The organism is Sagittula stellata E-37 (assembly GCF_039724765.1).
Taxonomy (GTDB): domain Bacteria; phylum Pseudomonadota; class Alphaproteobacteria; order Rhodobacterales; family Rhodobacteraceae; genus Sagittula; species Sagittula stellata.
Genome location: NZ_CP155729.1, coordinates 734,975 through 959,148, shown reverse-complemented (window position 1 = coordinate 959,148; position 224,174 = coordinate 734,975). Strand labels below are relative to the sequence as shown.

224 protein-coding genes, 3 tRNA genes, 3 pseudogenes and 1 riboswitch (1 of these 231 cut by a window edge) are annotated in these 224,174 nt (G+C 64.6%); of the genes and pseudogenes, 101 read left to right on the top strand and 129 right to left on the bottom strand.

Translation table 11 applies throughout. The annotated features are described in order from the left end of the window. The first annotated feature begins 6 nt into the window (after positions 1-6). The 3 genes from ABFK29_RS04505 (at position 7) to ABFK29_RS04495 (ending at position 2,985) form a co-directional block, all read left to right on the top strand. Positions 7-297, top strand: a complete 291-nt coding sequence (locus ABFK29_RS04505) for a PilZ domain-containing protein (RefSeq protein ID WP_005855074.1) — start codon at positions 7-9, stop codon at positions 295-297. Between the two features lie 115 nt (positions 298-412). Further along, positions 413-2,128: a tetratricopeptide repeat protein gene (locus tag ABFK29_RS04500; protein WP_005855073.1), complete on the top strand. Its 1,716-nt coding sequence runs from the start codon at positions 413-415 to the stop codon at positions 2,126-2,128. 29 nt (positions 2,129-2,157) lie between these two features. After that, positions 2,158-2,985 carry a 4-(cytidine 5'-diphospho)-2-C-methyl-D-erythritol kinase gene (locus tag ABFK29_RS04495; RefSeq protein WP_005855071.1) on the top strand — a complete coding sequence of 276 codons (828 nt, stop codon included), beginning with the start codon at positions 2,158-2,160 and terminating at the stop codon, positions 2,983-2,985. Positions 2,986-2,989: 4 nt separating this feature from the next. Here ABFK29_RS04495 and mobB read toward each other — a convergent pair whose 3' ends face one another. The 3 genes from mobB to fdhD form a co-directional block, all read right to left on the bottom strand. Further along, a complete protein-coding gene (gene mobB / locus ABFK29_RS04490) occupies positions 2,990-3,484 on the bottom strand; it encodes a molybdopterin-guanine dinucleotide biosynthesis protein B (protein ID WP_005855069.1) in 495 nt (164 codons plus the stop codon). Beyond that, complete coding sequence (gene mobA / locus ABFK29_RS04485; RefSeq protein ID WP_040604027.1) at positions 3,481-4,101, bottom strand: molybdenum cofactor guanylyltransferase MobA; 621 nt, start codon at positions 4,099-4,101, stop codon at positions 3,481-3,483. The genes mobB and mobA overlap by 4 nt, the downstream gene beginning before the upstream one ends. 98 nt (positions 4,102-4,199) lie before the next feature. Next, positions 4,200-5,078: a formate dehydrogenase accessory sulfurtransferase FdhD gene (gene fdhD, locus ABFK29_RS04480; protein WP_005855065.1), complete on the bottom strand. Its 879-nt coding sequence runs from the start codon at positions 5,076-5,078 to the stop codon at positions 4,200-4,202. Between the two features lie 49 nt (positions 5,079-5,127). Between fdhD and ABFK29_RS04475 the strand changes: the two genes are divergently transcribed. Together ABFK29_RS04475 and ABFK29_RS04470 are read left to right on the top strand one after the other, a co-directional pair. After that, positions 5,128-5,880 carry an AzlC family ABC transporter permease gene (locus tag ABFK29_RS04475; protein WP_005855063.1) on the top strand — a complete coding sequence of 251 codons (753 nt, stop codon included), beginning with the start codon at positions 5,128-5,130 and terminating at the stop codon, positions 5,878-5,880. Further along, positions 5,877-6,221 carry an AzlD domain-containing protein gene (locus tag ABFK29_RS04470; RefSeq protein WP_005855062.1) on the top strand — a complete coding sequence of 115 codons (345 nt, stop codon included), beginning with the start codon at positions 5,877-5,879 and terminating at the stop codon, positions 6,219-6,221. The genes ABFK29_RS04475 and ABFK29_RS04470 overlap by 4 nt, the downstream gene beginning before the upstream one ends. Before the next feature lie 6 nt (positions 6,222-6,227). Here ABFK29_RS04470 and ABFK29_RS04465 read toward each other — a convergent pair whose 3' ends face one another. The 5 genes from ABFK29_RS04465 to ABFK29_RS04445 form a co-directional block, all read right to left on the bottom strand. Beyond that, positions 6,228-6,887 carry a hypothetical protein gene (locus ABFK29_RS04465; protein ID WP_005855060.1) on the bottom strand — a complete coding sequence of 220 codons (660 nt, stop codon included), beginning with the start codon at positions 6,885-6,887 and terminating at the stop codon, positions 6,228-6,230. A gap of 109 nt (positions 6,888-6,996) precedes the next feature. Beyond that, positions 6,997-7,131, bottom strand: coding sequence for an aa3-type cytochrome c oxidase subunit IV (locus ABFK29_RS04460; protein ID WP_005855058.1), 135 nt, complete (start codon positions 7,129-7,131; stop codon positions 6,997-6,999). A 99-nt stretch (positions 7,132-7,230) separates the two neighbouring features. Next, positions 7,231-7,683, bottom strand: coding sequence for a hypothetical protein (locus ABFK29_RS04455; protein ID WP_040604025.1), 453 nt, complete (start codon positions 7,681-7,683; stop codon positions 7,231-7,233). A gap of 112 nt (positions 7,684-7,795) precedes the next feature. Then, positions 7,796-8,845, bottom strand: a complete 1,050-nt coding sequence (locus ABFK29_RS04450) for an MBL fold metallo-hydrolase (protein ID WP_005855055.1) — start codon at positions 8,843-8,845, stop codon at positions 7,796-7,798. Continuing rightward, positions 8,842-10,530, bottom strand: a complete 1,689-nt coding sequence (locus ABFK29_RS04445; RefSeq protein ID WP_040604023.1) for an acyl-CoA dehydrogenase — start codon at positions 10,528-10,530, stop codon at positions 8,842-8,844. The genes ABFK29_RS04450 and ABFK29_RS04445 overlap by 4 nt, the downstream gene beginning before the upstream one ends. 118 nt (positions 10,531-10,648) lie before the next feature. Here ABFK29_RS04445 and ABFK29_RS04440 point away from each other — a divergent pair, with 118 nt between their 5' ends. Beyond that, entirely contained in the window at positions 10,649-11,584 is a 936-nt protein-coding gene (locus ABFK29_RS04440) for an L-threonylcarbamoyladenylate synthase (protein ID WP_040604021.1), read from the top strand. Between the two features lie 278 nt (positions 11,585-11,862). Here the strand turns inward: ABFK29_RS04440 and ABFK29_RS04435 are convergent, their stop codons facing one another. Continuing rightward, positions 11,863-12,444: a YqgE/AlgH family protein gene (locus ABFK29_RS04435; protein WP_040604019.1), complete on the bottom strand. Its 582-nt coding sequence runs from the start codon at positions 12,442-12,444 to the stop codon at positions 11,863-11,865. Positions 12,445-12,610: 166 nt separating this feature from the next. On the opposite strand from ABFK29_RS04435, the gene ABFK29_RS04430 reads away from it, so the two are divergent. Further along, positions 12,611-13,423, top strand: a complete 813-nt coding sequence (locus ABFK29_RS04430; protein WP_005855047.1) for a protein-disulfide reductase DsbD domain-containing protein — start codon at positions 12,611-12,613, stop codon at positions 13,421-13,423. Between the two features lie 124 nt (positions 13,424-13,547). Here the strand turns inward: ABFK29_RS04430 and ABFK29_RS04425 are convergent, their stop codons facing one another. The 6 genes from ABFK29_RS04425 to ABFK29_RS04400 all read right to left on the bottom strand — a co-directional run bounded on the left by ABFK29_RS04425 (position 13,548) and on the right by ABFK29_RS04400 (position 21,394). Next, positions 13,548-17,255 (bottom strand): efflux RND transporter permease subunit, encoded by a 3,708-nt coding sequence (locus ABFK29_RS04425; protein ID WP_005855045.1) that lies wholly within the window; start codon positions 17,253-17,255, stop codon positions 13,548-13,550. Between the two features lie 43 nt (positions 17,256-17,298). Next, positions 17,299-18,756 carry an efflux RND transporter periplasmic adaptor subunit gene (locus ABFK29_RS04420; protein WP_005855043.1) on the bottom strand — a complete coding sequence of 486 codons (1,458 nt, stop codon included), beginning with the start codon at positions 18,754-18,756 and terminating at the stop codon, positions 17,299-17,301. A 109-nt stretch (positions 18,757-18,865) separates the two neighbouring features. Beyond that, positions 18,866-19,408: a molybdenum cofactor biosynthesis protein B gene (moaB, locus tag ABFK29_RS04415; RefSeq protein WP_005855040.1), complete on the bottom strand. Its 543-nt coding sequence runs from the start codon at positions 19,406-19,408 to the stop codon at positions 18,866-18,868. Positions 19,409-19,419: 11 nt separating this feature from the next. Continuing rightward, positions 19,420-19,998: a hypothetical protein gene (locus ABFK29_RS04410; RefSeq protein WP_040604017.1), complete on the bottom strand. Its 579-nt coding sequence runs from the start codon at positions 19,996-19,998 to the stop codon at positions 19,420-19,422. Positions 19,999-20,000: 2 nt separating this feature from the next. Further along, on the bottom strand, positions 20,001-20,621 hold the full coding sequence (locus ABFK29_RS04405) for a LysE family translocator (protein WP_005855036.1): 621 nt from the start codon (positions 20,619-20,621) through the stop codon (positions 20,001-20,003). Then, positions 20,618-21,394 carry a uracil-DNA glycosylase gene (locus ABFK29_RS04400; RefSeq protein ID WP_005855034.1) on the bottom strand — a complete coding sequence of 259 codons (777 nt, stop codon included), beginning with the start codon at positions 21,392-21,394 and terminating at the stop codon, positions 20,618-20,620. Before ABFK29_RS04400 ends, ABFK29_RS04405 begins: the two co-directional genes overlap by 4 nt. Before the next feature lie 145 nt (positions 21,395-21,539). Here ABFK29_RS04400 and ABFK29_RS04395 point away from each other — a divergent pair, with 145 nt between their 5' ends. From ABFK29_RS04395 to plsY, 4 genes are all read left to right on the top strand, one after another. Next, positions 21,540-22,490, top strand: a complete 951-nt coding sequence (locus ABFK29_RS04395; RefSeq protein WP_040604014.1) for an aspartate carbamoyltransferase catalytic subunit — start codon at positions 21,540-21,542, stop codon at positions 22,488-22,490. A 72-nt stretch (positions 22,491-22,562) separates the two neighbouring features. Beyond that, positions 22,563-23,102, top strand: a complete 540-nt coding sequence (locus ABFK29_RS04390; protein ID WP_005855030.1) for a hypothetical protein — start codon at positions 22,563-22,565, stop codon at positions 23,100-23,102. A 149-nt stretch (positions 23,103-23,251) separates the two neighbouring features. Continuing rightward, on the top strand, positions 23,252-24,559 hold the full coding sequence (gene pyrC, locus ABFK29_RS04385) for a dihydroorotase (protein WP_005855028.1): 1,308 nt from the start codon (positions 23,252-23,254) through the stop codon (positions 24,557-24,559). A gap of 13 nt (positions 24,560-24,572) precedes the next feature. Next, complete coding sequence (gene plsY / locus ABFK29_RS04380) at positions 24,573-25,160, top strand: glycerol-3-phosphate 1-O-acyltransferase PlsY (protein ID WP_005855026.1); 588 nt, start codon at positions 24,573-24,575, stop codon at positions 25,158-25,160. 27 nt (positions 25,161-25,187) lie between these two features. Here the strand turns inward: plsY and ABFK29_RS04375 are convergent, their stop codons facing one another. Next, positions 25,188-25,994, bottom strand: coding sequence for an alpha/beta fold hydrolase (locus tag ABFK29_RS04375; protein ID WP_005855024.1), 807 nt, complete (start codon positions 25,992-25,994; stop codon positions 25,188-25,190). Then, entirely contained in the window at positions 25,991-26,590 is a 600-nt protein-coding gene (locus ABFK29_RS04370) for a 2-hydroxychromene-2-carboxylate isomerase (protein ID WP_005855022.1), read from the bottom strand. The genes ABFK29_RS04375 and ABFK29_RS04370 overlap by 4 nt, the downstream gene beginning before the upstream one ends. Positions 26,591-26,700: 110 nt before the next feature. On the opposite strand from ABFK29_RS04370, the gene ABFK29_RS04365 reads away from it, so the two are divergent. Further along, a complete protein-coding gene (locus ABFK29_RS04365) occupies positions 26,701-27,708 on the top strand; it encodes a ribose-phosphate pyrophosphokinase (protein ID WP_005855020.1) in 1,008 nt (335 codons plus the stop codon). 62 nt (positions 27,709-27,770) lie between these two features. Here ABFK29_RS04365 and ABFK29_RS04360 read toward each other — a convergent pair whose 3' ends face one another. The 9 genes from ABFK29_RS04360 to ABFK29_RS04320 form a co-directional block, all read right to left on the bottom strand. Further along, entirely contained in the window at positions 27,771-28,121 is a 351-nt protein-coding gene (locus ABFK29_RS04360; RefSeq protein ID WP_005855018.1) for an H-type lectin domain-containing protein, read from the bottom strand. A gap of 72 nt (positions 28,122-28,193) precedes the next feature. Beyond that, a complete protein-coding gene (locus tag ABFK29_RS04355) occupies positions 28,194-28,856 on the bottom strand; it encodes a MarC family protein (protein WP_005855016.1) in 663 nt (220 codons plus the stop codon). Positions 28,857-28,931: 75 nt separating this feature from the next. Continuing rightward, positions 28,932-30,149, bottom strand: a complete 1,218-nt coding sequence (locus ABFK29_RS04350) for a tetracycline resistance MFS efflux pump (protein ID WP_005855013.1) — start codon at positions 30,147-30,149, stop codon at positions 28,932-28,934. A 173-nt stretch (positions 30,150-30,322) separates the two neighbouring features. After that, a complete protein-coding gene (locus tag ABFK29_RS04345) occupies positions 30,323-30,757 on the bottom strand; it encodes a F0F1 ATP synthase subunit epsilon (protein WP_005855010.1) in 435 nt (144 codons plus the stop codon). Positions 30,758-30,812: 55 nt separating this feature from the next. Next, positions 30,813-32,237: a F0F1 ATP synthase subunit beta gene (atpD, locus tag ABFK29_RS04340; protein WP_005855009.1), complete on the bottom strand. Its 1,425-nt coding sequence runs from the start codon at positions 32,235-32,237 to the stop codon at positions 30,813-30,815. Between the two features lie 14 nt (positions 32,238-32,251). Beyond that, on the bottom strand, positions 32,252-33,133 hold the full coding sequence (locus tag ABFK29_RS04335; protein WP_005855007.1) for a F0F1 ATP synthase subunit gamma: 882 nt from the start codon (positions 33,131-33,133) through the stop codon (positions 32,252-32,254). A 12-nt stretch (positions 33,134-33,145) separates the two neighbouring features. Continuing rightward, a complete protein-coding gene (gene atpA, locus ABFK29_RS04330; protein ID WP_005855005.1) occupies positions 33,146-34,681 on the bottom strand; it encodes a F0F1 ATP synthase subunit alpha in 1,536 nt (511 codons plus the stop codon). Further along, the gene (locus ABFK29_RS04325) at positions 34,682-35,245 is read right to left on the bottom strand and encodes a F0F1 ATP synthase subunit delta (RefSeq protein WP_005855003.1); all 564 of its coding nucleotides are present in this window, start codon (positions 35,243-35,245) and stop codon (positions 34,682-34,684) included. A gap of 492 nt (positions 35,246-35,737) precedes the next feature. Further along, positions 35,738-36,490, bottom strand: a complete 753-nt coding sequence (locus ABFK29_RS04320) for a class I SAM-dependent methyltransferase (protein ID WP_005855001.1) — start codon at positions 36,488-36,490, stop codon at positions 35,738-35,740. Positions 36,491-36,563: 73 nt separating this feature from the next. On the opposite strand from ABFK29_RS04320, the gene gloB reads away from it, so the two are divergent. The 3 genes from gloB to ABFK29_RS04305 all read left to right on the top strand — a co-directional run bounded on the left by gloB (position 36,564) and on the right by ABFK29_RS04305 (position 40,918). Next, positions 36,564-37,325: a hydroxyacylglutathione hydrolase gene (gene gloB, locus ABFK29_RS04315; protein ID WP_005854999.1), complete on the top strand. Its 762-nt coding sequence runs from the start codon at positions 36,564-36,566 to the stop codon at positions 37,323-37,325. Between the two features lie 194 nt (positions 37,326-37,519). Further along, positions 37,520-39,850, top strand: coding sequence for an ATP-dependent Clp protease ATP-binding subunit ClpA (clpA, locus tag ABFK29_RS04310; protein WP_005854997.1), 2,331 nt, complete (start codon positions 37,520-37,522; stop codon positions 39,848-39,850). Positions 39,851-39,973: 123 nt separating this feature from the next. Further along, complete coding sequence (locus ABFK29_RS04305; protein ID WP_005854996.1) at positions 39,974-40,918, top strand: M23 family metallopeptidase; 945 nt, start codon at positions 39,974-39,976, stop codon at positions 40,916-40,918. Between the two features lie 3 nt (positions 40,919-40,921). Here ABFK29_RS04305 and ABFK29_RS04300 read toward each other — a convergent pair whose 3' ends face one another. The 3 genes from ABFK29_RS04300 to ABFK29_RS04290 form a co-directional block, all read right to left on the bottom strand. After that, complete coding sequence (locus ABFK29_RS04300; protein WP_005854994.1) at positions 40,922-43,657, bottom strand: peptidoglycan -binding protein; 2,736 nt, start codon at positions 43,655-43,657, stop codon at positions 40,922-40,924. A 32-nt stretch (positions 43,658-43,689) separates the two neighbouring features. Further along, positions 43,690-44,856, bottom strand: coding sequence for a hypothetical protein (locus tag ABFK29_RS04295; protein ID WP_005854992.1), 1,167 nt, complete (start codon positions 44,854-44,856; stop codon positions 43,690-43,692). 138 nt (positions 44,857-44,994) lie between these two features. Next, the gene (locus ABFK29_RS04290) at positions 44,995-45,525 is read right to left on the bottom strand and encodes a gamma-glutamylcyclotransferase (RefSeq protein WP_005854991.1); all 531 of its coding nucleotides are present in this window, start codon (positions 45,523-45,525) and stop codon (positions 44,995-44,997) included. Between the two features lie 108 nt (positions 45,526-45,633). Here ABFK29_RS04290 and ABFK29_RS04285 point away from each other — a divergent pair, with 108 nt between their 5' ends. Beyond that, the gene (locus ABFK29_RS04285) at positions 45,634-46,602 is read left to right on the top strand and encodes a DUF2125 domain-containing protein (RefSeq protein WP_040604009.1); all 969 of its coding nucleotides are present in this window, start codon (positions 45,634-45,636) and stop codon (positions 46,600-46,602) included. Between the two features lie 81 nt (positions 46,603-46,683). Here the strand turns inward: ABFK29_RS04285 and panC are convergent, their stop codons facing one another. Continuing rightward, the gene (gene panC / locus ABFK29_RS04280) at positions 46,684-47,532 is read right to left on the bottom strand and encodes a pantoate--beta-alanine ligase (protein ID WP_005854988.1); all 849 of its coding nucleotides are present in this window, start codon (positions 47,530-47,532) and stop codon (positions 46,684-46,686) included. A gap of 5 nt (positions 47,533-47,537) precedes the next feature. Next, the gene (panB, locus tag ABFK29_RS04275; RefSeq protein WP_040604007.1) at positions 47,538-48,365 is read right to left on the bottom strand and encodes a 3-methyl-2-oxobutanoate hydroxymethyltransferase; all 828 of its coding nucleotides are present in this window, start codon (positions 48,363-48,365) and stop codon (positions 47,538-47,540) included. Between the two features lie 210 nt (positions 48,366-48,575). On the opposite strand from panB, the gene ABFK29_RS04270 reads away from it, so the two are divergent. After that, positions 48,576-50,045, top strand: a complete 1,470-nt coding sequence (locus ABFK29_RS04270) for an ABC transporter substrate-binding protein (RefSeq protein WP_040604111.1) — start codon at positions 48,576-48,578, stop codon at positions 50,043-50,045. A gap of 9 nt (positions 50,046-50,054) precedes the next feature. Here ABFK29_RS04270 and ABFK29_RS04265 read toward each other — a convergent pair whose 3' ends face one another. Continuing rightward, the gene (locus ABFK29_RS04265) at positions 50,055-51,065 is read right to left on the bottom strand and encodes a methyltransferase (RefSeq protein ID WP_005854984.1); all 1,011 of its coding nucleotides are present in this window, start codon (positions 51,063-51,065) and stop codon (positions 50,055-50,057) included. Between the two features lie 144 nt (positions 51,066-51,209). Between ABFK29_RS04265 and ABFK29_RS04260 the strand changes: the two genes are divergently transcribed. After that, the gene (locus ABFK29_RS04260) at positions 51,210-52,076 is read left to right on the top strand and encodes an alpha/beta fold hydrolase (RefSeq protein WP_005854982.1); all 867 of its coding nucleotides are present in this window, start codon (positions 51,210-51,212) and stop codon (positions 52,074-52,076) included. 3 nt (positions 52,077-52,079) lie between these two features. On the opposite strand, the gene ABFK29_RS04255 is transcribed toward ABFK29_RS04260, so the two are convergent. Next, the gene (locus ABFK29_RS04255; protein WP_005854981.1) at positions 52,080-52,982 is read right to left on the bottom strand and encodes a hypothetical protein; all 903 of its coding nucleotides are present in this window, start codon (positions 52,980-52,982) and stop codon (positions 52,080-52,082) included. A 308-nt stretch (positions 52,983-53,290) separates the two neighbouring features. Here ABFK29_RS04255 and ABFK29_RS04250 point away from each other — a divergent pair, with 308 nt between their 5' ends. The 8 genes from ABFK29_RS04250 to ABFK29_RS04215 are packed head-to-tail and all read left to right on the top strand — an operon-like array spanning position 53,291 to position 60,564. Then, positions 53,291-54,178 carry a glycosyltransferase family 32 protein gene (locus ABFK29_RS04250; protein WP_005854979.1) on the top strand — a complete coding sequence of 296 codons (888 nt, stop codon included), beginning with the start codon at positions 53,291-53,293 and terminating at the stop codon, positions 54,176-54,178. 19 nt (positions 54,179-54,197) lie between these two features. Continuing rightward, positions 54,198-55,139 (top strand): ABC transporter permease, encoded by a 942-nt coding sequence (locus ABFK29_RS04245; RefSeq protein WP_005854977.1) that lies wholly within the window; start codon positions 54,198-54,200, stop codon positions 55,137-55,139. Continuing rightward, positions 55,136-55,951 (top strand): ABC transporter permease, encoded by an 816-nt coding sequence (locus ABFK29_RS04240; protein WP_005854976.1) that lies wholly within the window; start codon positions 55,136-55,138, stop codon positions 55,949-55,951. The genes ABFK29_RS04245 and ABFK29_RS04240 overlap by 4 nt, the downstream gene beginning before the upstream one ends. Continuing rightward, on the top strand, positions 55,951-57,600 hold the full coding sequence (locus tag ABFK29_RS04235; protein ID WP_005854974.1) for an ABC transporter ATP-binding protein: 1,650 nt from the start codon (positions 55,951-55,953) through the stop codon (positions 57,598-57,600). The genes ABFK29_RS04240 and ABFK29_RS04235 overlap by 1 nt, the downstream gene beginning before the upstream one ends. Positions 57,601-57,657: 57 nt before the next feature. Beyond that, positions 57,658-58,386: an SDR family NAD(P)-dependent oxidoreductase gene (locus ABFK29_RS04230; RefSeq protein ID WP_005854972.1), complete on the top strand. Its 729-nt coding sequence runs from the start codon at positions 57,658-57,660 to the stop codon at positions 58,384-58,386. An 11-nt stretch (positions 58,387-58,397) separates the two neighbouring features. Further along, a complete protein-coding gene (locus ABFK29_RS04225) occupies positions 58,398-59,138 on the top strand; it encodes an SDR family oxidoreductase (RefSeq protein WP_005854970.1) in 741 nt (246 codons plus the stop codon). Positions 59,139-59,177: 39 nt separating this feature from the next. Further along, entirely contained in the window at positions 59,178-59,771 is a 594-nt protein-coding gene (locus ABFK29_RS04220; protein ID WP_005854968.1) for a uracil-DNA glycosylase family protein, read from the top strand. Then, the gene (locus ABFK29_RS04215; protein ID WP_005854967.1) at positions 59,764-60,564 is read left to right on the top strand and encodes an SseB family protein; all 801 of its coding nucleotides are present in this window, start codon (positions 59,764-59,766) and stop codon (positions 60,562-60,564) included. Before ABFK29_RS04220 ends, ABFK29_RS04215 begins: the two co-directional genes overlap by 8 nt. 10 nt (positions 60,565-60,574) lie before the next feature. Here the strand turns inward: ABFK29_RS04215 and ABFK29_RS04210 are convergent, their stop codons facing one another. Continuing rightward, complete coding sequence (locus ABFK29_RS04210; protein WP_005854965.1) at positions 60,575-61,579, bottom strand: P1 family peptidase; 1,005 nt, start codon at positions 61,577-61,579, stop codon at positions 60,575-60,577. A gap of 159 nt (positions 61,580-61,738) precedes the next feature. Between ABFK29_RS04210 and ABFK29_RS04205 the strand changes: the two genes are divergently transcribed. The 7 genes and pseudogenes from ABFK29_RS04205 to ABFK29_RS04175 form a co-directional block, all read left to right on the top strand. Then, positions 61,739-62,080, top strand: a complete 342-nt coding sequence (locus ABFK29_RS04205) for an ArsR/SmtB family transcription factor (RefSeq protein ID WP_005854964.1) — start codon at positions 61,739-61,741, stop codon at positions 62,078-62,080. Next, a complete protein-coding gene (locus ABFK29_RS04200; RefSeq protein WP_005854962.1) occupies positions 62,073-63,107 on the top strand; it encodes a permease in 1,035 nt (344 codons plus the stop codon). Before ABFK29_RS04205 ends, ABFK29_RS04200 begins: the two co-directional genes overlap by 8 nt. A gap of 232 nt (positions 63,108-63,339) precedes the next feature. Next, positions 63,340-64,623: a Na+/H+ antiporter NhaA gene (locus tag ABFK29_RS04195; RefSeq protein ID WP_005854961.1), complete on the top strand. Its 1,284-nt coding sequence runs from the start codon at positions 63,340-63,342 to the stop codon at positions 64,621-64,623. A 355-nt stretch (positions 64,624-64,978) separates the two neighbouring features. Continuing rightward, positions 64,979-65,638: an ABC transporter ATP-binding protein gene (locus tag ABFK29_RS04190; protein ID WP_005854959.1), complete on the top strand. Its 660-nt coding sequence runs from the start codon at positions 64,979-64,981 to the stop codon at positions 65,636-65,638. Continuing rightward, complete coding sequence (locus ABFK29_RS04185) at positions 65,616-67,541, top strand: capsule polysaccharide transporter (protein ID WP_005854958.1); 1,926 nt, start codon at positions 65,616-65,618, stop codon at positions 67,539-67,541. Before ABFK29_RS04190 ends, ABFK29_RS04185 begins: the two co-directional genes overlap by 23 nt. A gap of 188 nt (positions 67,542-67,729) precedes the next feature. Further along, positions 67,730-67,819: transfer RNA gene (locus ABFK29_RS04180), tRNA-Ser, on the top strand. A gap of 380 nt (positions 67,820-68,199) precedes the next feature. Continuing rightward, positions 68,200-68,559, top strand: a pseudogene (locus ABFK29_RS04175) (DUF5131 family protein); the annotation flags it as partial. 930 nt (positions 68,560-69,489) lie between these two features. On the opposite strand, the gene ABFK29_RS04170 reads toward ABFK29_RS04175, so the two are convergent. From ABFK29_RS04170 to ABFK29_RS04160, 3 genes are read right to left on the bottom strand one after another with little or no spacing between them, the layout of a single operon-like run. After that, the gene (locus tag ABFK29_RS04170) at positions 69,490-70,026 is read right to left on the bottom strand and encodes a helix-turn-helix transcriptional regulator (RefSeq protein WP_005854956.1); all 537 of its coding nucleotides are present in this window, start codon (positions 70,024-70,026) and stop codon (positions 69,490-69,492) included. Position 70,027: 1 nt separating this feature from the next. Beyond that, positions 70,028-70,672, bottom strand: coding sequence for a cytochrome b/b6 domain-containing protein (locus ABFK29_RS04165; RefSeq protein ID WP_005854955.1), 645 nt, complete (start codon positions 70,670-70,672; stop codon positions 70,028-70,030). A 4-nt stretch (positions 70,673-70,676) separates the two neighbouring features. Further along, positions 70,677-70,937, bottom strand: coding sequence for a PepSY domain-containing protein (locus tag ABFK29_RS04160; protein ID WP_005854954.1), 261 nt, complete (start codon positions 70,935-70,937; stop codon positions 70,677-70,679). Positions 70,938-71,440: 503 nt separating this feature from the next. On the opposite strand from ABFK29_RS04160, the gene ABFK29_RS04155 reads away from it, so the two are divergent. The 3 genes from ABFK29_RS04155 to ABFK29_RS04145 all read left to right on the top strand — a co-directional run bounded on the left by ABFK29_RS04155 (position 71,441) and on the right by ABFK29_RS04145 (position 75,196). Then, complete coding sequence (locus ABFK29_RS04155) at positions 71,441-72,919, top strand: transaminase (protein ID WP_347100450.1); 1,479 nt, start codon at positions 71,441-71,443, stop codon at positions 72,917-72,919. Next, positions 72,919-74,301 carry a glutamine synthetase family protein gene (locus ABFK29_RS04150; protein WP_005854951.1) on the top strand — a complete coding sequence of 461 codons (1,383 nt, stop codon included), beginning with the start codon at positions 72,919-72,921 and terminating at the stop codon, positions 74,299-74,301. The genes ABFK29_RS04155 and ABFK29_RS04150 overlap by 1 nt, the downstream gene beginning before the upstream one ends. Positions 74,302-74,500: 199 nt before the next feature. Further along, positions 74,501-75,196 carry a GntR family transcriptional regulator gene (locus ABFK29_RS04145; protein WP_005854949.1) on the top strand — a complete coding sequence of 232 codons (696 nt, stop codon included), beginning with the start codon at positions 74,501-74,503 and terminating at the stop codon, positions 75,194-75,196. 278 nt (positions 75,197-75,474) lie between these two features. Here ABFK29_RS04145 and ABFK29_RS04140 read toward each other — a convergent pair. Further along, positions 75,475-76,053: pseudogene (locus tag ABFK29_RS04140) on the bottom strand (ATP-binding protein); the annotation flags it as partial. A 66-nt stretch (positions 76,054-76,119) separates the two neighbouring features. On the opposite strand from ABFK29_RS04140, the gene ABFK29_RS04135 reads away from it, so the two are divergent. From ABFK29_RS04135 to ABFK29_RS04125, 3 genes are all read left to right on the top strand, one after another. Next, a protein-coding gene (locus ABFK29_RS04135; RefSeq protein WP_232281494.1) for an IS3 family transposase occupies positions 76,120-77,273 on the top strand; the annotation gives its coding sequence in 2 pieces (ribosomal slippage) (positions 76,120-76,372 and positions 76,372-77,273; 1,155 coding nt in all). 239 nt (positions 77,274-77,512) lie between these two features. Further along, the gene (locus tag ABFK29_RS04130; RefSeq protein ID WP_005854941.1) at positions 77,513-78,019 is read left to right on the top strand and encodes a ClbS/DfsB family four-helix bundle protein; all 507 of its coding nucleotides are present in this window, start codon (positions 77,513-77,515) and stop codon (positions 78,017-78,019) included. 62 nt (positions 78,020-78,081) lie between these two features. Further along, a protein-coding gene (locus ABFK29_RS04125; protein WP_085983406.1) for an IS5 family transposase occupies positions 78,082-78,839 on the top strand; the annotation gives its coding sequence in 2 pieces (ribosomal slippage) (positions 78,082-78,403 and positions 78,403-78,839; 759 coding nt in all). A gap of 213 nt (positions 78,840-79,052) precedes the next feature. Here the strand turns inward: ABFK29_RS04125 and ABFK29_RS04120 are convergent. The 10 genes from ABFK29_RS04120 to ABFK29_RS04075 all read right to left on the bottom strand — a co-directional run bounded on the left by ABFK29_RS04120 (position 79,053) and on the right by ABFK29_RS04075 (position 90,877). Further along, on the bottom strand, positions 79,053-80,114 hold the full coding sequence (locus ABFK29_RS04120; protein ID WP_005854931.1) for a serine hydrolase domain-containing protein: 1,062 nt from the start codon (positions 80,112-80,114) through the stop codon (positions 79,053-79,055). A gap of 66 nt (positions 80,115-80,180) precedes the next feature. Beyond that, entirely contained in the window at positions 80,181-81,845 is a 1,665-nt protein-coding gene (locus ABFK29_RS04115) for a dipeptide ABC transporter ATP-binding protein (protein WP_005854929.1), read from the bottom strand. Further along, complete coding sequence (locus tag ABFK29_RS04110) at positions 81,842-82,780, bottom strand: ABC transporter permease (protein WP_198135670.1); 939 nt, start codon at positions 82,778-82,780, stop codon at positions 81,842-81,844. The genes ABFK29_RS04115 and ABFK29_RS04110 overlap by 4 nt, the downstream gene beginning before the upstream one ends. A 1-nt stretch (position 82,781) precedes the next feature. Beyond that, the gene (locus ABFK29_RS04105) at positions 82,782-83,738 is read right to left on the bottom strand and encodes an ABC transporter permease (protein ID WP_040603999.1); all 957 of its coding nucleotides are present in this window, start codon (positions 83,736-83,738) and stop codon (positions 82,782-82,784) included. A 104-nt stretch (positions 83,739-83,842) separates the two neighbouring features. Then, positions 83,843-85,381: an ABC transporter substrate-binding protein gene (locus ABFK29_RS04100; protein WP_050772334.1), complete on the bottom strand. Its 1,539-nt coding sequence runs from the start codon at positions 85,379-85,381 to the stop codon at positions 83,843-83,845. A gap of 425 nt (positions 85,382-85,806) precedes the next feature. Beyond that, positions 85,807-86,892, bottom strand: coding sequence for a TniQ family protein (locus ABFK29_RS04095; RefSeq protein ID WP_347100100.1), 1,086 nt, complete (start codon positions 86,890-86,892; stop codon positions 85,807-85,809). A 155-nt stretch (positions 86,893-87,047) separates the two neighbouring features. Then, positions 87,048-87,124 (bottom strand) — tRNA-Arg (locus tag ABFK29_RS04090). A 57-nt stretch (positions 87,125-87,181) separates the two neighbouring features. Beyond that, positions 87,182-88,564, bottom strand: a complete 1,383-nt coding sequence (locus tag ABFK29_RS04085; protein WP_005854918.1) for a sensor histidine kinase — start codon at positions 88,562-88,564, stop codon at positions 87,182-87,184. Between the two features lie 20 nt (positions 88,565-88,584). After that, complete coding sequence (locus tag ABFK29_RS04080; protein WP_005854916.1) at positions 88,585-90,009, bottom strand: dihydrolipoyl dehydrogenase family protein; 1,425 nt, start codon at positions 90,007-90,009, stop codon at positions 88,585-88,587. A 130-nt stretch (positions 90,010-90,139) separates the two neighbouring features. Further along, on the bottom strand, positions 90,140-90,877 hold the full coding sequence (locus ABFK29_RS04075; protein ID WP_005854914.1) for a TVP38/TMEM64 family protein: 738 nt from the start codon (positions 90,875-90,877) through the stop codon (positions 90,140-90,142). Between the two features lie 395 nt (positions 90,878-91,272). On the opposite strand from ABFK29_RS04075, the gene rpmH reads away from it, so the two are divergent. The 12 genes from rpmH to ABFK29_RS04015 all read left to right on the top strand — a co-directional run bounded on the left by rpmH (position 91,273) and on the right by ABFK29_RS04015 (position 100,762). Beyond that, positions 91,273-91,407: a 50S ribosomal protein L34 gene (gene rpmH / locus ABFK29_RS04070; protein WP_005854912.1), complete on the top strand. Its 135-nt coding sequence runs from the start codon at positions 91,273-91,275 to the stop codon at positions 91,405-91,407. A gap of 35 nt (positions 91,408-91,442) precedes the next feature. Beyond that, positions 91,443-91,835: a ribonuclease P protein component gene (gene rnpA, locus ABFK29_RS04065; RefSeq protein WP_005854910.1), complete on the top strand. Its 393-nt coding sequence runs from the start codon at positions 91,443-91,445 to the stop codon at positions 91,833-91,835. Then, positions 91,832-92,053, top strand: a complete 222-nt coding sequence (gene yidD / locus ABFK29_RS04060) for a membrane protein insertion efficiency factor YidD (RefSeq protein WP_005854908.1) — start codon at positions 91,832-91,834, stop codon at positions 92,051-92,053. The genes rnpA and yidD overlap by 4 nt, the downstream gene beginning before the upstream one ends. 358 nt (positions 92,054-92,411) lie before the next feature. Then, complete coding sequence (locus tag ABFK29_RS04055) at positions 92,412-92,654, top strand: hypothetical protein (protein WP_005854906.1); 243 nt, start codon at positions 92,412-92,414, stop codon at positions 92,652-92,654. 102 nt (positions 92,655-92,756) lie between these two features. Then, on the top strand, positions 92,757-93,608 hold the full coding sequence (gene ttcA / locus ABFK29_RS04050) for a tRNA 2-thiocytidine(32) synthetase TtcA (protein WP_005854904.1): 852 nt from the start codon (positions 92,757-92,759) through the stop codon (positions 93,606-93,608). 69 nt (positions 93,609-93,677) lie between these two features. After that, positions 93,678-95,222, top strand: a complete 1,545-nt coding sequence (locus ABFK29_RS04045; protein WP_005854902.1) for a putative bifunctional diguanylate cyclase/phosphodiesterase — start codon at positions 93,678-93,680, stop codon at positions 95,220-95,222. A gap of 136 nt (positions 95,223-95,358) precedes the next feature. Further along, on the top strand, positions 95,359-97,161 hold the full coding sequence (yidC, locus tag ABFK29_RS04040) for a membrane protein insertase YidC (protein WP_005854900.1): 1,803 nt from the start codon (positions 95,359-95,361) through the stop codon (positions 97,159-97,161). Continuing rightward, entirely contained in the window at positions 97,158-97,901 is a 744-nt protein-coding gene (locus ABFK29_RS04035) for an MOSC domain-containing protein (RefSeq protein WP_005854898.1), read from the top strand. The genes yidC and ABFK29_RS04035 overlap by 4 nt, the downstream gene beginning before the upstream one ends. Beyond that, positions 97,901-98,551 carry a ribosome biogenesis GTP-binding protein YihA/YsxC gene (gene yihA / locus ABFK29_RS04030; RefSeq protein WP_005854896.1) on the top strand — a complete coding sequence of 217 codons (651 nt, stop codon included), beginning with the start codon at positions 97,901-97,903 and terminating at the stop codon, positions 98,549-98,551. The genes ABFK29_RS04035 and yihA overlap by 1 nt, the downstream gene beginning before the upstream one ends. A gap of 194 nt (positions 98,552-98,745) precedes the next feature. Continuing rightward, positions 98,746-99,624 carry an acetylglutamate kinase gene (argB, locus tag ABFK29_RS04025; protein WP_415857457.1) on the top strand — a complete coding sequence of 293 codons (879 nt, stop codon included), beginning with the start codon at positions 98,746-98,748 and terminating at the stop codon, positions 99,622-99,624. Continuing rightward, positions 99,621-100,280 carry a hypothetical protein gene (locus tag ABFK29_RS04020; RefSeq protein WP_005854892.1) on the top strand — a complete coding sequence of 220 codons (660 nt, stop codon included), beginning with the start codon at positions 99,621-99,623 and terminating at the stop codon, positions 100,278-100,280. Before argB ends, ABFK29_RS04020 begins: the two co-directional genes overlap by 4 nt. Next, complete coding sequence (locus ABFK29_RS04015) at positions 100,277-100,762, top strand: SixA phosphatase family protein (RefSeq protein WP_005854891.1); 486 nt, start codon at positions 100,277-100,279, stop codon at positions 100,760-100,762. Before ABFK29_RS04020 ends, ABFK29_RS04015 begins: the two co-directional genes overlap by 4 nt. A 29-nt stretch (positions 100,763-100,791) precedes the next feature. Here the strand turns inward: ABFK29_RS04015 and ABFK29_RS04010 are convergent, their stop codons facing one another. The 6 genes from ABFK29_RS04010 to ABFK29_RS03985 form a co-directional block, all read right to left on the bottom strand. Beyond that, a complete protein-coding gene (locus ABFK29_RS04010) occupies positions 100,792-101,802 on the bottom strand; it encodes an amino acid ABC transporter substrate-binding protein (RefSeq protein WP_005854889.1) in 1,011 nt (336 codons plus the stop codon). A gap of 177 nt (positions 101,803-101,979) precedes the next feature. After that, complete coding sequence (locus ABFK29_RS04005; RefSeq protein WP_005854887.1) at positions 101,980-102,690, bottom strand: ATP12 family chaperone protein; 711 nt, start codon at positions 102,688-102,690, stop codon at positions 101,980-101,982. After that, the gene (locus tag ABFK29_RS04000) at positions 102,687-103,364 is read right to left on the bottom strand and encodes an HAD-IA family hydrolase (RefSeq protein ID WP_005854885.1); all 678 of its coding nucleotides are present in this window, start codon (positions 103,362-103,364) and stop codon (positions 102,687-102,689) included. The genes ABFK29_RS04005 and ABFK29_RS04000 overlap by 4 nt, the downstream gene beginning before the upstream one ends. Continuing rightward, on the bottom strand, positions 103,361-104,404 hold the full coding sequence (locus tag ABFK29_RS03995) for an RluA family pseudouridine synthase (RefSeq protein WP_005854883.1): 1,044 nt from the start codon (positions 104,402-104,404) through the stop codon (positions 103,361-103,363). Before ABFK29_RS03995 ends, ABFK29_RS04000 begins: the two co-directional genes overlap by 4 nt. Beyond that, on the bottom strand, positions 104,401-104,775 hold the full coding sequence (gene crcB / locus ABFK29_RS03990) for a fluoride efflux transporter CrcB (protein ID WP_040604101.1): 375 nt from the start codon (positions 104,773-104,775) through the stop codon (positions 104,401-104,403). The genes ABFK29_RS03995 and crcB overlap by 4 nt, the downstream gene beginning before the upstream one ends. 89 nt (positions 104,776-104,864) lie before the next feature. Further along, positions 104,865-106,142, bottom strand: a complete 1,278-nt coding sequence (locus tag ABFK29_RS03985; RefSeq protein WP_005854880.1) for a DEAD/DEAH box helicase — start codon at positions 106,140-106,142, stop codon at positions 104,865-104,867. Positions 106,143-106,716: 574 nt separating this feature from the next. On the opposite strand from ABFK29_RS03985, the gene rplO reads away from it, so the two are divergent. The 3 genes from rplO to ABFK29_RS03970 all read left to right on the top strand — a co-directional run bounded on the left by rplO (position 106,717) and on the right by ABFK29_RS03970 (position 109,322). Then, positions 106,717-107,178: a 50S ribosomal protein L15 gene (rplO, locus tag ABFK29_RS03980; protein ID WP_005854878.1), complete on the top strand. Its 462-nt coding sequence runs from the start codon at positions 106,717-106,719 to the stop codon at positions 107,176-107,178. Between the two features lie 135 nt (positions 107,179-107,313). Continuing rightward, the gene (secY, locus tag ABFK29_RS03975) at positions 107,314-108,681 is read left to right on the top strand and encodes a preprotein translocase subunit SecY (RefSeq protein WP_040603998.1); all 1,368 of its coding nucleotides are present in this window, start codon (positions 107,314-107,316) and stop codon (positions 108,679-108,681) included. Next, on the top strand, positions 108,678-109,322 hold the full coding sequence (locus ABFK29_RS03970; RefSeq protein ID WP_005854874.1) for an adenylate kinase: 645 nt from the start codon (positions 108,678-108,680) through the stop codon (positions 109,320-109,322). Before secY ends, ABFK29_RS03970 begins: the two co-directional genes overlap by 4 nt. On the opposite strand, the gene ABFK29_RS03965 is transcribed toward ABFK29_RS03970, so the two are convergent. Further along, positions 109,297-109,770: a BLUF domain-containing protein gene (locus tag ABFK29_RS03965; protein WP_005854872.1), complete on the bottom strand. Its 474-nt coding sequence runs from the start codon at positions 109,768-109,770 to the stop codon at positions 109,297-109,299. The genes ABFK29_RS03970 and ABFK29_RS03965 overlap by 26 nt on opposite strands. Before the next feature lie 321 nt (positions 109,771-110,091). Between ABFK29_RS03965 and rpsM the strand changes: the two genes are divergently transcribed. The 4 genes from rpsM to rplQ all read left to right on the top strand — a co-directional run bounded on the left by rpsM (position 110,092) and on the right by rplQ (position 112,575). Beyond that, on the top strand, positions 110,092-110,460 hold the full coding sequence (rpsM, locus tag ABFK29_RS03960) for a 30S ribosomal protein S13 (RefSeq protein ID WP_005854870.1): 369 nt from the start codon (positions 110,092-110,094) through the stop codon (positions 110,458-110,460). Positions 110,461-110,475: 15 nt separating this feature from the next. Further along, positions 110,476-110,871 carry a 30S ribosomal protein S11 gene (gene rpsK / locus ABFK29_RS03955; protein WP_005854868.1) on the top strand — a complete coding sequence of 132 codons (396 nt, stop codon included), beginning with the start codon at positions 110,476-110,478 and terminating at the stop codon, positions 110,869-110,871. Between the two features lie 117 nt (positions 110,872-110,988). Next, complete coding sequence (locus tag ABFK29_RS03950; protein WP_005854867.1) at positions 110,989-112,005, top strand: DNA-directed RNA polymerase subunit alpha; 1,017 nt, start codon at positions 110,989-110,991, stop codon at positions 112,003-112,005. 153 nt (positions 112,006-112,158) lie between these two features. After that, the gene (rplQ, locus tag ABFK29_RS03945) at positions 112,159-112,575 is read left to right on the top strand and encodes a 50S ribosomal protein L17 (protein ID WP_005854865.1); all 417 of its coding nucleotides are present in this window, start codon (positions 112,159-112,161) and stop codon (positions 112,573-112,575) included. A gap of 121 nt (positions 112,576-112,696) precedes the next feature. On the opposite strand, the gene ABFK29_RS03940 is transcribed toward rplQ, so the two are convergent. The 3 genes from ABFK29_RS03940 to ABFK29_RS03930 are packed head-to-tail and all read right to left on the bottom strand — an operon-like array spanning position 112,697 to position 113,866. Then, positions 112,697-113,119 (bottom strand): DUF4174 domain-containing protein, encoded by a 423-nt coding sequence (locus ABFK29_RS03940; protein WP_040603997.1) that lies wholly within the window; start codon positions 113,117-113,119, stop codon positions 112,697-112,699. A gap of 49 nt (positions 113,120-113,168) precedes the next feature. After that, positions 113,169-113,624: a host attachment family protein gene (locus ABFK29_RS03935; protein WP_005854861.1), complete on the bottom strand. Its 456-nt coding sequence runs from the start codon at positions 113,622-113,624 to the stop codon at positions 113,169-113,171. 2 nt (positions 113,625-113,626) lie between these two features. After that, positions 113,627-113,866 carry a hypothetical protein gene (locus ABFK29_RS03930; protein ID WP_040603996.1) on the bottom strand — a complete coding sequence of 80 codons (240 nt, stop codon included), beginning with the start codon at positions 113,864-113,866 and terminating at the stop codon, positions 113,627-113,629. Between the two features lie 123 nt (positions 113,867-113,989). Here ABFK29_RS03930 and ABFK29_RS03925 point away from each other — a divergent pair, with 123 nt between their 5' ends. Both ABFK29_RS03925 and ABFK29_RS03920 read left to right on the top strand, forming a co-directional pair. Continuing rightward, positions 113,990-115,375 (top strand): trypsin-like peptidase domain-containing protein, encoded by a 1,386-nt coding sequence (locus ABFK29_RS03925; RefSeq protein WP_005854856.1) that lies wholly within the window; start codon positions 113,990-113,992, stop codon positions 115,373-115,375. A gap of 2 nt (positions 115,376-115,377) precedes the next feature. After that, on the top strand, positions 115,378-116,688 hold the full coding sequence (locus ABFK29_RS03920; protein WP_005854854.1) for a replication-associated recombination protein A: 1,311 nt from the start codon (positions 115,378-115,380) through the stop codon (positions 116,686-116,688). A gap of 298 nt (positions 116,689-116,986) precedes the next feature. Here ABFK29_RS03920 and ABFK29_RS03915 read toward each other — a convergent pair whose 3' ends face one another. The 14 genes from ABFK29_RS03915 to rpmC all read right to left on the bottom strand — a co-directional run bounded on the left by ABFK29_RS03915 (position 116,987) and on the right by rpmC (position 124,107). Beyond that, positions 116,987-118,192 (bottom strand): cytochrome P450, encoded by a 1,206-nt coding sequence (locus ABFK29_RS03915; protein ID WP_005854852.1) that lies wholly within the window; start codon positions 118,190-118,192, stop codon positions 116,987-116,989. Positions 118,193-118,276: 84 nt separating this feature from the next. Further along, a complete protein-coding gene (locus ABFK29_RS03910; protein ID WP_005854850.1) occupies positions 118,277-119,068 on the bottom strand; it encodes an MBL fold metallo-hydrolase in 792 nt (263 codons plus the stop codon). A gap of 156 nt (positions 119,069-119,224) precedes the next feature. Continuing rightward, the gene (locus ABFK29_RS03905) at positions 119,225-119,350 is read right to left on the bottom strand and encodes a hypothetical protein (RefSeq protein ID WP_005854848.1); all 126 of its coding nucleotides are present in this window, start codon (positions 119,348-119,350) and stop codon (positions 119,225-119,227) included. A 241-nt stretch (positions 119,351-119,591) separates the two neighbouring features. Beyond that, positions 119,592-119,780, bottom strand: coding sequence for a 50S ribosomal protein L30 (gene rpmD, locus ABFK29_RS03900; protein ID WP_005854847.1), 189 nt, complete (start codon positions 119,778-119,780; stop codon positions 119,592-119,594). A 3-nt stretch (positions 119,781-119,783) separates the two neighbouring features. Continuing rightward, entirely contained in the window at positions 119,784-120,362 is a 579-nt protein-coding gene (rpsE, locus tag ABFK29_RS03895; protein WP_005854846.1) for a 30S ribosomal protein S5, read from the bottom strand. Between the two features lie 215 nt (positions 120,363-120,577). Then, the gene (rplR, locus tag ABFK29_RS03890) at positions 120,578-120,937 is read right to left on the bottom strand and encodes a 50S ribosomal protein L18 (RefSeq protein WP_005854844.1); all 360 of its coding nucleotides are present in this window, start codon (positions 120,935-120,937) and stop codon (positions 120,578-120,580) included. Positions 120,938-120,948: 11 nt separating this feature from the next. Then, positions 120,949-121,482 (bottom strand): 50S ribosomal protein L6, encoded by a 534-nt coding sequence (gene rplF, locus ABFK29_RS03885; RefSeq protein ID WP_005854842.1) that lies wholly within the window; start codon positions 121,480-121,482, stop codon positions 120,949-120,951. A 12-nt stretch (positions 121,483-121,494) separates the two neighbouring features. Then, positions 121,495-121,887, bottom strand: coding sequence for a 30S ribosomal protein S8 (rpsH, locus tag ABFK29_RS03880; RefSeq protein WP_005854841.1), 393 nt, complete (start codon positions 121,885-121,887; stop codon positions 121,495-121,497). Positions 121,888-121,900: 13 nt separating this feature from the next. Continuing rightward, a complete protein-coding gene (rpsN, locus tag ABFK29_RS03875) occupies positions 121,901-122,206 on the bottom strand; it encodes a 30S ribosomal protein S14 (protein WP_005854839.1) in 306 nt (101 codons plus the stop codon). A gap of 11 nt (positions 122,207-122,217) precedes the next feature. Further along, positions 122,218-122,799, bottom strand: a complete 582-nt coding sequence (gene rplE, locus ABFK29_RS03870) for a 50S ribosomal protein L5 (protein WP_005854837.1) — start codon at positions 122,797-122,799, stop codon at positions 122,218-122,220. Then, positions 122,792-123,103: a 50S ribosomal protein L24 gene (gene rplX, locus ABFK29_RS03865; protein WP_005854835.1), complete on the bottom strand. Its 312-nt coding sequence runs from the start codon at positions 123,101-123,103 to the stop codon at positions 122,792-122,794. The genes rplE and rplX overlap by 8 nt, the downstream gene beginning before the upstream one ends. Position 123,104: 1 nt before the next feature. After that, positions 123,105-123,473, bottom strand: a complete 369-nt coding sequence (rplN, locus tag ABFK29_RS03860; RefSeq protein ID WP_005854833.1) for a 50S ribosomal protein L14 — start codon at positions 123,471-123,473, stop codon at positions 123,105-123,107. Between the two features lie 96 nt (positions 123,474-123,569). Further along, positions 123,570-123,893, bottom strand: coding sequence for a 30S ribosomal protein S17 (gene rpsQ / locus ABFK29_RS03855; RefSeq protein WP_005854827.1), 324 nt, complete (start codon positions 123,891-123,893; stop codon positions 123,570-123,572). Positions 123,894-123,897: 4 nt separating this feature from the next. Next, a complete protein-coding gene (gene rpmC / locus ABFK29_RS03850) occupies positions 123,898-124,107 on the bottom strand; it encodes a 50S ribosomal protein L29 (RefSeq protein ID WP_005854825.1) in 210 nt (69 codons plus the stop codon). Between the two features lie 314 nt (positions 124,108-124,421). On the opposite strand from rpmC, the gene ABFK29_RS03845 reads away from it, so the two are divergent. Together ABFK29_RS03845 and ABFK29_RS03840 are read left to right on the top strand one after the other, a co-directional pair. Then, positions 124,422-125,009 carry a hypothetical protein gene (locus ABFK29_RS03845; protein ID WP_005854823.1) on the top strand — a complete coding sequence of 196 codons (588 nt, stop codon included), beginning with the start codon at positions 124,422-124,424 and terminating at the stop codon, positions 125,007-125,009. Between the two features lie 129 nt (positions 125,010-125,138). After that, a complete protein-coding gene (locus ABFK29_RS03840; RefSeq protein WP_040604099.1) occupies positions 125,139-125,399 on the top strand; it encodes a hypothetical protein in 261 nt (86 codons plus the stop codon). Between the two features lie 15 nt (positions 125,400-125,414). Here ABFK29_RS03840 and ABFK29_RS03835 read toward each other — a convergent pair whose 3' ends face one another. The 3 genes from ABFK29_RS03835 to ABFK29_RS03825 all read right to left on the bottom strand — a co-directional run bounded on the left by ABFK29_RS03835 (position 125,415) and on the right by ABFK29_RS03825 (position 127,192). Next, positions 125,415-125,888: an acyl-CoA thioesterase gene (locus tag ABFK29_RS03835; RefSeq protein WP_040604098.1), complete on the bottom strand. Its 474-nt coding sequence runs from the start codon at positions 125,886-125,888 to the stop codon at positions 125,415-125,417. A gap of 72 nt (positions 125,889-125,960) precedes the next feature. Next, entirely contained in the window at positions 125,961-126,467 is a 507-nt protein-coding gene (locus ABFK29_RS03830; RefSeq protein ID WP_040603994.1) for a hypothetical protein, read from the bottom strand. 101 nt (positions 126,468-126,568) lie between these two features. Further along, positions 126,569-127,192, bottom strand: coding sequence for a 2OG-Fe(II) oxygenase family protein (locus ABFK29_RS03825; RefSeq protein WP_005854816.1), 624 nt, complete (start codon positions 127,190-127,192; stop codon positions 126,569-126,571). 147 nt (positions 127,193-127,339) lie between these two features. On the opposite strand from ABFK29_RS03825, the gene ABFK29_RS03820 reads away from it, so the two are divergent. Further along, positions 127,340-128,536 (top strand): calcium-binding protein, encoded by a 1,197-nt coding sequence (locus ABFK29_RS03820; RefSeq protein WP_005854814.1) that lies wholly within the window; start codon positions 127,340-127,342, stop codon positions 128,534-128,536. A 19-nt stretch (positions 128,537-128,555) separates the two neighbouring features. On the opposite strand, the gene ABFK29_RS03815 is transcribed toward ABFK29_RS03820, so the two are convergent. The 8 genes from ABFK29_RS03815 to ABFK29_RS03780 form a co-directional block, all read right to left on the bottom strand. Continuing rightward, complete coding sequence (locus ABFK29_RS03815) at positions 128,556-129,257, bottom strand: hypothetical protein (RefSeq protein WP_005854812.1); 702 nt, start codon at positions 129,255-129,257, stop codon at positions 128,556-128,558. A gap of 218 nt (positions 129,258-129,475) precedes the next feature. Further along, positions 129,476-129,889 (bottom strand): 50S ribosomal protein L16, encoded by a 414-nt coding sequence (gene rplP / locus ABFK29_RS03810; protein WP_005854810.1) that lies wholly within the window; start codon positions 129,887-129,889, stop codon positions 129,476-129,478. A gap of 2 nt (positions 129,890-129,891) precedes the next feature. Continuing rightward, positions 129,892-130,614, bottom strand: coding sequence for a 30S ribosomal protein S3 (rpsC, locus tag ABFK29_RS03805; protein ID WP_005854808.1), 723 nt, complete (start codon positions 130,612-130,614; stop codon positions 129,892-129,894). Beyond that, positions 130,614-130,994 (bottom strand): 50S ribosomal protein L22, encoded by a 381-nt coding sequence (rplV, locus tag ABFK29_RS03800; RefSeq protein WP_005854806.1) that lies wholly within the window; start codon positions 130,992-130,994, stop codon positions 130,614-130,616. Before rplV ends, rpsC begins: the two co-directional genes overlap by 1 nt. A 3-nt stretch (positions 130,995-130,997) precedes the next feature. Further along, positions 130,998-131,276, bottom strand: coding sequence for a 30S ribosomal protein S19 (gene rpsS, locus ABFK29_RS03795; RefSeq protein ID WP_005854804.1), 279 nt, complete (start codon positions 131,274-131,276; stop codon positions 130,998-131,000). A gap of 3 nt (positions 131,277-131,279) precedes the next feature. Further along, a complete protein-coding gene (gene rplB / locus ABFK29_RS03790) occupies positions 131,280-132,122 on the bottom strand; it encodes a 50S ribosomal protein L2 (RefSeq protein WP_005854802.1) in 843 nt (280 codons plus the stop codon). A gap of 552 nt (positions 132,123-132,674) precedes the next feature. Then, positions 132,675-133,601 carry a tyrosine recombinase XerC gene (locus ABFK29_RS03785; RefSeq protein ID WP_005854800.1) on the bottom strand — a complete coding sequence of 309 codons (927 nt, stop codon included), beginning with the start codon at positions 133,599-133,601 and terminating at the stop codon, positions 132,675-132,677. Positions 133,602-133,690: 89 nt separating this feature from the next. Further along, positions 133,691-134,398, bottom strand: coding sequence for a DUF484 family protein (locus tag ABFK29_RS03780; RefSeq protein ID WP_005854798.1), 708 nt, complete (start codon positions 134,396-134,398; stop codon positions 133,691-133,693). Between the two features lie 189 nt (positions 134,399-134,587). Here ABFK29_RS03780 and ABFK29_RS03775 point away from each other — a divergent pair, with 189 nt between their 5' ends. Continuing rightward, positions 134,588-134,905, top strand: a complete 318-nt coding sequence (locus ABFK29_RS03775; protein ID WP_005854796.1) for an antibiotic biosynthesis monooxygenase family protein — start codon at positions 134,588-134,590, stop codon at positions 134,903-134,905. A gap of 69 nt (positions 134,906-134,974) precedes the next feature. Here ABFK29_RS03775 and ABFK29_RS03770 read toward each other — a convergent pair whose 3' ends face one another. Together ABFK29_RS03770 and ABFK29_RS03765 are read right to left on the bottom strand one after the other, a co-directional pair. Continuing rightward, positions 134,975-136,303, bottom strand: a complete 1,329-nt coding sequence (locus ABFK29_RS03770) for an MFS transporter (protein ID WP_005854794.1) — start codon at positions 136,301-136,303, stop codon at positions 134,975-134,977. A 94-nt stretch (positions 136,304-136,397) separates the two neighbouring features. Further along, the gene (locus ABFK29_RS03765) at positions 136,398-137,087 is read right to left on the bottom strand and encodes a response regulator transcription factor (RefSeq protein ID WP_040603993.1); all 690 of its coding nucleotides are present in this window, start codon (positions 137,085-137,087) and stop codon (positions 136,398-136,400) included. Between the two features lie 284 nt (positions 137,088-137,371). On the opposite strand from ABFK29_RS03765, the gene ABFK29_RS03760 reads away from it, so the two are divergent. Both ABFK29_RS03760 and ABFK29_RS03755 read left to right on the top strand, forming a co-directional pair. Continuing rightward, the gene (locus ABFK29_RS03760; protein WP_005854790.1) at positions 137,372-137,785 is read left to right on the top strand and encodes a universal stress protein; all 414 of its coding nucleotides are present in this window, start codon (positions 137,372-137,374) and stop codon (positions 137,783-137,785) included. A gap of 31 nt (positions 137,786-137,816) precedes the next feature. Beyond that, positions 137,817-138,368, top strand: coding sequence for a hemerythrin domain-containing protein (locus ABFK29_RS03755; protein WP_005854788.1), 552 nt, complete (start codon positions 137,817-137,819; stop codon positions 138,366-138,368). A 35-nt stretch (positions 138,369-138,403) separates the two neighbouring features. Here the strand turns inward: ABFK29_RS03755 and ABFK29_RS03750 are convergent, their stop codons facing one another. After that, entirely contained in the window at positions 138,404-138,919 is a 516-nt protein-coding gene (locus ABFK29_RS03750) for an RrF2 family transcriptional regulator (RefSeq protein WP_005854786.1), read from the bottom strand. A gap of 125 nt (positions 138,920-139,044) precedes the next feature. Here ABFK29_RS03750 and ABFK29_RS03745 point away from each other — a divergent pair, with 125 nt between their 5' ends. The 5 genes from ABFK29_RS03745 to cydX all read left to right on the top strand — a co-directional run bounded on the left by ABFK29_RS03745 (position 139,045) and on the right by cydX (position 145,360). Beyond that, on the top strand, positions 139,045-140,616 hold the full coding sequence (locus tag ABFK29_RS03745) for an ABC transporter ATP-binding protein/permease (protein WP_005854784.1): 1,572 nt from the start codon (positions 139,045-139,047) through the stop codon (positions 140,614-140,616). Then, the gene (locus ABFK29_RS03740; RefSeq protein WP_005854782.1) at positions 140,613-142,256 is read left to right on the top strand and encodes an amino acid ABC transporter ATP-binding/permease protein; all 1,644 of its coding nucleotides are present in this window, start codon (positions 140,613-140,615) and stop codon (positions 142,254-142,256) included. Before ABFK29_RS03745 ends, ABFK29_RS03740 begins: the two co-directional genes overlap by 4 nt. A 163-nt stretch (positions 142,257-142,419) precedes the next feature. After that, positions 142,420-144,018: a cytochrome ubiquinol oxidase subunit I gene (locus ABFK29_RS03735; protein ID WP_005854779.1), complete on the top strand. Its 1,599-nt coding sequence runs from the start codon at positions 142,420-142,422 to the stop codon at positions 144,016-144,018. 5 nt (positions 144,019-144,023) lie between these two features. Beyond that, positions 144,024-145,187 carry a cytochrome d ubiquinol oxidase subunit II gene (gene cydB, locus ABFK29_RS03730; protein WP_005854777.1) on the top strand — a complete coding sequence of 388 codons (1,164 nt, stop codon included), beginning with the start codon at positions 144,024-144,026 and terminating at the stop codon, positions 145,185-145,187. A gap of 20 nt (positions 145,188-145,207) precedes the next feature. Then, positions 145,208-145,360: a cytochrome bd-I oxidase subunit CydX gene (gene cydX, locus ABFK29_RS03725; protein WP_005854775.1), complete on the top strand. Its 153-nt coding sequence runs from the start codon at positions 145,208-145,210 to the stop codon at positions 145,358-145,360. 141 nt (positions 145,361-145,501) lie between these two features. Here cydX and ABFK29_RS03720 read toward each other — a convergent pair whose 3' ends face one another. Further along, on the bottom strand, positions 145,502-146,089 hold the full coding sequence (locus tag ABFK29_RS03720) for a ferric reductase-like transmembrane domain-containing protein (RefSeq protein ID WP_005854773.1): 588 nt from the start codon (positions 146,087-146,089) through the stop codon (positions 145,502-145,504). A gap of 13 nt (positions 146,090-146,102) precedes the next feature. Next, entirely contained in the window at positions 146,103-146,597 is a 495-nt protein-coding gene (locus ABFK29_RS03715) for a hypothetical protein (RefSeq protein WP_005854771.1), read from the bottom strand. A gap of 498 nt (positions 146,598-147,095) precedes the next feature. Between ABFK29_RS03715 and ABFK29_RS03710 the strand changes: the two genes are divergently transcribed. Next, the gene (locus ABFK29_RS03710; protein ID WP_005854769.1) at positions 147,096-147,701 is read left to right on the top strand and encodes a glutathione S-transferase; all 606 of its coding nucleotides are present in this window, start codon (positions 147,096-147,098) and stop codon (positions 147,699-147,701) included. 144 nt (positions 147,702-147,845) lie between these two features. Here ABFK29_RS03710 and ABFK29_RS03705 read toward each other — a convergent pair whose 3' ends face one another. Continuing rightward, on the bottom strand, positions 147,846-148,499 hold the full coding sequence (locus ABFK29_RS03705; protein ID WP_005854767.1) for an outer membrane protein: 654 nt from the start codon (positions 148,497-148,499) through the stop codon (positions 147,846-147,848). Positions 148,500-148,730: 231 nt separating this feature from the next. Between ABFK29_RS03705 and petA the strand changes: the two genes are divergently transcribed. The 4 genes from petA to ABFK29_RS03685 all read left to right on the top strand — a co-directional run bounded on the left by petA (position 148,731) and on the right by ABFK29_RS03685 (position 152,617). Next, on the top strand, positions 148,731-149,333 hold the full coding sequence (petA, locus tag ABFK29_RS03700; protein WP_005854765.1) for a ubiquinol-cytochrome c reductase iron-sulfur subunit: 603 nt from the start codon (positions 148,731-148,733) through the stop codon (positions 149,331-149,333). Positions 149,334-149,345: 12 nt separating this feature from the next. Beyond that, positions 149,346-150,692 (top strand): cytochrome b, encoded by a 1,347-nt coding sequence (gene petB / locus ABFK29_RS03695; RefSeq protein ID WP_005854763.1) that lies wholly within the window; start codon positions 149,346-149,348, stop codon positions 150,690-150,692. Between the two features lie 20 nt (positions 150,693-150,712). Continuing rightward, positions 150,713-151,558 carry a cytochrome c1 gene (locus ABFK29_RS03690; protein ID WP_040603991.1) on the top strand — a complete coding sequence of 282 codons (846 nt, stop codon included), beginning with the start codon at positions 150,713-150,715 and terminating at the stop codon, positions 151,556-151,558. A 138-nt stretch (positions 151,559-151,696) separates the two neighbouring features. Beyond that, complete coding sequence (locus ABFK29_RS03685; RefSeq protein ID WP_005854759.1) at positions 151,697-152,617, top strand: PLP-dependent cysteine synthase family protein; 921 nt, start codon at positions 151,697-151,699, stop codon at positions 152,615-152,617. Here the strand turns inward: ABFK29_RS03685 and ABFK29_RS03680 are convergent. From ABFK29_RS03680 to thiB, 4 genes are all read right to left on the bottom strand, one after another. Next, positions 152,607-153,116 carry a DUF6653 family protein gene (locus tag ABFK29_RS03680; RefSeq protein WP_040603990.1) on the bottom strand — a complete coding sequence of 170 codons (510 nt, stop codon included), beginning with the start codon at positions 153,114-153,116 and terminating at the stop codon, positions 152,607-152,609. The genes ABFK29_RS03685 and ABFK29_RS03680 overlap by 11 nt on opposite strands. Before the next feature lie 66 nt (positions 153,117-153,182). Next, complete coding sequence (locus ABFK29_RS03675; RefSeq protein WP_040604096.1) at positions 153,183-153,881, bottom strand: ATP-binding cassette domain-containing protein; 699 nt, start codon at positions 153,879-153,881, stop codon at positions 153,183-153,185. Then, positions 153,868-155,379 carry a thiamine/thiamine pyrophosphate ABC transporter permease ThiP gene (locus tag ABFK29_RS03670; RefSeq protein ID WP_005854753.1) on the bottom strand — a complete coding sequence of 504 codons (1,512 nt, stop codon included), beginning with the start codon at positions 155,377-155,379 and terminating at the stop codon, positions 153,868-153,870. The genes ABFK29_RS03675 and ABFK29_RS03670 overlap by 14 nt, the downstream gene beginning before the upstream one ends. Then, positions 155,355-156,341 carry a thiamine ABC transporter substrate binding subunit gene (gene thiB, locus ABFK29_RS03665; protein WP_005854751.1) on the bottom strand — a complete coding sequence of 329 codons (987 nt, stop codon included), beginning with the start codon at positions 156,339-156,341 and terminating at the stop codon, positions 155,355-155,357. Before thiB ends, ABFK29_RS03670 begins: the two co-directional genes overlap by 25 nt. 40 nt (positions 156,342-156,381) lie before the next feature. Next, positions 156,382-156,492: riboswitch (TPP riboswitch) on the bottom strand. Between the two features lie 91 nt (positions 156,493-156,583). On the opposite strand from thiB, the gene aroC reads away from it, so the two are divergent. Further along, positions 156,584-157,687 carry a chorismate synthase gene (aroC, locus tag ABFK29_RS03660; RefSeq protein ID WP_005854749.1) on the top strand — a complete coding sequence of 368 codons (1,104 nt, stop codon included), beginning with the start codon at positions 156,584-156,586 and terminating at the stop codon, positions 157,685-157,687. 9 nt (positions 157,688-157,696) lie between these two features. Here the strand turns inward: aroC and ABFK29_RS03655 are convergent, their stop codons facing one another. The 5 genes from ABFK29_RS03655 to ABFK29_RS03635 form a co-directional block, all read right to left on the bottom strand. Beyond that, positions 157,697-159,832 (bottom strand): methyl-accepting chemotaxis protein, encoded by a 2,136-nt coding sequence (locus ABFK29_RS03655; RefSeq protein WP_198135668.1) that lies wholly within the window; start codon positions 159,830-159,832, stop codon positions 157,697-157,699. 126 nt (positions 159,833-159,958) lie between these two features. Beyond that, on the bottom strand, positions 159,959-160,852 hold the full coding sequence (locus tag ABFK29_RS03650) for a DMT family transporter (RefSeq protein ID WP_040603989.1): 894 nt from the start codon (positions 160,850-160,852) through the stop codon (positions 159,959-159,961). A gap of 140 nt (positions 160,853-160,992) precedes the next feature. Next, the gene (locus tag ABFK29_RS03645) at positions 160,993-161,652 is read right to left on the bottom strand and encodes a cupin domain-containing protein (protein ID WP_005854745.1); all 660 of its coding nucleotides are present in this window, start codon (positions 161,650-161,652) and stop codon (positions 160,993-160,995) included. Between the two features lie 149 nt (positions 161,653-161,801). Continuing rightward, on the bottom strand, positions 161,802-162,899 hold the full coding sequence (locus ABFK29_RS03640; RefSeq protein ID WP_005854743.1) for a site-specific DNA-methyltransferase: 1,098 nt from the start codon (positions 162,897-162,899) through the stop codon (positions 161,802-161,804). Between the two features lie 114 nt (positions 162,900-163,013). Beyond that, positions 163,014-163,631: a ribonuclease HII gene (locus tag ABFK29_RS03635; protein WP_040604094.1), complete on the bottom strand. Its 618-nt coding sequence runs from the start codon at positions 163,629-163,631 to the stop codon at positions 163,014-163,016. Positions 163,632-163,772: 141 nt separating this feature from the next. Here ABFK29_RS03635 and ABFK29_RS03630 point away from each other — a divergent pair, with 141 nt between their 5' ends. Then, the gene (locus tag ABFK29_RS03630) at positions 163,773-164,204 is read left to right on the top strand and encodes a gamma-glutamylcyclotransferase family protein (protein ID WP_005854739.1); all 432 of its coding nucleotides are present in this window, start codon (positions 163,773-163,775) and stop codon (positions 164,202-164,204) included. A 3-nt stretch (positions 164,205-164,207) separates the two neighbouring features. Here the strand turns inward: ABFK29_RS03630 and ABFK29_RS03625 are convergent, their stop codons facing one another. From ABFK29_RS03625 to ABFK29_RS03610, 4 genes are all read right to left on the bottom strand, one after another. After that, positions 164,208-164,474: a hypothetical protein gene (locus ABFK29_RS03625; RefSeq protein WP_040603987.1), complete on the bottom strand. Its 267-nt coding sequence runs from the start codon at positions 164,472-164,474 to the stop codon at positions 164,208-164,210. Between the two features lie 248 nt (positions 164,475-164,722). Beyond that, on the bottom strand, positions 164,723-166,366 hold the full coding sequence (gene groL, locus ABFK29_RS03620; RefSeq protein WP_005854735.1) for a chaperonin GroEL: 1,644 nt from the start codon (positions 166,364-166,366) through the stop codon (positions 164,723-164,725). Positions 166,367-166,415: 49 nt separating this feature from the next. Beyond that, a complete protein-coding gene (locus tag ABFK29_RS03615; RefSeq protein ID WP_005854733.1) occupies positions 166,416-166,727 on the bottom strand; it encodes a co-chaperone GroES in 312 nt (103 codons plus the stop codon). A gap of 241 nt (positions 166,728-166,968) precedes the next feature. Continuing rightward, positions 166,969-167,745, bottom strand: a complete 777-nt coding sequence (locus ABFK29_RS03610) for a transglutaminase-like domain-containing protein (protein ID WP_005854731.1) — start codon at positions 167,743-167,745, stop codon at positions 166,969-166,971. A 322-nt stretch (positions 167,746-168,067) separates the two neighbouring features. Here ABFK29_RS03610 and ABFK29_RS03605 point away from each other — a divergent pair, with 322 nt between their 5' ends. Beyond that, complete coding sequence (locus ABFK29_RS03605) at positions 168,068-168,997, top strand: L-lactate dehydrogenase (protein WP_040603986.1); 930 nt, start codon at positions 168,068-168,070, stop codon at positions 168,995-168,997. 475 nt (positions 168,998-169,472) lie between these two features. Next, positions 169,473-170,384, top strand: coding sequence for a DMT family transporter (locus ABFK29_RS03600; protein ID WP_005854728.1), 912 nt, complete (start codon positions 169,473-169,475; stop codon positions 170,382-170,384). Between the two features lie 7 nt (positions 170,385-170,391). On the opposite strand, the gene ABFK29_RS03595 is transcribed toward ABFK29_RS03600, so the two are convergent. Next, positions 170,392-171,069, bottom strand: a complete 678-nt coding sequence (locus ABFK29_RS03595; protein WP_005854726.1) for a DUF2161 domain-containing phosphodiesterase — start codon at positions 171,067-171,069, stop codon at positions 170,392-170,394. Between the two features lie 80 nt (positions 171,070-171,149). On the opposite strand from ABFK29_RS03595, the gene ABFK29_RS03590 reads away from it, so the two are divergent. Next, entirely contained in the window at positions 171,150-172,157 is a 1,008-nt protein-coding gene (locus ABFK29_RS03590) for a TraB/GumN family protein (protein WP_005854724.1), read from the top strand. A gap of 30 nt (positions 172,158-172,187) precedes the next feature. On the opposite strand, the gene ABFK29_RS03585 is transcribed toward ABFK29_RS03590, so the two are convergent. The 4 genes from ABFK29_RS03585 to coaBC form a co-directional block, all read right to left on the bottom strand. Beyond that, positions 172,188-174,197 carry a M3 family metallopeptidase gene (locus ABFK29_RS03585; protein ID WP_005854722.1) on the bottom strand — a complete coding sequence of 670 codons (2,010 nt, stop codon included), beginning with the start codon at positions 174,195-174,197 and terminating at the stop codon, positions 172,188-172,190. A 162-nt stretch (positions 174,198-174,359) separates the two neighbouring features. Further along, a complete protein-coding gene (locus ABFK29_RS03580; protein ID WP_005854720.1) occupies positions 174,360-175,412 on the bottom strand; it encodes a HesA/MoeB/ThiF family protein in 1,053 nt (350 codons plus the stop codon). Further along, a complete protein-coding gene (gene dut, locus ABFK29_RS03575; RefSeq protein ID WP_005854718.1) occupies positions 175,412-175,879 on the bottom strand; it encodes a dUTP diphosphatase in 468 nt (155 codons plus the stop codon). The genes ABFK29_RS03580 and dut overlap by 1 nt, the downstream gene beginning before the upstream one ends. Next, positions 175,876-177,081 (bottom strand): bifunctional phosphopantothenoylcysteine decarboxylase/phosphopantothenate--cysteine ligase CoaBC, encoded by a 1,206-nt coding sequence (gene coaBC / locus ABFK29_RS03570; RefSeq protein WP_005854717.1) that lies wholly within the window; start codon positions 177,079-177,081, stop codon positions 175,876-175,878. Before coaBC ends, dut begins: the two co-directional genes overlap by 4 nt. A gap of 99 nt (positions 177,082-177,180) precedes the next feature. Between coaBC and ABFK29_RS03565 the strand changes: the two genes are divergently transcribed. Next, positions 177,181-177,669, top strand: coding sequence for a putative metalloprotease CJM1_0395 family protein (locus ABFK29_RS03565; RefSeq protein WP_050772333.1), 489 nt, complete (start codon positions 177,181-177,183; stop codon positions 177,667-177,669). A 9-nt stretch (positions 177,670-177,678) separates the two neighbouring features. On the opposite strand, the gene ABFK29_RS03560 is transcribed toward ABFK29_RS03565, so the two are convergent. After that, positions 177,679-178,473: a ChaN family lipoprotein gene (locus ABFK29_RS03560; protein ID WP_005854713.1), complete on the bottom strand. Its 795-nt coding sequence runs from the start codon at positions 178,471-178,473 to the stop codon at positions 177,679-177,681. Next, entirely contained in the window at positions 178,470-179,348 is an 879-nt protein-coding gene (locus ABFK29_RS03555) for an RNA polymerase factor sigma-32 (RefSeq protein ID WP_040603985.1), read from the bottom strand. The genes ABFK29_RS03560 and ABFK29_RS03555 overlap by 4 nt, the downstream gene beginning before the upstream one ends. Positions 179,349-179,556: 208 nt before the next feature. Between ABFK29_RS03555 and ABFK29_RS03550 the strand changes: the two genes are divergently transcribed. Then, positions 179,557-180,420 carry a glutathione S-transferase gene (locus ABFK29_RS03550; protein WP_040603984.1) on the top strand — a complete coding sequence of 288 codons (864 nt, stop codon included), beginning with the start codon at positions 179,557-179,559 and terminating at the stop codon, positions 180,418-180,420. Positions 180,421-180,474: 54 nt separating this feature from the next. Here ABFK29_RS03550 and argE read toward each other — a convergent pair whose 3' ends face one another. Next, positions 180,475-181,632 (bottom strand): acetylornithine deacetylase, encoded by a 1,158-nt coding sequence (argE, locus tag ABFK29_RS03545; RefSeq protein ID WP_005854706.1) that lies wholly within the window; start codon positions 181,630-181,632, stop codon positions 180,475-180,477. A 257-nt stretch (positions 181,633-181,889) separates the two neighbouring features. Between argE and ABFK29_RS03540 the strand changes: the two genes are divergently transcribed. Further along, entirely contained in the window at positions 181,890-183,260 is a 1,371-nt protein-coding gene (locus tag ABFK29_RS03540) for an aspartate aminotransferase family protein (RefSeq protein WP_005854704.1), read from the top strand. A 61-nt stretch (positions 183,261-183,321) separates the two neighbouring features. Here ABFK29_RS03540 and ABFK29_RS03535 read toward each other — a convergent pair whose 3' ends face one another. Further along, positions 183,322-183,948 (bottom strand): glutathione S-transferase family protein, encoded by a 627-nt coding sequence (locus tag ABFK29_RS03535; RefSeq protein WP_005854702.1) that lies wholly within the window; start codon positions 183,946-183,948, stop codon positions 183,322-183,324. 277 nt (positions 183,949-184,225) lie between these two features. On the opposite strand from ABFK29_RS03535, the gene ABFK29_RS03530 reads away from it, so the two are divergent. The 3 genes from ABFK29_RS03530 to ABFK29_RS03520 are packed head-to-tail and all read left to right on the top strand — an operon-like array spanning position 184,226 to position 187,647. Continuing rightward, on the top strand, positions 184,226-184,903 hold the full coding sequence (locus ABFK29_RS03530) for a hypothetical protein (RefSeq protein WP_005854700.1): 678 nt from the start codon (positions 184,226-184,228) through the stop codon (positions 184,901-184,903). Positions 184,904-184,906: 3 nt separating this feature from the next. After that, positions 184,907-185,962: a hypothetical protein gene (locus ABFK29_RS03525; RefSeq protein ID WP_005854698.1), complete on the top strand. Its 1,056-nt coding sequence runs from the start codon at positions 184,907-184,909 to the stop codon at positions 185,960-185,962. Continuing rightward, positions 185,959-187,647, top strand: coding sequence for a Dyp-type peroxidase (locus ABFK29_RS03520; RefSeq protein WP_005854696.1), 1,689 nt, complete (start codon positions 185,959-185,961; stop codon positions 187,645-187,647). Before ABFK29_RS03525 ends, ABFK29_RS03520 begins: the two co-directional genes overlap by 4 nt. Here ABFK29_RS03520 and ABFK29_RS03515 read toward each other — a convergent pair. After that, positions 187,644-190,151 carry a chemotaxis protein CheB gene (locus ABFK29_RS03515; protein WP_040603983.1) on the bottom strand — a complete coding sequence of 836 codons (2,508 nt, stop codon included), beginning with the start codon at positions 190,149-190,151 and terminating at the stop codon, positions 187,644-187,646. The genes ABFK29_RS03520 and ABFK29_RS03515 overlap by 4 nt on opposite strands. Here ABFK29_RS03515 and ABFK29_RS03510 point away from each other — a divergent pair. Continuing rightward, the gene (locus ABFK29_RS03510; protein WP_157136374.1) at positions 190,065-191,102 is read left to right on the top strand and encodes a hypothetical protein; all 1,038 of its coding nucleotides are present in this window, start codon (positions 190,065-190,067) and stop codon (positions 191,100-191,102) included. The genes ABFK29_RS03515 and ABFK29_RS03510 overlap by 87 nt on opposite strands. Positions 191,103-191,122: 20 nt before the next feature. Here ABFK29_RS03510 and ABFK29_RS03505 read toward each other — a convergent pair whose 3' ends face one another. The 7 genes from ABFK29_RS03505 to iolD form a co-directional block, all read right to left on the bottom strand. Further along, positions 191,123-192,016 carry an aminoglycoside phosphotransferase family protein gene (locus tag ABFK29_RS03505; protein ID WP_005854691.1) on the bottom strand — a complete coding sequence of 298 codons (894 nt, stop codon included), beginning with the start codon at positions 192,014-192,016 and terminating at the stop codon, positions 191,123-191,125. Positions 192,017-192,098: 82 nt separating this feature from the next. Beyond that, positions 192,099-194,438: a TRAP transporter permease gene (locus ABFK29_RS03500; RefSeq protein ID WP_005854689.1), complete on the bottom strand. Its 2,340-nt coding sequence runs from the start codon at positions 194,436-194,438 to the stop codon at positions 192,099-192,101. A 50-nt stretch (positions 194,439-194,488) separates the two neighbouring features. Beyond that, positions 194,489-195,541, bottom strand: a complete 1,053-nt coding sequence (locus ABFK29_RS03495) for a TAXI family TRAP transporter solute-binding subunit (protein ID WP_005854687.1) — start codon at positions 195,539-195,541, stop codon at positions 194,489-194,491. A 31-nt stretch (positions 195,542-195,572) separates the two neighbouring features. Beyond that, the gene (locus ABFK29_RS03490; RefSeq protein ID WP_005854685.1) at positions 195,573-197,261 is read right to left on the bottom strand and encodes a sulfatase-like hydrolase/transferase; all 1,689 of its coding nucleotides are present in this window, start codon (positions 197,259-197,261) and stop codon (positions 195,573-195,575) included. A 127-nt stretch (positions 197,262-197,388) separates the two neighbouring features. Beyond that, on the bottom strand, positions 197,389-198,300 hold the full coding sequence (locus tag ABFK29_RS03485) for a LysR substrate-binding domain-containing protein (protein ID WP_232281492.1): 912 nt from the start codon (positions 198,298-198,300) through the stop codon (positions 197,389-197,391). A 54-nt stretch (positions 198,301-198,354) separates the two neighbouring features. Further along, a complete protein-coding gene (locus tag ABFK29_RS03480; RefSeq protein ID WP_040604089.1) occupies positions 198,355-199,170 on the bottom strand; it encodes an SDR family oxidoreductase in 816 nt (271 codons plus the stop codon). Positions 199,171-199,172: 2 nt separating this feature from the next. Next, positions 199,173-201,029 (bottom strand): 3D-(3,5/4)-trihydroxycyclohexane-1,2-dione acylhydrolase (decyclizing), encoded by a 1,857-nt coding sequence (gene iolD, locus ABFK29_RS03475; protein ID WP_005854679.1) that lies wholly within the window; start codon positions 201,027-201,029, stop codon positions 199,173-199,175. A gap of 97 nt (positions 201,030-201,126) precedes the next feature. Between iolD and iolG the strand changes: the two genes are divergently transcribed. The 6 genes from iolG to ABFK29_RS03445 all read left to right on the top strand — a co-directional run bounded on the left by iolG (position 201,127) and on the right by ABFK29_RS03445 (position 207,103). Then, entirely contained in the window at positions 201,127-202,128 is a 1,002-nt protein-coding gene (gene iolG / locus ABFK29_RS03470; protein ID WP_005854677.1) for an inositol 2-dehydrogenase, read from the top strand. 1 nt (position 202,129) lies between these two features. Continuing rightward, positions 202,130-202,930 (top strand): HpcH/HpaI aldolase family protein, encoded by an 801-nt coding sequence (locus ABFK29_RS03465; RefSeq protein WP_005854676.1) that lies wholly within the window; start codon positions 202,130-202,132, stop codon positions 202,928-202,930. After that, positions 202,930-203,892, top strand: coding sequence for a hydroxyacid dehydrogenase (locus tag ABFK29_RS03460; protein WP_005854674.1), 963 nt, complete (start codon positions 202,930-202,932; stop codon positions 203,890-203,892). Before ABFK29_RS03465 ends, ABFK29_RS03460 begins: the two co-directional genes overlap by 1 nt. After that, positions 203,889-204,758 (top strand): MurR/RpiR family transcriptional regulator, encoded by an 870-nt coding sequence (locus ABFK29_RS03455; RefSeq protein ID WP_005854672.1) that lies wholly within the window; start codon positions 203,889-203,891, stop codon positions 204,756-204,758. The genes ABFK29_RS03460 and ABFK29_RS03455 overlap by 4 nt, the downstream gene beginning before the upstream one ends. Before the next feature lie 933 nt (positions 204,759-205,691). After that, the gene (locus ABFK29_RS03450; RefSeq protein ID WP_005854670.1) at positions 205,692-206,924 is read left to right on the top strand and encodes a cytosine deaminase; all 1,233 of its coding nucleotides are present in this window, start codon (positions 205,692-205,694) and stop codon (positions 206,922-206,924) included. Positions 206,925-207,026: 102 nt separating this feature from the next. After that, positions 207,027-207,103 (top strand) — tRNA-Arg (locus tag ABFK29_RS03445). 240 nt (positions 207,104-207,343) lie between these two features. Here the strand turns inward: ABFK29_RS03445 and ABFK29_RS03440 are convergent. The 7 genes from ABFK29_RS03440 to ABFK29_RS03410 are packed head-to-tail and all read right to left on the bottom strand — an operon-like array spanning position 207,344 to position 214,289. Beyond that, on the bottom strand, positions 207,344-208,660 hold the full coding sequence (locus tag ABFK29_RS03440; RefSeq protein WP_005854668.1) for a TRAP transporter large permease: 1,317 nt from the start codon (positions 208,658-208,660) through the stop codon (positions 207,344-207,346). Continuing rightward, entirely contained in the window at positions 208,657-209,208 is a 552-nt protein-coding gene (locus tag ABFK29_RS03435) for a TRAP transporter small permease subunit (protein WP_005854667.1), read from the bottom strand. Before ABFK29_RS03435 ends, ABFK29_RS03440 begins: the two co-directional genes overlap by 4 nt. Before the next feature lie 58 nt (positions 209,209-209,266). Continuing rightward, a complete protein-coding gene (locus tag ABFK29_RS03430; RefSeq protein WP_005854665.1) occupies positions 209,267-210,283 on the bottom strand; it encodes a TRAP transporter substrate-binding protein in 1,017 nt (338 codons plus the stop codon). Positions 210,284-210,316: 33 nt separating this feature from the next. Then, complete coding sequence (locus ABFK29_RS03425; RefSeq protein ID WP_005854662.1) at positions 210,317-211,360, bottom strand: L-idonate 5-dehydrogenase; 1,044 nt, start codon at positions 211,358-211,360, stop codon at positions 210,317-210,319. Beyond that, positions 211,357-212,325: a 2-hydroxyacid dehydrogenase gene (locus ABFK29_RS03420; RefSeq protein WP_005854660.1), complete on the bottom strand. Its 969-nt coding sequence runs from the start codon at positions 212,323-212,325 to the stop codon at positions 211,357-211,359. The genes ABFK29_RS03425 and ABFK29_RS03420 overlap by 4 nt, the downstream gene beginning before the upstream one ends. Before the next feature lie 3 nt (positions 212,326-212,328). Next, positions 212,329-213,096 (bottom strand): SDR family oxidoreductase, encoded by a 768-nt coding sequence (locus ABFK29_RS03415; protein WP_005854658.1) that lies wholly within the window; start codon positions 213,094-213,096, stop codon positions 212,329-212,331. After that, positions 213,093-214,289: a mandelate racemase/muconate lactonizing enzyme family protein gene (locus tag ABFK29_RS03410; protein ID WP_005854656.1), complete on the bottom strand. Its 1,197-nt coding sequence runs from the start codon at positions 214,287-214,289 to the stop codon at positions 213,093-213,095. Before ABFK29_RS03410 ends, ABFK29_RS03415 begins: the two co-directional genes overlap by 4 nt. A gap of 209 nt (positions 214,290-214,498) precedes the next feature. Here ABFK29_RS03410 and ABFK29_RS03405 point away from each other — a divergent pair, with 209 nt between their 5' ends. The 5 genes and pseudogenes from ABFK29_RS03405 (at position 214,499) to ABFK29_RS03385 (ending at position 219,751) form a co-directional block, all read left to right on the top strand. Next, positions 214,499-215,209 carry a FadR/GntR family transcriptional regulator gene (locus tag ABFK29_RS03405; protein ID WP_347100055.1) on the top strand — a complete coding sequence of 237 codons (711 nt, stop codon included), beginning with the start codon at positions 214,499-214,501 and terminating at the stop codon, positions 215,207-215,209. Positions 215,210-215,734: 525 nt separating this feature from the next. Next, positions 215,735-217,429, top strand: a complete 1,695-nt coding sequence (locus ABFK29_RS03400; protein WP_232281491.1) for a thiamine pyrophosphate-requiring protein — start codon at positions 215,735-215,737, stop codon at positions 217,427-217,429. 304 nt (positions 217,430-217,733) lie between these two features. After that, positions 217,734-218,669: pseudogene (locus tag ABFK29_RS03395) on the top strand (YifB family Mg chelatase-like AAA ATPase); the annotation flags it as partial. A 51-nt stretch (positions 218,670-218,720) separates the two neighbouring features. Continuing rightward, positions 218,721-219,194 (top strand): hypothetical protein, encoded by a 474-nt coding sequence (locus tag ABFK29_RS03390; protein WP_040604086.1) that lies wholly within the window; start codon positions 218,721-218,723, stop codon positions 219,192-219,194. 68 nt (positions 219,195-219,262) lie between these two features. Then, positions 219,263-219,751 (top strand): hypothetical protein, encoded by a 489-nt coding sequence (locus ABFK29_RS03385; protein WP_157136373.1) that lies wholly within the window; start codon positions 219,263-219,265, stop codon positions 219,749-219,751. A gap of 258 nt (positions 219,752-220,009) precedes the next feature. On the opposite strand, the gene ABFK29_RS03380 is transcribed toward ABFK29_RS03385, so the two are convergent. Next, positions 220,010-220,969: an IS1595-like element ISSst2 family transposase gene (locus ABFK29_RS03380; RefSeq protein WP_005854645.1), complete on the bottom strand. Its 960-nt coding sequence runs from the start codon at positions 220,967-220,969 to the stop codon at positions 220,010-220,012. Between the two features lie 96 nt (positions 220,970-221,065). On the opposite strand from ABFK29_RS03380, the gene ABFK29_RS03375 reads away from it, so the two are divergent. After that, the gene (locus ABFK29_RS03375) at positions 221,066-221,353 is read left to right on the top strand and encodes a DUF6471 domain-containing protein (protein WP_005854643.1); all 288 of its coding nucleotides are present in this window, start codon (positions 221,066-221,068) and stop codon (positions 221,351-221,353) included. Positions 221,354-221,935: 582 nt separating this feature from the next. Here the strand turns inward: ABFK29_RS03375 and ABFK29_RS03370 are convergent. Together ABFK29_RS03370 and ABFK29_RS03365 are read right to left on the bottom strand one after the other, a co-directional pair. After that, positions 221,936-222,673: a sensor N-terminal transmembrane domain-containing protein gene (locus tag ABFK29_RS03370; RefSeq protein WP_005854640.1), complete on the bottom strand. Its 738-nt coding sequence runs from the start codon at positions 222,671-222,673 to the stop codon at positions 221,936-221,938. 3 nt (positions 222,674-222,676) lie between these two features. Further along, a complete protein-coding gene (locus tag ABFK29_RS03365) occupies positions 222,677-223,378 on the bottom strand; it encodes a response regulator transcription factor (protein ID WP_005854638.1) in 702 nt (233 codons plus the stop codon). A gap of 348 nt (positions 223,379-223,726) precedes the next feature. Between ABFK29_RS03365 and ABFK29_RS03360 the strand changes: the two genes are divergently transcribed. Then, positions 223,727-224,174 carry the 5' end (the start) of a phosphoenolpyruvate carboxykinase gene (locus ABFK29_RS03360; RefSeq protein ID WP_040604085.1) on the top strand. It continues 1,151 nt past the right edge of the window, so only the first 448 of its 1,599 coding nucleotides appear in the window; it begins with the start codon at positions 223,727-223,729; its stop codon lies beyond the right edge, outside the window.

Sequence of the window (224,174 nt, the reverse complement as noted above, 5' to 3'; positions counted from 1 at the left end):
AGTGCCATGATGAAGAAACGTGCGGACCGCTGGCCAAGCGCCTGGGGCTTTGAACTGCGTTCCGAAGACGGCGACTTTGCCGCCACCATAGTGAACGTGTCCGAAACAGGGGCATTCGCCGAGGGGAGCCTGCCCTTGGCGGTCGGGTCGCGGGTGAAACTCATGGCCATGCGTCAGCCGGTGTACGCAAGCGTCGTGCGCATCAGCCCCCGGGGCGTGGCCCTCTCGTTCGAGACGCCGCTAGATGCGGCGCAGCTCCAGAACCTGCGCCAATACCGCGATCTGAGCCTGCTTTAGGCGCCAGCGGATGTCGGTCCGCCCTCTCGCCGCTTCGTGAGCGGTGTTCTCATTGCCTTGCCCGCCCTGCCGCTCTAGGCTCTGCGCAACGAAAAACGAAGGGGAGACCGTCACCTTGGACCTTTGGGCAAAGCGCATCCGTGCAGGTTTTCTTGCTCTCGCCGCATCCGCAACGGCGGTCAGCGCGAACGGAATAGCCGGAGATTACCTCGCCGCACGTCAAGCCAGCTTCCTCGGCGACTTCGCCTCTGCGGCGCACTACTATGAACGCGCGCTGGCTTTCGATCCGGGGCGCGCGGAACTGCTGGAGCGCGCCATCCTGGCAGAGATGTCGCTGGGAAACTTCGGCAAGGCGGCACTCCTGGCAGAACGCATGGCCGAAGCCGGCAACGAAAGCCAGATCGCCCAGATGGCCGCGCTGACCACGGCCGTCGAAAGCGAAAGCTTCGCCAATGTCATCCAGTCCATCGACGACAAGCGCGGCATCGGACCGCTGGCCGACGGTCTTGTGAAGGCCTGGGCACAACTCGGTGCGGGCGACATGAGCGCGGCACTGATCGAATTCGACAACGTCGCCAAGATGCCTGGCCTCGGGCCGTTCGCGTCTTATCACAAGGCTCTGGCCCTCGCTTCGGTGGGCGACTTCGAAAGCGCTGCCGCGATCTTCGACGAAGATGAGGCGAACGGCATGGCCTCCACCCGCCGCGGCGTCATGGCCCGGGCCGAGGTGATGTCCCAGCTCGGCCGCTCGGAAGCGGCCGTTGCCATGCTGGACGAGAATTTCGGAACCGACCTTGACCCCGCACTGCAGCAGATGCGCGATGCGCTGGCAAGCGGCGACAAGCTGGCGTTCTCTCATGTCCGCACCCCGAAGGAGGGGATCGCCGAAGTGTTCTACACTCTCGCGGGGGCGCTATCCAACGAAGGCAGCGACGAGCTGACCCTGCTTTATGCGCGCATGGCGGAGTATCTGCGCCCCGACCATGTCGACGCAATCCTGCTGGCGGGCGATCTTCTGTCCGACATGGGCCAGTACGAACTGGCGGAGCAGGTGTTCGAGGAGGTTCCCACCGACGACCCCTCGCGCCATGCCGCCGTGCTTGGCGAAGCGGAGGCGCTGCGCGATCAGGACAAGACAGCGCAGGCCATTGCCGTGCTTGAGACGCTCGCCGAACAGCAGCCGGACCTGCCCGTGGTACACACCACGCTCGGCGACATCTTCCGGCAGGAACAGCGTTACGAAGATGCTGTCACCGCCTACACGAAAGCGCTGTCGCTTTACGAGCAGGAGTCGGAGCGGCTGTGGTTCCTCTACTACGCGCGCGCGATCAGCTATGAGCGGCAGGAAAAGTGGGAGGAGGCAGAAGCCGACTTCCGCAAGGCCCTGGACCTCAACCCCGAGCAACCGCAGGTGCTGAACTACCTCGGCTATTCGCTGGTGGAACAGCACCGCAAACTGGACGAAGCGCTGAACATGATCGAGCGCGCCGTCGCGGCACGCCCGAACTCCGGCTACATCGTCGACAGCCTGGGTTGGGTGCTTTACCGCCTCGGACGTTACGAGGAGGCCGTGCCGCACATGGAACGCGCGGCCGAACTCATGCCCATCGACCCGGTGGTCAACGATCACCTCGGCGATGCGTACTGGGCCGTCGGGCGGGAACGTGAGGCCGAATTCATGTGGAAGCGCGCCCTGTCCTTCGTCGACTGGGAAGATGCCTCCGCAGAGGCCGATCCCGAACGCATCAAACGCAAGCTGGCGGTCGGTCTGGATCAGGTCCTCGCCGAAGAAGGCGCACCGCCGTTGCAGCGGGCCGAGGTTTCGGACTGAGCCTGCCGCCGCGAAGGCGGGCATCACCCATGACCGGACGCCAGACAGAAGCCTTCGCTCCGGCGAAGATCAATCTTGCGCTGCACGTGACGGGACAGCGTGACGACGGCTACCACCTGCTCGACAGTCTCGTGATGTTTGCGGACGTGGGCGACACGGTGCGCCTGCGGGACGCGCCCGAAGTATCGCTTGAGATCACCGGATCGCGCGCGGCAGGGGTCCCTGCCGACAGGCGGAACCTGTGCTGGAAAGCGGCAGAGGCGTTCGGTTGCCCTGTCGCGATCACCCTCGACAAGCATCTTCCAGCCGCGGCAGGCATCGGTGGCGGGTCGTCGGACGCGGCGGCGGTGCTGCGGGCGATGGAGGCGCTGTACGGGCGCCCTTCCCCGGTCGATCCCCTCACGCTGGGCGCGGACGTGCCAGTCTGCATGGTTGGCCACGCCGCACGAATGAGCGGCATCGGAGATCACGTCCTGCCGCTGTTCATGGCCCCGCTGCATGCGGTGCTCGTCAATCCGGGCGTCGAAGTCTCTACCCCGTCCGTGTTCAAGGCTTTGTCCTGCAAGGAAAATGCGCCGATGTCCGAGATGCCGGAGGGCGGCGGCCCTGCCGCTGCGCTGGTTTGGCTCTCGGCGCAACGCAACGATCTGCAGGCGCCCGCCATCGCGCTGCAACCGGTGATCGGTGACGTTCTGACGGCGCTTGGTGGGCAAACCGGTGCACGGCTAGCACGCATGTCCGGCTCCGGTGCCACCTGCTTTGCCTTGTTCGACGATCTGAAAACGGCAAAAGCCGCAGCGACGGACTTGCAGAAGGCGCACCCGGCATGGTGGGTCGCCGCCTGCACCCTGCGCTGACCGGTCAGTCCAACGCCACTTCGCGCAGAATGAAGTCCGCGATGCCGCCCGAGTCATCCAGGTTGAAGACTGGAACGTGCAACGACATGGAGGTGTCGGACGCCACGCCCCGGATGCTGTCGTCTTCCGGCGCGATCAGACCCTTGCCCGTCTCGACCCGGTGGCATTCCAGCTTTGGGTGCCGCGCGCGTTTATAGCCTTCGACCAGGACAAGATCGACCGGCCGCAGCCGCATCAGCAACTCGTCGAGTTCCGGCTCGGGTGCGCCGCGCAGTTCCGTCATTTGCGCCACACGCTTGCGCGACGCAAGGATGACCTCCGAAGCGCCCGCCTCACGATGGCGATAGGAATCGCGGCCCGGATGATCCACGTCGAACGCATGGTGGGCGTGCTTGATCGTGCTGACCGAGTATCCCCGGCCCGTAATCTCGGCCACCAGCCGTTCCACCAGCCCTGTCTTGCCGGAGTTCTTCCAGCCAGTGATCCCGTAATGCTTCACAGCATGGCCTCCGCCTGCGCCAGGTCGTCCGGCGTGTTCACGTTGAAGAAGGCACGCTCGTCGGGGAAAACGGCTTCGCGCCCGCCGTGGCGTTCGGTCCAGAGGACGACCTTCTTCAGCCCACCCTCCAGCGCGGCGCGCAGATCGTCGCGCAAGGCCACCGGCCACAGGCCGAAGGTCGGGTGACGGATCAGCCGGCCCTTGGCGGAACGTGTCTCCGTATCGCCCTCGGTGGCGGCCAGCACCAGCGGGTGCGCCTGCCCCTCGGCGGTCAACAGCAGGTGAGGAACCAGATCGCATGGCAGGAACGGCGTGTCGGCGGCGACGCTGACCAGCGTGTCCGCGCCCTGAGCGGCGGCCCAGTCGAGACCCGCCAGCACACCGGCCAGCGGACCCGGGAAACCCGGCAGGCTGTCGGCGACGACCGGCAAGCCGAAGCCGTCGAACCGGGAGGCATCGCCATTGGCGTTCAGGCACAGATCCGCGACCTGCGGTGCGGTCCGTTCGATCACGTGGCCCAGCAGCGTCTGACCGCCAAGCGTCAGCAGGCCCTTGTCGCCGCCGCCCATCCGCGTGGCCCGCCCGCCCGCCAGGATCACCCCAACAGGTGCCTTCATGCCCTCTCCCTCCATGATGTCCGGGTTGTACGGTCCGGATGCCCGCCCTCGTGGTGCCTGCCATCGCGCCGGGCCGCAAGGTTCTTCGCCATGACCGCTCAGGCGTCCGCGCTCTTGCGGCGGTGCTTGCGGTCCTCGTCGTCGACGCTGTCCGGATCGGCGTCCCGTGTCAGCCGCTCTTCACCCGACAGGCACATGAAGCGCCGTCCGCGCAGCCGTCCGATACAGGTGAGGCCCGTCTCCTTCGCGATCTCCACACCCCAAGCAGTGAAGCCGGAACGCGAGGCCAGCACCGGAATTCCCATCAGCGCGCATTTGATGACCATTTCAGAGGTCAGGCGCCCGGTCGTGTAGAGGATCTTGTCCGCGCCCGAGACGCCCTCTGACAGCATCCAGCCGGCGATCTTGTCGACCGCGTTGTGCCGCCCGACGTCCTCCATGTAGACCAGCGGGCGGTCCCGACGGCACAGCACCGTACCGTGTATGGCTCCGGATTCGAGATAGAGAGACGGGGTGGTGTTGATCTTCTTCGACAGCGCATAAAGCCAAGATGTCCGCACCTCGGTCGCGGGCAGGGTCAATCCCTGAAGCCCTTCCATCATGTCGCCGAAGACGGTGCCCACGGCGCAGCCCGACGTCCGCGTCTTCTTCTTGACCTTCTCCTCGTAGGTCGTCTGAGACGCGGTGCGCACCACCACGACCTCAAGGTCGTCGTCGTAGTCGACGCGGGTCACCGTCTCGTCGGCCCCCAGCATCCCCTGATTGCGCAGGAACCCCAGCGCCAGATATTCGGGGTAATCCCCGATGGTCATGGCGGTCACGATCTCTTGCCCGTTGAGGTAGATCGTCAGGGGCCGTTCCTCGACGACGCGCGTCTCCACGGGCTGGCCGGTGTGGTCGACACCCGTGACCGCGCGGGTCAGCCGCGTGTCGCCCGGGTTCGGAGCGATCAGGTATTCGCCGCCATTGGATTGCATCTTCCCTGTCTCCCCGCTACCGCTGTGCCTGTTTCGAGAGGTTCAGACCATGGCGGACGCCCCCCCGATGTCAAGCTTCTGGCGCGGTTTTCGCGACGGTTTGCCGTTCCTTCTGGTGGTCGGCCCCTTCGGCATGCTGTTCGGCGTCCTGGCCACAGAGGCCGGGCTGAACGTTCTGGAAACGCTCAGTTTTTCGGTCGTGGTTATCGCCGGTGCGGCACAGTTCACCGCGCTCCAACTGATGACGGAGAACGCGCCGACGGTCGTCGTTCTGGCCTCTGCACTTGCGGTGAACCTGAGGATGGCGATGTACTCCGCGTCGATCACACCGCACTTAGGCGCGCTGCCGCTCGGCAAGAGGATCGTGGCCGCCTACTTCCTCGTGGACCAGACCTATGCCGCGGCGGCGATCGAATACGAAAAGCGCCCGCAGCAGACGCTGGCGCAGAAGTTCGCGTATTTCATGGGTGTGGCCATGCCGATCTGCCCGCCCTGGTACGTTTTCACGCTTATTGGCGCATGGATCGGGACTGCGGTGCCGCCGGAGCTGGGGCTGGACTTCGTGCTGCCCATCGCCTTCATCGCCATGCTTGGGCCGGCCATGCGCACGGGGGCGCACCGCATCGCGGCGCTGGTCGGCGGAACGGGGGCGCTGGTCTTTGCCTTCATGCCCTGGAACCTGGGCCTGATCTGCGGAGCGTTGCTGGGCATGATGGCCGGTGCCGAAGTTGAGCGCCGCCAATCGCTGCGCGCCGGGCCGGCCGCAACCGAAGACACGCCAACCCCGGGAGAAACGCGATGACCGCCGGAGAGATCGACCGCACAACGCTGTGGACCGTGATCGTGCTGCTCGGCCTGGGGTCGTTCGGGCTGCGATTCGTGTTCCTCGGGCTGATCGGGGACCGTGCGTTGCCGGAATGGCTGCTCCGGCACTTGCGCTACACCGCCGTCGCGGTAATTCCCGCGCTCGTCGCGCCGCTGGTGCTCTGGCCCGCAGCGACCGATGGCCAGACCGACCCCTTGCGGCTGACGGCTGCGGCGCTGGCGCTGCTGATCGGGGGATGGACACGCAACCTTTATGCCGCGTTGTTCACCGGGGCCGCCGTAATGATCGGCGGCTCCTACCTGCCCGTGCTGACCTAACCGCCCTTACGGGTTCTTCGTCTTCTGCCAGTCCAGTTCGATGCGCTTCACGGCAAGGTCCTTGTCGTCCTCGTCGTTCTCGCGCAGTTCACGCGAAGTGACGCCCGGCAACTTGTCGAAGGCTTCCATCAGCTTGGTCGGAAACAGGACGGAAGGGATCGTCTCGAACCCGGGCAACTGGCGCAGGATACCAGAGGTGGCCGAGGTGCAGGCCGCTGCGGAAACCGCCCCGTTCGCCTGCACCAACCTCAGCGCGCGCTCCGCCACTTCGGGCGGCACCTGCTTTTGTTGGATCCTGACGCGATACGTCGACCGGGCGTGTGCGCTTTCGTAGGCCTTTTCCACATCCGGCGTGATGCCATAGAGCACGTCATTGATTTCCGGCACGGACTGGAAGCGGACGGAACCGGCGGGGTCGAACACGACGCGCTGGCTGGGCGCGTTGATCATCATGGACGTGTGGGCACCGCCATCGGTTCGATTGTTGATCATCGTGTAAAGGGTGATCGACGGAGGAAGCGGCGAACGATAGGCCGCTGCCGCGGCCTGCTCCGGCGTTGCGTTCGGGCCGGACATCTGTCCAGCGCCGCATGCCGCCACGGTCAAGAGCGCCAACAGCGCGATGCAGGCGCGCAGCCCACGCCCGGTCCGGTCCGTCATCTTCATCAGCCTACCACCCGATCTGTTTGCCCACGGTCTGACGCACGAAGGCACAAGGCCCAACTCACATTCAAGTGACGTCAGGCGCTTGGAAGTCCGACGTTGCTTGGAGGTATCAGGTCCGGAAGATCGCGAGGAAGATCACGATTGCGAGGATCACGTACAGGGTGCGGATCGTGAACCTGATGAAGCCGTTGAAGGTGTCTTCCTGCGTGGTGACGTCCATGCTGCCGTGCTTGTGCTCTGCCATTTGTCCAGTCCTTGGGGTGTTCGCGTTTCGAAGCAGGGGAATAGCGGATATTTTCGTCCCTGTCACCGCGCCAATAGGGCGCAAATGTCGCGCAACCGTTCAGGTGTCTAGATCGCGCACGAGGCGGAATCCGATCCGTCGCGGTTCGGCCCGTTTCTCGGCCTTCGGGAGCGCCCGGAGAGCCACGTTCAGCTGCGTGACATGCTGGATCAGCTGCATGCGCCCACCTGCGGGGTCACTGCCGTAGAATGTTACCACGTCGGGGTCGAAGTACCCCATGCCCTCGATCCTCAGCACCCCGGCATCTCCGCCGGTGAAACCCATGGCCACTTCTTCCTCCGAATCGAGCCGCTCTTCGAAGGCCTTGATGTAAAGGATCAACCGTTCGTAGGCCCAGCGGGCCGGGCTCTTTTCCTCGACCGGGGTTTTGCGCACCGCCTCGGGCAGTTCGTTGGCGTCCTCGGGGGTGTCCTCCTCGGTGTGCACCTCGCGCCGCTGCGGCATGGCCGCATTCTCGTAGGCTTCGGCCGCAGTCGCGATCCGGTCGTCCATGTGTTCTCCTCCGGGCCGCATTGTCGCCCGCGCTCCGTCTGTCGTCGGGGGAAGGATAGCTTGGGGGGAACGGGGGGCAAAGCCCCTCACGCTTTCCCGGAGCATCGGCACCTCAGCCCGGCGTCACGCTCCGGAACAGCCAGCGCCCATCCTCCGTCACCTCGCGCGTGGCACGCCCCGCGTGCCAGAGGTGCAGGCAATGCGCCATCGCTTCCACCAGCGCCAGCCCGTACTCGCCCGGGCCGATCCGGCGCATGAAGAGCGGCTGGAAACAGCCCCCGGCGGTCGCGGGTTCCGACAGGAACTCCTCCAGCCGTTCCAGCGCGCCATGGTGGTTCGAGATCAACTGTCCCATCCGGGCGGGCAGGCCCTGAAAAGGCAGCTTGTGGCCGCCGAGGACAAGGTGATCCTCGCGCGCCAGCGCCGTCAGCCGTTCGCAGGCGTCGAGCCAGTCGGCCACCGGGTCCGCCTCCGGCTCTGTCGCGTACACGCCAAGGTTGGGTGAGATCGACGGCAGGATCTGATCCCCGGCGATCACCACCGATCCCTCGGTTTCCCAGAGCGTGACGTGCTCCGGCGCGTGGCCACCGCCGGTATGGACCGCCCAGTCCCGTCCACCCGCGTGCAGCGTGTCGCCCTGCTTCAGCCGCTGAAATCCGAACGGCATCGGCCAGACGGTCTTGCGGAACATGTAGGGCGGTTCTTCCATGCGCGATGCGACGATCTCGTCGCTCATGCCCGCGGCGCGCCAGTAGGCCACCACTTCGGGGGGCGGCGTGTCGTTGGGGTCGAGTTGCAGCATCCGGGCCAGCAACCACGCGGTGCGCGACGTCAAAAGCTCTGCCCCCTGCTCCTGGAACCACCCGGCCAACCCGACGTGATCGGGGTGGTGATGCGTGACGAGAACCCGCCCCACCGGCTTACCCGCCAGCGGGCCGGCCATCAGCCTTTCCCAGATGCCGCGGGTCTTCGAGGAGTTCATGCCGGTGTCGACGATCGTCCACGATGGCCCGTCGTCCAGCGCGTAGACATTGACGTGGTCCAGCTTCATCGGCAGCGGCAGACGCATCCACAGCACGCCCTCGGCCACTTCGATGGCCTCGCCGGGGGCGGGCGGAGTGTCGAACGGGAAACGGATGTGCCCGGGGCTGCCGTCCATCATGCCGCGAAATCCTCTGCCGGGACAAGCGCGCCCGCCCGCGCCTGCGCACAAAGCGACGCGTGCTCGGGCAACATCCGCAGAATATAGAACCGCGCCAGACGTTCCGTGGCGCTGTTCCGCTCCGCACAGGCAACGCGCAGGTGGGCATTCGCGCCCAGCACCCGCGCAAAGGCCTTGAGGTAGGGCACGGCACCGGCAAAGCGGTCCGCCACGTCCATCGCCAGCAGCGCCTCGGTCGCGTCCCGCAGGTTCTCCGACGCCTGCCAGGCGGCCTCTGCCAGTTCGGGGATATCGCCCTTCACATCTTCGATGTAGCTTTGAATGGAGTCGATCAAAGCAAAAACCGCCTCGCCGCCATCCATCAGTTTGCGCCCCACGAGGTCCATCGCCTGAATGCCGTTGGTGCCCTCGTAGATAGACGTCACGCGCACGTCGCGCAGGTATTGCGCGGCGCCGGTTTCCTCGATGTAGCCCATGCCGCCGTGAACCTGAACGCCCTTGGAGGCGACCTCGATCCCGGTGTCGGTCCCGAAGGCCTTGGCAATGGGTGTCAGCACGCCCGCGCGTGCCGCCCAACTCTTGTCGCCGGTGGCCCGCGCCATGTCGAGCGCCACCGCCAGCATCAGTCCAATGGACCGGGCGGCAAAAACGTCGGCCTTCATTTCTGCCAGCATGCGGCGCACGTCTGCGTGGCCAAGGATGTTCCCCGTCTCGGACTTGCCCTGCTTGCGCTCTTCGGCATAGGCCAAGGCGTGCTGGTAGGCACCCTCGGCCACACCGATACCCTGAACGCCCACTCCGAGGCGGGCGTTGTTCATCATCGTGAACATGGCACGCATGCCGTCGTTTTCCGCACCGACAAGCCAGCCGGTCGCGCCTTCGTAGGACATCACGCAGGTCGGTGACCCATGCAGCCCCATCTTGTGTTCCAGCGACACGACCCGCAGGTCGTTGCGCGCGCCCGGCTCTCCGTTCTCGTCCGGCACGAACTTCGGAACGAGGAACAGCGAGATGCCCTTGGTTCCCGGCCCCGCGTCCGGCAGACGGCCCAGCACGAGGTGGCAGACATTCCCGGTGAAGTCGTTGTCACCCCAAGAGATGTATATCTTCTGACCGGTGATCGCGTAGGTGCCGTCGCCGTTCGGCACGGCCTTCGTCGAAAGCGCGCCCACGTCGGACCCGGCCTGCGGCTCTGTCAGGTTCATCGTACCGGCCCATTCGCCCGTCACGAGCTTCGGCAGGTACAGCGCCTTGAGCTCGTCCGATGCGTGATGTTCGAGCGCTTCGATCTGGCCCTGGGTCATCAACGGGTTCAGTTGCAGCGCAAGGCAGGCGCCCGACATCATTTCGTTGACACAGGTGGTCACCGTCAGCGGCAAACCCATTCCGCCCGAGGCTTCCTCGGCAGAGGCCGCGATCCAGCCGCCTTCCGCGATGGCCCGGTATCCTTCGGCAAAGCCCTCCGACGTCCGGACGACGCCGTTCTCCAGCCTGGCCGGATCTAGGTCGCCGTTGCGTTGCAGCGGCGCCATGACCTCTTCGCACATCTTTGCCGCTTCCGAGAGCACCGCTTCGACCGTTTCGAGCGAGGCATCGGCGAAGCGCTCCGTGGCCGGAACCCGTTCATAGCCGACCACATGTTTCAGAATGCGAGAAAAATCGCCTAATGGCGCGCGATACGTCATCTAATTGCCCCTCCGGCTTGGCAAGCCCACCTCTCTCTTGTAGCAAGCGGACCCGTATAACAAGCGTATGACCGCTGAGAGTGGCGGCAACAAAAACGCCACGTCAAGACCGGGCCGCATGACAGAGCGACTTCTCCCTGACCCCACCGGCCTCGCCCGCGCAGCCTCCCTGCTGCGTGACGGACGGCTCGTGGCCTTCCCGACCGAAACAGTCTACGGGCTGGGCGCGGATGCCCGCGACGACCACGCCGTGGCGGCGATCTACGCCGCCAAGGGGCGCCCCAGCTTCAACCCCCTGATCGTGCATTTCGCCGACCTGGACGCGTTGAAGCCGATGGTGACATGGTCCGATGAGGCAGAGGCCATCGCCGAAAGCTTCTGGCCCGGCCCCCTCACCCTCGTCCTGCCCCTGCGGGAGGGCGCCCGGGTGTCGAAGCTGGTGACCGCAGGGCTGGACACCATCGCGGTGCGCATGCCCGCCGCGCCCGTGGCACGCGACCTCTTGCGCGCGGCGGGGGTGCCGGTGGCGGCACCGTCGGCCAACGTCTCCGGCCAGATCAGCCCCACACGGGCCGAACATGTCGCGGCGAGCCTTGGCGACCGGGTGGATGCGATCCTCGACGGCGGGCCCTGCAAGGTTGGACTGGAATCGACGATCCTCGGACTGGCGGGCCGCCCGACCCTGCTGCGGCCCGGCGGAATCACCCGCGAAGCTCTGGGCCATGTGCTGGGACGCCGGATCGCGGAGCGGCACGGATCCGACACGATTTCCGCCCCGGGCCAGACCCGGTCGCACTACGCGCCCCGCGCCGCCGTACGGCTGAACGCCATCGAGTTCGAACCGGGCGAGGCCAGCCTCGGGTTTGGAGAGGTGGAGGCCGACCTCAACCTCTCACCCTCGGGCGACCTGACGGAGGCGGCTGCGAACCTCTTCGAGTACCTGCACCGTCTCGACGCAAAGGCGCCGAAGGTCATCGCCATCTCGCCGATCCCGCACCTCGGGCTGGGCGTGGCGATCAACGACCGGCTCAGCCGGGCCGCTGCCGACCGGTGAGCCGCCCCGGCCGGTGGACCGTCAGCAAACCCTCGGCTGGACGTCGGCCTCCGCCCACCGGCACAACCCGGAACGCTGCGGCGCCGTCTGGCAGGCGTTAGAGCATACGGGGGACGTCCGCAGGGTTCGCATGAGGCAAGACCCATGGAACAGTCCGTCGGGCGCGGTATGGCCATGTTGTCCGGCCCGAGGCCAGGCGTGCGTTCAGTTCTGTGAGGATCGTCCGCCATTCCGTGTCCGCATGGCGCCAGGTCCATGGGCATCGTCGCGACCGTTCTTCAGGCGCGCCCGCCCTCGCTCGACAGCAGCAGCGGAGAGACCCCGATGCTTTCCAGCGCCGCCTCCCACTTCTCGCCGTCGGTCAACTCAAAGATCAAATCGGCCGAAGACGGTCCGACCAGCCAGGCATTCTCGGCGATCTCGCTCTCCAGCTGGCCCGGGCCCCAGCCGGCATAACCCAGCATCATCAGCCAGCGCTCCGGCCCCTTGCCCTGCCCAAGGTCCTCCAGCACGTCCAGCGTCGCGGTCATCTTCAGCTCCGGTGTGACGTCCAGCGTCGTCACCACCGACGTGTAATCGGGCGAATGCAGCACGAAGCCGCGCCCCATCTCCACCGGCCCGCCATAGCGCACCTTCGTCCCGTCGAGCCCTGCGGGGTTCTCGATGGACAGTTGGGACAGCAGCGCCGACATGTCGATGTCCGGCGTCGGCTTGTTGACGATCAGGCCCATCGCGCCCTCGTCGGAATGGTCGCAAATGAAGACCACACTCAGATCGAACCTCGGATCGGCCATGCCCGGCATCGCGATCAGCAGATGGCCCGTCAGGTTCGTCGTCGCAATGTCACGCTTATCCGCCATGCCCACCTTCAAGTTCCGTAGCCGACGTTCTGGCGCGGTCGGCTTTCGACCCACCATGCGACAGCCCCGGCCCATGCGCAAGAACGTGGCCCTGCCGCCACCCCTCTCGGCGCTCTCACTTCAAGGTGACTTCCCTTTTGAGCACGGCCATAGCATCCCTTTCCGCATGAAGAAAATCCTGCTTGCCCTATTGGCCCCGGTTCTGGCCGCTTCGCTGATCCTGCCTGAACCCGCCCGGGCAGACCGGTACGAGAGCATGCTCGACGCCGCGATCCTCCCCGGCTGGCGCCTGCCGAATGGCGACCACGTCGCGGCCCTGCAACTGCGCCTCGCGCCCGGGTGGAAGACCTACTGGCGCAGTCCCGGCGACGCGGGCATTCCGCCCAGCTTCGACTGGCAGGGCGCGCAGAACACCCGCGCGGTGTCCGTCTCCTGGCCCAGTCCGCAGGTTTTCTGGCAGTCGGGGATGCGCTCCGTAGGCTACCACGACGAGGTTGTCCTGCCCCTGCGTGTCTCTCTGCGGAACGCTGGCAAGGACGCGCAGTTGAATGGCACCATCGAGATCGGCATCTGCAAGGACGTGTGCCTGCCCCAGCGGCTGAAGGTGTCGGCCACCCTGCCCGCCGATTCCCGCAAACCCGACCCACGCATCGCCGCAGCCATGGCCGACGTGCCGTTCGGGCGCGGCGATGCCGGCGTGACGTCGGTTAGTTGCACAGTATCCGCCGCGCCCAACGGAATCGGCCTGAATGTGGCGGTCACCTTGCCCGGCGCCACCGGCCAAGAAGAGACCGTGATCGAATTTGCCGATCCGGAACTTTGGGTGGCAGAGCCGAAGACCTCGCTGCGCGGCGGGCAACTGGTGGCCGAAACGCGCGTGTCCCACATGTCCCGCGCCGCCTTTGCGCTGGACCGCTCCCAGATGGTACTGACGGTACTAGGCGGGCGGATGCCGGTCGAAATCCGCGGCTGCGACTGACGCCTTCTCTGGCGGTTCCGCCGGGGAGGTCTCTGGCCTCTCCCGCATCGACGGCGCAGCAGGTCCGGCCGTTGGGCATCGGACCACCGCTCTCCGTTTGTGTGTGACCGACTGTAGGGCGGGGCTATGCGCCGCCTGCCCGCATCGACCCGCGCCGCAGCAGGACCACCAGCGCCGCGGCCAGCCACAGGGCCAGCACCAGCACCGCCGCACCGATCAGGAAGACCGCCAGCGCCGTACCCGCCGACGCGGGATTTCCGAAAGGCGTCAGCGCGGCGGGCATTCCGCCGCCGAAGGCCACCATGCCCAGCGTCAGCCCCAGCCAGGCCACCACCGCCAGCGTCCCGCCGACCAGCAAGCCGCGCACCGGCGCACTGCGGAACCGCCAGCCGCGCTTCAGCGCCGACCATGCCACCGCCACGTCGTGCTGCACCGCCACCAACGAGGGCACGACCAGCAGCACAAGCACCATCCCGAAGCCAAGCCCGTAGACCAGCGTGATGACCGTAGGTTTCAGGAACTGCGCATCTGCCGAACGTTCATAAAGCAGCGGCGCAAGGCCCAGCACCGTCGTGGCCGAGGTCAGGAAGACCGCCCGCAGACGGTCCGCCGCGCCGTCGATGATCGCCGGGATCAGGCCCCGGTCGCGGGCGTATTCGTCGATCTGCGTCACCAGCACGATGGAATCGTTGATGATGATCCCGGTCATGCCCAGCAAACCCACCACCGTGAACATGCTCAGCGGGACATCCCACAGCCAGTGGCCATAGACCGCCCCCACAAGACCGAAGGGAATGATCGCCATCACCACCACCGGCCGCGTCCAGCTTGCAAAGACCCAGGACAGCACGAGGTAGATGCCCAGCAGCACCATGGCCAGCCCCAGCTCGGCGTCGGCAAGGAACCTGTCCTCCTGCTCCGACAGGCCGGAGATGTCGTAGTCGACCTGCCGCGTGTTCGCGATGCGCGGTAGAATGACCTCTTCCAGCGTGGTCAGTATCTCCGTTGCGCGGGCCGGATCGTCTTCCGAGATGTCGCCGTTCACGGAAATCTGCCGGACGCCGTTCTCGCGCCGTACGGTGGAAAAGCCCGTCCGCCGCTCCACCCGCACGATGTCGGCCAGCGGCACGTAGGCGCCGTCCGGCGTGCGCAGCATCATCCGTTCGAGGAAATCCGCCGTCAGTTCGCCCTCAGGCAGCTCCACCCGGATCTCGGCAGAGCGCGGACCGACCGGGTAGCTCGCCGCCTCGATACCGCCAAGCCGGTTGCGCAGCACCCGGCCCAGCCCGTCGATGTCGAAGCCAAGCGCCTGCCCCTGCGGCGTCAGGTCGAGGATGAGCTCTTCCTTGTCGTAGGCAAGATTGTCCTCCACCGCCGACACCTCCGGAAAGGCGGCGAGCGCGGCCTTCAGATCCTCGGCGGCGGCTTTCAGCGTCTCGGAATCGGAGCCGATGAACTTCACGTCCAGCGCATCGCCGCCAGGGCCGGACCGCCAGCCCCGGAACGAGATCTCCTCGACCAACGGGTGCTTCTCCACGCGTTCCTGAAGCTCGCCGACGAATGCAAAGGAGGAATAGGGCCGCGCGTCGGCCTCGATCAGTTCGATGGAGATTGCGCCAAGCTGGTCGGCGTCCTTGGTGTCCGCGCTCGACAACCCGCGCCCGGACCCGCCGCCGATCTCTGCCATGACGTAGTCCAGCGGGTTGCGGCCATAGCGTTCCTCGTATTCGCGGCCAAGCTCTTCGGTGGTCTTCTGCAACAGACGCATCTGCGCAAGCGTGTCCTCGCGCGTGGCGCCCGGTGCCATGGCGAAGTTGCCGCTGATCGATCCGCGCTCCGGCGAGTTGAAGAATCGCCATTGCACGTCGCCGCTGATGAACAACACCGCCTGCGTGGCAAGGACCAGCGTCGCAGTCGCCAGCACGACGTAGCGCGCCCGGATGACCACTGCCATCAAGGGGCGGAAGCCGCGTTCCCGGACTTGCCGGAAGCCCCGGTTGACCACCCGGCTGGCGCTGTCGATGCCCATGTCCGACAGATCGTTCAGCGCCGCACGGCGCCTTGCACCGTCCATCCGGATCAGCCGGAGCCCCAGCGCGGCAGCGACCAGCGTAACCAGCAGCACACCGATCCACAGCGGCTGGCCAAGGATCGTGCCGCGCAGGGCGACGGCGCTGTCGTGCAGCGTGACGATCCATCCCGGAGTTTCGCCCCACGTGCTCCAGATGCCGTCGGCGACGCCCGGCAGCGACAGGATCGCAAGCAGGGTCAACCCGACCGCCAGGGTGCCCACGATCACCTCGCCGACGAAACCCGTCGCCGCGCGCCACGCCCGGAACCCGGTCGACGCGCGCGGTTTCAGGGCGTGGGCCATGTGGTTCGGCAGGATCAGGAAGCACTCCACCAACGAGGCAAGGAGCACGGTGATGACGGTAAAGGGGATGTCGGCGATCATTTCTCCGAACGTGCCCCCGATGGCCGTCAGCCCGAAAAAGGCGATGACCGTGGTCAGCGTCGCAGAGAACACCGGCAATGCCATGCGCGCCGCCGAGCGTTCCGCCGCCTCGTAGGGGCCGAATCCCTGCCGCGACAGGTGATCGGCGTGCTCACCCACCACGATGGCGTCGTCGACCACGATCCCCAGCGTGATGATCAACGCGAAGAGCGAGATCATGTTGATCGTCAGCCCGCCCACGTACATCAGCGCGATTGCGGCCAGCATTGACGTGGGAATCCCCGCCGCCACCCAAAAGGCGGTGCGCGTATTCAGGAAAAGGAACAGCAGCGCGACCACCAGCAGAAGCCCCATGGAGGCGTTGTCCGTCAGGATGTTGAGCCGCCCGGTGATCGCCTCCGACCGCGTACGGATCAGTTCGATCGTCACGCCTGCAGGCAGCGTGGCCTGATAGGCTGCGGCGACCTCCTCGACCTGCTCCTGGATGCTGATGGCGTCGCCCCGGTCCGACCGGTCGACCCGCACCGAGATCGCCGGGTTCTCGCCGACGAAATAGCTGCGCTGGCGGTCCACGCCTTCCTCGCGCAATTGCGCCACATCGCCGATGGTCAGCTTCGAACCGTCCGGGTTGGAGCGCAGGGTAATGGCCGCGATATCGTCGGCCGAGCGTTTCTCGATCCCCGTCCGGACCCGCGCGCCCGCCCCAGCCACGTCGCCAGCCGGATCGGCGTCCACCTCTGCCGCGATGGCCGCCGCGATGTCCTGCATGGTGACGTCGTGGGCAATGAGGCTTGTGGATGGCACCTCGACCAGGATCTGCGGCGCGGCGACACCTTGGATCGTCGTGCGCGTGACCCCTTTGGCAAAGAGGCGCACGGTGAATTCGTCGGCGAAACGGGCAAGCTGGTCGACGCCCACCGGTCCCGTGATGACCACATCGGTCACGCGGTCGCGCCAGCCGCCTCTGCTCACCTTCGGTTCGTCAGCGTCCTCCGGCAGGCCGGTGATCCCGTCCACCGCCTGCTGCACGTCGTCCGCGGCGCGGGCGATGTCCCAGCCGGGTTCGAACTCCAGTTCGATGCTGGCGCGGCCTTCGCGGGAATTGGCGCGCGAGGATTCCACGCCCTCGACCGCCAGCAGCGCAGGCTCCAGAAGCTGCACTATGGCGGCGTCGATATCCTCCGCCCCGGCGCCGTCCCACGACACCGACACGTCGATCTCGTCCACGATCACGTCGGGAAAAAACTGCGCCCGCATGTTCGGCACCGCCAGCAGCCCCGACGCCAGCAGGATCACCAGCAGCAGGTTCGCCAGCGTGGGATGCCGGGTGAAATAGCCGAAGATGCCCCCAGCCGACTTTGGCAGTTCACGTACCATGCGCCCCCTCCGGAACGGGTGATTGCAACGTCATCGCGGCGCGTCAGCCGCCCATGCGCTCTTCGATCCTCTGCACCATGTCCGCGGGAACCTGGTCCTGCTGAAGCTGCGCGAGGATACGGGTCTTGGCCTCTGCGGGCATGCGTTTGTTGCCCTCGACGAAGGCCATCAGCCGGGCGCGCCGTTCGGCCGTCAGTTCCAGCATCTCCGGCACCCGTGCCTCTTCGGTGACGCCCGGCCTGAGCGGCTGCACCTTGATCCCGGCCCCCAGAAGCGGTGTGCGCTGCGCCACGACTTCGCGCCCTTCCAGACCCTCGGCTCGTATCAGGATGTCGTCGCCCTGGCGGCGCATCAGGGTCACCGGGACGACCTCCAGCCGCCCCTCCGTGTCGAGCGCCAGAACCGCACCGTCCGCGCCGTAGGCCGTTGCGGGCAAGCGGGCGACGGAGGGCAACTCCGGCTCCTCGACCTCGACGGTCACGAAGTCGCCCGGCTTGAAACCGCGCGCCCCGTCGAGCGTCGCAAACAGCAGCCGCCCTGTCTGGCCTTCGCCCACCGAGGCACTGGCCCGCGACAGGCGGCCGGTGGTCGCGATCTCCGTGCCGAAGACGTCCAGGCGCACCGCGACGGGGGATGTCTTCAAGCGGCCCGTCTGGTCCAGAAGCCGGACGTATTGCGGTGTCGAGACGCGGAAAGCCACTTCCAGCGCCTCCGGATCGACCAGTTGCGCCAGTTGTTCGTTGGCCGACACCAACCGCCCGGCGACAACCGTCACTTCGGTCAGCGTGCCCGCGAACTGCGCCCTGATCTCCGTGTCGCGAAGCCCTCGCTCGGCCTCTGCCTCGGCGATTTCCGCGCGCCGCTGCGCTGTCTTGCCTTGGTCGATGCGCGCCTCGGCGGTGGCCACCGCCTGCCGCTGGTTCAGCACCGACTGGCGGGCCGACGACAGGGCGAGTTCCGCCGTCTCCACAGCCGCTTCGGTCCCGACACGGCGCTCCAGCAGATCGCGCGCCCGTTGCAGGGCCTGTTCGCGCAGGCGCACCTGTTCCTCGGCCGCGACCAGTTCGTCGCGGGCGATGCCGATGGCGCGCTCCGCCTCGCGCAGTTCCGCCTGCGCATCCAAAAGATCGCTCCCGGCACGTTCCACAGCAGCCTCGGCGTTGGCCGGGTCGATCCGTGCCAGAAGCTGCCCGGCATCCACCTGACCGCCTTCGACAAATTCCGGATCGAGGTCGACCAGCGTACCGGACGCCGCCGCGCGCAGTTCCAGCGTGCGCACGCTCTGCACTTCGCCAAAGGCCGACAGGACGGGGCGTTCCGTGCCGAACGACACATCGACCACGTTCACGGCAAAGACCCGCTCCTGTGCAGGACGGCGGTTCGGCTCCTCGTTCATTCTGGCAACGACCGCGTCGCGCACCATCAGAGCCGCCCAGGCCAGAAGCCCGAGCGTCAGCGCAAACAGGAAGAGCCCTGTCAGGCTCTTGCGTAGAAATCGCATCCGGACCGTCTCCCGTTGAGGTGCAGCATCACGTCACGTCGCACGTATTGAAAGCCCTCCCGAAACCAAGCGCCGCCAAAGGACTTACGTGATAATACGCATGGACGGATCACTTCCGTCGCCTGTGTTCGTCCAGACGCGGAAAAATTTCGACGAAGTTGCAGGGGCGGTGCCGGTAGTCGAGCTGCCACTTCAATATCTCGTCCCAGGCGTCCTTGCAGGCGCCGGTACTGCCGGGCAAAGCGAACAGGTAGGTGCCGCCCGCGACCCCGCCGGTGGCCCGGCTCTGCACCGCGCTCGTCCCGATTTTCTGCATGGAAACAATGGTAAAGACGGTCCCGAAGGCGTCGATTTCCTTTTCGTAGACGTCGCGGTGCGCCTCGACCGTGACGTCGCGCCCGGTCAGCCCAGTGCCCCCGGTGGAGATCACGACATCCACGTCCGGATCGGCGATCCATACGCGCAACCGGTCCGAAATCGCGGCACGCTCGTCCTTCACGATGTCGCGATCCGCAAGGATGTGCCCCGCTTCGGTCAGCCGCGCGACCAACGTGTCGCCCGAGCGGTCCTCGGCCAGGGAACGGGTATCGCTGACCGTCAGCACCGCGATGCGCACCGGGATGAACTCTTTGGACTCGTCGATACGGGACATGGGCGGACCTTCTACAGACAGGGAAGCATGACCGGCAATCTCGGCACGGAGAGCGCCATGTCAAGCACCGGGTCCATCGCTTCGGAGGCCAGCGCCGCGGCAAATCCCTGCATGCCCTCGCCGGGGTCCGGACATCCAAGCCGCGCCACTTCCCGCCCGTAGGCCTCGCGCGCCGCGTCCAGCATGGCGGGCGCCTCACCGGGTTCACGCCGGGGTTCGCCGTTCTCCGCCACGAAGGTCGCGATCCGGTTCAACCGCCGCTCGAAGGTCTGCGCGGCCTCCGGCGGCGGGGCCCAGGGGCAGAACCGTCCGGCGGCGTCCAGTTCGAAGTAGATGCGGTAGAGACAACCGACCGCGCCCAGACCACTGCGGTCGATGCCCTCGTAGGTGACGACCCCGTCCTCCGCTGTCAGGCGCCGAAGCTCGATTCCGTTCTCCATCTGCAGGGTCTCGACAACCGCGCCGTCTTCCGTCCCGGCCTCCACGACGCGCGCGGCCTCCCGTTCGAAGATCGCCGCATGGTCGATGCCCTGCGCCTGCGCGGCGCCAGAAAGCCCCAAAGCCAGCAAGAGACCCCAACGCCAGATCACGGTCAGAGCGCCAGTCGCACCGCAAGCCCGCCGAACAGCGTCGCACAGGCATAGCGCAGCCCACGCTCCGTGCCAGTACCGCCCTGAAGATGGCGGCGCAGACGTCCGGCGAACTGACCGACCAGACCGTTCACCACGACACCGCCCGCACTCATCATCGTGCCGAAGATCAGGAACTGCGCCAAGACGGGCCGCGAGGGATCCACGAACTGCGGCACGAAGGCCAACACGAACAGGATGAACTTCGGATTGGTCATGTTCACGACAAAGCCCTGCCGGGCGGCGTGGAACGGCCGCAGCGGCGGTGAGTCCACACCGGCCAGCGGCGTTCGCCAAGTCTTCCATGCGATGTAGACGAGGTAGGCCGCCCCCGCCCAGCGGATCGCGTCGAAGGCCCCCGGCACCGCGGCGACCAACGCACCCAGCCCCAGTCCGGCCAGCAGCACGTGGACCATGCCGCCCGAGGCCACCCCGGCAGAGGCCGCCCAGCCGCACCGCGGCCCGCCGCGCAGACCCTGCGCCATGCAGAACAGCATGTCCGGTCCCGGCGTGACGTTCAGCGCCAGACCCACAGGCAGGAAGGCCAGCAACATCACCGGATCGACGATCGACCAGGCCATCATCCAAGCGTCCTCAACTTCACTTTCAACTCCAGCATGTCGTTCCACGCTTCCCGTTTGAACCCCGGATTGCGCAGCAGGTAGGCGGGGTGCACCATCGGCAGCGCCGGACGTCCCTCCGCCTCCTGCCAGGTGCCGCGCAGACGGGTGATGCCCCGCCGTCCCAGCAGCGCCTGGGCCGAGATATTGCCCACGATCACCAGCAAGTCCGGATCGACCAGAGCGATGTGCTTCTTCAGGAAAGGCAGCATCATGGCGATCTCGTCCGGCTTCGGATCGCGATTCTGCGGCGGGCGCCAGGGCAGCACGTTGGTGATATAGACCGACTCATCGCGCGACAGCCCGACCGCCGCCAGCATCCGGTCCAGCAACTGCCCGGCCCGCCCGACAAAAGGCTTGCCCTGCAGGTCCTCGTCGCGGCCCGGCGCCTCGCCCACGAGCATCACCCGCGCCGCCGCCGCCCCGTCCGAGAACACCAGAGACCGCGCACCGCGCTTCAGTTCGCAATGATCGTATGCCGCCAGCGCCGCCGCCAGCGCGGGCAGATCGGGCGCCGCCGCCGCCGCCGCCTGCGCTTCGGCCACGGGGTCCACCTCGGGTTCCGCCACAGGCGCGGCCCCGGCTGCCCCACGCCGGGGCGCAAGGCGCTCCGCCTTCACCGCATCCTCAAGGGCAAAGCGATCCACTGGCGCTTCGCAAAGCGTCTCGGAGACACCCATCTCCAGTTGCCAGTCGAGCGCGGCACGCGCGGCGTGCCAATCCAGTGCCGATTCCATGCCGCCACATTACGCCCAAGCCGGGCAAAGGAAAATCCGCCCGGTTTCTCTGCTTCTCAAATACTCAAATCCGTCACGCGCCACCTGCCCCTTGCTCCCGGGGGATGCGCTCCGTAAGACAGGTGCGACTTCGACAGGGATGACCATGCGCTTCGACCACCGCCATCTTCTGGGGATCGAACCCCTGCGTCCGGACGAGATCACGACCCTGCTCGACCTGGCCGACCAGTACGCCGCGCTCAACCGGCGCCGCGACAAGCACGCGCAGGCGCTGGCGGGCCTCACCCAGATCAACATGTTCTTCGAGAACTCGACCCGCACGCAGGCCAGCTTCGAACTGGCGGGCAAGCGACTGGGTGCGGATGTCATGAACATGTCGATGCAGGCGTCCTCCATCAAGAAGGGCGAGACGCTGATCGACACCGCGCTGACGCTGAACGCCATGCACCCCGACCTCTTGGTGGTGCGCCATCCGCATTCGGGGGCGGTGGATCTGCTGGCGCAGAAGGTGCACTGCGCGGTGCTGAACGCTGGCGACGGGCGGCACGAGCATCCCACTCAGGCGCTGCTCGATGCCCTGACGATCCGCCGCGCCAAGGGCCGCCTTCACCGCCTGACCATCGCGATCTGCGGCGATGTCGCCCACAGCCGCGTGGCGCGCTCCAACCTGCTGCTGCTCCACAAGATGGAAAATCGCATCCGTCTGGTCGGCCCCGCCACGCTGATGCCCGCCGGAATCGACGAATTCGGCGCAGAGGTCTATCAGGACATGCGCGAAGGTCTGAAAGACGCCGACGTGGTGATGATGCTCCGCCTGCAGAAGGAACGCATGGACGGCGGTTTCATCCCGTCCGAGCGCGAGTATTACCACCGCTACGGCCTCGACGCCGAAAAGCTGTCCTTCGCCAAGGACGACGCCATCGTCATGCATCCCGGGCCGATGAACCGGGGCGTCGAGATCGACGGCACCATCGCTGACGACATCAACCGTTCGGTCATTCAGGACCAGGTGGAGATGGGCGTCGCGGTGCGCATGGCGGCCATGGACCTTCTGTCGCGCAACCTCCGCGCCCGTCCGACCGAAGTGGTGACCTGATTTTTTTCGGCAACGGAACACCGCCCGTACAGCGTTAACATTTATTCCTTCAGTTTTTTCGCGAGGCTCAACGTGACCCAGATCGACATCAACGGATCGGATAATGCGACCGTCCACCTGTTCCATCTCGATCTTCCGCCTCAGGCCGTCGAACGCTTCACTGCCATGGCCGGGACGGGGGAGTGGCCTTTGAAATACGCTCTCGGGGCCACCAAGCTGCGGCCCGGTTTCGTCGAGACAGTGGACGTGCGCGACCTCGGTGCCATGCCATTGTCGCAATACATGTCTGAGGCCTATGACCTCCCGGCCAAGGCGCTCGGGGCCGATGCGGCGCGGGTCGATGCGCTGACGGGACACGTGGTGATCCTGCCGCCGCAGGCCTTCGAATCGACCTCTCAGACGTTGAACGTCAACACGCCGCTTCGCCACGTCGGAAGCTGGTCCTCCGCGCCGGTGAAGGCGCGTTCGGCCAGCCTGCGCAGCACCTCAGCCGAGGGGGTCCTTTCCGGCGGCACGGAGGCGTCTTCGACGGGCGGCCTGTCTCGCGCCATCCTGATCACCGCGCTCGCGCTGGTGGCGCTTGTGGTCCTGGTGCTCGTGCTCGTCCTTTAGGGCGCCGCACGTCCCCTGACAGTCGTTCGTACAGCTCAGACGTCCCTCGCGCACGCAGGCGGACCCGGCAGCGCCGGACCCGCCACAGGCGGGTTCCCCCGCCACGGGATTTGCCGTAGAGGGAAGGAAACCCACCAAGTGATGCCCGCATGTCCCAGACCATTTTCACCAACGCCCGCCTGATCGACCCCGACGCAGGCACCGATACCCTGGGCGCCTTGCTCGTCGAGAATGGGCGCATTAAGGAAATCGAAACACAAGTTACTGAAAATGAAGGGAAATTGTTCACAGCTGTGAACTCCGACACGGTGGTCCAGGTGGACTGCAAAGGCAAATGCCTGGCGCCGGGGATCGTGGACATCGGCGTGAAGGTCGGTGAACCGGGCGAGCGTCACAAGGAATCCTACGGCACCGCAGGACAGGCGGCGGCGGCGGGCGGTGTGACCACCATCGTGACACGGCCCGACACCCATCCGCCGATCGACACGCCGGAACAGCTCGATTTCATCCGCCGCCGGGCGGCCGAGGAATGCCGCGTGAACGTCCTCCCCATGGCCGCGCTGACCAAGGGGCGCGCAGGCCGCGAAATGACCGAGATCGGGTTTCTGATGGACGCGGGTGCCGTGGCCTTCACCGACTGCGATCATGTCGTGATCGACACCAAGGTGCTGTCCCGGGCGATGACCTATGCCCGGTCGCTGGGCGCGCTCATCATCGGCCATCCGCAGGACCCGGGCCTGTCGCAGGGCGCGGCGGCGACGTCGGGCAAGTTCGCATCCCTGCGCGGGTTGCCCTCCGTCAGCCCGATGGCCGAGCGCATGGGCCTCGACCGCGACATCGGCATGGTGGAGATGACGGGCGCCCGCTACCACGCCGACCAGATCACCGCCGCCCGCGCGCTGCCGACGCTAGAACGGGCGAAGGCCAACGGCTTCGACGTGACGGCGGGCACCTCCATGCACCACCTCACGCTGAACGAGATGGACGTGGCCGACTACCGCACCTTCTTCAAGGTCAAGCCGCCGCTCCGGTCCGAGGACGACCGCAAAGCCATCGTCGAGGCGGTCCGCTCCGGGCTGATCGACATCATCGGGTCGTTCCATACCCCGCAGGACGAGGAATCCAAACGCCTGCCCTTCGAGGAAGCGGCCTCCGGCGCTGTCGGGCTGGAGACGATGCTGACCGTACTGCTCCGGCTGTACCACGCCGAGGAGATGACCCTGCCGACACTCTTCCGCGCGCTTTCGCTCAACCCGGCGAAACGGCTGGGGCTGGACTGCGGACGGCTGTCCGCAGGGGCGCCGGCCGACCTCGTGCTGTTCGATGCGGACAAGCCCGTGATCCTCGACCGGTTCAAGCTGCGCTCGAAGTCCAAGAACACGCCGTTCGACGGTGCCCGTCTTCAAGGCAAGGTGCTGGGCACATGGGTTGCGGGCGACCGCGTCTACGAAGCCTGAAAGGGACCCGCACATGACCCTTCTGATCTGGACCGTCCTTGGCTACCTGCTGGGGTCCGTTCCCTTCGGCATCGTCATCACCCGCGCGATGGGGCTGGGCGACCTGCGCCAGATCGGGTCCGGCAACATCGGCGCCACCAACGTTCTGCGCACGGGCAGCAAACCCGCCGCACTGGCGACGCTGATCCTCGACAGCGGCAAGGGCGCCATCGCGGTGCTGCTGGCGCGCTGGCTGTCCGGGGACGACAGCGCGGCGCAGCTGGCCGGGCTGGCGGCAATGATGGGCCATTGCTTCCCGGTCTGGCTGGGCTTCCGGGGCGGCAAGGGCATGGCCACTTTCCTCGGAACGATGCTGGCGCTGGCGTGGCCCGTGGGCCTGCTGTGCTGCGCGACCTGGGCCGTGGCCTTTGCGATCAGCCGGATTTCCTCGGTCGGGGCACTGGCTGCCGTCGCCTCTGCCGCGCCGTGGACCCTTGTCCTTGGCCGCACCGACCTGACGATCACCAGTCTGATTCTGACCTTCGTGGTTCTTTACCGACACAAGGAAAACATCGCGCGACTGCGCGCCGGGACAGAGCCACGGGTCGGCAAGAAATCCTGAAATACGTCCGGGGCACCTAGCCCCGGTTCAGTTCGTGGATGCGGCGTCCCGGGCCTGCTCAAACGTCCCGCGGATTTCGCGCGCGACGTCTTCGGCGTGGGTCATGACCAGCATGTGCCCTGCCCCCTCGACAACCGCCTCCCGGCAATGCGGCAGACGCTGCAGCAGGCCACGGTGAACCTCTGCGATGATCGCGACCGTCGCGCTGCCCCGAAGGAGGGTGACCGGCATCGTCAGACGTTCCTGCATACCCGGCGCTATGAGGCCGTGCACGTCTCGCCACAGGCTCGGCTCCGTGCCGAAGATGAAGGGCATACGCTCTGCCATGGCCTGCCGGGCCTCGGGCCGAAAGCTGTCCCATGGCACGCCGCCGCCCCAAAGCGCGTTGAAGGCCTCTGCCGCGCCCATCGTGTCGCCGGTCTCATAGAGGTCGAGAATCACCTGCTCCCGGGCGCCGTGCGCGTCGACAACAGGGCCACGGGGCGCGGCGGCGAATAGGACCGGTTCGATCAGGGTAAGGGAACGGACACGCTCCGGCATATCGAGCGCGAGGCGCAGGGCGACAGTCGCTCCGAAACTGTGACCGACCAGGTGCATCGGTTCGTCAAGCAACGGGCGCACCGCGTCGCAGGCGGCGTCGTGCATGTCCACGCCATCGGGGAAAGGCGCGCTGCGCCCGTGGCCCGGCAGGTCCGGTGCGATGACCTGCACTCCGTCCAGATGCGCGGCCACGCCCTGCCACATGCCCGAAGCGCCCAGTCCGCAATGCAAGGCAAGCGCCCGCTCGGCGCCGCCGCCGAAGGTGCGAACGAAAAGCGGCACCGTGTCCTTCACGCAATGTCTCCGAGGTGTGTGTCGAGGTCATCCAACCGGTCGCGCCCCCAGAACAGCGCACCGTCGTCGACCACCCAGAAGGGTGCCCCGAAGACACCGCGTTCCACCGCCTCTTCGAGGTTGGCCGAGTAGGTCTCCGCCCCGTCCAGCATCCCGGTGAAGGTCAGCCCCCGGTCGAAACCCGCCGCCTCAAGGCGGTCGCCGATCACCGCGTCTTCGGCGATGTCCTTCTGTTCAGCCCAGCAGTCGGCCAGGAGCCCGTGCACCAGCCCCGCCATATCGCCGCCGCCCGCCTTCTGCGCCGCGATCACGGCGTAAGACGCCGGCGCCGCATTGGCCGGAAAGAACATCGGCTTCTCGTGGTAGGGCAGACCCGATGCCTTCGACGCGCGGGCCAGCTCCTGCAGGCGGTAGGCCTGCCGAGACGGGTGGCGCTGCGGCAAGGGCGTGCCACCGGTGCGCGCGAAAAGCTGCATGATGTCGAGCGGCTTGTAGACCAGCTCTGCCCCGTGTCTGGCCGCGATCTCTGCCGGGCGGGTGCCGCAGAAGTACGTGAAGGGTGAAATCATGGACAGATAGTAGTCGATCCGGGCCATATGCCGCGCCTCCCTTTCCGGTGCTGGAACCGACCCTAGGGCCGTGTTAACGGGACCGCAACGTCACGAATCCGTCATCCTCCGTGCACGGACCTACCCCGGAGCTGCCCATGCCCACCGTCGTTGAACCCAAGCTTATCGCCGGCAACGCAAACCGCCCCCTCGCCGAAGCCATCGCCCGCCGCATGTCGCTGTATCGCGGCATGTCCGTCGGCCTTGTCCAGGCGCGGGTGGAACGCTTCAACGACCAGGAGATCTTTGTCGAAGTCTACGAGAACGTGCGCGGCGAAGACATGTTCATCATCCAGCCGACCTCCAACCCGGCGAACGACAACCTGATGGAACTGCTCATCATGGCGGATGCGCTGCGCCGCTCTTCGGCCTCGCGCATCACGGCGGTGATCCCCTACTTCGGGTACGCCCGGCAGGACCGGCGGACCAAGGCGCGCACGCCAATCACCGCCAAGCTGGTGGCCAACATGATGGTCGAGGCCGGGATCGAACGCATCCTGACGATGGATCTGCACGCGGCCCAGATCCAGGGCTTCTTCGATATCCCTGTGGACAACCTCTATGCCTCGCCGATCTTCGCCATCGACATCAAGAACCAGTTCGCCGACCTGTCGGACGTGATGGTGATCTCGCCGGATGTGGGCGGCGTGGCAAGGGCGCGGGAGCTGGCCAAACGGATCAACGCGCCGCTGTCGATCGTCGACAAGCGCCGTGAGAAGCCGGGCGAAATCGCCGAAATGACCGTTATCGGCGACGTCACCGGCAAGCGCTGCATCATCGTCGACGACATGTGCGACACCGCTGGTACGCTTTGCAAGGCGGCCGAGGTCATCATGGACCACGGCGCGACGGAGGTGCACGCCTACATCAGCCACGGCGTCATGTCCGGCCCCGCGGTGGAGCGGGTGTCGAAATCCGTTCTGAAGACGCTCGTGCTGACCGACACCATCCAGCCGACCGGGCCGGTCAGCTCTGCACCGAACATCCGCGTGCTGCCGACCGCGCCGCTGTTCGCGCAATCCATCCTCAACATCTGGAACGGCACGTCCGTCTCGTCCCTGTTCGAGACCGACACCCTTGGCCCGATCTACGAAGGCATCCTGTAACCCGTGGCACGAAGGGCTGGCCGGTTACACAAAGCCGGCCCGCCCTGCCCTGCCAAGTCAGATCAGTAGAGGTCCCAGTCGTCCGGGCTGGAGGCTTCGCCGAAGGCGATCCAGCTCATGCGCACGCGGGCGACGCGTGTGTCGGCCCATGTGCGAAAGACCATCTCGAACCCCGCAGGTGTGACTTTCTCGGCGGCGACATCCGCCCGGACATTGGACTGGGAATCCATGTCCCACAGCGCCAAGGACACCTGAACCAGCGGAACCGACTTGAACGGTTCCGAGAAGGTCACAGCCTTGCGCCGCTCGCGCGCGCCATGACCCGTCCACATGTCGCCGCCATCTTCGAAATCGGTGAAAACATCTTCGGTGCCCTGATCGACGCCAAGCGCGGCGCCGGGAAACTTCCGCATATCCCGCCTCGTCTGTTATTACCGCAGGTTGTCTGCTTTCCGGGCGGTCTTACAGGTTTTCGGCGCGTGGTGTCACTCGGAAATCGACAAACCGCCGGGGGGGCTTTCGATCTGCATGACGCCGACCGCATCCAGACCGCCCAGCACGGCGTCGACGGCCACGGTGGCGAGAATGATCCCCATGACACGGCTGACGACGCTTGCCCCGGTCGAGCCGAGCACCCGTTTCAACTGCGCGCCCAGAAGCAGCAACAGCAGCGTCAGGATCAGGACGATCGTCAAAAGACCGGCCGTCATCAACTGGTCCGGCACGGAATGCGCATGGTTGTCGGTCAGCACCACGATCGCCAGCATCGCCCCGGGCGACGCAATCGAGGGCATCGCCAGCGGAAAGACCGCCCCCGAGAAGTGTTCGCGCGCCGCCTCCTCTATCTCGTGCTCCGCTTTCGATTCGCCGAAGATCATCGTCAGGGCGAACAGGAAGAGGATGATCCCGCCCGCGATCTGGAACGATCCGAAGCGCAGGCCCAGCCCCTCCAGCAGCCATTGCCCGGCGACGAGAAATGCGATCAGCACCACCCACGCGACCAGCACGGCGCGCACGGCAAACTTCCAGTGAAGCTCCTGCGGCACACGTGCCGTGGCGAAGTAGAACACCGGCAGAGTGCCGATCGGATCGACGACCACGAAGAGGGTGATGAACTCGCGCAGAAGTGCGCTCCAGTCGAGGACCATGACGACAGGCTTTCGGCATAAGATCAGGGTATGCGCCGCTTTTGTCTCAGGGACGCATCGGGGGCAAGAGCGGTATCACGCCGCGGCGGTGAGTTGCCTGCGCATCGGCCAGAAAATGAAAGCACTGATGACCAAAAGGGCGGCAGCCATCAGGAAAGGCGCGCCCGGCAGGTACAGCGGTGCGTCGGGCGCGGCGAAGAGCCGGAACAATGGCGTGATAACCAACGGCGCGGTTATGGCGGCCACGGCACCCAACGAGGCGATGACCCCCTGAAGCAGTCCCAGACGGTCGTCTCCCACGAGGTTCGTCGCGATACCGGTGGCGTTGGGCGGCGCCATGTCCGAAAGGCAGGCGAACGGCAGGAAGACCCAGACCAGCCAGGCGGCGGAGGCCACACCATATGCCACCGACGCCACGATCCCCGCCCCCACGGCCAGCATCAGCGTGTGCCACGTCCCGATGCGCGGGATCAGGACCCGCATAAGCGCGCCCTGTGTCAGCGCCACGCCTATGCCGTAGCAGGCCAGAGAGATGCCGATCAGGACGGACGACCAGCCAAAGGCCTCACGGAGCCAGAAGGCCCAGAGCACCGGGTACACCATGTTGGAGAACTCGAACACGAAGAGCCCGGCCAGCGGCAGGCCCAGCCCCGGCAGACGCGCCGCGGCGAGAATGCTGCCGAACGGGTTGAGGTCGCGCCTGTCGAAGCGGCGGCGTTTCTCGGGGTTGAGGCTTTCGGGCAGGACAAACAAGCCGAAGACGAAGTTGGCCGCCGCCAACGCCCCCGCCGCCCAGAACGGGGCCGTGACGTGCACGCCCGCCAGCAGTCCGCCGAGCGCAGGGCCGATCACGAAGCCCACGCCGAAAGCCGCGCCGATCAATCCGAAGTTCGCTGCGCGGTCCTCGGGTTTCGATATGTCGGCCAGGTAGGCGCTGGCCGTGATGTAGGTGGCCCCGGCGATGCCCGCCAGGACCCGGCCCACCAGCAGCAGCCAGAACGTGGTCGTCAGCGCCATGATCAGATAGTCGAGCGCCAGCGCCGCGAGCGTGACCAGAAGCACCGGCTTGCGGCCCAATGCGTCCGACAGGCCCCCGATGGCGGGTGCACACAGGAACTGCGCTCCGGCGTATGCGGCCATCAGCACCCCGCCCCAGAAGGCCCCGGTCGCCGTGTCCCCGGCGCCCACACGTTCCATCAGTTCGGGCATGATCGGAAAGATCAGCCCGATGCCGATGGCATCCAGAAGGAGTGTCGCGAGAATGAACCACAGGGCTCCGCGATTGGTCTGCATGACGAGGCCCGGCAGGAAAACACACGCAGCGAAGTCTAGGCGCAGTCAAATGCCGGTTCAATCCGGATCGCGCAACGGCCTTCCGCAGACGAACCGGCGTGCCCGGATAACGAAAAACCCCGCCTGCGCAGGCGGGGCTTTCCAAATGTCGTTCGAACCCGGAAAGGTCGGCGTCAGAGCGACGGCTGCATCGGGTCGAGCCCGATGTGGCCACCGACGGCCACCATGTCCTGAAGCAGCTTGGCTGCTTCGTCCACCGGGCCCGGCTCGTTCTGGTAGGCTTCCTTGGTTTGCTGGTAGGCTTCGTGGGCCTCCTTCACCAGCGCCTCGTAGGTGGCCTGATCCATGTCGCCCTTCGGCAGGGCCTTCTCCGCCAGAACCGACACGTTTTCACCGATCTCGGCGAAACCGCCGGTGACGACGAAGACTTCGGTGCCGCCGGTGGTTTCCACCGTCAGGAGGCCCGGACGCAGCGTCGTGATGGTCGGCGCATGGTTCGGCATGGCGGTCATGTCGCCGTCCGCGCCCGGGATCTGCACCGAGGTGACCTCTGCCGACAGGAGCTTGCGCTCCGGCGACACCAGGTCGAATTGCATCGTGTCTGCCATGTGAAACTCCTTGTCTCATCAGGGGGCCAGCAGCGGCCCCCCGACAGGGTCCGATTTAGGCAGCCTCTGCGGCCAGCTTTTCGGCTTTCGCCTTCACGTCGTCGATACCGCCCACCATGTAGAACGCCGCTTCGGGCAGGTGGTCGTACTCGCCGGCGACAACCGCCTTGAAGGACGAGATGGTGTCTTCCAGCGGAACCTGAACACCGTCGGAACCGGTGAACACCTTCGCAACGTCGAACGGCTGGGAGAGGAAACGCTGGATCTTCCGGGCGCGGGCCACGGTCAGCTTGTCCTCTTCCGACAGTTCGTCCATCCCGAGGATGGCGATGATGTCCTGCAGCGACTTGTAGCGCTGAAGGATCCCCTGCACGTCACGAGCCACCTGATAGTGCTCTTCGCCGATCACCTGCGGGTCCATCAGACGCGAGGTGGAGTCGAGCGGGTCCACGGCCGGGTAGATGCCAAGCTCGGAGATCGCGCGGTTGAGAACCGTGGTCGCGTCGAGGTGGGCGAAGGTCGTGGCAGGCGCCGGGTCGGTAAGGTCGTCCGCGGGAACGTAGACGGCCTGGATCGACGTGATCGAGCCGTTCTTGGTCGAGGTGATGCGTTCCTGCATCGCGCCCATGTCGGTCGCCAGCGTCGGCTGGTAACCCACGGCGGAGGGGATCCGGCCCAGCAGAGCGGACATTTCCGAACCGGCCTGCGTGAAGCGGAAGATGTTGTCGACAAAGAACAGAACGTCGGTCCCGGTGGCGTCGCGGAACTGCTCGGCCATGGTCAGACCGGTCAGCGCGATACGGGCACGGGCGCCCGGAGGCTCGTTCATCTGGCCATAAACCAGCGCGATCTTGGAATCCGTCAGGTTGTCCGGGGTCAGAACGCCGGATTCGATCATCTCGTGGTAGAGGTCGTTGCCTTCACGGGTTCGCTCGCCCACACCGGCGAACACCGACAGACCGGAGTGCACCTTGGCGATGTTGTTGATCAGTTCCTGGATGAGAACCGTCTTACCCACGCCGGCGCCGCCGAACAGGCCGATCTTGCCGCCCTTGGCGTAGGGCGCCAGAAGGTCGATCACCTTGATGCCGGTCACCAGCACCTCGGCCTCGGTCGCCTGATCGGCGAAGTTCGGCGCGGGGGCGTGGATCGGGCGATACTCGTCAGCCTCGACAGGGCCCTTTTCGTCCACCGGCTCGCCGATGACGTTCATGATGCGACCCAGTGTGGCGGTGCCGACCGGAACCGAGATCGGGCCGTCGGTGTCCACCACTTCCTGACCGCGCACGAGACCTTCGGTCGCGTCCATGGCGATGGTGCGCACAGTGTTCTCGCCGAGGTGCTGGGCCACTTCCAGAACCAGCTTGTTGCCGTTGTTGATCGTGGTCAGCGCGTTCAGGATTTCCGGCAGGTGGTCGTCGAACTGCACGTCGACCACGGCGCCAATCACCTGAGTGACCTTGCCTTTTGCGTTTGCCATGTTTGTCTCCGGTCTTAGAGCGCCTCGGCGCCCGAAATAATTTCGATCAGTTCGTTCGTGATGACGGCCTGACGCGAACGGTTGTACTCGATCGTCAGCTTGTCGATCATCTCGCCCGCGTTGCGGGTCGCGTTGTCCATGGCCGACATACGGGCACCCTGTTCGGAGGCACCGTTTTCCAGCAGGGCCGCGAAGATCTGCGTTGCCACGCCGCGCGGCAGCAGGTCTGCGAGGATCGACTCTTCGTCCGGCTCGTAATCGTAGAGCGTCGTCGCGTCGTTCTGCTCCTCTTCCTCGGTCTCGTAGGAGGCCGGGACGATCTGCAGCGCCGTCGGGTCCTGAGAGATCACGGAGTTGAACTTGGCGTAGAAGATCGTCGCCACGTCGAACTCACCATTGTCGAAACGGCCAAGCACGTCGCGCGCGATGTCCTGCGCGTTGCCATAGCCGAGACGCTTGACGTCGGAGAGGTCGACATGTCCGACGAACAGATCGGCGTAGTCACGCTTCAGCTGTTCCCGGCCTTTCTTGCCGACGGTCAGGATCTTGACCGTTTTCCCCTTGCCACGCAGCTCGGTAATCCGTGCTTTCGCCAGCTTGACGATGTTGGTGTTGAAACCGCCGCACAGCCCGCGTTCGGCGGTCATGACCACCAGCAGATGTACGTCGTCCTTGCCGGTCCCCGCCAGAAGGCGGGGAGCGCTGTCACTGTCTCCGACCGAAGCGGCCAGCGACGCCATCACCGCGTTGAAGCGTTCCGCGTAGGGGCGGGCCGCCTCGGCCGCTTCCTGGGCGCGGCGCAGTTTTGCTGCCGCGACCATCTGCATGGCCTTGGTGATCTTGCGGGTCGACTTGACCGACGCGATCCTGTTTTTGAGGTCCTTGAGATTGGGCATCGGATGATCCTCTTACGAGAAGTCCGCTGCGTATTCGTCGAGAACCGCCTTGATTTTGGCTTCTGCGTCACCCTTGATCTTCGGATCTTCGTTGGTGATCCAGTCCAGCAGATCGGAGTGCTTGCCCCGAACGTGCTGCAGCAGACCCTTCTCGAAGCGGTTCACGTCGGACACGGCAACCTTGTCGAGGTAACCCAGCGTACCGGCGCAGATGACGACGACGATTTCGGCGTTGGTCAGCGGCGAGTATTGCGGTTGCTTCATCAGCTCCGTCAGACGCGCACCACGGTTCAGCAGACGCTGGGTCGCGGCGTCGAGGTCGGAACCGAACTGCGCGAAGGCAGCCATTTCACGGTACTGTGCGAGCGACAGCTTGATCGGGCCCGCGACCGACTTCATCGAGTTGGTCTGCGCCGAAGAGCCCACGCGCGACACCGACAGACCGGTGTTCACGGCCGGACGGATGCCCTGGTAGAACAGTTCGGTTTCGAGGAAGATCTGGCCGTCGGTGATCGAAATCACGTTGGTCGGAATGAAGGCCGACACGTCGCCGCCCTGGGTTTCGATGATCGGCAGAGCCGTCAGCGAACCGGCACCGTTGTCCTCGTTCAGCTTGGCCGAACGCTCCAGCAGGCGCGAGTGGAGGTAGAAAACGTCGCCCGGGTAAGCTTCGCGGCCCGGCGGGCGGCGCAGCAGCAGGGACATCTGGCGGTAGGACACGGCCTGCTTGGACAGGTCATCGTAGATGATGAGGGCGTGCTTGCCGTTGTCACGGAAGTACTCGGCCATCGCGGTAGCGGCGTAGGGTGCGAGGAACTGCATCGGCGCCGGGTCGGACGCGGTTGCGGCCACGACGATCGTGTAGTCGATCGCGCCGGTTTCTTCGAGCTTCTTCACCAGCTGCGCCACGGTGGAGCGCTTCTGGCCGATGGCGACATAGACGCAGTACAGCTTCTCGGAATCGTCCTTGGCCGCGTCGTTGTACGACTTCTGGTTCAGGATGGAGTCGAGGGCCACGGCGGTCTTGCCGGTCTGACGGTCGCCGATGATCAGCTCGCGCTGGCCACGGCCGATCGGGATCATGGCGTCGACGGCTTTCAGGCCGGTCGCCATGGGCTCGTGCACGGATTTACGCGGGATGATGCCCGGTGCCTTCACGTCGGCGATGCGACGCTCTTCGAACTGGACGGCGCCCTTGCCGTCGAGCGGGTTGCCGAGGCCGTCGAGAACGCGGCCCAGCAGGCCTTCACCGGCGGGAACGTCCACGATGGAGTTCGTCCGCTTGACGGTGTCGCCTTCCTTGATGGCCCGGTCGGAGCCGAAGATCACGATACCGACGTTGTCGGTTTCGAGGTTCAGGGCCATGCCCATGATGCCACCCGGGAACTCGACCATCTCGCCGGCCTGGATGTTGTCGAGGCCGTGGACACGGGCGATACCGTCCCCAACGCTCAGCACGCGACCCACTTCGGCAACTTCGGCATCCTGACCGAAATTCTTGATCTGGTCCTTCAGGATCGCAGAAATCTCTGCTGCTTGGATACCCATTTATCCGACCTCTTTCATTGCATTCTGGAGGGAGTTGAGCTTCGAGCGGATCGAGGTGTCGATCATCTTCGAGCCCACCTTGACGATAAGACCGCCGATGAGGCTTTCATCCACGGTGGTACTGATCTTGACGTCCTTGCCGACCTTTTCTTTCAGCGTGGCGGCGAGGCTCGCGGACTGTTCGTCGGTCAGCGCCATGGCAGAGGTCACCTCTGCGGTGACTTCGCCGTTGTGCTCGGCGATCATCTCGCGCAGGCGTTTGACCATCGCGGGCACGACGAACAGGCGGCGCTTCTGAGCCATCAGGCCCAGCACGTTCTTCACCGCCGGGATCATGTCCATGGCGTCCGCCACGGCCGAAATCGCATTGCCCTGCTCTTCGCGGGTATACACCGGGTTGACCAGCAGTTCGCGCAGGTCGGCGCTGTCGTCCAGTGCGGCGGTCAGGTCGTTGAGATTCTTTTCGAGAGCCGGGAGATTGTTGTTCTCCTTCACGATCTCGAAGACGGCGGTGGCATAGCGCTCGGCGATGCCGGAGGAAATCGAGCTGTCAGACACGTCCACCCTTCCGATTTTAGGCCCCCGTCACGCGCCCGCCGTCTGGCGGGGCGTCCGGAGGCTCCTGGAACCCTGATTTTTCGTCAAGGCAAGTAAATCGCGGCGGATGTAGCAGAGCCTCCCCCACCTCGCAACATCCTTAGAGAGATTTAACGTGGGCGCTAAACCCATACTTTTCAGTCGGTTGACCCAGGTGCGACCATTGGTGCCCAAACTTCGTGCAGGAAAAGTGCACGTTTTCGTGCGTTTGGCGACGATTCCCCGCACAGCCGACAGCTTGGCACGAGACGGGCACGGGCGCGAATACTCTTTACGGAAGATTAATTTTGTTGCGGAAATCCGAGCGGCGGCTGCAGTTTCGGTATCGTAAAGGCCGGATAGTGAGAGTCTTCGGTATATCGCGGAGGCGATTTTGTCCGCGTGCGACACCCGACCCCGCCAAGACAGAACAAGTCCCGGCCAAAGCGCACCCTCCGGCGCGACTTCACGCCCTACCCTTCAGACCTGCCCGGCGACCTTGCCCGGTTTCGGGGACAGCACCTCCAGCGGGTTCGGCACGCGCTTCTTCTGGCCCAGCCCCGCCCGCGTCGGCGGATGCCGCTTGGAGGCCTCGACGATCATCACGCCCCCCGCCGTGAACGGGATCAACCGTCCCAGCCGCTCCCAGAAGGGGCCGGTCTTCATCCAGAACCGGCGCGCGGAGGGTGGCTGGTACAGCACGGATACATGCCGCTCCGGCACGAAATCGTGCAGCTTGAGCTGCGTTTCGAGCTGACCGATGGAGTAAGGCCGCCCGTAACCGAACGGCGTCCAGTCCGCCCGCGCCCAAAGCCCCGAACGGTTGGGCAGGATGAACAGGGCGCGCCCGCCCGGTCCAAGCACGCGGTACGCTTCGTCCAGCAGATCCGAGGGGCGTTCGGAGGTTTCCAGCCCGTGCATCAGGATCAGGCGGTCCACATGCCCGGTCTCCAGCGGCCAGGACACCTCTTCCGACAGCACCGAAACGTTGGGCAGACCGGCAGGCCACGGCATGACCCCCTGCGGCGCAGGCATCAGCGCCACGACCCTGCGCGCCTCCTTCAGGTAGGGCCGCAGCATCGGCACGGCGAAACCGTAGCCCGCGACCGTCTGACCGTGCACGTCCTCCGGGGACCAGCCACGCAGCACTTCGGCGCGCATGATCTTCTGCGCCGCGCGCCCAAGCGCACTTCGGTAGTAGAAATCGCGCAACGCCTGCACGTCCAGGTGCATGGTGTCTCCAGTTGAGAAGTCGGGCCGGATGGGTCAGTCTGATGGCATCTTACAAAGCATTCAAGGAAACGCCATGCCACTGGACATTGTTACCGTCCCCTGCCTCAAGGACAATTACGCCTACATCGTCAAGGGTCCGGACGGGATCGCGCTGATCGACGCGCCCGAAGCCAAGCCGCTGATCAACGTTTTGGAGCATCGCGGCTGGACGCCCGACGTGATCATGATCACGCACCACCACCACGATCATGTCGGCGGGGTCGACGAGCTACGCGAGAAATACGGCTGCAAGGTCATGGGCCCGGCGGCAGAGAAGGACAAGCTGCCCGAACTGGACATGGCGCTGGAGCCGGGGTTCTCGGGCGGCACCGACGACGGGCTGTGCGAGGTCATCCCGGTGCCCGGCCATACATTGGGGCACGTGGCCTATCATTACCCCGAGGCCAAGTGCCTGTTCAGCGCCGACAGCCTCATGGTCATGGGGTGCGGCCGTGTCTTCGAGGGCACGCCCGAGATGATGTGGGAAAGCCTTTCGACGCTGGCCGCGCTCGACCCGCAAACCATCGTGTGTTCCGGACACGAGTACGGCGAGAGCAACGCGGCCTTCGCCAAGACCATTGAACCGGACAACCCGGGGCTTATATCTCGTGCACAGATGATCACCGTGGCACGGGGTCGTGGACAACCGACCGCCCAGGTGCCGCTTTACATTGAACTCCAGACAAACCCGTTCCTGCGCGCCGGCCAGGCGTCAGTGAAGAAGGCCCTCGGTATGGAGGACGCCTCTGATCTCGAGGTCTTTACCGAGATCCGGGCACGCAAGGACAAGTTCTGATGCATTTATCCCCGACCCCCACACGTTTGGCGGGTCGGCGACGATGAAGGCTTCGGCAGACCCGTTGTCAAGCGCGGTAAGTGACAGTTGCGTGAAAAGAAAAAACTTGAAGACGGTCACTAATCGACCAAACTTTAACTTAACGGGGCAATGCTGGACCCGAGTACGGACAGCGCAGACAAGAGGAGCACCAAGTGCCTTCATTCTCCAACACCCTTGAGCAGGCCATACACTCCGCGCTGGCGCTGGCGAACTCGCGAAGCCACGAATTCGCCACGCTGGAGCATCTGCTACTGGCGCTGATCGACGAACCTGATGCATCGCGGGTGATGAAAGCCTGCTCCGTCGATACGGAGGAGTTGCGCACCACGCTGGTGGAGTTCATCGACGACGATCTTTCCAACCTCGTGACCGACATCGAGGGGTCGGAAGCCGTGCCTACGGCCGCCTTCCAGCGCGTGATCCAGCGGGCGGCGATTCACGTCCAGTCTTCCGGCCGGACGGAAGTCACGGGCGCGAACGTGCTGGTCGCGATCTTCGCGGAACGTGAGTCGAATGCCGCCTATTTCCTGCAGGAGCAGGACATGACGCGCTACGATGCGGTGAATTTCATCGCGCACGGCGTTGCGAAGAACCCCGCCTACGGCGAGGCGCGCCCCGTCCAAGGCGCCACCGAGGCGGAAGAAGAAGCCGCGCAGACCGAAAGCGCGGCGCCTGCAAACGACAAGGAATCGGCGCTTGGCAAATATTGCGTCGACCTGAACGCAAAGGCCGAGATCGGCGACATCGACCCGCTGATCGGACGCGACCACGAGGTGGAGCGTTGCATTCAGGTGCTGTGCCGCCGCCGCAAGAACAACCCGCTGCTCGTGGGCGATCCGGGCGTCGGCAAGACCGCCATCGCCGAGGGTCTCGCGCGCAAGATCGTTGCGGGCGAAGTGCCGGAGGTCCTGTCGGAGGCCACGATCTATTCGCTCGACATGGGCGCGCTGCTGGCGGGCACCCGCTACCGTGGCGATTTCGAGGAACGCCTGAAGGCGGTCGTGACCGAGCTTGAGGAACACCCCGACGCGGTGCTCTTCATCGACGAGATTCACACCGTGATCGGCGCGGGCGCGACGTCCGGCGGTGCCATGGACGCATCCAACCTCCTGAAGCCCGCGCTTCAGGGCGGCAAGCTGCGCACCATGGGCTCCACCACCTACAAGGAGTTCCGCCAGCACTTCGAAAAGGACCGCGCCCTGTCGCGCCGGTTCCAGAAGATCGACGTGAACGAGCCTTCGGTCGAAGACACGATCAAGATCCTCAAGGGCCTGAAGCCCTATTTCGAGGAGCATCACGCCATCAAGTATACGGGAGATGCGATCAAGACCGCCGTCGAACTCTCGGCGCGCTACATCAACGACCGCAAGCTGCCGGACAAGGCCATCGACGTGATCGACGAGGCGGGCGCGGCTCAGCACCTCGTGGCGGCATCGAAACGCCGCAAGTCCATCGGCACCAAGGAGATCGAGGAAGTCGTGGCGAAGATCGCCCGCATCCCGCCCAAGAACGTGTCCAAGGACGATGCAGAGGTCCTGAAGGATCTGGAAGGTACGCTGAAGCGGGTCGTGTTCGGTCAGGATGCGGCGATTGCCGCCCTGTCCTCCGCGATCAAGCTGGCCCGCGCGGGCCTGCGCGAACCGGAGAAGCCGATCGGCAACTACCTCTTCGCGGGCCCAACCGGTGTCGGCAAGACCGAAGTGGCCAAGCAACTGGCCTCCACTTTGGGCGTGGAACTGCTACGCTTCGACATGTCGGAGTACATGGAGAAGCACGCGGTTTCCCGGCTGATCGGCGCGCCTCCGGGCTACGTGGGTTTCGACCAGGGTGGCCAGCTGACGGATGGCGTCGACCAGCACCCGCACTGCGTGCTGCTGCTCGACGAGATCGAGAAGGCGCACCCGGATGTGTTCAACATACTGCTGCAGGTGATGGACCACGGCACGCTGACCGACCACAACGGCCGGTCCGTGGACTTCCGCAACGTGATCCTGATCATGACGTCCAACGCGGGTGCGGCGGAACAGGCGAAGGCGGCCATCGGCTTTGGCCGCGACCGCCGCGAGGGCGAAGACACCGCCGCGATCGAGCGGACCTTCACCCCGGAATTCCGCAACCGTCTGGATGCCGTTATCAGCTTCGCGCCGCTGCCGAAGGAAACCATCCTTGCCGTGGTCGAGAAGTTCGTGCTGCAGCTCGAAGCGCAGTTGATGGATCGCAACGTGACCATCGAGCTGACCCGTCCCGCCGCCGAATGGCTGGCGGAGAAGGGTTACGACGACAAGATGGGCGCCCGTCCTCTGGGCCGCGTGATCCAGGAACACATCAAGAAGCCGCTGGCCGAGGAACTGCTGTTCGGCAAGCTCACCAAGGGCGGCATCGTCAAGGTGTCGGTCAAGGACGACGAGCTGGTGCTGAAACTGGACGGGCCGGACAAGCCGCGCCTCGGCTCCAAGAAGCCGCCGCTGCTGACCGCGGACTGACCATCAAGGGGCGCCTTCGGGCGCCCTTTTCACATGCGTCCGCCAAGGCGCCTCGCGGGACGGCGGGCGGGGCGATGTTGCCGAAGGCGACGAGCGCCAGACCCGCCGCCCGCACGGACCATCATGCGCCTGCTCTTCCTTGCCTTGCTCGCCTCCCCCGCCGTGGCACAGCCCGAATTTGCCCTGCCGCTCGACTGCGATATCGGCATGACCTGCTTCATCGAAGACTACGTGGACAACGCACCCGAACCCGGCCGGCAGCGGGACTATGCCTGCGGGATCAACAGCCGCGACAAACACAAGGGCACCGATTTCGCCCTGCTCGACTTCGGCGCCATCGGACGCGGCGTCGCGGTGCGCGCCGCTGCACCGGGCACCGTCCTGCGCGTCCGCGACGGAATGGCCGACGATCGGCTGATGCGCGGCGTGACCTCCGAAACCGCCTGTGGCAATGCCGTGCTCCTGGATCATGGCGACGGCTTCCAGACAATGTACTGCCACCTGAGAAAAGACTCCGTGCGCGTCCGTCCGGGCACGGCCGTCGACACCGGCACGGCCTTGGGTATGGTCGGCCTGTCCGGGCAGACCAACCATCCGCATCTGCATTTCCAGGTCATGCGCGCGGGCGCGGTGATCGACCCGTTCCGGCCGGATGCGACAGGCACATGCGGCGCGGCAGAGGGCAGCCTCTGGGCCATTGATCCGCCTTACACGAAGACCGGACTGATAACCGCGGGCTTCTCCGACCGCGTGCCGGAGTTCGACGCCGTGCGGGACGGCAGCGCCCGCATGGCAGACGGCACATCCGACACGCCGCTCGTGGTCTACGCGCACGCCGGCCACGCGGAGCACGGCGATCTCCTCACCCTCCTGGCCACAGGTCCAGACGGCACAGAAATCTTCCGCCGCGACAGCGTTCTGAAAGCACCGCAGGTCAGCATCATGCGCGCCGCTGGCAAGAAGGCCCCGCCCGAAGGCTGGCCGCCCGGCGACTACTTGGGCGAGGCGCTTTTGACCCGCGCTGGCAAGGTCATCGCGCACCGCTTCGCGCATGTGACGGTGCGCTGAGCCTCACTTCTCGGTCAGTTTCAGCTCGATCCGGCGGTTTTGGGCGCGGGCCTCTGCGGTGTTCGCAGGATTGACCGGCTGGTATTCCCCGAACCCGTTGGCCGCGAGGCGGTTGGGCGGAATGCCGTAATTGTCGATCATGTCCTTCACCACGGCCCGCGCGCGGGCCTGGCTCAGGTCCCAGTTGTCCTCGAATTCGGCGCTCCCGCGCACGGGGACATTATCGGTGTGACCGTCGACCCGGATGATCCAGTCGATCTCATCGGGGATGTCACGTGCCAGCCTGCGCAGGATGTTGGACACCTTGGCGATCTCGCGACGACCGAGCGGCGAAAGGTCGGCAGAGCCCTGCTCGAACAGCACTTCCGACGAAAACACAAACCGGTCGCCTTCGATACGGATGTCGTCGCGGTCGCCCACGACCTGGCGGAGACGCCCGAAGAACTCCGAGCGATAGGCCTCAAGATCCTTCTTCTCGGCCTCCAGCCGCTTGCGCTCTTCTTCTTCCAGAACGCGACGGCGCCGTTCTTCCTGCGCGACCCGGGCCAGCGCCGCGTTCAACTCCGATCCGAGGTTCTGCAACTGCACCTCCGAGGCGGCATCGCGCGCCTTGGCGTCGTCCAGCAGGGCCTGCAGTTCGCCAAGTTGCCTGCGCAGTTCGGCGACGTTGCGGTTCAGCGCCTCAACCTTGAGCTGCGACTGGCTGGCGCGCTCGCGGGTCTGGGCAAGTTCGTCCCGCGCCTGGCTGAGCAGCAACTGGCGCTCCTCCGCCTCGTCAAGCTGGGTGTCCAGCGCTTGCTCGGCCTCGCGTTGACGGGCCAACGCCGCCGCCAGCCGGTCGCGGGTTTCTTCGGCCGTGGTCTGTGCTGTCATGCGCTCGGCCAGCGCCGCCGCCAGTTTTTCCTCCAGCGAACGGGCGTCGTCTCCCTGCTGCGCGGCGCGGGCCTCGGCTTCGGCCAACGACTGACGCAGGTCCGAAATCTCCAGGTCCCGGGCCTCTGCACGGGCGAGCGCCACCTGCAGATCGCTTTCCAGCCGGGCGCGGCTGGCGCGCAGCGACTCGACCTCGGCGTCGCGCTCCTCGGCCGTGCCGCCCACCTCGGCCAGACGCGCGGCGAGGCTCCGGTTCTCCGCCTCCAGCCCGTCGATCCGGCGCCCGCGATCTTCGACCCGTTGCAGCGCCGCGTCCAGTTGCGCCTGCGTCTGCGCCACCTGTCCCCGCAAATCCTCGATCCGGGACGTCTGCGTGGAATCCTGCGATTGCATGGCCGCGATGCGGGCATTCAGTCCTTCGGCCTCGGCCCGCAGACGTTCCAGGTCATCGTGTGCGGCCACCAGTTCGCGCCGAACCTCGGCCAGACTGCGGTCGAGGTCCGCGCGCTGCGCCTCTGCCGCGTCGCGTTCGGCGGCACGGTCGGCGGCATCGCCCTGCGCGGTCGACAACTGGGACACAAGCGCCGCGTTCCGATCGCGTAGCGTGGCGATCTCGGCCTCCCGCGCTTCGGCTTCCGACAGCCGGGCGAGTGCCGCGGCCAGTTTCGCGGAAAGGTCGGACATCTGCGAGGCACGGGTGTCGGCATCGGCCTGAAGGCCCGCCAGGTCGCGCTCTGTCGCACTCCGGCGGCGCTGTTCCTCGGCCAGGCTTTCCTCGGCGGCACGGCGCGCTTCCTGCTCTGCGATCAGGTCGTCGCGCAGGCTGGACAAACGTTCGTCGGTTTGTTCTCCGACACTGCGCGCGTCGTCCAGCCGCGCCTCCAGCTCGTCGATCCGGGTCTGCAGCGCGCCGGCCGATTCTTCCCCTTCCAGCAGCGCGGCGGCGAGGCGGGCGTTCAGGTCGGCCTCCGCCGAGCGGGCGGCGGCCAGCAAAGTCAGCGTCTCTTCCGCTTCCGCCCGCGCCTTTTCCAGCGCAAGCGTCATCGACGTCAGCTCTGCGTCGGCATTTTCGAGCCGGGCCCGCAGCGCCTTTGCCGCCTCTGCCTCTGCCAGCCTCTCGGCCTCTTCCTCTGTCAGGGCCTGTTCCAGATCGCCGATCTGCGCCGTCAGATTTCCGACCTTGGCCTCTGCCTCTGTATTCTGGGCGCGAAGGTCGGCGATCAGCGCTTCCAAAGCTTCGCGTCGCCGGGCGGCTAGGGCCGCGGCCTCCTGCTCGGCATCCAGTTGCGTGCGCGCCGTGCCCAGTGCGGCGGTCAATTCGTCGCGTTCCCCGGCAAGCGCGTCCCGTTCCGCCGTCAGCGCATCGCGGGCGGCTGTCAGGGCATTGCGCTCGGCCGTCAGGTCGTCTCGCGCCTGCGTCAGGTCGATCACCCGGGACTGGGCGCTGTCGCGTTCCAGGATCAGTGCGGCGACCTGCGCCTCGAAATCGGATATCCGGCCCGAGGCGGCTTCAAGCTGCTCGGCCTGACGGTCGCGGGTGGCGGTCAGCGCGGTGATGATGCTCTGCGCCTCGTCAAGCTGGGTGTCGCGGCTGGAAAGCGTCGCTTCCAGATCGCCGACGTTGCTGGTCAGTTCGGCGTTCCTGCGCTCTGCCACGCCCAGCGCCTGCGCCAGCGCCGACAGTTCGCTGGAAAGGCTGTCGAGTTCGTTTTCCTGCCCGCTGATGGTTTCGTTCAGGACGAACTGGATGACCATGAAGATCGACAACACGAAAGTCAGCACGAGCAGGAGACCGGTCATGGCGTCCACGAAACCGGGCCAGATGTTTGCCTGAAAGCGTGCGCCTGTCCGCCGTGACAGCGACATCTATCCGCTCCTGCAAGGGGCCGGGGACATGGCTATTCGCCCCGGGGTCGGGTGTTGCGCGATGATCCCATGGCCCGGCCAAGCGCCGCAAGGTCGGTGCGCAGTTCGGCCATGCTTTCCTGCCGTCCGGCGCTGATCTCTTCGAGGATGCGAAGCATCTGCACGTCGATCGACCGAAGCCGCATGCGGCTTTCGGCGTCCAGACCTTCGTGGTTTTCCTTTGCCCGGATCGCCTCTGCCAGAAGCTCCTGCCCCTCAGCGATGCGCGCAAGGGAGGTAGCCGAGGGGGCGGTCGCTTCGATCCGTTCGGTAAGGCGTTCGATGGAATCCGCAAGCTGCGACAGCCGGGTATCGACCTCCGACCGGCCCAGTTCGGACTCGGCGAACAGGTCCTGCAGCTGGCCCATCTGTTCGGCCATGCGGTCCAGCACGATCCCGGCGGCGCCGAGATCCGGGCCTTCGGTGTCGGACGAGAAGCCAAGCTTGGTGATCGACGACAGCCATTCCTCAAGCTCGCGGTAGAAGCGGTTCTGACCGTGGCCGGCGAACAGCTCCAGAAGCCCGACGATCAGCGAACAGGCCAAGCCCAGAAGCGAGGAGGCAAAGGCCACACCCATGCCGCCCAGCTGCGATTCCAGGCCGCTCATCAGGCGCGAAAAGACGGCGACGCCCTCTTCGCCTTCCTGGGGGGCGAGGCTGCGAATGGTGTCGACCAGAGCGGGAACGGTGGTCGCGAGACCGTAGAAGGTGCCAAGCAGGCCGAGGAAGATCAGCAGCGAAACGATGTAGCGGGTGATCTCCCGCAGTTCGTCGATCCGGGTGGCGACGGAATCGAGGATCGACCGTGTCGAGGTCGTGTTGATCTGCATGCGCCGGTCGCGGCGCCCGCCCAGCAGCGCGGCCAGTGGCGCCAGAAGGGTCGGAGGGCGGCTGGCCGTGGTGCCGGATGCGGTGAACTCCTCGATCCAGCGGACAGAGACCATCAGGCTCCAGACCTGCCAGAAGCAGGCAAAGACCCCCACGACAAAGACGATCAGGATGAAGCCGTTCAGGTAGGGGTTCGACTCGAAGACCGGCAGCACGCTGGGCGCGGCAAGTACGGCGCCCGCGGCAGACAGGCCAAGCGCGGCCAGCATGAGGAGCACCTGGCGGATTGGCTGGCTGAAATGCGGCTTGGCTTCGCGGTCGGAAATGTCCATCTGGACTGTCGTCACCTTGTGTTACTGCTTCATACCTAAGGGTTTACACAGGTTTCGCCAAGAAGTCATAAAGCCGGGCGCGCCGCTATCCTCCCGACAGCGGGAAAATGTTGCATCCTGACACACCCCTGCGCGTGATCAGCGTGCGGTCAGCGACTTCACCTGTTCGGTCAGCCAGTGCAGGTCGGGATCGGGCACACCGATCTCGTCGAGGTGCTGCGCCGTGTTGTAGAGGTATTCGGTATTGGGGCCCCGCCCCCCCGTGGCCCCCGAGATAATGCGGGCCTGTTCCTCCAGCGGCAGGTGGCAGTACTGCACGTGGTGCGGGTCGATGACGTAGGACACGGCCTCGACCTGCCGTCCGTCCGACAACGCCACGGGCAGGCGCTTTTCGAGGTAGGCGGAGGAGACCAGTTCCCTGTCCCGCAGGTAGTCGAGAGTCGCCTCTTCGGTGCCGGGCGCCGCGCGCAGGCACATTCCGTCGCAATGGGCGCCTTCCTGTTCGTCCAGCGCCAGGACGAGGCCCGGCTTCTCTTCGGTCCCGCGGTGGTGGATCGAATACATGCAAAAGCTGCGCGCGTAGCCATGCAGGCGACCCTGCACCTGCTCGGCGACTTCGAAACCGGGGTTCCAGAGCAGCGAAGCGTAGCCGAAGACCCAGAGCGTCATTGTCCTTCCCTTCCGCCGCGAGGGTTCGCGGCTCTTTGCGCGACAGGCCACAGCCTGTAAACGGTATCTCTGTAAACACGGCTCTCGGGCAAAGAAAAGGGGCGCGCGGTGAAACGCTACATGTTGGTTCTGATCGGTGCGGCCGTCCTTTGGGGCGGTTACTGGGGCGTACAGGCCCATACTCTGCGCGGCGAGATACAGGACTGGTTCGAAACGCGTCGCGCCGAAGGCTGGGTCGCGGACTATGACGCACTGCAGGTGCGCGGCTTCCCCAGCCGCCTCGATGTGACGATCGCGCAACCGCGCCTTGCCGATCCCGACAGTGGAGTGTCATGGGAGGCGCCGTTCCTCCAGATCCTCGGACTCAGTTACAAACCCGACCATGTGATCGTGGCCTTTCCGGACCGGCAGACCGTCGGCGTCGACGGCGGGGCCCACGAGGTCACGTCTGACGGATTGCGGGCGTCTCTGGTGACGGGACAGGACGGCGCGCTTCTGCGTCTCAATGCCGAAGCGGAGACGCTGAACATCAGACGCGACGGCGCCGACATCGCCCTGGCCGCCGTGCTGGCGAACTTCCACAGGCTGGAGGGGCAGGACACGACATACCGGCTCGCCATCGGGGCGGGTGCGGTCGCCACGCCGAAGGGCGCACTGAGCCGCGGGCGCGCCAATGGCCTCGATATCGAAGGACGTTTCGTCTTCGACAGCCCCTGGACACTGGGCGCACTGGCCGGGCCGCGTCCACAACCTGCATCCATCGACCTCGCGAAGGCAGAGTACCGGCTCAACGATCTCGACCTGCAGCTTGCCGGCCGGGTCGAGGTCGACAGCCTCGGGCGGCCGGACGGCAGGATGACATTGCGGGCCGAGAACTGGCGCAACCTGCTCGACCACGCGCGCGACAGCGGCAATCTGCCAGAAGCCTTGGCGGATACGTTGATTCGCGGCCTGACGCTGGCTGCCGGACTGAACGGTCGGCAAGACACCATAGACCTGCCGCTGACCCTCTCTGGCGGGGAGGTGTCGCTGGGGATCATTCCGCTGGGAAAGGCCCCCCGCATCCGCCTTCCCTGACAGCGGTCGGACGCGGTATGCGGGACGGTGGGCGGGGCGCCTTTGCCCTTTGGGGGCAAACAGCGTCCCCCCCCCGTTCCGTCACACCTCGATATTGTCGATCAGGCGGACCCCGTCCAGCCATGCGGCAGCAAACAGCCGGGCGGGACCAACGGCGCGGTCCAGAAGTTCGAGATCCTCGGCGCCGCGCAGTTCGAGGTATTCCACCTTTTCGAAACCCGCCTTCAGCAGGCGCGCCGTCGCGTCAGCACGCAGGCCGTCCAGCGCCCCGCCGCGCCGCAGTTGCAGGGCAATGTCCCGCATCTCGCGCGCCAGCGCTGGCGCTGCCGCCCGCCCTTCGGCCGTCAGCTTCAGGTTCCGTGACGACATCGCCAGCCCGCCGGTTTCGCGCACCGTCGGACAGCCAACGATCGCCACTTGCAGGTCCAGGTCCGTCGCCATGCGGCGCACAACCTGCAATTGCTGGTAGTCCTTCTGCCCGAAGTAGGCGCGATCCGCCTTCGTCTGGGTGAACAGCTTCGTCACCACCGTCGCGACGCCATCGAAATGCCCGGGCCGATGCGCGCCGCACAGCACGTCCGTCAGACCCGCCACGGACACGGTCGTGCAAAACCCGGCCGGATAGACCTCATTCACCGGTGGCGCGTACAGAACGTCCACCCCGAAGGGCGCCAGTTTCGCGGCGTCGCTGTCTTCCGTACGCGGGTAGGTATCCAGGTCCGAGGCGTTGTTGAACTGTCTCGGGTTCACGAACAGCGTGACGATCACCCTGTCGCAGTCCCGTTTCGCCGCCTCGACCAGAGACAGGTGCCCGTCGTGCAGGGCGCCCATGGTCGGCACGACGCCAACGACGGCACCATCCGCGTGCCACGCGTCGACCCGCGCGCGCAGATCGTCGCGCGCCCTCACGATCTCCGGCCCGTTGACCATAAAGCTCAAGCCGCGGGTTCCACGTCCGAGAAGACATGCTCTGCCGCCGGAAAGCGGCGGGCGCGCACGTCCTCGGCATAGGCCGCGATGGCCTCCGATCCGTCCGCGCCAAGCGTGGCGTAGCGTTTCACGAACTTCGGCTTGAAGGCGGTGAACAGGCCCAGCATGTCGTCGACCACGAGGATCTGGCCGTCGCAGCCTGCCGAAGCGCCGATGCCGATGGTCGGAATGGCGACCTGCGCCGTCACGGCATCCGCCAACCGCTGCGGCACCTTTTCGAGCACCACGGCAAAGGCGCCGGCTTTCTCGACCGCCCGGGCATCCGCCAGCAGCTTGCCCGCCGCCGCGCCGCGCCCCTGCACCTTGTACCCGCCCAGGGTGTTGATCGACTGAGGCGTGAGGCCGATATGCGCCATCACCGGAATGCCGCGCGCGGTCAGGAAAGAGATCGTCTCGGCCATGTCCACGCCGCCTTCAAGCTTCACCGCAGGGGCGCCGGTTTCGCGCATGATACGCGCCGCATTGCGGAAGGCCTGCTCCTTCGATTCCTCGTACGACCCGAAAGGCATGTCGACGACCATCATCGCTTTCGAAAGGCCGCGCCTCACCGCCTGACCGTGCAGGATCATCATCTCCATGGTCACGCCCAGCGTCGATTCGAGGCCGTGCAGCACCATGCCGACAGAATCGCCGACCAGCACGAAATCGACGTGCGCGTCCATCATCTGCGCCATCGGGGTGGTGTAGGCCGTCAGGCTGACCAGCGGCGTGCCGCCCTTCGCGTTGCGAATGTCCTCGGGCGTTCTGGCCCGCGTGTGTCCCGTCGTGCTCATGGTCGGCTCCTCCTTCACGGCCTGACTCTCGGGTCAGGAAATGTCGCAAACACCGCTGATACCGTCACAAAGTTGCGCGCTCGTATCACATGCCGCGCTGCGGCGCTACCTATCACATAAGTCGCTCCCATACCTATCATTTAGGCATCAGTGCTTGAAGATTTACGGGGAAAATTCCATCAAGAGCGTACTTGCCCCATGGGAGACAGCATGAAACGCCTTGTCCTCGCCGCCCTGCTGGCCGGTTCCACCTCGCTTGCGCAGGCCCAGCAGACCGACCTCACCATCGCCCTGCAACTGGAGCCGCCGCACCTCGATCCGACCTCTGCCGCCGCCGGAGCCATCGACAGCGTCCTTTACGCCAACGTCTTCGAAGGATTGACGAAATTCGCGGAATCCGGCGCTGTCGTTCCCGGACTGGCACGCGAATGGGAGATTTCGGAAGACGGGTTGACCTACACTTTCCACCTGGTCGAAGGCGCAACGTTCCATGACGGAACCGCATTCGACGCGGGGGACGTGGTCTTCAGCCTCGACCGGGCGCGCGCCGAAGACTCCACCAATGCGCAAAAGCAGCTTTTCGCCGGAATCGCCTCGGTCGAAGCCGTTGACCCCGCGACGGTGAAGGTCACTCTGTCGCAGCCGGACGGCAACCTGTTGTTCAACCTCGCTTGGGGCGATGCGGTGATCGTCGCGCCCGAATCGATTGACGACATCAAGGCACGTCCCGTGGGCACCGGCCCGTTCCGGTTCGAGGACTGGCGGCAGGGCGATTCCATCACGCTGGTCCGCAACGATGCGTACTGGGGCGACGCGCCCGCGCTGACCCATGCGACCTTCAAGTTCATCTCCGATCCGACGGCGGCCTTCGCCGCGATGATGGCGCAGGATATCGACGCCTTCGCGGGGTTTCCCGCGCCAGAGAACCTGCCCCAGTTCGAGGCCGACCCGCGCTTCAAGGTGCTTAGGGGCTCGACCGAAGGCGAGACGATCCTTGCCATGAACAACGCCCTGCCGCCCTTCGACGACGTCCGCGTGCGCGAAGCGGTGGCCCATGCCATCGACCGGCAGGCGGTCATCGACGGCGCGATGTTCGGGCTGGGCACGCCCATCGGCACGCATTTCGCCCCGCACAACCCCGACTATGAGGACCTGACCGCCCTTTCGGACTTCGACCCCGAGACGTCGAAGGCGCTTCTGGCCGAGGCCGGGCTGGAGGATGGCTTTTCCACCACGCTGAAGCTGCCGCCGCCGTCCTACGCCCGGCGCGGTGGCGAGATCATCGCCGCCCAGCTTCGCGAGGTCGGCATCGACGCCGAGATCACCAACCTGGAATGGGCGCAGTGGCTGGAGCAGGTCTTCAAAGGCAAGGACTTCGGCCTGACCATCGTGTCCCACACCGAACCCTTCGACATCGGCATCTACGCGCGGCCCGATTATTACTTCCAGTATGGCAAGCCGGAGTTCGTGGCGCTGATGGACAAGCTGACCGCCACGTCCGAGCCCGAGGCCCGCACCGCGCTTCTGCACCAGGCGCAGGAGATGATCGCCAAGGATTATGTCAACGGCTACCTCTTCCAGCTTGCCTTCCCGACCATCGCGGATGCGCGGCTTGAAGGGCTCTGGACCAACGCGCCGACGCAGGCCACCGATCTGACCGCCGTGCACTGGACCGAGTGACGCGGACGGTCAGGCCTTTCGGGCGGTGGCCAGCTTGGTCATCCCGGGGATCAGCGGCCCGACATCGGCGTCGCTGAACCCTGCGGCCTCAAGGGCGCCGATCAGCCAGTCGTCGTCCAGCGATCGGGCCTCGGGGGTGAAGGCCGTGTGCTGAAGCTGCCAGAGCGCTGTGTTCTTCGGGCCGGACAGGTCCGCGTCGACGATGAAGTCGTGGATCAGCACCTGCCCGCCGGGATTGAGCGCGTCATGTGCCTTGCGCAGCAGGCCCGCGTGGCTGTGATCCGGCACACCCGAAAACAGGTAGCTCATCAGGACGGCATCCTGCCCGCCGGGCCATCCAGACTCCAGCGCGTTCCCATGGCAATAGCCGATTTGCGACGACAGTCCCGCATCAGCCACGTAGGCTTCGCCCAGCTTGGCGACATTGGGGAAGTCCAGCACCGTGATGCGCAGGTTCGGGTTCCTGCGCGCCAGCGTGATGGCAAAGGCGCCGGTCCCGCCGCCCACATCCAGCAGGCTGCCGATGCCCGAAAAGTCGACCCGCTTGGCCAGCCCCCGCGCCGGACCGAGCGATCCGGCGTGCTGGCTCTCGGAATACAGCCGGGCCTCTTCCGGGTCGGCAAACCACTGTGCGTAGGATCCAGTGTGATCGTCTTCCAGGTCCCCGGTCAACGCCTTCTCGATCTGGTCCATCAGCGGATACATCTGGCGGCCGACCTGCAGGCGCAGGTAGTCGCCGAAGTCGTGACGCGCCCCTTTCACAAGGAAAGACTCCGCCGCCGGGGAATTGGCGAACCCAGCGTCGTCATGTGTGACAAGGCCCAAACCCACCAGCGCGGACAGCAGGGTGCGGCAACGCTCCTTGGGCAGGCCCGTGGCCCCGGCAATTCCAGTCAATCCGATGTTGCCCTGTGACAAGGCCGTAAACACACCGAATTCGAGCGCCGCAAACAACGCCTTGGAGCCCATGTAGCCAAACGCGATATCCGAAATGTCCTCTGCCTCGGTCAGGACCGCCATGCCGTTCTCCCTTTTCTTGATGCCGACAGCCTAGCGTCCCTTCGGCGGGGTACAACAGGAAGACAGGCTGGAGACCGCGTCTTGACGGCCACCGCCCGCGCGGGGCCAATATGCGGGCAACACGCGCCGTGGGAGTAGGGCATCATGCGCAACGAAATCCCGGGCTTCTCGCCCGGCCAGGTGGAACTGGACGGCGTGGAAATCGCTTTCGAGACCGGCGGAACCGGACCGGCTGTCCTTTTGCTGCACGGCTTCCCGCAGACCCGCGCGATGTGGGCAGAGGTCGGTCCGCGCCTTGCCGAGCGGTTCACGGTCGTCGCGGCAGACCTGCGCGGCTACGGCGAAAGCGGCAAGCCGAAGGGTGTCGAAGCCTACAGTTTCCGCGCCATGGCGGGCGACATGACAGCCCTCATGTCGCATCTCGGGCACGGTCGTTTCCATCTTGTCGGGCATGACCGCGGCGCTCGCACGGCCCATCGACTCGCGCTGGATGTATCCGACCGGCTGCTGAGCCTGACCCTGATGGACATCGTGCCCACGCACCTCCTACTGTCACACCTGACCCATCCCGTCGCCCGGGCCTACTACCACTGGTTCTTCCTCAGCCAGCCGCAGCCCTTCCCCGAAGGGATGATCGCCGCCGACCCCGATGCCTATTACGAAAGCTGCCTGTTGGGCTGGGGCGGCGCGCAGCTATCGGACTTTCCGAAACTGGATGCCTACCGAGCCGCATGGGCCGATCCGGAGTGCCGCCGCGCCATGTGCGACGATTACCGGGCCGCCATCGACGTGGATTTCGCGTTGGACGAGAAGGACCTCGGCCGGCGGGTCGATGTGCCGTCGTTGGTCCTTTACGGCGCGGACGGGGCGATGGCCCGCGCCTACGACGTGCCCGCCACTTGGGCAGACCGGCTGTCTGACATGCAAGCGGGCACCGTCCCCGGCGGGCATTTCTTCATCGACCAGTCCCCCGAGCAAACCGCGCGCGCATTGCTCGATTTCCTCGGCTGAGGTTCAGGCCTCTCCCGGAGGCGTGTTTGCCTCGATCTTCTTGCCGAGGTATTTCTTCCGCGGTGCGGGTGGCAGGGCGAAGATATCGTCCCGGCCCTGCGCCAGGAAATCGAACGCAAGCTGGCAATCGATCCCACAGGCCAGGATGTCGTCGTACCATGCCTCGTTTAGGGCCCTGACCTGAGGATGCTGCATGTCGCGCGCGATGAAGGCGGTGTTGAAGAGGACCTTCGTATCGAGCGTCTTGCCCGCCTCCAGCTGGGACAGCGTGTACCGCAGCATCTGGTGGGCCTGCGCCATGTAGCGCGGCTGATGCAGGGAGTCGGTGTATTCCCAGAGGATGTTGTCCCGAATGTGGCTGCTTTCCTGAAGGGCCATGGCCGCGCCGACGTCCTTCAGCTTCTCCACCACGCCGGGATACTTCTCGTACTTCACCGCCTTCTTGTCGTCCGTGTACAAAAGATAACGGTGCCGGGCGAGGTCGGGAAACAGGTGCGGCAGCGCCTTTGCCACCTTTGCCTGGTGCGCGGCCTCGATCGGGTTCGCGGAGATCGGCAGGTCGATGAAGATCGGCAGCCAGCCCAGCGCCTCGGCCATGCCCAGTACCTGCCGGTTGTTGGAGACGAAGTAATGCGGGTAGGTCCGCGCCCGGTTCGTCCGATCCAACGTCAGGTTCTTCAACGTGCCGCAGAAGGTCGAATAGACCGCGATCTCTCCGGTCACGCCCGGATGCGTTTCGGCCTGCCCGATCCGTTCGATCAGGGCGGATCGCTCCAGCAGCGCGCGGTCAAACTCGTTTGTCATCGGATCGGACCGCGACGTGAGCCATCCGAAAAAGGCGCGGCGCTTGCGCACGAGCTTGCGATACTTGGCGATCGCCCTGAGCTTGAGCAGATCGGTTTTCATGGCGTTCCTCTGGATTCAGTTGTCCCTAAATACCCGCATGCGCCACGGGCGCAAGGCGCGCCGCTGCCTCGCCGGTCGGGACGCCGTTGGCCGAACGGGTCTGGCTGGCGATCTCACTGACGGTCCTCTCCCCCGTGCGCCTCACCGAAGGTTCGGAGGAAGTCCACGTGCAAGTCAATCGTCGGGACACCCGTCGCGAAGACCACCGCGCGGGCAACAGTGATCCCGAAGCCGACCGACAGATCTGTCGCAGCCCCTTGCCCCCGCCGCCCCCTTCGCCCGATAAGCGAAAGCGGGAGGGTTCGTGCATGGTGCCGAAACGGCTTGTCTTCTACTGGGCGCAGGGTGAGGCGCAGGCGCCCGCCATCGTCCGCCGCTGCTGGGACGCCTGGGCCAGCCTGAATCCCGCATGGGAGGTTCATCTCTTCGACAGTGCCGACGCGCAAAAAGCTTTTGCCGACCGCGGCATCCCTCATCCCCCGGCCACCTTCCAGGGCCAGGCCGACATCTTCCGCATGCACGAGCTTGAGGCCAGGGGTGGCGTATACGTCGATGCGGCGACCGTGCCGATGAAACCGCTCGACGACTGGCTGCCCGACATGACGGACGAAGGGTTCTTCGCCTTTCACGACCCCTACCGGCGCCGCCCGGTCGAGAACTGGTTTCTCGCTGCCACGCCGCATCATGCGATCATGACCGCGTGGATGGAAGAAACCGTCCGCTACTGGCAAAGCCCCCGGCGCCAGCAGGTGTCCCGCCGCGAACTCGATCCCGGCGGCAAGGGCGCGCTGGCCTTCCGCCTGACCTCACTGAGGCTTGCGCTGACCGGTGGCGCGCCCGCCGCCAAGCAGGTGCTGGAGCCGAAGAAGCGCGCCTGGTCCGTCGCTCCGGACGCGGGCGCGGAACGGCCCCTGCATCCCTATTTCTGGCCGCATTACCTCTTCGAGCACATGCTGCAAACGAGGCCCGACATCCGCGCGGTATGGTCCCGGACGGCCAAGCTCGGCTCCTACAAGGACCTCATGCTGCGTCACTGGAAGCGCGACTACAAGCGGATGAGCGATGAGGACCTGCGGACACTGGCCGCGGGGTCGCGCATGCAGAAGCTGGCTCTGAATGGACTTCCCGAGGACAGGCATCTCGACCTGCTCTTCACGCTGGCCACCGGCCCCGGCGCCGCCACAGGCCGGCCATGATACCGGCGTCGTTCCAGCCATGCTGACTTACCTCTCCCGCCGCGTGCTCTCGCTGATCGTGAGCCTCGCCGCCGCCTCGCTGGTGATCTTCCTCGTGGTGGAAATCGCGCCGGGTGATCCGGCCGCCTACATGCTGGGCATCAACGCACAGCCCGAGACACTGGCTGCCCTGAGGGCAGAACTGAACCTCGACCTCTCCCCGCCAGCTCGGTATCTCGCATGGGTCGGCGGACTGCTGACAGGCGATCTGGGCATCTCCTACACCTACAGGACCCCGGTGGCCGGGATGGTCGCGGACCGGCTCTGGATCTCTTTGCCGCTGACCGTCTACGCACTCGTCCTGGCCGTGCTCGTGGCCTTCCCGGCGGGCCTCGTGGCGGCGGCCCGCCGTGGCAGACCGGCGGACCTTGCGGTCATGGGCGCCAGCCAGCTGGGTGTCGCCGTGCCGAACTTCTGGTTCGCCATGCTGCTCGTGTCGCTGTTCGCCATCACCTGGCGCATCTTCCCGTCGGGCGGCTTTCCAGGCTGGGACGATCCCGCCGCCGCCCTCAAGGCCCTGACCCTTCCGGCCATCGCGCTCGCCCTGCCACAAGCGGCGATCCTCGCCCGCATCCTCAGATCCAGCCTGATCGACGCCCTGCACGAGGACTACATCCGAACCGCCCGCGCCAAAGGCCTGTCCCCGGCGCAGGCCCTGCGGCGCCACGGCCTGCGCAACGCGCTGATCCCCGTCCTGACGATCCTCGGGCTACAGTTCTCCTTTCTGCTCGCGGGGGCGATCATCATCGAACAGGTGTTCTACCTGCCCGGTCTCGGCCGTCTGATCTTCCAGTCGATATCGCAGCGCGACCTGATCACGGTAGAATCGGTGGTCATGCTGCTGGTCTTCGCGGTGATCGTGGTGAACTTCCTCACCGATCTGGCGTACGCCATCGCCGACCCGAGGCTTCGGCGCCGATGAAACCCACGCTCGTCGTAGGCGGGGCGCTCTCGGCGCTGATGGTCGCAGCGGCCCTCCTGTCGCTCGTCTGGACCCCGTTCGATGTCACGCAGGTGGACATCCCGCAGCGGCTGCTGCCGCCGGGCGGCACTCATCTGCTCGGCACCGACCACTTCGGGCGCGACATTCTGTCGATGCTCATGACCGGGGCGCGCACATCGATCGCCGTGGCGCTCGTCGCGGTGACCATCGGCGCGGGCCTGGGCGTGCCGCTCGGCCTGACCGCCGCCGCACATCGGGGCGGCCTGATAGATGAAGCGATCTCCCGCGGCTCAGACCTGGTATTCGCCTTCCCCAGCCTCGTGATCGCGATCCTGATCACCGCCACTTTCGGACCGTCCGCCGTCAATGCGATCATCGCCATCGGCATCTTCAACATCCCGGTCTTCGCCCGTCTGACTCGTGGTGCCGCACTGTCGCTCTGGACGCGCGAGTTCGTCCTCGCCGCCCGGACCTGCGGCAAGTCGGGCACCCGGATCAGCGCCGAACACATCCTGCCCAACATTCTCAACCTGCTCATCGTGCAGGCCACGATCCAGTTTTCTCTCGGCATCCTCGCCGAGGCAGGCCTCGCCTACGTCGGGCTAGGCGCGCAGCCCCCCACCCCCAGCTGGGGCCGCATGCTGGCGGATGCCCAGACGCTCGTCACCATCGCACCGCACACAGCGCTGATCCCCGGGCTGACGATCGTGCTCATGGTGCTCGGCCTGAACCTGCTCGGCGACGGCCTGCGCGACGCCCTCGACCCACGCCTGAAGCCACTCCGGACCTGATGCCTTCATCTTGGCGCAAATACCCTCGGGGGGACCGGGGGGCAGAGCCCCCCGCGGGTCGGGTCGCCGAAGGCGGGCCGAACCCGCTTCTCAAAGTCGACGGCCTGACCGCCGCGATCCATGGCAAGCAGGTCCTGCAGGATATCACCTTCCACATGGACAGCGGCGAAACGCTTGCCCTGACCGGCGAATCCGGCTCGGGAAAGTCGCTGACAGCGCTCGCCGTCATGGGGCTCCTGCCCGGCTCTGCCGTCGCGTCTGGCCGGATCGGCTTCGGCACGACCGACCTGGCCCGGCTCGGTGACCGCGACCTGCGCCGCATCCGCGGGCGCGAGATCGGCATGATCTTCCAGGAACCGATGACCGCGCTCAACCCGCTGCAGACCATCGGCCACCAGATCGCCGAGGTTTTCCGCATCCACGGCGCCGTGCCGCCCGAAATGACCGGCCTTTTGGAAAGGGTTGGCCTGGATGTGTCCCCCGGCCGCTATCCGCACGAGCTGTCCGGAGGACAGCGGCAGCGCGTGGTCATCGCGATGGCGATCGCGCTGAAACCCCGGCTGCTGATCGCGGACGAGCCGACAACCGCGCTCGACGTCACCACGCAGGCCCGAATCCTCGACTTGCTGAAGGATCTTGCCCGGACCGAGAACATGGCGCTCCTGCTCATCACCCACGACCTGGCGGTTGTGGCGGACATGGCGGACCGCATCGCGGTCATGCAGCACGGCCGAGTGGTCGAAACGGCCCCGACAGCGCAGCTCCTGCACCGTCCACAACACGCCTACACGCGCGAGCTGATCGCCGCCTCGTCGCATCGCGCCCACCTGCCGGCCCGCCAGCCCGGGGCGCCCTTGCTGCGGGTTACAGATGTCAGCGTCATCTATCCCCTACCCAGGTCAAGGCCCTCCACGAAGCCGCGCAGCTTCACCGCCGTCGACAACGTCAGCTTCACGATCCGCAAGGGGGAAAGGCTGGGGCTCGTGGGCGAATCCGGCTGCGGCAAGTCCACGCTCACGCGCGCGCTTCTCGGGTTGCAGCCCTTGGCCAGCGGCCGGATCGAGATCGACGGCAAGCCGGTTCTGGCCGACGGTCGCCCCAGTCGCGAAACCCAACGCCGGATCCAGGTTGTCTTCCAGGACCCTTACGGCAGCTTCAACCCGCGCCACCGCGTCGCGCGCCTGATCTCCGAGCCGTTCCACCTGCTGGATACACCGCCGCCCAGGGATGCCGTCGCCGAGGCCTTGATCGCCGTCGGATTGTCCCCCGAAGATGCGTCGAAACACATCCACGCCTTCTCGGGCGGGCAACGCCAGCGTCTCGCCATCGCGCGGGCGCTTATCATCAGACCCGAGCTGATCGTCTTCGACGAAGCGGTCTCTGCCCTCGATGTCCGGGTGCGGGCGCAGGTGCTGGATCTCTTGGCCCGTCTGTCGGATTCGCATGGGCTGACATGGCTGTTCATCAGCCACGACCTGCAGGTGGTCCGCTCCGTTACCGACCGCGTGATGGTGATGCGCAACGGACAGATCGTCGAAGACGCACCGACCGAAACGCTCTTCACGGCACCGAAAACCGACTATGCGCGCCGCTTGCTGGCTGCCGCGCCCCGCCTGCCGGACGGGCTGCCGGACGGGCAATCCGGCTGACCTCTTGCCCTCGGGTCCGCTTCGCCGCACTCTCCCACCCGAAAGGGAGGAACATCCATGCGTTTCAACAACCGCGCCGCTATCGTCACTGGCGGCGCTTCGGGCATCGGGCTGGCCATCGCCAGCCGTCTGGCCGACGAAGGCGCCACAGTCACGGTCTGGGATATCAGCGCCGACAACCTTGCCAAGCTGGACGGCACGCCGCTGAAGACCCGGCAGATCGACGTCACCGATCCGGATGCGGTCGACGCCGCGATGGCGGAGGACACGCAGGCCATGGGGCACCTCGATACTCTGGTCTGCTCTGCCGGGATAACGGGCCCGAACGTGTCGGTGATCGATTATACCACCGAGGACTGGCACAAGGTCTACGCGTTGAACATCCACGCGCTGTTCTACTGCAACAGGGCTGCCGCGCGCATCATGCGGCCAAACGGGTTCGGCCGGATCGTCAACATGGCCTCCATCGCGGGCAAGGAAGGCAATCCGAACGCGTCGGCCTATTCGTCGTCCAAGGCTGCGGTCATCGGCCTGACCAAGTCGCTGGGCAAGGAACTGGCCGACACGCGGATCACCGTCAATGCCATCGCGCCCGCGGCCGTGCAGACCGCCATCTTCGAGCAGATGACGCAGACCTTCATCGACTTCATGAAATCGAAGATCCCCATGGGCCGTTTCGGCACGGTCGACGAGATCGCCTCCATGGCCTGCTGGCTGGCCTCGGACGAGGCGTCTTTCACCACCGCGTCGGTCTTCGACCAGTCCGGCGGCCGCGCAACCTTCTGAGGAATCGGGCGATGAGACTGCAGGGAAAGCGCGCCATCGTAACCGGGGCCGGGTCGGGCTTCGGTGAGGGAATCGCCACCCGTTTCGCCGCAGAAGGCGCAACGGTGCTCGTGGCCGACATCAACACGGAGGCGGCGGTGCGAGTCGCGGCCCGGATCGGCGCGCCGCACAGCCATGTCGACGTGTCCGACCCGGCATCCGTCTCGGAGATGATCGACAGCTTCACAAATGCCCACGGCACGCCCGACATCGTCGTGAACAACGCGGGCATCACCCATCTTCCGACGCCGCTGGAAGACGTGAGCGAGGACGACTTCGACCGGGTTTTCGCGGTGAACTGCAAGTCGGTCTACCTGACCGCCCGCGCGGTCGTGCCGGCGTTCAAGGCGCGCGGGTCGGGTGTGATCCTGAACATCGCCTCCACGGCGGGGGTCTCTCCGCGCCCAAAGCTCAACTGGTACAACGCCTCGAAGGGCTGGATGAACACCGCGACCAAGGCGATGGCCGTCGAGCTCGCCCCCTTCGGCATCCGCGTGAACGCGCTGAACCCGGTCGCCGGGGACACCCCGCTGCTGCCCAGTTTTCTCGGGGAAGACACACCGGAAATGCGGGCGAAGTTCCTGTCGACCATCCCGTTGGGCCGGTTCTCGACGCCGGAGGATCTTGCCAATGCCGCTCTCTACCTGTGCTCGGACGAGGCCAGCATGATCACCGGCGTCTGCATGGAGGTCGACGGCGGGCGGTGCATCTGATGCGTTGAAGCGCGGACCTGCCGGTCCTAGCTAAACCGCATGACCGACCTTTCCGCCCTGATCGCCGACGTCCGCGGCTGCCGCCTGTGCGAGCAACGCTTTGCGGCGACCGAAACGGCGCACGCGCCGCAACCAGTGCTGCGCGCACAGCCGTCCGCGCGCCTGCTGATCGCCGGACAGGCACCCGGCATGAAGGTGCATCATTCGGGCAAGCCCTTCACCGATCCGTCGGGCGACCGGCTGCGGGACTGGCTCGGCCTCGACGCAGAGACGTTCTACGACGAGACGCGCGTGGCGATCCTGCCGATGGGGTTCTGCTTTCCCGGCTACCGCAAGGGATCGGACCTGCCGCCACCCGCCATCTGCGCCCGGACATGGCGCGCATCGCTGATGGACCGCCTGTCCGACGTCCGCCTGACCCTGCCCATCGGCGGCATCGCGCAGCGCTGGCACCTTGGCGTGACATCGAACGTCACCCAGACGGTGGCCAACTGGCGCGACTTTCTGCCCGACGCCCTGCCCTTGCCGCATCCCTCGTGGCGCAATACGGGTTGGCTGAAGCGCAATCCCTGGTTCGCGGACGATCTGCTGCCCGTTTTGCGCGCCCGCGTCAGAGAGGTTCTGGATGCCTGACATGCCCGAGACCGCGCTGGACCGCGCCTTCGCCGACATGGAGGCAGCGCCGGACGACGACAACGCCCGTATGCGGTTCTACGACCGGCTGGCGTCGAGCGAGTTGTTCCTGATGCTGGAACGGGAGCCTGCGGGCGACACCATCGAACCCGAGATCTTCGACGTCGCCGACGCCCGCTTCGTCCTCGTTTTCGACCGGGAGGCCCGCATGTCGGGTTTCGCCGGACGCGCCGTTCCATATGTCGCCATGTCGGGGCGTGCCCTTGCTGGGATGCTGGCCGGTCAGGGTATCGGCCTGGCGCTCAACCCCGAAAGCGGCCCGACCCAGATCCTGCTGCCGCCGGAGGCTCTGGCCTGGCTGGCAGACACCCTGTCCCAGGCGCCCGCCATGGCCGAGGCCCGCGCGGAAAGCCTGTCGGCTCCGCGCGCCCTGCCCGAGGTCCTTCTGACCACCCTTGACGCCAAGCTTGCGACGGCGGTGGGGCTGGCGGACTGCGCTTGGCTGGCCGAGGTCGGCTACGAAGGCGGCGGGCGCGGTCACCTGCTGGGAATCGTCGGCGCCCCGGAACGGGCCGAACCGGCGCTGGCCGGTGCGGTACAGGAGGCGCTGGTCTTTTCCGGCCTCGAAGCAGGCGCGCTGGACGTGGTCTTTCTGCAGGCCGACGATCCGATGTGCGCGCGGCTGGCGCGGGTCGGACTTCGGTTCGACCTGCCCGAGCCGGAACAGCCCCGCGTGGAATTCGAACGCCCTGCGCCGGGCTCCGACCCCGACAAACCGCCGATCCTGCGCTGAACCTCGCGCCTCAGACGAGACCCAGTTCCCGCCGGATCGCCGGGAGGGTATCGTAGGGATCCGGCTCTGCTTCCCACACCGCGCGCGCTATGGCGCGGCTGAGGCAAAGGCTGGCGGCATGGCCGATCATGGCAAGCTGCGGCCCGGGTTCAACCAGCGGACGGTCGCCCGTCGCGGCGGCGAACACCAGATCCCCGTCCATCGGCGAATGCGCCGGAAGGATGGCCCGGGCGATGCCGTCGTGCGCCGCCACGGCCAGGCGATTGCACTGCGCCTTGTCGAGCGCGGCGTCGGTGGCGACGATTGCGATTGTCGTGTTGCCCTGTTGGGCCATGGCGCTGACCTTCCGGCTGGGCAGCAGGGCCAGCGTGGGGTGCGGGTCCGGGCCAAGGCCGCCGAATTCCGCGTTCACCTCGAAAGGGGCCGCGTGGAAATGACGGCCCGAAGGCGTCGTGACGCTGCCCATCGGGTTCACCGCGACAAGGGCGCCCACCGTGGTGCCGTCTGCCAGAACCAGCGAGGCCGACCCCAGACCGCCCTTGTGCTGCGCCGTCTGCGCGCCCGCGCCCGCCCCCCGGGTGCCGATGGCAAAGGTCGTGTCGGCGGCGGCAAGCGCACGGGCGCCAAGCTCCGGATAGGGGTTCACGGGCCAGAGCTTTTCACCGCCGTTCAACAAGTCGAAGATGATTGCCGCGGGGACGATGGGCACACGTGCCGAGAAGACCTCGAATCCCCTGCCCTGCGCGTGCAGCGCATCCATGACCCCCTGCGCGGCGGCAAGACCGAAGGCGCTTCCGCCCGAAAGGACAAGCGCGTCCACGCCGGGCGCCGATTTGTCAGGTGCCAGCAGGTCGGTCTCTCGCGTACCGGGGGCACCGCCGTGCACCGCGACGGAGGCCGTAAAGGGTCGGTCGGCGGTCAGGACGGTCGTTCCGGACCTCAACGTGGCGTCCGAAGCGTTGCCGACCCGCAGACCGGCGACATCGGTGATGAGGTTCAGTGGGCCGGGCTGCATCTGGAAACTCCACGTTTGGTCTGCGCCGACTGTCGCCCGCGCCGCACTTGCTGGCAAGGCGCGTCGGCGTGTGAATCGCCCGCCTCCGCGCCAGACATTATTTCGAACGTCATCGAAATGACGCTTGCGCAACCAAATCATTTCGACAATATTAGAAATATGAAAATAACGACTCACAACGCTCTTACACCCGAAACCGCCGCGTCGAAGTTCGCGGCCCTCGGGTCGGAACAACGCCTTGCAGTGCTGGACGTTCTGGTGCGCGCCGGATCCGAGGGACTGCCCATCGGCGTGTTGGGCGAACGGTGCGGGATCAGCGGATCGACCCTGACCCACCACCTGAAAATTCTTGCTGCGGCGGGCCTCGTGACCCAGTCGCGTCAGGGCCGGAGCATCATCTGCGCCGGAGCGGACTACGCGGAAGTCCGGGCGCTGTCGGATTACCTTTTGCGGCACTGCTGCGCCGATGCGCGCTGTGCGACGGAGAACCCAAATGGCTGATACGTCTTCGAACACACCGTTCTGGCCGCAGCTCAGGGCAAGGATCTCCTGGGCCTGGATGGCGTCAGCGGCGATCCTTCTTGCGGTGGCGGTGCTGGACACGCCCCAGTTCTGGCCGACTGTCACCTTCAGCGCCGGGGCACTGCTGAACACGGCGCCGTTCATCCTGTTCGCGGTCCTCGCCGTCGCCTACCTGAAGGCGACGGGGGCGGAAACCCTGCTGGCCAAGGCGTTCGAGGGGCGCGAAACGCGGATGATCGTCTTCGCGGCGCTGCTGGGCGGGTTGTCGCCCTTCTGCTCCTGCGAGGTCATTCCCTTCATCGCCGCGCTGCTTGCCGTCGGCGCGCCGCTGTCCGCGGTCATGGCTTTTTGGCTGGCCTCGCCGCTGATGGACCCGGCGATGTTCTCGATCACGGCGGGGGTTCTGGGCATGGAGTTCGCGACCGCCAAAATGCTGGCTGCTGTGGGGATCGGCCTTCTGGGCGGTCTTGGCACCATGGCGCTGAAGTCCTCTCCGGTCTTCGCCGACCCGCTGCGCGAAAGGCCCAGGGTCGGCGGCTGCTGCGGCGTGAAGAAACCCTTCCAGGGCAAACCGGTCTGGCGGTTCTGGCACGAGCCGGACCGCAGGGAGGTCTTCCGTACCGCCGGGCTCGACAACGCCCTGTTCCTGCTGAAATGGCTCACGCTCGCCTACATCATCGAGGCGGTGATGATCCACTATGTGCCGGCCGATGCCGTCGCCTCGGTCCTGGGGGGCAGCGGGCCGATGCCGATCCTGCTGGGTGCTCTGGTCGGGATGCCCGCCTACCTGAACGGCTATGCCGCCGTGCCGCTGGTCAGCGAATTGCTGAACATGGGCATGGCGAATGGCGCGGCGATGAGCTTCATGCTCGCCGGCGGCGTAAGCTGCATCCCCGCCGCCATCGCGGTCTGGGCGCTGGTCAAACCGCGCGTCTTCGCCGCCTACCTGGCCTTTGCGCTGGCGGGTTCCATCGTCGCCGGGCTGGTATGGAACGCCATCGCCTGAGTGCGCGGCGGCCGGAACTCACGCTCCCCCAAAAGGGACCATGCCGTCGCTAGGGGCCCAGAGGCGCGTGTTAGCGCCCGACCCGGGCCGCGCAACACGGCCAACCGCGCAGGGAAGTGTCAAAGTCACCTCAACCCGTGACGCACGGGCAATTTTGGCCGCCGCCTGCGTTGCCCCGCCGCGCGCAATCGGATAACCCCAAATACCAACGCAGGAACGGGAGAGGGGCCTCATGTATCGCGTCTGGAATTTTCTGGCGAGCTATTCGCTGCTGCTGATCTTCGGCGCCATCATCGCGCTGATCTGGGCCAACCTCGACGTGATCGCACCGGTCGCCGGGCAGCCGCACTACTGGGCGGACACCTATCACCACTTCGTGGAGTTCGTGATCTGGGACCACGCACCCATCGGACATCCCCACGACGGCCACCGGACGCTGACCCTCCACTACCTCGTCAACGACGTGCTCATGGCGCTGTTCTTCGCCATCGCGGCAAAGGAAGTCTGGGAGGCGGTGATCCTCGAACAGGGCTCTCTCAGGGGCAAGAAGGCCGCGACGCCGCTGTTTGCCACCGCTGGGGGCATGTTCGGCCCGATTGCCGTCTACCTCGGGCTTGCGATGATAATGGGGTCCGAAACCTACAGCGCCGTGGCGAACGGCTGGGCCATCCCGACCGCAACCGACATCGCCTTCAGCTACCTCGTCGGGCGACTGGTCTTTGGTGCGGGCCACCCGGCTGTGCGCTTCCTGCTGCTTCTGGCCATCGCCGACGATGCCGCAGGCCTTATCATCCTGGCGATCTTCTACCCCTCGGGCGATCTTGCGCCGGCGTGGTTGTTGTTGTCCGTGGGTGCGTCGCTCGTGGCGTTCTTCGCTTTCAACTCGCTCCCCCGCAAGATGGACGTGGGCAAGCAGGACCGCCCGACTTCGACCTGGGTCCGCAAGACGCTGTCGTTCTGGCCCTACGCTCTCGCGGGCTGCGTTTCCTGGTACGGCTTCATGAAGTCCGGCCTGCACCCGGCGCTCGGCTTGCTGCCCATCGTGCCGGCCATTCCGCATGCCGACCGCGCCTTCGGCCTGTTCGCCGCAGCCGAGGAACACCTGCACGACCTGCTCAACGCCATGGAACACGCGCTGAAATACCCGGTCGAGATCATCCTGTTCTTCTTCGGACTGCTGAACGCAGGTGTGGAGTTCTCTTCCATGGGGCCTGCGACCTGGCTGGTTCTCGCGGGGCTACTGGTCGGCAAGCCCGTCGGCATCTTCATCTTCGGCTGGATCGCCGCGCGCCCGCTTGGGCTGGGCATCCCTGAAGGCATGAGGATCATCGACCTTGTGGTGATCGGCTGCGTTGCGGCCATCGGCTTTACCGTGTCGCTCTTCGTGGCCTCCGTCGCCTTCGACGCGGGTCCGGTGCAGGATGCAGCCAAGATGGGCGCACTCTTCAGCTTCTTCGCTGCCGTGGTTTCGATCATCGTCGGCAAGGTCACGAGGGTGACCAAACAGGAGCTCTGAAAAGTCAGATCGCGCGCGACATCGCAACGGCCGCCGGCAAATCCCGGCGGCCGTTTTTCTTTGTGAGCCGTGGATGCGACGCCCGCGCGTGCGCGCCGAAAGATCCGTCGCACACCTGTGCCTGCCACCAGCGTGGGAGCATCTTTTCATCCCGGGTGCCGCCGGACGCTCCGGATACACGGAAAGAGGCGCAGGCCCCGCCGAAACGCCCCCGGACTGTTTCAAACCTTCGCGCGTGACAGGTTGAGTACGTTGTCTTTGTTTCAGGCCGGGGTCATAATGTGGCCAAATTCATTTTTTAATAAAATCCAAACTCGCCACGAGGATAACGGGCGAAAACGGGGAGCAGCCCTGAATGCTAGAATTCGACATGGTATCGAAGTCCTTCTGGACCGGCACCCAGCGCAAGGTGATCCTTGACCGGGCGTCGTTCCGTGTCGAACTGGGTGAATCCCTTGGCATTCTCGCGCCAAACGGTACGGGCAAGACGACAATCATCCGAATGATGGCCGGTCTGGAAAAGCCTGATGAAGGAGAGATACGGCGCGGCTGCCGGATCTCCTTTCCGCTGGGCTTCATGGGCGGCGTCGTCTCGAAGATCTCGGCGAAGGAAAATGCCCGGTTCATCGCCAAGATGTACGGGCTCGATCCGGACTACGTCGAAAGCTTCTGCCGGTGGCTCTGCGGTCTGAAGGAGTACTTCGACCAACCCATTGGCACCTATTCGTCCGGTATGCGGGCGCGGTTCACCTTTGCCCTGATGCTGGCGCTGGACTTCGACATGTACCTGATCGACGAAGGCATGCCGAACTCTACCGACGCGGAGTTCAACCAGAAGGCCGGCGACTTGCTTGCGGAACGGCTGCGCACGACGACGATCATCATCGTATCGCACCAACCGAAGGTCCTGGAAAAGTTTGCGAAAAAGGCGGCGGTCCTGATGGACGGTCAGCTTCATATGTTCGATTCCTTGGAAGAAGCGAAGCAATTGTATGACTACGAAACCCAAGGCTAAGAAGTTCAGGATCCGCAGGTCGCCGACGACCTCGGCGGATCCCGCATCCGGCACGGACCGCATCGCGGCCGAAGCACCGGCGCGCCCCGTCTCCGGCGCGCAACAGCCGCCCACCCAGCCGACGGCCAGCCTGTCGCGCCGTCCCGCGGAGGATGGGAGCGCGCCGCGTCCCGCCCCCCGCCCGGCGCCCGGGCCCGCCCGGGCCGCCTCGCCCGCAGATGCCGGCGAACGGCTCGCGGCGCGGCCGCCCGCGCAACAGACCCAATCGCAGGCACCCACACAGGCCGTGTCGCAGACCCGCGCACAGGTCGAGGCTTCGGTGCGTCCCACCACCACGGCGCAGTCGCGGCCGATGTTCTCGCAAACCGGCTCTACCGCATCCACCGCTCAGGCGGCGCAGGCGCAGTCACAGCCCCACCCCTCTGAAGGCCCCCGCAGCGGTGACGTGGCCTCTGCCGCGCAGGTCGCGGGCGAAACCGACATGGACGCGATCCGGCACGAGGGTCTGACCGGACGCCAGTTGCGTATGGCCCGTCGTGTCGCGCAGAAACACGGCCTTGCACCGACCTCCGATTTCGACGCGGTGCGTTTGTTGCGCGCACGCGGCATCGACCCGTTCCAGCGCACCAACATGCTGGAACTGGTCAAGCCCGCAGACGCCAAGATGGAACCGGAACAGGTCAAGGTACAGCTTCCCCAGACCGTCGAGGTGGAGAAGAACAAGCTTCCGTCGACGGAAACGATCAGCCCCGCCGAGCGGCGAGCGGTCGAAATCAAACGTATCCAGAAGGACCTTGCGCAGCGGCGGCGCAAGAAGACGCTCTTGCTCATGGTCCGGCTCGCCGTGTTCGTGCTGCTGCCGACGATCGTGATGGGGTATTATTACTACAACGTCGCCACCCCGATGTACGCGACCAAGTCGGAGTTCCTGATCCTCAAGAACGACGGCGCAGGGTCCGCCATGCCCAGCCTGCTTCGCGGCTCTGCCTTCGACACGGCCCAGGACGCAATCGCCACGCAAAGCTACCTTCAGTCGAAGGAAGTCATGATGCGTCTCGAACAGGACGAGGGCTTCAAGGAACATTTCTCGCAGCCGTCCATCGACCCGATCCAGCGCCTCGATCCCGACGCCTCTAACGAAGACGCTTACAAGCTTTACAAGAAGAGCGTGCAGATCAGCTTCGATCCGACTGAGGGCGTCATCAAGATGGAAGTGACGGCGGCCGATCCCGAACTGGCGGCAAAGTTCAGTCGTGCACTGATTGGCTATGCCGAAGAACGCATCGACAACCTGACCGCCCGAAAACGCAACGACTCCGTCGATTCGGCCCTCGTGAACCTCAACAAGGCCGAGACCGACCGCCGCGAGGCGCAGGAAAAGCTCGTGCGTCTCCAGCAGGAAGGCAACATCGTCGACCCCGAGGGCCGGATCGGCGCGCTCCGCGCCCAGATCAACACACGAGAACTGGAACTTCAGGAGAAGAAGCTGCAACTGCAGGCCCTGCTCGACAACTCGCGCCCGAACCAGGCCAAGGTTGACGGGACCCGTGGCGATATCCGCCGGCTCGAGGCTTTGCTGGCGACGCTGAATGCCGAGATGACGACCGCCACGACCGGCGAGCAGTCGCTGGCGGAAATGGCCGTCCAGATCAAGCTGGCCGAAGCAGACCTGGCCACGCGCGACCTGATGCTGCAGACCGCGCTGGAGCGTCTGGAAACTGCCCGGCGCGAAGCCGACAGCCAGGCGCGCTACATGACCACCTCGGTGACACCGGTGGCCTCGGAGGACCCCAGCTATCCGCGCAAGTTCGAGAACACGATCCTGGCCTTCCTGATCTTCGCGGGCGCCTACCTGATGGTCTCGCTGACCGCCTCCATCCTGCGCGAACAGGTCTCAAGCTGAACCTGCCCGGTGCGTCTGGCGCGCACCGGCTGCGCACACAATGGGTGAGGTGTCCGGCGATCTTCCCCACATAGCCGGTGGCGTTGACCAGCCCGCTCGCGCTCGATCCAAAAAAACCGCAGAACCCGATTGAAAATTGTTGAGAAACGGCTTGCAGCCGCCTGTCGCCCTTTGATAGACGCGTCGGCGGAGAGGTGGCCGAGTGGTCGAAGGCGCACGCCTGGAAAGTGTGTAGGCGGGAGACCGTCTCGAGGGTTCGAATCCCTTCCTCTCCGCCACTTGCCCCCGCGAAAGCGTTCTCCCGATCCGGCTGCGGCCGGATTTTTCCGTTGTTTTCGAGGGTTATTCGGGAGGGGCTGAGCACTGGTCGTGGCGTCAGAAGGCGCGAAGGCGGTCTCTCAGGGCCGATACTCTCCGGACCTGTTAACCGCCGCGTTTCCGGTGAACAGCCTCTAGTCTTTGCTTTCAAGTGATCTTTTGAAATCCGTGATGCAAGCGAATTGGTAAATCCATCTGGATGGCGGATGGAACAGAGATCGAACGCTGTCCGCTGCGCCGCAGTTCAGCTGCAGCTGGCGATCACTCGCCACAGCGATCGTTCGTGCTTAGTGCTGAGTCAACCGCGTGTTACCGTTGCGAAAAAGTGTGAGGCTAGCAGTTGGCCCAGAAGTCAGACATAGAATGGACGGACGCGACGTGGAACCCGGTGACGGGCTGCACCAAGGTCGGACCCGGTTGTGATAACTGCTACGCCGAGCGGTTCGCAGAGCGCCGGCGTGGAATCTGTGGACCCCCCTATCCGGTTTCGGCCGACGAGGAAGGCGACCCGGTCACGCTGGCGGAAGCCCGGTCGCTGACCTTCGCCCACCGGCGCAAGGTGCTGCTGGTCTCGACGCCAACGATCCGGGGGTTGAGCCGGATCGAGCGCGAGTACGAGGCCAGCGACCAGCGCCGGTTCTTCGTGCCGTGCCCGCATTGTGGCGCGATGCAGTGGCTGAAGTTCGACCGACTGCGCTGGTAGAAGGGCCGCCCGGCGACGGCGGATGTTGGTTGACACACATTCTTGCAGTGAAGCCGGAAGAGATCGGAAGTGACCCGATAGGCCTTAGAAATAAGGCGCTCCGGCGCAGATCGCGGCTCGGTTCGGGCTTGCGAGGGGTGTCTTGCAGTAAACCCGAAAAACGCGCCTGGATGAGATTTTCGAGCGCTATCAGGCTTCAAGAGCATTCACCGAACTGTTGTCCGGAAGATCAACAAAACAAGGAGCCTAGCGCCAAGAAGCGCCTGATTAACGCGTCCGCAGGCCCATCGGAACATGCAAATCGCGTTGCATGTTCCGAATTTCATTTGCATGTTCTGGAAAAACGTTTGGAAGCATGGCTTTAAGACGCACGACAAGGTCATATTCATATTTCGGAACATGCAAAGGATTTTTCGGTCAGCTATCCTGTCCGCCGGAGATCTCGATGAAGACCGGTCAGGTTGGTAGAACCGCCCAGACCCTCGCTACAACCTTGGCTCGGCCCGCGCGCGTCATTGCCAGGGAGGACGGAAGCTCGCTGCACTGCGTTTCCGGCCCACACCGGACATTCGCCGGGCACGCTATCGCTGCCGGGCAGTTTCACCAAACCAGCCCTTCATGCATCGCGCAGCAATCCAGGAACATGAAGGTCGGCTGCGCGGAGCTTCCTGCCTTTCGCCGCTACGGCTCAATCTCTGTTACAGCCGCAAAGTGTCACGAAGGGGAGAGCGGTTGCCGGAGCTTCGCCGAACGCGCTGCCTTTGCCCTGTCCGTGCAGCACAGACCTGCAAAGCAACGAGAACCGTTGATAGGATAGCAACGTCGCAGAGAAGCGAGGATACCGAAGGATCGACCATGCAGCGGTCGTCCTCGCCCGAGCTGCCGAATGCGCAGCATCCTGTCTCGGAAGGGAGGCCTTGTTAATCGTCAAGGCGGTTCGTTCGGGTGAGAGGCCGCAATCCCGAGCCCGCCGTCGAGAAGATCCTCGACGAACCACGCCGCGAATTGGGCGCGGCCCGAGACGCCGGCCTTGGCGTAGATCCGTGTAAGCTGCGCTCGGACCGTGCCCTTCGCGGCGCCCCGAATCTCCGCAATTTCGGCGGCGTCGAGGCCCTTTAGCGCCAGAAGTCCCACGTCGCGTTCAGCAGGAGTCAGGCGCCAAGTGTCGAACTGTGTCTCTATGATCCGCGCAAGGTCGCCTCGCGCAGTGTCCAGGGCCCTGTCCTGCACCTGCATCCGTTCCATCATGCGTCGCAGCTGACATGCGTTGAGAACGATCCCGACGATGAGAGCCAGCGTCACGAGCATCTCCAGAAGGGAATGCTCAGCCAGCGGCGTGTAAACGAGATCCACCACCACGTCACCGACGAAGAACACGGCCGCGATGCATTGCAGGACGATCACCCCGGCGAGGCCGAGCTGGCGCCGCTTCAGCTTCGCCTGGGTCAGGCTCTCCCCGGTCACATCACCTCCGCCGTCCGGTTACCATCCCGCGGACCAGATTGCGGCCAAGCGCGCGGCTTTCTACCACGACGCCCGCAACGTGTATCAGGGCGAGTAGCAGCATCAGGTTCGCCGTCACTTCATGCACCTCTTCCGCGACATCGCCAAGTCCGTCTTCGTCGCCGTGTCCGTCGCCGGCGTTCTCAGTGACCAGAACCGACCAGTCACCCGCGGCGACGGCTGCCTTCTCCTCGGCAATGGTGATGGGGCTCTTGCCGCCGGTCATGACAAGGCCGGTGCCGATCACCACCGAAAGACAGGCCCAGAGCGCGTAGACCATTATCGCTCCAGCCGGATTGTGCGAGGCATGTTCGCGCGGGCGTCCGCGCATCAGGTCGGCAAGATGGCTCAGCGCCGCGCGGGGATCGGGAAGAAACGAGGCGAACCGTGCCTCGGCCGGGCCGATCAGGCCCCAGACGACGCGGAGCGCCAGCACGGCCATCGCGGCCCAGCCGATCCAGATGTGGATCGTGCCGCCGGGCTTGGTCAGAAGACCGTTGGCAATGACGGCGGCGGCGATGCTCCAATGGGTCAGGCGCACTACCGGGTCCCAGGGTTGGGCGATCTCGGGCGCCGCGTGGGCGCCCGTTTCCACATGATCCGACATGGGATCAGTCCTCGGACTTGATCTTGGTGACGGCCCCGGACGCGGGATCGATGTAGACCTCGTAGCGATTGGAAGCCTCGTCATGGCACTTCGCCTCGATCTGTCCGTCCTCAGCCTCGAACGCGTCGACGGTGCATCCGGCGCTCGCGAGCGCCGCCGTGGCGTCTTCCGGATTTGTGCCTACCACGTCGCCGACCGAGGGCATGGCAAAGGCAATGGCGGGCGTGAGGGCGAGGCTCAGGGCGAGAACAAGATGTTTGGTCATGTCGTATCCTTTCCGGGATGTGTGACGCGACCGGGCTGGCCGCGGGGTCGACATGGCAGGCATGAGCATGCTTTTTCGATTGGAGAGATGCTGATCCGGCTCCGCATAAGCAGCTGCTTACAACAGTTCCACCCTTTGCTGCGCCTGCAACGTCACTTCGTTTTACAACCGTGAATTTGGGCTCGAAGCCGTCATGCGTCGGTGCGTTAAGCGAACTTCTGGCCGGTGACGATAGACAACGGCGGTGCTTCGGCGCGGTGTTTTGCGAGATCGCCAAAAGACCGAAGCGCGAGCCGGCCAATTCGTCGCCGTACAAACCCCGATCGCGGCTTCCTTGGTAGCACCCGAAGCGGTTTCAACCAAACCCGCCCCTGGCCGTTGTCGGGGCGCCGGCATGCGTGCGCCCTTTGCGTCCGAAGATTCAGGGGTGATGCCGATTGTGATGACTTTTATGGTTTAGGTTGTCTCAAACTCCAGGGGCCTGGAAAAATATCTTGTATTATATGGCGAAATCTGGGCACACGGATCATGAGAAGAGAAATAGTTATCACATTAAGGGTATGACGACCACCATGAGCCCCCAGGAAATCGCCCGTCCTCTTGCAACGGATCTTACGCTGTCGACGCTCTGCTCAAGAGCACGCGCTATGGCCGAGGGCGAGGCCGGCCTCTACGCATCGCGGCGGCCGCAAAGCAAAGCCATGTTCGACAACCCGGAGCCGGGCTTCTACGATCAGGTGCCGCAGTACTGGATGCGCGATTGGCCGATGCCGTTCCCGTTTGCCGTTGCTGGCGCCTCGGGCAGCATCCTGACCGACATCGACGGCAACGAACTTGTCGATTTCTGTCTTGGCGATACCGGCGCGATGTTCGGCCACGCGCCGCGGCCCATTGTCGACGCCTTGAGCCGGTCGGCCCAACGCGGCCTGACGACGATGCTTCCCTCAGGCGAAGCGGCAGAGGTCGGCAAGCTTCTGTCCGACCGTTTCGGTCCCTTTGTCTTCCAGATCGCGACCACCGCGAGCGATGCCAACCGGTTTGCGATCCGGGTCGCCCGCGCCGTGACGGGACGCAAGAAGGTCCTTGTGTTCGACGGGTGTTATCACGGCGCAGTCGACGAAACCCTCGTCGATTTCGAGGACGGCAGGACGGTGGCTCGCAAGAACCTGCTCGGCCAGGCCGTCGATGTCACCACGACGACGGTCAGCATCCCGTTCAACGACGTCGCGGCGCTGGAGGCGGCGCTGGAAACCCATGAGATCGCCGTCGTTCTGGCCGAACCCGTGATGACCAACTGCGGCATGATCCTGCCGGACGATGGCTACCTGCAAACGTTGCGCGCGTTGACCCGCGCCTCGGGCACCTTGCTTCACATCGACGAAACACACACGATTTCGACGGGCCTGGGGGGCTATACAGCCGTCCACGGGCTGGATCCGGACATCTTCGTCGTCGGCAAGCCCGTCGGCGGCGGCGTGCCGGTGGCCATCTGGGGCATGTCGCGCAAGGTGGCGCAGGCGTTGTCCGAGATCCGCGCAGGGATGAGCGGCATCGGCCATTCCGGCATCGGCACAACCCTGTCGGGCAGCACGTTGCAGATCGCCTGCCTGCGCGCCTGCCTGTCGGAGGTCATGACGGCAGAGGCCTACGCCACAATGAGCCGGCATGCCGACCGTTTGGAACACGGGTTCACCGACGCGATCAGGGCCGCGGGGCTGCCCTGGCATATCAGCCGCGTTGGCGCGCGGCTTGAAATCGTCTTTTCCGCCAAGCCCGTTCGCAATGCAGAAGAATCGCGCGCAGCCGCAATTGACGACATCCAGCACGCCTTGCACATCGGGCTGCTCAACCAAGGGTACCTCGTAACGCCGTTCCACAACATGGTTCTGGTCGCGCCGACCACAACCGACGCCCAGATCGAAGGGTTGCTGGACGGTTTCCAAACGGTGCTGACCCGCCTTGTCGCGCAGGAGGAGGTGTGATGACCGACACCAGACCGACCGAGGCCGCGCCGATCGAAGAGGCAGAGGCGTTTCTGGCCAAACACCCCGATATTGCGGCCTTTGACCTTGTGCTGATCGACCCCAACGGGATCGCGCGCGGCAAGATCATCCGGCGACATGAACTGCTGGGCCTTTACCGGTCCGGACGGCACCTGCCGGGCTCGATCCTCGGGCTCGACGTCACGGGCGAAGACGTGGACGAAACCGGGCTGGTCTGGGATGACGGCGACGCGGACCGCAGAGCATGGCCCATTTCCGGCTCGCTGGTCGAATTGCCCTGGACCTCTCCGAAACGGGGCGAGGTGCGGGTCAGCCTGTACGAGCTTGACGGTACGCGCATGGACGCCGATCCACGCCACGCGTTGTCGCGGCAGATCGAGGCGCTCGACCGGATCGGCATGACGCCCGTCATGGCCTTCGAACTGGAATTCTACCTGCTGGATGCCGCCCGCGACGCATATGGCCGCCCGCAGGCCGCGCGGATGCCGATCACGGGCGACCTGAACCACACCAATCAGGTCTACAGTCTCGATCCGCTCGACAATCTGCAGACCTTCATCGCCGAGCTCTATGCCCATGCCGAGGTGCAGGGCCTGCCGGTCGAGACCATGATCTCCGAATATGCGCCCGGGCAGTACGAGCTGACCCTACGCCACCGAAGCAGCGGCCTGCGCGCGGCGGACGATCTGATCATGCTGAAACGGCTGGTGCGGGGCCTTGCGATCCGCCACGGGATGCGCGCCAATTTCATGGCCAAGCCCTTTGCCGGGTGCTCCGGATCAGGCATGCATCTGCACACCAGCCTGACGGACAAGGCGGGCACGAACCTGATGGCGGACACGGGCGACGAGCTTGCACCGCTGCTCTTGAGCGCGGTCGCCGGACTGCAAAAGAGGCTGGCGGAGTCGATGCTGATTTTTGCGCCCAACATCAATTCCTGGCGCCGGTTCGGTCGCAACAGCTATGCGCCCACCGCCGCCACCTGGGGCCGCAACAACCGCAGCGTGGCGATACGTGTGCCCGCCGGGCCCGCGGCCAGCCGCCATATCGAACACCGCACGGCCGGGGTCGATGCCAACCCCTACCTTGTCGCTGCAAGCGTGCTTGCCGGGATGTACGAAGGCATCCGGGACAATCTGACGCCCGACGCCGAAGCGACCTCCTACGAGGCGGAAAGCGACCATGTCCTGCCAAAGGACTGGGCGGCGGCCATCGCGCGCGCGGCGGGTTCCACCTTCGTCAGGGATGCCCTGGGCGAGAAAATGGCGCATGTGTTCCTGGCCCTGCGGCAATCGGAATACGACCGCTTCATGGCGCAGGTCACGGCGGAAGAGTTCGACTATTTCGGCAACACGATCTGAAGCGGCGACCTGATCTGCGGGATGATGGATGCTCAGGCCGCCCGCAGCAAACCGCTGGTCGCCGCACCCGGCGGCTGACCGACGTGGCAAAGCTCGTCATGCTTGGCTAGGCTCGCTGACCTCTCGGACTTTCCCTGTCCGGCAAAGCTCAGACTGGCACCGCAATCTTCACCCCCCCCCGTCGCAATGGCAGGACCGAATGCGAGACATCTCGACCCAGCACCAACAGATTTACCAGACCTTGCGAGAGCAGCTTATCTCCGGCCAGTTCTCGCCCGGCACGAATGTAAGCGCACGGGCGATCAGCCAGACGATGGGGGTGGGGCTGATGCCTGTCCGCGGGGCGATCACGCGTCTTGTGGGGGAACGGGCGCTTGAGGTGCAGCGCAATGGCCGCATCTGCGTTCCGGCGCTGACCGCACATCGTTTCGAAGAGCTGATGCAGGCGCGCCGGCAGCTTGAACCACTTTGCGCCATGCGCGCCCTCCCCTTTATGACGCCTGAGAAGATCGCGGATCTGCAAGCCTGCGACGAGCGCATGAACCAAAGCTATATGACGGGCGATGCCGGTGCGTACATGAGAGAGAACTACCAGTTTCACTTTACGCTCTACAGGGCCGGTGAGTCAGAAGTGCTGGTACCGCTGCTGGAAAGTGTCTGGATGCAATTTGGACCATTCATGCGCAGCGTCTTCAGCATGGAAGAGAAATCCGATATCGTCGACAAGCATCTGATGGCGATCGAAGCGATCAGGCGGAGCGATGCCGACGCCCTGGGGCTTGCGATCCACGCGGACATTGCAGACGCGGTTCACCTCCTCAAGCAAACGCTTTCCGACGGATCAAACGCACGGCCACTCGCGTCGAACGCTGCCGAAGGTGGTGAAGCGCCTTGAGGCGACGGCGTCCCTGCAGCTCACCTGGGTAATTGACGTCTTAGTTTCATCGACCACAAAGGTCCCGCGCTATCGCAAAGCCCACGCAGCCAACTGAAGCGAAAAACCATGACGCTTTCGCGCCAGGGTCCTCTGAATGTCGAATGTCCTGCAAAAGCGACTCTCGCCGAGCGACACAGCTGTTGATTCCCACGAAGACCTGACCCGGGGTTTCCATCGAGAACTGACCCACCTTTTGAGTTATGCGGATCAGTTAACGGCTGGGTCAAGACAAGCGTGGCCTCCTTCGGTTTCCGGGTTGCGGCCTCGGTGCGAGCCTTGAAGTGGCAGCGGTGGGTGAGGCGGTCGAGCAGCGCGGTGGTCATCTTGCCATCCACTGCCCGGCAGTGCATTGTGAAACAATGTAACGAGAGGGACCGAAGATGGTGGTCCATTCGCAGAAGCTGAGGTTGGTGGTGATGGCCACACTGGTGCGCTCGTACAGTTTGCTCAGGAGATGGAAGAGCAGCGCACGCCCTGATGTGCTGCACTGCAGGTAGCCCAGTTCATCCAGGATCGCGAGGTCGAAGCGCGTCAGCGTCTCGGCCAGGTGGCCGGCCTTGTCTTTGGCCTTTTCCTGCTCGAGCGTATTGACCAGTTCGATGGTCGAGAAGAAGCCTACCTTTCGACGACGATGTTCGACCGCCTGAACGCCGAGGACCGTCGCGACATGGGTTTTCCCGTGCCGGGGCCCCAATGAGTACAATGTTCTCAGTGGCTTTGATGAACTCGCCACGGTGCAGCTGGCGCACCGTAGTTTCGTTGATCTCGCTGGCGGAGACGTCGAAGCCAGCGATGTCCTTGTGAGCTGCCCCCCGAAATTCGGACACTGACATAAGCTACGATTTGCAGTCTGCTGATCTTCGACGAGAAGGAGATCAGAGATGTCGAAACGCAAGCAGCACGCGCCTGAGTTCAAGGCAAAGGTCGCGCTGGAAGCCCTGAAGGGTGAAGAGACAGCGGCCGAGCTGGCGAGCCGGTTCGGGGTGCATCCAACGATGATTCATCAATGGAAGCGTGCCCTGCTCGAAGGCGCGTCGGGCGTTTTCGAGCGCGGGAGCCGCAAGAAGGCCGAGATTGACGAGGAGCAGGTGAAGGAGCTCCACGCCAAGATCGGGGAGCTGGCGGTGGCCAACTCTTTTTTGGAACGAAAGCTGAAGCCTTGGGGCGGGAAGTGAGGCGCGGCATGATCGAGCCTGACCACCCGGACCTATCGATCGGCCAGCAGTGCAAGCTGCTGTCGATCGCGCGCTCGTCTTTCTACTACACCCCCAAGGGCGAGACCGAACAGAACCTCTGCCTGATGCGGGGGATCGACGAGCAGTTCTTGGAGACCCCGTTCTTCGGCGTCCGGCAAATGACTTGGCACCTGCGTAACGACGGACACCCGGTGAACGAGAAGCGGATACGGCGGCTGATGCGCCTGATGGGGCTCATGCCGATTTACCAGAAACCCAACACCAGCAGGCCAGCAAAGGGCCACAAGACCTATCCATATCTGCTGAGAGGGCTGCGGGTGGAGCGTCCGAACCAGGTCTGGTGCTCGGATATCACCTACCTACCCATGCGGCGCGGGTTCCTCTACCTCGTGGCGATCATGGACTGGCACACCCGCAAGGTTCTGTCTTGGCGGATCTCGAACACGCTGGAGGCCGACTTCTGTGTCGAGGCGCTGAACGAGGCCATCCACAAGTTCGGCCCGCCCGAGATAATGAATACGGATCAGGGTTCTCAGTTCACGCCCTTCGCTTGGACGGATCGGCTCCGCCGGTCGGGCGTGAAGATCTCGATGGATGGGAAAGGCCGGTTTCTCGACAACATCTTCATCGAGAGGCTGTGGCGCACCCTGAAATACGAGTGCGTCTACCTGCATGCCTGGGAGACAGGATCGGAAACGAAGGCGGTGATCCGGAAATGGATGACCTTCTACAACCACCAGCGCCCTCACTCAGCCCTCGGCGGCAAGCCACCGGCGCTGGTCTATTGGCAGAGAAATGATATCAACCAACCCGGTCAGCAGGTGCAACGAGTAGCTTAATTTACGCCAGATACTGTCCAAGAGATGGGGAGTAGCTCAATGAATGTCCGCAGTGGGCCGGGATCGGCCTTGGAGAATCGTCCGGTTCGAATGTCAGCTCGGGGCCGCGAGCGGCGGGCGCTGCGTCCCGCCAGGTGTTCGGCTCGGTGCGTCGCCGCAAGTCTGCTCCGAGCCCGTTCCCCTCATTGGCGACGACGCGCGTTGGGCCTATCCTCTTCGAAGAAGAGTAAGGAAACACGATGGGCGTGCCTGCATCGAAAACAGAACTTCTGGATGCAATTTCAAAGACATTCGGCAACCTGATATCTGACCTGGAGCGTGTTCCACCGGAGCTTGCACGCACGGCCTCAATGGAAGGACATGCCGCTGGAACGATGATGAGCCCCGCCGATCTGGTGGCCTATCTGCTTGGCTGGAATGAACTCGTTTTGCGATGGTTGGAGCGGGATGACCGTGGTGAGGTCGTGGAGTTTCCCGAAACCGGCTTCAAATGGAATCAACTCGGCTTGCTGGCCCAGAAGTTCTATGCAGATTATCAGCATCTTGACTGGCAGAACCTCCTGATCCGCCTTGCTGCAGTCAACCACAGGCTGGTTGAAACCATTTCATCCCGGACGCATGACGAGCTTTATGGCAGCCCTTGGTATGGCAAGTGGACGAAGGGCCGGATGATCCAGTTCAATACTTCGTCACCCTACGCGAATGCGCGCACGCGTATCCGGAAATGGTTGATGGCTGTCAGCTAGGTTCAGGACCCATTGATTTGGTTGAGCGAGCGTGATTCACCGTTCGAAAACGAGCGGTGAACATGTCTGATCTCTACTGGTTGAGCGATGCGCAGATGGCGCGTCTGGAGCCTTACTTCCCCAAGTCGCACGGCAAGCCCCGGGTTGATGACCGGCGCGTTCTGAGCGGTATTATCTTTATCAATCGCAATGGATTGCGGTGGCGAGATGCGCCAAGGGAATACGGCCCGCACAAGACACTCTACAACCGCTGGAAGCGGTGGAGCGATAGAGGCGTCTTCGCCCGGATCATGGCCGGGCTGGCGGGCGAGCATGGTGAGGAGACGACCGTGATGATCGACGCAACTCATCTGAAGGCCCATCGCACGGCGTCCAGCCTGGGCGTGAAAAAGGGGGGCGTGGACGGCTGATTGGCCGGACGAAGGGAGGCATGAACACGAAGTTGCACGCCGTCTGCGACAGCCATGGCCGGCCCATCGACCTGTTCCTGACTGCCGGCCCCGTCAGCGACTACATCGGGGCGCGTGCGCTGGTCGGCGGGCTGCCAGACGTGAAATGGCTGCTCGGAGATCGCGGCTACGATGCCGACTGGTTCAGAGAAGCCTTGCAAGACAAGAAGATACGCCCTTGCATCCCGGGCCGGACGAAACGGAAGACGCCCGTCCCGTACGACAAGCGCAGGTACAAGCGTCGCAACCGGATCGAGATCATGTTCGGCAGGCTCAAGGATTGGAGACGGGTGGCGACCCGTTATGACCGATGCCCAAAGACCTTCTTCTCAGCGATCGCACTCGCTGCGACCGTGATCTTCTGGCTTTGAGAGAGAACGAGTCCTGACCCTAGGCGACGGACGGCATCCCTTCTTCCTGCTCCTAAATCATTCCGATGATTTGCGCCTCGGTGAAACGGCTCTTGCTCATGTGTCTGATCCTTCAGAGTTGGTGCAGACTCTACATCACGGTGAGGGGTTTCGCGTGGGGCGGGTCAAGGCACGCTCGGCTTCCTGTCAGTAATCAACGACGCCCGGATGAGATCAGCGGGACCAGACCATGGGCCCCACTTCGTCGGTGAAAATATCGCAGACGGCCAGAAATTCCTGCATCGTCACGGTGGCCAGCTCGCCATGGAAGGTGCCCTGGTTCCGGCCGATGGCCTGCTCGTCCGTGATCGCGTGCCGATGGACGAAGGTCATATCCAGAGCAGGCAGGCACAGTGCGTACTGACCAAAGTTTCCGACGGCAAAAAACGACCCTCGCCACCACGGTTTGCCTGCCGGCACATCGGGCAGCCACCACAGGTAACTGTAGCCCGCGATGCGCTCCATTCGATTGTCCATATCGCGCGCGGCGGTGAACATGCTGGTGCTTTCGGTCACCCAGTTGGGGGGGATCAATTGCTGGTCGTCCCAGCGCCCTCCGCGGGTCATCAGATGCCCGATCCTCGCCAGATCGCGCGCGGACAGGAACATGTGATAGGCATAGTACCTCGAGGCATCCGGATACCCGAGCATACGCTGCCGGTTGATATCGAAATCCTGAAGCCCGAGAGGCCCTGCAAGATGCTCCTCGAAGGCCTTGAACACGCTCTTGCCGGTCAGCTTTTCAAAGGCGGCGCCCAGAACATTGAAATCCCAGTTGTTGTAGAAGAAGTGCTTTCCCGGAACCTTGCTGCCGCGCTCCGGAATGCCCTTGGTGTCACCACCGGGGCTTCCGGCAGGATGATATACGCCTGAACTGGAGGTGATGAGGTCGCGCAGGGTGGCGGTCTTTTCGATATCCAGCAGGCCCTCATTCTCGTCTATGCCAAGGTCTGTCATCGTCGCATGCAGGTCGATCACACCGCGCTCGACGTAGATGCCATAGAGCATGGACAGGATGCTCTTGCGCACGGACGCGCAATAGCTGACCTGGCTGACATCCCCGTAGTCATAAAGAACGTCGCCGCCGGCAATCGCGATGAAGGATGTTGTCACGAGGCGATCGAGCGCTTGCGTCGCGGCATCTGCAACCTCGGCGGTGAAGCCGTATGTGTCTTTGTCGGGGCAATCGCGCCAGTCACGCGCCGGAATATTGCTGATCTTGTGAATGCGTTTCATGTCGTCCTCAGTATGGGCTGTATATGCGCGAGCGGGGCAGACGTGACGGCCACCGCCTGCCGGCGGTCATGCCGGAGCGGCATCCGCCAGAAGCCGCCGGGCGCGCAATTCGGCTTGCTGCACCGGGTCCGGAATTGGCACGGCATTGACCAGACGGCGGGTGTAGGCGTCTTGCGGGTTGTTCAGAACCTGGTCGGCACTGCCGGATTCCACCAAAAGACCATTCTTGAGCACGCCGACGCTGTCAGACACCTGTTCGACGACGCTCAGGTCATGGCTGATAAAGAGCGCGCCAAATCCGAGTTCCGATTGCAGCTCCTGAAACATGTCCAGCACGCGGGCCTGCACCGACACATCCAGCGCAGAGGTCGGTTCATCCGCAATCACCAATTCCGGCTTCAATGCCAGCGCCCGCGCGATCCCGACCCTTTGGCGCTGACCGCCAGAGAGCTCGTAAGGGTAGCGACCGGCCATGCTCCGGGCGAGCTGAACCTGATCGAGAAGCTCTTCGACCCGTTTCCTGACGTGCGCCGTGTCGCGATCCAGCCCGTGCATGCGCATGGGTTCCGCGATGCATTCGAACACCGTCATGTGGGGATTGAACGACGTCGCCGGATCCTGAAAGACAAAGCCGATCTTGCGGCGCATTTCGCGAGGCAGACGCGTCGTCCCGGCGGAAAACTCCTGGCCGAACATCGTGAGCTTGCCACCGGACACCGGCGACAAGCCGACGAGAGAGCGCGCAAGCGTGCTTTTGCCAGACCCGCTTTCCCCAACGAGGCCAAAGACCTTGTCCCGCCTGATTTCGAAGGACACGCCGCGCACGGCATGAAAGGCGCTGCGGCCACGTCCAAATGTCACCTCGAGATTTTCGAGTCTGATCAACGTATCTGCCTCAGGAACAGAGACGTCCGGCTCGGCGATTTGCGCGGTTGCACCCGACAACTTTGGAACGGCGGCGAGCAGCTTTCGGGTATACGCGTGTTGCGGCCGGGCAAAAAGATCGTGGACAGGGGCAAGCTCCACGACACGGCCCTGATACATCACCGCCACCCGATCCGCGAGATCGGCAACGACACCCATATTGTGCGTGATCAGGATGATCGAGGTATCGCGTTCATCCCGGCATTTGCGCAGCAGCGCCAGGATTTCCGCCTGAACGGTCACATCCAGCGCCGTCGTGGGCTCATCCGCGATAATGACCGACGGATCGAGCGCCAGCGCCATGGCGATAACGACACGCTGCTTCTGACCGCCGGAGAGCTGGTGCGGGAAATAATCAATGCGCCGCTCCGGGTCGGGGATTTCAACACTGCGCAACATGTCGAGCGCCAAAGCCCGCCGTTGAGCCGCATCCGTCATGCCATGGGCACGCAAGCCTTCTTCGATTTGCCAGCCGACCTGAAACAGGGGGTTCAAGGCCGATGACGGCTCCTGAAAGATCATTGCCGCATCCGAGCCACGGATTTTCCGCAACTGCGATGCGGATGCTTTCAACACGTCGCGGCCCTGAAGAATGACTTCACCGCTCGTGATGGCATTGTCCGGCTCCAGCCCCAACACCGTTCTCGCCGTCAGAGACTTTCCAGACCCGCTTTCACCCACAATTGCGAGGATCTCTCCCTTTTCAAGCTGGAGACTGACATTGTCCACAACCGTCAGCGTGCGCCCGCCGTGGTTGAAAGCGACACTGAGATTTCGAAACTCCAAGGGATGCGTCACAGGTGTCATGCTCTTTCCAACTTCTTTGCGGCTGGGAAGAAAAGCCGCTGCAACATATTCTCGCGGGATGCTCGCAAAGTGCTCTTGTCCAGCAAATCACGAAGTCCGTCACCGATCAGATTGAGACCGATCACCGTGAAGACCAACGCCATGCTGGTGAACGCCACCATCCACGGGAAACGGGTTATGACGGATTTGCCTTCATAGAGGATATTCCCCCAACTGGGTTCCGGGGCGGGCATGCCTGCCCCCAGAAAACTGAGCGCAGCTTCGACAATAATCGTATCGGCGAAGATAAAGGTGGCCTGAACAACGAGGACCGACAAGGTGTTCGGCAGGATGTGCCGCCACATGATATAAAGCAGCCTGGCGCCGAATGCGACGCTCGCCTCGACAAAGGGTTCAGACTTCAGGGACAAGGTCTTGGATCGAACAATACGCGCGACGTTCGGCGTAAACACGATGGTGAGCGCAATTACCAGATTGGTCACGTTCGGACCAAGGGAGGCGGTGAGTGCGACAGCCAGAAGAATGGCCGGAATGGCCATGACGCCATCGCAGATCCGCATGAGAATATTGTCGATCAAGCTCGAAAAGCTGCACAGGATACCGACAACCGTTCCAAGAAATACTGATGAAAACGCCACGGAAGCGCCGAGCATGAGTGACGTCTGCGCCCCGTAGATCAACCGCGCCAGAAGATCGCGGCCGAACTGGTCTGTTCCCAGAATATGTTCAAACGAAGGGGGTTGGAGGCGATCCCTCGGCGATACGCTAAGTGGCTCGAGGTTCAGGACCAGCGGCAGGATCACCGCCAGCACTGCCACCACCCCGAAAATCACCGCCCCTAGAACGAGGTTATGATTTCCGAGCATGCGAAAGGCCAGGGATGTGTTGTTGAATTGAATCTGGTCATCATCTTCGAATGTCGATGGATGTGTCATATCACCGGCCCTTTTCAGAAAGACGAACGCGAGGGTCGATCAAGCCATAGAGCAGGTCGATGGACAGGTTGATCAGCAGGTAGGCAACGGTGATGAACAGGACAACGCCCTGGATCACGGCATAATCGCGCCGGGAAATTGCATTCACCAGAAGCGAGCCGATACCGGGAATGTTGAAGATCGCCTCGGTTACAACGGCACCGGTCACCAATGTGCCGAATGACAAACCGACCATTGTCAGGATCGGAAGACCGGCATTTCGGAGGGTGTGCGTGAACAGAAGCCGGTTTTCGGAAACGCCCCGGGAGCGAGCGGCGTCGATATATTCGGAATTGAGCACATCCAAGACTGCGGCGCGCGTGGTGCGTGTGATAAGCGCCGCAAGGATCGTGCCCAGAGACAACGCAGGCAGCGCGAAATGGCGGAGGGCGTCCAGCGGATCCGTGAAAAAGCTGACATAGCCCGCAACGGGCAGCCAGCGCAGGATCACGCCAAACAGCAGGATAAGTAGAAGCCCGAGCACGAAACTGGGCACGGCCTGACCGATGAGCGTGACGCCCATGACCCCCTGATCGAGGGCCGATCCCCGATAGCGGGCCGCAAAGGTTCCGAGGGGAATAGAAATCAGGAGCGTGACAATCAGCGACAGGATGGCCAGCTGCATCGTCGGCACCAGTTTCGTCAGGATCGCATCAACCACAGTGGTCCGGAGAAACAGCGAATACCCGAAATCTCCACGCAGAACCGCAGTGAGCCAACTCAGGTACTGGACCCAGAACGGCTCATTCAGACCAAGCTCTTCCCGCGCGGCCTCGATATCCGACGACAAGGCATCGCTTCCCAGAAGAGCCGTAACGGCATCACCCGGGCTGAGGTAGTTTATGAGAAACACAATGAGGGATACGACCAGAAAAACCGGCACCAACGTCAGTATTCGCAACACAGTGTATCGCAACATTTGTAGATATCCTTTTATCATGGCAGTGCAGCTTCAGGTGATATCGCGTCACCGAAGCTGCAGAGAAGGCCACCAAGGCGGCCCTCCCTTCAATTGCCACTTACTCAATCAGCGAGTTCGATCGCCCAGTAGACAGTGCCTTCCATCATGGGAAGATCCGCGATCTTGGGGCCATACGCCAGAACGCTGTCGATATCACCAACCTTCGTCGAAGGCAGATAAGTGATATACCATTCCTGCAGCTCGTCGTACTTCGCACTTGCGGCTTCAATCGTGGGCGTTGCCCGATATTCAGCAAGAAGCTCCGGGAGCGCGGGGTCGTTTGTCCAGCCCGGGAATTTCGGGTTGTAATGCGTCAGAAGGCTCGGTTCGATCTTGTAGGTATTGCTCAGCACGATGATCTGCCATTCTGACGGCATTTGCCGCTTCTCCGCAAAGGTCGGCCAATCGTAAGCATCGATCCGGCTTTTGATCCCCATCCCCAGAAGCTGTTGCTGCAAGACAATCGCCGGATAATACATGTCGGAGTAATCGCTCGAGGTCAGCACCACCAGCTCGGACCCGTCATAATCTGTTTCAGCCAAAAGCTCACGTGCACCTTCGATGTCGACAGGATTGAAGTCGGCTTTTCCCACCTCTGTATTCCAGATTGCTTCCTGGGAGGCGAACATCTGATGATGTGTCAGATGGAAGAACTCCGGATCAACGCCGGCAAGCATCAGTTCCTCACGATCAACCCCGATGTGAATGGCCCGACGCGCTTTGATGTCGGTGAACAGCCCTACTGTCTTGTTGAAGATGATGTTCAGGGATGTCCACGGATAAGGTTTGAGCGTGATCCCTTCCTTATCGCGAAGATCCGCCAACGAGTCCGCGGGCACATCGGTATTGATATCGTAGATGCCGGTGAGAAGCCCATACGACCGGGTCGACTGATCCGAAACGAAATTGAACGTTATCGTGTCATACTCAGTGGTACGGTCGCCGGAAAGGCCATCCTTGGGGCCCTCGAATGCGGTGTAGTCGTCGTTCTTTACCAGCGTGATGGATTGATCCGGAACCCAGCTGTCAAGCTTCAGGGGCCCGGTGCCCACGTATGTGCGCACGGGAAGGTCTCCGGCCTCTTCCAGAATTTCGCGCGGCATGATCGCGGCATTCTGTTGCGCGCCGCTGGACAGCGTATAAAGGACGGTGAAGCTGGCGTTCGGCACTTCGAGCACAACTGTATTGGGCTCCTCCCCCGCACGCCATGTCCCTTTTCCGACGGAGGCGCGGCCGGGAGCAGACAGGCGAGTCCACCGCTCCATCGACGCGACCACATCCTCGACTTCCAGAGGGGTACCATCGTGGAAAACGACCCCGTCGCGCAATTTGAACGTGTAGGTTTTGCCGTCTTCACTGACCTCCCACGATTCAGCAAGCGCGGGCATTGGCTCCATCTTGGCGTTCTGCGTGATCAGACCTTCGAATATGATGCGAGAGATCTGGTTTGGCTCGGCCGAGGTCGTGACGTGGGTATCAAGGCTTTCGGGTTGCGCAGGCACGGCGACAATGATTTCGGCGCCTTCAGCCATTGCGTCCACGGCACTGAAAGACAAACAGGCAAGGGCTGCCAGCGTTGCACTGCGAATAGGGTTGGACATTTATTTCATATCTCCTGTTGGTGGGCGGCGGCGTTGCTCGATCATGCGATTGCGTTGAGTCTTTTTACTTCCGCAATGAGGGACTTGTTCGACGATGGCACCTCCAATGAGCCGGTGATTGGGCGAAAAGGTCCGCCAGTTCAGGACCTTGGATCGCGTTAAGAATGTGCGGCATGTCTTGCCGACACCGCCCTTCGGCTGCATGGAAGCCGGTGCGACCGGCCGATATCTAAGTATACGAGACAGGGGATACGCGGCAAATTACCGACTCCCAAAGCACTGCTTAGGCCAGACCAAAGCACGTGAGTGTCAATCGACACGGCGCTGTTGCACCAGAGCCCTTACAAGCTTGGAACAACTTCCTCTCGCGCTCGTATGCCTCAAGCATTCGCTGCGTCACGAAGCCCATAGGAACAATGCTGCCATCAGCCTGACGCTTTTGCGAGGCTGCGGCGCACCAAGCCCTCTGCGTTGCGCTTGGCGAAGCCCTTGAGCGGAAATCGCTTCTGCGCGTTCAACGCAGCCTTTCCCTCCGACGGCACCCGAAGCACCAGCACTCCTCTTCTAACAGAGAAATGGTCGAAGACGTGCCGCCGCACGACGTCACGCAGGGGTTCGAACTCGTCACCTAGGCTCCGGCTTTCCAGCCATGCGGTCCAGGGACCGAGAACACGACCGAAGAAACGCCCATCCACCCCGTCCTCACGCGACAACGCCGCGAGGCAGTCTGAGAGGGCCACAGGGCCGTCTTTCAGCACGTCGTAGCCCGAGCCACCGAAACTCCTCCAATCGGCCTCTCTGTGCCCCGCAAGCGAGGCGTCTGGCCCCTTGGCAATGCGCAGACCCAGTACCTCGCACGCGCGGGACACCACATTGAGCTCGAGACGGTCGATCCATCGATCCCCCCGCCCTTTCAGGATGCGGTCGGTGAGGTACTGCTCGAAAGGACTGAGTTCTGCGGGGACCATCGGCTGATCCAAGATCCACCCGTAGTGCTTCCGAAGCTGCGCCGAATAATCCCTGGCATCTTTGCTAAATTTCTCTGGCGGGAGGCTCACCAGCATGCAGCCATGCTCCGGACAGCTTCTGATCGACGAGAATTTCCACTGCAGGCGGCGCGGCACACGCCAGGATTCAGCTGAAGACGGCGACTCCGCCCTGACACACTCGGGACAGACACGGACCCGCAAGCGTTGAAAGCTCTGGAGGGAGGCAAATTCGTCTCGCAGCCGGAAATGCCCTTTTCCGAGGTGGCGGACTGACACCCGCTCCAACGCAGCCACGTCGCATCCGGCCAGCTGCGCCAATTGCCCTATCGCGACCTTCTCCCCGCGGAACAAGGGATCGATCGGAAAGGCAATGTCGCCGCAGAATCGCTGCATGGAGCTTGCGCCTCCCCTCGCCGCGAGTCGGGACAGCAAAGATGATGCCGGCTCGAACACGGCATGCGGCACAGTCAGCGGCAACTGAGGAAAGGAATTTCCGGGGATGGCAGGGAGGCTCTTGGCCAAACGAGACTTCCGAGATCAGACAGAGGCAGGATTGTCCTGACCCTACGATCACGAGCTCAACTGGGAAACGCCACTCCGCATTCTGGAAGTTCCGCCTGCGGGGTCAGGCATCTGACATGAAAGTCAGTTTTGCCTGACACCCCACAGAGTGGAAGTGGCGGACCGAGGAGGATTCGAACCCCCGACCCCTTGATTCGTAGTCAAGTACTCTATCCAGCTGAGCTATCGGTCCGTGAGGCGTGCATTTATCGTCCGTGTCTGGGATGCGCAAGGGGCATTTCCAGATTTTTCACGTCATACCCCCCATCGGCAGACGGATTTCAAAACACGACCCGGACTCGTCACTGCTCTTGAGGGTCAGCGTGCCGCCGTGGCCCCGGATGAGTTCCGCCACAATCGGCAGGCCGAGACCCGATCCGCCCTTGCGCGCGCCGCCCTGGAACGGCTGGAAAAGGTGCTCTTTCGCTTTGGGGGGCAGGCCCGGGCCGGTGTCCGTCACGTTGACGATCCAGGCGTCGTCCTCCGCCCAGGCGGCAACGGAGATTTCGCCCGGCTTGCCGGTCGCGATGATCGCCTGCCGCGCGTTGCGGACGAGGTTGGCCAACGCGCGGTAGATCTGCTCCGGATCGCCACGGATCATCAGGCTGGCTGGCACGTCCTCCGACAAAGAGAGATCCGAGTCGCCGATGGCCAGACGCTCGGCCTCCAGCACCTCGTTTGTCAGCTCTGCGAAGTTGAACAACGTCAGCGACGGAGCCGGTTCTTCCGCCCTGCCGAAGGCAAGCGTGTTCTCGCACAGGGAAACGGCGCGCGAGATGGAGTTCACAAGCTTCGGCGCCATGCGCTTCACCGCCGGGTCTTCGGACATCTCGATCCGGTCGGTGAACAACTGCGCGGAGGTCAGAATGTTGCGCAGGTCGTGGCTGACCCGAGCCACCGCGCCGCCCAGTTGCGCCAGCCGCTCTTTCTGGCGCAGGGCCTGGGTAAGCTGGGTCTCCATTGCTTGAAGTGCCTGCTCCGCCTCGCGAAGCTCCCTGACGCGGGCCGAGGGCGCAATGATCCGGCGGGCATCCTCGGGGGCCTCCGCGTAGCGCATCATGTGGCCGATCACGCTCTTGATCGGGCGCACCATCAGGCGCCGGACCGCAAGGAACAGCAAAAGTGCGGTGATGACAGAGATCGCCGCCGACAAGACAAGTATGCGCAGACCGTAATCCACCATGGCTGTCCGCAGCTCGGCAGTGTCCATGGTCACCTCGATCAACTGGCCCGCGTCACGCGACGGGGCGCCGATAACCCGGATGATCGCCGGTTCGCCGACAATCAGCCGGTAGACCGCATCGCGCATAAGATCCCATGCGCTGGCTTCCCTCAGGTCGAAAGTGACGTCGACCTCCCCGGGGATGGGCGAGGTCAGAACCAGTTGCCGCATGGAATCGCGCCGGAGTACGACGTTGAACACTCCGGCGTTGTCCAGCAGTTCGGCTTCCAACTCCTCGGACAACATGTCGTCAGCCAGCAGCGCCAGGGAGGCGATCTGCGCCCGTTCAAGCCGGGACTCGAGGAAATCCTCACGGAACCGCGCGATCGACGGCACGAAGATCAGCACCTCGGCCAGCATCACGAAGATCACCGTAAGAAAAAGGAAACGGCCAGAGAGCGAGGTCAGCATGGGGCGGTCATGTAAATTTCTCAGGGCAACCAACGTTGGATCAGGCGAACAACCGTTTTCACGGTCTCGTTTTCGAACAATCTGGGGGAAAAATAAGCGCCTGCCACCCTTTTGTTAATCTCCCCAACCGTCGGATAGGGTGAAACCATCGCAGAAACTGCGCTCATCTTGAGATTATTGGCAATCACCATCGACCAGAAGTTCGCCAGTTCCCCGGCCTGAGGTCCGACGATCGACACGCCCACCGGTCGCCCGCGGACCACCATCGTCTTGATGAAGCCCTGCGCGGACCGCTCGGCGACAAGCCGGTCATTGTGGCCGAAATCGAAGCGCGCGACCTCCAGACTGTCCCCGTGCGCGGTGCGGGCCTCGGCCTCTGTCATACCGACCTGCGCCAGTTCCGGGCGGGTGTAGGTGGCGCGCGGAATGTGCGTTGTCGAGGCCTTGGCGGGCAGCCCCAGCACGGCAGAGCGGACGACAATCCCGGCGTGGTAGCCCGCGACATGGGTGAACATCAGACCGCCGGCTGCATCGCCGATGGCATAGACCTTGCGATTGGTGGTCTTCAGCGCGGCGTCGACCTTGATCCCGGTGGGCGTCGTCTCGATCCCTGCGACTTCCAGGCCGAGGTTCTCGGTATTCGCGCGCCGGCCCACCGCGACAAGAAGATGAGAGCCCGCTATGTCCCGGCCATCCTCAAGGACAACCGAAACGCCCCCCTCTTCTCCTGAGCCGCTAACCCGCGTGACATTTGCGTCCTCGATCACGTCGACGCCTTCGGCACGCATCGCCTCCAGCACGCGGGCAGCACACTCGGGGTCTTCGCGGCCCAGGGCCTTGGCACCCTCCAGCACGGTCACCTTGGCGCCAAGCCGCCTGTGCGCCTGCGCCATCTCCATCCCGATCGGGCCGCCGCCGATGATGAGCAAGTGGTCCGGGCAGCTGTCCAGCGACCAGAGCGTCTCGTTTGTCAGGTACGGCACCCGGTCCAAACCCGGGATGGGCGGCACCAACGGTGAAGACCCGGTGGCGATCACGATCCGCCGCGCGGCGATCCTGTAGTCCCCCGCCTCCACCTCGGTCGGTGAGACGAACCGGCCGTAGGCCCGAATGACGCGCACGCCGAACCCCTCGAACCGTTCCTGGCTGTCGACCGGCGCGATCTGCGCGATGACACCCGCGACGTGGTTCTGCACCGCTGCGTAATCCACGTCCGGCGTGACGTTCGCGATGCCGTAGTCCGACAGGCGCCCCATCATGTGGGCCCGGTCGGCCGCCGCGATCAGCGCCTTGGAGGGTACGCAGCCATAGTTCAGACAATCGCCACCCATCTTGTGGCCCTCCAGCAGGATGACGTCAGCCCCCATCTGGCTGGCACCCGCCGCAACGGACAGGCCACCCGACCCGGCCCCGAGGATTAGAATGTCGCATGTCAGCTTTTGCATGGGTCAGGTGCCTTCTCGGGTCATGATGGCGATTGTCTGCGTGGGGTGACGGATCATCCGCAAGGTATCGGGTGTATGGGCGGAGAAAACGAAAACACTCCGCGAGGTCCCGTCGCACCGGGTCGGCAGCTCAGATCTCGCGCTTGCCACGCACCGCCTTGATAATCATCGGCAGGGCCGCGAGCGCGCAGAGCGCAAGGATCGGGCCGATCACGTGCGGCTCCCACAGAAGCGAAAGGTCCGGCGTCTCGCCCCGGTCGAAGACCTCTCCGACGCCAACGCCGATCCAAGTGAAAACGATGGCGCCCGGAACGATGCCCAATGCGGTCGTTATCAAGTAGTTGCGGAAACGTACTCCGACCAGTGCCGGCAAGAGGTTTGCGACGAAGAAGGGCACGGCGGGCACGAGCCGCAACAGGAAAAGCACGCTGATCTCGTTTTCGCGCAAACCGTCGCGCAGCTTTGCAAGCCGTCCCTCCGATGCGTCCATCTTCGCCGACAGCATCTCGCCCAGCCCGGCCCGCGCAGCAAGGAAGATCAGGCAGGCCCCCGTGGTGGCGGCGGCCACGTTCAGAATAGTGCCGCCCAAAAGCCCGAACAGGAACCCCCCGGTGATCGACGCCACTGCGGCGCCCGGCAAGGAAAAGGCGACGATAGCCACGTAGATCAGCACGAAGGCAGCGGCGATCAGGACGAAATGATCGTTTCTCAATGCGATCAGCGCTTCACGGTTGTCGGCCAGCGTCTCGAAACTCAGCGTGTCGCGCAGCGTGAAGACACCGATCAGCGCCACCGATGCGATCAGGATCAGAGGAAGGTGCCGCTTCAGTCCGGCCGCGCGGCCCCTCGGGTCTGTCATCTCGCTCATCGTCCTGTCCTTATTGTGCGGCCATCCTGCCCCAAAGATGCGGCGGATGCCTCCCCGGAAACAGGGTTCTCACACCCGCTTGATCTCGATGACGCCGAAACGTGAGAAACGCAGTCGCGGCACGCCGGTTCTGAAACATTGGCGCTCCGCGGACGCGGCGCCCTGTAACAAACGGAGAAGCCGCGATGCCGCTTGCGCAACAGGTTGGAATCGCTCACAACGGCGGCGGTCGCAGCGTTGCATCGCGGCTTGTCCCCGCGCCGGAACGACCTCGCAGAAGTTTCTGAACAGGTGTTTGACAAGCGAAGCCCTCTTCCCTATAGGCAGGGCTTCCAACGTCCCTGGCGGGCGACTCGCATTGTCTTCTCGCCTGCCAATGAACCGGAGTAGCCGCGATGAAACGCACCTTTCAACCGTCCAACCTCGTCCGCAAGCGCCGCCACGGCTTCCGTGCCCGTATGGCAACGAAAGCCGGCCGCAAGATTCTGAACGCCCGCCGCGCGCGTGGCCGCAAGAACCTCTGCGCCTGAGCCTGACGCGCAAGGACGACATGGCTGGCGCCGTTATGGCGCCTTCCAAAGCCGCCCCGGTTGAATCCGAGGCGGCTTTGTTGCCGTTGACCGTCATCAAGCAACGGCCGGATTTCCTGAAGGCGGCACGCGCCCGGCGCGTTCCTTGCGAAGGTTTCCTTCTTCAGGCCCGCAAGCGCCAGCCTGGAGAAGCCGAGGGCCCCCGGGTGGGGTTCACCTGCTCGAAGAAGGTGGGCAACGCCGTCGCCCGCAACCGGGCAAAGCGCCGCCTGCGCGAAATTGCCCGCCTCGTGATGCCCGGACGTGTGCGCCCCGACCACGACTATGTCCTGATCGGCCGCGCCGAAAAGACTGCCAACCGCCCCTTCGACCTGCTGCAAGACGATCTCGGCAAAGCGCTGGCCGTCCTGCACGGTGGGCGAGAATGACCCCCGCCGCCTGGCTGGTGTCACTCCCCGTCCGCGCCTACCGGTTGGTGGGGTCGCCCTGGGTCGGCCATGGCTGCCGTTACCATCCCACATGCTCTGCCTACGCGATGGAAGCGCTTGAAAAGCACGGGGCGCTCAAGGGCGCGTGGCTTGCCATACGGCGCATTGGGCGGTGTCACCCATGGGGCGGATCAGGAATAGACAACGTACCTGACTGAGCGGCCACCTGATGCCGGTCGGCCACAGCGATACGAACATTCGCCAGCGGCCGGAAACTTCTCTCCACTTTTCAGCGTGTCCTGCTAACAGGAACGCGCACATCAACCCGACAGAGAAGGAGTGCATTATGACAACGCCAAATGCGCACCGTTTCGCCTTCGGGATGAATGCATGGGGCCTACGATCCGCAGGCATTCGCCGCGCCGCGTAACGCTCCGCGCCTCTGACCAGAGGCACACTTTCATCAAACATCCATAAACCGCTCCACCCCGGCTGCGCGCATTTCGCATGTTCCGGCGCCCGGCGCGGTCCTTTCTTCAAGCAGGAGCCCTTGGCATCTGAGCCTTGGGAAATCTTATGATCACGATTCCGAATCCGTCGCCCGTTCGCGGCGAAATCAACACACTTGTCACCCGGCATGGGGCACTGCCGGTCTTGCGCGCCGTGCTTTTCGCACTGCTGTCCCGCCAGCGTCGGAGACGGCGGCCTCCGCCCATCTACACCCACGAACTGCCGACACATCTGCGGCGCGACCTTGGCCTGCCGCCCCAGCCGCGCAAACTGCGGGCCAACCTGCCGCCAACCGCGGGGCTGTTCTGACAGGGGCCGCGCGGCCGCAAAGCCGCGCGGAACCGCGCTGTCGCGGCGCATGCCACGCGCACCACCATTGCGCGGCGGCATGCGAACGGCTAAGCCGCCGCCATGCTCGACGATAACGACGAAATCCACCCGCTCTTTTACGGGGCCCCAAAGACGACGGAGTTCAAGAAACTCCGCAAACGGCTAGTGCAGAACGTGCGCGAGGCGGTGGATCAGTACGGCATGGTGCAGGAAGGCGCGCGCTGGCTTGTCTGCCTGTCCGGCGGCAAGGACAGCTACACCCTGCTTGCCATTCTTCACGAACTGAAGTGGCGCGGGCTGCTTCCCGTCGAACTGCTGGCCTGCAATCTCGATCAGGGCCAACCCGGTTTTCCGGCGACCGTTCTGCCCGAGTTCCTTGAAAAGATGCAGGTTCCGCACCGGATCGAGTACCAGAACACCTATTCCATCGTGATGGACAAAGTACCTCAGGGCAGGACCTACTGCGCGCTCTGCTCCCGGCTGCGGCGCGGCCATCTTTACCGGATCGCACGCGAAGAGGGCTGCTCTGCCGTCGTGCTGGGGCACCATCGCGATGACATCCTGGAAACCTTCTTCATGAACCTGTTTCACGGCGGCCGCCTTGCGACCATGCCGCCGAAACTGGTGAACGAAGAGGGCGATCTGTTCCTGTACCGTCCGCTTGCGCACGTCGCCGAGGCCGATTGCGACAAGTTCGCACGCGACATGAATTATCCGATCATTCCCTGCGATCTCTGCGGCAGTCAGGACGGCCTGCAACGTCAGCAGGTCAAACAGATTCTCGATGGCTGGGAACGAAACAGCCCCGGACGGCGGCAGGTCATGTTCAAGGCGCTGACAAACGTCCGGCCGTCACACATGCTCGACCCGAAGCTTTTCGATTTCGCAGGGCTGGATATCGGGGACAAAACAAGCAATTCGAGCGACTTCTGATCTTTGCGTTAAGGTGCGGGTTACTCCCGGCTTTTAGGGTCCCTTGCGAATGGAAAGGGACGGGCAGAGATGAAGGTTTCCTTCGACAAGACCCTCGGCGAACTTCGGACTCTCCTGCGCCGTGGCCTTCATGGGCCGCAGGTCCTCGCATTCCTGCCCGCCGGCGTGCTGACCGCCTTCTGGCTGGGGGGCGAACCCCTCCTGATTCTGACCGCGCTCTGCGCCCCCGTGCTCTACGTGTTTGCCAACGGCGCGCCCCCCGAAGCGACTGGGGACACTGCAACACGAAAGGGCAAACTCGCGGATGCGGACACGTCCCGCGCCCTCGCTCAGCAGGCATTGGATCGCGCGGTGGCCGCCAATCTCGCCACGGCCTGCATCATCGTGGAACTCGCCGGGCTTGAGGAGGCTTCCCTTCCGCCAGGCGACACGACGGCAGACACGTTGCGCGACCTGTCACTGTCGCGGCTGCGCAATGCCCTACGCCGCGACGACACCGCCGTACGCATGGGCGACAACCGGTTTCTCATCCTGCTCGGCCCCTCGCTCAGGCTCGACCTGGAAGCGTTGCTGCAACTGGCGACCCGCATCCAGAACGCGCTGGAGGAACCTGCGGCAATCGAGAATTCGATGCGCTACCTGTCCGCCTCGGTCGGGTTTTGCGGCAGCCCCCGCCTGCCCTCCGACGCCAAAGGCGCGCAACTTCTGGAAGCCGCTCAGATCGCTTTGGCAGAGGCGATCGCCAACGGACCATCCGCTATCCGCGCCTGGTCGGAACACATGCGGCTCGCGCATACCGAACAGAAGACTCTCAAGTCGGAGGTGGACCGCGCCCTTGCCGCAGGACAGATCCAGCCATGGTTCCAGCCACAGCTTTGCACGTCCACCGGACAGATCAGCGGGGTGGAGGCACTGGCGCGATGGCTCCACCCCACACGCGGCATCGTCCCTCCGGCGCAGTTCCTCCGCGTCCTTGAGGACGCGGGCCGAATGGACCGCCTGTCCGAAGTCATCCTGCAACACTCGCTGACCGCGTTGCGCAGCTGGGACTCCGCCGGACTGGAAATCCCCCGTGTCAGTGTGAATTTCTCCGATCAGGAGCTGCGCGACCCCCGACTGGTGGAACGCATCCAATGGGAGCTGGACCGCTTCGGGCTGACGCCCGAACGCCTTGGGATCGAGGTGCTGGAAACCGTGATCGCCAGTTCCCCCGAGGGCATCGTCGCCCGCAACATCGTGGAACTCGGCAAGCTCGGCTGCCAGATCGACCTCGACGACTTCGGTACGGGTCACGCCTCCATCACTTCGCTGCGCCGGTTCAAGGTGCACCGATTGAAGATCGACCGCAGTTTCGTCACGCGCATCGACCGGGACGAGGACCAGCATCGCATGTTGGCCGCTATCCTAGGCATGGCGGACCGGCTGGGGCTCGAAACGCTGGCCGAAGGCGTGGAAAGCGTGGGAGAGCATGCCCTGATCGCGCAGTTGGGCTGCGACCATGTCCAGGGATTCGGCATCGCCCGCCCGATGCCTGCCGACCAGATCGCCGACTGGGCGCACCAGCATGACGAGCGCATCGCCGGTGCACAGCGGCTGGGCCGCAGTTCCGGCTAGGCCGAAGCACGGTAAACCGCGCCTCCCCGTTACCATGGGCCGCATCTCGCATATATGACCGGAATCCGCTTGACCTTTCAGGCCGGGGACGATTGAACCCGGCGGTGACTTTCAAGTGGAAAGGCAGGCCCCCCCGATGGATGAACAGAACAAGAACCTATTCCTGGCAACGGCGCTCAGCTTCGTTGTCATCCTCGTATGGTTCATTCTCTTCCCACCGCAGGACCCGGTCGAGGACCCCAACGCTCCGGCCGAGGTGTCGCAAACTGCCGATCCGGCAACAGGCGTGGCCGCAGTCCCCGAAGCGGCTCCCGGAACAGAAGCCGCGGCCCCGGCCGGAGAGCCGGTCGATGCAGTTGACGACGCACCGCGCCTGCCGCTGGACACCGCGCGCCTCGAAGGCTCGATCTCGCTGACCGGCGGGCGCCTCGACGATCTGCGCCTCAAGGACTACACCGTGTCGCTCGACAGCGACGAAATCGTGCAGGTCTTCCATCGGGTCGGATCCAGCGACGCCTACTACACCTTGTACGGCTGGGCCCCCGGCGGCGGCCTTTCGATGGACGAGGTGCCAGGCGCCAACACACCCTGGAGTGTCGAGACCGGTGAGACCCTGACCACCGAGACCCCTGTGACGCTCCGGTGGGACAGCCCGTCGGGCCTGATCTTCCGCCGCACCATCGCGGTCGACGAAAACTACATGTTCACCGTTACCCAGACCATCGAAAACGCCAGCGACGCATCCGTCTCGCTTGCGCCCTACGGCGTTCTGGCGCGCCACGGCGAACCGCAAAACGTGAAGAAGTTCTTTATTCTCCACGAAGGCGGAATCTCCATGATCGACGGCGAACTGACGGAAACCGACTATGACGATTTCCAGACCGCCGGGCAGCATCAGGACGTCACGATGGAAACCGCCGGGTGGACCGGTTTCACCGACCACTACTGGATGAGCACCCTGATCCCGACCCAGCCGGGTACGAAGGTCAGCACGTTCCACAACCAGAGCAACGACATCTATCAGACCACGGCGCGGATGCCGACCATGACCGTCGCACCCGGCGAGACCCAGCAGGTCAGCAGCAAGCTTTTTGCGGGCGCCAAGGAATGGGAAACGATCCGGGAATACCAGAAGAACGGCGTCGACCGCTTCATCGACAGCATCGACTGGGGCTGGTTCTTCTTCCTGACCAAGCCGATCTTTGCCGTTCTGCACTGGCTGCACGGCGTGATCGGCAACATGGGCATCGCCATCATCGGTCTGACCATCCTGCTGAAGATCCTGCTCTTCCCGCTGGCCTACAAGTCCTATGCCTCCATGGCGAAGATGAAGGAATTGCAGCCCGAGATGGAGAAGCTGAAGGAGCGCGCGGGCGACGACCGCGAGAAGCTCCAGAAGGAGATGATGGCGCTCTACAAGAAGGAAAAGGTGAACCCCGCCGCGGGCTGCCTGCCGATCCTTCTGCAGATCCCGATCTTCTTCTCGCTCTACAAGGTGATCTTCGTCACGCTGGAACTCCGGCACGCGAACTTCTTCGGTCCGTTCCGTGACCTGAGCGCGCCCGACCCGACCTCGTTGTACAACTTGTTCGGCCTGCTTCCCTGGGCCGCGCCCGAAGCGGGTTCGATCCTGGCGCTGGTCTTTATCGGCATCCTGCCGATCCTTCTCGGCATCTCCATGTGGCTCCAGCAGAAACTGAACCCGGCCCCCGCAGATCCGACCCAGCAGATGATCTTTGCCTGGATGCCGTGGGTGTTCATGTTCATGCTCGGCGGTTTCGCCTCCGGACTCGTGGTCTACTGGATCACCAACAACACGATCACCTTCACGCAGCAGTACCTGATCATGCGCAGCCACGGCTATCACCCGAACGTGCTGGGCAACATCAAGGGCAGCTTCAAGCGCGGCAAGAAGGACGAGGCGGCAGCGAAGAAATGACGGCGCAACTGACCCAGATCTGGCGGTTCCCGATCAAGAGCCATGGCCGCGAGGCCCTGACCGAGACGCAGCTTGCGGCCGGTCAGACGCTCCCGTGGGATCGCAACTGGGCCGTTGCGCACGAACACAGCGACGCCGATGGCAGCCGCTGGGTGCGCTACAACAACTTCTCGATAGGCACCAAGGCGCCGCTCTTGGCGGCGATCACTGCCCGACTGGACGAAGAGCAGGGCATCGTCACCCTCTCGCATCCGGATCGCCCCGACCTGACGTTCAATCCCGACACTGAAGGCGAGCGGCTGATCGACTGGACGCAAGGCTTTGTCCCCCCGAACCGCGCTCAACCGGCCCGCGTCATCCGCGGACAGACACAAGGTTTCACCGACGGCGATTTCCCGTCGATCACCATCGGCAACCTGTCGTCGCACCGCGCGGTGGAGCAGCGTGTCGGGCAGCCGCTGTCCATCCACCGCTGGCGCGGCAACCTGTGGATCGACGGCGGCGCCCCGTGGGAAGAGTTCGACTGGATGGACCGCGAGGTCCAGATCGGCGAGGCGGTGCTGCATGTCCGCGAACGAACGACCCGCTGTCTGGCCACCCACAACAATCCCGACACGGGCGCCCGCGATCATGACGTGCTTGGCACGCTCGACCATTGGGGCCATCGTGATTTCACGGTTCGCGCAGAGGTCATCCGCCCCGGTCGCATCGCCATCGGCGACGACGTGCGGTGCCTGTGATGGAACTTCGCTTTCCCCTCGCCGAGGAACCAGATGACGCCGCCCGCGAGGCCGCGCGCAAGCTGTTTGTCGGCGAGGTCGACTTCCTCAAGGGTGTCGTCGCCATGGACGGCCTGCCACCCGACGACCGCGCCGAGGTCTGCTTTGCCGGTCGCTCCAACGTCGGGAAGTCCAGCCTTATCAACGCGCTGACCGGCCGCAAGGGGCTGGCCCGCGCCTCGAACACTCCGGGCCGCACGCAGGAAATCAACTACTTCACGCTTGGCAGCGAACGTTACCTCGTGGACCTGCCGGGCTACGGCTTTGCCAACGCGCCGGTGGCCGTGGTGGCGAAGTGGCAGGCCCTGCTGAAGGCATACCTCGCCGGACGGGTGTCGCTGCGCCGGGCCTTCGTGCTGATCGACCATCGCCACGGGGTGAAGGCCGTCGACAACGAGATCATGACCCTGCTCGACCGCTCTGCCGTGACATTCCAGGTCGTGATGACCAAGGCGGACAAGGTGAAGGGTGCCGAGCACGACAAGATCCTTGAGCAGGTACGCGGACAACTGGCCAAGCACCCTGCCGCATACCCCGAGATCGTCGTGACCAGCAGCGAGAAGGGTGACGGCATCGGGACCCTGCGCAGCATCATCGCCACACTGACCTGAGCGGCAACGCCGGACGCCCTGCCCCGGATCGCATGACGTCCGAATCGCACCGGTCAGCCGGAAGCCCTGTCCACGGGATGCTGGACGGCCCACGCGCACGACCTTCTTTGCCACAACAGCCACTGGCATTCCGGCGCCGCGCGCGGCATTGTCGCAGCAGATGCCAAGGGAACGACCAAATGAGACCGCGCAACATGAACAAAGACTGGAAAGCGACCGCCCGGACCCTCTCCGAAGCGCTGCCTTACATGCAGCGTTATTCCGGCGCCATCGTCGTCGTGAAGTTCGGCGGCAATGCGATGGGCGACGCCGACGCGATGGCCGAATTCGCCCGTGACATCGTGCTGATGCGCCAGGTGGGCGTGAACCCCATCGTGGTGCACGGCGGCGGCCCGATGATCAACGAAATGCTCCGAAAGCTGGACATCAAGTCCGAGTTCGTGCGCGGCAAGCGTGTCACCGACCAGGCCACCGTCGAGGTGGTCGAGATGGTGCTGACCGGTCTTGTGAACAAGCGGATCGTTCAGGCCATCATGGACGAGGGCGGCCGCGCCGTGGGTCTTTCGGGCAAGGACGACGACCTGATGGTGTGCGAGGCGGACGACCCGGAGCTGGGCTTCGTCGGCCGCCCGATCGAGATGAACGTGCAGGTGTTGCGCGACCTCTTTACCGCCGGGATCATCCCCGTGGTGGCCCCTGTCGCGACCGGCATGGATCCACTCGAAACCTTCAACGTCAACGGCGATACTGCTGCGGGCGCGATAGCCGGCGCGCTCAAGGCGGATCGCCTGCTGTTGCTGACGGACGTTGCGGGGGTGAAGGACAACTCCGGCGAGGTGATGACCGAGCTGGTGCCAGACGACATTCGCAAACTGACGTCCGAGGGTGTCATCGCCGGTGGCATGATCCCGAAGACCGAGACCGCCCTCAAGGCGCTGGAAGAAGGCGTTCGGGCCGTTGTCATCGTCGACGGTCGCGTGCCCAATGCCTGCCTGCTTGAGCTTTTCACCGAGCACGGCTCCGGCTCCATGATCCGGCAACCGGACCTGCCGCCGCTCACACCGCGCGGATGACCCTCGGCCTTGTGGATGCTGCGGTCCGCGCCCAGGCGCTGGCCGTGCGCGGCGCGTTGCATCCCGGCCCGTACGACGGTGCACCGGAAGACGCCGGGACAATCGTGCTGCTGGGACCGGACGAGCCGCGCTTCTGGCAGGTCTTCACCGCCTCGTCCGAATACGGCGACGGCGGGGAGGACCCGCTGGACCGCTGGTCGAAGCGGGTGATCGGCGCGCTGGCCACCGACCTCGACGCAACCGCCCTCTTTCCCTCCGACGGTCCGCCCTACCCGCCCTTCCTGCAATGGGCGCTGAACAGCGGCCGCTGCTTCGCCTCACCCGTGGGTCTGCTGGTGCACGACGAGGCGGGGCTGTTCCTCAGCTTTCGCGGTGCGCTGGCCTTACCCGCCCGGCTGGACCTGGCCGCGCCGCCGGCCCGCCCCTGTGACACCTGCGCCGCGCCATGCATATCCGCCTGCCCCGTGTCGGCGCTGGCCGAGGGCCAGGCCTACGATGTTCCCCGCTGCCAGGCGCACGTCGCCAGTGAGGAGGGCAACGACTGCCGGCAAGGTTGCCTTGTCCGGCGGGCCTGTCCGGTGGCGAAGGACTTTCAGCGGAGGCCGGAACAGTCTAGCTTTCACATGTCCGCATTCATGAGGCATTACCGACCGTGAAACGCCTGATCCTGATGCGCCATGCCAAGTCCGACTGGGCGCTTGGCCAGCCCGACGCCGCACGACCGCTGAACGCCCGCGGCCAGAGATCAGCAGCAGCCATGGGCGATTGGCTGCGTGAAAAAAGCTACCTGCCGGACGAGATCCTCTGTTCCACCGCGCAGCGCACGCGCGAAACGCTGGACCTTCTTCGCATCACCGCGCCCACCAGTTTTCAAAAAGGTCTGTACCTCGCCGCGCCGGAAAAGCTGCGCAAGGCGCTGCGAAAGGCAAAAGGCGAGGCCGTGCTGATGCTTGGCCACAACCCCGGCATCGGACTTTTCGCGCAAAGCCTTGAGGTCACGCCCCCGGACCATCCGCGCTTTGACGACTATCCGACCTGCGCGACGCTAATCGTGGATTTTCCGATCACCGACTGGACGAAGCTCGATGCCCCGGGCGAAGCGGTGGACTTCGCCGTCGGGCGCGACTTCAGCGACTGAACTGCGGACCGGTCAGCCCTTCTCCGTTGTCAGCGAAACGGCGGGCTATATAGCAGACCGCCCTCTGTCCATTGCAGGTTCAACCCGCGCGACAGTCCGATAGGCGTGTCCACACCGATGTTGCGCGAAAAGAGCTCGCCATAGTTGCCGCCGGCCTTGATCGCACGCACGGCCCAATCGGAGTCGAGCCCGAGCATTTCACCCATGCGGCCTTCGAGCCCGAGCAGCCGCTTGATCTCTGGCGTGCTGGTGCCCTGCGCCTTCAGCTCGTCGACATTGGCGGAGTTGACGCCCAGTTCCTCGGCGGCGATCAGCGCGTTCAGCGTCCAGCGGACGATATCGGCCCAATCGTTGTCGCCATGCCGGACCGCCGGTCCCAGAGGCTCCTTCGAAATGATGTCTTCCAACAGGACGTGGTCGCCCGGATTGCCAAAGGTGGCGCGGATCGCGGCAAGTTGCGAGGCGTCGGACGAATAGACCTCGCAAGCGCCCTCAAGGTAAAGCGTCTGCGCCTCTGCCGTGCCCTCGACCGGAACGGCCTCATAGCTCATCTGGTAGCGGTCGAAATACTCGTCGACGTTCAAAGCGCTCGTGGTGCCTGCCTGCACGCAGATCGACCGGCCGTCCAGTTCCCGCGCAGAGCTTAGCCCCAGCGTCTTGGGCACCATGAAGGCCTGACCGTCGTAGTAGTTGATCCCGGCGAAATCGACTTTCAGGTCGATGTCCGTCGAAAAGCTCCACGTCGTGTTGCGCACCAGAAGGTCGATTTCCCCGGCGTTGAGCGCGGTGAAGCGGGTGGCAGCGGTCGTCTCCACGAAATTGACGGCCATCGGATCGCCCAGAACGGCAGCGGCAACGGCCCGGCACAGCCCGACATCGAAACCGCGCCATTCGCCGTTGGAATCCTTCGATGCAAAACCGACGAGCCCAGTGTTCACACCGCAGTTCAGGGTTCCGCGCGACTTGACCTCGTCCAGCGTCCCTGCCGTTGCGGCGCCCGCAAGCAGCATGGCGAGTCCTGCGCCGATTATCCTGTACATGCCGTCCTCACCTTCAGGTCTTTGCCTCGCCATCAACCGTCGGATAAGCCTTCGGATTCAGGGAAAAACGAGGGTATGACCCTCTAGATCGGCGACAGTTTGGGCGGATTCCTGCCAAGAGGTCAAGCCGCGATCCCGTGCTGTCATCCGTTGTGCGCCGAACGTCCGCCCGGCCGTTCAAACGCTTGATAGCATGTGGAAACGCGCCGCGTGCATAAATTCGTTCCGCTTCAGGGCCGCAATTTCCGCCGCTTCCTCGTCGATGCCCCACTGCTCTTCCTGCCAGGTCTCGTCGATCCGGGACAGGCGCCACGCGTCTTCCGCCTCGCGGTGGCCCCGGATCACGGCCAAGGCCAGCACCAGCGAACCGGACATGGACACGAGATCGTGGAACGCGGCAAGCTGGAAGGCATCCTGACCGTGCACCTCTTGCGCAAGGCGCGCCAGCGCCTCGGACGGCTGGGGATGGTGCATCACCCCGATGCGTGGCTCAAGCCGTGCACCGTAGGTCTCCGACGCCCAGTCCAGCAGGGGGTCCCAACTCTCGTTCTGACGCTCCACAAGCCCGGCCGGCCTGTCGGCGCGATAGCAGAGCAGGTCGCTGTCGCCGTAGGCCGCCAGCATGTCGGCGACCTCCGCACGCTGTGTGGCCACCTTGTCGAGGGCCGAGTTGGACATGCGGGTGAAAGGCATGGTCATCGGGTTCACGTGCTCTTCCTGGGCGCGCCATTCGGCGGCCACCGCATCCGCCAGCCCTTCGGTCGGGACGACCAGCGGGGTCTTGGCGGGCGTCTTCACCCCACGTCCGTCCAGCTTGACGGCAAACCCCGGGCCGGACGGCTCGACGGTCGCGTCCTTCCAGAAGCGTTTCAGTGCCCATTCGCTCATGCAGAGACCTCCAGAATATCGAAGATCGCGGCCTGTAGCCCGGCCGTGTCGGACACCACACGTGCGGCGTTGGTCAACGCCGTCGCCGGGTGATAGCCCCATGTCACGCCGATACCCGGGATGCCCGCGGCTTCCGCCATGTCCATGTCGTAACTCGTGTCGCCGATCATCACCGCCTGGGACGCCTCCACGCCCACATCGTCTAGCGCGGCATACAGCATCGCCGGATGCGGCTTCGACGGATGGTCGTCCGCCACCTGCGTGGTGACGAACCGGCCTGTCAGGCCGTGCGCGTTCAGAAGCGTTGTCAGCCCCTTGCGGGATTTGCCGGTCGCCACACCGAGCAAGACGTTGTCGATGCCGCCGAGCCGGTTCAGCAGTTCCGGGATGCCGGGATAAAGTGGCGAAGCCATCGCCCCGCCCTCCTTCACGATCGCCGAGTAAGACCTCTTGTAGGCCTCAACCAGGTGCGTCCTGCGGACCACGCCCAATTGCGGAGCCAATCGCTCCATCGCGACGGGCAGGGAAAGGCCGACAATGCCCAATACGTCCTCGCGCACCGGCTGCGGCAGGTCCTGACTGTCGAAGGCCCGGGTCATCGCGGCAAGGATATCGCCTTGGCTGTCCACAAGGGTCCCGTCGACGTCGAAGATGACAAGCTTCAGGTCGGTCAATGCAGCGCCTCGAACGGATCGTCGTCGGCGAAGTCCTCTTCCCAGCCCAGCGTGTCCCAGCTTTGCTTCATGTGCTCCGGCAAAGGGGCCGTCGCGGTGAAGGGTGTCTTCGTGACCGGGTGCAGAAGGGTCAGAGACCGCGCGTGCAGGTGCAGCTTCTTCGAGATGATCCCGCCAAGCTGCGCACCCCAGCCATCGCCAAGGTTCTCCTGCCCGGAGCCGCCGTACTTGCCGTCGCCGATGATCGGGTGACCGATTTCGGCCATGTGCGCCCGAAGCTGGTGGGTGCGGCCGGTGACCGGCTCCATCGCCACCCACGATGCCCGCCCCGCCACGCGGTAGAGCGTGGCATAAAGCGTGTGCGCCCGCTTTGCGCCCTCGGTCGTGGCGATCTCCTTGGGATGGACGCAGCGCATCTTCTCCGCCTCGCCGCCCTTGCCGTGGCCGGGTGCCTTTACCAGGCCGTACTTGATTTCGCCCAGGTAGGGGGTCGGTACACCGGCGACAAGCGCCCAGTATATCTTGCGCGCTTCCCGGTGGCGGATCGCCTCCGTCAGCGCCTTGGCCACAGCGCGGGTGCGGGCCAGCAGCAGCACACCTGAGGTGTCCTTGTCCAGCCGGTGCACCAGCCGGGGTTTCTCGTCCATGCCGAACGTCAGCGCCTCCGACAGGCCGTCGACGTGTCGCGTCTGGCCAGAGCCGCCCTGCGTCGCCAGCCCCGGGGGCTTGTTCAGCGCGATGATGTGGTCGTCCTTCCACAGCACGCATGCACGGATCATTTCCGCGTCCTTCTCGTTGAAGGACGGCTTCGGCGCGCTGTCCACCTGCCCCGGTTCGGGCAGCGGCGGGATGCGCACCTGCATGCCCGTCTCGACGCGCGAGGACGCCTTGCAGCGCCCACCGTCGAGCCGCAATTCACCCTTGCGGCACATTTTTTCGATGCGGCTTTGGGCGACGTGGGGGAACAGCCGCTTCAGCCAGCGGTCCAGCCGCTGATCGCCGTCGCCCGGCCCCACCGTGATGGTCTGTACCCGGCTCATGTCGTCATGCTCCGTGCCAGCAGCAGCCCCGCGAAGAGCGCCGCGATAGAAACGATCACCGACGCGCCGACGTAAAGCGCCGCGATGCCCAATTGCCCGCGTTCATACAGCGTCACCGCATCCAGCGAGAAGGCTGAGAACGTTGTGAACCCGCCCAGCACACCGATCATCAGGAACGGTGCAAAGCGGTTGCCGCCCAGATGCGCAAGCACCACGACCAGCACGCCCATGGCGAAGCTGCCGACGATGTTCACCGTCAGCGTCCCCCAGGGAAATGCCTTGCCCATCAGGCGCGCCATGCCAAGGCCGGTCATGTACCGGGCCGAGGCGCCGAGCGCGCCGCCGAGGGCTACTTGCAGAAGTGATGTCATGGCGGTGTCGTCACGAAAGTGGGGGTGGTTGTCAAGCATGCGAAGGCCGTCCCGCAGGACACGGGACGGCCTTCGCTTGTCAATTCGGCTCAGGCAGCTTTGGCGCGGCGCTGACGGCGCGGACGACCCTTGGCCGCCGCGGGCTTGGCATGCGCCGGCTTGTGACCGCCGCCGTGCTTCGCGCCGTGCCCGCCGCCACCGGGACGACCGCCGCGACCACGACCGTTGCCGCGTCCCGCCGGCTTGACCGGTTCCCAGGCTTCGCCGCTCGCCACCGCGATCTCACGGCCCATCACTTTCACGATGGCCTTGAACTCACCCATTTCCTCGGCCGAGCAATAGGCGATCGCCGTACCGTCACGGCCCGCGCGCGCGGTGCGCCCGATGCGGTGGACGTAGTTGTCGGCGACGTTGGGCAGGTCGTAGTTGTAGACGTAGCGCACCGACGGAATGTCGATCCCGCGGGCCGCCACGTCCGTGGCCACGAGCACCGTCAGCTCTCCCTCACGGAAGGCCTTCAGGGCGCGGTCCCGCTGACCCTGGCTCTTGTTGCCGTGAATCGAGCCAGCGGCGAAACCCTTGTCCTCAAGATGGCGCTTCAGCTTTTCCGCACCGTGCTTGGTACGGGCAAAGACCAGAGCGGCCTCGGTGCGGTGAAGGTCGAGATGGTGGACCAACAGCGGCGTCTTGGCCTTCTGCTCGACGAAGTGCACCGACTGCTCGATGCGCTCCACCGGCTTGCCCGGAGGCGTCACCTCGATCCGGACCGGGTCGGTCAGGTAAGCCGAGGCGATCTCGGCCATCTGCTTCGGCATGGTGGCCGAGAACAGCATCGTCTGGCGTTCCTTCGGCAGAACCCTGGCGATCTGGCGCAGCGCGTGGATGAAGCCGAGGTCCAGCATCTGGTCGGCCTCGTCCAGCACGAGGAAACGGGTCGCATCCAGCCGCACGGCCTTCTGCTCCATCAGGTCGATCAGGCGGCCCGGTGTGGCGACCAGAAGGTCGGTGCCCTTGGCCAGACGGTTGATCTGCCCGTTGATGGAATTGCCGCCCGTGACCAGCCCGATCTTGACCGGGGTGTTCGCGGCGTAGGCGCGCAGGTTGTCGACGATCTGCTTGGCGAGCTCGCGGGTCGGCGCAAGGATCAGGCCATGGACCTGCTTCGGCCCCGGGCGCGTCTGGTCGCGCATGATGGTGGTGACGATCGGCAGGCCGAAGGCGGCGGTCTTGCCCGTCCCCGTCTGCGCAAGGCCCATGACATCGCGGCCGTTCAGGGCGTGCGGGATGGCCTGCGACTGGATCGGGGTCGGATCGGTGATGTTCAGGTCGGCGAGGTTCGTCAGAAGGCGGGGCGGCAGCCCCAGCATGTCAAAATCCAAAAGGTGTTCCTTCGATGCGCCAAAACGGCGCGAATAACGTGGCACCCGCCGGAAGGGCAGGACCGCAAGGGGACCGCGAACGCGGGCACCGGACCGTATGTCGGGCGCCTGTCGCGGGTCTGGACCCAAGCGTGATGTGGGAGCCATGTCAGGGAGTTCAGGTCGGCAGGTTTGACGTGCCGAAACAGCCGTGCGGGCCATGTTGCCCATCTGCCCCGCTCACGCGGCGGGTGCGGCTGAGGGGCATATGATCGCTGCGGTGCGGAAAGTCAATCGCTAGCGCACAAAGTGCAGCGTTTATTGCGCGGCACCCTGACAGGACTGAAAGTGCCCCCGCGCCGAACCGACAAGAGGATCACGCCACAAAAGTCCCCTCTGAACCACCACACGCGCCAGATCGCCCAGGGGAATCGGGCGACACTCCTCCCTTGCGCGGCAGGCCCTCAGCGACTATACGCCCCCGGTGGCCCGACTCGACTTGCGCGGCCGCACTTCAAAGTCAAGAAAAGCCGTGGTTGGCCCGTATCGCTTCGAGGGTCACATCCGGCATTGGAGAAGCGACATGAAACTGAATGAACTGCGCGACAATCCCGGCGCAACCAAGACCAAGAAACGCATCGGCCGCGGCCCGGGTTCGGGCAAGGGCAAGATGGGTGGCCGTGGTATCAAGGGTCAGAAATCCCGTTCGGGCGTGGCAATCAACGGCTACGAAGGCGGCCAGATGCCGCTCTACCAGCGCCTGCCCAAGCGCGGCTTCACCAAGCCGAACCGCCTGAGCTTTGCCGTCGTGAACCTGGGCCTGATCCAGAAGTTCGTCGACGCGGGCAAGCTGGACGCCGCGAACATCAACGAAGACACGCTGGTGTCCTCGGGCCTCGTCCGCCGCAAGCTGGATGGCATCCGCGTCCTCGCCAAGGGCGACGTGACCACTGCCCTGACCATCGACGTGACCGGCGCTTCCAAGTCGGCTGTCGAAGCGGTCGAAAAGGCCGGTGGCGCGCTCAAGGTCGCGGCTGCGGAATAATTTCCGACCGCGCCACGCGGCGCAAAACCGGGTTGTGAGCGGCGCCAGCGCCGCTTACATAGCCCCCAGTTTTCCCAAAGCGCCGCCAGACGGAAAACCCGTCTTGGCGGCGTTTGCCTGAAAAGAGAGATCCGCATGGTATCCGCAGCAGAGCAGATGGCCGCCAACACCAGCTGGGCCGCGCTGGGTAAGGCAACCGACCTGCGCAACCGCATCTTCTTTACTCTTGGCCTCCTGATCGTCTACCGCCTCGGGACCTTCATCCCGGTTCCCGGGATCGATGGCGCCGCGCTGCGGGACTTCGTCGAACAGGCCTCGACCGGCGTTGCGGGCATCGTGTCGATGTTCACCGGCGGCGCGCTCGGACGGATGGGTATCTTCGCGCTGGGGATCATGCCCTACATCTCCGCCTCCATCATGGTGCAGCTCCTGACGGCCATGGTGCCGACGCTGGAGCAGCTCAAGAAAGAGGGCGAGCAGGGCCGCAAGAAGATCAACCAGTACACGCGTTACGCCACCGTGGCGCTGGCGACCATGCAGGCCTATGGCCTTGCGGTCAGCCTTGAGGGCGGCGATCTCGTGACCGATCCCGGCTGGTACTTCCGCGCCGCCTGCGTGATCACGCTTGTCGGCGGCACCATGTTCCTGATGTGGCTGGGTGAACAGATCACCGCGCGCGGCGTCGGCAACGGTATCTCGCTCATCATCTTCGTCGGCATCGTGGCCGAACTGCCCGCCGCGCTGGCACAGTTCTTTGCCTCCGGACGTTCGGGCGCCATCAGCCCGGCGGTGATCGTTGGCGTCATCATAGCGGTCGCGGCGCTGATCGCCTTCGTCGTCTTCATGGAGAGGGCGCTGAGGAAGATCACCATCCAGTATCCGCGCCGCCAGGTCGGCATGAAGATGACCGAGGCGCAGTCCTCTCACCTGCCGGTCAAGGTGAACCCGGCGGGCGTTATCCCGGCGATCTTCGCCTCTTCGCTGCTGCTGCTGCCGGTGACGATCTCGACCTTCTCCGGCTCGGATTCCGCCGGACCGGTGATGTCGACGATCCTCGCCTACTTCGGCCCCGGCCAGCCGCTCTACCTGTTGTTCTTCGGGGCGATGATCGTCTTCTTCGCCTACTTCTATACGTTCAACGTCTCCTTCAAGCCGGACGACGTGGCGGACAACCTCAAGAACCAGAACGGCTTCGTCCCCGGCATCCGTCCGGGCAAGAAGACGGCGGAATATCTCGAATACGTGGTGAACCGCGTGCTGGTGGTGGGCTCGCTCTACCTGGCCGGTGTTGCGCTCATGCCGGAGATCCTGCGGACGCAGCTTGCCATTCCGTTCTATTTCGGTGGTACTTCCGTACTGATCGTGGTTTCCGTGACCATGGACACCATCCAGCAGGTGCAAAGCCACCTTCTGGCGCATCAATACGAAGGTCTTATCCAGAAATCCCAATTGCGTGGTAAGGGTAAGGCGCGCAAGAAACGTGGAGGGCCTGCGCGGCGATGAATATCATACTTTTGGGGCCGCCGGGGGCGGGCAAGGGCACACAGGCACGGTTTCTGGTTGAAGAACGCGGCATGGTGCAACTCTCGACCGGCGACATGCTGCGCGAGGCGAAAGACAGCGGAACGGAAATGGGCAAGAAGGTCGCCGACGTGATGGCACGCGGCGAGCTTGTCACCGACGAGATCGTGATCGGCCTGATCCGCGAGAAGCTGACCACGGAGAAGGCATCGGGGTTCATCTTCGACGGCTTCCCCCGCACGCTCAAGCAGGCCGACGCGCTTGGCGATCTGCTGAAGGAAGTGGGCCAGACTCTTGACAAGGTCGTCGAGCTTCGCGTCGAGGACGAAGCCCTTGTGAAGCGCATCACCGCGCGCTCCACCTGCGGGTCCTGCGGCGAGGTCTACAACGACATCACCAAGCCCATCCCCCAGGACGGCAAGTGCACGAAGTGCGGCGGGACGGAGTTCAAGCGCCGCGCCGACGACAACGAGGAGTCGCTGCGCACACGCCTGATGGCTTACTACAAGCAGACGTCCCCGCTGATCGGCTACTACTATCACGCCGGTGTCCACACCCGCGTGGACGGGCTTGGCGAGATCGACGAGATCAAGTCGGCTATTGGCGGGAAGCTCGACGGCTGAACGTCATCCCCGAAACGAGTTGACCGAAAGAGGCCGCGAGAGCGGCCTTTTTTGTGCGCCGTCCCACGGCCAGCAGTTCGACATGGGCCCGCAAACTTGAGTCCGAGATGGCAGAGGACTTCAGGCTTTCGATGAACTCCGCCGCACGCATTTGCAGCACGTCGTCATAGCCCATGGCAAAGCGCCCGAAGCTGCGGGTGTCGGCCTGCATCGTCCGGATCACGTCGAAATCGGTATGGCGCGGGTCGCGGCGCAGGGACTCCGTCACCTGCCCGACCGCCTCGGCCGGACCTTCGAGGAGCTGGATGTAGTGGGTGCGCGTCCGGAAGAGGAACCCCGTTAGGCCAAGTTCCGCATTGCGTTTCCGCGCCACGCTCAGGATATCCCTGTCAGTCCCGCGGCCCATCGGATGAACCGCGCGACTGACGTAAACGACCTGTTGGATCATCCACTCCCCCGAGCACACCAATTTCGTTGACCCCACCACAATGTCATGATCTGGGTGCGCGGACAATGGTTTATGTACTGGCTTGTACGCCCGTTCAGGGCTATATTCCGATTTGCCCGAAACGAGGACTTGACAGGGGTTGACGTTGTGGCGTCCGCCCCTTAGGTAGCCCCATCCCGCAAGGGACACCGCCCGAATCGAAGGCCTTCGTGCTGGGCAGATCACCTGAGAAATGACGGACAGCCCGTGCGCCGCTCGCACGGGCTCATGTTGTGAAAAAAGGGCCCGGCGCTACGGGCTCGCAACGAAAGGAACAGAGACTTGGCACGTATTGCCGGCGTCAACATCCCGACCGCCAAGCGCGTCCCGATCGCGCTCACCTATATCACCGGAATCGGCCACACTTCGGCCCGGGCCATCTGCGAAGCCGTGGGCATCGACGCGACCCGTCGCGTGAACGAGCTTTCGGACGCCGAAGTCCTCGCCATCCGTGAGCACATCGACGCCAACTACACCGTCGAGGGCGACCTGCGCCGCGACGTGCAGATGAACATCAAGCGCCTGATGGACCTCGGCTGCTACCGCGGCCTGCGCCATCGTCGCAACCTCCCCGTCCGCGGTCAGCGGACCCACACCAACGCACGCACGCGCAAGGGCCCCGCAAAGCCCATCGCAGGCAAGAAGAAGTAAGGGAGGCACCGACCAATGGCACGCGATACTCGCCGCTCCGGCGGCAAGAAAAAGGTCTCCAAGAACATCGCCGCTGGCGTGGCGCATGTGAACTCGACCTTCAACAACACCAAGATCCTGATCTCCGACGTTCAGGGCAACGCAATCTCCTGGTCCTCCGCAGGCACCATGGGCTTCAAGGGTTCGCGCAAGTCGACCCCCTACGCTGCCCAGCTCGCCGCTGAAGACGCAGGCAAGAAGGCGCAGGAACACGGTGTCAAGACGCTCGAAGTCGAAGTGCAAGGCCCCGGTTCGGGCCGTGAATCCGCGCTGCGCGCGCTGGCTGCCGTCGGCTTCAACATCACGTCCATCCGCGACGTGACCCCGATCGCGCACAACGGCTGCCGTCCGCCGAAGCGCCGTCGCGTCTGATCCGACCAGATTATTGGACGAGGCGGGGCACAGTGCCCTGCCTCGTTCTGTCGTTTCGAAACCTCGGGCGTCGGCATCTATTGGACATGGGACGCCGGCAGGTATGGAGGGAACTGCATGATCCACAAGAATTGGGCAGAATTGATCAAGCCGACCCAGCTTGAGATCAAGCCGGGCGCTGATCCGTCCAAACAGGCGACTTGCGTCGCCGAACCGCTGGAGCGGGGCTTTGGTCTGACACTTGGCAACGCACTGCGTCGTGTGCTGCTGTCCTCGCTGCAAGGCGCGGCCATCACCTCCGTGCAGATCGACAACGTCCTGCACGAGTTCTCCTCGGTTGCCGGCGTGCGCGAAGACGTCACCGACATCATCCTGAACCTCAAGCAGGTCGCCCTGAAGATGGAAGTGGAAGGGCCCAAGCGCCTGTCCGTCTCCGCAAAGGGTCCCGGCGTGGTAAAGGCTGGCGACATCTCCGAATCCGCAGGGATCGAGATCCTCAACCGTGACCATGTCATCTGCCACGTCGACGAAGGCGCGGAAGTGTACATGGAATTCACCGTGAACACGGGCAAGGGTTATGTCAGCGCCGACAAGAACAAGCCGGAAGACGCACCCATCGGCCTGATCCCGATCGACGCGATCTATTCGCCGGTCAAGAAGGTCGCCTACGACGTTCAGCCGACCCGCGAAGGCCAGGTTCTGGACTACGACAAGCTGACGATGAAAGTGGAAACCGACGGCTCCGTCACGCCGGAAGATGCCATCGCCTACGCGGCGCGCATCCTGCAGGACCAGCTTTCGATCTTCGTCAACTTCGAAGAGCCCGAGTCGGCCACACGTCAGGACGACGACGACGGTCTGGAGTTCAACCCGCTGCTGCTGAAGAAGGTCGACGAGCTGGAGCTCTCGGTCCGTTCGGCAAACTGCCTGAAGAACGACAACATCGTCTACATCGGCGACCTGATCCAGAAGACCGAAGCCGAGATGCTGCGCACCCCGAACTTCGGCCGCAAGTCCTTGAACGAGATCAAGGAAGTGCTGTCCGGTATGGGACTGCACCTTGGCATGGACGTCGAGGACTGGCCGCCGGACAACATCGAGGACCTGGCCAAGAAGCTGGAAGACTCGTTCTGAGAATAGCGGTGGGTCCGTCTTCTGACCGGGCCCATCCTAAAAGCGAGGCGGCAACGCCTCGCTTCGGGCATCTGCCCCAAGGAGAGCCGGTGACACGCATCGCCGGACTGACAAAGCAAAACCGCCCGTAGAGGGCACATTAGGAGTAAGACAATGCGTCACGCAAAAGGCTACCGCCGCCTGAACCGCACCCACGAGCACCGCAAGGCACTCTGGGCGAACATGGCCGGCTCGCTCATCGAGCATGAGCAGATCAAGACCACCCTGCCGAAGGCAAAAGAACTGAAGCGGATCATGGACAAGCTGATCACGCTCGGCAAGCGCGGCGACATGCACGCCCGCCGTCAGGCCGCGTCCCAGCTCAAGGAAGACAAGGACGTCGCCAAGCTGTTCGAAATCCTCGGCCCGCGCTATGCAGAGCGCAGCGGCGGTTACACCCGCGTGCTGAAAGCCGGCTTCCGTTACGGTGACATGGCCCCGATGGCCATCATCGAGCTGGTGGACCGCGATCCCGAGGCAAAAGGCGCCGCTGACAAGGCCCGCCTCGAAGCGCTCGAAGCAGAAGAATAAGACCGGAGGGCGCACCGCGCCGCTCCGTGGGTCACAGACCCGGGACAGTGAAAGCCCCCGCCGCGCAAGCGACGGGGGCTTTTTTCTGGCTCGGTTTCTGGTCTGGCAAACTTAGGCGAGTTCAGTCCGCCATCTCGCGCCGCCGCATGGGCATGGCGTCAATCGCGGAGAACAGCTCGTCGACCGACAGCGGTGTGCTTTGGCGCAGCTTCACCCCGCCGTCCTTGCCCACCAGCAGGACATCGAACCCCTCGACCGCCAGCCCAGCCCTGAGACGCCCTTTCGCGTCCGGGTCGGTGTCCGTGAGGACCACGATGTCACGCTCGGCAAGCCCGCGTTCCGCCGACTTAAGAGCGTCGATCTGCACTGTATAGCGCGCATCGGACTCGTCGGGCGCAAAGACAAGCACGGGCTGCGCGGACCACCTGAAGGCCTCGAGATTCTCGCGTTCCGGTGCCAAAGGAAGGAAAAGCCGGCCGTCCGCCGCGGCGGCGCTGCCCGCAAGGCCAAGCGCCACCGCTACTCTCTTCACCATGGACGTCATGCAGGCTCACCACGCAGGGACATTGCTCGGACGCCCATCCGGACACGCATCACGCCGCGTCCAACTCCCGTTTCACCAGCTTCTCGATCTCGCGGACGGGATGGTTGGTCAGCGTCTTCGGCACTTCGGCGACGACCTTGTCGGCCACTTCCTTGTGCATCTCGTCGCGCAGCACGCCCAACACCTGCGGCGAGGCCACGATCACCAGGTGCTTAAACGACCCCTTGTGCGCCTCATCGTAGAGCTTCTCGGCAAGGTCCGCAGCAAAGCGTTCCTTCTGAAGTTCGTGCCAATCCGTGTCGTCCATCGCGGATCGCTGCTGGACGCCGGTGTCGTTCATCCGGCCGGGCCGGTTGGCGGACTGTTCGCGATCCGAGGGATTCTCCTGCTCGTCCTCGTCGAAGACGTCGAGGTTGGGATTGTCATGGTCGGTCAGGTTGCGCAGGAAAAGCGCCTTCTCGCTGTCCGTCACCACCACCCATGTTCCGTTCTGCAACTTGCTCATGCTCAGGTGCTCCCCTTGTCCGTGCCGTGATGACCGCCGAGGTTCCCGGCGCCCTGCTCGTCCGATTTGGTGACGCGCGTGGCGCCCGGATCGTCCTTCTCGGCACGCTTCATCTCGTCGCGCGTGCCGACCTTCCGTTCAAGGTTGCCCTGCGCCCTGCCCTGATCGGACGGCGTGTCGACATCGTCGACATAGGCCTCCGTCTCGCGGCGCCCATCCTTGGATTTCAAACGCTCCGGCATGGGGTCCTCCTTTTCTTTCCGTTTCTGCAAGCTCAACGCGCCGGCACGGAGCGGCGTTCCGCCGGGTTGAAACGTGCCCCGGCGGCAGGCATATCAACCGGACACGAAAACCGGAGGTTCCCCGTGCGCGTCCTGCTGCTCTGCCTGACCGCCATTCTGGCCCAGCCCGCCCTCGCCCAGACCGAGGTGCCGCAAAGCCAGGCGCAGATTTCCCTCAGCTTCGCGCCCCTCGTGAAACAGGCCACGCCGGCGGTGGTGAACATCTACGCGAGCCGTGTGGTGCAGCGGAACCGCAGCCCCTTCGCCGACGATCCGATCTTCGGCAACCTCTTCCGCGACTTCCAGCAACAGGGCCGCCCCCGTATCCAGAACTCGCTCGGCTCCGGTGTCATCCTGTCCGAAGACGGCATCGTGGTGTCGAACTACCACGTCGTGGGACAGGCCACCGACATCCGCGTGGTGCTGAACAACCGTCAGGAATACGCGGCAAAGGTTCTGCTGGGCGACGAGGAATCCGACCTGGCCATCCTTCAGCTCGAAGGTGCGTCGGACATGCCCCACCTGCCGCTGCGGGACAGCGACACGGTGGAGGTGGGCGAACTGGTTCTGGCCATCGGCAACCCCTTTGGCGTCGGGCAGACCGTCTCTTCGGGCATTGTCAGCGGGCTGGCGCGTTCCGGCACAGCCACCGGCAACGCGCGCGGCTACTTCATCCAGACCGATGCGCCGATCAACCCCGGCAATTCCGGCGGGGCGCTCATCGACGTCGAGGGGCGGCTGATCGGTATCAACACCTCCATCCTCACCCGGTCCGGCGGCTCCAACGGCATCGGTTTCGCGATCCCCTCCGGCCTCGTGGCCCAGTTCGTGAAACAGGCCGCCGCTGGCAACACCCGTTTCGAGCGGCCCTGGGCCGGCATGACGGCCCAGCCGGTGAACGCCGACCTGTCCGAAACGCTGGGCCTCGGCCTGCCCGGCGGCGTGGTGATCGCCGATCTGCATGCCGCAAGCCCCTTTGCAGAGGCCGGTCTGCGCACCGGCGACGTGATCCTCGAAGTCGACGGCATGGCCGTCAACACGCCCGCCGAAGCGCTGTTCCGCATGTCGGTGCGCGGCATCGGGGCAGAAGCCGACGTCCTCTACGCCCGTGGCGGCACACCCACCCACGCGCGCGTCGCCATGATCGCCCCGCCAGAGGATCCGCCGCGCGACACGGTCAGCCTCGGCGAGGATGCCGCCCTGCCCGGCCTCTCTGTCGCCCGCGTCAATCCGGGCGTGCAGGCAGAGCTGGGCCTGCCGCTGTCCACCAGCCACGGCATCGCCGTCCTCGACCCCGGCCCCTACGGCACGCGGGCCGGACTGCAGCGCGGCGACCTCGTGCTGCGAGTCAATGGTGCCCCTGTCGCCCGGCCCGGCGACGTCGAGCGCCTGATGCGCCGTGCCGGCCGCCTGATCCAGATCGAGGCGCTGCGCGGCAATCGCCGCATCATCCTGCAGTTCCGGATCTGACCGTGGCCGACCTCTTCGACAACACCCCCTCGCCCGCCGACAACACACCGCGCCCATTGGCCGACCGGCTGCGCCCGCAGACCCTGGCCGAGGTCATCGGGCAGGAACAGGTGCTCGGCCCGGAATCTCCCCTGGGGGTCATGCTGGCCGCCGGCAGCCTCGGGTCGATCGTCTTCTGGGGCCCGCCCGGCGTCGGCAAGACCACCATCGCGCGGCTTCTGGCCGACGCCACCGACCTGCACTTCGTCCAGATCAGCGCGATCTTCACCGGCGTGCCCGAGCTGCGCAAGGTCTTCGAAGCGGCCAAGCTCCGCCGCCAGCAGGGCCATGGCACACTCCTGTTCGTCGACGAGATCCACCGCTTCAACAAGGCGCAGCAGGACGGCTTCCTGCCCCACATGGAGGACGGAACGATCCTCCTCGTCGGCGCCACCACCGAGAACCCCTCCTTCGAGCTGAATCGCGCTCTTCTCAGCCGATCGCAGGTGCTGGTGCTCGAACGCCTCTCCGTGGACGACCTCGAAAAGCTGGCCACCCGCGCCGAAACCATGCTGGACCGCAAGCTGCCGCTGGACGAAGGCGCGCGCCACGCACTGATCGACATGGCCGACGGCGACGGCCGCGCGCTCCTGAACCTCATCGAACAGGTGATGTCGTGGAAGATCGCCACGCCGCTCGGCACCGACGGGCTGAAGACCCGGCTGATGAAACGCGCGGCGCAATACGACAAGTCCGGCGACGGGCACTACAACCTGATCTCTGCGCTGCACAAGTCGGTGCGCGGCAGCGACCCGGACGCGGCCCTCTACTGGTTCGCGCGGATGCTGGACGCTGGCGAAGACCCCCGCTTCCTTGCCCGCCGCATCACCCGCATGGCAGTCGAGGACATCGGCCTCGCCGACCCGCAGGCCCAGGCCGTCTGCCTCGACAGCTGGAACACCTACGAACGCCTGGGCTCGCCCGAGGGCGAACTCGCCCTCGCGCAGGCGCTGATCTACCTTGCCCTCGCGCCCAAGTCGAACGCCGCCTACGTGGCCTACAAGGCGGCGCGGCGGGCGGCGAAGGACACCGGCTCCCTGATGCCGCCCAAGCACATCCTGAACGCCCCCACACGGCTGATGAAGGACCAGGGCTACGGCACCGGCTATGCCTACGACCACGACGCGGAGGACGGCTTCTCCGGGCAGGACTACTTCCCCGAGGACATGGGCCGCACCCGGTTCTACGACCCTGTGGACCGTGGCTTCGAACGCGACATGCGCAAGCGCGTCGACTACTTCGCACGGCTGCGCAAACAGCGCACCACCGACTGACACCAGGGGGCGGCCTCGTCCAACCCTCCTCCTCGGCCCGCACCCGGCCCCCAAACATGCACCCTCCAAACCGAAGCCACCCATCGCCAAGCGGCCTTCCCAAACCGCCGCGCCCGGGATCGGCTTGCCCGACCAACCCACGCGGAACGCGGCCACCTGCCGACGCCGCACCAACGCCCCTCCTTCATCTTGGCGAAAAATACCTCGGGGGGCTCCGAAGGAGCGGGGGCAGCGCCCCCTCGCCGCACCCCATCCGCGACCAACACACCTTCCCCCGGGGCAGCGCGCAACCTGCGTCTCAGCGCACGCTGACCGGCAGCGTGGCCCATCCCCGGAACCGTGCCAGCGGGACGCGCCGGCGCTCTCCGTTCAGGGCGAGCCGTGGAAACCGCGCCACGAACCGCCCGACGGCAATGCGCCCTTCGACCCGCGCGAGGGTCGCGCCCAGACAGACGTGAATGCCGGTGATAAACGCGATCTGGCGATTCGGCCGCCGGGTGATGTCGAGCACGTCGGGATTGGAAAAGACCTCCGGATCGCGGTTGGCACCGGCGATGGAGGTGTGGATGTACGTGCCCTTCGGCAGCAAGCCGGCCGACAGGGCGATGTCTTCTCCGGCCAGCCGGTTGCCGATCTGCAGGGGGCTTTCCACGCGCAGGAACTCCTCCACGGCGGTGGCGATCAGCCCCGGATCGTCCAGAAGCATGCGGTGCTGATAGGGGAAATCCAGCAGCAGCCCGATGGCATTGCCCACCAGGCTGGTGGTCGTCTCGTGCCCCGCGTTCAGCAGGAAGATGCAGTTCTGGATCAGTTCCTCGCGTGTCAGCCGCCGCCCGTCGTGTTCCCCGAAGATCAGGCTTTGCAGCACCTCGCCCTGCCGTGCCGCATCCGGATGGCGGCGCCGATGGTCGATCAGATCGCCCAGGATCGCGCCGAACTCGGCGACTGCCCTGTTGCCCTCTTCCAGCTTGTCCGGCGGAACGACCGGATCCAGAGCGCCCAGGATGGCCAGGGAATAGCCGCGCAGACGGGCCCGGTGTTCTTCGGGAATGCCCAACATGAACGAGATGATCTCGGTCGGCAGGACCTTTGCGAAGTCGTCGATCAGGTCGAAGCGGCCCATCTCCTCCACCCGGTCCAGAAGGCGGTCGACGATGTTTTCGGTCAGCGGTTCGAACTCCGCCAGCTTGCGCGGCGTGAAGGCACCCGACAACAGCTTGCGGACCACCGTGTGATAGGGCGGGTCGTTGAACACGAGGCTGGAGGTATGATGGGTGTTCAGCGGGCAGACGCCGAACTTCTCGTCGAAGGTCTCGGCCTTGTCCGATGACATGGTTCGGGACTGGTACACCTTCAGCACGTCGTCGTAGCGGGTCAGGTAGACCGAGCCGTCGGGGTTGCGGTGCAGCGGCGCCTTTTGGCGCAAGGCAGCCAACATCGGATGCGGATTCTCGATGAAGTCAGACCCAATGGCGTTCAGGTCAAAGCCGGTCGTATCGAGCATTCCAGGTCCTCCCCGCTCCAGAGTGCGGGAAGGACGATTCGCCTGCAAGGGGGCGCGAGATGACAAGCGCCCGTGTGGCTTGCCTCAGCCCAGCTCGCCGGGCTTGTACCACTCCGCCATCTTCACCTCCGTCGCGTCGCCGACCATCTCGGCAAAGGCTTCCGGGTCCTGTGTGCCGCCCTCGCGACCGCGATAGTGATAGGGGTAGACCACGGCGGGCATGAAGGCCTTGACCGCCTCGGCGGCCTGCTCGGCGGTCTGCGTGAAGGGCAGGTTCATGCACATGAAGCACAGGTCGATGTCGGTCAGCGCTTCCATCTCGGGCGTGGGTTCCGTGTCGCCGGAGATGTAGATGCGGAAGTCGCCCATCGTCAGCACATAGCCGTTGTCACGCCCCTCGGGATGGAAGTTCATCCGGTCCTCGGTCACGTTGTGCGCGGGGATCGCGTCGATTGTCAGCTCGCCGAAGGTTTTCGAATCGCCGTTGGCCATGGCCTCGGCGCTCGGCTTGATGTCTTCGTTCAGCATGTCGTAGACGGCCGGATTGGTGTAGACCGCCACCGGCTTGTCCGTGGGTTTGATGGCAGAGAGCGTCTCGGCGTTGTAGTGGTCGCCGTGCTCGTGGGTGATCAGGATCAGGTCCGGGGCGGGCAGGCCCTCGTATTCCGATGCTTCGCCCACCGGATCGACATAGATCACGCCCACCGGGGTCTCCAGCACGATGGAGGCGTGGTGGACGGGGTGCACGGTCACGGAGCCCATGTCCGTCTCGAACATGTCACCCATGTGCGCCTCGGCGCGGGCGGCGAAGGGCAGAACCATGATGGTCCCGGTCGCGGCGGCGGAATGCAGAAAAGTCCGTCGGTTGATGGTCATCGAAACGCTCCCTGATTTATTTGGTGACGCAAGGGTAGCGCCTGACCTGTTGCCGGCAACCTGAACTCTGCGTGAGGACGGGGCCCGCATCGAAAACGAAAATCGCCGCCCCTTGCGGGACGGCGATTTGGCGGACCTTTTCAGCCGTGCGGGCGATCAGCCGCGCAGGCCACCCTGGGCGCGCAGGTATTCTGTCCAGCTCGGAACCGGCTTGTGGTTCGCAACGCTTCTCAGCCGTTCGACGACAAACCCTTTCGCGATGCTGCGGAAGATGGGGGTCATTTGGTGTCTCCAGTATGCGACGTTATTGTCTGAGAGGCAGATAGAGGCGCCGAGGGCCGGTTACAAAGCTCGTTTCGACAATGCCGCAATGCAGAAAACGCATAAGTTTTGTGCAGAATATTAATTTCAAAATCAATCGTTTGAACGGTCTTTTCTGCCAACACCGACAGGGCCGGCAGCAACGAAAAACGCCCGCCGGCAGGACCGGCGGGCGTTTCTGTTCATTCTCCGGAAGGACGGCTTAGCCGCGCTCTTCGATGATCTCGACGAGGTGCGGGATCTTGCGGATCATACCGCGGATGGAGGGGGTGTCCTCCAGTTCGCGGGTCTTGTGCATCTTGTTCAGGCCCAGGCCGATGAGCGTCTTGCGCTGAACTTCCGGGCGGCGGATCGGGGAACCGATCTGCTTGACGACGATGGTCTTTGCCATGGGTTACGCCTCCTCAGCGACCTGGCTCGAATCCTGCGGCGCTTCATCGCGCTTGGGCAGAATGTCGGCCACTTTCTTGCCACGACGCTGCGCAACGTTGCGCGGCGACTGCTCCTTCGAGAGGCCCTCGAGGGTGGCGCGGATCATGTTGTAGGGGTTCTGCGACCCGGTCGACTTGGCGACCACGTCGTGCACGCCCAGCATCTCGAACACGGCGCGCATCGGACCACCGGCGATGATCCCCGTACCTTGCGGTGCGGTGCGCATCACGACACGGCCCGCGCCGTGACGGCCGGTGATGTCGTGGTGCAGCGTGCGGCCTTCCTTCAGCGGCACGCGCATCATCTTGCGCTTCGCCTGCTCGGTGGCCTTGCGGATGGCCTCGGGGACCTCCTTCGCCTTGCCCTTGCCGAAGCCGACGCGGCCCTTCTGGTCGCCCACGACCACGAGTGCGGCAAAGCCGAAGCGCTTGCCCCCCTTGACGGTCTTGGACACACGGTTGATCGCGACGAGGCGATCTGCGAATTCCGGGGTTTCGTCGCGGTCGCGACGGTTGCCCCGGCGGTTATCACGTTCTGCCATCTGGCATTCCTTCCTTGTGGTGCCCAAGAGCACCCGTTTGGCCAATCCAGGTGGTGCGCGGACGCGGACCCCGGATCATCGAGGCGGTGGCCCGCCTGCAAAAGAGGGTGCCCCGAAGGCGCACCCTACCTTCTGTCGCCTTTTCGCGGATACGTCGCCAGACGCCCCCGCGGCGGGACGGTGAGCAGGGCGGAGAAACTCCGCCCCGCCACGCATCAGATCTTCAGACCGCCTTCACGCGCGGCGTCGGCCAGGGCCTTCACCTTGCCGTGGAAGAGGAAGCCGCCACGATCGAAGTAGGCTTCTTCCACACCGGCCGCCTTGGCACGCTCGGCAATCGCCGCGCCGACCTTTGCGGCCGCCTCGACGTTGTTCTTGCCGACCACGCCCAGCCTCGGCTCCAGCGAGGAGGCGGAGGCAAGGGTCTTGCCGGCCACATCGTCGATGAGCTGAGCCGAGATGTTCTTGTTCGACCGGTACACCGACAGGCGCAGGCGCCCGGCGTTGACCTTGCGAAGTTTGTTCCGGACGCGCAAACGGCGCTTGAGGAACAGTTGACGTTTCGTATTTGCCATCGTTCCCGTCCTTACTTCTTCTTGCCTTCTTTCATGAAGATGTACTCGCCCTTGTAGCGGATACCCTTCCCCTTGTACGGCTCCGGCCGGCGCCAGTCGCGGATGTTTGCCGCTACCTGGCCCACCTGCTGCGCGTCGTGACCTTCGATGATGATCTCGGTCGGCTTCGGGCAGGTGATGGTGATGCCATCAGGGATCGCGAAGTCCACGTCGTGCGAGTAGCCGAGGTTCAGCCGCAGGTTGTTGCCCTGCAGCGCCGCCCGGTAACCCACACCCTGGATCTCCAGCTCTTTCTTGAAGGTGTTCTGCACGCCGTGCACCAGATTGGCGACGACGGTGCGGGACATCCCCCACTGCTGGCGCGCGCGCTTGGACGACCCGCGCGGGGTCACCTTCACGGCGCTGTCCTCGACGACGATGGTCACGTCGTCGGTGGCAGTGAAGCTCTGGGTCCCTTTCGGGCCCTTCACTTCGATGGTCTGGCCGGAGACCTTGGCCTCGACGCCCGAAGGCAGCTCGACCGGTTTCTTACCAATACGAGACATGTGAAAGCCTCCTTAGAAAACGGTGCAGAGCACTTCGCCGCCAACGTTGGCCGCGCGTGCGTTTGCGTCCGACATCACACCCTTGGGGGTGGAGACAATCGACACGCCCAGGCCCTGACGGACCTGCGGAATGTCATTGACACCCATGTAGACGCGACGACCGGGTTTGGAGACCCGCTTCACTTCGCGAATGACGGGGGTGCCGTCGAAGTACTTCAGGCTGATCTCGAACGCGGGGTGACCGCGCTCGTCCGTGCTCTTTTCGTAGCCGCGGATGTAGCCTTCGTCAGCCAGCACGTCCAGAACCCAGCCGCGCAGCTTGGATGCGGGGGTCGAGGTCGTCGACTTGCCGCGGGACTGCGCGTTGCGGATACGGGTGAGCATATCGCCGATAGGATCGTTCATATCATACCCTCCCTTACCAGCTGGATTTCACGATGCCGGGCAGCTTGCCGTTCGAACCCAGTTCGCGCAGCATGATCCGGGAGATCTTCAGCTTGCGGTAGTAGGCATGCGGACGGCCAGTCAGCTGGCAGCGGTTGTGCAGACGGGAGGGCGCAGAGTTGCGCGGCAGCTTAGCAAGCTCCAGGCGCGCCTTGAAACGCTCTTCCATCGGTTTCGATTCGTCGTTGGCGGCTTCCTTGAGCGCGGCCCGCTTGGCGGCATACTTCTCCACCAGACGCTGGCGCTTCTTCTCGCGCTCGACCATGGATTTCTTGGCCATGTCTTTTCCCCTTACGCCTTGGTGAACGGCATGTTGAATGCGGCCAGCAGCGCTTTCGCCTGCTCGTCCGCGGTATGATCGCCGTAGTCGATGGCGGTGGTGGTGATGATGATGTCCATCCCCCACACTTCGTCGACCTTGTCGAACTCGATCTCCGGGAACACGATGTGCTCCTTCAGGCCGGTGGCAAAGTTGCCGCGGCCGTCGAAGGACGCCTTCACGCCCCGGAAGTCGCGGATGCGGGGCATCGCGACGGTGATCAGGCGATCCAGGAATTCGTACATGCGCACGTCACGAAGGGTCACCTTCGCGCCGATGATCATGCCTTCACGCAGACGGAACGGTGCGTGCGACTTCTTCGCCTTGGTGCCGACGGCCTGCTGGCCGGCGATCTTGGTGAGATCCTCGACGGCCGACTTGGCCTTCTTGGAGTCACGCACGGCTTCGGCGCCACACCCGATGTTGATCACGATCTTGTCCAGACGCGGGATCTGCATGTCGTTGGTGTAGCCGAATTGCTCCTTGAGCGCCGCCTTGATCGTGTCCTTGTACTGGACCTTCAGACGCGGGGTGTAGTTTGCGGTATCAAGCATCGATCACGTCCCCCGTGGTCTTGGCGTAACGGACCTTCTTGTCGCCTTCCATGCGGAAGCCGACGCGGGTCGGTTTGCCGTTGGCATCGACGATCGCCAGGTTCGACAGGTCGATCGGCAGCGCCTTCGGGACGCGGCCACCCTGCGAGGTCTGGCTCTGGCGGGTGTGACGGATGGCCATGTTCAGACCTTCCACGACAGCCTTGCCGGATTTGGGGTCAACGGACTGGATCTCTCCGGTCTTGCCCTTGTCCTTGCCGGCGAGGACGACGACCTTGTCGCCTTTCTTCAGCTTGGCAGCCATCTTACAGCACCTCCGGGGCGAGCGAGATGATCTTCATGAAGTTCTTGGCACGCAGCTCGCGCACGACCGGCCCGAAGATACGGGTGCCGACCGGCTCACCTGAGTTGTTCAGGATGACGGCGGCGTTGCGGTCGAAGCGGATCGAGGTGCCGTCTTCACGGCGGACTTCCTTTGCGGTGCGCACGACGACGGCCTTGCGGACGTCACCTTTCTTCACGCGACCACGCGGAATGGCCTCCTTCACCGACACCACGATGATGTCGCCGACAGAGGCATAGCGGCGGTGGGAACCGCCCAGAACCTTGATGCACTGAACTTTCCGGGCTCCGGAGTTGTCAGCGACATCCAGATTGGTCTGCATCTGGATCATGGATTATCTCCCGACGTCCCGGGCCGCTCTGCAGAGAACATTGACCCGGGGGTTTCGAATTGTATCGGGGCCGCGTTGACGGCCCCGGACGTGCCCTTAGTGGGCGGCTTCTGCTTCGTGCGCGGCTTCTTCGAGCTTCTGAGCCTCGGCGGCGGCTTCCGCGCGCTGCTTGTTGTGCTCTTCCAGCATCGTTTCCGTCATGACTTCCCAACGCTTCGTCTTCGACTTCGGCGCGCACTCACGGATGAGGACGGACTCGCCGACGTTGAACTGTTCGTTCTCGTCATGTGCACGGTACTTCTTGGACTTCTTGATCGTCTTCTGAAGCACGGGGTGTTTGAAGCGACGCACGACCTGGACGGTCACGGTCTGCTTGTTGGCCGTGGAGGTGACGGTGCCTTGCAGGATACGCTTGGGCATTTCGTTATGCCTCCACAGATGCGGCCGCAGCGGCCTTTTCGTTCAGGATGGTCTTGATGCGAGCAACCTCGCGGCGCACCTGACGGATGCGGGCGGGGTTGGACACTTCACCGGTGGCCATCTGGAAGCGAAGGTTGAACGCTTCTTTCTTCAATTGGACAAGCTGGTCCCGGAGCTGGTCCGGTGTCTTGTCACGGAGTTCCTGGGCGCTCATTGCACCTCTCCTTTTCAATCAACATCACTGGTAGGCCCCTGCCTGCGTTGCCGCGCAGGGTCACCCTGATTCCAGTGGAGTCCGTGGATGAGCGGCCCCTATACGCGCGAAACCCCAACATGGCAAGGGCTTTGCGCACAGGTCTTGTGGGCCGGTGAGAAACCGCCTCGGTCGTATCGCCTTGCTCCGGGTCGACACGACCCGCGGTCCCGTTCTAGGCATCCCTCTTGCGTCAAAATACTTGCGTCAAGATACGTTCCGCAGCAAGATTCTTTGGTATTCCTCAAACGCGTCGCCGAGCCCGGGCTGCACTCATGAAACTTCATGACTTCAATTTCGAAGGTCAGAATGGCGAAAGCTATCAAGTCGAGTTCGCCCTCGACCATCTCGCAGCATTGCAAAGGAATGCCGCGCGGGTAACCTGTTTGGGCATCTATAAGGAAAACCCGACAGCCGATCCTGTCGAAATCACCTTCACGATGGAAATCGTGCAGATGGACGGAGGTCAGGACGAAACACTCGATTTTTTCGTTGAAGACCGGCTCATCGCGTCTATTCCGCTGAACGACCACGACCGGATCGAACGCTTTCTCGAAGCGGAGCAGGAACAGACCTCTCCGTTTGATAAGGACCCTTGGGAGATCCTCACGGAAGGCATGGACGCCGAAGCCGTGCTCGACACGGTGGACGGTATTCCTTTGGGAGACCCTATGGCCTGCCTGATCAAGGCTGGCATTGTCTCAACCGCAGCCCAGTTTCTCACCTGCCGCAAAACTCTGGATCTGTCGCTCGGCCTCGCGAAGAAGACACGCGCTCTCCTCACCTGTCTTGGCCAGAATATCACGACGATCGCAATCAAGACGACACTTCGAACCCTGCGCTGCGTCGCCATGTTGGGTTGATCCATCCTGACCGGCGCTGGAAAGCACGACGGCGTCGTGCCGACGATTTCCCACAGCGTGAGATGATACCCCATCCCGCACAAATGAATAATGCTACGCAGCAACCGCGAGTCGTGTTATGCTGCGGAAATGCGCTATGCCCTTGCTCTCTTGTTGAGCCTGCCCGGCCTCGCCCTCGCGGACGAGACACCCACGGATTGCGCCTGCATAAATCGCGACGGCTCGGAAACGCCGCTGGGGCAGATCGCCTGCCTCTCGGTCGGCGGCGAAACCTTCCTCGCCCGCTGTGCCATGTCCCAGAACGTACTCACCTGGCGGCGCGTACAGGACGGCTGCCTCAGTTCCCAAGCCCGGCCCATCTCGGTTCCGGACACGCTGCCCCGAAGCTGACAGCGCCCGTTTACGTCAGCCTTCTGCCGCCTTCGCCATCTCCTCCTCGAACTGCCGGCGCAGGTGCTTGCGTGCCACTGCCGCCTTTTGCCGCCGCTCTTCCACCTTATCCAGGACCTTCAGGTCCGGCACTTCCGCCGGGCGGCCATCGTCGTCCACCGCGACCATGGTGAAATAGCACGAGTTCGTGTGGCGGCTGCGGCCGGACCGGATGTCCTGCGCCTCCACCCGGATGCCGATCTCCATCGAGGTGCGCCCGGCCTGGTTCACGCTGGCCCGGAAGGTCACCAGTTCACCGACGTTGATCGGCTCCTTGAAGACCACCTGGTCGACCGACAGCGTGACGGCGTATCGCTGGGAAAACCGCGACGCGCAGGAAAAGGCCACACGGTCCAAGAGATTCAGAAGAGCCCCGCCGTGCACCTTCCCGCTGAAATTCGCCATGTCCGGCGTCATCAGCACCGTCATCTCCAGCTTGCGCGAATCCATGCCATAGTCCCCGTTTGCCATCACTGGTTTCCGGCTTAGCCCATAGCGGTTGGGCCGCAAAGCGGTTCCACCTCAGCGCAGAAGCTGCAGCGCGATGCTGGTCGAAGTATAGCTCACCTGCGCAGAGAATGACGTCATGTAGGCCGAGTAACCGCTCGCCGCCTCGGTGTCCGTCCCTTCCGAGGGGGCGTCCGGTGGCGGTGCGGCAACCGTCACGGCCTCTTCGGGTGCGTCGGTCGTCACGCCCGGCTCCGCCGTCGCGGCCCCCACGGTTGCGTCCGCCTCCGTTGTTTCCGGCCCGGGTCCCGCCGCCCCGGACGCCCCGGCCACGGCAACGCCCGAAAAGCTCAAGGACAGGCTGACAAAGGCCGCCTCCACCACCGCCGACGCCCCTCCGCCCGTGCGCAGGGCGTTGCGCTCATGGGCAAGCCGCGAAGCGGCCTGGCCCTGGCTCTCTCCATCCAGCCGTTCCGCTTTCGCGCGATGACCGATGGACTGCGACGCGCCGCCGCGCGCGCCCTCCGCCGGACGATGGTGATGAGACCCCTGCGGGGGCGGCATTGCCGATGTTGCCTGCATGTCTTTCCCTTTCCGTTCGCCCGGAAAGGGTGCGCCACGGCCGTAAACACCGCACCAACGCGCCCCCGCGAAATCGCTTCAATCCAAGTGAACCGCGCGCTTCAGTCGCCCCACTTGTAGTTGAAGCTGACCGATATCCGCTCGTCCTCCTCGGCCATGTTCATCGGCACCTCATGGCGCAGCCAGCTTTCCCACAGCACGATGTCGCCCACCGCAGGTTGCACATAGATGAAGGGCTTCAACGTCTCGCGCGCGTCCTTCCGGCGGGCCGGCGCGGCCATCATCATCTGCAGGCGCGGGTCCTCCAGCTTCAGCGCGCTCGCGCCCTCGGGCATCGCCACATAGGTCGTCCCCGAAATCACCGAGTGCGGGTGGATGTGGCTCGAATGCGTGCCGCCCGGGGGCAGGATGTTGATCCAGATGTCCTCCAGAACGATCTCCTTGTCGCCAAGGTCGAAGTCCAGATCCGCGACAAAGGCCGCGACATGCTTGTCGATCACCTTCACGAGGTCCGCGAAGATCGGAAAGCGCCACGGCAGGTCGGTCAGCGAGGCATAGGAGGTGTAGCCGGGATAGCCCTGCGTCTCGCACCAGTCCTGACCGGCCTCGTCGTCCTCGGCGATGGAGTAGCAGGACGCCTCCAGCTCTGCCGCATCGACCTCTCCGTGTTCGGACAGGGCGGCGCGGTACAGGGGGGTCGTGAACAGGGGAGTGATTGTCGCCATCTTGGCCTCCGTCTTCGCTGCGTGGGGTGGCGCGGTCCGGTCAGAAGGCCGGCATTGGCCGGACGTGCACACAACTTTAAGCTAATGGATGTTACCCCGAAACAGATGGGGGATTCGCTTCGCCGCATGTCTATAGAGAGGGTTCAGATGTCGCCACTCATTCTACTCGGCCTTGTCGGTTTCGGCCTCTTTGCCGTCGCGGTCAACCAGGACAATTACACCAGCTCGGACGACGACGATGGCTCCGGCGAAGGAGATGACACCGCCGCGGAGGATACGGACACCGGCGGCAGCTTCGATTTCGACACGGGCGACGATACCGGCGGCGGCACCCCCACCGATGAAGAAGACCCGGGCGAAGAGGATCCGGGCGACGTGACCGCGGGCGGTATGCTGACCGGCACCGATGGCCCCGACACCATCAGCCTTGACGGCCCGGCGGGCCCCGGGCTGGACATATCGACAGGCGCGGGCGACGACCTGATCGACCTCTACGATGGCACGACCGATCCGGTGGAACTTGAAGCGCAGCTTCTCGACGGCGCGCGCGTGTCCGGCGGGGATGGGAACGACCTGATCGACGCCCACACGATCGACTCGACCCTGACCGGCGATGCCGGCAACGACACGATATCCGGGCGGCATGACGGCGCCTCCATCGACGCAGGCACGGGCGACGATCTGGTCTCCATCGCCTCATCCGAGGGAAGCGCCGGGTCCGACATCCAGGGCGGCGACGGGGCGGACACGATCTCTGCCCTGATGGACGGCGGCCGGGTCGACGGCGGTGCGGGCAACGATCTGCTTTTCGCCAACCCGTCGGCCACCTCGCCGACCGAAGTCGATGGCGGCGACGGCAGCGACCAAATCGTCATCAACGCCGTCACCCCACCGATCCAGCAGTGGGAGGCAGGCGTCCAGGTCACGGGCGGAGACGGCGCGGACATCTTCGACCTCATCGTCGCACCGGGCGGGATCGATCTCTCCGATACGCCACCTGCGTCGGTCTCGACACTCGCGGACGGCACGGTGCAGGTGGATATCGGCACGATCACGGATTTCTCGGCGGGCGAAGACCTGCTGCTGATCGACGGAACGACAAACGCCAACCAATTCACCCTCGCCGCCATCGAGCTGGAGGAAACGGCGCCCTCCGGCGCTGCCCCCCTCTCCACCGTCGTCCGTCTTGTCTACGAGATAGACTCCACCGATGTGGCCAATCGCGACGTCATCCTGACGTTGAGCGGCGCAAGCGGCCTGACGGCGGACGATGTGATCGTCACGGGCGCGGGCACCTCACCCGTTCCGCTGAATTTCCTGAGCCGGGGGGCGGCAGCCGCCTGACCGCCTTTCCCCAAGTGCCTTAGGTCAGCCGACTGGTCCGCCGCAGCGACGCCAGCACACCGTTGTCGACCGCCTCGCGGTGGATCGCGCCGATCTGGGCCGGGATCTCCGGCAGGTTCAGCAGGCGCGCGATGGCAAAGCGATGCCCCGCCCCGCCCGACCGCAGCAGCGTTCCGTCGCGCGCGATATGCAGCAGGATGCCGCCGTGCTCTCTGCGGAAGTTCTCGGGCAGCTCTTCGCGGTTGAGGAAACGCCCCTCTGCCAGTGTCCGGGCCTTGAGAAGGTCGATGCCGGCAAAGCGCCGCCGCAAATCCGCGACCGAAGCACAGCCATCCGGCTTCTTTCCTTCGCCGATCTGGCGCAGAAGCCTTTGATACATTGGCGTCTCTTCCCAGTCCGCGCCTTCGAAGAACCGCATCCGGCAGCTTTGCATGCGGATCGTTTCGCCGATTTCGCCGCGGTTCTGATCCCAGTTGCCACCGACGACGCGCGCGCTGTCCTGTCGCCTCAGCCGCAGCCGGTTCCCGCCCGTGTATTCAAAGCGTACGTTCGCAGGGTCCACGTAGATCGCGGAATCCGAAAGCGGCACCACATCGCCGAACCTGGCACGGTTGATCATGTCCCGCAGGGCCTTGTGCGGGACATGCGCCTCAACGGCTTTGATCCAACGGGTCGGGTGCCAGTAATAGACCGGACTGCGGCGGTAAGCGTAGCTCGACATGGAAGAAAGGGAACCTCAGACAAGACACAACGGGTAAGACAGGAACGTCATGAGATTGAATTAAAACTGTTACATTCGAACGCAACGAGGCCGACGCTACGTCAACCTCTACGTGTGGGCACGAAACGGCGCAAAAATGTCTCCCTGCTCACGAAAAAACCCCGCCGGGTCCCGGCGGGGTTTCAAAGATTTCAACCGCGAGAGCGGAAGGACCGGGCTTACCAGTCCTCGCGAACCACGACGCGGGTCTTGATCGGCAGCTTCATCGCGGCGAGACGAAGCGCCTCGCGGGCGATGTCCTCAGCGACGCCGTCGATCTCGAACATCACGCGACCGGGCTTCACCTTGCAGACCCAACGGTCGACAGAGCCTTTACCCTTACCCATACGAACTTCGATGGGCTTCGCGGTCACCGGGGTGTCCGGGAAGATGCGGATCCAGACGCGGCCCTGACGCTTCATGTGACGCGTCATGGCACGGCGGGCTGCTTCGATCTGGCGTGCGGTGACACGCTCCGGCTCGGTGGCCTTCAGACCGTAGTGACCGAAGTTCAGGTCGGAACCGCCCTTCGCCTCACCCTTGATCCGGCCTTTGAAGGCCTTCCGGAATTTAGTGCGTTTCGGCTGAAGCATGATTACCTCCGGTCGTCACGACGACCGCCGCCTGCACCGCGAGGTGCCGGGCCGTCCTGGATTTCCTGGCTCTTCCGGTCACGGGCCTGGGGATCATGTTCCATGATCTCGCCCTTGAAGATCCAGACCTTGATACCGATGATGCCGTAAGGCGTGGTCGCCTCGATGTTGGCATAATCGATGTCGGCGCGCAGCGTGTGCAGCGGCACGCGGCCTTCGCGGTACCATTCGGTCCGTGCGATTTCCGCGCCACCCAGACGGCCTGCGACGTTCACCCGGATACCCAGGGCGCCCATGCGCATGGCGTTCTGCACGGCCCGCTTCATCGCGCGGCGGAAGGAAACCCGGCGCTCGAGCTGCTGGGCGATGGATTCGCCGACCAGCGTTGCGTCCAGTTCCGGCTTGCGCACTTCAACGATGTTGAGGTGCAGCTCGGAGTCGGTCATGTTGGCAATCTTCTTGCGAAGAACCTCGATGTCCGCACCCTTCTTGCCGATGATCACGCCCGGACGCGCGGTGTGAATGGTCACACGGCACTTCTTGTGGGGGCGTTCGATGATCACGCGGGCGATACCGGCCTGCTTGCATTCCGTGTGGATGAAGTCGCGAATGCGCAGATCTTCCAGCAGCAGATCGCCGTAATCCTTGGTGTCCGCGTACCAACGCGAATCCCAGGTCCGGTTGATCTGGAGGCGCATCCCGATCGGATTGGTCTTGTTACCCATTAGGCTTGCTCCTCAACCTGACGCACCTTGATGGTGATCTCCGAGAACGGCTTGTTGATGCGGCCAAAGCGGCCACGGGCACGCGGACGACCGCGCTTCATCACAAGGTTCTTGCCCACATAGGCCTCGGCGACGACCAGTTCGTCGACGTCCAGACCGTGGTTGTTCTCGGCGTTGGCGATGGCGGACTGAAGGCACTTCTTCACGTCCTGCGAGATCCGCTTCTTGGAGAAGGTCAGGTCCGTAAGGGCCTTCTCGACCTTCTTGCCGCGAATAAGCGCCGCGACGAGGTTCAGCTTCTGCGGCGAGGTGCGCAGCATGCGCAGTTTCGCCATCGCTTCGTTGTCCGCCACGCGGCGGGGATTCTTATCCTTGCCCATGGCTTACTTCCTCTTGGCTTTCTTGTCCGCCGCGTGACCGTAGTAGGTGCGGGTCGGAGCGTATTCACCGAACTTCTGGCCGATCATGTCCTCGGTCACGTTGACCGGGATGTGCTTGTGGCCGTTGTACACACCAAAGGTGAGACCAACGAAGTGCGGCAGGATGGTGGAGCGGCGCGACCAGATCTTGATGACCTCGTTCTTGCCGGATTCCTTCGATTTCTCGGCCTTCTTCAGGACGTAAGCGTCGACGAAGGGGCCTTTCCAAACAGAGCGTGCCATATATCAGCGACCCTTCTTCTTGGCGTGGCGCGAGCGGATGATAAGCTTTTGCGACGCCTTGTTCGTGTTGCGGGTCTTCTTGCCCTTGGTCGGCTTGCCCCACGGCGTCACCGGGTGACGACCGCCGGAAGTCCGGCCTTCACCACCGCCGTGCGGGTGGTCGATCGGGTTCATCACGACACCGCGGACGGAAGGACGGATGCCCTTGTGGCGCATACGGCCCGCTTTACCGTAGTTCTGGTTCGAGTTGTCGGGGTTCGACACCGCACCGACGGTCGCCATGCACTCCTGACGGACCATGCGCAGTTCGCCCGAGGACAGGCGGATCTGTGCGTAGCCACCGTCGCGGCCGACGAACTGGGCGTAGGTGCCCGCGGCGCGTGCGATCTGGCCGCCCTTGCCGGGCTTCAGCTCGATGTTGTGGACGATCGTCCCGATCGGCATGCCCGAGAACGGCATGCAGTTGCCCGGCTTGATGTCGGCCTTGGCGGAGGAAACCACCTTGTCGCCGATGCCGAGGCGCTGGGGCGCGAGGATGTAGGCTTGTTCACCATCATCATACTGGACCAGTGCGATGAATGCGGTGCGGTTCGGGTCGTATTCAATGCGAACGACGATGCCGTTCACGTCGAACTTGTTCCGCTTGAAATCGACGATCCGGTAGAGACGCTTTGCGCCACCGCCACGACGGCGGGAGGTGATACGTCCGGTGTTGTTCCGGCCGCCCGACTTCGTCAGACCCTCGGTGAGGGCCTTGACGGGGCGTCCTTTGTACAGCTCCGAACGGTCGATCAGCACCAGCCCGCGCTGGCCCGGCGTCGTCGGCTTGTACGACTTGAGTGCCATGCTTTCTGTCTTCCGTTAGCTAGCAGCCGGTTGCCCGGCTTATGTAATAGCCCCCCGAAGGTGGCCAGAGGTATAGGCCCCCGAAGGTGCCCGATTCGCTGTCCGCACCGCGCAAAAGCGAAGCCCCGGACGAATCCGGGGCCGTTGCGGATGGCGGTCTCTAGCAAAGCGACCGTGAAGTGTCCACCCTCAAGAACGCCTTGGGTCGCATCTTGTACGGCATCTCGCCGGGCCGGCCATATGCGCATGACCTCGGGGGTCCGAAGACAGTCGCGCGCCGCCCGCGATGCGCCATGCGTTTGGCGGCTTCACGCATCTGGCCTCGAACCGACATAGCGCCAAGGCCCCGGATCGCCCGGTCGACGACGGCTCAATACTCTGAAAAAGCCCTGCTGCGCCCCGCGGACAAGAGGGCTCCCGACCGACATCCCCGCAGGTCCTGTGGCGGCATCGGCATGACGTCGGGGTCAGATTTGCGGGACAAAGCCGACCTTCAACCGAACGGCAGCTTCCCGCGCAGCACAAATTCAGCGATGGGAGTCTTCAGGCGTTTCAGCCCGCCTTTGGATGGCAGGCGTCGTAGATCTTCATCAGGTGGACCTGATCGACGGCGGTATAGGCCTGCGTGGTCGACAGGCTGGCGTGGCCCAGCAGTTCCTGGATCGCACGCAGGTCGCCGCCCGCATGCAGCAGGTGCGTGGCAAAGCTGTGGCGCATGGCGTGCGGCGTGGCCGTCGCGGGCAGGCCAAGCTGCATCCGGGCCTGCTCGGTAACCTTGGCGATCAGACGCGGGTTCAGAGGGCCCCCGCGCGCGCCCCGGAACAGCGCCACATCGCGTTCCGGCGGAAAGGGGCAGAGGCTGAGGTAGGTTTCGACCGCGCGGCGGGCGACCGGCAGGACCGGGACGACGCGCTCCTTGTTGCCCTTGCCCACGATACGCAAACTGTCGGTCAGCGGAAGGTGGCGCCCGGTCAGAGAAAGCGCCTCGGAAATCCGCAGGCCACAGCCATAGAGCAGCGTCACCACGGCGGCGTCGCGGGCGCCCTGCCAGCTTGTCGTGGACTGGATCTCTACCGTGTCGATCATGGCCCGGGCGGCCTCTTCCGACAGCGGACGGGGCAGCTTCTTCTGGAATTTCGGCGCGCGAGTGGCAAGCACGGCGGTGGGTTCGAACCCCTCGCGGTCGGCGAGCCAGCGGTAGAACGTCTTTACCGCCGACAGCTTGCGCGCCATGGAGCGGGGGCCGATCTCGGTGCGCCGGAGGTGGGCCATCCACGCACGCATGTCCGAGGTCGTGACGCGGGCGAGCGGGGCAAGCCCCTGCGGTTCGGCGTGGTGCTGGGTGAGGAAGGCGATGAAGTCGATCACATCGGCCCGGTAGGCGGTGATCGTGTTGTCGGAAGCCTCGCGCAACGCCTTCGCATGGTCCAGCCAGTCGGCAAGAGCTGTGCGGGCGGCGGGTGAAATGTCGAGCGTCATGGCGCTGCCTTTCGCGTCTGTCCCCCGGGATGCTGTGGTCAGGCTGGCAGCGCCTGTGGTGTGGCGGGCGGTGTGCGCCCGCTTTGCGGTCAGTTCAGCCAGCGCCGCATGGAACGTTCGAAGACGCCCGCGAAGAAGGCGAGCAGATCGGTGCCCTGCTGCGGCGTGAACTGGTGCGGATCCTCGGAGCCCATGACCAGGAGGCCAGGCAGACGGCCGGGTCCGAAGTCGAGCTTCAGGCAGGCCTCCGACCGGATGAACTCTGCCCGTGTGCCATAGACCCGTCCGTCGCCGTGGCTGATCTGACGAAGGGTGACGGGGCGGATCGGCGCCTCGCGGCCCGAGGCGATGAAATCCTCGACAAAGCCGGGTTCGGCGACCGACAGCACATCGCCCAGTCGACGGATCGCCGGTTCGCGGTCGTTCTGCTTGCTTTCCAGCACCAGCTTGATGACGTCGACACGCAGGATCTGCGCGACCTCGCCGCCGAGGTCCTTCAGGAAGGGTTCGAATTCGAGCGGGTCGAGCATCCGCAGGATCGCGCGGTGAATCTGGTTGGTGCCGGCGAGGTTCTCGTAGGCGGCGGCGATGACCGAACGGTGGGTGTCCTCAAGCCGGTCGAGCCGGGCCTCCAGCCGTTCCATGGCAATCCCGCGCAGGTCGACGATGTTGCCGCCCATGGCCCGTTCGTTCGCTGCAATCAGGGCGTGCATGAGATCCTTGTCGTCGAGGATCATGTCGGGCCGCGAAATGATCGTCTCGCGGAGCGACTCCTCGATTCGTGCAATGCTGCTCATGCTGTGCCTGTCCCGTGATGCTGCCCGTGGCACGTTTGCCGTGCCGGTTGTCTTGGATTGGGTGTTTAGTGTCCCAGGGCCACTGCGGATGTCAAGATTTTAAGGGTTAATCCGGGGTGTTGGCCGGGCAACGGGACACTTGGGACACGGCACATGCTGTGCAAAGCTGCAGTCAGGAGGACCACACCCATGCCCCAGATCAACGAGACTACCGACCGCCAGACGGTCATCACCACCTTCGAAACGAGCCCCGGCAACTGCGAGGACCTGCTGGATGCGCTGAAGGAGGCCTATGCCGGCTTCATCTCGAAGCAGCCGGGGTTCGTCGCGGCGGCGCTGCACGTCAACGATGCGCAGACGCGGATCGCCAACTATTCGCAGTGGCGGCACCGGGAGGACTTTCTCAAGATGCTCCGGTCGGAGGAGATGCGGGCGCACAACAAGCGGTTCAACACGCTGTGCCGCAGCTTCGAACCGGTGCTGTACGAGGTGGCGGCGACATTCTGACGCCAGCCTTTGCGGACCGGGCCTGCCTTGCGGAGACATGTCCGCTCAGCCGTGTGACGACAGCTCCGTTCAGCCGTGTGACGGCCAGGCGCGATGTTCGTCGTCGATGACGAAGACGTGGCGGTGACGCGCGCCTCCGTGGGCTTTCAGGTGCGGATGGTCGGGCGGCAGGTCCGGGTGGTCGTGCGCCAGTTCGGACGGGTCGCCAGCGGGCCAGACCCGACTGCCCGCCAGCACTCCGACAGTCGCCAGCCCGCCCAGCAGCAGGAGAGCAGCCGTCATGCCGAAGGCGTTCCCGCCCCATCCGGCCATCGGGTAGGTCAACAACCAGCAGGCGTGCGACAGCGCGAATTGCGCGGCAAAGAGCGCGGGCCGGTCCTGCGATCTGGAAGATCGCCGCAAGAGCCGCCCCGACGGCGTCAGGATCGCCGAGTAGAGCACCCCGTTCAGCGCCCAGAGCCCGAGCAGGGCGGCCCATGGCACGGCACCGCCGGTCAGCCGCCACAGGCCGTGGCCAAGCGTCACCGCCGCCAGAAGCGAGGCGGCGGTCATCATCACCGAGCGGTCGGCGAGCGTGTCGAGCAGGCGCGGCAGGGCCAGCGCGATCAGCATCGAGCCCGCTCCGAAGGCCGCGAGGGCATAGGCGACGTCGGCCTCCGTCCCGCCATAGGCCGCACGGACGATGACCACGGTGTTGACGATGACGAACGCGCCGCCCGACGCCGCCGCGAGGTTCAGCGCCAATAGGCCGCGAAGCCGGGGCGTGGCGAGGTAGATGCGCACGCCCCGGGTCAGCCGGTCGGCAAAGCTGCGGCGCGTGGCCTTCCTCCGCGCGGGCAGCGGCGTGACACCGACAAGCAGCGCGGAGGCGGCGAACCCCACGACGGTGCCCGCAAAAAGGCCGTGGTAGCTCATGACCAGCAGCAGAAGGCCCGCAATGGTCGGGCTGACGAGGTTTTCGAGGTCGTACGCCAGCCGGGACAGCGACAGGGCGCGGGTATAGGCGGCTTCGTCCGGCAGGATGTCCGGGATCAGCGCCTGGAAGGCCGGGGTGAAGGTGGCGGAGGCGGCCTGCAGCACGAAGATCAGCACGTAGACCTGCCAGACCGCGTCGATGAAGGGCAGCGCCAGCGCCACGGCGGCGCGCAGAAGGTCGGCGCCGATCAGCACGGCCTTGCGGGGCAGGCGTTCGGCGGCGGCGTTGGCCAGCGGGGCAAGCCCCACGTAGGCGATCATCTTGATGGCAAGCGCGGTGCCCAGCACGGCACCCGCACGGTCTCCGGCCAGGTCGTAGGCCAGGAGGCCAAGGGCGACGGTCATCAGCCCGGTGCCCAGCAGGGCGATCACCTGCGCGGCGAAGAGGCGGCTGTAGACGGGATGGGCAAGGACGGTCAGCATGTCCGGACCCTAGCACATGGCCGGGTCCGGAGAAGGGAAACTGCGCGCCTTCGGTGCCGTTTCGTGCCGCCATGCGCGCACGGTCGCGCCCGCGTCAGGCCGCGATCGGGGTAGAGAGGTCGGCGGCGGCGAAGCGGAACCCGGCCCCGCGCACGGTTTCGATGTCCACCGCCCCGTCCGCCGCGGCAAGGCAGGCGCGCAGGTTGCAGACGTAGACGTCGAAGACGCGGGCGTCCGGTTCGTTCTCCAGCCCGTAGATGTGGGACAGGAGCTCCGAACGGGTCACAAGCTGGCCGGGCCGCAACGCGAGGTATTCGAGCAGTTCGTACAGCTTCGGCGACAGCTTGATCGGACAGGCCAGCATGTAGGCCTTGCGGGTCAGAAGGTCGATGCGCAGCGGTCCGTGCACGATCTGCGGACGGCCCAGCCCGCGCGCCCGGCGGGCGACGGCCTGCAGGATGACGACGTTCTCTTCGGCCGGACGGGCCGAATCGAGCACGCAATCGACGCCGCTGTCGAGCATCGTGGCGATCTGCTGCGATGTGGGTTTCGCCGTAACGAGGGCAATAGGCATGTCCGGCGCGGCCTGGCGGACCGCAGAGAGCGACAGGCCACGCGGCCCGAACTGGTCGGCGGCGACGATCAGCAGGTCCGCTTCGCCATGGCGCATGAAGTGGGGGATGTCCTCGATCCGGTCGGTGCGCGTCATCAGCGTTCCGTTCGCGGCAAGCTCGGCTGCGAGGGTCATCAGGGTCCAGTCGGTTTCGGCAATCAGGTAACGCATCGTTTCCTCACTCTGGTCGGGAGCGTGTCCGCTGCCGGGTGGCCCGGAGCGGGCCACGCACATGGCAGTTGACGCGCGCAGGGGTGGGCCGTTTCGGCTGCCTTGCGCGGAAGGAGGTACGTTCTGTCACCTGCCAAGAAGGTTAAGCGACCAATGTGTGCGCATTGTGGCCGGTTTTCGGCACCGTCGCGGCATGACCTGAATCAAGGCAGTTTCCTGCGGGCGCGCGCAGGATGAGGCAACAGCCGGCCCGGCTGACGGGCGGCGGGACAGGAGGTCTTTCGATGTATCGCAATATTCTGGTTCCGGTCGTGTTCGACGAGGCGGGGGGCGTCTCTGTCGCGAAGGTGCTGGAGGTGGCCCAACGATTGGCGGTCGAGGGCGCGACGATCACCGTCCTGCACGTGGTGGAGGAGGTGCCGGGCTACATCGCAAGCTACCTGCCGACAGAGTATATTGCGGAGACGCGAAAGCACCTTGAGAAGAGGGTCGCGCAACTGGCCGAAGGTGTGCCGGGTGGCGTGCCCGTGGTCGTGTCCGGCCATGCGGCGCGGTCGATCGTCGAGCGGGTGGAGCGGCACGGGGTGGACCTGGTGGTCATGGCCTCGCACCGGCCTGGGATGCAGGACCTGCTGATCGGCTCGGTCGCGGCGCATGTTGTGCGCCACGTCACCTGTGCTGTGCACGTGGTGCGTTGACAAGACGCGCGGCGGGCGCAGATGTGCCCCCATGGACAAGCTTTACGATCTGACGGAACGGGATGGGCTGCCGGAAGCGCTGAGGGTGCTTCTGGAGGCCTTCCCGCGTGCCGACTGGCAGGCGCACCCCAACTTTGCCGGACTGGTGGCCTTCTGGCTGGACCGGCACGAAATGTTCCGGCAGCTCTGCGAGGTGATGCGCACCGATGCGGAGGGCGTGGTCGACGGCCAGATGGACCCGCGCGAGATGCAGGCAAGGCTGAGCCGGTACGGCGGCATGCTGGTGCAGAACCTCCACGGCCATCACCAGATCGAGGACATGCACTATTTTCCGGTGCTGAAAGCGCGTGAGGCGCGGCTGGACAGGGGCTTCGAGATCCTCGACCGCGATCACCACGCGATGGACGGGCTGATCGCGCAATTCGCCGACGGGGCCAACGGTGTGCTGCGCGGCAAGCGGGAGGCCGGAACCTTCCGCGAGGACGTGATCGGCTTCGAGACGCTGCTGCGCCGGCATCTGGCCGACGAGGAGGACCTGATCGTCCCGGTGATCCTGAAGCACGGACCCGACGGGTTGCACTGACCGGCAGACCGGGGGAGGCGGCGCACAGCCCCGCCCTACGGACCGTTGCGCCGCACGGCCGCCGCGGGCCCCCTGTCCGAAGCCAAGTCCGAAGCGTCGCAGGCGCCCGGCAGGGCCGGGCTGAGCGCCAGCAACCGGTCCAGCCCGCAATTGCCCTGCGTCAGATCGTCGAGCGTCACGCGGTCGAGCTCCTGATAGAAGGCATCGAGCGCACGCGTCAGGTAACGCTTCAGGCGGCAGGTGCCTGTCAAAGGGCATGTGTTGGCAACCGGATCGAAACACTCGGCAAAGGGGATCTCGGTCTCGAACAGGCGGAAGACCGTCCCGATGGAAATGGCCGAGGGAGGCCGGGCCAGTTGCAGCCCGCCGGTCCGCCCCCGCCGGGTGGACAGGAAGCCTTCGGACTGCAACTGCTGCACCACGCGGGCGACGTGGTTGGCGGAGGCATTGCAGGCGGCGGCGATCTGGGCGCTGCGGACCTGCGTGCCGGGATTGGCCGCGCAGAACATCAGGACACGCGCGGCGAGGTTGGTTCGGGTGGTGAGACGCATGGCCGCTCCTCTGGCTGGGCGTCTTTCTTGCATCCGCCATGCGGAATATCCTTGATCCAGATCAGGGCGCGTGCGCCGCGCCGGCGACAGGGCAAAAGCCGGCCAGACGCGGACGGAGGGTGACAATGCGGAACGGACAGGTGGCCTCTCTGGCGCAGGCGCTGGTGTGGCCTGTGCAGGCCTGGCTGCTGGCCGCGCTTCTGGCCGACCTGATGGCCGGGACCGGGGCGCTGCCGGTCTGGGGCGTGGCGGGCGGCTTTGTCGCGTTGGGCGTGCTGCGCGCCGGACTGGAGCGCATCGCACAGGCGCAGCTTTCCGCCCTTGCCGAGGCGCGGATCGGCGCGGCCCGGGCAGAGATCGTGTCAGCCGAAGCGGCAGCCGCCGCGCCGTCGGCCCTGGGCGGACCGGGGGCGCTGGCGGCGCTCATGGCGGAAAAGCTGGAGGCGCTGCGCCCCTACCTGATGCGCTACCGCCCCGCCCGCCTGCGCGCCACGGTGGTCCCCCTGCTGATCCTTGCCATCGCCGTGTCGCAGTCCTGGGCCGTGGCGCTGATCTTCGTGATGGCGGGGCCGCTGATCCCGGTTTTCATGGCATTGGTCGGCTGGGCCGCGAAAGAGGCCAGCGCGCGCCAGATGGTCGAGATCGGCGACCTGAGCGACCTTCTGGTGGACCGGCTTTCCGCGCTCGCCGACCTGCGTCTGATCGGTGCGGGCGGGCCGGTGGTCAGCGGCTTCGCGGCGTCCTCCGAAGGGTTGCGGGCGCGGACGATGGCGGTGCTCCGCATCGCCTTCCTGTCCTCCACGGTGCTTGAGCTGTTCGCGGCGCTTGGCGTGGCGATGGTGGCGGTCTGGACTGGCTTTCACCTGTTGGGCGTGATCGGCTGGGGCACATGGGGCGGCGTGCTGTCCCCGGCGGCGGGCATCTGGCTGTTGTTGCTGGCGCCGGAGTTCTTCCAGCCGCTGCGCGACCTGGCCGCCGCATGGCACGACAAGGCAGCGGCCGAAGCGGTGGAGGCGGAGCTTGCGGACTGGCGCGCCGAGGCCAGACCGGCGCTGATGCGCGGCGGCGACGCAGGCGCGCCCATGGGACCCGTGGCGCTGCGCGGCGTGGTGGCGCGGGGCATCGCGCTGCCGGACATCGAGGTGGCCCCGGGAGAAAGCGTGGCAATCACCGGCCCGAGCGGCGCGGGCAAGACGACACTGCTGCGGGTGCTGGCCGGGCTGGAGCGGCCCTCGGCGGGCGAAGTGCGTGTCGGCGGCCGTCCCCTGCCGGAGGTCATCGACGGCTGGCGCGCAGGCTTGGGCTGGATGCCGCAGGCACCGCACTTCCTCGACCGGTCGCTGCGGTACAACGTGGGTTTCGGCGCGGAGGTGCCGGACGACGTGGTAGCGCGGGCGCAACTGGCGGAGGTGCTGGCCGCCCTGCCGCGCGGCGCGCTGACCGTGCTGGGCGAACGCGGCGCGGGCCTGTCGGGCGGCGAGGCGCGGCGCGTGACGCTGGCCCGAGCGCTGATGGCGGGCCGGGGCGCATTGCTGGCGGACGAGCCGACGGCGGACCTCGACCCCGCGACGGCAGAGGCGGTGGCCGGGGCGCTGCTGGGGTTCGCGCAGGCGGGCGGCTCGCTGATCGTCGCGACCCATGACGCGGGGCTTGCGGCACGCCTGGACCGGGTGGTGACGCTGGGGGCGGCAACATGAGGGCGCTCTGGCGCATCGTCGGGCCTCTGATCGGCGAAGAGATCCGGGCCGTGCTGCGGGGCTTTGCGCTGACCGTGCTGGTGCTGGTCATGGGCGTGGCGCTGCTGGGCGTGTCGGGGTGGTTCATCACGGCGGCGGCGATGGCCGGGCTGGCGGGCGCGGGTGCCTTCTTCAACGTTCTCGTGCCTTCGGCCATGGTGCGTCTGCTGGCGTTGGGACGGACGGCGGCGCGTTATGGAGAGCGGGTTCTGACCCATGACGCCACGCTGCGCGCCTTGTCGCGGCTGCGGGTGCGGCTGATGCAGGGCCTTGTCTCGGCGCCCTGGCGGCGGCTGGAGCGGCTGCGCGCCCGGGCCGTCCTGAACCGGCTGGTGGCCGACATCGACGCGCTGGACGGGGTCATGCTGCGGCTGCTGCTGCCGGGGCTGGCGGGCGGCGCGGTGATCCTTGCGAGCGGGCTGGTGCTGGCGTGGCTGGTGCACCCCTGGATCGGGCTGTGGGTCGTCTGCGGCTATCTGTGCGGGCCGACGCTGGTCTTCGTGGCCGGGGCGCGGCTGGCGCGGCGCCCAGCGCGCCGGACAGAGGCGGCCATGCAGGCGATGCGGTCGCGGCTGGTGGATATGGTGGGCGCGCGCGAGGACCTGGCGGTCTTCGGCCAGCTCGACCGGGCGGCAGAGTCGGTGCGCGGTGCCGTGGCACGGCACGCCGCGGCTCGGGCCGAGGTCGACCGGGTGGAGCGGCGCATGGGCTTTGGCCTCGACCTGATCGGCACGCTAGTGGTCGGCGGCGCGCTTGGCCTTGGCGCGACGCTGGCACGGACGGGAGATGTGGGTGCGCCCGAGGTCGCCGTCGGCACACTGGCCGCGCTGGCGTTGGGAGAGACGGTGGCCCCGGTAAGGCGGGCGCTGGCGGAGGTCGGTCGGATGATCTCGGCCGCGCGGCGGGTGGCGCCCGCGCTCGACGTGCCGGAGGCCACCGGGGGCGTCGCGCCGTCCGGTGTGCTGGTCATGGAGGCGGTGACCTTTGCGCAGGGACAGGCGCGGTCGCTGTTCGCGCCGCTGTCGCTCCACGTCGCGGCGGGAGAGACAGTGGCCCTGACCGGCCCGAGTGGCAGCGGCAAGAGCACGGTCCTCCTGATGGCCGCCGGGGTGCTGGCACCAGTCGGCGGACGGGTGACGCTGGGCGGGACCGACCTCGCCCGCGTGACAGAGCCCGCGCTGCGCCGGACAGTGGCGATGGTCCCGCAGCGGCACGCGCTGATCGCGGGCACGATTTCCGAAAACCTCCGTCTTGCCGCGCCGGAGGCCACGGACACCGAACTGGCGGCCGCGCTGGAGGCGGTGGCACTGGGCCATGTCGCCGCAGCCAAAGGGGGGCTGGACGCGCCCTTGGGGTTCCATGGGGCGGGCCTGTCGGGGGGCGAGGCGCGTCGGCTGGTGCTCGCCCGCGCCCTGCTGCGCCGACCGGGCGTTCTGCTGCTGGACGAGCCGACAGAGGGGCTGGACCGCGCAACCGCAGAGCGTGTGATGGCCGGGCTGCGCGCGGCGCTGCCGGATGCGGCGATCCTTCTGGCGGCCCACCGCCGGGCCGAGATCGCGGACGCCGACCGGGTTGTGTCGCTACGTCCGTTCACATCCTGAGACCCGCGCCAATCTGTGACATTCCCCTGCCGGACCAATTGGCTAATGTCGTAACCGTGATGCGGAATTTGACCTGTGTCAATTTCGTATCTTGAATGTGGAATATATAAGCGCCACGAATTCCGCATCACGGATGCGGAAATAAACACCAAGGAGCTCTCTTATGGAGATCGGACTGGTCGAGCTGTCGCGCCTGCAATTTGCCCTGACGGCTATGTATCACTTCCTGTTCGTGCCGCTCACGCTGGGGTTGTCGATCATCGTCGCCATCATGGAGACCGTCTACGTCATGACGAACCGCCCGATCTGGCGGCAGATGACGAAGTTCTGGGGCACGCTGTTCGGCATCAACTTCGTGCTGGGCGTCGCGACAGGCATAACGATGGAATTCCAGTTCGGCATGAACTGGTCGTATTATTCGCATTACGTGGGCGACGTGTTCGGCGCGCCGCTGGCCATCGAAGGGATGATGGCCTTCTTCCTTGAGGCCACCTTTGTCGGGCTGTTCTTCTTCGGCTGGGACAAGCTGTCGAAGGTGCAGCACCTTGTCGTGGCGTGGCTGGTGGCCATCGGGTCGAATTTTTCGGCGCTTTGGATCCTGATCGCCAACGGCTGGATGAACAACCCGGTCGGCGCGGAGTTCAACCCCGAGACCATGCGCATGGAGATGACCGACTTCTTCGAGGTCATCTTCAACGAGGTGGCGCAGTCGAAGTTCGTGCACACCGTGAGCGCCGGCTATGTGACGGCCTCGCTTTTCGTGCTCGGGGTTTCGGCACTCTACCTGTTGCAGGGCCGGTTCACGGACATGGCGCGGCGGTCCATCGCGGTGGCCTCGGCCTTTGGCCTTGCCGCGGCGCTGTCGGTGGTCGTGCTGGGCGACGAATCGGGCTATTCCGCCGGGCAGGTGCAGAAGATGAAGCTCGCCTCGATCGAGGCGATGTGGGAAACGCACGAGGCACCCGCGCCCTTCACACTGGTGGGCTTCCCCGACAAGGAAGCGCGCGAGACGCACTACGCGGTGGAAATCCCCTGGGTCATGGGCCTGATCGGCACCCGGAGCCTGACGGAGGAGATCCCCGGCATCAAGGATCTGGTGGCCGAGAACAAGGAACGCGTGCGGCGCGGCATCATCGCCTACGACGCGCTGATGACCGTGCGCGAGAACCGTGGCGACGTGCCGCCCGAGGCCCGCTTCGTGTTCGAGCAGAACTCCATGGACCTGGGTTATGCCTTCCTGCTGAAGCGCTACGTGGACGATCCGCGCGATGCCACCGAAGAGCAGATCGACAAGGCGGCCTGGGACACCGTGCCGGGCGTCGCGCCGCTGTTCTGGGCGTTCCGGATCATGGTGGGCCTCGGCTTCAGCTTCATCCTCCTGACGGCGTATTTCTTCTGGCGCGCGTCCTTCCGGCGGATGACCTTTCCGCGTTGGGCGCTCTGGGGCGCGGTGGCGTGGATTCCGATGCCGTGGATCGCCGCCGAGTTGGGCTGGTTCGTGGCCGAGTTCGGGCGCCAGCCGTGGACCGTCTCGGGCGTGCTGCCGACGGCAATGTCGGTGTCGCACCTCAGCGTGGCTGACGTGCTGTTCACGCTGGCCGGGTTCATCCTGTTCTACACGGTCCTCTTCGTGATCGAGGTAAGCCTGATGGTGAAATACATCCGCAAAGGGCCGTACCTAGACGTTGCGGAGACGGATGACTGGCAACGGCGGCACGACGCACGACTGCGGTCGCGCGGCGTCGTGTCCCCGGCGGAGTAAACGATATGATCCTTTCGGACCTGATAGATTTCGAGACGCTGCGCGTCATCTGGTGGGGCCTGCTGGGCGTGCTGCTGATCGGTTTCGCCCTGACGGACGGTTTCGACATGGGCGTTGGCGCGCTGCTGCCCTTCGTGGCGAAGACCGACGTGGAGCGCCGCGTGGTCATCAACACCGTCGGCCCGGTGTGGGAAGGCAACCAGGTGTGGTTCATCCTGGGCGGCGGGGCGATCTTCGCCGCGTGGCCGCCGCTCTATGCGGTGTCGTTCAGCGGGTTCTACCTTGCGATGTTCGTGATCCTCGCCGCGCTGATCGTGCGCCCGGTGGCGTTCAAGTACCGCTCGAAGCGCGAGGACCCGACCTGGCGGGAACGCTGGGACTGGGCGCTGTTCGCGGGCGGCGCGGTGCCGGCGACGCTGTTCGGTGTCGCGGTGGGCAATGTGCTTCTGGGCGTGCCGTTCCACCTGACGCAGGACCTGATGCCGATGTACGACGGCTCGATGCTGGGCAAGTTCGTGGGCCTGCTGCGGCCCTTCGCGCTGCTGGCGGGCGTGGTGTCGCTGTCGATGCTGCTGATGCACGGCGCGGCCTGGCTGTCGGTGAAGACCGAAGGCGCGGTGAAGGACCGGGCCCGCGCCATCGGCGTGACCGCCGGGATGGTCGCGGCGGGCGGCTACGCGCTGGCCGGGCTGTGGCTGGCGGTGGGTATCGACGGCTACGCCTTCACCGCAGAGGCGGTGACGGACGGGCCATCGAACCCCCTCCTGAGCGAGGTGATGCGCGGCGGTTCGTGGCTGTCGGCCTATGCCGAACGCCCGTGGATCGCCGTGGCGCCGCTGATGGGCTTTGCCGGGATCGCGCTCGCCGTCATGGGGCTGAAGGCCGGACGCGAGGTGACGACGCTGCTGGCCTCGAAACTCGGCATCCTCGGCGTGATATCGAGCGTCGGGCTGACGATGTTCCCGTTCATCCTGCCGTCCACCGTGGACCCGGACAGCTCGCTGACGGTGTGGGACGCCTCGTCCTCGCACCTGACGCTGTTCATCATGCTGGTCTGCGCGGTGATCTTCATGCCCCTGATCCTGATGTACACCGCTTGGGTCTACCGGGTGCTCTGGGGCAAGGTCACCGAGGACGAGGTGACCGGCAAATCCGACACGCTTTACTGATACCGGAAAGGAGACGGGATATGTGGTACTTCGCTTGGCTTCTGGGCCTCCCGCTGGCCGCGCTCTTCGCGGTGATGAACGCAATGTGGCTGGAACTGCGCTCGGACGCGTGGACCGCCGAGGACGCGGACCGTGCCGAAGACGAAGCCGCCCGCCGAGACTCCGCGGGCTGACGATCCGGGGCACGCCGGAAATCATGAAAGGCCCCGAAGCCGATCCGGGGCCTTTACCCAATTTATCCAGCGCTTGACTCCCCATGCCGCACGGACGCCCGCTCCGGTGCCCCTGCGGACGCAGCCGCCAAAGCGCCGCCCCTAGCGCGCCACCAGCCGCCAGACCCGAAGCCGCAGCAGCACCCGCAAAAGCACGGCCACGGTCACGGCGCAAAGAACCACCTTCGACACGGGGCCCATCGTGCCCTCGATCAGCAGGGCGTGCGTGACACTGCCCGCCACGATCACCACCGCCAGCACACAATGCCCCAGCCGCCAGACCCGCGCGCTCAGCCGGTTGCGCAGACCGGCCAGAACGGCGGTCCCGAACAGCGCCCACATCGCCACCACGCCCCAGGGCGAAAACGGCGTGGGCGAGGTGAAGGTCAGCGCATCCACCATGTCGGGCGGCGATGTCACCCAAAGCCCGCCCACATGCACCAGCACCGCACCCAGCAGTGCGGCCCCCGTCCAGCGATGCAGCCGCCGCCCCACCGCCATCCGCACGCCGGGCAACAGACCGCCCGCCAGAAGCGGCTGGGCCAGCACCAGCAGCAGCGCCACGATGCCCGCGAAACCGGCGGCGATATAGACCGGCTGCCGCCATTGAAGCAGCGGGCTGAACGCCGCCTCTCCCAATGCGGCCACGGCGATCAGGCCCAGCCCGCCCCAGATCAGGTATCGACGCATGGCGACCGGCGCGTCACGCCGGTTGCAGCACGAAGTCGGCGCTCAGGCTGGTCTCCCGCGCGCTGCGCATCACCGGCCGCAGGAACACCGTCTCGAAATCGCCGCTGTCATAGGCCAGGTGCCCATGCGGCTGGCCAAAGGCCGGAACGATCTGCGGCATGTCCATTCGAAAGACGCCATCGGCGTCGGTCAGCGTGGCGCCATGGCTTTGCGGGTCGCGCTCATGGCCTTCGGTGGTGTGCGCCCAGATCTGGATGCGCACGCCTTCCAGCGGCGCGCCGTCCCCTGCCCGGCGCACGGTGCCCGACATCAGGAAGCCGCCGTTGCCGATCCGCGCGACGATGGGCGCGCCGGGACGGTAGTTGTTCGCCCCGCCGCGCATCGAGGGCGTCGGCGCGACACCCGCCGCGCGGGCGGGCACGCTCAGGCCGGACACCAGTCCGGCGGCGCCGGTCAGGATCAGGCTGCGGCGGGTCATCGGTCCGAACGTTCCGGGGTTGGGGGTCATGGCGGTGCCTCCTCTCGGTCGGTGCGGCCACGCGGCAGACGCGCGGCCCGTGGGTTTCACCTCTGTGCAGGAGTATGGGTCATTCCGCGCGAAAGGGAACGCGCGACGCGGCGATCCAACGCCATCGTGAAGGTCGTGACGCGCGGCCATCGCGGGCCGTTCCCGGACAGGTTAACAGGAAAAAAGCCCGCGCAACGGTTTCGCGAGGGCCGAATCGTCCAAAGGTTAACAACCGGCCGGGAATCGGGGTCCAATCGGCCGGTTCGTCCCTTAATGCCCCCGGCGCATTGGTTAACATCCGTTAATCCGTTGTGCGCACGGCACTTGGAGGGGCCAGATGCTGTGGCGCTGTGCACCGTGCGCTGCGTTACCCCGCCGCGCGCGTCGTTAACCGGCAAGGCCCCGGCAGGGCAGGTTAACGCCATGCCGCGCGCGGCCCCTTGAGACACCGGGGAGCCTCTGCCAATCATGCACGCAGACAATTTGCGGAGAACCTCCATGAAACTTCTGAAGGCCGGGCCCTCGCCCTTTGTGCGCAAGGTCCTCGTGACCCTGCACGAAACGGGACAGATCGGGGATGTCGAACAGATCGACGTGGTGGCCTCGCCCATCTCGCCGGACCCGACGCTGACCTCTGCGAACCCGGTGGGCAAGATCCCCGCCCTGATCCGCGACAACGCGCCCACGCTGTACGACAGCCGGGTGATCTGCCGCTATCTCGATGCCAAGGCCGGGGCAAACCTTTATCCTGAAAGCAGAATCTGGGACACGCTGACGCTGGAGGCAACGGCGGACGGCATCCTCGAAGCCGCCGTCCTCATCATCTACGAAGAGCGGTTCCGCCCTTCCGAGAAGGTCTCGATGGAGTGGATCGAAGGCCAGTGGGGCAAGGTCGCCCGCGCCCTCGACGCGCTGGAAACCCGCTGGATGAGCCACCTGACCGGCCCCCTCGACATGGGTCAGATCGCCGTCGGCTGCGCCTTGGGATACCTCGATTTCCGGCACGAGGTGCGCGGCTGGCGCACCGGCCACGACGCCTTGGCGCAGTGGTACGCCCGCTTCGCCGAACGCGAGTCGATGAAGGCCACACTTCCTGCGGGTTGACGGGCGCGACAAAGCCAAGGCCAGCGGGGCAGTACCAAACGCCGCCCCGCGCGTCCCGTCAGGTCATGGGAAGCCGTTGAAAAGGCGCGGATTTCCGGTAGGGCGGGGCTGTGCGCCGCCTGCCCTGCGATCCCCGCGCCGCTATCAGAACTTCATCGAAATGCCGACGTTCAGCGCGTTTGTCTTGATGTCGGTCTTGAATGTTCCGCCATCGTCGAACTCACCTTCGTTCGACGAATAGGTGAACTGGTATTCCCCGAAGACGGAGAACCGGTCGTTGATCGGATAGCTGGCCCCGGCCATCAGGCGCGCCGCCGGGCCCGTCACCTGGAACCCGTAGGTCCGCGACCCGGAATTGTGCTTCGCATCGACATGCGGGAATGCCACGCCCAGACCGCCGCCGACATAGGGCGTCGTCTTGCCCCAAAGCTCCGGCCAGCGCTTCATCACGTTGACGGTCGCCACGTTGTGGCCGTCGGTGAATTCCAGCCGCGAGAAGCCGAGCGCGTTCTTGGTATCGCTCGGGGCGTAGGCTTTGGTGTGGGTGTATTCCACGCCGAACCCCAGAGTGTCCGTCCGCCACCACGTGGCACGCGCGCCGTAATAGGGCGGCATTTCAAAGGGTTTGCCTTCCCAGCCGACGAGCTCGTCGTACGAGCCGCCACCGTTGGGCAATTCGCCCGTGATCCGGCTGTGCGGGAGGGTCTGCCACCCCAGATAAAAGGACAACTCGGTTTCTGCTGCCGCTGGGGCCGCCACTGCGCAGGACAACCCCGCGGCAAGAATCAGGCGCTTCATGGGGTCTTCTCCCTCTGCTCGGGTCCTCATCTAACTCCGCAAATGCGTGCTTTCAACCGCGACACATGCGCACGAACCGCAATCTGTGGCTTTTGGATGCTTTACCACCTGAAAGGTGACGGGTAGATACCGCTCTGAAATGTACGGGAGAGTCGTCCGACTCGTTCCCTTCATTGGACGTATGTCGGCCGGAGGGCGCTTCCTCGGGCCCGAAACAAGGGAGCGACAATCGTGTCTCACGCAGACGATCATGATGCCACCCGCAGGGACTTCCTCTATTACGCCGCAGCCGGCGCCGGGGCTGTCACCGCGGGCGCCGCGGTCTGGCCGCTGGTCAACCAGATGAACCCCTCCGCCGACGTGCGGGCGCTGTCCACCATCCGCGTCGACGTGTCCGGCGTGGCTCCGGGCTCGCAGCTCACGGTGAAGTGGCTGGGCAAGCCGGTCTTCATCCGCCACCGGACGCCGGATGAGGTGGAGAAGGCCAAGCTGCAGGACGAGGCCCTGGCCGACGGGTCCGCATCGCCGCTGGTCGACACGCTTGCGCGGAACGACAACATCGATCCGAACGCTCCCGCGACGGACGAGAACCGCACCATGCCGAACCCCGAAGGGTCTGACGAAGTCGCCGAAACCTGGCTTGTCCAGATGGGCGTCTGCACTCACCTCGGCTGTGTCCCGCTTGGCGACTCCGGCGATTTCGGAGGCTGGTTCTGCCCCTGCCACGGCTCGCACTACGACATGGCCGGCCGGATCCGCAAAGGCCCGGCCCCGCAGAACCTGCATATCCCGCCGACCTCCTGGGTCGACGCATCGACCATCCTGCTGGGCTGAGGAGGGCACACTATGGCTGGAATCCCGCACGATCATTACGAGCCCAAGACCGGCATCGAGAAGTGGGTGCATACCCGTCTTCCGGTGGTCGGTCTGCTCTACGACACCATCATGATCCCCACCCCCAAGAACCTCAACTGGATGTGGATCTGGGGCATTATCCTGACCTTCTGCCTGGTACTGCAGATCGCGACGGGCGTCGTCCTCGTGATGCACTACACGCCGCATGTCGACTTTGCCTTCGCCTCGATCGAGCACATCATGCGCAACGTGAACGGCGGTCACTTCATCCGTTACCTGCACATGAACGGCGCCTCGCTGTTCTTCGTGGCGGTCTACGCGCACATCTTCCGCGGTCTCTACTACGGGTCCTACAAGGCCCCGCGCGAGATCACGTGGATCATCGGCATGCTGATCTACCTCTGCATGATGGGCACCGCCTTCATGGGCTACGTGCTGCCCTGGGGTCAGATGTCCTTCTGGGGCGCGACCGTGATCACCGGCCTGTTCGGCGCCATTCCGTTCATCGGTGAGCCGATCCAGACCTGGCTGCTGGGCGGACCGGCGGTAGACAACGCCACGCTGAACCGCTTCTTCTCGCTGCACTACCTTCTGCCCTTCGTGATCGCGGCCCTCGTCGCCGTGCACATCTGGGCCTTCCACACCACGGGCAACAACAACCCGACCGGTGTCGAAGTGCGCCGCGGGTCGAAGGCAGAGGCCGAAAAGGACACCGTTCCGTTCTGGCCGTACTACGTGATCAAGGACCTCTTCGCCCTGGCGGTGATCCTGGCCGTGTTCTTCGCCATCGTCGGCTTCATGCCGAACTACCTTGGCCACCCGGACAACTACATCGAGGCGAACCCGCTCTCGACGCCGTCGCACATCGTGCCGGAATGGTACTTCCTGCCGTTCTACGCCATCCTGCGCGCGTTCACGTCCGAGGTCTGGGTCGTGCAGATCGCCAGCTTCCTCACCGGCGGCATCATCGACGCGAAGTTCTTCGGTGTGCTGGCGATGTTCGGCGCGATCCTCGCGATGGCACTGGCACCCTGGCTCGACACCTCGTCCGTGCGTTCGGGCAAGTACCGCCCGATGTTCAAGTGGTGGTTCTGGCTTCTGGTCATCGACTTCATGGCCCTGATGTGGCTCGGCGCGATGCCGGCAGAGGAGCCCTACGCCTCCTTCTCGCTGATCGCTTCGGCCTACTGGTTCGCGTACTTCCTCGTGATCCTGCCGCTACTTGGCGTGATCGAGAAGCCGCTGCCGCGCCCGACGACCATCGAAGAGGATTTCGACGCGCACTATCCGCCGAAGTCCGACACTTCCGGCCAAACCGCCAACGCTCCGGCGGAATGACCTCGAAAGGATCGCAAGAGATGTTCAAGAAGCTCACTTTCGCGGCCCTGACGGCCATCGGTCTTGCCTCCGGCGCACATGCCGCCGGGGGAGAGGCCCACGTCGAGGACTTCGCGTTCTCCTTCGAAGGCCCCTTCGGCGCCTACGACCAGATGCAGCTCCAGCGCGGCCTTAAGGTCTACACGGAGATCTGCTCGGCCTGCCACGGCCTGAAATACGTACCGATCCGCGACCTGTCGGCGCTCGGCTACAACGAAGACCAGGTCTTCGCCTACGCCGAGAACTTCCAGGTGTGGGATGCGGAACTGGCCGATGGCGACGGCGATTTCCGGCCGGCCATTCCGGCGGACAACTTCCCGCCGGTGACCGCAGCGGGCGCACCTGACCTGTCGCTGATGGCAAAGGCACGTGCCGGTTTCCACGGTCCCTACGGTCTCGGCATCAACCAGTTCTTCAAAGGCATGGGCGGCGCGGAATACATAGCCTCGCTGCTTTCCGGCTACCACGAGACACCGGAATGTGCGCCCGAGGACTTCCCCGGCAACTACAACGCCGTGTTCACCGCCGGCGGCTACCCGGCCGAGTGTCTGGACGAGAATGGCAAGCACACCGTTCCGGGCAGCTGGATCGGCATGGCACAGCCGCTGTACGGGGAGGACGTCGACTTCGACGACGGCCACTCCAACTCCCTGCACCATGAGGCGCAGGACGTCGCGGCCTTCCTGATGTGGGCGGCGGAACCGAAGATGATGGCCCGCAAGGAAGCAGGCTTTATCGGCGTGTTCTTCCTCATCATCATGTCCGCCCTGCTGTACCTTGTGAACAAGCGCATCTGGGCACCGATCAAGCGCAAGCCCAACGCCTGATCCGGACCGGATACAGTAACGGAAAGCCCCGCCCCGACCGGCGGGGCTTTCTGCTTTCGGGGGCCTTGCGCGGCCTGTCGCCCTTTGCCACCGACCGCGTGACCGGCTACCCATCGGGTATCAAGGAAAGGTCCGCGCATGCCCGTCTCCGTCCTCGACCTCATCGGCAACACGCCCCTCATTGAACTGACCCGCTGCCATGACGGTCCGGGGCGCATCCTGGCGAAGGCAGAGTTCCTGATGCCCGGCGGCAGCGTCAAGGACCGCGCCGCTCTGGCCATCCTGCGCGCCGCCCGCGCAGATGGCCGCCTGCAACCGGGTATGCCGGTGGTCGAGATGACCTCCGGCAATATGGGCGCCGGGCTGGCTGTCGTTTGCGCCGCCCTCGGTCACCCTTTCATCGCGACGATGTCGGCAGGCAACAGCGCGGCCCGCGCCCGGATGATGGAGGGCCTCGGCGCGCGCGTGGTGCTTGTCCCGCAGGTCGACGGCGCCCCCGGTCAGGTCACGGGCGCGGATGTCACCGCCGCTGCGGATGAGGCGCAGCGCCTGGCCAAGTCCGAGAGCGCCTTCTACGTCGACCAGTTCAACGCGACCGAAGGCATCGCCGCGCACGAGATCACCGGGGCCGAGATCCTTGCCCAGGCCGACGGCCCGCTGGATGCCTTCGTCGCGGCGGTGGGCACGGGCTCGACATACCTGGGCATCGCAAAGGCGCTGAAGGCGGCCAAGCCGGGCATCCTCTGCGCGCCCGTCGAACCGGAAGGCAGCGAACCGCTTGCGGGCAAACCCGTGGTCAAGGCCCGCCACATGCTGCAAGGCACCGGCTACGGCACCGTGCCGCCGCACTGGGACGCCGCGCTGATGGATTTCGGCCTGACCGTGACCGACGAAGACGTCATCGACTGGCACCGCCGACTGGCCACACAGGAGGGCCTGTACGTGGGCTTTTCCGCCGCCGCCAACGTCTGCGCCGCGTCCAGGTTGCTGGCATCGGGGCGCGTGGCTCGGGACGCGACGGTGGTGACCGTGCTTTGCGACACGGGCCTCAAATACTGACCGTATCCCGTCCCGCCGCGGCCAGATCGCGCCGGGCCCGCACCATCACGTCCATCAGCCACAGCTTGCCACCCATGGCGAGGACGAGGCCCAGCAGCGTCAGAGAGAGGTTCAGCCAGACCAGCCCGGCGATCAACACGACGCTGCCAAGTCCGCTGGCGCCCGTCAGAAGACGCACCGTGGGACGGTGGTGCGCCACCTCGGGCTTGTCGCCATGGGCCAGCCAGTCACGCTCTCCCAGAACCGCCTGTGTCATCCAGGCGTCCGTGGTGTCGGGCACCGGGAACAGCCGAGGGTTCAGCCAGATCCACAACAGCACCGCGACGACGGGCAGCAGCGCCCAGCCACCGATCCACACGCGGCTCCAGATCGCCAGCGCCAAAAGCGGCAGGATCGTGACCCGCGACCACGCGCTCCACGGATTTGCGTGACGGGCCCATGTGGCCTCGTCCATGCCCATCAGCCGCTCGGAAAGCCGGAATGACGTCCGTCTGTCCATCGCCTATCACCCTCGCCACCGAAACCGTTCTCAGGATAACCGGAGCGGCAAGGGCGCGGGAACCCCTCACTCCCCGATGTAGCGCCGGAAAGCGGGCGGCGGCGCGGCAAAGAAGGCGTCCGTCGCGACCGGCGGATGCACCGTGCCGTCCGCCACCAGAACGACCTCTTCCGCGAAGTCGCGCGCATCGCCAGGGTCGTGCGTGACCATGACGGTCAGCGCGCCAAGGCTCGCGCCGACCTCGCCCACCAGCGCCAGCATCTCGCGCTTCAAACCCGGTCCCAGCGCGGCGAAGGGCTCGTCCAGAAGCAGAACCGGACGGGCCATCAACAGCACGCGCGCGAGGGCGGCCCGGGATTGCTGCCCACCCGACAGCGTACCCGGCTTGCGCGCTGCCATGCCGTCCAGCCCGACCCGGCGCAGCGCCTCATCGATCCGTGCGGTATCCCCGGGGCCGGGGCGGCGCCCGTCCGGGCGCAGCGCCAGCCCGAGGTTCCGCCCAACGTCGAGGTGCGGGAAGAGATTGCCGTCCTGAAAGAGGATCGACAAAGGGCGTTTCTCGGGCGGCACCTCCGTCAGATCCCGCCCCTCCCAAAGGATGCGTCCGCTTCGCGGCGTCCTGAACCCTGCCAGCAGGTCCAGCAGGGTGGACTTGCCGGCACCGGACGGACCGAGCACAGCGACACGCCGCCCCGGCAACAACGACAGATCGGCCGACAGCGTGGTGCCGTCCATGTCCGCGTGCAGTGTTTCAAGCGTCAGCAAGGCGCCCTCCCCTGTCGAGCAACACAAACGCGCCAAGGCTGAGCCCCAGCAACAACAAGGCAGCACCGGCCGCCGCCTCCATCTGGTAGGATCCCATCAGCCGGTAGACCTGCAACGGCAGCGTCGCCCGGTCCGGATCCGCGAACAGCGCGATGACACCCAGATCCCCCATTGCCAACGCCGCCACCAGACCCGAGGCGAACCCCAAAGGCCGGCGCAGGCGGGGCAGCCAGACCAGCCGCCACCAGGCGAAGCCCGTCATCCCGAGCGAGGCGCGCAGCCGTCCAAAGTCCGCCTCCACCGCCTCGGCCTGCGGCACGATGATCCTGAGTGCGAAGGGCAACCCCATCAGCGCATTGACCAGCGCCGTCACCGGCAGGGCCATGCTGAACGGGTTCACGAAAGGCCGCAGCATCAGGAAAAGCCCGGTGCCCAGCACCAGAGGCGAGACGGCGATGGCCGACAGCGCCAGCAGCTCTCCGCGCCGGTTGGCCAGCGCCATAGCCCAGCCCATGCACAGCAGGGTGGAGGCCAGCGCCACGGCGACCGAATGCCCAGCCGCGCGAAAGGTGTCCGGCCCCAACAGCAGCAGTCCCGCCGTGCCGCGTGTCATAACGGTCCCCAGCGGGACCAGCAGGAACAACGCCGCCGCGACGATCCAGGCGAAGTCCGCGCCCCGGGCCCAGCCCCTGCCGTCCCTGCGCGGCACGATGCGGTCGCGGCCAGCGCCAAAGCCTTCGCCCCGCGCAACCTTCAATGCCACCAACCCGGCCGCAAGACCCAGCGCCAACTGCACCAGAGCCAGCGCCGCCGCCCGCCCAAGGTCGAAATCGAAGCGCATCGCCTGATAGATCGCGAGTTCGACGGTCGTCGCCCGCGGTCCGCCCCCCAGTGTCAACGCCACGGCAAAGGAGGTCAGGCAGATCACGAAGATCACCACGAACGCGCCCGGGGCCACACGCAGCACGACCGGCGCATCGATCACCCGCCACATCGCCCCACGCGACAGGCCAAGCGAGGCCGCAAGGCGCAGCCGTTCTCCGGGCACCGCCTGCCAGCCGTTCAACAGCATCCGGACAGCCAGCGGCAGGTTGAAGAACACATGCGCCAGCACCACGCCGTGCAGGCCGTAGACATCGACCAGCGGCAGATTTAGCGCGCCCAACAGTCCGTTCACCAATCCGTTCCGGCCAAAGACCGCGATCAGCCCCATGACGGCGACGATCACCGGCAGGATGAACGGCGCCCCCATCAGCGCGACCAGTGCCGCGCGTCCGGGAAAGCGTTGCCGCACCAGCGCCCGCGCCACCGGCACGGCGAGTGTCACGCTGACCGCCGCCGAGATCATCGCCTGCACAAACGTGAACCGCAACGCGGCCAGGTCGCCGGGCGCAAGCGCACCCAGCCCCCCGGCCCGCAGCAGCACGACCGCGACCGGCCCCAGCGTCAGCGATGCAAGGGCCGCGCCCGCGATCAGCGGGAGAGCGCGCGCCGCCATTCCTCGATGGCCTCGTCTCTGAGGGCCGCGGCCTCATCCTCGGAATAGAAGATCACCTCTTCCGGCAGATCAAGCTTCTGGAACCCTTCCGGCCATTCGTCCCTGGGCAAAGCGGCCGGGAACGACCAGTTGCCCGTCGCGATCATCGACTGGAAATCGCGGCTGAGAATGAAGTCCATGAACTGCTGTGCCAGTTCCGGCTGGTCGCTGCCTGCGACCTTCGCCGCCAGCTCGACCATGAAATAGTGGCCTTCGGGGAAGATCGCGGCCTTCTTCGTCTCGTCGCCCTCGGCGATGATGTGGTAGACGGGCGATGTCGTGTAGCTGAGCACCATGTCAGCCTCGCCGTCTGTGAACAGCCCGTAGCTTTCCGACCAGCCTTTCGTCACGGTGACGATGTTGGGCGCCAGCGCCTCCCAGAAGGCCCCGGCTTCATCGCCGTAGACGGACTTGATCCACAGCACCAACGCAAGGCCGGAGATCGACGTGCGCGGGTCCTGGATGACGATGCGCACGTCTTCGGGCAGCGTTTCCATCGCTTCGAGCGAAGCCGGCGGCTCCATTTTCGTGGCGTCGTAGACAAAAGCCGTGTGGCCATAGTTGAACGGCAAAAAGACGTCGTCGGTCCAGTCCAGCGGAAGGGTCAGCGGTGACAGGTCGACGCCATGCGGCGCAAATAGCCCGCTTTCACGGGCCTTCTTCGTGACGTCGGTGTTCAGTCCGATCACCACGTCGGCCCCGGTCCGTTCGCCTTCCAGCATGATGCGGGGCAACAACTCGCCCGGCTTGAACTGCAAGTCGCAGCCGCACTGCGCCTCGAACAGCTCCTCGATCTTGGGGCCCGGCCCCCACTCCGACACGAAGTAGTCGGGGGCATAGACAGTCAGGACCTCTTGCGCGGCGGCGACCGTAACGGCGCCGGTGGCAAGGAACAATCCCGCTGCAAAAGTGAAGGTCTTCATGGTCTTCCTCCAAGTTTCGCTCACGAGAGGGCAAGATTCGGAGACAGACCGATACCTTCCCTCCGCCGGTGCTAACCGGTTCAGGTTCAACGGGTTGATGCGTCTACGCAAATCTCAGGCGGATCGTGCTCCGCCACCCCGAGGTATCGCGGAACCTAGGGCCGTCCGGCGCTTCTGGCAAGGCGAAACCCCTTGAGCGCCCGCCCTCCCTGCCCTAGGACACCGCCCAAAGGAGACCGCCCATGAGCCTCAACACCTTCGGCCATATCTTCCGCGTCACCACGTGGGGCGAAAGCCACGGCCCTGCACTGGGGGCGACTGTCGACGGCGTGCCGCCGGGGGTAGAGGTCGACGAGGCCCAACTTCAGCACTGGCTCGACAAGCGCAAGCCGGGGCAGAACAAGTACACAACGCAGCGGCGGGAACCGGACGCCGTGCGCATACTGTCGGGCACGTTCGAGGGACGCACCACCGGCACTCCCGTCCAGCTGTTGATCGAGAACACCGACCAGCGGTCGAAGGACTATGGCGACATCACGCAGAAGTTCCGGCCCGGTCATGCCGACATCACCTATTTCCAGAAGTACGGTATCCGCGACTACCGCGGCGGCGGGCGGTCTTCGGCGCGCGAGACGGCGGCGCGCGTCGCGGCGGGCGGCCTGGCGCGCGCGGCGCTGAATGCATTGGCGCCGGGCCTGGAGATCCGCGGCTACATGGTGCAGATGGGCCCGCGCAAGGCCGATCCCGCCCGCTATGACGACGCGCAAATCGACCAGAACCCCTTCTGGTGCCCGGACGCCGAGACAGCGGATGACTGGGCGGGCTATCTGGACGACCTGCGCAAGTCCGGCGACAGCGTGGGTGCGGTGATCGAAGTCGTGGCGCGTGGTGTGCCCGCCGGCCTCGGAGCGCCGGTCTACGGCAAGCTCGACACCGATCTTGCCGCCGCGATGATGTCGATCAACGCGGTCAAGGGCGTGGAGATCGGCGAAGGCATGGCGGCGGCAGCACTGACCGGCTCGCAGAACGCGGACGAGATCTTCATGTCGAACGACGGCCCGCGTTACAGTTCCAACCACGCGGGCGGCATCCTTGGCGGCATCTCTACCGGACAGGATGTCGTTGTACGCTTCGCGGTCAAGCCGACCTCGTCCATTCTGACGCCCCGCAAGACGATTACCCTGTCCGGCGAACAGACGGAGATCGTCACCAAGGGCCGGCACGATCCCTGCGTCGGCATTCGCGCGGTCCCGGTGGGCGAAGCCATGATGGCCTGTGTCCTTCTCGACCACCTGCTGCTCCACCGCGGCCAGATCGGCGACGCGGGCGGACGCATCGGCGGCTGATCGGTCGCCTCAGAACTCGTCCCAGGTGACCGGGGCTGCAGGGGCCGACGTGCTCCCTTTCGCTGCCGTAAACCGAGACGCGGCGGGGGCGTTGATGGCAAGCTTTTCCTCTTCCACTTCGACCGGGCGGGGATCGACGGCCTCTCCATCCCAGCTGCCGTGCAGCAAGCGCTCGTTCTGCTCGCCGTAGCGGACGCCATCGTCACCGGCTGTTTCCGTGGTGTATTCGCCCAGCGACTTGCGGTCGTTGAGTACGCCGCCTTGGGTGTTCTCCGCAGGTGACATGTCCGGATCGGCGCTCGTGTGATCGAAGCCTCCGTCCGTCTCCTTGGTCAGGTCGGACGCCCCGTCGTGCGGAGGTGTCTCCACCGCGAAATCCATTCCGAACAACTCTGGCACGCCCGCCGCGACCGAGGTGGGCGCGGCAACCTCCGTGCCGCCGGTGAATTGCGCCAGTAGGTTGGACAAACGTGTCGCCTCAACCGTCAACTGCTGGCTCGATGCGCTGGTCTGGTTGACCATTGCGGCGTTGTGCTGAGTCACCTTGTCCAGTTCGGCGATACCCACATTGATCTCTTGTACACCGCCCGCCTGCTCGCGCGCCATGCGCGCGATGGCGGACACAAGCCCCGAAACCTCCGACACGCTCTCGACGATATGCGACAGGGTCTGGCTGGTTTCCTGCACGAGCCGTTCACCATCCTCGACCTGATCTACGCTGTTCAGGACGAGTTCCTTGATCTCGCCCGCCGAGGCAGACGCCCGCTGCGCCAGTCCCCGAACCTCGGAAGCGACCACGGAGAAGCCCTTGCCCGACTCGCCCGCGCGCGCCGCCTCGACCCCGGCGTTGAGGGCAAGCAGGTTGGTCTGGAAGGCGATGTCGTCGATCACTGTGATGATTTTGCTGATCTGCTCCGAACTCTTGGCGATAGAGCTCATGGCCTGGAGGGCACGGGCCATGACCTCGCCGCCCTGCTCTGCACGCCGCCTGCCCTCGATGACCTTTTCGTCGGCGACTTGCGCCTTGTCCGCGGCCGATTTCACGCCGCCCGACAGAGCGTCCAGCGCGGCAGCGGATTGCTCTAGCGTGGCTGCCTGGATCTCGGCACGGCGCGACATCTCATCGGACATGCCCGACAACTCACCGGCATTGGTTTGGACCGTGGCTGCACTCATGTGCAACGAAGAGACAAGCGTGTCCAAAGCGCCTGCCAGGTCATTGAAGTCGCGACACAACTGCAGGTAACCTTCGCCAAGGTCACGCCACTCTTCGGCATCGATCCGGGCGTCCAGTTTTCCGCCACGCAGGCGACTCATGGCGATCCCGAGGGTCTGGAACAGATCGACCCTGCGGTTGTTGTCCGTTTTCTGCTGGAGTTCCATTTCCTTTGCATCCCGGAGCTTGTTCCGCAAACCTTCAAGTCCCTGCGCAATCGCTCCGATTTCATCCCGCCGCTCCAACCCTTCGATCTGGCTTTCATAGTCTTCGGATTCCAGCTTGCGGGCTGCGCCCGCCGCGTGTCGCACAGGTGCGGACAACAACTGACCAAACAGCAAAGCCAATCCGATTGCAGACGCCACGACAAAGGCGTTTGCGCCAAGCAAGTGAAGCCTGGCATCGTCGATGCCGCCATAGGCCTTCTGCGTGATCGCGCCGAAATCTGCGCTTGCCTCTTCCTGCATGGTGTTCACGCGTTCCCGGATGGCGGCAACGAACAGCAGCGGACCGCTCCACACACTCACTTGCCGCTCTGCCTGTGTCTGCTCTGCCAGCTTGTCGACATGCGCAGAGAATTTTTCGACAAGCTTTCCGATGGAGGCCAATTCCTCCTGAGCCGAAGGATCGTTTTGAAAAATGACGGTTGCCTCGGCAATCCTCGCACGCATCTCGTCAAGGTTCTTGCCAAGGCTGTCACCCGCGTCCTGACGCCCCGCGACGAACGCGAGAAGGTCGCCTGCCCCTTGCTCGACATGTTCCTTTATCGCGTGCAGCACCTCGACTTTCTGCACTGCCTTTTCAAAGCGATAGAACTCGGCGGCGGTCCGATCGTTCATTTTCCAGGATACCAGGGACAGAACCAGCAATGCCGTCAGGAAGGCGGCGGCGAGGGACATAACCTGAATCCGGATGGAAAACTTACTCATGTCATTCCTCGTTTCTCGAAAGGCGAGCATGGGGGGGCCCGAAAGAACTCGGTGCTGACACTAGGCGGAGGCGGTAAACAAAGCCTCGTCGCCTACCGGAAAAGTAACGAGACTTTCAGAGGTTTTTTACCCGTCGCGCGCGACACCCGCAGCGGTTGCCGGCAGTTTCGCAAGCTGCACCAGAAGGACGCCACAGGCGATCACCGCCACGCCGATCAGGTCCAGCAGGCGCAGCCTCTCTCCCAGGAGCGCGGCTGCGATCGCCACGCCGAGGAAGGGGTTCAGGAAATGGAAGGTCGACGCCCGGACGGCCCCGATGCGGTTGACCAGCAGCACCCAGACGAAGGTGGCCGCAAGACCGGGCACCAGCGTCGTGTAGGCGAAAGCGGCGATCAGACTGGGGGACCACGTGACCTCCGGCGTCTCAAGTGCCAGAGCCGGTACCCAGAGCGCCGCGCTGCCGATCAGCATCTGCAACCCCACGACCATCATGAAGTTCCCGCCCGAAGTCGCGCCCCTCAGGAACATGGTTGCCGTTGTCAGGGCCAATACCCCCAGGACGCAAAGCGTCACGCCGAAGAGGTCGAGCCCCCCGCCGAACCGCGCCCCCATGATGATCACCACGCCGACCACTCCGGCCACCAGCCCCACAACCGCCTGTCGTGCCGGTTTTTCCCCAAGAAACAACCACCCTGCAAGCGCCACGAGCAGCGGCATGGTCGATGCGATGATTGCGGCAAGCGACGCTTCGATTGTCTGTACGGCGACGAAGTTGAGCCCAAGATACACCGCGTTCTGGCAGATGCCGAAAACGATGGTCGCGCGCCATTGTGCCGCCGACAGCCGCCAGCTTTGCCGCAGGAACAACGCGATCCCGACCGCGATCAGGCCGGAGATCAGGAAACGCAGGGCCAGCGCGGTGAGCGGAGGGGCCGCGGCGACGATGATCCGGGCGGATGTGAAGGCCGAGGACCACATCGCCGCAAAGGCCAGCCCCATGAGTATTGCACGTATGTCCATGCCGACAAGGATTAGGCCCTGTGCCACACGACGAAAAGGCCCCGCGAGCAGATGCCGGGACGGGGCGGCGCAAAGCCCCGCCCTACGGAATGTGGCGATGGCTTGTAGGGTGGGGCTATGCGCCACCCTGCGCGATGGTGTCAGACCGGAAGATGGCCGGTCTTGACGTAAAGCAGGCAGCCGTCCCGCGATCCCATTCGGTTTCCCGCGCCGCCCGGGCTGCGCAGCCAGCTTCCGGCGGGATAACGGCCGGACTCGTCGTCAAGCGTGCCCTCGACCACAAAAATCTCTTCGGATGACCTGTGGTCCGCCCGCTCCAGCCATGCGCCCGGAGCGAACCGGACCATGCGGACACGTTCGCCCGGCACCTCGTGCAAAAGGAGTTCCGTCAGCCCCGGCGCCACGCCCGGCCGGAACTGCGTCCTGCGTGTGTCGATGACTTTCTGTTCGGTGTCCTCCTTGTCGAACTGACACAGTTTCACAAGGATCGTCGCACCTTCGGGACCGATCCGTGGTGTGTGCCGCGTCCCGATGGGATTGCGCACGTAGGTGCCCGCCGGATAGTCGCCGAACTCGTCCGAGAACACGCCCTCCAGCACGAGGTATTCCTCTCCGCCGCCGTGCGTGTGAGGGTCGAATGCGCTGTTCGGGGCGAAGCGCACGATGGTGGTTGCGCGCGCGACCTCTTCGCCGATCCGGTCCAGCATCATCCGGTCCACACCGCTCGCCGGGGACGAGCGCCATTCGTAGTCCTGTGGACGCACCACCTCGTCCTGCGTGAAGTCCGCTCTCACCCGCATCGGAAGCCCTCCCTTTCCGCACTCAAGGATAGCCTGTCCTGCTGGCGAAAAAAGCCCCGTCTGCAGGGCAGACGGGGCAAGTCAGTGCCTGTGGCAGCCCACAGTGCACCGGCGGTGTTCTTGAATTCTCGGGACCCCTCAGGGGTGTCTTACATCTCCGACCGGATCTGCTGACGCAGAACGTCGATCGGCACCGTCTTGCCGTCGCGACGGAAGTGCCAGTAGGTCCAGCCGTTGCAGGACGGCGCGCCTTCCAGCTTTGCGCCGACCTGGTGGATGGAACCGGTGACACCGTCGCCCACCAGCGTGCCGTCGGCGCGCACCTTGGCCATCTGGCCGCGGCCGTTGATCAACATCTCGCCGGGGCGCAGCATGCCGCGTTCGACCAGCTGCCCGAAGGGCACGCGCGGTTCTGCCCGCTTGGAGGTGCTGACCTCAAGCGCGCCCTTGTCGAAGGCCCGCACGTCGCCCAGCCGCTTCAGCGCAACCTCGCGGTAGGCCGCTTCGCGTTCGATCCCGATCCAGTCGCGGCCCAGCATCTTGGCCACGGCGCCTGTCGTGCCAGTCCCGAAGAACGGGTCCAGCACAACGTCGCCCGGGTTCGTCGATCCGACGATGACACGGTGCAGCAGCGATTGAGGTTTCTGCGTCGGATGGGCCTTGTCACCGTTGGCGTCCTTCAGGCGCTCGCCGCCGTTGCAGATCGGCAGAACCCAGTCAGAGCGCATCTGGATGCCCTCGTTCAGGGATTTCAGCGCCTCGTAGTTGAAGGTGTACTTCGCCCCTTCCGACTTCGACGCCCAGATCATCGTCTCATGCGCATTGGTGAACCGCTTGCCACGGAAATTCGGCATCGGATTGGCCTTGCGCCAGATCACATCGTTCAGGATCCAGAAGCCTGCGTCCTGCAACGCGGCGCCAACCCGGAAGATGTTGTGATAAGAACCGATCACCCAGATCGCCCCGTCAGGCTTGAGCAATCGGCGCGCCGCACGCAGCCAGTCTTGGGTAAAGGCGTCATAGGCGGCGAAGTTGCTGAATTGGTCCCAATGGTCGTCGACCGCATCCACGCGGGAGTTGTCGGGACGGTGCAGCTCCCCCTTGAGCTGCAGGTTGTAAGGAGGATCGGCAAAGATCAGATCGACCGAAGCCTCAGGCAGACTGTTCATCACCTGGATACAGTCGCCATCCAATATCTGATTGATCGGGAGCGCGGCTGCGCTCTTCGCACGTGTCATCGTTGTCATTCTCTGCCTCTGTCCCCGGCGTGTTGTCACGCTCAGTCGTTGGTGTCGAATCTGAGTCGAAACCGATTCGCGGTCAATTTATTTATTGAATCAGTGGGTTGCAGATTTAGCTTGTCACAAGATATCGCGCACCGGCTTGAACGAACGTCTATGGAATGGCGTCGCCCCAAGATTTCGAAGGGCAGATTTGTGACACTTCGTCGGGTATCCGGCGTTCGTTTCCCATCCATAACCCGGGTACTGTGTCGCGGCCCTTTTCATGACATCATCGCGCCAGATTTTGGCCACAATTGAGGCCGCGGCGATGCTCGGGCTGCGCCCGTCGCCGCCCACGATACACGTCGCGTCACATGAAATACCGCCCGGTGCGCGGTTGCCGTCGACCAGAAGATGGTCCGGCGGCTTCGGCAGCCCTTCGACGGCCCGCCGCATTGCCAGAAGACTGGCTTGCAGGATGTTCGTCTCGTCGATCTCTTCGACGGAGGCCTGGCCGATTGACACCTCAGCGCTTTGCCACAAGAGCGGAGCCAGGAACTCCCGCCGCTTGATGGTCAGCTTTTTCGAGTCGTTCAGCCCGTCCGGGATCGATGCCCGGTTCAGCACCACCGCCGCCGCCACGACCGGCCCTGCCAGAGGCCCGCGCCCCACCTCGTCGACGCCAGCCACCCGATTCACACCCTGCGCCCAAAGCGCCTCTTCGAATCTCATTTCCATGGCGGGTTCAAAGCGCATGACGGGCGTTGCGGCAAGCGCCTCGATCCACGGCAGTCCCAACGAAACACGGACACCGCGACGTCAGGCAGGACAATTGCGGCTTCAACTAGGACCCGGGATTTCCTATCAAGTGGCACCCAGGCCAACGGAGTCCAGACGATGACCCTGCTGTTTGTGTACGGCACCTTGACCACGACCGCGGACCATCCAATGGGCGCGCTCTTGCGCCGCCATGCGTCCTCTCTCGGCCAAGGCACGATCCGTGCCAGGCTTTACCTGATCGACGACCCGGACGACCCCGGGCAAAACGCCTATCCCGGCGCCCTGCCCTCGCCCGATCCGGACGATCGGGTGCATGGCGAATTGCATCGCGTCCACGACCCGGATGCCGTGTTCGGTTCGCTGGACGATTTCGAGGGCTGCTCTCCGGACTGGCCCGAGCCGCACGAATACCTGCGGCGTACCATCGAGGTCATCCTGCACGATGGCACACGCCACGACGCCGAATGCTATCTGTACACTTGGGATGTCAGCACCGCGCAGCCGCTCCCCGAGGGCCGCTTTTCGGACGTTGCCCCCGACGTGCGCTGACCGTCAGACGACGGCAGAGATCAGCGACAGCACGGCGACCTCGGCATTCACGCCCCGCGCGGAGATCCAGATGTCCAGACGCGCCTGTTCCTCCGTGGAAAGCTGCAGGAGGATCGGACGGGCCGTGCCGGGGTTCACATCGACTTCCCAGCCGACCTCGCCGTCCAAAGCGCGGCGCAGGGCCTGTCGTGCAAGATAAGCGAGAGGAAGGAACTGACCGGAGGTCGAAACCAGACGCTTTCGGAGATCGTCCGGTAGACGCAGCTCCATGGCTTTCCTGCTGTCCCGACGACTCATGAGCGCGTCCCATCCAGTGCTGACGCAGGATAGCCATCGGGCATCGTTTCCGCGAGCGGAATTCCGGCATGGCTCGACACGCTCGGAATTTCAAGGAGCTCATCGGGACGCCTGCCAGGGCGACCAAGGCCAAACGACCGCATCCCTGCGACCAGATCCGCTACAAAGAAAAGGGCCGGTGAAACACCGGCCCTTCCGTGATTTGATCTGCGGCGGGCAGATTACATCATGCCGCCCATGCCGCCCATGTCGGGCATGCCACCGCCGGCGCCTGCGCCTTCTTTCTGCGGCTTGTCCGCGACCATCGCTTCCGTGGTGATCAGCAGGCCTGCGATCGAGGCTGCATCTTCCAGAGCGGTGCGGACGACTTTGGCCGGGTCGATGACGCCGAACTTGAACATGTCGCCGTATTCGTCGGTCTGCGCGTTGTAGCCGAACTTGAGGTCGGTGGATTCACGCACCTTGCCGGCGACGACGGACCCGTCGACACCCGCGTTCTGCGCGATCTGACGCAGCGGCGATTCCAGTGCGATACGCACGATGGAGATGCCGCGGTTCTGGTCGGCGTTCTGACCTTCCAGACCGTCCAGAGCCTTCGCACCCTGCACCAGCGCCACGCCGCCACCGACGACAACGCCTTCCTGCACGGCTGCGCGGGTTGCGTTCAGAGCGTCGTCCACGCGGTCCTTGCGCTCTTTCACTTCGACTTCGGTCATGCCGCCGACGCGGATGACAGCCACACCGCCTGCCAGCTTGGCAACGCGTTCCTGCAGCTTCTCACGGTCGTAGTCGGAGGTGGTTTCCTCGATCTGGGTACGGATCTGGGAAACGCGCGCTTCGATCTCTGCCTTCTCACCGTGGCCGTCGACGATGGTCGTCTCGTCCTTGGTGATGTTGACGGTCTTGGCGGTGCCGAGCATGTCCATGGTGACATTCTCAAGCTTCATGCCGAGATCTTCCGAGATCACCTGGCCGCCGGTCAGGATCGCGATGTCCTGCAGCATGGCCTTGCGGCGGTCGCCGAAGCCCGGTGCCTTGACGGCTGCGATCTTGAGGCCGCCGCGCAGCTTGTTGACCACGAGGGTCGCCAGCGCTTCGCCTTCGACGTCTTCCGCGATGATCAGCAGCGGCTTCTGCGACTGGATCACCTGCTCGAGCAGCGGCACGAGCGGCTGCAGCGACGAGAGCTTCTTCTCGTGCAGCAGGATCATGCAGTCGTCGAGCTCTGCAATCATCTTGTCGGCGTTGGTCACGAAGTACGGCGACAGGTAGCCGCGGTCGAACTGCATGCCTTCGACGACGTCGGTCTCGGTTTCGAGGCCTTTGTTCTCTTCGACGGTGATGACACCCTCGTTGCCGACCTTCTGCATCGCGTCTGCGATCTGACGGCCGATCTCGGCTTCACCGTTGGCGGAGATGGTGCCGACCTGTGCGACTTCGTCGGAGTTCTCGACGGTGCGGGCAGCGTTCTTGATGTGCTCGACGACCTTGGCGGTTGCCATGTCGATGCCGCGCTTCAGATCCATCGGGTTCATGCCGGCCGCAACGGCCTTCATGCCTTCACGGACGATGGACTGTGCCAGAACGGTCGCAGTGGTGGTGCCGTCACCGGCTTCGTCGTTGGTGCGGGAAGCGACTTCCTTCACCATCTGCGCGCCCATGTTCTCGAACTTGTCTTCCAGTTCGATTTCCTTCGCCACGGACACACCGTCCTTGGTGATGCGCGGCGCGCCGAAGGATTTGTCCAGAACCACGTTCCGGCCTTTCGGGCCAAGCGTCACCTTCACGGCGTCGGCGAGGATGTTGACGCCGTTCAGCATGCGCGTGCGGGCGTCGGTGTTGAATTTCACGTCTTTTGCGGACATTCGAAAGTCTCCTGTTTCAGAAGTTGTCGTTGGAAATCAGAACCGGCGCTCAGGCTGCCTTGGCAGCCGCGTCATCGGTGATGATGCCCAGGATGTCGCTTTCCTTCATGATCAGCAGCTCTTCGCCGCCGACGTTGACTTCGGTGCCCGACCACTTGCCGAAGAGGACCTTGTCACCCTCTTTGACGGCCATATCGATCAGCTCGCCGCTGTCCTTGCGTGCACCTTCGCCACACGCGACAACCACGCCCTCTGCCGGCTTTTCCTTGGCGCTATCGGGGATGATCAGGCCACCAGCAGTCTTTTCGTCCGATTCTACGCGACGAACCAGCACGCGGTCATGAAGCGGTTTGAATGCCATCTTCGAGTCTCCTAGCTCAAAGTTACAACCTTGGCCCCTCGTCTTCGAGCGGGCCGTTAGCACTCAAGTGGAGAGAGTGCTAACGGCGCTGAGGTAAGGAACGAGCCGAGTCGTGTCAACATGAGGCGATGAGAATTTTTGCGCGATCTTTGCGCTGCGGGGCCAAGGTTTCATGCACAGCATACATAAGCAGGACAGGGCCGAACCCAAGCCCCCCCGGGACGGATCACCGCACGGCCTGTCAGCCGCGTGTGACGCGCACGGTCTGCTCGACCAGCTCCGCAGGGGCCTGCGATCCGAGAAACGCGATGTCATAGGCGTCCCGGCCGACGGCCACGACGGCCAGGGCATCCGCAGTGCACATACCCGTGGGATCGACGAGATGCCACGCCCCATCGAGCCAGACCTGTCCAACCGCGTGAAAGTCTTGGGGGGTCACGTCCGGACCATATACGGCCACGCAGCGGGCCGGGATCTCGGCGGCACGGACCATCGTGCAGAACAGATGCGCATAGTCGCGGCACACACCCTGCCGGCCGGCGAAGGTCTCCAGCACATTTGTGTCCGCGTCCGAGCTGCCAGGAACGTAGTCCAGCTCGTCCTCGATCCAGTCCCGGATCGCCGCGACCTTGGCGCCCCCCTCCAGATGACCGAACCGCTTGCCGACGAAAGCCGTGAACTTGTCCGACTGGCAATAGCGGGAGGGCCGCAGGTAGGGCGCGGGCTCTGCCGGAATCTCCGGCAGCGGCGCGGTCTTCAAGGTGCCAAGCATCGGTGCGGGCCGCGTGATCTCCAGCGTCGCCCTGTAGTCCAGCTTCAGGGCTTCGCCGGGTATGCGGGCCCAGATCCTGTGACCGATGCCGGCATCTCCCGCGATCCGCGTCAGCTCGGCATCGCCGGCCACAAACGCCTCCGACAGGACCGACTGACCTTCGGTCCGGGCCGCCTCCAGCGCCAGAAAGGCGATGTTGGGTTGCGCGAACCGATAGTGCATCGTGACGTGTATCGACATGAGCATGAGAGGGGCCTTTCCGTGTGGGGGCCTGACGGCGGCAACGCCGGATCAGGATCGTTGCACATGTGTCCGGCGGTCGGCAGGTGGAGCGTGCCGGGGCCGGAGGCGGGGCACCAAGGACGTGCACCAATCTACGTCATCCTAGCCAAGCATGGCCAAGGCGCCACCCTAAGCCATTGATAACACTTGCCCGCGCAACAATCTGTGGCCGGACGCACAATCCCGCGCCATTTTCACCGCAAGCCGCGCACGAGAGGTCGAAGTTCTTTGCCCGGGCCGCTATCACGGTCCTATCCTCGGGTGAACCCTTTGCAAGGACCATTTGATGAAGCTCGGAATAGTCGGCGCAGGCATGGTCGGATCGGCCGCGGCCTTTGCCTGCATCATGCGGGGCGTGGCCTCTGAAATCGTTCTGGTGGACCTCGACACCGCCCGCGCACAGGCAGAGGCGGAGGATATCGCCCACGCCGTCCCCTTCTCCGTTTCAGCAAGGATCGTGGCGGGCGGATACGACGACCTGTCGGGCGCCGACGTGGTGATCCTGGCCTGCGGCGTCTCGCAGAAGCCGGGGGAAAGCCGGCTGGAGCTGCTGTCGCGCAACGCGGAGGTCTTTCGCGCCGTCGTGGGAGACGTGACGCGCGCCGCCCCCGATGCGATCCTGCTGATCGCCTCCAATCCGGTCGACATCATGACCCATGTCACGCAGGCACTGAGCGGCCTGCCTGCGGGCCGGGTGATCGGTTCCGGCACGATCCTCGACACCGCCCGCTTCCGCTGGCTGCTTGGGCGGCACCTGAACATCGCGCCGCGGTCGGTCCACGCCTATGTCCTTGGCGAACACGGCGACACGGAGGTGCTTGCCTGGACGGCAGCGCGGGCCGGGTCCGTCTCGATCGAGAGTTTCGCGGCGCAGATTCGCGCGCCCCTGACCGCCGATGTTCGGGAACGCATCGACAAGGGCGTTCGCAATGCGGCCTATACCATCATCGAGGGCAAGGGCGCGACATGGTACGGCATCGGCGCCGGTCTGGCCCGTTTGGTCGCGGCAATCGGTTCCGACGAACAGACGGTGCTGACCGTGTCTACCCTGTCCGACGTGGCGGGGGTGCGCCGGGTCGCCTGCTCCCTTCCCCGTGTCGTAGGCCGAGAGGGCGTGACCGCCGAACTGATGCCGGACATCTCCCGTCAGGAGAATGCCGCGCTCGAAGCTTCGGCCATGCTGCTCAAGGACACGTTCGATCAGCTTTCCCTGTAACGCTATTGCCTGTGGTGCCGCCGCAGGGCCGGGACCAGCGACGCCACCACAGCCCAGCCACTCACCAACCCGGCGACGGTTTCGATCTGCGCAGCCAGGGGCCATCGCGTGCGTCTGCCGGTCCACACACCCCGCCGGTTTCCGGAATGCCGCACATGGCGCTCGGCTCCATGTCTGCGGGCTGTGGGTATTGCCGCGACGCCCCTGTCACAGCACGCTCCCGGCACAGCCTTGTCCCTATGGCTGTCTTCGTCGCCTTGCGAGATAAGGACCGGCCGGACAGAGATGAAATACAGGGCTGAGACAGCGCCCTTGCAGATATGCAGGGCAGATGCCCGCCGCCTGCCATTTTCATTCTGCGACGCAGCGTCTAGTGTCTGCCAGTCCAAGATCCGAGTTTGCCATGCCCTCTCCTCAGGCCACGCCGATTCTGTCGGCCCGGCCAAATCCTAACAAAGGCCCCGAAAGCCAGAACATGCGCGGGATCGTCCTTATGGCGCTGGGGTTCTTCGCGTTCGCCGCCTGCGACGTGCAGGCTAAGTTCCTGACCGACACGCTGCCGCCCGCGCAGATCGTGTTCTTCCGGCAGATCGGCCTTTTCCTTGGTGTGCTGGTAATGCTGGCGATGAAGGGCGCGCACCTCCTGAGGTCGCAATTGCCCGGCGTACAGATCCTGCGCGGCATCTGCGCAGCGTCCTCGGCACTGTGTTTCGTGCTGGCGGTAACCTATGTGCCTCTGGCCGACGCAGTCGCCGTGACCTTCATCGCCCCGTTCCTCGTGACCTTGATGGGCGCGCTGTTCCTGCGGGAACCGGTCGGCCCGCGTCGCTGGGCCGCCGTGGCGGTCGGCTTCGTCGGGATGCTGATCGTGATACGGCCCGGGCTGGGCGTGTTTCACCCGGCCATCGGCTTCGTCCTGATCGCCGCCTGCTTCTTCGCGACAAGGCAGGTCCTGTCGCGAACCCTGTCGGGCGCGGACAACGTGATGACGACCGTTGCGTTCACGTCCATCACGTCGACGGTCCTTGTGGCCCTGGCTTTGCCGTTCGTCTGGACGACACCGGACACGCTGCAGCTCTGGCTCGTGATCCTTGGCCTGGCTTTGACGGCCGGTGTGGGCGAGGTTCTGGTGATCCGGGCGCTCGACATTGCGCAGGCGGTGGCGCTGGCCCCGATCCACTATTCGCTGATCATCTGGAGCACCTTCTACGGGTACGTGGTCTTTGCCGATCTGCCGGACGTCTGGACCTTTGTTGGGTGCGCCATCATCGTGGCGTCCGGCCTCTACACGCTGCACCGCGAGCGTGTCGCCCTGCGTGAAGGCCGCGCAGCCGCTGCGCGCGACCGGGCGTGCGAGGCCGCCGCCGCACCGCGGAACGGCATGTAGGGCGGGGCTACGCGCCGCCCGGCTCCCACGAATAGGCCCAGTGCACCAGTCCGTCGCGGCCGGCCTCCGACAGGTCATAGACGCCCGTCGCCACCTTCTCGAACCAGCCGTAATGATTGTCGCGCATCAATCCCGTAGCCCGCGCCACACCGGTCGCGGCAGCCACGTCGCGCCCCCGGCTGGGACCCGCCTCGGCAAGGTAGGCCGCGCAGGCCAGCGCGTCCTGACGATAGGCGGTGACGATGCCGTGCCGCGTGGCACCACCCTCGTTTGGATCGCCACGCAGCGCCCCGAACTCCCGCAGCAGATGATCGGATTTCTTGCGGTTCTTGCGCGGTGCATATGGTCCGGGGTCGCAAAGAACCTCCACCCGCCCGTCCGGCAGCACCACGATGAAGCCCAGACCCAGCCGTCGGCAAAGGTCACGGTTGTCCTTCAGCGCCCGCCGCGCCGTCTTGCCCGTGGGTTTTGGAACGGCGACGTAGACGTGGTCGGTCAGCTTCAGCCGCGCGCAGGCCTGGTGAAACAGCGACAGCGTGATACGCAGCTTCAGTTCCACGATCACCGGCGGATCGTCGCCGCGCACCGCCACCAAGTCCGCCGCGCCGACCTCTCCCTTGACCGTGTAGCCCTGCTTTTCCAGCAGGGACTTGACCGGTGCATAAAGCTCGCTTTCCCGTTCCATGATCGCAGTGTTTCCCGGGCTTTACCCCTTGTCCAGCGCCACACATGCGCAGAAAGTGCGGCTCAACCAAAGGAGCCTGTATGTCCCTGATGAAAACCGCCCGGCATGTCTTGCTGGGGCTGGCGATCACGACGCTGCCCGTCCTTGCGCACGCCCGTTGCGCCGGGGACGATCTGCGCCCCACCCTCTTGCCGGATGAGAAGGCCGAGGTCGATGCCCGCCTGGCCGAAACGCCCTACACGTCCGGCAACCACTGGATCGCCCGGCGTGGCGACGAAATCGTCCACCTTGTCGGAACGATCCACCTGTCGGACCCGCGTCTCGACGGCCCGACCGAACGGCTGTCGCCCCTGCTTGACGACGCCGCCGTCCTGCTGCTCGAGATGGCAGGCCCGGATCGGAAGACCATGGAAGCCAGCATCGCCAGCGACCCGGCCATGTTCATGTTATCGGATGGCAGCCTGCCCGACCTTCTGTCCGAGGACGAATGGCAGCAATTGTCCAGCGCGATGGCCGCGCGTGACATGCCGGCCTTCATCGGCGCCCGCATGCAACCGTGGTACGTCTCCATGCTGCTTTCGGTGCCGGCCTGCATGAAGGATCTGCTGGAACAGAACGACGGTCTCGACGTCCGGCTCGAAGCCATTGCCGAAGAAAAGCGGGTGCCGACCCTGTCACTGGAGCCTTGGGACACCGGCCTCGCGCTGTTCGCCGCCGTGCCGATGGCGGCGCAACTGTCCATGATCCGCTCTGCGCTGGCGCCGCCGGAGGTGAACGAGGACCTGTTCGAGACGATCATCACCACCTACTTCGAAGAGGCGCACGCCGAAAGCCAGCTGGTGCTCGAAGTCCTGTCGCCCCGCCTGACCCCCATGCAAGAGGAAGAGGCCGACGTAGTTTTCGACACGGTGAACAGCGCCATGATCGACGCCCGGAACCGCGCATGGATTCCCGTCATCCTCGACACGCTGGAAAGCACCGAAGGGCCGGTGGTCGCTGCCTTCGGTGCCGCGCATCTGTCCGGAGAGGAAGGGGTGCTGAACCTCCTTGCAGAAGAAGGATTCGAACTGGAACGCGCGCCGTTCTGAGCCGTGCCCGCCCGGCGCGCGCCCGTGGCATCAGGCCGCGAGGCCGCGCCCCTTCAGCAATGCATCGACGCCGGGCATCCGACCGCGGAACCCGGTGTAGAGGTCTTCTGCCTCGACCGAGCCGCCCTTGGACAGGATGAACTCTTCCAGCCGCTGCGCCATCCCGGGATCGAACGCATCGCCTGCCTCCTCGAAAGCGGCGAAGGCGTCGGCATCCATGACCTCCGACCACATGTAGCTGTAGTAGCCGGAGGAATAGCCGTCGCCCGCGAAGACATGGGCGAAATGCGGGGTGGCGTGGCGCATCACGATTGCGCGCGGCATCCCGATCTCTTCCAGCACCTGCGCCTGTTTCTGCATCGGATCGGCGGGTGCAGGACCGGCGTGGAATTCCAGGTCGACCAGCGCCGAGGCCACGTATTCGACCGTCTGGAAGCCCATGTCGTAGGTCGCAGCCGTCAGCACCTTGTGCAGCAGCTCTTTCGGCATCGGCTCTCCGGTTTCGGCGTGGGTAGCATATTCGGCCAGCACTTCGGGCACTTCCAGCCAGTGTTCGTACAGTTGAGAGGGCAGTTCGACGAAGTCGCGCGCCACGCTTGTGCCCGACACCATCTCGTAGGTCACGTCCGACAGCATCTGGTGCAGGGCGTGGCCGAATTCGTGGAACAGGGTGCGTGCGTCGTCATAGGACAGGAGCGCGGGCGACCCCTTGGAAAAGTTGCACACGTTGACCACCACAGGGATCTGCACGTCCGGGAACTTGCGCTGCGCCCGGAAGGCGGAACACCACGCGCCCGACCGCTTCGATCCGCGGGCGAAGTAGTCGCCGATGAACACGGCAATCGTATTTCCCTCGCGTTGCACCGTCCATGCCCGGCAGTCGGGGTGATACAGAGGAACGTCGAGCGGTTCGAAGGTCAGGCCGAACAGCCGTTCCGAACAGGCAAAGGCCGCGTCGATCATCCGGTCGAGCTGGAAGTAAGGCTTGATCTCACCCTCATCCAGATCGTGTTCCGCCCTGCGCCGCTTTTCCGCGTAATAGCGCCAGTCCCACGGTTCAAGCGGGCCGTCGATGCCATCCGCGTGCAGCATACTCTCCAGCACCTCCTGGTCCTTCAGAGCGGCGGCACGGGCCGGCGTCCAGACCTGCATCAACAGGTCGCGCACCTTGTCGGCGGTGCCCGCCATTTCCGTCTCCAGCTTGAAGGCCGCAAAATTCTTGTGACCCAGCAGGGCCGCGCGTTCTTCACGCAGCTTCAGGGTTTCGGCGGCGATGCCCCGGTTGTCGGTCTTGCCGCCGTTGGCGCCGCGCGCGGCCCAAGCGCGGAAGGCCTTCTCACGCAAGTCTCGGCGCGGGCTGAACTGCAGGAACGGCGTGATGACGGAACGCGAAAGGGTCACGCAGGGGCCCTTCCCGCGCTCTTCTCCCGCACCGCGCAGAGCGTTGACGACAAATGCCGGCAGACCTTCGAGGTCACTCTCGGACAGTTCCATGTACCAGTCGCGCTCATCCGCAAGCACGTTCTGGGTGAAGGCGGTGCCAAGCTCGGCAAGCCGCCCCTTCACGACCGTCATGCGCGCGGATTCGTCCCCGTCCAGCGCAGCGCCAGCGCGGACGAAGTTGCGGTGGGTCAGCATCAGCACACGCGCCTGTTCCGGCGTCAGGTCAAGCGTGTTGCGCGCCTCCCATACGGACTGGATCCGTTCGAACAGCGGCTTGTTTGAGAAGATGGCCGAGGAATGCGCCGACAGCCGTGGGGCATAATCGCGCATCAGCGCCTCGCGCGCGTCATTGCTGTCGGCACCGGCCAGATTGTAGAAGACGCCCGCCACGCGATCCAGGGCGGACCCGGTGTCCATCAAGCCCTCGATGGTGTTCTCGAACGTCGGCGGCTCAGGGTTGGCGGCCACCTTCTCGACCTCGGCAAGGTCTTCGGCCATGGCGGCGTCGAAGGCGGGGCCAAAGTCGGCATCGGAAATCTCTGCAAAGGGCGGCAGGCCGTAGGGCGTGTCCCATGTCTTCAGAAGCGGATTGGTCATGTCGGTCTCCAGGAGTGTGCACGAAAGCTATGCGCCCCGGCGCACCGCTTCAATCCGTTCCGACAGATCGACGGTCGCGACACGGTTCGGGGCGCGCCTGTGCCATCCTGCCGGTCGTCGCGCTCCGCGCCGATCACGAGGTGGCGAACGTAGGGCGGGGTTTCACGCCGCCCTACCCCCACAGTCCGGGCAGCCCGGGGCGGGTTTCAGCCCGATCTTGCGGGTCTCGCCCCAAAGCGCGTCGTAAATCAGCATCTCGCCGATCAGCGGTTGCCCGGCGCCCGCAATCAGCTTCACGCATTCGACGGCCATCATCGAACCGACCACACCCGGCAGAGGGCCCAACACCCCCGCCACCGCGCAGGACGGCGCAAGACCCGCGGCTGGCTCCTCGGGGAAGATGCAGCGGTAACATGGCCCGCCGCCCTCGGGATGGAACACGCTGACCTGTCCCTCCCACTGGCTGAGCGCACCCGAGACCAGCGGCTTGCCCGCCGCCACGCAGGCCGCGTTCACAAGGTAGCGGGTGTCGAAATTGTCGGTCCCGTCGAGCACGACGTCATACTCTTCCAGCAGGGCCGCCGCCGTCGCGGCGTCGAGACGGCGCTTGTAGGGCCGCACGGTGACATATGGGTTCAATGCCTCCATCGCGGCCTGCGCCGAAAACACCTTCGGCGTGCCGATCCGCGCATCCGTATGGATTACCTGCCGCTGCAGGTTGCCGCTGTCGACGGTATCGTCGTCGATCACGCCGATGGTCCCGACGCCCGCCGCCGCGAGATAAAGGAGCGCGGGGGACCCGAGGCCCCCGGCCCCCACGACCAGAACGCGGGACTGTTTCAGCCGCTTCTGTCCCGGTCCACCCAATTCGCGCAGCACGATGTGACGGGCGTAGCGGTCGAGCTCGCCGGGTCTGAACGCGCCAGGGTCCTGGATCGGGGCTTCGTCCGCCTCCTTCACCTCGGCGCGTTGCTTCAGCTTCCGCACGCCCCGGGCATAGATCAGCCCGAGCAGGACCATCGCGCCAAGGATCAGCCAGGGCGCGGCGCTTTCCCCAGTGGCCAGACGCATTGGATGGCCGAAGGGCAGGACGACATGCACCACAAGCACACCGACATACAGCAGGGCCAGCATGTAAAGACGCGCTTCGCGGCTTGCCCCCACCAGGCGGCCGAACCCCCAGATCAGGACGCCAAGACTGAGAACCAGAAGCATCAGCCGCGCCCCGTCGAACCGAAACCGCCCTTTCCGCGCGCGGTATCGGGCAGGGTGTCGGCCACCGAAAAGCGGCCACGCACCACGGGGGCCACAACCATCTGCGCGATCCGGTCACCGTGGCAGATCTCGAAAGGCGCATCGCCCGCGTTCATCACGATGACGCCCAGCGGCCCCCTGTAATCGCTGTCGATGGTCCCGGGTGCGTTGGGCAAGGTGATGCCGTGTTTCAGTGCCAGGCCCGAGCGGGGACGCACCTGCACTTCGTAGCCATCGGGAATGGCCAGGCGCAGGCCGGTCGGCACGAGGGCCCGGGCGCCGGCCTCCAGCGTCAGGGTGCCGCGGTCGGGAAGGTTCGCGCGCAGGTCCGCACCTGCGGCCCCCGCCGTCGCGTAGTCGGGCAAACCCAGAGACCTGTCTGCCTCCGGCTCCCAAACGAAGGCGATGTCGACGTCCTTCACAGTCATGATGGCACCTTCTTCAGCGCTTCGGCCAGTCGGTCGGCCAGCTTGCGGGCCACGTCGCTCTTGGCGGCACGCGGCCATGCCTCGGCCCCATCGGCGGTGATCAGGACCACAGCGTTTTCCGTGCCGCCCATGATTCCCGTCGCAGGCGAAACGTCGTTGGCCACGATCCAGTCGCACCCCTTGCGGGCGCGTTTCGCCGTGGCGTTGGCGACCACGTCATCCGTCTCGGCGGCGAAACCGACGACCAGCGCGGGCCGCCCTTCTGCCAGCTTGGACACGTCGCGCAGGATATCCGGGTTTTCCTCGAACTCCAGCACGGGAAGCTGTCCTGCCGTCTTCTTGATCTTCGAGGCCGAGGCCGACTTTACCCGCCAGTCCGCCACCGCAGCCGCGAAAACCCCTGCGTCGACGGGCAGCGCATCCATGACCGCCTCCCGCATCTCTCTGGCGCTTTCGACCTCGACCACCGTCATGCCCGTGGGCCGGGGCGCGTCCGCCCGGCCGGTGACAAAGACGACTTCGGCCCCCAGGTCGCGCAGCGCTTCGGCCACCGCCGTGCCCTGCGCCCCGGATGAACGGTTGGCGATGTAGCGAACCGGATCGATGGGTTCATGCGTGGGGCCTGAGGTCACCAGAACGCGGCGCCCCTTCAGCGGGCCATCCGACAGCGCGCCCTCGATCGCCGCGACGATCTCCAGCGGTTCCGCCATGCGGCCCGGGCCGAATTCGCCGCACGCCATGTCGCCCTCGTTCGGACCCACGATCCGGATGCCGTCGCCCCGCAGCGTGGCCAGGTTGCGTTGCGTGGCCGGGTGATCCCACATGCGGACGTTCATCGCGGGCGCGATCATCACCGGCGTGTCCGTCGCCAACAGCAGGGTCGAGGCAAGGTCGTCAGCATGCCCCCCGACCATCTTGGCCATGAGGTCGGCAGTGGCCGGAGCGACGACCAATAGGTCGGCGACGCGGGAAAGCTGGATGTGCCCCATCTCCGCCTCGCGCGTAAGGTCGAAGAGGTCGGCGTGAACGTCTTCTCCGGCAAGGGCGGCAACGCTCAAAGGCGTCACGAACTCCGAAGCCGCGCGGGTCATGACCGGCGTCACGGCGGCGCCGCGCTCTCGCAGGCGCCGGATCAGGTCCAGAGACTTGTAGGCGGCAATGCCACCGCCGATGATCAACAGGATCCGCCTGCCCGCCAGCATTCCATGCCCTTCCCGATATCGTGCGCCGCCAGCAGCGGCCTAGTCGTTCCTTAACGGGTGCACCCTACCCTCGTGCCCGAGGCAATGGAAAGGGCCACCATGGAAGGATCGGTCGGCAACGAAATTCACAGGGCGGGATGGGACGCCGTCGCGCCGCTGATGGCCGCCTATCACCAGAAGATCGCGGAGGCGCGGGAAGACTCTGCCGGGCTGTCCGGACCGGAACGAAAGGCAGTGTCCGAACTCAGGGCCCGCGACAGGGAAGTCCGCGCACACGAGCAGGCGCATGCGACAGTGGGGGGCCAGTTCGCCGGGGCACCGAGCTACACGTATCAGACCGGTCCGGACGGCAACCGCTACGCCATTGGCGGAGAGGTCCCCATCGACATCAGCCCGGTCGAGGGCGACCCTGAAGCGACCATAGACAAGATGGACCAGGTGAAGGCGGCGGCACTGGCGCCGGCGGAACCCTCTGCCGCCGACCGGCAGGTTGCTGCCCTGGCGGATGCGAGCCGAGCACAGGCGGTCGCCGACCTTGCCGCCCTGCGCTCCGCCGGCACTGGCGGCAGCGTCGATGTCACCGCGTGACTGGAAGGGTTAATTGCTGAACGCCGCGCAGGGATCGTCGCGTTCCGTCGCGGGCGCTGTATCCACCCGGTCGAATCCTCCCTCTGGCACGGCGCGTCCTTCCTCCCCCTGCGCGAGGGAAAAGATCCGTGCGTCCGGCTGCGCATAAGCCAGCACGGCGGGTGCGCCCCAGTCCTTGCGGGCATGGCCGTTGCCGGTGATGACCACCACAGGGCCGCCGGTCACGCCGAACGCCTCAAGGGCGACCGCCGCCAACCGCGCATCGCGAAGACGCTGGATGTTGACCATGCCCGGCAACATGTCGTCAGGAAGGGCATCGCAATGCGCCGCCTTCTGCAACGCTTCGCGGGCTGCCTGCTGATCGGCGGGCAGAGGACGGTCAAGCCCATACTGCCAGGCGTCCGCACCGAAAACCATCAGCGGTGCCTCCCCCATGCCCCGGCGCGCTTCCTCGCGGGGGAGAGCCGCGCCGAAGTGTTGTGCACCCTCTGCCGCGCGGAAGATTGGGTAGTACATGGAGAAATCGGGCCAGCCGTTTTCCTCCCACGACAGCGCCGCTTCCAATACCTTTTCGCTGGCCACGATTTCTGGCGTCAGGCCCACCGCGACAGGGCCGGAGATCATCTCCCACACCACTGCTTTCGGCTGGATTTCCCCAACGATCTCGGCCTGTCGGGCATGATGGGCGGGATTGTCGTGGATTTCCCCCAGGAACAACACGTCGGCATCAAAGTCCCCGTCGGCAAATGCCGCAGGGACTGAACAACCGACCGTCAGGGCGGCAAGGACAAGCGCATACTTCATGCGAGGAAGTGTTGCACTTCTCCGCTTTGAGCCTCAAGCGCCTTGCGCATCTTTCCAAACGCCGCCGCTTCTAGCTGACGGACCCGTTCTTTCGAAAGACCCAGCTCGTTGCCCAAGCTTTCGAGCGTCCGGGGTTCGTCGCGCAGCTTGCGCTCGCGGACGATAAAGCGCTCACGCTCGTTCAGCGACCCCATCGCCTGCACCAGCCAGTCGCGGAGACACTCCGTGTCATGCGAGTTCTCCACGATCTCCGCCCCATGCGCGCTGTCGTCTTCGAGGGTGTCGATCCATTCCCGGCCCTCGTCCTCGACCGACTGCGTGGCGTTGAGCGAGAAGTCGGACCCGGACAAGCGCCCTTCCATCATCTCCACATCGCGCAGCGGAACACCGATCTCCGATGCGATCATGTGACGAAGCTGGTGGCTGTCGAGCTGCGCCCCGATGGCCTGTGCCTCACGCTCAAGCCGCGCCTGCACGCGGCGCATGTTGAAGAACAGGGCCTTCTGAGAGGACGTGGACCCGGTGCGCACCATCGACCAATTGCGCATCACATAGTCCTGGATCGATGCCTTGATCCACCAGACGGCATATGTGGAAAAGCGGACGCCGCGATCAGGATCGAACTTGTCGGCCGCCTTCATCAGGCCAAGCCCCGCTTCCTGGATCAGGTCGTTCATCGGCGCGCCGTACCGCTTGAACTTTGCCGCCATCGAAATCGCCAGACGCATGTAAGCCTGGATCAATCGGTGCAGCGCGGCTTCGTCTTTTTCATCGCGCCACGCATAGGCAAGTCGCAATTCGGTTTCCGCATCGAGAAGTTCCGCCTTCATGGCCCGGCGCGAAAGGGTTTGATCGTTGAATCCGTCTAGTGGCATGAAACTCCCCTGTCGATGCGTTACCCTTGAAGTGGGATTTGTGAGTACTACGCATCAGCCATGAGAATGGTTCATTTGGCTGGACGATTTTTCGCACTATGGAAGCGCGCACCTCATGCCGATCGGTGATGGCGAGCGTCACGAACCGGAATTTCCTGCATCCCTCGCAATAGGTTAGCATTTCCTGGTGAATTCGAGAGGGAACGGAATGCCCGATACACTTTTTATTGGCGATTACGCTTATTCAAGTTGGTCCTTGCGCGGATGGCTGCTTTTCGACCGCTTCGGACTGGCGGTTTATTGCCGGTTGGTCGACTTCATGAAAGCCGGCGTCGCAGAGCAGATGCAGGACTTCGCACCGGCCCGGACGGTGCCTACTCTGGTCACCGAAGGGGACGGCGCGGTGATTTGGGACAGCCTTGCCATCGCCGAGGAACTGGCGGACCGTTATCCCGACGCGGGTATTTGGCCTGCCGACCCGGCGATGCGCGCGATGGCCCGTTCTCTGGCCGCCGAAATGCACTCAGGCTTCATGGCGTTGCGGGCGGCCTGCCCGATGAACCTGCGCACCGCCTATGTCGGGTTCACACCGTCGGACGACGTGACGGCCAACATCCGGCGGATCGAGACGCTTTGGACCCATGCGCTGGAGCGGTCGGGCGGCCCTTGGCTGGCCGGGCCGTATTCTGCGGCGGACGTGTTTTTTGCACCGGTGGCGGCCCGTATCGCCGGGTTCTCGATCCCGGTCGGCGACACGTGCCGCGACTACGTCGCGGCGCATCTGGCCGACCCGTCCTTCCGGCGCTGGCGGGCGCTCGGGCTGGTTCAGGGTGAAACCCTGCCGTGGTATGCGCAGGACCTTGAGGCCGCGCCATGGCCCGGCCCCTCGGTGCGTGAAGCGAAGGCGGTGGACAGCGGAGAGCCGGAGAACGACGCCTGCCCCTATTCCGGTAAGGCCCCCACGCACCTTATGCAGATGGACGGTCGGACATTCGGCCTCTGTAATGCCACCTGTCGTGACAAGACCGTCGCCGATCCGGAGGCTTGGCCTGCCTTCATGGCGCTCGTCTGACCGACAAAGAACCGATGGCACGTCGCCGGGACCGCCCCGGCGACTCCACGACCCTCAGTGCAGCGCACCTTCCATGCCCCTGAGCATGGTCAGACAGGCGTCAAGCTGGCCCCGCGCCACGAATTCGTCGGGCCGATGCGCCTGCTGGATGGAGCCCGGGCCACAGACGATGCACTGCGTGCCCAGCGACTGGAACAGCCCCGCCTCGGTCCCGAACGACACGACTTCTGTGCCGTTTGCGCCGGTCAGGCTGCACGCCAGTTCGGCGATGCGATTGTCCCGTTCCGGCATCAGCCCTGCAACCTCGCCGATCACTTCCCGCACGATGGAAGCATCCGGCGTGACCCGGCGCATGTCCGGAAGGAGAAGATCCGCATAGGCGTCGATCTCGGCCAGGACCCAGGCGGCGTCCTCGAACGAAACCGGGCGCATCTCCCACTCGATCTCGGCTAGACCGGCGATCACGTTGCGCGCCGTCCCGGCCGACATGCGACCGATGTTGAGCGTCGTCCACGGCGGCTCGAACGGGCTGGCTTCTGGCGCGCGGGTCTTGAGCGCGGTTTCCAGTTCCAGCAAACGGCCCGCGTAACGCGTCGCGCACGAAGCCGCATTCACCCCGAGGTCAGGCGCCGATCCGTGGCCCTCACATCCGCAGAAATGGGTGGTGTATTCGTAGCAGCCCTTGTGACCGTCCACGACGTTCATCAGCGTCGGCTCGCCAAGGATCACCATCCCGGGCCGCAGCCCGCGCCCCAGCAGCTCTGTCACCAGCGCGCGCGCACCAAAGCAGCCCACCTCTTCGTCGTAGGTCAGCGCCACGTGCACCGGAGCCGTCAGCCGCCACCGTGCGATTTCCGGGGCCAGGGCCATGACGCAGGCGATGAAGCCCTTCATGTCGCAGGTGCCGCGCCCATACAGCAGGTCGTCCCTTTCCCGCATGGAGAACGGATCGCCGCTCCAGTCGCTCTCTTCGCCGATCGGCACCACGTCCGTGTGGCCCGCCAGCACAAGACCGCCGTTGCCCTCCGGCCCGAAGGTCGCCAGAAGGTTCGCCTTCAGCCCTGTCACGTCCGACATGATCTCGCATCGGGCGCCGAATCCTTCGAGGTAGTTCGCCGCCCATGCGATCAGTTCGAGGTTGCTGTCCGACGACACCGTCGGAAACGCGATGAGATCGCCCAAGAGGGCTTCGGTCCGTGCCAGCAGCTCCATTATGCTCCTTTCACCCGGGAAACCGGGCCTTTGCCCATGAAATGACCTGACGGCGAAGCACGGTCAATGCTCCCTCCGACCCGTACTGGTCATCCCGCGACGGATCGGTTACCCAGTAGGCACCCTCGGCAATAAAGGCATTGCGCGCTGCTGCAGAGGCGAGCGGAGCCTTGGGCCCGGCCAGACGCGCTGATCTCCCGGCTTCGGTTTCTTGCAATGTTCCATGGCGGCGCGCTGCCGCAAAGGAGGAGAGCCATATGCTGACCAACGACCAGCTGTCCCAGTGGGACCGCGAAAACTTCTTCCATCCCTCGACGCACCTTGCCCAGCACGCGCGCGGAGAGACCGCGACCCGCGTCATCACCACCGGGCAGGGTTGCCACATCGAGGACCGTGACGGCACCAAACTGTTGGACGCCTTCGCCGGCCTCTACTGTGTGAACGTGGGCTACGGCCGGACCGAGATCGCCGATGCCATCGCCGCGCAGGCCAAGGAACTGGCCTATTACCACGCCTATGTCGGCCACGGCACCGAGGCGTCGATCACCCTGTCGAAGATGATCCTCGACCGCGCGCCCGCGCATATGTCGAAGGTCTACTTCGGCCTGTCCGGCTCGGACGCGAACGAGACCAACATCAAGCTGATCTGGTACTACAACAACATCCTTGGTCGCCCCGAGAAGAAGAAGATCATCTCGCGCTGGCGCGGCTACCACGGCTCGGGCCTGATGACCGGTTCGCTGACCGGGCTGGAACTGTTCCACAAGAAGTTCGACCTGCCGCTGGCACAGGTGATCCACACAGAGGCGCCCTACTACTTCCGCCGCCCCGACCTTGCCATGTCGGAAGAGGCGTTCAGCGCTTACTGCGCCGCCGAGCTGGAACAGCTGATCGAACGGGAGGGCGCGGACACCATCGCCGCCTTCATCGGTGAGCCGGTTCTGGGCACCGGCGGCATCGTGCCTCCGCCGAAAGGCTACTGGGAGGCGATCCAGCCGATCCTCGAAAAGCACGACATCCTGCTGGTCGCGGACGAGGTCGTGACCGGCTTCGGCCGCCTCGGGACGATGTTCGGGTCGGACCACTACGGCCTGAAGCCTGACCTCATCACCATCGCCAAGGGCCTGACATCGGCCTATGCACCGCTCTCCGGGTCCATCGTCGGCGACAAAATGTGGAAAGTGCTGGAGCAGGGCACCGACGAGAACGGCCCGATCGGCCACGGCTGGACCTATTCCGCGCACCCGATCGGGGCTGCTGCCGGTGTCGCGAACCTGAAGCTGATCGACGACATGAACCTCGTGGCCAACGCGGGCGAGACCGGCGCGCACTTCCGCAAGGCGATGACCGATGCGCTTGGCGACCACGCCAAGGTCGGAGACATCCGCGGCGAAGGCATGCTCTGCGCCGTCGAACTGGTCGACGACAAGGACAACCGGACCTTCTTCGATCCGTCGCAGAAGGTCGGCGCTCAGATCGCCTCGGCTCTCCTGTCCAAGGGCGTCATCGCACGCGCCATGCCGCAGGGCGACATCCTCGGCTTTGCTCCGCCGCTGTGCCTGACGCCCGCAGAAGCGGAAGAAGTCGCGACGAAGACGGGCGAAGCGGTCCGCGACGTCCTGGGCTGATCAAAGATGACGGCATGGCCGGGGACACGCGTCCCGGCCATGCCGACCGACTTACAGGCAGTCAGCCTTTCAATTCCGAATAGTCGACCATGACGTGCTCCCGGTAGGCCGGGCGTTCCACCAGCGCGGCGTAGTAGTCCTCCAGCCCCGCCGGCGGCTTTCGCGGCAGGTCGAGCGTGAAGTACCGGTACAGCACATGCCCCGCCATGATATCGGCCCGGCTGAACTGGCCGTCGACCAGCCAAGGCCCCGCGCCGCGCCGGGCCATCGCAACGCCCGCCAGTTCCTCGAACCGTTCAAGCGCACCCAAGACCGCCGGCATGTCGCGATCCGCTTCAGGCGTCCGGTAGTAGCCCCAGAAGACCGGCATGGTGAACGCGGCGCACATCGTGTATTTGGCCCATTCCGCCCACATGTCCTGCTCCGGCCCTTCGGCAATGGGGCCGGGTCCATGGCTGGCAACCAGGTAGCGCAGGATCACGGCGCTTTCGAACAGCGTATGACTGCCGTCCTCCAACACGGGCACGAGGCCCATCGGGTTCATCGCGCGAAACGCTGCCGTATCGGTTCCGCCGAACCGCCCGCCCACGTCCCGCCGGTCGACCTTCAGGCCAAGTTCCGCAGCCCCCCACATGACCGCCTGCACGTTCGAGGACGTCTTGCGCCCGTGTATCACCACTCCGGCCATCTTACCTCCATGGAACGCATCGTTTTCGATGCCTCACGAACTCTGCGGCCACCTTCGCGTCCGATATCCCCAGCCGTCAATCCGGATAGAGTGTACCGCACGTCCTTTCTCCGGATACCATTTTCGACATCCAAGAGCGTCCCGGCGGATGCATCCGTGCTTTGATCGGCCGAACCCGCCGATCTGCGCAAACTCTCCCTAAGGCTGAAAACATTTCTGAAAAACGCCCAGCCATGTTAACGTAGCGTCAAAGCTATTTCAGCACCGAGGGATTATTATGTCGAACATTGCCGGCAAGGCCTATGCCATGAATGTGGTAACGCCCAGCCATCCCCGGATCACCTGGGTCAACCGCCTCTTGTTCATGGCCGCACGCGGGCTGCCCGAAAACCTTGCCGGGCTGCTCGGCCTGTCGCTGATCCACTTCGCCCGTTGGGTCATCATCCGGCGGAAGGACTGGCCAGACCTCGGACAAGGGGAGCAGCACCAGCTCGACAACGACTACGTCCTGTTCCTGTCGAACTTCAACGGCACGTGGGACCAGTACATCGATGCCTTCTCGGACGGGATTCCGAAGGGTCTGGACCTGTTCTGGTATTCCGCCACCAAATACCCGCTGTCGATCCCGATCACCCCGTTCAAGACCTACATCACTCACAATCAGATGTTCACCGACCACTACTACAACGCCACGCCCGGTTCGGCGCAGCGGGACATAAAGTCGGCGCTGAAGGTCTATGACGCCGTCCTGACACTAGACAAGGCCCATGCCGACCAGACCCCCGAGGAGTTCGCCGCAAGCTGGCGCGCCGCGATGACCAAGGTGCAGGGCAACCTTGGCGAGCCGGGGTTCGGCCCGGTCGCCAGCCTAGACACCGAACGCGCGGACCAGAACCGCGAAGCCTACGTCCGCAAGGCGCAGGCGACGTTCGACCTCAGACGGGCGAGGAGCTGAGCCATGCCGGATCTCGACTCGGGCCACATCTTCCTGACCACCCTCGCACCGATCCGAAACGGCACATGCGCCGACGGACACGGTTCTTGGCGGCAACGGGTGCGCAACGCGCTTATGGAACTGCCCACCGCCCAGCAAAGCCCCGCGACGATCAAGTCGGGCATGACCAGCCCCTTCGCCCGCAACATGCGCACGCATCTTGCGCGCATGTTCGTGCTGGACGATGTGATCTACAACGGGCGCGAGGGGCACGATGCCATCGCCTCGACCCTGCGCAGCTTGACCGGCGACAAGGACGCCGGCAATCCCGCGATCCCGCAGCACACAGACTTCCTCAATTGCTCCTACCTCGTCTTCTGTGCCGACATCGACGCGGTGAAATCCGAAGGAGCCTCCCTGCCGACGACCCTGACAGCCGCCGAACAAAGGGATGTACGCACGTCGTATGCAGAGGAGCTGTGGCACACGATGGGAGAGGAGCTGACCGCGATCTACTCCAATTGCGTGGGCTTCGACGGCATCGACAGCGCACGGAAATTCGCCGATTATCTCGACCGCTGCCACGTCGAAACGACGATGCCATTCCACGACTACTACATCGACGACCCTTCCGGTGCCTTTCACCGGCTGCCCCTCAAGGCGCTGGCAGCCGCTGTCGGCATTCCGGCCATTGTCACTCTGCTGGCCCTGTTGTGGGCGCTGTTCACAAGCGCTCCGATGCCGGTTTTCGGCGGCAATCCGATCTGGACGGCCCTGATCGGCGGGGCGGTCACCTGCGCCGCCTTCGTGGCATCGGTAAGATACGCCATCGCGAACGGCGAGAAGCCCTTGCCACCGGGACCCTACGACGATCTGCGGTCCGTGTTGAAGGCGCTTTACGTGCAGCAGAGCTTTGCCGACCTGGCGATCGACATGCAGGGCGCGTCGCCCGAAGAGATCCACGCGGCGTACGGCACATGGTCCGCCGCGCATCGTCCCGCCGATGTTGCCGGACCGAGCCAGCCGCCAGGTGTCATCGAGACACCGCGCGCCGCCAGACCGACGGAGGGCGCGGCATGAGCTATCGCCTCGACCTGGACGACATCCAGGGCAATGTCGTGCGTGCATACGGAAAGTATTCATATCCGTTCGCACGCTACTTCTTCCTCAACATCTCGGATGCGGCGAAGGGACGGGCGTTTGTCGGCGAGGTCTCGAAACGTGTGACCACCGCCGCCCGCTGGCCCACGCCAGAGGCCCGGCCGCGCTGCACGCTCAACATCGGCTTCACCTTCTTCGGCCTGTTCCGGCTCGAAGTCCCGACCCGCACGCTGCAAGCGCTGCCAGAGGAGTTCATCGCCGGCATGAAGGACCGCGCCTTCCTGCTGGGCGACCGCGATCAGACGATGACGGAAGACCAGGCCGACCGGCAGAACTGGGACGGTCATTGGGACCCGATCTGGCAGCGCAACCGGCGCGGCGACGGGTACGACGACGACAACGTGCACATATGGATCTCCCTGAACGCCCTCCGCGATGTGACGCCCCAACATGTGCTGGACGGCAAGCCCGATCCGAAACTGACCCGCATAGACCCGGTGCCGGAGCTGGAGGAGACGACACAATGGTTGCGCGACCTGTGCGCGGAGAACGGCGGGGTTCGCATTCTGCCGGGCAACGGACAGGACGGCAGCGCCGATTTCCACGCCGCACAGGCTGTCTTCGACAAGTTCGGAGACATGTGGCTGCCGACTCCCAAGGAGCATTTCGGATTCACGGATGGCATCGGCGACCCGATCTTTGCCGGGCAACTGCCCGAAAAGGATGAGAAAGAGGCTGTCATTGGACGTGGAAAACGGATGGGCAAAGGGTGGGAGCCGCTGAACCCCGGCGAATTCATCCTGGGCCACCCCGACGAGAGCCAGGAACTGCCACCGACCGCGAAACCGCCGGAGTTCATGCGCAACGGCAGCTTCATGGCGTACCGCAAGCTTCACGAGAACGTCGGCAGCTTCCGGGAGGTCATCGCCACCGAGGCCGACCGTTACGCGCGAGTTCAGGGCATTCCGCAGGACGAGGCGCAGGTGACCCTGCGCGCGCGGATGGTCGGACGCTGGCCCGACGGCATCCCGCTGGCACACGCCGCCGCCTTTTCCGACTGGCAGAAGGCCCGCGCGGAAACGGGCATGGACGACCCGAACCCTCTGAAGGCCTACCAGAACCAGATCGCATACATAAAGAGTTCGACGTCTTCGGACTTCCGGTATGCCGATGACATGAAGGGCTACAAGACCCCACCGGGCGCGCACATGCGACGGGTCAACACCCGCGACTACCTCGACCCGCTGAACGCGCCTGAAGGAGAAAACCCGGAGGCCACGACCGCGCTGAACAAGCGGCGCAGGATCATGCGGCGCGGTCTGCCCTACGGCGCCCTGCCGCCCGACCAGCAGACCGACAAGACCGAACAGGGTGTCACGATGATGATCGTGTGCGCCTCTCTTTTCAGACAGTTCGAGTTCATCCAGCAGCAATGGATCCAGTACGGGCTGGATTTTCACCAGGGAAACGACACGTGCCCGATCCTCGGCAATCATGGCAAGCACCGCCGGATGGCCCTGCCAGCGGACCCCCAGAGCGGAGCGTGCCCCTACACCATGAGTCACCTCAAGACCGTGGTGGAGTGCCGGGGCGGCGACTACTTCTTCATCCCGTCGATCACGGCGCTGCGGATGTTGACCATGGGAGTCATAGATCCGACCTAGGCGCTTTCCGTGCTCCACGCCCGTTCAAGAACGACCGTCAGGCCCATCAGCTCATTGTCCTGGACAAAGTATGGCGCGATCACCAGCGACATTTCCTGGTTATCGACCGTAAACCGGACCTTGCCCGTCTCCCGGCGCTTCAGGACTTCGCTGCAATTGTCGATGAGGCGGGGAAACTCTGCGTTCGGCAGTTTGACCTGGCTGATGTGGCCAAGGTGGGCGACACGTTCGGACAGGCCGAAGATCTCGATGGCCCGCTTCGACGCACTCTTGATGTTGAGCATCTGGTCGAGCACCAGCATAGGCAGCGGCAACGCCTCGAGAATGGCGATCTGTTCCACCACCAACTTGTTCAGCTCGTCGGTGTTGATCAGCAGTTCCTCGTTGACCGTGATCAACTCCTCGTTGGTCGACTGAAGCTCTTCGTTCGAGGTTTCCAGTTCCTCGTTTGTGGACTGCAGCTCCTCGTTGGTGGATTGCAGTTCCTCGTTGGTCGACTGAAGCTCCTCGTTCGAGGTCTGCAATTCTTCCATGGTGATCTGCAACGCTTCGCGTGCATCGGCCAACTCATTCTCGACATAGGTGAGGTAGCCCGAGTTTTCCTTGTTGTCGCCGTGGCTTTGACGATCGGCGCTGATCTCAAGAAGGTCGGTTTCGATGGAAACCAGGACATAGCGGGTCTTGCCCTGCGACGGCAACGTCATGGGATAGCAGCGCAGACGGACGCGATTGAACCCCTGCCCGAGCATCTCTCGCCACAGGCCGTCACGGGCCCTGTTGTACTTCAGGCAGAGCGGGATGAGGCTGGCGGCTTCGGAGGCAAGCTCTTCCTTCAGCGTGTTGGTGGTCAAACGTCCGCGCACCGCGTCGGTCACCTTTGTAAAGGCGCTGATGTCACCGAATATCCGGACAAGATCCTTCTGATCGTTCGCGAGAAACCCGATAGGCGCGACCGAGGACGCCAGGACTTCGAACATTTCCTCTTTGTTGGAAGACGACTCCCCCTGGCCGTACTCCTTGCGCGTGTCACGCTTCTGACGGCGTGGAGGGACACCGAACCGCGCCATCGTCTTGTGATCGAAGGCCGAATTTGTCCGTTTGGCGAACAGCTGCATACGATCGGCCGCCTGTTCGAAAAAGGGTCCCATTTCACCCACGTTCTCGGAGGTGCCGAGGAACAGCAACCCACCCGGCCGCAGCGCATACAGGATGCGCGACATGACCTTTTCCTGCAGAGAACTTTCAAAGTAGATGAGCGTGTTGCGGAAGCTGACCAGATCGATGTCCGAAAAGGGCGGATCCTGAAAGACGTTGTGTTGCGAGAACCTCACCATCTTCTGGATCTCCGGCCTCACGCGCAGAAGATTGTCGCCGAGGGTGAAGTACCGGCGGAGCATGGACTCCGGGATTCCGGCCGAGGCTGAAGCCGGGTAGACCCCTGCCCTGCCGCGAGCCAATGCCGCGGCGTCGAGGTCGGTGGCAAAGATCTGAACACCGAGTTCGCCGTCCCCGCCGGTCAGCTTCAGCGCATCGGCCAGCAGGAAGGCGATGGAATACGCCTCTTCCCCCGACGCGCAACCGGGCACCCAGACACGGATCGGCCTGTTGCCGACCTCGGAAAGGTAGCGTCCCAGTTCACGACGCAGGGCATCGAACTGTTCGGGATCGCGGAAGAACCGCGTGACCGAGATCAGCAGGTCGCGGAACAGCGCGTCCAGCTCTTCGACATTGGTGCGGCAGAAGCTGACGTACTGACCGTAGTCGTCGAAGCCAATGGCGATCATCCGGCGCTGGATGCGGCGGCTGACGGTGGTTTCCTTGTAGTGGCGGAAATTGACCTTCGTACGCGCTTGCAACATGTGGAACAGGTCGTCGTATTCGGTCGGCTGCTCGACAAGCGCCTGAAGTTCGGAAAAGTCGCGCGGATGGGCGAGGATGGTTTTCAAGTGTTCGCCGATCTGACGCGGCGACAGGATCAGGTCCACGGCGCCCGTCTCCACCGCCGAGGTGGGCATGGTGTCGTATTTCGCGGAGCTGCTGTCCTGCGCGATCGTGATCCCACCGGCCTCGCGGATCGCCTGGACACCATAGCTGCCGTCGCTGCCGGTGCCCGACAGGACGATGCCGACACTGTGTTCCCCGTAGGATTCGGCGATGGACCGGAACAACCGGTCGGCCGAGGGTTTAGGCTCTGCCGGCAGGCCCGACGGCGTACGCGGGTGAACCATACCGTCTTCGACGACCAGATCGGTTTTGGGCACCGGCACGTAGATCGTGTTCGGCTCGATCGGCAGGGCGTCCTGCACAGCCTTGACCGCCAGGCGTGTCTCTCTGGAGATTAGGGTCGGCAGGACGCTGTCATGATGCGGCGACATGTGCTGCGCCAGGATGTAGGCGCAGTTGAGGTCCGTCGGCAAATGCTGGGCAAGCAGGGATATCGCTTCGAGACCGCCGGCCGACGCAGCGATGCCGACCACCGTCTGAACATTTCCAGTATCGCTCATCTGTTGTCCCCGATCCGGCGCGCCGTGCCTTCGGCCGCCGTTAAGCTATTATTCACCTGTTTTCGTTTACACATGTTTAACGTGTCGTCTTTGGATTCGGGCGCACGCCTGAATTACGATAACGGCTGGTATGGATTCGTTGCAAAAATGATAGGATTACTCCCAAACGACAGCGGCACGATCGAACTCTGGTTGTTGCGTACCGACCCAGACAGGATTTGGCACCTCGCGAATGCGCGCCTGCGCGGCCGAATGCACTCCAACCGGATGGTCCCCGACACGCCGATCCCCCTGGAAGATGTGTTCCAGCCGGTGATCGCCCGGATCCTTCTGGGGCATCTGCAGTGCGTCGAGGACACGGCCGTTTTCAGCCAGTCGGACTTCCAGGTCCAATTGCCCGGGCTGGCTTTGCACGGGCTGCGTGTTCTGACCCATTTCAATCGCGACGGCCATGCCTCTGCCAACGTCCGCTTCGTGCGCAGTGTGGGCGAAAGCTCCGCCATCTTCCAGGAAAGCTACCGCTCCGACCGAACGATGGACCGCAGCCTGAGCGACATGGCTCTTCCGGTTCTGCAAGAACTGTTGTGCCCCGCGCTGGAGGCCTTCGATCACATCCTCGAACATGGGCTTTCAGAGCAGCAGACCGAACTCCTGCAGGCCCGGGTCAAGACGATGCGTTCGCGGCGCGACGAACTCTCGGATTACATCACATTGCTGACGCGGTATCTTGAAACCGTCAGCAAAGAACCCGGCGACGATGGTGACGCGGTCCATATCGAACTGGACCGGGACGTGCCGGTGCCGGGCATCGTGGGCAAAAACCTGGACATCGCCGCACGGGGCACGTCGCGGACCGGCACGCTGCGATGGACGGCAAAGGGCGGCACGGTGCGGGGCGAAGACCTCGGCATCCTTCACGGCCACCAGAAGGCCATCGACACGATTAGCTGATCAGTCTCAGTTGGGTTCGATCAGCAGGGGGCACCCAGTCCAAGCCGGCCAAAGACGCAGCGGCTCTCATCGCATATGGCTTCGAACCCCGGCTGATCCTTGTAATGGGCGAGGATTACAACCGCATCGTAAAGCGCCCATCCGCGCGCACGCCGCCAGAGATCGTCGCTTGCGCCAAGCGCCTCCTGGAAATTGGACATCTCCCACTCCGGCACCCAGCGCCACGCGACGGCAACGTCCGCCGCCGGATCGCCCACCGCCGCCCGGCCCCAGTCGATCACGCCGACCAGCTCACCATCGCGGGCAATCATGTTCGATGCGCGCAGATCGCCATGCAGCCAGCGCGGCTTGCGCACCGGGCTGGCATCCAGGGCGCTGAGCCATGCCTCTCGCGCGACTTCCGGTTCGAGTTCGTCGTCGAGCTTCGAGAAACACGTAAGTACCTGCTGCGTGACCTCCTTCAGGTTGACGCCGCGATAATGGTTTGCCTCTCCGGCCAGCGGCGCATCGCGGGTCGATTTCTTCCACAGCGCCTTGAGAAAGGCCGCAAGGCTCTGAACCGCTTCGGCCATATCCGAAACCTCGGTCTCGTCGGCCTCTACGCCGTCTATCCAGTCGACGATGGTGAATGGCCAGTTGAACTGCTGCGTCGGCGCGCCCAGCACGCGAGGCACCGGCACGGACAGCGGCAGATCAGCGAGACGCGGCAGCCACTTGGCTTCCGTTTCGAGCATCTGCACGACTTCGGGGCGCCGCGGCAACCGGACAGCCCATTTGTCGCCAAGCCGAAACATCGCGTTGTCCGCGCCAGAGGCGGCCAACGGCTGAATCCTCTGGCCGCGCCATGTGTCGCCCTGGGCCGCGACAAGGGACCCGACCAACCTCTCGTCGGAAAGGATGACGACGTCGTGCATGCCGTTGCTCCGTTGATTGACCACTCTACCAGCAGATTTGCACGAAAGTCCGCCGGAGGCCAAGGCCGTGTGTGGCCATGTGTCAGGTCCGAACCGGCCCGCGACGCATGGCCGAGCTGCCGTGCCACAGCAGGTAGACCGCCGCCAGCCCGAGCGCCGGAAGGAAGATCACTGCCGCCTTCATCATCACGGCGACCGCCAGACCGAGGCGCAGGATGACCTCGGGCGCTCCCATCGCCCGCATGTCATAGCGTGCCAGCGCCCCTGCCATCAGATAAAGCCCCAGCGCGAGGCGCGCGCCGACAGACGCCAGGCCCAACCAGTCGATTCCCGGCCCATAGCCCTCGATGTACACCTGCGCCCCGGCCGTGGCCGTGGGATCCAGCTTGGCCGGATCGATCAGCAGGAGTTCGGGGTAGAAGGCGAAGACGAACGGCAAAACGAACATCACCACACCGGCGCGCACAGCGGCAAAGCCGGTGGCCATGGCGTCCGCCTTGGTGATCGACGCCGCAGCGAAGGCCGCGACCGCGACCGGCGGTGTGATCGCGCTCGCCACCGCGAAGAAGAAGATGAACATGTGCGCCGTGAAGTTCGCGATGCCCAGCCCGACGACCAGAGGCCCCATCAAGAGGGCCACGTTGACGTAGGCCGGCACGGTCGGCATCCCCATGCCCAGGAGGATTGCCAGCAGCATCGTCACGAAGAGCGCTGCGAACAGGAAGATGCCACCACCCTGTACCTCGGCCCCGAAGGCGCGCAACAGACCCAGCACATCCCGCGCGACAAATCCCGACAGTCCGGTGAAGTTCAGGCAGAAATCGATGACAGAGACCGACAGGAACATCAGGTAGAGGGTCGCGATCAGAACCCCCGCGTCCGCGAAGGCCCCGACCAGCGCGCGCGGTGCCTTGCGGAATTCGGGGTCCAGGCAGAACAGCGCGACAAGCAGCAGCACGGCCCACCAGCCCGCCGAACCGGCATCCCCTGCAGAGTTCTGGACGATCTGGAGCAGGAAAGGCAGGCTCTCGGCCACGCAGGCGGCCCCCTCGCCGCTGCGCTCGACGCCGAGCAGCGTGCCGAAGATGCCGCAGCCCACCGCCTCTTTCGGGGTGATGAGCAGCATGAGGATCAGCAGGATCGGCAACAGGATCATCAGCAGGTTCAGCCGGTCCTGGCCATTCAGAATCATGTCGGGTGTCTTGTCGCCGACCGCCTCTATGCCCTGTTTGCGGGCCTGGAAGTGTACCGTCAGGAAGAGGCAGCCGAAGTAGGCAATCGCAGGGATGACCGCCGCGACGATAACCTCGCGATAGGGCACCACCGTCATGGCTGACAGCACGAAGGCTGCCACGCCCATGACCGGTGGCATGATCTGCCCTCCGGACGATGCGGCGGCTTCGACACCGCCCGCGAAGGTCTTCGAAAACCCGCGCCGCAGCATCATGGGGATGGTCAGGACGCCGGTCGACAGAACGTTCACCACCGGCCCGCCGGAAATCGTGCCGAACAGCGCGCTCGACACGATAGCGGCGTGGGCCGGGCCGCCCTTCAGCCGCCGTGTCCAGAGGAACGCCAGCTTGATCAGCGACTTGCCCCCGGCCGAGATCCCGAAGAGCGACCCGAGCACGATGTAGGGGAAAACCGTCGACAGCAGGATGCCCATGAACCGGCCCAGCAGACCCTGCGCATTGTTGACGAGGATATCCTCGACATTCGGACGGCCGTCCATCAGCGAACGCGGCTCGCCACCCAGTTTGGTGATGAGGTACTTGTTCATGTCCTCGGAGCCGAAGAAGTACCAGATCCCCACGGTAATGAGCGTGTAGGCAAAGATCAGGATCGCCACAGCGACCAGCGGTAGACCCCAGACCCGCACGTTGTAGCCCAGGAAGACGGCGATGCCCGCCCCCACCACGGCGAAGATCCAGACGCCAAGGTTGCGGATACAGGCAGGATCGTCCACCGATGTCGGCGCGGGCAGCCCATAGAGTTCGGCGAATTCCTTCTCTTCCAGCAGGGCACGGGCGATCAGTTCGGCGCGTTCGCCGGTGAATTGGTCGATCAAGCACACCGAGTCGATCTCGATCAGGTATGCCGCAGAAACCGCTACGGCCATCGTCACCAAAAGGATGTCCATGAAGGCGCCGAAACGACGGCGCCCCGGGCCAAACCCCCGAACCGTCCAGTCCGCCCAAAACGAATGGTTGCAGGCCACGGTCAGCATCATCAGCACGAAGGCGATGGGATAGAGCCATTCGTAGGGGAATCTCCGGATCGCGAAGGCCGGGTTGCCGGTCACATCCTGCGCCCAGGCATCCAGGCCGGGGATGGACGGAATGGTGTTGAGCATCCCGATGGTCACGAGGATCAGCCCAAGTGCCTGCGCGGCACGCTTCAGGAACGGCATCTTGTCCGACATCTCAGGATCTCCCGGCAAAGGGGGCGGGCCCGGCAGCCCGCCCTGTCAGGTCACTTCGCGCAGTCCGGAACGTCGTACCCGGCCTCTTCCCATGCAGCGATCGCGCCGGGGTGGTACTTCAGGGTCAAGGCTCCGCAGAAACCGGTGGTTCGTTGATCCAGCACGTCGAAATTGACGTTGCCGGCATAGGGCGCGCGCTTTTTCAGCTCCGGGAGCGAGGCGATGTAAGCCGCCGTGACCTCTTTGACCAGTTCGTCGGACAGATCGGCGCGCACGTAGGCCGCGAAGGGCACGCCCGGCGAGCGGAAGGTGTCATCCTCGGAAATCACGTTCACGCCCTGGTCCGGGCCATAGCCCATGTCCGCGATCTTGACCTCGACCGGGCTGTTGCCCGGGGCCGACAGGAACTTCTCCATCCCTTCGCTTTCCCAGATGTCCTTCGGGAAGGAGACGATGTTCACGTCACCGGCTGACAGCGCCATGACCACGCGATCCGAGGGGAAGGTGATCGGCACAAGGAAGGCTTCGGCCGAGCCGTCGACCAGCGCGGTCGGCAGTTGCCCCCAGTTGGTCTGGTAACCGGTGTAGTCCTCGCCGTCCTTGAAGCCGCCCGACCCCAGCAGGATCGTCTGACGCCCAAGCGTCAGGGCCGCGCCGCGCGGCGGACCGTTCCAGACCGTGCGTCCCTTGAGGTCCTGATAAGAGGTGATGTTCGACGCCACCGGCGCGAACAGCCCGTAGGCGCCCGCATTGAACGGCGCGATGGCGCGGATGTTCTGCACAAGATCCTTGCCGCCCTCACCGATGTTGGAGAACGGCCCGCGCCCGTTTTCCAGCAGGAAGAAGAGGATGGTGGGCGCCGTCACCATATCGGACTTGCCCTCGGCCACGTTGACCATGGAGTTGGTGGCGGTCTGGCCTTCCTGCACCTGCACGTTGGCCACGCCCTCGCGAGCAAGCACATCGGCAAGGTGCATCATCATCAGGTGCGGCGAGTTGCCTGCACTCGATGTCTCGGCGCTCAGGTTGGCCTGCGCCTGCGCCATGACACCTGTCACCGCAAGGGCGCCTACAACGGCGGCCGTCTTCAAGAATGTCTTCATGGTTCTCCTCCCCAAGACATGGTTCCCTTCGTCACTCTCCGGGTGTGCCCGGCGTCGTCCCGCGCATGTCCTTCGCCTTGCGCCCGGTGTACTTGGCCGTCAGTTCCTGCGGCAGCTCGGTCTCCTCCACGATCCCGATCAGTACCCCGGTCCGGCCTGCGCCCAAGGTCCGCTCCTTCACGAAAGCTTCGTTCGACATGGTCGTCCGCGCCGCCGGGCGCCGTGCCCAGACGTGCAGGTGGTCGTACATCCGCGCCCTGACATCCGCATGGGCGGCACTCGCGCCCAGATCCTCCAGTTCCTGCGGGTCGTTCCTCAGGTCGAAAAGCATGGGACGGTGGCCACTTTCGAAATGGATCATCTTCCAGTCTTGGTTGGCGACCATGAACATGCGCGACTGATCCGGGTGCAGACCCAGCCGACCGGCCAGCGGGCTGCTGGAGTAGTCGTATTCGCAGACCACCACCTCGCGCTCTGGCGCCGCGCCCCCTCGGAGCATCGGCAAAAGCGACTGGCCTTCGAGAATGTGGTCGAGTTTCGCTGGATCGCCGCCCGCCACCTCCACGAAGGTGGGCAGGAAGTCGATGCATTCGACCAGCGCGTCGGAGGTCGTACCGCGCGTGGCATCCGCCTCCGGCGAGGGGTCGTAGACGATCAGCGGCACCTTGACAGACGCCTCGTGGAAGAAGGTCTTTTCGCCCATCCAGTGATCCCCCATGAAGTCGCCATGATCGGACGTCACGACAATGAGCGTGTCCTCCATTCGGCCGGTGCGTTCGAGGAAGTCGAACAGCACGCCCATCTGGTCGTCGCACTGCTTGATGAGCCCCATGTAGGCGCGCAGCACCTTCTCGCGCACGTCGTCGCGGGCCAGCGCCTTACCGATGGGTGCATTCTGGAACCCCTTGAAAACAGGGTGATCCGTCTCGCGCTCGGTTTCCGAAGCGACGCGCGGCAGGAAGTCCTGCGGTCCGTACATCGAGGCGTAGGGTTCCGGCACGATATAGGGCCAGTGCGGCTTGATGTAGGACAGGTGACAGCACCATGGTCCCTCCGCCTGCTCGATGAACTCGATCCCGCGGCGCGTCAGATAGGGGGTTTCGCTGTCGTCTTCACGGATGTTCGCGGGCCGGTCGGAGTTTTCGAGAAACCAGCCCGACAACACGTTGCCGTCGTCGTCCAGTCCGGAATTGGCATAGTCGTGCCAGGGATTGTCGCTCTCGTAGCCCTTGCCGCGCAGGTATTCGTTGTACTTCAGCGCGCCGCCCTCGTCATAGAGCCCGTCCGGCCCCTCGGGGCGCATGCCGTCGTCACGCTCGAAGATGTCGAAGCCGCATTCGCCGACCCGCGCACCGATCACGCTGTCCTGTTCCAGCCCGAGCCTGCGCATCCCCTCGGCGTCCGCCGCCATATGGGTCTTGCCCACCAGCCAGCAGCCCATTCCCAGATCGCGCAGATGGTCGCCCATCGTCAGCTCCCCGACCTTCAGGGGCACGTTGTTCCAGGATGCCCCATGCGAATGGACGTAGCGCCCGGTGTAGGTGGACATCCGCGACGGTCCGCACAGCGGCGACTGGATCGTGCAGCGGTCGAAGCGCATCCCCTTCGACGCCAGCCGGTCCAGGTTCGGTGTCTTCAGATGCGGATGGCCGTAACAGCTCAGGTAATCCCAGCGGAGCTGATCGAACATGATAAACAGGATATTCTTCGGAGCCGCCATGCGCGCCGTTCCCCCCTTGGATTGTCGCGCTCTGACGGCGCCGTTGCTGCAAGCTAGCGGCGGGAGGCGCAAACATGAAATCGATTCTACGCTTTTAGTATACCGGATCGGGTATGGCTTGCTGCTGTCAGGCGTAGTCCCGCGCCACCACCCGCACCACTTCGGCAAAGCGTGCGGCCTCCGGCGACAGGGCCCGTCCGGAACGGAAGGAGATACCGACGGACCCGACAAGTTCCTCGCCGGACAGGCCCAGTTTCACCAGCTCGCCCTCCGCCAGTTCGTGCCGGATCGCGCCAAGCGGGATCGCCGCGACAGAGGGCGTCTCGCGCAGGAAACTGCGGGTGAATTCGAAGGACACCGTCTCGATCTGCCGGCGGAACCGGGCCAGGCCGCGCGCGGTCATGAACTTGTCCAGCTCGCGGCGGATGATCGTCCCGGCAAGCGGCACCACGACCAGTTCGGCCCCGACTTCTGACAGCGTCACGTCATCGGGCCGCGCGGCGAAAGGGTGCGTGTGGTGGACGGCAAAGACGATGTTTTCGGGATACAGGTGTTCGAAACTGACGCCGTCCATGTGTTCGAGCGAAAGGAGACGGCCCAGCAGCATGTCGATCTCGCCCCGGTTCAGGCGCACGATCAGCTCCGACACGTTGGCCCAGTGCAGCTCCAGATCGACGTCGGGGGCATCCTCCTTGAACATGACCGACGACCGCATTGCCAAGGTTCGCGCCACGTTCGGCAGCATGCCCACGGAAACGCGCGGCACCGCCGCCGTCCCACCCGCCAGCCGCACGCCCTCTTCCATCTGCGAGACTGCCGGGTCCAGGTGGCGGCGCAGTCGTTCGCCCGCCTCCGTCAGCGTCAGACCTCGCCCGCCACGTTCGAACAGGGGCTGGCCGACCAGCTTCTCCAGTTCGGCCAGCGACCGCGACACCGCGGGTTGGGAGGAGTTCATCTCTCTCGCCGCCGCGGTCATCGACCCGCAGCGCGCGATGGTCAGGAAGCAGCGGACATGCCGCATCCTCAGTCTGTTCAGCAAGACGACTTCCCCTTACGTTCCCGGGGCGGAGCCTAGCGCCGCCCCGGCCAAAGGTCACGCCGTCAACGGCTCTGCCGGGGCAGGGGCCTGCCCGTCGTAGCCGCCCCAGACCGACTGGTCGAAGTGGATCACCGCACCCGTCATCATGCCGCTGTCGTCCGACGCCATCCAGAGCACGGCCCTGGCCACTTCTGCCGGTTCGAGCAGCCGCCCGAAAGGCATCGTCGCCGCCACACGGTCGATGAAGCCGGCATCGCCCTGCTCGGACTCCTGAAGCGCGCGTTCGTTGTCGGAGTTCATCCACCCGATATCGAGCTGGTTCACCCGAATGCCATTGCGCATCAGGGCAAAGCCGGAGTTCCGCGTCAGCGTCGCCAGCGCCGCCTTCGAGGCGCAATAGGGCGCGATGAACGGCTGACCCGCGTGCTCGGACGTGGACCCGATGTTGACCATCGTGCCCTTAACCCCCTCCCGGCCCATCAGCTTGACCGCATCCTGCATCAGGAAGAACGGCGCACGGGTGTTGATCGCGAACATGCGGTCGAACATCTCGGGTGTCGTGTTCAGCAGGTTGCCCCGATCCGTCAGCCCGGCCGCGTTCACGAGGATGTCGACCCGGCCAAATGCCTTGTCGACCGCGGGCATGATGGCCTGCACGTCCTCGACGCTGGCGAGATCGGCGGCGATCATCTCTACCGGGACGCCGGTCGCCTCGGTGATCGAGGCGGCCACTTTCAGGCCCTTGTCCACGCCTCGTCCGACAATCGCGATGCCCGCCGCGCCCGCTTCGGCAAACAGGCGTGCGATGGCGGCGCCCAGCCCCTGCGTGCCGCCAGTGACGACGGCGATCTTTCCATCTATTCGGTTCATCCTCATACCCCCTGCCGCTGTTTGCGGCGCAATGCTTCCTGTCCGTCCCGCGCCTTGCGGACGCTTTCCCGTTCGTTGATTTCCGGCACGCCCACGTACCAATCGGCGCCGCCGTCGGTCCAGACATGGGCGTCCGTCTCGATCACCAGCACCGTGGTACGGTCAGTGGTCTGCGCCCAATCCATCGCGGTCTCCAGGTCGGTCAGGCTTTCGCAGAACCGCGCTTCTGCCCCCATCGCCCGCGCGTGGGCGGCAAAGTCGACGTGTGGTGGCGCGTCCCGGTTCTGCACCCGCGCGTCCTTCAGCAGGTTGTTGAAGCCGGGCACGCCCATGCCGGTCTGAAGCCGGTTGATGACGCCGAACCCGCCGTTGTCGCAGACCACCACGATCATCTTGTGACCGGTCAAAACCGTCGAGTAGATGTCCGAGTTCATCATGAGGTAGGACCCGTCGCCGACCATGACGATCGGCACACCTTTGCCTTCCTTTGCCATGGCATGGCCCCAACCGCCCGCGATCTCGTATCCCATGCAGGAAAAACCGAACTCCAGATCGTAGGTGTGGGGCGCCTTCACCCGCCAGTTCTTGGCCGTCTCGCCCGGCAGACCACCCGCCGCGGTCACCATGGTGTCGTCGGGCGAGGCCTTGCGATTCACGACGCCGATCACCTGAGCGTAAGAGGGCACCGCCGCGTTGGTTGGCTTCTGCCCCTCGTCCAGCGCAAGGTTCCACTCGGCATACAGTTCCTGCGCGCGCGCCATCTGCGCCGGATCGCAGGTCCAGTCCCCCAGCGCCTCGTCCAGTTCGGTGATGCACTCCAGCGCGTCGCCCACGACCGGCTGGGCAAAGTGCTTCGACGCATCGAAACGCGCGGCGTTGATGTTCAGGAACTTGGCGTCCGGCGCGAAAGTCGTCCACGACCCGGTGGTGAAGTCCTGCATCCGTGTGCCTATCGCGATCACCACGTCCGCCGTCTCGGCCAGTTCCTTCGAGGCGTCCGTCCCCTCGATCCCCATGGCGCCGGTATAGGCCGGGTGATCGTGCACGACGGCGCCTTTGCCGGCGATGGTTTCCGTCATCGGGATGCCGCGGCGCACGGCGAAGTCGGCCAGCGCCTCGCCCGCGCCGGAGTAACGCACGCCACCGCCCGAGATGATCAGCGGGCGTTTCGCGCTTTTTAGCAACGCCACCGCCGCTGCGACCTCCGACCTTGCGGGACGGGGGCGCGGGATGGTCCAGACCTTCTCGGCAAAGAAGGCCTCGGGGTAGTCGTAGGCGATTTCCTGTATGTCCTGCGGCAGGCCGATGAAAGCCGGGCCGCAGTCGGCCGGGTCCAGCATCGTCGTGACCGCCTGCGGCAGAGACGACAGGATCTGCGCCGGATGTACGATCCGGTCCCAGAACCGCGACACTGCCCGGAAGCCGTCGTTCACCGTGGTCGACGGGCTGCCGTAATGCTCCACCTGCTGCAACACCGGATCGGGCAGACGGTTGACGAAGGTGTCCCCCGACAGCAGCAGCACGGGCAGCCGGTTCGCATGGGCCACCCCCGCCGCAGTGATCATGTTGGTCGCCCCGGGCCCGACCGAAGAGGTCGCGACCATGATCTGTCGGCGGCGTTTCGCCTTGGCAAAGCCCACCGCCGCAAGGGCCATGGACTGCTCGTTCTGGCCGCGCCATGTTGGCAGCCTGTCCTGCACCTGTTCCAGCGCCTCGGACAGACAGGTCACGTTGCCGTGGCCGAAGATCCCGAAGACGCCCGCGAACAGCGGAACGCGCTCTCCGTCGATCTCGGTGTGTTGGGCGCAAAGCCAGCGCACCAGCGCCTGCGCCATGGTCAGGCGGACTGTTGCCGTCATACCGATTCCTCCTCCTCTTTGGGGAAAAACCTACGGAACGATCATTGACAATGCAACGTCATTGCAACGATCATTGCAGAAACTTCGGGAGGACCCCATGACCAGAATCGCATTGCTCGGCTGCGGTCGCATCGGACGCATGCACGCCGAGATCATCGCGGCCCACCCGCGCGCTAAGCTTGCCGGCGTCTTCGACGTCCATTCGCCCAGCTCCGAAGAGGTTGCCGTCAGGCTGGGCGTGCTCCAGTACGACTCGCCCGAGGCCGCCTTCGCTTCCGACGCAGATGCCGTCCTGATCGCCACTCCGACCGCGACCCACGTCGACTTCATCAAGGCCGCCGTCGCCGCCAACAAGGCCGTCCTGTGCGAAAAACCCGTGGACCTCGACTTTGCCCGCGCGCGGCAATGCGCGGAGGACGTGAAGGAGGCCAGCGCGCCGATCATGATCGGTTTCTGCCGCCGCTTCGATCCCGGCCACCGCGCCGCACGCGACGCCCACCGCAATGGCCAGCTGGGCGAGCTGCATCAGGTGGTCATCACTTCTCGCGATCCGGGGATGGCGCCGGACGGGTACATCGAGACCTCCGGCGGCATCTTCCGCGACATGACGATCCACGACCTCGACCTTGCCCGCTTCATGCTGGACGAGGAGGTGACGCATGTCACCGCCACCGGCGCGCGCCTGATCGCGCCCGCCTTGATGGAACGGTGCGGCGACTACGACACGGTGACGGTCATCCTGACCACCGCTTCCGGCAAGCAGGCGATCATCACCAATTCGCGCGAAGCGGTCTATGGCTACGACCAGAGGGTCGAACTGTTCGGATCGGGCGGCATGGCACTGTCCGACAACCACCGGGAAAACGCCGCAGAGGTCTGGGGCCAGGGCTTCACCCGGCACGCGGCACCACTCCAGCACTTCTTCATCGAGCGTTACCGGGCGGCTTTTGTCGCCGAGATCGACAACTTCGTCGACGCCTGCGCCGGGACCGCCGTGCCCGAAGCGTCGCTTGAGGACGGCGTGAAGGCTCTGGCCCTGGCCGAAGCGTGCTTCCGGTCGATCGCCGAAGCCCGGACCATCGCGGTAAAGGACGTCTGACATGAAGAACAAACTCAAGGCGCTGTGGGCCGAAGGCAAACCGGCGATGAACGGCTGGTGCTCCATCGGTAACCCGTTCACGGCCGAGATCATGGCCGCGCAGGGTTACGACTCCGTCAGTGTCGACTGGCAGCACGGCGCGCTCGACTACGCCGACATGCTGGCGATGCTGCAGGCGATGCGGGCCAGCGGCGTGACCCTGATGGCGCGTGTGCCATGGCTCGATCCGGCGTCGATCATGAAGGCGCTGGACGCCGGCGCCATGGGCATCATCTGCCCGATGATCAATTCCCGCGCGGAGGCGGAGCAGTTTGTTTCCTACATGCGCTATCCGCCGCAGGGCCAGCGCAGCTTCGGCCCGACGCGCGTGGGCTTCGCAATGCCCGGCTACGGCACGCAAATGAACGACGAGGTGCTGGCCCTGGCAATGATCGAGACGCAGGGCGGCGTCGACAACCTCGAAGAGATCGCCGCCACCCCCGGGCTCGACGGGATCTACGTGGGACCTGCGGACCTGACGCTCGGGACACAGGGCGGGCGACTACCCCCCGGCTTCGACCGTCGGGAGCCCGAGATGGTCGACCTGATCAAGCGCATCGCGCAGGTCTGCAAGGCGAACGGCATCAAGGCCTGCCTGCATTGCGGGACACCGGACTACGCGGCGCAGGCCATCGGTTGGGGCTACAACCTGACCACGGTCGGCGGAGATTCGCGGCTGCTTGCCGCCGCGGCCAGCGCCTCCGTGAAACGGTTCCGCGACCTGACCGGCGCGGGCGCCGATGGCAACGAAGGAGCCTACTGATGCCCCATGTGCTTGTCGCCGGAAAGCTGCACCAGTTCGGGCGCGACATTCTGGATGCCGCGCCGGACATCACGACCACCTACATCGACGAGATATCCGAAGACAGCTACACCCCACATATCGCCGGGGCCGATGCCCTGCTGATCCGGACGCAGGCTCTGACCTCGCCGACCATCGACCGGGCGGACCGGCTGAAAATCGTATCCCGGCATGGGGTCGGCTATGACGCGGTGGATGTCGCGGCGCTCAATGCGCGGGGCATCGCGCTTGCCGTCTGCGGCGACGCGAACTCCACCTCGGTTGCCGAACATGCCTGCATGTTGATCCTCGCGGCGTTCAAGCGGGCCTTGCGCGCGGACGTGGCGGTGCGGCGTGGACCTTGGGGATGGCGCAACCAACTCGAGTCACAGGACATTCGCGGCCGCAACCTGCTGATACTCGGGTTTGGCCGCATCGGACAGCACACCGCAACGATGATGTCGGGCTTCGGCATGAACATCCGGGCGCACGATCCCTACCTGCACCGCCACGGCTGGCCGGACGGCGGCATTCCCGCATTCGAAGACCTGGGCGAGGCACTGGGCTGGGCGGACGTGATCACGGTCAGCGCGCCCAAGGGCGACCGCCCCCTGATCGGCGCGGCAGAGTTCGAGGCGATGAAACCCGGGGTGGTGATCGTGAACACTGCCCGGGGTGGCATCGTGGACGAACGGGAACTCGCAAAGCACCTGAAGTCGGGCAAGGTCTCTGCCGCCGGTCTCGATGTCTTCGAGGCAGAGCCGCTGCCTGCGATCCACCCCCTGAAAGGGTTCGACCAGGTGATCCTTTCGCCGCATATCGCGGGCGTGACCGAAGGCGCAGCAGAACGCATGGCGGTCGCGTCCGCGCAGAACGTCCTCGACTTCTTTGCCGGAAAACTGGACCCGGCGCTGATCGTCAACCACGTGCAGATCGCACAATGACGGCATCCGCGCCCCCGGCAGATTACGAGGAGCTCATACGCCTGATCCACGACCGTTTCGACGGTATGAGCAAGACCTACCAGCAGATCGCAGAGTATCTGACCCAGAACCCCAACGAGGTGGCCGTGCTCTCGGTCAACGCCAGCGCGGCCCAGTGCGGGATTCACGCGTCCAGCTTCGTGCGGTTCGCGCAGGCCTTGGGCTATTCCGGCTTCAAGGACCTGCAGACGCTCTTCCAACGCCGCCTTTCCACGGCCGCTCCGGGCTTCGAGGCGCGCAAGAAGGCGTTGGAAGGCGATCTGCGCCAGCATGGCGGCACGGCGCCCGATGCGCTGCATGACCTTGTGCTGCGCGATATTGCCTCCCTTCAGGACCTGCTGGACCGCACCGACCCGGAAGCCATGACCCGCGCGGCCGAAATGATAGACAGCGCCCGCACCGTCTATCTGATCGGCCAGCTTCGGTCGGAACCGGTCGTGGTCCTTTTACGCTACATCCTGACGATGCTGGGCAAGCCCTGCGTGCTGCTGGATGCGGCGGGTGGGCTGGCCACGCACGTGGCGCGGAACATGTCGGAGGCGGATCTTCTGATCGCCGTGGCCTTCCGCTTCTACGCCAACGAAGTGGTCAACGTCGTGCAAGAGACAGCCGGCAAGGGTATCCCCGTGATCGCCATTTCCGACAGCACGCTGTCGCCGCTCAACAAGCCAGCGACGCTCCTCTTCGCGGTGCCAGAGCACGACTACACCTTCTCCCGCTCACTGGCGGCGCCGATGTGCCTCGCGCAGGCATTGATGGTGGCAGTCGCCGCGCGGTCGCAGCCCGGGGCCGAACTGCCGCGCATCCCGACGGTCACGACGCGCTAAACGGAATCCGCCCGAAGCCTTACCCTGTGAGACAAGATATGGTCGGCACCGTCGTCAGGCGAAGCGAACCCGCGCATCGACCGACGGCTCCACCCCTTACGGCCATCGATCCACCGCCTGCCAGCCCGTCAGGCGACCGCACGGGAAGCGATGCACGACCGGAATCGCGCCGCGGATCTCCTCGAAATGGTGATCCGCCGCTCCCTGCCCCGCTCCAACCCGAGCAATCTCCAAGACGCCGGCTGTCCGTGTCGATACACGGCTTGTTCGCCTTTCTGAACGGCGGAAACCCGCGTCCCGCAAGCACCCCGAGCACCGCAACACCGCAACACCGCAACACCGACAAGACCAGCCACTCCCGGTCAGTTCACATATCCCATGTCCGCGCGGAATCCGCCCGGGATGTGACCGAAAGGCGCCGCTCCAGTGTAAATAGAGACGAACAGCCACCCGATGCGCCCCATAAAGCTCCAAGGCCTTCATCTTGGCCCAAATACCTCGGGGGGCCCGAAGGGCGGGGGCAGCGCCCCCTCTGCGGCCGGCCATCGGAGCCCGCCCATTTGTCGATGATCCCCAATCCCGCAATGATCCACGCCCGCCACTGGTCACCTGACATGCGCTCCAACTCCCTGCCCCGATCCCATCTTTCTGATCCCCGACGACCGGCTTCAGACCGCCGTCGTTTTCCGCAACAGGGGCAGGTGCTCTGCCGCTCGAATTGACACGCCCCGAGACACGCCGTCCACCTTTCTGAAGAATTCGCGGGTGCTGGCATCGTATGCTATTGCCAAGGCACGGCTGGTCTGGAGCCGAAAGCCCAAGTTGCCGGGAAGCCTCTCTTCGGATCCGGCCAACGCAAATGGGTGAGCGTGCATTCGGACCCGGCCCAAAAGATCACGGGACCCCAAACGATCACGGGACAAGGAGACGGCGATGGACATTCTCGTCAGGGGCGGCACCCTTCCGGACGGCACACAGGCCGACATTGCGATCACCGGCGACCGCATCACCGCCATCGAACCGGGCATCGACGCCGAGGCGGGCGAGGTCATCGATGCCACGGGCAAGCTGGTCTCCGCCCCATTCTGCGACGTGCATTTCCACATGGACGCAACAATGTCCTACGGTCGGCCGCGGGTGAACGCGTCCGGCACATTGCTCGAAGGCATCGGCCTCTGGGGCGACCTGACGCGCCTCCAGTCGAAGGAGGACATCGTCGCCCGCGCCCTGAGCTATTGCCGTGAGGCCGTCGGAAAAGGCGTACTCGCCATCCGATCCCACGTCGACGTCACCGACGAGACGTTTAATACTGTCGAGGCGCTGCTGGAGGTCCGCGAGACGGTGAAGGACGTGCTCGACCTGCAACTGGTCGCCTTCCCTCAGGACGGCTGGTATCGGACGCCCGGCGCCGAGGATCAGGTCGTCCGGGCGCTGGACGCGGGCGTCGATGTGGTGGGCGGCATCCCGCATTTCGAACGCACCATGACCGATGGCGCGGCCTCCGTCACAGCCGCCTGCACGCTCGCCGCCAAGCGCGGCCTGCGTGTCGACCTGCATTGCGACGAATCCGACGACCCCCTCTCCCGCCATATCGAGACGCTGGCAGCGGAAACCATACGTCTCGGCCTGCAGGGCCGCACGGCAGGCAGCCACCTGACCTCCATGCACTCCATGGACAACTACTACGTTGCCAAGCTCATACCACTGATCGCGGAGGCGCAGGTTGCAGCGATTCCTAATCCTCTGATCAACATCACCCTTCAGGGCCGCATGGACACTTACCCCAAGCGGCGCGGCCTGACCCGCGTGCCAGAACTGCGCGCCGCCGGCGTCACCGTGGCCTTCGGGCAGGACTGCGTGAAGGACCCGTGGTATCCGCTGGGATCGGGCGACATGCTCGACGTCGCCCATATGGGGCTGCACGTGGCGCATATGACCGCGCCCGACCAGATGCGCGCGGCCTACACCATGGTCACCGACACACCGGCGGAAATCATGGGGCTGGATTTCGGCCTTCAGGCCGGCAAGCGCGCGTCGCTCGTGGTGCTCGACGCGACCGATCCAATCGAAGCCCTGCGGCTGCGCCCCGCCCGGCTGGCCGTTATCTCGAACGGCCAGGTCGTCGCCCGAACAGAACCCGCCCGCACGACACTACACGCCTTCTGACCTGCCCCGATGGCCGGAATATGTACAACGTCCGCTGTCGCCAACCTCGATGCCGATTTCGCTTTGAGTTTACCTGCACAATCGGATTAAAGACGTCGCAGCGGTCCCTTAGCTCAACTGGATAGAGCAGCTGACTTCTAATCAGCAGGTTGAGGGTTCGAGTCCTTCAGGGATCGCCATTGTATTTCAGTCAACGATGCCATGGCGCATGCAGGCGCGCGGAACGTCCGCTGTTCGTGCACACATGTATCGCGGCATTAATTGCGACATCACGGTCTTTCCCGACGTCTTCCGGCATTTTCGAGTTTACGTCGCACTGCCGCTGTCAGTGAAAACTCTCCGATGCCGCCTCGACCACCAATGACGAAACCGCGGGCCCTCGGCATGAACGAAGGCCCGCAGGACGACAGATCACCCTGTCAGCGTCCGGTGATCCCCGGGAAGGCGATCAACAGGCCGACCGCCAGGACTTGCAGCGCGATGAAGGGCAGCAGGGACCGGAAGATCTCGCCCAGCGAAATATCCGGCGGGGCCACCGACTTCAGGTAGAAGGCCGCCGGGCCGAAGGGGGGCGACAGGAAGCTCACCTGCATGTTCATTGCAAACAGCACGCCGAACCACACCGGGTCGAGGCCGAGCGTCTTGATGATCGGCACGAAGATCGGCATCGTCAGAAGCGCGATCCCGACCCAGTCGAGGAAGGCGCCAAGGACAAAGAGGATCGCCATCATCACCAGCACGATGACGGTGGGATTATCGGAAATCCCCGTCATCAGCTCGGAAATGAAGCGGATGCCGCCCATCAGGTTGTAGACCCCGACCAGCGCCGTCGCACCGATCCCGATCCAGACGATCATGCCCACGGTCGCCAGCGTCTGCATCGCACTGTCACGCAGCATTTTCAGCGAGAACTCGCCCCGTAGCACGGTCGACAGCAGCACGCCCCCCACACCAACTGCAGAGGCCTCCGTCACGGACGCAATCCCGGCGTAGATCGAGCCCAGCACGAAGAACACGACCAGCAGCGGCAGGATCAGGCCCTTGAGCAGCTTGATCTTTTCTGCGCCGGGCATGGGCACCGGATCGGGCGGCGGGGCAATGTTGGGTCTGCTGTAGGACAGCACGAGAATATAGACCACGTAGAACATCGCCAGCATGAAACCGGGGATGAAGGCGGCGGTGAACAGGTCTCCGATCGAGACGTTGGCAGTCAGCCCGTAGATGATCAGCACGATCGACGGTGGCACCATCGTACCCAGCGACCCGCCAGCGCAGACCACGCCGATGGCGAGCTTGCGGTCGTAGCCCTGGCGCAGCATCTGCGGGAGGGCGATCATACCCAACAGGACGATTTCGCCGCCGATGATCCCGGACATCGCGGCCAGAACCACCGCGACAAAGATCGTCTGCACCGCAACGCCGCCGCGCAACCGGCCGCCGATCAGCTTCATCGCATCGAAGAGATCGCGCGCGATGCCGGATCGGTCCAGCAGCGCGGCCATCAGCACGAACATCGGCACCGAGACAAAGACGAAGCTTTCGACAAAGGTGTAGATGCGCGAGGTTATGATCGGCACCGCCATGGTGCCATAGCCCAGCACCGCAAAGACCAGCGCCACCAGCAGTGTGACAAAGGCCAGCGGCATCCCGGTCAGCAACAACGCAACCATCAGGCCGAACATCCACAGAGTCAGCGGTCCGATGCCGATTGCGGCGAAATCCAGAACGGCACTCATACGTCGGTCTCCGAAGCGCGATCCGCAGGCGCGCGCAGGTAGTTGAAAGCGAGAATCAGGAACTGGAGGGCCATGGCGATGAGCATGAGCAGCAGGAACCCCTTGACCAATGCCGGTGTCGGCGGGTTCCAGGCAGAGCCGGAGGTTTCCATGCGAAAGTCGCCGGTCGGCGTCCAGAAGGCCTTGGACACCATGATCCAGCTGGCAAAGGCGAAGAAGCCCGAGGCGATCAGCGACAGGATCGAGATGGCGACGTTCAGCCAGCGCCGGGCGCGCGGCCCGATGGCGTCGTAGATCAGAACGACGCGAATGTGGCTGTTGCGTGCCACGCAGAACAGGCCGCCGTAAAGGAACGCGAGCCCGCAGAGGAAGGTCGTTGTCTCATGTGCCCAAAGCGTCGGGCTGTTGAAGACGTAGCGCAGGAAGACCTCGAGCAGAAGGATGCCCGCGGCCAGCACGATACCCGCCGCGAAGACGTAACCGCCCTTGTCGATGATGCGTCCCAGGCGGCCCGCCTCGGGCGCCACACGCTTGGCCAATTCGCTCATGTCTCTCCTCCGCGCTTCAAGGTGCCGGGGCGGGCAGCGATGCCCGCCCCGGTCCGGTTCACTTGATCAGGCCTTTGGACTCCAGGTAGGCGTTCAGGCTGTCATAGACCTTCTGGGCCATCTCGGACTGGCTTGCGACCTTCTCCCATTCGCCGCGCGCGATGCCGCGGAACTTGGCGCGCTCTTCGGCGGGCCAGTCGTGGATGGTCACGTCACCCTTGGCTTTGGCCTCTTCGATGGCGGCAAGGTCGCGCTCTTTCAGGGCGTTGATCTGGGTCTGCTGGAATTCCTTGACCGACGCTTTGAACATATCCTGCACGTCTTCGGGCAGCGCGTCCCACTTGGCCTTGTTCATCGAAACTTCGATCAGCGGCAGCGAGTGGAACCCGGGATAGACCGGGTGCGTGGCGACTTCGTTCATGCCGACCTCCTGGTTGACCGAAAAGACCGAGTAATCCGCCGCATCGATCACGCCCTTGTCGAGCGAGGTGTAGACCTCGGATGCCGGCAGGTTCACCGGGGCGGCCCCCGCGGCACGGAAGACGTTGGCGATCAGTCCTTCGGGGTTGCGGACCTTCAGCCCTTCAAGGTCTGCCACGCCATCCAGCGGAACCTTCGAGACGAACGCTTCGAGACCGGGGGTCGATACGCCGATGAATTCCAGCCCGTAGGGGTTCAGCAATTCGTTCATCAGCTCGGCGCCGCCGCCATTCTCGACAAAGTCGATCATCTCGGACGGATCGGACCATGCGCCGACCGGGTTGGCGATCAGGCCGAAGGCCGGGTCCTTGCCCGCGAAGTAAGAGGTGTCGGTGATGTGGCCGTCGATGATGCCCGCGCCGACCGCGTCCTGGGTTTCCTTGTAATCGACGATGGAGCCGACGGGCAGCAGCTCAACCACGACATTGCCGTCGCTCATCTCCTTGAGCGTTTCGGTCCAGCCCTGCTGGAATTCGAAGTTGGGGTTGCCCGCCGGGTCGGAGGACTGGAAGCGGAAGCTGTAGTCCTGGGCGTTGGCGGCCATGGCCGTGAGGCCGAGGGCCAGCGCACTTGTGAGCAGGGTCTTGTAGGTCATCGGGGTCTCCTCCCTCTGGGTGAAACCGGCGTGTCAGGCGCCGGAGAAACGGATTTGCACCTTCATGGCGCGGGACTTGTCGGCGGCAAGATCGAAAGCCGCCACAGCGTCGTCAGTGTCGTGCACGCCGGTCAACAACGGGGCCAGGTCGATGCGCCCCTCGGAAATGACCCTGGCGGCGGTGGCGAATTCCTCGTGAAAACGGAAGGCGCCGCGCAGGGTCAGCTCTTTGGCGACCGTCAGTTGCAGCGGCAAGGGGGCCTCGCCCCCCATACCGACCAGCACCACCGTGCCCCCTGCCCGCGTTGCGGTCAGCAGCCCGCCAAGCGCCTGTGGCGCGCCGGAACACTCAAAACTGACGTCGATCTGGCCTTTGTCGCGCTGGAAGGGGGCCAACCCCTCCGGCGTGGCGGCCAGGTTGATCGTCTCATGTGCGCCCATCGCGCGGGCGACACCAAGGGGCGTGTCTGAGATGTCGGTCGCGACGATCCGTGTTGCTCCGGCCAGACGGGCGGCGGCGATAGTCAGGCAACCGATGGGGCCTGAGCCCGCCACCAACACCGTTTTCCCAAGCAGCGATCCGGCCTGCCGCACGGCGTGCAGACAGACCGCCAGCGGTTCGGTCATCGCGGCGAAGGCCAGGTCGGCCTCCGGTGCGAAACGCTCTACCAGCGTCGCGGGCAGGGTCAGCGTCTCGCGGAACAGGCCCTGTTCATGCGGCATCCGCATGGCCGAGCCGTTGAAGCGCATGTCCAGGCACTGGTTCGGCTGTCCGCGCAGGCAGTATTCGCAGCGCGCGCAGGGACGCGAAGGGTTCACGGCCACCTTGTCGCCGACCGCCAGACCTTCGACGCCGTCGCCCACGTCGGACACGACGCCCGAGACTTCATGCCCCAGCGCCATCGGTTCGCGGACGCGGATCGCGCCAAAGCCACCGTGCAGATAGTAATGCAGATCGGACCCACAGATCCCGCCGTTGGCCACGTGCACCTGCACCTCGCCAGGGCCGGGCTGCGCGGCGGGGGCCATGTCTTCGATGCGCAGATCGCGCGCACCGTGGATGACAACTGCCTTCATGAGTGGGCCTCCTTGATGACGTTGATCAGAGCGTCGCCGCGCGCCAGCCGGTTGACGTTCTCTGCCACGGTGGCCGTGCGACGGGCGATGGTGCCGCTGGTCCAGGCCGACATGTGCGGGGTGAGGGTGACGTTGGGCAGTTCGTGAAACGCATGCTTCGACGGCAGCGGGTTCGGCGCGTCCTTCGAGGGATAGACGTACCAGGTGTCGAGGATCGCATTCAGACGACCGTCCTTCAGCGCGGCAAAAAGCGCGTCCTCGTCGATCACCGGACCGCGCCCGACGTTCATGATGACGGCACCGTCGTGCATGGCCGCAAGCACCTCGGCGCCGATCAGACCTTCGGTGCTGTCCGACAGCGGCAGCGTGTTCAGCAGCACGTCCACCTGCCCCGCCATCCCGGCCAGCGCCTGCAGCCCATGCGCCGTGACGCGTGCATCATCGACCGGCGAGCGGTTGGCCACGTGCACCTTCATGCCGAAGGCCAGCGCACGGTCCTTGACGGCCTTGCCGATATGGCCATGCCCCACGATCCCGATGCTCTGCTGGCCCAGCTCGGTCCGAAGCCCCTCCGTACCTCCCGCCCAGTAATGCCAGTCGCCCTGCCGCAGCCGAGCGTCCGCATCCGCCAGCGGCACATGCCGCGACAAGAGCGCCGACATGACGTATTCCGCGATGGCGTTTTCGTGGCCGAAGGCGTTGCACACGGCACAGCCCGCGGGCAATGCCGCCATGTCGACCAGGTCGTACCCGGCGGCGGGCAGCTGGAACAGACGTGCGCTCTGCACGCCCGCCCCCTTGAGATGCACGCCCACGACCACGTCGGCCCCGGCGAGCGCCTCGGCCTCGCCCGGGGCGTCTGCGCCGTCCGAAATCACCGCGATCTCGTGAGGTATCTCCAGTTGCTCGGACAGACCCGGCTCGAAGGCGGCGGCATTGATGCCGTAAAACACGATCTTCATCATGGGCTACAGAACCGAGATCATGCCGCCATCGGCATAGATGATTTGTCCCGAGACATAATTCGACGCGTCCGAAGCGAGGTAGATGCAGGTGCCCGCCAGTTCCTCCGGCAGACCCCAGCGACGCATCGGCGTACGGCCCTTGACCCAGGCGTCGAACTCGGGGTTCGACAGCAGCGCCTCGTTCATGTCGGTGACCATGTAGCCCGGGCCGATGGCGTTGGCCTGAATGCCTGCCTCGCCCCATTCGGCGGCCATCGCCTTGGTCAACATCTTGATGCCGCCTTTGGCGACCGTGTAGGGCGCGACGGTGGCGCGGGCCAGCTCGGACGTCAGCGAGCCGATGTTGATCACCTTTCCCCGGCCCCGCTTGGCCATGCGCTTCGCGGCTTCGCGGCCGACGACAAAGGCCGCAGTCAGGTTGATGTCGATGACCCGGCGCCAGTCTGCGGTGTCCAGCTCCAGCATCGGTTTGCGGAACTGGATGCCCGCGTTGTTCACGAGGATGTCGACGTCGACGACCTCGGCATCCAGCGCCTCGAAGGCGGCGACAATCGCCGCCTCATCCGCCACGTCGAAGGCCGAGGTCAGCACGTCAAAGCCCTGATCGCGCATCTCCTGCGCGGCGGTTTCCAGCCGGTCGGCATTTACGCCATTCAGGACGATGCGCGCCCCAGCCTGCGCGAGGCCTTCGGCAAAGGCGCGGCCGAGGCCCCGGGAGGAGCCGGTGATGAGGGCGGTCTTGCCGGTCAGATCGAACAGGGGATGGCTCATGAAACCTCCGAAATGCGTGTTGTCAGGTCGCCGCGCGCGAAGAATTCGGGGCGCAGCTCGGTGCCGAGGCCCGGGCCTTCCATCGGGTAGACATAGCCTCCTTCGATGCGCGGCACCTCGGTCACCAGCTCGCGATACCAGCCGTTGTAGAAGGCGCGCACCGATTCCTGGATCAGCGTGTTGGGCTGGCTGAAGGACATGTGGATCGCGGCGGCAAAGCCGACAGGGCCGATGCAGTCATGCGGCGCGAAGGGGCGGTGGTAGGTGTCGGCCATGGCAGCGATCTTGCGCCCCTCGGTCAGCCCGCCGGTCCAGCAAAGATCGGCCATGACCACATGCGCGGCGTCCCGGTCCATGAACTCCTTGTAGGCAAAGCGCGATCCCAGCGTTTCGGAGGCGCAGGTCCAGACGTTCGTCGACGCCGCGAACTCCGCCAGTGCCTGCGCGTTGTTCATGCGGATCGGGTCCTCGTACCAGCGGGGGGCGTAGTCCTCCAGCACGCGGGCGATGTCCTTGGCCACGGGCAGGTTCCACAGGCAGTGCATCTCGACCATGATCTCCATCCGGTCGCCCACGGCCTTGCGGATCTGCTCGAAGGGTTTCACTGCCGATTTCATCTGTTCGGCGGTGATGAACATGCCCTTGTTCTCGATCGCGGGCGGATCGAAGGGCCAGATCTTCATCGCCGTGATGCCGCTTTCCAGCAGGTTCTCCGCCAGCGCGCCCGCGTCGGTCATGAAGGCGTCGAGATCCTCGTACTGGCCTTCATCGCGGTTCCACGTATCGACCGGCTTGATCTTGTTGGTCCGCACATAGCGCGTGCCCGCACAGGTGTTGTAGACGCGGATGCGGTCCCAGCTTTGGCCGCCCAGCATCACATGCACCGGCTGGCCCGCGACCTTGCCGAAGATGTCCCACAGCGCGATATCGACGGCAGAGGCCGCACGATATTCGACCCCGGTCGACGCCTGCGCGTTGGGCAGGCTGACCATCTCCTTGTGCAGCGCCTCGATGTTCAACGGGTTCTGGCCCAGCAGGCGCACGGCGAGCGTGTTGTGGATATGCGCCTCGCAGGCCTCGGCCCCGTAGAAGGTTTCGCCAAGGCCGGTGATCCCGGCGTCAGTTTCAACGTGAACCCAAAGCACGTTGGCGAATTCCTCCGCACGATAGGTGCGGATGGCGGTGATCTTCACGTCAGATGTCCTCCCTAAGCGTCCGGTGAGGCCGGTTTAGGCCAACGGCGTTCGTTGCGGCGGACCCTATCTGCCACGATCCATCGCCGCCATATTTTGTGACAATTTCCAATGGATTGTCAGACAAAATTCATGCATTCTGGCAGAATATCCTGTGATGGGACCCCTCGATGACGGGAACCAAGCGAAACTGAGCTGAGAGGCCTCTTTTGACGAAGCCAATATCCAGTGAGCCGGGGTTGGCCGAAATGGCCATGACGGGCATCCGCGACCTCATTCGCACGCAAGCGTTGCGGCCAGGCGATACGCTGCCGTCGGAGGCCGCCTTGGCCGAGCATCTGGGCGTATCCCGCCCTGTCACCCGAGAGGCCCTACGCGGCCTCGCGACGCTGCGGATTCTCGATATCGGCGGGTCTCGAAAGGCCCGCGTGGCCCTGCCCGATGCCTCTGCCCTGAGCCTCGTGCTGGATCATGCGACCTACAGTCGGGGGATCAGCATCCAGCAGGTACTGGATGTGCGCCGGACGCTGGAAATGCGCACCGTCGGACTGGCTGCGATGCGCCGCAGCGACGCCGAAGCCACGGAACTCCTGGACATCACCACCCGCATGTTTGCCGCCCTCGAAGGGGGACACACGGAGCTGATGGAACTGGACATTCGCTTTCATTCCCTGATCGCGAAGGCCTCGGGCAATCACCTCTATGCTATGCTGGTCGACAGCTTCTGGATCATCACGCGGCAGACCTGGGCCATCGGCTGGCGCTCGCGGGCAACGCACCAGAACCGCCGGGAGAACATCAAATGCCACGAACGCATTGCGACGGCGATCATGGCGCAGGATGCCAGTCGCGCCGAGACATCCATGTCGGAACATTTCGACAGCGCTGTCAGCGTGCTGTTGCGGGCTGGCGTGACCTGAGGAGCGCGGCACATACCCCGCCGATCCGCTCGGCAGCTTGCTGGGTCGCGCGTCGGCGGCCGGTCTCCGGGGAAACCACGACTGCCATGCGTCGGGGATGCCTGAATTTGGCAACGGCCCGCTCCCTAGGTGTTTGATCCCATGGTTCGATGGTGTGATCCTTTCGCAGGACTGAAAGGATGCACTTTGGGACAAGTTCGTCACGGCAGCGCCACGTACTTTTACCCGGCAGGCGATTTTCATGGCAAATCTGCCGAGAGGGCACGCACGCCGTTCAATTGTGCCGGTCTTTCTAAACCCCGTTCAAATGACCCTTGCGCCAGCTCTCGCGGATCGGCCGCGCGGCAGGACGGTTTCGCCTGCAACTAAGGCGAGAACATTCGGGACATCCGCCCCTTGCCAGTGCCAGTTTTCGACGCGCGCGGGGCGCTTGACAAGCCGAACAGGGCTTTCGATCACTACAGCGATTTTCACCTCACTATGTGAGAAATTGAGCGCGAGGCCGAGATGACCGAAGACAACAGAATGACCGCCGGGGCAGCGCTGCTGTCGCGGTTCAGCGCTTTGGGTGTCGACTACGTCTTTGCCAATTCCGGCACTGATTTTCCCCCAGTCATCGAAGGCTTGTCCGAGGCAGAGGCGGAGGGCATGACGCTGCCCCGCACTGTCACCGTGGCCTTCGAGAGCGCGGCAATCGGCATGGCACACGGCTACACTCTGGCCACCGGCCGCCCGCAGGCGGTCATGGTGCACACCAACGTCGGCCTTGCGAACGTGGCGATGGGCGCGATCAACGCGGCCTGCGACAACATCCCGATGCTGCTGTTTTCCGGCCGCACGCCGACGCTGGAACGGGGACGGCTGGGCGCGCGGACGGTGCCCATCGGCTGGGGGCAGGAGATGCTCGACCAGGCCGGTCTGGTGCGCGAGGCGACGAAGTGGGACTACGAGCTGCGCTTCCCCGAACAGGTCTTCGATGTGACCGACCGCGCCCATGGCATCGCCTCATCGACGCCCAAGGGCCCGGTCTACGTCAGCCTCCCCCGCGAGGTGCTGTGCGAGACGGTGCCTGCCGAGGGCGCCCTGCGCCGCCCGCAGATGCGTCCCGCCACGATTGGTCCCGACCCGGCGGCGATGGACGAGATCGCCCGACTGATCGCCGGGGCCAATAACCCGGTGATCTTCGCCCAGCACGGTGCCGGCTCCCCCGAAGCCTTCGATGCGTTGGCACGGCTGACCGAAGCCTGGGGCATTCCGGTCTGCCAATACTGGGCCGTCGAACTGGCGCTGGCCACGACGCACCCGATGGCCACCGGCCCGGACCCCCGCCCCTGGCTGGAAAGGGCCGACGTGATCCTCTGCCTTGACGTGCTGGCGCCCTGGTCGCCTGCGCTGGCCGGACCGCTGGAGGACGCAACCGTCATCCAGATCGGCCCCCGCCCGCTGCAAGACCGCTCGGGCGTGCGGAATTTCCGCTGCGACATCGCCGTGACGTCCGAGATCTCGCCCGCCATCCTCGCGCTGGAAAGCGCCCTCTCAGACCTCAGGGACGCCGACGGCCATAAAGCCGCGGACCGCGCCAAGGCCATCGCGCAGATCAACGAAACGGACAGAACCGCCCGCTTCGACGCCGCACGTGCAGATGAGGGGGCGGCTGCGCTGACCAAACGCTGGGTCAGCCACGAACTCGCGCTGCATATACAGAACCGCGATGCCGCCATATTCTCGGAGCTCGGCTGCCAGTTGCCGTCGATGAAGCTGGAAACACACCAAAGCTGGTTCGACGGGCCCCATTCCGGCGGGCTGGGCTGGGGCTTTCCTGCCGCGATGGGCTTTGCCCTCGCACGGCCCGAACGGACGGTGGTGGCGACGATGGGCGACGGGTCGTACATGTTCGCCAACCCGGTCGCCTGCCACCAGATCGCCGAGGGCCTTGGCATCTCGATGCTGGTCCTTGTGCTGAACAACGCCGAATGGGGCGCGGTCCGACAGTCGGTGCTGGACATCTACCCTGACGGTCACGCCGCGCGCGCCAACGCCGTGCCCCTGACCGACCTCTCGCCCAGCCCGGATTTCGTCAAGGTCGCCGAGGCCTCGCGCGCATTTGCACGCCATGCGAAAACCGTGGCAGAGTTCCGCGCCTCGCTGTCACTGGCGCTCGACCATGTCGCTGCACGCAAGGGCCTCGCCCTCATCGAGGTCGCGGTCTCGAAGTCCTGAGACGTGCGCGCGCCCGGATTGGCAGACAGGGCAAGGCGTCGATCCTGCGCAAAGTAGAGCGACAGTTGCGTTGATTGGCGACTATCCGACAGGTCCGTCGGTGCGCATGGATTCGATTGCGCTGGCGGTCGCCTTGGCCGCCCGCAAAGATCGGAAACCTGTTAGTATCCAAGGGGCTGTTTCAAGACCGCCTAAGCCATGGACGCACCAGTTTCACCGCCGGATGGTTCGAACACAGACGTCGTTAACGCCTTTCTAACCAGTCCCGAGACAATCTGCCGGATCGGTACAGCGCGAGGGAGTCATGGTTGCCGTAGCATACACGGTCGCCTTCGAAGGAGTCGAGGCGCGCCCGGTCCAGGTTCAGTGCGCCGTAACCCCGGGTGTCCCGGCGTTCTCCATCGTGGGCCTGCCGGACAAGGCCGTCTCCGAAGCGCGCGACCGCGTGCGCACAGCACTGACGTCGCTGTCCATCGCGCTCCCGTCGAAACGGATCACGATCAACCTGTCACCCGCCGACATGCCAAAGGAAGGGTCGCACTTCGACCTGCCCATCGCGCTGGGGCTGCTGGCTGCGCTGGAGATCGTGCCGAAGGATGCCGTGGCGCAGACTGTGGCGCTTGGCGAATTGTCCCTGGACGGCGGACTCGTGCCCGTTTTGGGCGCCCTGCCCGCCGCCATGGCCGCCGCCGAGGAAGACCGCATCCTGCTCTGCCCGCGCGCATCCGGCGCCGAAGCGGCCTGGGTGGAGGCCTGCAATGTCCTCGGTGCCTCCAACCTTCTGGAAATCATCAGGCATTTTTCCGGGCAGGAGATCCTTGAACCGGCTCGACCGGGGGAAGTCCGCGCCGATCCTTCCGCGCGCGACCTTCGCGACGTGAAGGGGCAGGAGCGGGCCAAACGCGCACTCGAAATCGCCGCCGCCGGGCGCCACCATCTCATGATGATCGGGCCGCCGGGGTCGGGCAAATCTATGCTGGCCGCGCGCCTGCCTTCCCTCCTGCCGCCGCTGACTGCGGTCGCGGCGCTTGAAACATCCATGATCCACTCCATCGCGGGGCTCTTGACCGATGGCGGCATCTACCGCACCCGGCCGTTCCGCGAACCGCATCACACGGCCTCCATGGCGGCGCTGATCGGCGGCGGGCGCGGCGCGAAACCGGGCGAAATCAGTCTCGCCCACAATGGCGTCCTCTTCATGGACGAGTTCCCGGAGTTCCCCGGCATTATGGAGCAAACTCACCAAATATGGTTAGTTGAATAACCTGAAATGGTTAGCTATGCTGGGGTCATGAAAAACGAACCTCAGTATGAACGCCCGAACACAGTTGCGGGCTTGGTCGCAAAGCACGCTGAGTTATCCGCGCTGCGCGACCGTTACCGCGAACAGATCAAGAAGCTAACGGTGGACATAGACCACCTGGACGCGGCTATCCGTCTCTTCGATCCACAGGCCGACACGTACGCCATAAAGCAATATGTTACCAAGCACCGGGCCAAGAAGGGCAGCGTCAAGGCGTTCGTGTTGAACATGCTGCGCGAGGCGGATGGTCCCCTCACGTCCCGCCAGATCACCGAGGCATGGTGTGAGGATCGCGGGCTTACTGCTGACGATGCTACCATGGCAACGCTACGCAAGCGGATCGGGGCGTGCATCAAGGAATGCGCACGTCAGGGCTTGATAGAGGAATGCGGCGTTACGACAGACCACGGGCCGTGGGGGCCGTACAAGCTGTGGAGATTGATGGGCGTTGGCACATCATGATGTTGACGTGAGATTGACCGATGACGTGCCGCACTGTATACATGTCGGAAAATCGAATCGGGGCTGTCATGTCGAGCATTACCCTCACAAACAAGACCGTTGAAACGTGGAGGGCGGAAGCTGCCTCGCTGCGCGCTCAAATCGCGCACATTGAGCGCAAGATCGCTGCGGCGGAAGTGCTCCTGACTGATGTTGATGACGCGGCCCACCATGTTGAAAAAACAAGGAGCTCGGACGCCGGGTCCGATATGTCCTTGGTGGATGCAATCCTTCGGGTTCTTCAAGATATGGGTGGTGGGCCACTTTCCAACGACGAAATCAAGGATTTGCTGCCAACCGTCGGTTTTGACATCAATTCCATGCATCGCAACTACTACTACACGGCAACTAAACGCCTCTCTGACCGGGGATCTGTCAGAAAGAATGAGGATGGGACATACTCCCTTCCCAAAGAGAATGAGCCGCCCAAGGGCGGCTCAGAAGCCGAGGAGATTGCAGCCTCCTCAGAAGCGCACGAACAGGGCAAAGACGGGGACCTGCTCGGCTATCATTCCTGACCCCTCAGGCCAGACCCGGCACTGGAAGTTGCCGGGAGTATCATAGGGGGAACCCATGAGGATAACCCCTTCCAGCCGGTGTGCGATGCCGTAGCATGGCTATCCGGGTGCAGCCCCGTTGGGGGACATTCTACCAACCTGATCCCCTCCACAGGGGTTTCAGAGCAGGCATCGGCGCGGTTTCCACTCCTCGCCGATGTCTGTGCTTTTATCTGGCTTGGTTGGTTTGGTCAAGATTCTTGTCCAGAATCCATCCTATTAGGCGCGTCGCTGCCAGTATCCACACATCCGCTCGGACTTCCCGCCAAGCGCTGCGGCACCCGCCGCCATGACAAACTGATATCCATTGGCAACGCGGTTGTTGTCCTCACGCCAAGCCATTTCAGCAGCGTACGCACCGAGGTATGCGCCAGCAATATGGTGATGCGTGCCGATCTCAGCGCGGCGAAGGCGGCTAAAGAAGCTCTCGGCTTGGTTAGTGCAGGCGCCGTCCTTGGAGTATGCCTCTTTGTGGTTGATGCGCTTTATCGGGAACGCAGCTGCCAGACGGTCCCAATGGGACGCCTCATCAGCATGAACCGTTGCGCCGCGCTCGACGGTCCGTGCAACCAATTGCACGCCCTCTGCTTCGGTCTTGCCAACGCTGGTAACAGTGCGACCGCCACGCTCACGGACAACGACAACAACTTGGCGCTTGCCGGTTTGGTTCTCCAACTTGCGACGGTCTTTGCGGTCTTTGCGCTCGTTGGCGGGCTTCACGTACCCACCGAAGTAGGCGCCATCAACCTCAACGTCACCTTTCAGGGCGCCAGCTTCGCGAGCGTTCTCTATGGCTTCACGAACCTTGTGCAGCAGGACAAACGCAGTCTTGTAGTCAACGGCCAGATCGCGGGACAGTTGAAGGGCGCTGTAGCCCTTAGCGCCGTTTATGAAGACGGCGATGGCGGCGAGAATGTCGCGGATCGCCAGCTTGCGGCTGTGAAACGTTGTGCCGCTGGTGGCGCTGAACTGCTTGCCGCAGCCTTTGCACTTCCACACAGGGCGGGTCTTGAGGTCGTAATGCTCGACGCAACCACATTCCGGGCAGATCGGCTCACCATCAGTTTCCGGCCAGCGCAGGCCTTGGAATGCCTTGCGTGCCTCTTCTTCCGACATGCGCATGATCTTGACCAGCGAGAGGGTCTTGGCTTTCGGAGAGAGGAGGAAGTGCTGGGGCATCTGGGAATCACCTTATATGGTGACTACGTTATCGCATTGGACAACCGGGCCGTCAACAGTTATTATCACCATATCCGGTGATTATTGAGGCTAGATATGAACGCAATCGGAAAGGTCGAGCGGCGGGCGCCGCCGAAGCCCACCGCTAGGAAGGGCAGCCCTGTCAACGCAGAGTTTGAAGACCGGGCCAAGGAGTTCTTGCGCGATGCTATGCGCCAGCAAGGCGTAACCATAGAGCAGCTAACCGAAAGGTTGGCCGCGATAGGCGTTGAGATGAGCAAGGGCGGTGTTGCGAACAAGATAAGCCGAGGCGGGTTTAGCGCGGCGTTCTTGTTTCAGTGTACGGAAGCTTTAGATCTTGACGTAGAGACAAGCAGGCGATGAATTACGCGCCTTATGACTTTTACTCTTGAGCACGTTCAGCAGGTTAGGAACGGGCAGCCTAGGCAGGTAGGCGTGCTCCCAGATTCCGTTTGGCGCCAACTATCCTGGCCTTGCCCTTGGGTGTATTTGGGGCAATCTGGCTTGCGCCACATTGCCGAGAAGCACCCCGACGTAACCGACTTTGATTTGCTCTGGCTACCGCTCGCTATCGCGAGCGGTGTGGTGGTCCAAGTCGAGAAGAATCCAAGGCAGGTTCTTGTCGGATACTACGCGGACCATGGAAAAAACTATAGGTGTGCTTTGAAGTCAGCAAAAAACGGCACAGAAGTTTGGGTGGATTCGTTCTACCGGATTAAAGCAAAACAAGTCCGTCAACTGTCGCGACAAGGGCCAATCTTGCGTGCGCACTTGTAAGTGCGGACCGCGCCCGAAAGCGCAGCCCGCTACATCAACTGGCGGGCCTGCCAGAACCCGCATACTGCCTCAGTCCTAAGACCTCGCCACGGCAGGCAGAGTAATCACCGTGTCGCAGTTGATACCTAAAGGTGTACCCTTTCTCTTGCTGGAAATCAAAGCGCCGACTTAGGCAAGTATCTGAGTCCACTTATTGAATCTGTTCAAAGGCTTGTGTGAAAGTTGTGGACATGTTGGGAATGGATTTGAAATATTTCGTGAATCCAGTAGCTTAGTGTAGTGGAAAACTTTCTGATGGTGATGTAACCATATTTGGTGAGTTTGCTCCATAATGCCGGAGAAATAAGAGAAAAGCCCGGCAACCCCCTGCCAGGCACCGTTGAGGAAATCGGAGATGACCGTCGGCTTTTCCTCCTCCGCCCGGAGGGGGATCGCGGCGGGCATCTTGCCCTCCGTCTCGCCGACGAGGAAGGTCGCGCTGTCGAAGACCATGACCTGCGTGCCCTCCCGCAGGTCGACACCCTGCAGGATGGCCGCGACGTCGACGCCCTGCGCTGAACCCAGCGGCGCCGCACCCGGTTGCAGCTGGCTTTCGAAGACCTCGGCCAGCAGCTCCACTTCGGATTGGAGCGCGTTGATACGCTGGATGGCCAGCGTATCGCGGGACGAGTTCAACCAGAGCACCCCGGCAACCAGCACGTTCAACGCGATCAGGTTGAACGTGATGATCTTGCGGGTCAGAGGAGAGCGATTGAGCGTGAACAGTCCGCGCTGCGCACGCGTGGCACGCATTTCCTTTTCCACCGTGCTGTCCGGGGCGACCCAGTCGTCGCCCAGCACAACATCGGCGTCGCGACGGTTCTCATCGCCGTCCTTACCCATCGCGATCCGCTCGGCCAGCGCCATTCATCACTCTTCGTTGTAACGATAGCCGATGCCGTAGAGCGTTTCGATGGCGGAGAACTCCGGATCGACAGAGCGCATTTTCTTGCGCAGCCGCTTGATGTGGCTGTCGATTGTCCGGTCGTCCACGTACACCTGATCGTCGTAGGCCACGTCCATCAGCTGATCTCGCGACTTCACGAAACCGGGGCGCTGCGCCAGTGCCTGCAGCAGCAGGAACTCGGTCACGGTCAGAGACACGTCGAGCCCCTTCCACGTCACCGCGTGCCGCAGCGGGTCCATTGTCAGCGACCCGCGGGTCATCAGCTTGGTCTCTTCTGTCTCGCCGACCGCGTCGCCGGCCACCGCTTCCTGGCGACGCAGGAGCGCGCGGATCCGTTCAACGAGAAGGCGTTGCGAGAAAGGTTTCTTCACGTAGTCGTCCGCGCCCATGCGCAGGCCGAGAACCTCGTCGATCTCGTCATCCTTGGACGTCAGGAAGATGACCGGCATCTTGGATTTCTGGCGAACACGCTGAAGCAGGTCCATGCCATCCATGCGCGGCATTTTGATGTCGAACACGGCCATATCGGGCATCTTCTTGGTGAAGGCGTCCAGTGCGGCCTGTCCGTCATTGTAGGTCTCGACTTCGAATCCCTCTGCCTCCAGAGTCATCGATACCGATGTCAGGATGTTCCTGTCATCGTCCACGAGGGCGATTTTCGACATGGTATTGTCCTTGTACTGCTCTGTTTTTGTATTTTTTCCCTAAGTATCAGCGATTTTTCGCCCTGCGGCAATCCTTAACTGCGAATCGGACTCCGCGCCTCTCCCAAGGGGAACCGAATTTGACAAAGGAATGGCTAAAATGTCCCACTGCTTATGTATAGGTTTCTTACAAAGCAGGCAGGCATCCGCCCGCCAGACGACATGGTATCGCTAAACCTCGGGTGGTATCGCTAACTGCGCGAATGCGTCCTGTTCACCCGGAAAAACGACGTGCTAAAGGATCGATTACCGGCGCATGTCGTCGCGTAATTTTCTTTCTCGGACAAGCGCTGCACAGGAGCTATGCTGATGACATTTGGACGGGTGAACCCGCAATTCAAGCTTGAAGATCAAGGGATCGAAGGGCTTGGCAATGTCTATTACAACCTCATGGAGCCCGCGCTGATCGAAGCGGCTCTGAAACGGGGCGAAGGGACGCTTGGCAAGGGCGGCTCTTTCCTCGTGACCACCGGCACCTACACGGGTCGCTCCCCCAAGGACAAGTTCATCGTCAAGACCCCTTCGGTCGAGGACTCGATCTGGTGGGAAAACAACGCCCCGATGGAGCCCGAGGCCTTCGACCGGCTGCATGCCGACATGCTCGAGCACATGAAGGGTGGAGACTACTATGTGCAGGACCTCGTGGGCGGCGCCGATCCGGCCAATGCCATAGACGTCCGCATGGTGACCGAGCTGGCGTGGCACGGCCTGTTCATCCGCCACATGCTGCGTCGCCCCGATCGTGAGGACCTGGACA

Coding starts and splice junctions, on each gene's coding strand:
- ABFK29_RS04505 (WP_005855074.1), top strand. CDS start 7: ATGATGAAGAAACGTGCGGACCGCTGGCCAAGCGCCTGGGGCTTTGAA.
- ABFK29_RS04495 (WP_005855071.1), top strand. CDS start 2,158: ATGACCGGACGCCAGACAGAAGCCTTCGCTCCGGCGAAGATCAATCTT.
- mobA (WP_040604027.1), bottom strand. CDS start 4,101: ATGAAGGCACCTGTTGGGGTGATCCTGGCGGGCGGGCGGGCCACGCGG.
- fdhD (WP_005855065.1), bottom strand. CDS start 5,078: ATGCAATCCAATGGCGGCGAATACCTGATCGCTCCGAACCCGGGCGAC.
- ABFK29_RS04475 (WP_005855063.1), top strand. CDS start 5,128: ATGGCGGACGCCCCCCCGATGTCAAGCTTCTGGCGCGGTTTTCGCGAC.
- ABFK29_RS04470 (WP_005855062.1), top strand. CDS start 5,877: ATGACCGCCGGAGAGATCGACCGCACAACGCTGTGGACCGTGATCGTG.
- ABFK29_RS04465 (WP_005855060.1), bottom strand. CDS start 6,887: ATGAAGATGACGGACCGGACCGGGCGTGGGCTGCGCGCCTGCATCGCG.
- ABFK29_RS04460 (WP_005855058.1), bottom strand. CDS start 7,131: ATGGCAGAGCACAAGCACGGCAGCATGGACGTCACCACGCAGGAAGAC.
- ABFK29_RS04455 (WP_040604025.1), bottom strand. CDS start 7,683: ATGGACGACCGGATCGCGACTGCGGCCGAAGCCTACGAGAATGCGGCC.
- ABFK29_RS04450 (WP_005855055.1), bottom strand. CDS start 8,845: ATGATGGACGGCAGCCCCGGGCACATCCGTTTCCCGTTCGACACTCCG.
- ABFK29_RS04445 (WP_040604023.1), bottom strand. CDS start 10,530: ATGACGTATCGCGCGCCATTAGGCGATTTTTCTCGCATTCTGAAACAT.
- ABFK29_RS04440 (WP_040604021.1), top strand. CDS start 10,649: ATGACAGAGCGACTTCTCCCTGACCCCACCGGCCTCGCCCGCGCAGCC.
- ABFK29_RS04435 (WP_040604019.1), bottom strand. CDS start 12,444: ATGGCGGATAAGCGTGACATTGCGACGACGAACCTGACGGGCCATCTG.
- ABFK29_RS04430 (WP_005855047.1), top strand. CDS start 12,611: ATGAAGAAAATCCTGCTTGCCCTATTGGCCCCGGTTCTGGCCGCTTCG.
- ABFK29_RS04425 (WP_005855045.1), bottom strand. CDS start 17,255: ATGGTACGTGAACTGCCAAAGTCGGCTGGGGGCATCTTCGGCTATTTC.
- ABFK29_RS04420 (WP_005855043.1), bottom strand. CDS start 18,756: ATGCGATTTCTACGCAAGAGCCTGACAGGGCTCTTCCTGTTTGCGCTG.
- moaB (WP_005855040.1), bottom strand. CDS start 19,408: ATGTCCCGTATCGACGAGTCCAAAGAGTTCATCCCGGTGCGCATCGCG.
- ABFK29_RS04405 (WP_005855036.1), bottom strand. CDS start 20,621: ATGATGGCCTGGTCGATCGTCGATCCGGTGATGTTGCTGGCCTTCCTG.
- ABFK29_RS04400 (WP_005855034.1), bottom strand. CDS start 21,394: ATGGAATCGGCACTGGATTGGCACGCCGCGCGTGCCGCGCTCGACTGG.
- ABFK29_RS04395 (WP_040604014.1), top strand. CDS start 21,540: ATGCGCTTCGACCACCGCCATCTTCTGGGGATCGAACCCCTGCGTCCG.
- pyrC (WP_005855028.1), top strand. CDS start 23,252: ATGTCCCAGACCATTTTCACCAACGCCCGCCTGATCGACCCCGACGCA.
- plsY (WP_005855026.1), top strand. CDS start 24,573: ATGACCCTTCTGATCTGGACCGTCCTTGGCTACCTGCTGGGGTCCGTT.
- ABFK29_RS04370 (WP_005855022.1), bottom strand. CDS start 26,590: ATGGCCCGGATCGACTACTATCTGTCCATGATTTCACCCTTCACGTAC.
- ABFK29_RS04365 (WP_005855020.1), top strand. CDS start 26,701: ATGCCCACCGTCGTTGAACCCAAGCTTATCGCCGGCAACGCAAACCGC.
- ABFK29_RS04360 (WP_005855018.1), bottom strand. CDS start 28,121: ATGCGGAAGTTTCCCGGCGCCGCGCTTGGCGTCGATCAGGGCACCGAA.
- ABFK29_RS04355 (WP_005855016.1), bottom strand. CDS start 28,856: ATGGTCCTCGACTGGAGCGCACTTCTGCGCGAGTTCATCACCCTCTTC.
- ABFK29_RS04350 (WP_005855013.1), bottom strand. CDS start 30,149: ATGCAGACCAATCGCGGAGCCCTGTGGTTCATTCTCGCGACACTCCTT.
- ABFK29_RS04345 (WP_005855010.1), bottom strand. CDS start 30,757: ATGGCAGACACGATGCAATTCGACCTGGTGTCGCCGGAGCGCAAGCTC.
- atpD (WP_005855009.1), bottom strand. CDS start 32,237: ATGGCAAACGCAAAAGGCAAGGTCACTCAGGTGATTGGCGCCGTGGTC.
- ABFK29_RS04335 (WP_005855007.1), bottom strand. CDS start 33,133: ATGCCCAATCTCAAGGACCTCAAAAACAGGATCGCGTCGGTCAAGTCG.
- atpA (WP_005855005.1), bottom strand. CDS start 34,681: ATGGGTATCCAAGCAGCAGAGATTTCTGCGATCCTGAAGGACCAGATC.
- ABFK29_RS04320 (WP_005855001.1), bottom strand. CDS start 36,490: ATGCACCTGGACGTGCAGGCGTTGCGCGATTTCTACTACCGAAGTGCG.
- gloB (WP_005854999.1), top strand. CDS start 36,564: ATGCCACTGGACATTGTTACCGTCCCCTGCCTCAAGGACAATTACGCC.
- ABFK29_RS04305 (WP_005854996.1), top strand. CDS start 39,974: ATGCGCCTGCTCTTCCTTGCCTTGCTCGCCTCCCCCGCCGTGGCACAG.
- ABFK29_RS04300 (WP_005854994.1), bottom strand. CDS start 43,657: ATGTCGCTGTCACGGCGGACAGGCGCACGCTTTCAGGCAAACATCTGG.
- ABFK29_RS04295 (WP_005854992.1), bottom strand. CDS start 44,856: ATGGACATTTCCGACCGCGAAGCCAAGCCGCATTTCAGCCAGCCAATC.
- ABFK29_RS04290 (WP_005854991.1), bottom strand. CDS start 45,525: ATGACGCTCTGGGTCTTCGGCTACGCTTCGCTGCTCTGGAACCCCGGT.
- panC (WP_005854988.1), bottom strand. CDS start 47,532: ATGGTCAACGGGCCGGAGATCGTGAGGGCGCGCGACGATCTGCGCGCG.
- panB (WP_040604007.1), bottom strand. CDS start 48,365: ATGAGCACGACGGGACACACGCGGGCCAGAACGCCCGAGGACATTCGC.
- ABFK29_RS04270 (WP_040604111.1), top strand. CDS start 48,576: ATGAAACGCCTTGTCCTCGCCGCCCTGCTGGCCGGTTCCACCTCGCTT.
- ABFK29_RS04265 (WP_005854984.1), bottom strand. CDS start 51,065: ATGGCGGTCCTGACCGAGGCAGAGGACATTTCGGATATCGCGTTTGGC.
- ABFK29_RS04260 (WP_005854982.1), top strand. CDS start 51,210: ATGCGCAACGAAATCCCGGGCTTCTCGCCCGGCCAGGTGGAACTGGAC.
- ABFK29_RS04255 (WP_005854981.1), bottom strand. CDS start 52,982: ATGAAAACCGATCTGCTCAAGCTCAGGGCGATCGCCAAGTATCGCAAG.
- ABFK29_RS04250 (WP_005854979.1), top strand. CDS start 53,291: ATGGTGCCGAAACGGCTTGTCTTCTACTGGGCGCAGGGTGAGGCGCAG.
- ABFK29_RS04245 (WP_005854977.1), top strand. CDS start 54,198: ATGCTGACTTACCTCTCCCGCCGCGTGCTCTCGCTGATCGTGAGCCTC.
- ABFK29_RS04240 (WP_005854976.1), top strand. CDS start 55,136: ATGAAACCCACGCTCGTCGTAGGCGGGGCGCTCTCGGCGCTGATGGTC.
- ABFK29_RS04235 (WP_005854974.1), top strand. CDS start 55,951: ATGCCTTCATCTTGGCGCAAATACCCTCGGGGGGACCGGGGGGCAGAG.
- ABFK29_RS04230 (WP_005854972.1), top strand. CDS start 57,658: ATGCGTTTCAACAACCGCGCCGCTATCGTCACTGGCGGCGCTTCGGGC.
- ABFK29_RS04225 (WP_005854970.1), top strand. CDS start 58,398: ATGAGACTGCAGGGAAAGCGCGCCATCGTAACCGGGGCCGGGTCGGGC.
- ABFK29_RS04220 (WP_005854968.1), top strand. CDS start 59,178: ATGACCGACCTTTCCGCCCTGATCGCCGACGTCCGCGGCTGCCGCCTG.
- ABFK29_RS04215 (WP_005854967.1), top strand. CDS start 59,764: ATGCCTGACATGCCCGAGACCGCGCTGGACCGCGCCTTCGCCGACATG.
- ABFK29_RS04210 (WP_005854965.1), bottom strand. CDS start 61,579: ATGCAGCCCGGCCCACTGAACCTCATCACCGATGTCGCCGGTCTGCGG.
- ABFK29_RS04205 (WP_005854964.1), top strand. CDS start 61,739: ATGAAAATAACGACTCACAACGCTCTTACACCCGAAACCGCCGCGTCG.
- ABFK29_RS04200 (WP_005854962.1), top strand. CDS start 62,073: ATGGCTGATACGTCTTCGAACACACCGTTCTGGCCGCAGCTCAGGGCA.
- ABFK29_RS04195 (WP_005854961.1), top strand. CDS start 63,340: ATGTATCGCGTCTGGAATTTTCTGGCGAGCTATTCGCTGCTGCTGATC.
- ABFK29_RS04190 (WP_005854959.1), top strand. CDS start 64,979: ATGCTAGAATTCGACATGGTATCGAAGTCCTTCTGGACCGGCACCCAG.
- ABFK29_RS04185 (WP_005854958.1), top strand. CDS start 65,616: ATGACTACGAAACCCAAGGCTAAGAAGTTCAGGATCCGCAGGTCGCCG.
- ABFK29_RS04165 (WP_005854955.1), bottom strand. CDS start 70,672: ATGTCGGATCATGTGGAAACGGGCGCCCACGCGGCGCCCGAGATCGCC.
- ABFK29_RS04160 (WP_005854954.1), bottom strand. CDS start 70,937: ATGACCAAACATCTTGTTCTCGCCCTGAGCCTCGCCCTCACGCCCGCC.
- ABFK29_RS04155 (WP_347100450.1), top strand. CDS start 71,441: ATGGCGAAATCTGGGCACACGGATCATGAGAAGAGAAATAGTTATCAC.
- ABFK29_RS04150 (WP_005854951.1), top strand. CDS start 72,919: ATGACCGACACCAGACCGACCGAGGCCGCGCCGATCGAAGAGGCAGAG.
- ABFK29_RS04145 (WP_005854949.1), top strand. CDS start 74,501: ATGCGAGACATCTCGACCCAGCACCAACAGATTTACCAGACCTTGCGA.
- ABFK29_RS04130 (WP_005854941.1), top strand. CDS start 77,513: ATGGGCGTGCCTGCATCGAAAACAGAACTTCTGGATGCAATTTCAAAG.
- ABFK29_RS04120 (WP_005854931.1), bottom strand. CDS start 80,114: ATGAAACGCATTCACAAGATCAGCAATATTCCGGCGCGTGACTGGCGC.
- ABFK29_RS04115 (WP_005854929.1), bottom strand. CDS start 81,845: ATGACACCTGTGACGCATCCCTTGGAGTTTCGAAATCTCAGTGTCGCT.
- ABFK29_RS04110 (WP_198135670.1), bottom strand. CDS start 82,780: ATGACACATCCATCGACATTCGAAGATGATGACCAGATTCAATTCAAC.
- ABFK29_RS04105 (WP_040603999.1), bottom strand. CDS start 83,738: ATGTTGCGATACACTGTGTTGCGAATACTGACGTTGGTGCCGGTTTTT.
- ABFK29_RS04100 (WP_050772334.1), bottom strand. CDS start 85,381: ATGTCCAACCCTATTCGCAGTGCAACGCTGGCAGCCCTTGCCTGTTTG.
- ABFK29_RS04085 (WP_005854918.1), bottom strand. CDS start 88,564: ATGCTGACCTCGCTCTCTGGCCGTTTCCTTTTTCTTACGGTGATCTTC.
- ABFK29_RS04080 (WP_005854916.1), bottom strand. CDS start 90,009: ATGCAAAAGCTGACATGCGACATTCTAATCCTCGGGGCCGGGTCGGGT.
- ABFK29_RS04075 (WP_005854914.1), bottom strand. CDS start 90,877: ATGAGCGAGATGACAGACCCGAGGGGCCGCGCGGCCGGACTGAAGCGG.
- rpmH (WP_005854912.1), top strand. CDS start 91,273: ATGAAACGCACCTTTCAACCGTCCAACCTCGTCCGCAAGCGCCGCCAC.
- rnpA (WP_005854910.1), top strand. CDS start 91,443: ATGGCGCCTTCCAAAGCCGCCCCGGTTGAATCCGAGGCGGCTTTGTTG.
- yidD (WP_005854908.1), top strand. CDS start 91,832: ATGACCCCCGCCGCCTGGCTGGTGTCACTCCCCGTCCGCGCCTACCGG.
- ABFK29_RS04055 (WP_005854906.1), top strand. CDS start 92,412: ATGATCACGATTCCGAATCCGTCGCCCGTTCGCGGCGAAATCAACACA.
- ttcA (WP_005854904.1), top strand. CDS start 92,757: ATGCTCGACGATAACGACGAAATCCACCCGCTCTTTTACGGGGCCCCA.
- ABFK29_RS04045 (WP_005854902.1), top strand. CDS start 93,678: ATGAAGGTTTCCTTCGACAAGACCCTCGGCGAACTTCGGACTCTCCTG.
- yidC (WP_005854900.1), top strand. CDS start 95,359: ATGGATGAACAGAACAAGAACCTATTCCTGGCAACGGCGCTCAGCTTC.
- ABFK29_RS04035 (WP_005854898.1), top strand. CDS start 97,158: ATGACGGCGCAACTGACCCAGATCTGGCGGTTCCCGATCAAGAGCCAT.
- yihA (WP_005854896.1), top strand. CDS start 97,901: ATGGAACTTCGCTTTCCCCTCGCCGAGGAACCAGATGACGCCGCCCGC.
- argB (WP_415857457.1), top strand. CDS start 98,746: ATGAACAAAGACTGGAAAGCGACCGCCCGGACCCTCTCCGAAGCGCTG.
- ABFK29_RS04020 (WP_005854892.1), top strand. CDS start 99,621: ATGACCCTCGGCCTTGTGGATGCTGCGGTCCGCGCCCAGGCGCTGGCC.
- ABFK29_RS04010 (WP_005854889.1), bottom strand. CDS start 101,802: ATGTACAGGATAATCGGCGCAGGACTCGCCATGCTGCTTGCGGGCGCC.
- ABFK29_RS04005 (WP_005854887.1), bottom strand. CDS start 102,690: ATGAGCGAATGGGCACTGAAACGCTTCTGGAAGGACGCGACCGTCGAG.
- ABFK29_RS03995 (WP_005854883.1), bottom strand. CDS start 104,404: ATGAGCCGGGTACAGACCATCACGGTGGGGCCGGGCGACGGCGATCAG.
- crcB (WP_040604101.1), bottom strand. CDS start 104,775: ATGACATCACTTCTGCAAGTAGCCCTCGGCGGCGCGCTCGGCGCCTCG.
- ABFK29_RS03985 (WP_005854880.1), bottom strand. CDS start 106,142: ATGCTGGGGCTGCCGCCCCGCCTTCTGACGAACCTCGCCGACCTGAAC.
- rplO (WP_005854878.1), top strand. CDS start 106,717: ATGAAACTGAATGAACTGCGCGACAATCCCGGCGCAACCAAGACCAAG.
- secY (WP_040603998.1), top strand. CDS start 107,314: ATGGTATCCGCAGCAGAGCAGATGGCCGCCAACACCAGCTGGGCCGCG.
- ABFK29_RS03970 (WP_005854874.1), top strand. CDS start 108,678: ATGAATATCATACTTTTGGGGCCGCCGGGGGCGGGCAAGGGCACACAG.
- ABFK29_RS03965 (WP_005854872.1), bottom strand. CDS start 109,770: ATGATCCAACAGGTCGTTTACGTCAGTCGCGCGGTTCATCCGATGGGC.
- rpsK (WP_005854868.1), top strand. CDS start 110,476: ATGGCACGCGATACTCGCCGCTCCGGCGGCAAGAAAAAGGTCTCCAAG.
- ABFK29_RS03950 (WP_005854867.1), top strand. CDS start 110,989: ATGATCCACAAGAATTGGGCAGAATTGATCAAGCCGACCCAGCTTGAG.
- rplQ (WP_005854865.1), top strand. CDS start 112,159: ATGCGTCACGCAAAAGGCTACCGCCGCCTGAACCGCACCCACGAGCAC.
- ABFK29_RS03940 (WP_040603997.1), bottom strand. CDS start 113,119: ATGACGTCCATGGTGAAGAGAGTAGCGGTGGCGCTTGGCCTTGCGGGC.
- ABFK29_RS03935 (WP_005854861.1), bottom strand. CDS start 113,624: ATGAGCAAGTTGCAGAACGGAACATGGGTGGTGGTGACGGACAGCGAG.
- ABFK29_RS03930 (WP_040603996.1), bottom strand. CDS start 113,866: ATGCCGGAGCGTTTGAAATCCAAGGATGGGCGCCGCGAGACGGAGGCC.
- ABFK29_RS03915 (WP_005854852.1), bottom strand. CDS start 118,192: ATGCTCGATACGACCGGCTTTGACCTGAACGCCATTGGGTCTGACTTC.
- ABFK29_RS03910 (WP_005854850.1), bottom strand. CDS start 119,068: ATGACCATCAACCGACGGACTTTTCTGCATTCCGCCGCCGCGACCGGG.
- ABFK29_RS03905 (WP_005854848.1), bottom strand. CDS start 119,350: ATGACCCCCATCTTCCGCAGCATCGCGAAAGGGTTTGTCGTCGAACGG.
- rpmD (WP_005854847.1), bottom strand. CDS start 119,780: ATGGCAAAGACCATCGTCGTCAAGCAGATCGGTTCCCCGATCCGCCGC.
- rpsE (WP_005854846.1), bottom strand. CDS start 120,362: ATGGCAGAACGTGATAACCGCCGGGGCAACCGTCGCGACCGCGACGAA.
- rplR (WP_005854844.1), bottom strand. CDS start 120,937: ATGGCAAATACGAAACGTCAACTGTTCCTCAAGCGCCGTTTGCGCGTC.
- rplF (WP_005854842.1), bottom strand. CDS start 121,482: ATGTCTCGTATTGGTAAGAAACCGGTCGAGCTGCCTTCGGGCGTCGAG.
- rpsH (WP_005854841.1), bottom strand. CDS start 121,887: ATGAACGATCCTATCGGCGATATGCTCACCCGTATCCGCAACGCGCAG.
- rpsN (WP_005854839.1), bottom strand. CDS start 122,206: ATGGCCAAGAAATCCATGGTCGAGCGCGAGAAGAAGCGCCAGCGTCTG.
- rplE (WP_005854837.1), bottom strand. CDS start 122,799: ATGCTTGATACCGCAAACTACACCCCGCGTCTGAAGGTCCAGTACAAG.
- rplX (WP_005854835.1), bottom strand. CDS start 123,103: ATGGCTGCCAAGCTGAAGAAAGGCGACAAGGTCGTCGTCCTCGCCGGC.
- rplN (WP_005854833.1), bottom strand. CDS start 123,473: ATGATCCAGATGCAGACCAATCTGGATGTCGCTGACAACTCCGGAGCC.
- rpsQ (WP_005854827.1), bottom strand. CDS start 123,893: ATGCCCAAGCGTATCCTGCAAGGCACCGTCACCTCCACGGCCAACAAG.
- rpmC (WP_005854825.1), bottom strand. CDS start 124,107: ATGAGCGCCCAGGAACTCCGTGACAAGACACCGGACCAGCTCCGGGAC.
- ABFK29_RS03845 (WP_005854823.1), top strand. CDS start 124,422: ATGAAACTTCATGACTTCAATTTCGAAGGTCAGAATGGCGAAAGCTAT.
- ABFK29_RS03840 (WP_040604099.1), top strand. CDS start 125,139: ATGCGCTATGCCCTTGCTCTCTTGTTGAGCCTGCCCGGCCTCGCCCTC.
- ABFK29_RS03835 (WP_040604098.1), bottom strand. CDS start 125,888: ATGGATTCGCGCAAGCTGGAGATGACGGTGCTGATGACGCCGGACATG.
- ABFK29_RS03830 (WP_040603994.1), bottom strand. CDS start 126,467: ATGCAGGCAACATCGGCAATGCCGCCCCCGCAGGGGTCTCATCACCAT.
- ABFK29_RS03825 (WP_005854816.1), bottom strand. CDS start 127,192: ATGGCGACAATCACTCCCCTGTTCACGACCCCCCTGTACCGCGCCGCC.
- ABFK29_RS03820 (WP_005854814.1), top strand. CDS start 127,340: ATGTCGCCACTCATTCTACTCGGCCTTGTCGGTTTCGGCCTCTTTGCC.
- ABFK29_RS03815 (WP_005854812.1), bottom strand. CDS start 129,257: ATGTCGAGCTACGCTTACCGCCGCAGTCCGGTCTATTACTGGCACCCG.
- rplP (WP_005854810.1), bottom strand. CDS start 129,889: ATGCTTCAGCCGAAACGCACTAAATTCCGGAAGGCCTTCAAAGGCCGG.
- rpsC (WP_005854808.1), bottom strand. CDS start 130,614: ATGGGTAACAAGACCAATCCGATCGGGATGCGCCTCCAGATCAACCGG.
- rplV (WP_005854806.1), bottom strand. CDS start 130,994: ATGGGCAAGGATAAGAATCCCCGCCGCGTGGCGGACAACGAAGCGATG.
- rpsS (WP_005854804.1), bottom strand. CDS start 131,276: ATGGCACGCTCTGTTTGGAAAGGCCCCTTCGTCGACGCTTACGTCCTG.
- rplB (WP_005854802.1), bottom strand. CDS start 132,122: ATGGCACTCAAGTCGTACAAGCCGACGACGCCGGGCCAGCGCGGGCTG.
- ABFK29_RS03785 (WP_005854800.1), bottom strand. CDS start 133,601: ATGACGCTCGACATTTCACCCGCCGCCCGCACAGCTCTTGCCGACTGG.
- ABFK29_RS03780 (WP_005854798.1), bottom strand. CDS start 134,398: ATGAGCAGCATTGCACGAATCGAGGAGTCGCTCCGCGAGACGATCATT.
- ABFK29_RS03775 (WP_005854796.1), top strand. CDS start 134,588: ATGCCCCAGATCAACGAGACTACCGACCGCCAGACGGTCATCACCACC.
- ABFK29_RS03770 (WP_005854794.1), bottom strand. CDS start 136,303: ATGCTGACCGTCCTTGCCCATCCCGTCTACAGCCGCCTCTTCGCCGCG.
- ABFK29_RS03765 (WP_040603993.1), bottom strand. CDS start 137,087: ATGCGTTACCTGATTGCCGAAACCGACTGGACCCTGATGACCCTCGCA.
- ABFK29_RS03760 (WP_005854790.1), top strand. CDS start 137,372: ATGTATCGCAATATTCTGGTTCCGGTCGTGTTCGACGAGGCGGGGGGC.
- ABFK29_RS03755 (WP_005854788.1), top strand. CDS start 137,817: ATGGACAAGCTTTACGATCTGACGGAACGGGATGGGCTGCCGGAAGCG.
- ABFK29_RS03750 (WP_005854786.1), bottom strand. CDS start 138,919: ATGCGTCTCACCACCCGAACCAACCTCGCCGCGCGTGTCCTGATGTTC.
- ABFK29_RS03745 (WP_005854784.1), top strand. CDS start 139,045: ATGCGGAACGGACAGGTGGCCTCTCTGGCGCAGGCGCTGGTGTGGCCT.
- ABFK29_RS03740 (WP_005854782.1), top strand. CDS start 140,613: ATGAGGGCGCTCTGGCGCATCGTCGGGCCTCTGATCGGCGAAGAGATC.
- ABFK29_RS03735 (WP_005854779.1), top strand. CDS start 142,420: ATGGAGATCGGACTGGTCGAGCTGTCGCGCCTGCAATTTGCCCTGACG.
- cydB (WP_005854777.1), top strand. CDS start 144,024: ATGATCCTTTCGGACCTGATAGATTTCGAGACGCTGCGCGTCATCTGG.
- cydX (WP_005854775.1), top strand. CDS start 145,208: ATGTGGTACTTCGCTTGGCTTCTGGGCCTCCCGCTGGCCGCGCTCTTC.
- ABFK29_RS03720 (WP_005854773.1), bottom strand. CDS start 146,089: ATGCGTCGATACCTGATCTGGGGCGGGCTGGGCCTGATCGCCGTGGCC.
- ABFK29_RS03715 (WP_005854771.1), bottom strand. CDS start 146,597: ATGACCCCCAACCCCGGAACGTTCGGACCGATGACCCGCCGCAGCCTG.
- ABFK29_RS03710 (WP_005854769.1), top strand. CDS start 147,096: ATGAAACTTCTGAAGGCCGGGCCCTCGCCCTTTGTGCGCAAGGTCCTC.
- ABFK29_RS03705 (WP_005854767.1), bottom strand. CDS start 148,499: ATGAAGCGCCTGATTCTTGCCGCGGGGTTGTCCTGCGCAGTGGCGGCC.
- petB (WP_005854763.1), top strand. CDS start 149,346: ATGGCTGGAATCCCGCACGATCATTACGAGCCCAAGACCGGCATCGAG.
- ABFK29_RS03690 (WP_040603991.1), top strand. CDS start 150,713: ATGTTCAAGAAGCTCACTTTCGCGGCCCTGACGGCCATCGGTCTTGCC.
- ABFK29_RS03685 (WP_005854759.1), top strand. CDS start 151,697: ATGCCCGTCTCCGTCCTCGACCTCATCGGCAACACGCCCCTCATTGAA.
- ABFK29_RS03680 (WP_040603990.1), bottom strand. CDS start 153,116: ATGGACAGACGGACGTCATTCCGGCTTTCCGAGCGGCTGATGGGCATG.
- ABFK29_RS03670 (WP_005854753.1), bottom strand. CDS start 155,379: ATGGCGGCGCGCGCTCTCCCGCTGATCGCGGGCGCGGCCCTTGCATCG.
- thiB (WP_005854751.1), bottom strand. CDS start 156,341: ATGAAGACCTTCACTTTTGCAGCGGGATTGTTCCTTGCCACCGGCGCC.
- aroC (WP_005854749.1), top strand. CDS start 156,584: ATGAGCCTCAACACCTTCGGCCATATCTTCCGCGTCACCACGTGGGGC.
- ABFK29_RS03655 (WP_198135668.1), bottom strand. CDS start 159,832: ATGAGTAAGTTTTCCATCCGGATTCAGGTTATGTCCCTCGCCGCCGCC.
- ABFK29_RS03650 (WP_040603989.1), bottom strand. CDS start 160,852: ATGGACATACGTGCAATACTCATGGGGCTGGCCTTTGCGGCGATGTGG.
- ABFK29_RS03645 (WP_005854745.1), bottom strand. CDS start 161,652: ATGCGGGTGAGAGCGGACTTCACGCAGGACGAGGTGGTGCGTCCACAG.
- ABFK29_RS03640 (WP_005854743.1), bottom strand. CDS start 162,899: ATGACAACGATGACACGTGCGAAGAGCGCAGCCGCGCTCCCGATCAAT.
- ABFK29_RS03635 (WP_040604094.1), bottom strand. CDS start 163,631: ATGCGCTTTGAACCCGCCATGGAAATGAGATTCGAAGAGGCGCTTTGG.
- ABFK29_RS03630 (WP_005854739.1), top strand. CDS start 163,773: ATGACCCTGCTGTTTGTGTACGGCACCTTGACCACGACCGCGGACCAT.
- ABFK29_RS03625 (WP_040603987.1), bottom strand. CDS start 164,474: ATGGAGCTGCGTCTACCGGACGATCTCCGAAAGCGTCTGGTTTCGACC.
- groL (WP_005854735.1), bottom strand. CDS start 166,366: ATGTCCGCAAAAGACGTGAAATTCAACACCGACGCCCGCACGCGCATG.
- ABFK29_RS03615 (WP_005854733.1), bottom strand. CDS start 166,727: ATGGCATTCAAACCGCTTCATGACCGCGTGCTGGTTCGTCGCGTAGAA.
- ABFK29_RS03610 (WP_005854731.1), bottom strand. CDS start 167,745: ATGCTCATGTCGATACACGTCACGATGCACTATCGGTTCGCGCAACCC.
- ABFK29_RS03605 (WP_040603986.1), top strand. CDS start 168,068: ATGAAGCTCGGAATAGTCGGCGCAGGCATGGTCGGATCGGCCGCGGCC.
- ABFK29_RS03600 (WP_005854728.1), top strand. CDS start 169,473: ATGCGCGGGATCGTCCTTATGGCGCTGGGGTTCTTCGCGTTCGCCGCC.
- ABFK29_RS03595 (WP_005854726.1), bottom strand. CDS start 171,069: ATGGAACGGGAAAGCGAGCTTTATGCACCGGTCAAGTCCCTGCTGGAA.
- ABFK29_RS03590 (WP_005854724.1), top strand. CDS start 171,150: ATGTCCCTGATGAAAACCGCCCGGCATGTCTTGCTGGGGCTGGCGATC.
- ABFK29_RS03585 (WP_005854722.1), bottom strand. CDS start 174,197: ATGACCAATCCGCTTCTGAAGACATGGGACACGCCCTACGGCCTGCCG.
- ABFK29_RS03580 (WP_005854720.1), bottom strand. CDS start 175,412: ATGCTTCTGGTTCTCAGTCTTGGCGTCCTGATCTGGGGGTTCGGCCGC.
- dut (WP_005854718.1), bottom strand. CDS start 175,879: ATGACTGTGAAGGACGTCGACATCGCCTTCGTTTGGGAGCCGGAGGCA.
- coaBC (WP_005854717.1), bottom strand. CDS start 177,081: ATGCTGGCGGGCAGGCGGATCCTGTTGATCATCGGCGGTGGCATTGCC.
- ABFK29_RS03565 (WP_050772333.1), top strand. CDS start 177,181: ATGGAAGGATCGGTCGGCAACGAAATTCACAGGGCGGGATGGGACGCC.
- ABFK29_RS03560 (WP_005854713.1), bottom strand. CDS start 178,473: ATGAAGTATGCGCTTGTCCTTGCCGCCCTGACGGTCGGTTGTTCAGTC.
- ABFK29_RS03555 (WP_040603985.1), bottom strand. CDS start 179,348: ATGCCACTAGACGGATTCAACGATCAAACCCTTTCGCGCCGGGCCATG.
- ABFK29_RS03550 (WP_040603984.1), top strand. CDS start 179,557: ATGCCCGATACACTTTTTATTGGCGATTACGCTTATTCAAGTTGGTCC.
- argE (WP_005854706.1), bottom strand. CDS start 181,632: ATGGAGCTGCTGGCACGGACCGAAGCCCTCTTGGGCGATCTCATCGCG.
- ABFK29_RS03540 (WP_005854704.1), top strand. CDS start 181,890: ATGCTGACCAACGACCAGCTGTCCCAGTGGGACCGCGAAAACTTCTTC.
- ABFK29_RS03535 (WP_005854702.1), bottom strand. CDS start 183,948: ATGGCCGGAGTGGTGATACACGGGCGCAAGACGTCCTCGAACGTGCAG.
- ABFK29_RS03530 (WP_005854700.1), top strand. CDS start 184,226: ATGTCGAACATTGCCGGCAAGGCCTATGCCATGAATGTGGTAACGCCC.
- ABFK29_RS03525 (WP_005854698.1), top strand. CDS start 184,907: ATGCCGGATCTCGACTCGGGCCACATCTTCCTGACCACCCTCGCACCG.
- ABFK29_RS03520 (WP_005854696.1), top strand. CDS start 185,959: ATGAGCTATCGCCTCGACCTGGACGACATCCAGGGCAATGTCGTGCGT.
- ABFK29_RS03510 (WP_157136374.1), top strand. CDS start 190,065: ATGCTGGGCAAGCAGGGATATCGCTTCGAGACCGCCGGCCGACGCAGC.
- ABFK29_RS03515 (WP_040603983.1), bottom strand. CDS start 190,151: ATGAGCGATACTGGAAATGTTCAGACGGTGGTCGGCATCGCTGCGTCG.
- ABFK29_RS03505 (WP_005854691.1), bottom strand. CDS start 192,016: ATGCACGACGTCGTCATCCTTTCCGACGAGAGGTTGGTCGGGTCCCTT.
- ABFK29_RS03500 (WP_005854689.1), bottom strand. CDS start 194,438: ATGTCGGACAAGATGCCGTTCCTGAAGCGTGCCGCGCAGGCACTTGGG.
- ABFK29_RS03495 (WP_005854687.1), bottom strand. CDS start 195,541: ATGAAGACATTCTTGAAGACGGCCGCCGTTGTAGGCGCCCTTGCGGTG.
- ABFK29_RS03490 (WP_005854685.1), bottom strand. CDS start 197,261: ATGGCGGCTCCGAAGAATATCCTGTTTATCATGTTCGATCAGCTCCGC.
- ABFK29_RS03480 (WP_040604089.1), bottom strand. CDS start 199,170: ATGAACCGAATAGATGGAAAGATCGCCGTCGTCACTGGCGGCACGCAG.
- iolD (WP_005854679.1), bottom strand. CDS start 201,029: ATGACGGCAACAGTCCGCCTGACCATGGCGCAGGCGCTGGTGCGCTGG.
- iolG (WP_005854677.1), top strand. CDS start 201,127: ATGACCAGAATCGCATTGCTCGGCTGCGGTCGCATCGGACGCATGCAC.
- ABFK29_RS03465 (WP_005854676.1), top strand. CDS start 202,130: ATGAAGAACAAACTCAAGGCGCTGTGGGCCGAAGGCAAACCGGCGATG.
- ABFK29_RS03460 (WP_005854674.1), top strand. CDS start 202,930: ATGCCCCATGTGCTTGTCGCCGGAAAGCTGCACCAGTTCGGGCGCGAC.
- ABFK29_RS03455 (WP_005854672.1), top strand. CDS start 203,889: ATGACGGCATCCGCGCCCCCGGCAGATTACGAGGAGCTCATACGCCTG.
- ABFK29_RS03450 (WP_005854670.1), top strand. CDS start 205,692: ATGGACATTCTCGTCAGGGGCGGCACCCTTCCGGACGGCACACAGGCC.
- ABFK29_RS03440 (WP_005854668.1), bottom strand. CDS start 208,660: ATGAGTGCCGTTCTGGATTTCGCCGCAATCGGCATCGGACCGCTGACT.
- ABFK29_RS03435 (WP_005854667.1), bottom strand. CDS start 209,208: ATGAGCGAATTGGCCAAGCGTGTGGCGCCCGAGGCGGGCCGCCTGGGA.
- ABFK29_RS03430 (WP_005854665.1), bottom strand. CDS start 210,283: ATGACCTACAAGACCCTGCTCACAAGTGCGCTGGCCCTCGGCCTCACG.
- ABFK29_RS03425 (WP_005854662.1), bottom strand. CDS start 211,360: ATGAAGGCAGTTGTCATCCACGGTGCGCGCGATCTGCGCATCGAAGAC.
- ABFK29_RS03420 (WP_005854660.1), bottom strand. CDS start 212,325: ATGATGAAGATCGTGTTTTACGGCATCAATGCCGCCGCCTTCGAGCCG.
- ABFK29_RS03415 (WP_005854658.1), bottom strand. CDS start 213,096: ATGAGCCATCCCCTGTTCGATCTGACCGGCAAGACCGCCCTCATCACC.
- ABFK29_RS03400 (WP_232281491.1), top strand. CDS start 215,735: ATGACCGCCGGGGCAGCGCTGCTGTCGCGGTTCAGCGCTTTGGGTGTC.
- ABFK29_RS03390 (WP_040604086.1), top strand. CDS start 218,721: ATGAAAAACGAACCTCAGTATGAACGCCCGAACACAGTTGCGGGCTTG.
- ABFK29_RS03385 (WP_157136373.1), top strand. CDS start 219,263: ATGTCGAGCATTACCCTCACAAACAAGACCGTTGAAACGTGGAGGGCG.
- ABFK29_RS03380 (WP_005854645.1), bottom strand. CDS start 220,969: ATGCCCCAGCACTTCCTCCTCTCTCCGAAAGCCAAGACCCTCTCGCTG.
- ABFK29_RS03375 (WP_005854643.1), top strand. CDS start 221,066: ATGAACGCAATCGGAAAGGTCGAGCGGCGGGCGCCGCCGAAGCCCACC.
- ABFK29_RS03370 (WP_005854640.1), bottom strand. CDS start 222,673: ATGGCGCTGGCCGAGCGGATCGCGATGGGTAAGGACGGCGATGAGAAC.
- ABFK29_RS03365 (WP_005854638.1), bottom strand. CDS start 223,378: ATGTCGAAAATCGCCCTCGTGGACGATGACAGGAACATCCTGACATCG.